Raw genomic sequence first — 166,167 nt, 5'->3', positions numbered from 1 at the left:
CCAAAACTATTGTCTTAACTCCTTAACTCCTAAAACATAACTCCCAAGAATATGCAAAGCTATTGTCTGTACTCCTGTACTCCTGTACTCCTGAATTCCTAAAAAGCCCTCTATGTTTATCTGTGGCCCAAACAAGCCAGCCAAGACAAACATCAAAACGGCCCTTTTCACACTGCCGCCGGGGCCGTTTCAAGTGCCAAAACGGGTGGCACGGCAATGCGCAACAGCCAGGTTGCCAACATGTTGACCAACAAGGCAACAGCAGGATTGGCCAAGCTCCGACCGAGGCAGACCCACGCCGGCGGAGCCTGCAGGTGGAGCCGGTCGCTACGGTCGCAACGACCGCTCACGCAGGCGCGACCATGCGGGCGCATCCCACAGGCAGCACTCGCGCAGCGTGGCGGCCATCTCGGCGAGGCGGTGCATGGGTATGGCAAAGCCGAGTTCGCCGGGGGCCACGTATGGGCGGGCCGAAATGTCGACCATGCCTATGAACGTACGGCGCCCGCGGCGTTCGTTCTCGCCCACAATGTTGGTTATCAGCGAACTGCATCCGGAGCCAAACAGGCAGGACACGGCGTCGGGCGAGTTGTTGTCGAAAAAGGCCCATGCGCACAATCCCGACAGCGCATCGGGCTCGGCCAGGAAAAACACGCCGTCGATGCCGTCGAAAGAGCCGATGCGGTCGATGCGCGCCATGTTGAGGCATGGCTGCTCCGCCGGCCTGATGCCGAGCGAATCGATATACTCGTCGACCATGGCCGGTGTCTGCTTGTAGCGTTCGCGCTCCGACACAAAGCGTGCCACGCCCGGGTTGCGCGGCGCAAAGCCGCAATACAGCCGCCCGCCGCCGCAATGAAGGTTTGACAGCGTGAACGACACGGTGCCGCCCGCCTCAATCTCGGGCAGCGCCGCAAAAAGGCAGTGAGGCACGGCAGCCATGCTGCCCGCGGCCTCGGCCGACCGCCACACGGCCACCGGCGGCTTCAGGCTGCTGCCGAAGGCATGGCGCAAGTCGGCCATAAACTCAGTAGGGTTTGTCATATCAAAACGATGTAATCACAGCTCAACGCCGGCGACGCTGTCCGCACGGCCGGGGTGAAGAGGGCATGTCGCGCATGCACCACAGGGGTGATGCAATGCAGCCTGCAGCGACCCAACCGCCCGGCGGCCCCGCGCCCCAGGCCAGCCACGCCGCACAAGCAGCGCCACCCCAACCGGCAAAGAATAAGGCCACGCCCGGCAACCCGGCGGCAACCGGCGGCGGCAAGGCCCGCAGACCCAAAATCACAAATGCCGCCCGGCATAGACATAGCCCGTGTCGGTGCCGAAGGCCTCTTCGGTGCATGCCACGTCGTTGATGACGAGCGTCATGTTGCGCAGGCGGGCCGAGAGATACAGTTTCTCGACATCGGGCAACACAGAGCGGTCGGTCATGCCGGCGCGCAGCACGAAGACGGTGTTGTCGACATTGCGGGCAATGATGGCCGTGTCGGCAACGACGTTGACGGGCGGGCAGTCGATGAGCACGTAGTCGTAACGCCGCCGCATTTCATCGACAAACGGCTCCAGGCGGCCCGACGACAGCAGTTCGGTGGGGTTGTCGGGCAGGGTGCCCACGGGCATGATGTCGAGCCCGGGGCACTTGGCATAGGGGCAAACCAGCTCGGCGGCATCGGCATACGTTCCGGCCAGGTAGCCGGCCAGGCCCTTGTTGGGGTTGCCTACGAAGCCCGACAGCGACCCCTTGCGCATGTCGCCGTCGATGGCCAGCACACGCTTTCCGCCCAATACCAGCACAGCGGCAAGGTTGGCCGTGGCAAAGGTCTTGCCCGTGCCGGAGGCAGCCGACGTAAACATGGTCACGCTGCCCGCAGTCTCCGACGCCGCCATAAACTCAAAGTTGGTGCGCATTATGCGGAATGCCTCGTTGGCAGAGTTGCGGCTTCCGGCCTCGACCACTATGCGGCACTCGCCTCCCACGGCCTGCCTGATGCCGAACGACGCCTTGAGCTGCGAAACGTTGCGGCTGCCTCCGCCAATGCGCGGCAGTTCGCCCAGCATGGGCGCCGTCACGCTGCCCTCAACGTCGCGGCGGCCCCTTATGGTGGTGTTGCTCACCTCGAGCAAGTATATCACGGCCGTGGGCAGTGCAAGCCCGGCCACGAGGCCTATGAGCATGATGACAGAGCCCTTGGGGCTGATGGGGGCGTTGCTGCCCGTGGGCGACTTTATCACCTGGGTGTTGTCGGCGTTGAAGGCCCTCGCCAGCTCGTTCTCCTCACGCTTCTGCAGCAGGAAGAGGTAGAGAGCCTCTTTCACCTTCTGCTGGCGCTCGACGGAGAGCAGGAACTTGGCCTGCGTCGGGTTGGCCGAGATGTTGGTATTGGTCTTCTGCTCGTCGTTTTGCAGGTGGCTAATCCTTGTCGACAGCGACATCATCATGTTGTCCATCGAATAGATGATGGCCCGGCGTATCTGCGCGAGCTGCTTGTCCATGTCGTGCACGAGCGGGTTTTGCCTGCCGCTGTTGGCAATCATCTGGTTGCGCTCGAGCTGTATGGCGTTGTAGTTCTTTATCTGCTCGTCTATCTTGTCGTTCTCGAGGCCGAGGTCAACGGGTATGAGCTGGTTGGTGTTGGCCTTGTCGGCAATGTAGTCGCGTATGTACCTTGCCACCGACAGCCTCGTGTTGAGGTCGAGCAGCGTGGCCGAGTTCTTGTCGGCCCGCTCCATCGACAGCGTGTAAGCCATCTCAACGTCGGGCACAAGGTTCTTGCTCTTGTAGTTGGCAATGTCGGTGTCCACGTTGCCGAGCTCGCGCTCGATGATTGCCAGTCGCTCGTCGATGAAGCGCGACGTGCTGTTCGACACCCGGCTGCGGTTCTTCACCCACACCTCGTTGTATGTGTCGACGACGGCGCTCAGTATGTCTTCGGCGCGCTTGGTCGACAGGTCGGTGTACGACAGGTTGAGTATGGTCGACTTCTTGTCGCCTATGGCCACCGAGAGGCCGCCCAGGAAACGCCCCGTGGCCGAGTTTAGGTCGCTCTTGCGCACGTCGATGCGCTTGCCCTTGCCACCGGCCTTAGCGTAGTAATCGGTGGGCGCTATTGTGAGTATGCCCAGCGGCGTGTGCACAGTCTGGCCCACGCGGCACTGCAGCGGCTCCGAGTCGACCGCCTTGCCGTTTTTGGCGAAGCCGGCCATCTCTACGTTTCCGTCGCCCAGCAGCTTGAGCGTCATCGACGCAGTCTCGTCTTCGTCGATGTCGCGGAACTTCACCGTCACCGGCAGCGTCTTGCCGTAAAGCGTTGCGTCGTAGAACGTCCCGGGCGACGTGTACGACACGTCGATGCCGAGAGTGGCCACCACCTCGCGCATCACGTCGGGCGACTGGATGGCCGCAATCACGTTGTTTACGTTGGCTTTGTCGGAAAAGGAGAATCCCATGTCGGTGAAGTCGGCCAGCATCTTGCCCAGTGCCGACGACTCCTGGCGGCCGTCGAGCACCATTATCGACGCATCGCGCTTATACATTGGCGGCGTGGTCTTGACATAGAACGCAGCTATTGCCAATGCCACGACCACCGTGACCACGTACCACCGCCACCGGCGGAGGCACAATATGAGCAGGTTGCGCATGCCAAACTGCGCCCCGCCATCTTCCATCTGATTGTTTCTTGATAGTTCGTCCATTATTCGTAGATTGTTTAAAACGACGGGCGCCGGCCTACTTGCCGCGGCGCGCACGCAGCGGCTCGATGTATACTATGTCGGTCTGGAGCAGGTAGTATGCCGGCGACGAATAGACACTGGCCCCCGAGCGCAGGTCGATGCGGTAGGCCCGGCGCACGTTGCCCTCGCGGCGCATCACGAGCACGTTGCTTCGGTCGCCGTTGGTGGTGAGGTCGCCGGCCATGCTTATGGCGTCGATGACGGTAAACCAATCGCGCTCTATGGGATACCGGCCGGGGTTGCGCACCTCGCCGAGCACGGCCACGAACAGGTTGCTGAACTCAACGTTGACCACGGCGTCGGTGAGCAACTGCCGGCTGACGAGCTGCGCCTTGATGTACTTGGCCACAGAGTCGCGCGAGAGGCCGCCCACGTGCAGCAGCCCCATCACCGGGAAGTCGATGTTGCCATCGCTGTCGACGGTGTACATCAGGGCGTTGCGGCGCTCGGCGCGCTCTCCGCCGCCCGAGTCGGGGGCGGCGGCCACGTCGGTAAGGTTGAAAAGGTCGGCCAGTTTCTGGTCCTTGCTGCTCACCACAACGGTTATCTTGTCGCCCGGGCGCAGGCAAATCTCTTGCTGCCCGCCGACAGCCACGACGCTCTCGGGCTGCATGTCGCGGAAGTAAGTCAGCCTGCCGGTAGTGGCGCAGGAAGCCATAAGCAGGGGTATGGCAATAGAGAATACACTTAGCTTCATCATGTAACAATCAAAGTTAAAGTATAAGATGCAAGTGCCCGTCACACCCAATAAGTGCGGGCACGCCTGATTTTCGCCTGCAAAAGTAATAAATTCCGCATATATGGCCAAAGGCGTTCACTCTTTTTAACCACCATGCAGAAAGGCGCGCCGCCACGGCCGATGGCCCGTGGCGGACGGCGGATGTCAGTATGCGTTCTTGTCGTGTACGAACACCTGGATGGCCGTGCGCAGTATGATGCGTATGTCGAGCCAAACGCTCCAGTTCTCGATATACCAGATGTCGCGCTTCACGCGCCCTTCCATCTGCCACAGCTCACGCGTCTCGCCCCTGAATCCCGTCACCTGGGCCCACCCGGTGATGCCCGGCTTCACAAAGTGGCGCACCATGTACTTGTCGATGAGCGGGCGGTATACCTCGGTATGGTAGAGCATGTGAGGGCGCGGGCCCACAATGCTCATGTCGCCGCGCAGCACGTTGAAGAACTGCGGCAGCTCGTCGATGTTGGCCTTGCGCATGAAGTTGCCAAAGGCAAACTTGCGCGGGTCGTGCTCGGTGCACTGAATGCGGTCGGCGTCTTTGTTGACGTGCATCGAGCGGAACTTGTAGCAATAGAACTGCTTGCCGTTCATGCCCGTGCGGGCCTGCCTGAAGAACACCGGGCCGGGACTCTGCAGCTTTATGCACAAGGCTATGAACGGCATGAACGGAGCCAGGCACAGCAGCACGGCCAGCGACACTGCAATGTCGAACGAACGCTTTATGAACCTGTTGGCTGGCAACATGAGCGGGTCGTCGCAGTTGGTGAACACCGTCATCCCGCCCACGTTCTCGGGCTTGAGCATGTGGCCGAAGTTGCGCGAGATGGCTGGTATGTAGTAGAAATGCACCACGTTGTTGTCGCAATAGCGCATGATGCGGCGTATGCGGTCGGTGTCGGTCACGGGCAGGCAGCAATACAGCTCGTCGGCGGCGTGCTCGCCGTCGCGCAACTCGAGCTTGACGTCGAGGTCGGCCAGCGTGCCGCGGTGGCGCAAGCCCTGCGGGCAGTCCTGCATGGGGGCATCGGCGTAGTAGCCCGACACGCGGTAGCCCGTCGACGGGTCGCCCACAAGAAACTCGTAGATGGGCAGAATCGACAAGTCGGCACCCACGAACACCACACGCCGGATGTTGCCGCCCGTGCGGCGGTAGCGCTTTACAAACCAGCGCTCGGCATAGCGGGTGACCAGTATGCCGGCGTAAAGCATGAGCGTGAAATATGCCGTGAACGAGAAGGCTGGCGAGGCCATGCCGGTGAGATAAGCCACCACCTCCGACGCCACAAGGGTGGTGGCGCCCTGCAGCAGCACGAGATAGGTTATCTGCCTGAGCACCTGGTCGGCCGTGGAGCGGTGCTCATGGATCACGGTGGAATAGAAATACTGGGACACAACCATGCCGATGTTGGCAACAAAGAGCGGCCTGAACACGCTCACGCTATGCGACAGCTGAGCGCCCTGCCGGTCGTATTGAAACCAAAGGCAAAACAATATGTTGAGCACAATGAAGTCTGTCAGTATGACTATGTCGCGTATAATATTGTTGGCCTTAGAATCTTGCCGCATGATTTACCTCCAAATTTAATGTACGTATAAACATCACTTGATACAAATGAGAATCGATAGCGGCTGCAAATATATTAAGAAATCGTGACAATAAAGCAACTAATACGAAAAATCAACCGTAAAACGCATACATTTAGGCCAGAATGGACGGCAAGAGGGCACGTTCCGGGAGCCCAAACGGCACATATCGCATTGCAATCCGGCCCGTATCGCAACACACTGTGAACCAAGGTGATACACGCGCGACAACAACGGCGGCGCGGAAAGCCGCCTTGGGGCCACCGGCAGAGCCCGCACGGGGCCCGAAACCGTGGATTATCAATTAATTGGACTGTGCCGGCAAAAAAAAGCACAAGCCCGTGCGGAATATGAATTTATTTAGTATCTTTGCATTCACATTCAGAATTTAGGACAACAAAAGATTACTTTACAAGCAATATGGCAGACAAGAGCGTTACAGACAACGGAGAAAAGAAAAGTTTGAGTTTCGTTGAACAGATGGTCGAAGCAGACCTGGCCGAAGGCAAAAACGGAGGCCGCATACAGACACGCTTCCCGCCCGAGCCCAACGGATACCTGCACATAGGCCACGCCAAGGCCATCTGCATGGACTTCGGGGTGGCCGCAAGGCACGGAGGGGTGTGCAACCTGCGTTTCGACGACACCAACCCGTCGAAAGAAGACACCGAGTATGTCGACTCGATTCTCAACGACATCAAGTGGCTCGGCTTCCAGTGGGGCAACGTCTACTATGCGTCAGACTACTTCCAGCAGCTGTGGGACTTTGCCGTATGGCTGATAAAGAAAGGCTTGGCTTACATCGACGAGCAGACTTCAGAGCAAATAGCGGCACAGAAGGGCACGCCCACCACACCGGGCACGCCAAGCCCGTACAGGGACAGGCCCGTTGAGGAAAACCTCGAGCTGTTCAACAAGATGAACACGGCCGAGGCCGTGGAAGGCTCGATGGTGCTCAGGGCAAAGCTCGACATGGCAAACCCCAACATGCACTTCCGCGACCCGGTGATATACCGCATCATACAGACACCCCACCACCGCACCGGCACCAAGTGGCACGCATACCCCATGTATGACTTCGCCCACGGCCAGAGCGACTACTTCGAAGGTGTCACCCACTCCATCTGCACGCTTGAGTTCGTGCCCCACCGCCCGCTGTACGACAAGTTTGTCGACCTGCTGAAGGAATACGAGCGAGAGCAGGGCCGCGACACCGACTACAGGCCGAGGCAGATCGAGTTCAACAGGCTCAACCTGACATACACCGTGATGAGCAAGCGCAAGCTGCACACGCTGGTCGACGAGCACCTGGTCAGCGGATGGGACGACCCCCGCATGCCCACGGTGTGCGCAATGAGGCGCCGCGGATACTCGGCCCAGAGCATACGCGACTTCATCGACTCCATTGGCTACACCAAGTTTGACGCGCTCAACGACTACGCCTTGCTCGAGGCAGCCGTGCGCAACGACCTCAACAAACGGGCCTGCCGCGTGTCGGCTGTGCTCAACCCCGTGAAGCTAGTCATCACCAACTATCCCGAAGACCGCACCGAGGAGCTCGAGGCTGTGAACAACCCTGAGAACGAGGCCGACGGAACGCACAACATCACCTTCAGCCGCGAACTGTGGATAGAGCGCGACGACTTCATGGAAGACGCCCCGAAGAAGTTCTTCCGCATGACGCCGGGCAAAGAGGTGAGGCTTAAAAACGCATACATTATAAAATGTACCGGCTGCAAGAAAGACAACGAAGGCAACGTGGTCGAGATTTACGCCGAGTACGACCCCGACAGCAAGACGGGCATGGAAGGGGCCAACCGCAAGGTGAAGGGCACGCTGCACTGGCTGAGCACCAAGCACTGCCGCCCCGCAGAGGTAAGGCTCTACGAAAGGCTCTTCAGCGTGGAGAACACATCGGCCGACGAGCGCGACTTCCACGAGCTGCTCAACCCCGACTCGCTCAAGGTGCTCACGCAATGCTACGTCGAGGAATACGCAGCAACAAAGCAACCGGGCGACTTCCTGCAGTTCCAGAGAATAGGCTACTTCACGCCCGACCTGGACAGCACGCCCGACAAGCTGGTGTTCAACCGCACCGTCGGGCTCAAAGACACATGGGCTAAGATAAACAAATAATGCAGACAGACAACGAGTATTTCGACAGCGATGAATTCAAAGACCTTCTGGCGGCATACGAAGATTCGGTAAGCTCGGGGGCACCGGTGTTCCTTGACACCGACGACCTTGTTGACATAGCCGACTACTACACATTGACCGGACAGAAGAATAAAGCCGACCAAGCAGTGGAAACGGCCCTGGAGCTCGACCCCGGGGCCACACTTCCACTTGTGTACAAGGCCAGGGAGGCGCTGGCCCACGAAGACGTGGAGGCCGCCAGGCAACTTGCAGATGCCATTGTCGACAAGGACGACACCGAATACAAGTACCTGCTGGCCGAAATAATGATTGTGAAAGACGACATCGACGAGGCCGACGACTACCTGAAAGAGCAGGAGCCGGCCCATACCGGCGATGAACACGAAGACTATATCTACGACATCGCCAACATGTACATAGAATACGGGGTGTACGACAAGGCGAACCAATGGTTGGGCAAGACCACCGAGCCCGACAGCCCCGACATGCTCGAGCTCAAGGGAAAAGCGCTCATGGGCATGGGAAGCTTCGAAGAATGCATCAAGGTCTACGACAAGCTGATAGACTACGACCCGAGGTCGGACAGATACTGGCTCGAGATGGCCAAGGCGCAGTATATGATCCAGGAATACAATGACGCCATTACCAGCTGCGAATACGCCCTGGCGCTGAAGCCAAAGAGCCTCGCCGGGCTGCAGGTCAAGGCCAACAGCCTGTTCCAGCTGGGCAACAACGAAGCCGCGCTCGAGTTCTACACCCGCTACACGCAGATGGCTCCGAAAGACGGCACAGGCGAGCTGCAGATAGGCACCACCCTGCTGCACATGGCAAGATACGCCGAAGCGCTCGAACACCTGAACAAGGCCGCCAGCCAAAGCATCGACATGTGCAGCGGAATAGGGTCGCAGGTATACGAGACCATGGCCCTGGCTTACAGCTACATGGGCAAGACGGAACAGGCGCTTGAGTGTGTGGCCAAGATAAGCGTTGACGAAGGCAACAGCAAGGAGAGCGCCGAGAGGCTCGTCATCCACGGCCACGTGCTGCTCGAGGGCGGTCACAACGAGGAAGCCGAGGCCATGTTCCGCAACGCCATCATAAAGTCGAAGAACTCGCCCGACATCATATTGCGCGTCATAGTGTCGCTGCTCGACAACAAGAACACCGAGATGGCCTACAACTTGTTCAAGGTCTACTTCGCGTCACTGGAAGACCGGACCGAAGGCTACCCCTACATGGCGCTGTGCTGCTGGCGGCTCAACAAGAGCGAAGAGTTCATCTACTACCTCAGGCAGTCGATAAAGTACACGCCGAAGGAAGCGTCGGCGGTGATGTCGACGATAATACCAAAGGGATTAAGCATCACGGAATTCTACAACGACATAAACAAATTCTTAAAGAAATAAAGCTGTGAACCTACTGTCTTCCCTGCTGGACAACCTCAACTACGGCACCATATTCATCCTTATGATGCTCGAGAGCACCGTGATACCGGTGCCATCAGAGTTTGTTGTCACCCCTGCCGCCTATTACTCTGCAGCCGGGAACATGGACGTGTTGCTCGTCGTGGCATTCGCAACGCTTGGCGCCGACGTCGGGGCCACAATCAATTACACAGCAGCCTACTACCTCGGACGGCCGCTCGTCTACCGCTTCGCCAACAGCCGCATAGGAAGGCTGTGCCTGCTCAACCAGAAAAAGGTGGAGAAAAGCGAGCAGTTCTTCTACAACCACGGCGTGGTGGCCACACTGACAGGACGCCTGCTGCCGGGCATACGCCACCTGATATCAATACCTGCGGGCCTGGCAAAAATGCCATACTGGAAATTCCTGCTCTACACCACCATCGGGGCAGGATGCTGGCACGGCATACTGGCGACGCTGGGATGGTATCTGCACGCAGTGGTGCCGGCCGACCAGCTGAACATGAAGATTGAGGAATACGCCTACGACATAAAGATTGCGCTCATAGGAGCGGCGGCGCTGGCAGCTGTCTACATTGCGGCCAGGGCCATGAGACGCAGGCACCAACGGCTGCATGGCACGAAATGAGCAACAGGCAGAGCCGCCAGGCACGGCCCCACAACATACAACAACCAACAAACGTTATGACCTATGGCTGAAAGAAACAACCACTTAGTAATCATGGCCGGCGGAGTAGGAAGCCGCTTCTGGCCGATGAGCACCGCTGAATACCCCAAGCAGTTTATCGACGTGCTCGGAGTAGGAAAGTCATTGCTGCAGCTTACGATGGAAAGGTTTGCACCTGTATGCCGCCCGGAAAACGTATGGGTGGTGACAAACAAGAAGTATGCGTCCATCGTCAGGGAGCAACTGCCCGACCTGCCTGCCGGCAACGTGTTGTGCGAGCCTTGCCGCCGCAACACGGCACCGTGCATAGCCTACGTCAGCTGGAAGATTAAGGCAAGAGACCCGAAGGCAAACATCGTAGTGTCGCCCAGCGACCACATCGTGACCAACACCGCCGAGTTCACCCGGGTGATAAGGAAATGCCTGGAGTTTACGGCCGAGACCGACTCGATAGTGACGCTTGGAATAAAGCCCACGCGCCCCGAGACGGGCTATGGCTACATACAGGCCGACCTGACATCGAGCTCGCTGAGAAACAAGGAGATATTCCGCGTCGACTCGTTCCGCGAAAAACCCGACCTCGAAAAGGCACAACAATACATCCAAAAGAAGAATTACTTCTGGAATGCCGGCATATTCCTCTGGAACATCAGCACCATAACAAACGCCTTCCGAATCTACCAGCCATCGATGGCAAAGACGTTTGAGTCGCTCATGAGCGTCTACGGGACGCCTGCCGAGCAAGAAGCCATAGACCGGTGCTTCCCGGAATGCGACAACATATCGGTCGACTACGCCATCATGGAGAAGGCCGAAGAGATATTCGTTTGCCCCGCCGACTTCGGTTGGAGCGACCTCGGGACATGGGGCTCGCTGCTGGAGCACACCAAGAAAGACCTGTACGGCAACAGCTGCATAGGCAACGACATCAACCTGTTTGAGACTCACAACTGCATGATACACACCACACAAGAGCGCAAGGTTGTAGTGCAGGGGCTCGACGGCTACATCATTGCCGAGAAAGACGGCACGCTGCTGATTTGCAAACTGTCGGAAGAGCAGCGCATCAAGCAATTCTCCGGCAGCGACAAACAGTAAACACTCTCCCAAAACATGAGTTGACAATGGAAAAGAAAATAGCTCTCATAACCGGAATAACCGGGCAAGACGGGTCGTACCTGGCTGAACTGCTGATTGAAAAAGGATACGAGGTGCACGGACTGCTGCGCCGCTCGTCGTCGTTCAACACCGGACGCATAGAACACCTCTACCTCGACGAGTGGGTGCGCGACATGAAGAAGTCGAGGCTCATCAACCTGCACTGGGCCGACATGACCGACTCGTCGTCGCTGATAAGAATCATCGCCGAGACCAAACCTACGGAAATATACAACCTCGCGGCACAAAGCCACGTGAAAGTATCGTTCGACGTGCCTGAATACACGGCCGAGGTAGATGCCGTGGGCACGCTACGGCTGCTCGAAGCCGTGCGCATATGCGGGCTGGAGAAGTCGTGCCGCATCTACCAGGCATCGACATCAGAGCTCTTCGGCATGGTGCAAGAGGTGCCGCAGAGCGAAACCACGCCGTTCTATCCACGCTCGCCATACTCGGTGGCCAAGCTCTACGGATACTGGATAATGAAAAACTACCGTGAGTCGTACGGCATGTACTGCTGCAACGGCATCCTGTTCAACCACGAAAGCGAGCGGCGCGGCGAAAACTTCGTCACCCGCAAGATAACGCTCGCGGCAGCACGCATAGCACAGGGGTACCAAGACAAGCTGTACCTGGGCAACCTCAACGCGCTACGCGACTGGGGGTATGCCAAGGATTACGTTGAATGCATGTGGCTGATACTGCAGCAACCCACACCCGACGACTTCGTCATAGCCACGGGCGAATACCACACCGTGCGTGAGTTTGCCACTCTCGCATTCAGGGAAGTGGGCATCGAACTGGAATGGAGCGGCGAGGGCGTCGACGAAAAAGGCACCGACAAGGCCACTGGCAGGGTGCTCGTGGAAGTCGACCCGAAATACTTCAGGCCGGCAGAGGTGGAACAACTGCTCGGCAACCCGGCCAAAGCCAAGGAAAAACTGGGCTGGAACCCACGCAAGACCAGTTTCGAAGAATTGGTAAGGATAATGGTTAAGCATGACATGACATTCGTCAAGAAGCTGTTCCTGAAAGCCCAAGTGGCCGAATGAACCATCAAGCCGCAGGCCGCAGCAAACGGTCTGCGGCTTTGTTTAGCACAAGCCGCCCCCACCCGACCTGACTCACAACGGCGGCACGGATACAGCCGGGAAAACCACAACGGCCACACGGCCTGCACCACAGCCTTGGGGCAAAAATGCAAGGCATACCGTAGTGCATGGCGGAACGGGGCATTTCAGACTGCAAAACGGGCCATGGCAAGCCGCAAAACGGCACCCACGGCAAAGCGTTGGCCCCCAGGCGGTTGGGGAACAGCCACCCGGAAGCACGACGGCAACGACAGAACAAAAAAATTATATGCGGGAAAAGGCATAAGAAAACAAAACACAATACAGATTAACCAAACATACAATGACACTGAGCAAAGAATCAAAGATATACGTGGCAGGCCACCACGGACTCGTGGGGTCGGCCATATGGAACAACCTCGAGCAGCGCGGCTACCGCAACCTGGTGGGCCGCTCACACAAGGAACTCGACCTTACGGACCAAGTTGCCGTAAAGAAATTCTTCGACGACGAGCGTCCCGACGCCGTGGTGCTGGCCGCGGCGTTCGTTGGGGGCATCATGGCCAACTCGCTGTACAGGGCCGACTTCATCATGCAGAACATGAAAATACAGTGCAACGTGATAAGCGAGGCTTATGCACACGGGGTGAAGAAACTGCTATTCCTCGGCTCTACGTGCATCTATCCCAAGGATGCGCCACAGCCGATGCGCGAAGACGCCCTGCTTACATCGCCCCTTGAATACACCAACGAGGAATATGCCATAGCAAAGATTGCCGGGCTGAAGATGTGCGAAAGCTACAACCTGCAATACGGAACCAACTACATTGCCGTGATGCCGACCAACCTCTACGGCCCGAACGACAATTTCCACCTTGAAAACAGCCACGTGATGCCGGCTATGATGCGCAAGATATACCTTGCGAAACTAATCCACGACGGCGACTGGCAGAGCATAAGGCGCGACATGGACGCACGACCCGTAGAGGGCGTTGGCGGAGGCAACACCGAAAACGAGATTCGCGCAACACTCGCAAAATACGGGATAGAAGACAATAAGGTGACGCTGTGGGGCACGGGAAAGCCGCTGCGCGAGTTCCTGTGGAGCGAAGACATGGCCGACGCGAGCGTACACGTGCTGCTCAACGTCGACTTCAAGGACATCATAGGCATCGAAAGATACTCGTCGGTGTTCTATGGCGCATCGACCGACGGGGCCGTCGACCGCAACAGCAGCACCGGGAGGGGCGGAGCCATTCCCTCGCTGGGCGAGATACGCAACTGCCACATCAACGTGGGAACGGGCAAAGAACTGACCATCAGGGAGCTTTCCAACCTCGTGGCCGGGGCTGTTGGGTTTGAGGGCACGATAGTGTTTGACGCCTCGAAGCCCGACGGCACACCACGGAAGCTCATCGACGTTGAAAAGCTGCACTCGCTCGGGTGGACCCACAAGGTTGAGATTGACGAGGGAGTGAGGCTGCTCTTCGAGTGGTACAAGGCGAGCCTGGCTTGACAACCGACGCAACAGTGGCAGTAGAGCCATAAGCATGGCTGGGCCTCACCTGTCATTATGTCGCGACATAAGCACGCCACCGGCCACAAGCACAGCCGCCACAATTACAAAAGGCAGGCACCCCACCGCCATTACGCGGCCTGGGCGCCTGCCTTTATCGTTGGCTTCGATGCCTGTCAGCATTTACTTTGCATATAGGGCAACTATAGTCTCATACTTCTCCTGCTTGCCGCTGGTCTGCTTGGGCTCACCAACCTTCTTGCCATACTCGTAAACCTGCTCCAGCGTGAGCTTCCCTTCTTCGAAGTCTTTGCCCATGCCGCTGTCGAAACTTGCATAGCGCTCCTTGAGCATGGCCGGCAGTTCGCTCTGCTCCAATATGGCTGCAGCGTTCTCGAGAGCGCGAGCCATGGCATCCATGCCGCTGATGTGGGCAATGAAGATGTCCTCGGGGTCAGTAGAGTTGCGGCGCAGCTTGGCGTCGAAGTTAGAGCCACCGTTGCCAAGTCCACCGTTGCGTATAATCTGCATCATGGCCTGCGTGAGGTCAAAGTTGTCAATCGGGAACTGGTCGGTGTCCCATCCGTTCTGGTAGTCACCCCTGTTGGCGTCTATCGACCCCAGCATGCCGTTGTCTACAGCCACAGCCAGTTCGTGCTCAAAGGTGTGGCCAGCCAGCGTAGCGTGGTTAACCTCGATGTTCACCTTGAAGTCCTTGTCAAGCCCGTGGGCGCGCAAGAACCCGATAACCGTCTCGGTGTCAACATCATACTGATGCTTTGTGGGCTCCATGGGCTTCGGCTCGATGAGGAAAGTGCCGGTGAATCCCTTGCTGCGGGCATAGTCGCGTGCGGCTGTCAGCATGGTTGCCAAGTGGTTTTTCTCGCGCTGCATCTCGGTGTTGAGCAGGCTCATGTAGCCCTCGCGGCCTCCCCAGAACACATAGTTGGTGCCGCCCAGCTTTATCGTTGCGTCGATGGCGTTCTTTATCTGCACTGCTGCACGGGCCACAACGTCAAAGTCGGGGTTTGTGGCAGCACCGTTCATATAGCGCTTGTGGCCAAACACATTGGCCGTTCCCCAGAGTAGCTTGATTCCGGTGGCCTTCATCTTCTCGAGGGCATAGTCGGTGATGGCGTTCATCCGGGCCTCATACTCCTCGACAGTGGCTCCCTCGTCAACGAGGTCTACGTCGTGGAAGCAGAAGTATTCGATGCCCAGCTTTTGCATTATCTCAAATCCGGCGTCCATCTTATCCTTGGCACGCTGCACGGCATCGTCGGCCTTGTCCCACTCATACGAGCGGGTCTGTCCGCCAAACTGGTCGGCTGATGCGCCGCCGAGGGTATGCCACCATGCCATGGCAAACTTCAGCCAGTCTTTCATCTTCTTTCCCATGACCACCTTTTCGGGGTCATAGTAGTGGAAAGCCATCACGTTTTTGCTCTCAGGTCCTTCGAAAGGAATCTTTCCTATCTGCGGAAAATACTCTTTTGCCATAATATTTTCAGTTTAAAACAGTTTTTATATCAATTAAAAAAACATTCTCTAAATCACATCAGCCTGCCCAAGGCCTCTTTCCATCGCCCATAAGCCTGCATGTACTCGTCGCGCCGGGCACTGTCGGGCTCAACCACCTGCAGCTTGGCCAGCGTGGCAAAGGCCTCGTCGTGGTCTTTGTAGATGCCTGCCCCGATGCCTGCCCCACGGGCAGCTCCCACACTTCCGTCGGTATCGTAGAGCTCTATGACAGCCCCGCTCACCCCTGCGAGGGTCTCTCGGAACAGCGGGCTTAGGAACATGTTGGCCTGGCCGGCATGTATCTTGCGTATGTCCATGCCCATGGAGCGCATCACCTCCATGCCATAGCAGAAGCTGAACACGATGCCCTCCTGGGCGGCGCGCACCAGGTGGGCCCTGTTGTGCTTGTTGAAATTAATGCCGCTGACGGTGCAACCCACCTCGCGGTTCTCGAGCACGCGCTCGGCACCGTTGCCGAAGGGAATGATGCACACACCGTCGCTGCCTATGGGGGCAGTGGCTGCCAGGTCGTTCATCTCGGCATACCCCATGCCTTCGGGCGCCACGTTGCGCCTCACCCACGCATTGAGTATGCCCGTGCCGTTGATGCACAGCAACACTCCGAGCCTGGTCTGCCCGTTTTCGCCATGGTTTACGTGGGCAAAGGTGTTCACGCGGCTCTTCTTGTCGTAATTGACCTCGCCGAGCACCCCGTAGACCACGCCCGACGTGCCTGCCGTCGAGGCTATCTCGCCGGGATTGAACACATTGAGGCTCAGCGCGTTGTTGGGCTGGTCGCCGGCGCGGTAGGTTATGGGCGTACCCTCCTTCAGGCCAGTCTCGGCGGCTGCCTCGGCCGAAACGCGGCTCTGTATGCTGAATGTGGGCACCACATCGGCCAGCAGCGAGGGGTCGAAGCCGTAGTAGTCCATGAGGAACGTTGCCACTCCGTTCTCCTTGAAATCCCAAAACATGCCCTCGCTCAGTCCGCTCATGGTGGTATTAACTTCGCCGCTGAGCTTCATGGCTATATAGTCGCCAGGCAGCATCACCTTATATATATGATTGTAGACGGTGTCGGCTTCGTTGTCCTTGACCCACGCCAGCTTGGCAGCCGTGAAGTTGCCAGGAGAGTTGAGCAGGTGGGACAGGCATTTCTCCTGCCCTATCTCGGCAAATGCGCGCTCGCCATAGGGCACGGCACGCGAATCGCACCATATTATGGAGGGGCGCAGGGGCTGCAGGTCTTTGTCAACGCATACGAGACCATGCATCTGGTAAGAGATGCCAATGGCCTTTATGTCGCCGGCTGCGGCGCCAGACTCTGCCATCACCTTTGCCAAGCTGAGCTTGGCGTATTCCCACCACGACTGTGGCTCTTGCTCTGCCCAACCCGACTTAACCGCCAGGATGGGTGCCTCATGACCGGGATAGAATGCCGACGCAACGCATTTCCCGCTGTCGGCGTCTACGAGTGACGCCTTGACAGAACTGCTGCCGACATCAAACCCCAATAAATATCTGTTTGCCATATTAGTCATTTAAATTTTATCCATTCATATAATAATACGTTCATTCGGACAAAATCCCCCGGATTTTTAATAAAAACAATGCCGGACAAAACCTTCAGCCGCAGCGCGTGACGCATAAGCCTGCTTATTGCCATGATTGGCCCATGCCCCAATCTGCCCGCAGGCACATCGCCTGCCGCTCCATTCCGCCGACGCCCCAAGCAAGTCGGCAATAGGCGCAGACAGTGAGGCATGGCCGAACAAACGCATGGCTTGGGAGCTTTACGGCCGGACAGCTACGGTGAATCGACAGGGCCTGACAGCCTGATGCGGCGCCGTGCCCCGCTGCCTTTGGTGGCCCGCTCTGCAATCCGGGCCGTATGGCAATGCCGAACGGCCTGTTCGGAACTGCAAAACAGCCCGTATGGCAAGGCAATACGGCACATGCCGCATTGCGCTGAACAACAGTGGGTTATGCCGCACAGCCTTGTCGAAGCCCCTGCCGACCGGTTGTTGACTGCACGGCCGCTCTGCCACGTCATGCCTAAGGCACCGGCGGCATCAGAAGAGGCTGCTGTCCGTCAGGAGAAAAGGTCGGGAAGGCGCAAGGCCTGCTGCTGCCCCACGTCTTCTTCGACGGGCTCTTCGTCAGCAGCCTGCCCGCCGTTGAACTCGAAGACCAACTGGCGGGGCACAAAGGCGCGGCGTGGATTGAGGCGGTAGAAGCCACGGCGCTCCATGCGCTCAAGCAAAGACAAAGGCGACCTCGAGTTGCGCAGCACGAACTGCTGCACGTAGCGGCGCATGGCGTCGATGTCGCGATCTTCAAAAAGACTGCAATTCATGTTGTACAAATGCTTTGCAAGCATCTGCACACTCATGCCCTTGTCGCCCATCTTCGCCAGAATGCCTACAATCTGGCTGTCGTAAACCGTTTCACCCATTATGCTGTCGCTGCCTTGCCGGCCTTGTTCCGCATGCGGCCGGCCGCTGTTGTCTGATACAAGAAAGGGCCGGTAAGCTCAAGCCATACCGACCCTTTCCCTATGATTAATGACGTATTACAATAATTAAGCCAATGCAACCTTGTCTTCAACGGAAACAATCTTGCCTTCCTTGAAGAGCCAGCCTATGCCCAAAAGGGTTTCCTCAACAGTAATTTTAGCAGCCTGGGCAATCTCCTCTACTGAAAGAGCGACCCCAGCCTCATTGAGAGCGTTGTAAACGTCGCCTGCCTTGAAACCTACATTCTCAGCCGTCAGGGCTACTGCAACCTTCTTGGCAGCAGTCTTCTTAGCTGTCGTCTTCTTTGGCTCTGCGGCCGTCTTCTTTGTTGTTGTTTTCTTTTCTGCCATAGTTCTCTTTGAATTAATGCAATTATATAGAATTAATTAATAATCCCTTACTGTGATTGCAAAAGTAATTTTTTTTTCGTTCATGGCAAAATTTTACCTACTCCAATCTGCTATAAAACTGCCCAGTTTCACCACGCCGGCATTATTCTTGACCTAAATCAACCTTTAAGTGCAATTCTTCAAGCTGCTTTACATCAAGAACGCCGGGTGCATCGAGCATTACGTCGCGCCCGCTGTTGTTCTTCGGGAATGCTATGCAGTCGCGTATGGAGTCGAGCCCGGCCATGATGCTCACAAACCTGTCGAGCCCGAAAGCCAGTCCTGCGTGAGGCGGTGCGCCATACTTGAACGCGTTGATGAGGAAACCAAACTGCGCCATGGCCTTCTCGGGAGTGAAGCCGAGTATGCCGAACATCTTCTCCTGCAGCTTGCCGTCGTGTATACGCAGGCTTCCGCCTCCCACCTCGATGCCGTTGCACACGAAATCGTAGGCCTTGGCACGCACCCGCTCAGGATGCTCATCGAGCAAAGGTATGTCGTCGGGGTTGGGCATGGTGAACGGATGGTGGGTAGACATGAGCCGCTGCTCCTCGTCGCTCCACTCGAACAGCGGGAAATCCACTATCCAGAGGCACTCGAAACGGTCTTTGTCGCGCAGGCCGAGGCGGTCGCCCATCTCCAGGCGCAGGGCGCAAAGCTGCATGCGGGCCTTGTTTGGCTTGTCGCCACTGAGTATCAGCACGAGGTCGCCGTCGCTTGCCCCCATCTTCTCCTTGAGCTTTTGGAACACCTCCGGGCCGTAGAACTTGTCGATGCTCGACTTCACCGAGCCGTCGGCATTGTACTTGACGTAGACAAGGCCCTTTGCACCTATCTGCGGACGCTTGACGAAGTCGGTGAGCTGGTCGAGCTGCTTGCGCGTGTACGAGGCGCATCCGGGCACGCAAATTCCACCGATGTACTCGGCAGAGTCGAACACCGGGAACGCCCCAGTCTTCAAAACGTCCATCAGTTCGACAAACTCCATGCCGAAACGCAGGTCGGGCTTGTCGCTGCCGAAGCGGCGCATGGCCTCGTGCCACGTCATCTGCTGCAGCTTCGGCAGCTCAACGCCGCGTATCTCACGGAACAGATGGCGAGCCATTTCCTCAAACAAGTCTATCACATCGTCCTGGTCGACAAAGCTCATCTCGCAGTCTATCTGGGTGAACTCGGGCTGGCGGTCGGCCCGCAAGTCCTCGTCGCGGAAGCACTTGGCTATCTGGAAGTAACGGTCGAAGCCGCTCACCATGAGCAACTGCTTAAGCGTCTGCGGGCTCTGCGGCAGGGCGTAGAACTGCCCGGGGTTCATGCGTGAGGGCACTACGAAATCGCGCGCGCCCTCGGGGGTAGAGCCTATGAGTATCGGAGTCTCCACCTCGATGAATTGCTTTGAGTCGAGGAAGTTGCGAATGAGTATCGTCATCCTGTGGCGGAGCTCGAGGTTGCGTCGCACGGCAGCCCTGCGCAGGTCGAGATAACGGTATTTCATGCGAATGTCGTCGCCTCCGTCAGTGTTGTCTTCGATGGTGAACGGCGGCGTGAGGCTCTCGCTGAGCACGTTCAACTCTGATGCAATGACCTCAATGTCGCCCGTGGGCATATTGGCGTTTTTGCTCTCACGCTCGCACACCTTGCCCGTGACCTGCACGCAATACTCACGCCCGAGCTTGTTGGCACGCTCGCAAAGCTCCTTGTCGACGGCCTCGTTGAACACGAGCTGGGTGATGCCATAGCGGTCACGAAGGTCTACAAACGTCATGCCGCCCATCTTTCTGCTGCGCTGAACCCATCCGGCAAGCGTTACGACACTGCCGTTGTCAGACGCGCGAAGTTCTCCACATGTCTTAGTTCTATACATATTATTTATGGTGATATGTTCTTACTGGAATGCAAAAGTAGGCAAAAATCAGTGAACGAGCAAACTTTTCATGTAAAAACCGACGATAAATGATGACTTGCCAAGGGCGCACGCACACCGCCCCGCATGCGGCCACGCCACGCCGCAAGCCAAGCCCGGCCGGGCGGTGGGGCACGGGCGGATGGCGGCATTTGTGGCTGCCTGTAGGCCACAAGGTACGACCGGAGGCACCATTTGCCCCATTTTTATGGCTTCCGGCCAGCAAAACGGCCAAAAAAGACAGCCTTTCAACTTATTTTTCTTAACTTTGCGACATCAATATTCAACCGGAAGCATATATGAATAAAATCCTGACTTTCGTGGCGGCAGTGGCGATAGCCTTGCCCGCCGTGGCACAAACGGCCACCCAGGCAGAGGTGCTCGACGCAGCACGCAATGCCAACGACTACTTCATGGCAAAGTATGCCGACCCCACCGAACCTACCAACGTAAAGAAGATACGCCCGAGCAGCCTGTGGACAAGGGCCGTCTACTATGAAGGACTGATGGCCCTCTACGGCATAGACCCGAAGAACGAGTACATCGACTATACCGACCGGTGGGCCGCCTTCCACAAATGGACACCGCGCGACGGCACGTCTACACGCGACGCCGACAACCAATGCTGCTCGCAAACCTATCTCGACCGATTCGTGATGACGGGCGACTCGGCCATGATGCGCCCCACTATGGAAAACATCAGGGGGCAGATGGCTGAGACGAAGCTGGGCTACTGGACATGGATAGACGCCATACAGATGGCCATGCCGGTGTATGCGCAGATGTATAAGATTACGGGCGACAAGGCCTACATAGACCACGCGATGGACATGTACCACTGGAGCCGCAACGAATGTGGCGGCGGACTGTTCAACGAAGCCGACGGCTTGTGGTGGCGCGACGCCGACTATGTGCCGCCATACAAGGAGAAAGACGGCAAGCAGTGCTACTGGTCGCGCGGCAACGGATGGGTGCTGGCGGCCCTGGTAAGGACAATGGACCAGATGAAACCGCGCGGAAAGGTTTACAAGGAGCTGAAGAAAGACTTCACGGCCATGTGTGACGCGTTGGCGAAATGCCAGCGGGAAGACGGTTTCTGGAACGTGAGCCTTGTCTCGCCGGCAACATACGGCGGCAAGGAAACCAGCGGCACGGCCCTCTTCCTCTACGGCATCAGCTGGGGGCTGCGCAAGGGCTACCTGAAGGAGAGCCAGTTCCGCCCCGTGGCCGACAAGGCTTGGAAGGCCATCGCCACCGAGGCACTGCACCGCGACGGCTTCCTGGGCTACGTGCAGGGCACCGGCAAAGACCCCTCGGCAGGGCAGCCGGTGACATACGACAAGGTGTCCGACTTCGAAGACTTCGGCGTTGGCTGCTTCCTGCTCGGCGCCACCGAGTACTACAAACTGCTCGGCGACGACTGAAACACGCCACTTGAGGCACTGCCCGCCAACACCCGCCGGCGGCACCGCATAAACTCGCCACTCAGGGGCGGCAGTGTTAATTTATAAAAAATAAAGCATGTAAGCCATACAACAATAGCGAAAAAGGGGTAATTTTGCCCTCGTTAAACAAAAGAACAGCAGTATGAAGAAAATTATCCTATTGTCAATCCTGATGGTTTGCTGCCTCACGGCGGCCATTGCGCAGTCTGAAAACGGCAAGAAACAAGCTGAAATAAAGTTCGACAAGACAACCCACAACTTCGGCAAGTTCTCTGAGTCGTCGCCGAAAGTGACATGTGAATTTACATATACCAACGTAGGCGAGGCCCCGCTGATAATAAACCAAGCCGTGGCAAGCTGCGGTTGCGCAGTGCCGGAGTACACAAAAGCTCCTGTGCAGCCAGGCCAGAAGGGCAAGATTAAGGTGACCTACAACGGAACGGGCAAGTTTCCCGGCCACTTCAAGAAGTCGATAACCATCAGAACCAACGGTGCCGTCGAGATGACCAGGCTATACATAGAAGGCGACATGGAGGCCGCCAAATAACAAACCGGCAACCAGACGACAACAAGACTACAAGTTATGCGCCTGCATGCTCTGCCTATGGCAATAGCAAGCAGGCGCATAATCGTTTCACCACCCAAGCCGCGGCACAGGCAAGCCACCGCTGCCACAACCACATTGCAAAGACCAGATTAAGCCAAGTGGCAGCAAAAGCCTTGGCACGAGCGCCCCTTGGCATGGCCGAATGCATCTGGAAACCGTCAGAAATCATAAGAGAATCCCAGCGAACAATATTCCTTAAACTGCCAGTAGCCAAGGTTTTCGTCATAGTTGCCGCCGTCGTCGAAGCGCGGGTAGAGGAAAATGTTGGTGCTGATGTACTTGCTTATGTTCAGCGTAATGGTATTCTCCCACTCCATCTGCAACCGCTCGTAAGTGGTGTAGGCATAGAACCTCGACTTCCACTTTATCTGGTCGGTGATGGTCCAGGTAAGGTCGACGGTGACCTGCGAACCGAAGTCCTCCTTGGTATGGTGGTCGCCCACCACCCCATAGTCGCCCCCGAGGTTCTTACGACCTACGAACAGGAAGTTGAAAGCCAGCGCAGAGAGGTTGACGCTGCCCGTAAGGCGCTTGTTCTTTGTAGAGACAGCATAGTCCATACCAAGGCCGACATTGAGGTTGAAAGGCGACATGAAATCAGAGTAAACCTTCTTGTCGTTGCTCTTCAGGCCCTTTGTAAACTGCGTGTATGCCAGCAGCTGTATGGTGTAATACCAATTGTTCTTTGCCTGCAGGCCCAGCTTGCCGGTGTATCGCAACAGGTCGTTGTTTGTCTTGAACTTATGCAGCGTGTCGTCGCGCGAGGTCTGGAACCCCAGCTTCATCTCGAGCTTGTTCTCAAACTTCACCCGGCTCTTGTTGTTGTAGTTGGCCGTGAGCGTCAGGTTGCCCACCATCGAATAGTTGCTCTCGCCCCCCTTGTACCAGTTATCCGACACATAGTTCTGCAGCAGCTGCACATAGCTGTCGCCACCGAACGTCCAGAAATTGGGCTTCTTGACCATCACAACCGCCGGGGCGAGCGCATCGACATCGGGCACGGTCTCAACCCGCTCCACCAGGTCGAGGTCTTGCTTCATCGGTTCGCCCAGGATGTCATTCCTGAGCGTGCCGGCCTGCCTGAGCGCGGTCTCAGTGTTGCGCACCAGGTCGGGCCGCCCAAGGTACACCCTGAGCAAAGCGTCGTCGACGGCATCGGCCATCGGGTCGTCGGCACTGCCGCATGAGTCGGCCCCGAGGGCCTTGTCGGCAGCCGAGTGGTAAAACGTCAGCGGCACGAAGAGGCGGTAGAAACGCCCGTCGTCAGAGTGGTCGGCACCGGCTCCGGCACGCGCCGCCGCCGAGTCGAGCCTCTGCCTGCACAGGCGCAACGAGTCCATGTAGGCCTTGACCACATTGACCGTGTCGGCCAACTTGTGGCGGTTGTGGCCCCGTTGAGCCGAAATATGTTCCACCCCAAGCAAAAGGGCCACAATCAACACTGCGTATCTTATCTTCATCGACATTATCTTTATTTAATTGCTCGCCGCCATCGGACGGGCCAAAAGGCCACGTTTACGCCCGCCGGCACTGTAAAACAAATTCAAACCCCACCCGACAAGCGTATCACCCTGGCATCCAGTCACTTGCAAAACCTGCCGAACAAGTCGGCAAAACGGCCTGTTTTCCAATGCCAAACGGCCCATTCCGCACAACAGTGCAGGCCATCTTGCACAGCCACGCCACCGCCACAGAAAGCCATCCAACCTTGTAAACAAATATTACTCGCGGACATTCCAGAACACAACCTGCCTTACGCCCCCATAGTGAATATGCCGTCCGGCCCACGGATGCACCGCAGCCGGCAACCGTACGTACACGGCCACTGGCAACCAAAGCAACCATGCCGCAGCAGGATGCCCGAAAGCCTTGGCTTGCATGCACCCCCATGCCTTTACCTTATCCAAGGATTATGCAAGCGAGTGGCAAGTGAGCCAGCTCACAATTTCCCGAGCACAGCTTATCTTATGCAAAGATAATGCAAGCGAGAGGCAAGGGAGCTCGCTCACAATTGCCCGAGTGCAGCTTATCTTATGCAAAGATAATGCAAGCGAGAGGCAAGTGAGCTTGCTCACAATTGCCCGAGTGCAACTTATCTTATGCAAAGATAATGCAAGCGAGAGGCAAGTGAGCTTGCTCACAATTGCCCGAGTGCAGCTTATCTTATGCAAAGATAGGCATTAAAAACGAGAAACGGAAAGCCACGATGCAAAAAAGCACAATCAGCAACGCCATAGCCGTTAATTATCAGACTATTCTTTGCCGTATCCGTTTTTTTTAGTAATTTTGCACGTTGTTTATTATATACAACACTCAACGAGACAGAAGTTAAATCATAAAATACATATCATCGTGGCAGAAACAAAATACATCTTCGTCACTGGCGGTGTGGTTTCGTCGCTCGGCAAGGGCATCATATCGTCATCAATCGGCAAGTTGCTTCAAGCAAGAGGCTACAACATCACAATCCAAAAGTTCGACCCATACATCAACATCGACCCGGGCACGCTCAATCCCTATGAGCACGGCGAGTGCTATGTGACGGTGGACGGCATGGAGACAGACCTCGACCTGGGCCACTACGAGCGTTTCACAGGCATAAAGACCACAAAGGCCAACTCGCTCACGACAGGAAGGATATACAAGTCGGTGATAGACAAAGAGCGCCGCGGCGACTACCTTGGCAAGACAATACAGGTGGTGCCCCACATCACCAACGAGATAAAGCGCAACGTGAAGCTACTCGGCGAGAAGCAACACTACGACTTTGTCATCACCGAGATTGGCGGAACCATCGGCGACATAGAGAGCATGCCCTTCCTCGAGGCCATCAGGCAGATGAAATGGGAGATGGGCAAGAACGCCGTGTGCGTCCACCTCACCTATGTTCCCTACCTCAAGGCAGCCGGAGAGCTGAAGACCAAGCCCACACAGCACTCTGTGAAAGAGCTGCAGAGCGTGGGCATACAGCCCGACGTGCTCGTGCTACGCACGGAAAAGCACCTGGGCGACGCCATACTGAAGAAAGTTGCCGCCTTCTGCAACGTTGATTTCGACTGCGTGGTGCAGAGCGAAGACCTGCCTTCGATATACGAGGTGCCGGTGAACATGCTCAACCAAGGGCTCGACTCGGCCATACTGCGCAAGCTCGGCATGGAGATAGGCGAGAAACCGACGCTCGGCCCGTGGCGAAACTTCCTTGAGCGCCGCAAGAACGCCACCGAAGAGGTGCACATCGGGCTCGTGGGCAAGTACGACTTGCAGGACGCCTACAAGAGCATACGCGAGAGCCTGTCGCAGGCCGGCACCTACAACGACCACAAGACAGTGCTCACGTTCATCAACTCCGAGAAAATCACCGAAGACAACGTGGCCGAAAAGCTAGCCGGACAAGACGGCATCGTCATCTGCCCGGGATTCGGCCAGCGCGGCATAGAGGGCAAGATAGTGGCTGCCCACTACACCCGCACGCACAACATACCCACATTCGGCATCTGCCTGGGCATGCAGATGATGGTCATCGAGTTTGCACGCAACGTGCTCGGCTATGCCGACGCCAACAGCCGAGAGATGGACGAGAAGACCGAACACAACGTGATAGACATAATGGAGGAGCAAAAGGACATAACAAACCTCGGAGGCACCATGAGGCTCGGGGCCTATGAGTGTGTGCTCAAGCAAGGGTCGAGGGTGCTAGACATATACAAGCAGGAGCACATACAGGAGCGCCACCGCCACCGCTACGAGTTCAACAGCACCTACCAGGCCGAATACGAGAGGCACGGCATGATGTGCACGGGGCGAAACCCCGAGAGCGGGCTCATTGAAATAGTAGAGATACCGGGCCTGAAGTGGTACATAGGCACACAGTTCCACCCGGAATACCAAAGCACGGTGCTCAAGCCGCACCCGCTTTTCCTCGACTTTGTAAGGACAGCGATAGACAACAAGAAATAAAACCGCCACAGCCAACAAAAGACAAACACAGCAAACGAAATGAACAAGAACACGACTATTGGCCTGATTCTCATGGCCCTGCTCATCTTCGGCTACGGATGGTACGTGCAGCCGTCGGAAGAGCAGATAGCCATGCAACGCCAACAAGACTCCATAGCCAACGCCATCAAGCAGCAGGCTGAGAAGGAACAAAAGATGGCGGAAGCCAACCGGAAAGCCAAAGCTGCCGAAAGGGCGAAGAACGACACCACCGCTCTGTTCTACTCTGCACTGAACGGCAAAAGCCAACAGGTGGTGCTGAAGAACAGCAGCGTGGAGCTGACTCTCGACACCAAGGGCGGAGTGGTGAAAAAAGCGCGCATACTGGGATTCAAAGACCGCAACGGCGACAAAGACGTGACGCTGTTCGACGGCAACGAACAAAGCCTGAACTTCATGCTCGCCGGCAAGACGACAAACATAATCACGCAAGACCTGTATTTCACTCCGTCAAACGTGACCGACTCTACAGTCACCATGACGGCCGACGCCGGCAACGGCGGTGCCATCATACTGGACTACAAGCTGGGCAAGGACTACATGCTGCGCATGTCGGTGCAGGCCAAGGGACTCAGCGGACTGTTCGCACCAAACTACAAGGAGATGGACATTGAGTGGAGCGACAAATGCCGACAGCAGGAAAAAGGCTTCACCTTTGAGAACAGGTATGCCACCCTTACATACAAGGAAAAGGACGGAGGCACCGACTACCTGAGCGAAACATCGGCCAAGGAAGACGAGAAGATTGAGGAAAAGCTCGACTGGGTGGCCTTCAAGAACCAGTTCTTCAGCGCCGTGCTCATCTCGAAAGACGACTTCGCGGCCAACTCGCTGCTCACAAGCATACCGCAGGAGAAAGGCACGGGATACCTCAAGCTGTACAACGCCAAGCTCAAGACGTTCTTCGACCCCACCGGGGCCAAGCCCACCGAGCTCGAGATGTTTATCGGGCCCAACGACTTCAGGCTGCTGCAAGGCGTGGAGAAAGAGAGCACATCGGGCAAAGACCTCGACCTGCAGAGGCTGGTCTACCTCGGATGGCCGCTCTTCCGCATCATCAACCGGTGGTTTACGCTCTACGTCTTCGACTGGCTCACAGGCCTTGGGCTCAACATGGGCATTGTGCTCATACTCATCACGCTGCTGCTGAAGGTCATTACATACCCCATGGTGAAGAAAAGCTACATGAGCTCTGCCAAGATGCGCGTGCTCAGACCGAAGCTCGAAGAGGCCACCAAGCAGTACGACAAGCCCGAAGACCAGATGATGAAGCAGCAGGCAATGATGGCAATGTACTCAAAGTATGGCGTGAGCCCGCTGAGCGGATGCCTGCCCATGCTCATACAGATGCCTATCTGGATTGCCATGTTCAACTTCGTGCCCAACGCCATACAGCTCCGCGGCGAGAGCTTCCTGTGGATTAGCGACCTCTCTACCTACGACCCCATCATTGAGTGGAACAAGAACATCTGGCTCATCGGCGACCACCTGAGCCTCACCTGCATACTCTTCTGCGTGGCAAACGTGCTCTACTCCATCATGAGCATGCGCCAGCAGCGCGACCAGATGGTGGGCCAGCAGGCCGAACAGATGAAGATGATGCAGTGGATGATGTATCTCATGCCGGTGATGTTCTTCTTCATATTCAACGATTACTCTGCCGGGCTCAACTTCTATTACTTCATCTCGCTGTTCTTCAGCGCCGCCATAATGTGGATACTGCGCAAGACCACCGACGACGAGAAGCTGCTTGCCATACTCGAGGCGCGCTACAAGGAAAACCAGAACAACCCCAAGAAAACCAGCGGGCTGGCCGCACGACTCGAGGAAATGCAGCGACAGGCCGAAGAAATGAAGCGGATGCGCGAACAGGCCCGCAAGAAATAAAGGCATACATTATAATAACCTAAATGCAAGGGCGTCCCTTGGCGGGCGCCCTTGCGGTATAACCAAAACTCCAATAACAATGAACAGATTGACAGCAATGACTGCGGCGGCTTTGCTAACCTTAGCCGGCAACGCACAAACGGCGCCGACAACCAACATCGGCAAGAGCGACATAACCGTAGAAAACAAGCTGATGACGCCGGAGGCACTGTGGGCCATGGGCCGGATAGCCACGGCAACGGCTTCGCCCGACGGCAAGCAGATAGCCTACCAGGTGGGGTATTACAGCGTCAAGGAGAACAAAGGTCACCAGGTGCTGTGCCTCATCGACGCCAACGGGAAGAACAACAGGCAGCTGACAACGGCCGCCACGAGCGAGACCGACCCCGCATGGATAGAACAGGGGCAGCGCATCGCATACATCAGCGAAGGCGAGATATGGGCCATGAACGCCGACGGCTCAGGGCGCAAGCAGCTGTCTGAGTCGGGAGGAAGCATCGAAGGGTTCAAGTTTTCGCCCGACGGCAAGAAGGTGATACTGATAAAATCGATACCATACAACGACATAATAAAGAAGAACCCCGACGACCTGCCACTGGCCACAGGCCGCCTTGCCACCGACCTGATGTACCGCCACTGGGACCACTACGTAGAAAGCATACAGCACCCGTTTGTGGCCGATGTGACAGGCAACGGCATAACCGAGGGCGAAGACATAATGAAAGGCGAGCCATACGAATGTCCCATGGCACCGTTCGGAGGCATCGAGCAACTGAACTGGAGCCCCGACTCAAGGCTGATTGCATATACCTGCCGCAAGAAAACGGGGCTCGCGTATGCCATCTCGACCGACTCCGACATATATCTCTACGACACCGAGACAAAGACAACCACCAACCTGTGCAAGCCGGCCGGCTACAAGCCGGTGGCCGTCGACCCGACCCGCTCCATGAAAGGGCAGGCCGTAAACAGCGAGGAGAACCTGAAGAACAACCTGGGATATGACACCAACCCGCAGTTCTCGCCCGACGGCAAGTACATTGCATGGCAGAGCATGGCGCGCGACGGGTATGAGGCTGACCGCAACCGCCTCTGCGTATACAACAGGGCCACAGGAGAGAAGACATACGTTACCGAGAGTTTCGACTCAAACGTCGACGCCTTCTGCTGGCACTCCGACTCGAAGACACTGTCGTTCACCGGAGTGTGGCACGGCTGCGTCAACGTTTACCAGACCAACCTCAAGGGCGAGGTGCGCCAGGTGACCAACGACTGGGCCGACTACGTGGCACTGTCGCCCGCCAACGACGGCAAGAAGCTGCTTGCAATACGCCAGAGCATGTCGGAGCCGTCGGACATTTTCATCGTCAACCCCGGCAAGGAGCCTAAGAAAACCAAGGTGGAGCAGGTGACATTTGAAAACAAGCACATACTCGACCAGATAGCCACAGGCAAGGTGCAGCAGCGCTGGGTGAAGACGACCGACGGCAAGAACATGCTCTGCTGGATTGTGCTGCCCGCCAATTTCGACCCAAACAAGAAATACCCCACACTGCTCTTCTGCGAAGGCGGGCCCCAAAGCCCGGTGAGCCAGTTCTGGAGCTACCGCTGGAACATGCAGATAATGGCCGCCAACGGATATGTGGTGGTTGCCCCAAACCGCCGCGGACTGCCCGGCTTCGGCTCTGAATGGAACGAGCAGGTGAGCGGCGACTGGACCGGACAGTGCATGAACGACTACCTCTCGGCCATCGACGACGCAGCCCAAAACCTGCCCTTCGTCGACAAAGACCGCCTCGGCGCCGTCGGTGCCAGCTTCGGAGGCTTCAGCGTCTACTATCTCGCCGGCCACCACAACAAGCGCTTCAAGTGCTTCATATCCCACGACGGGGCATTCAACCTTGAGTCGATGTACACCGACACCGAGGAGGCTTGGTTCAGCAACTGGGAGTATGAAGACGCCTACTGGAACAAACCGCTCTCGGCCGAGGCCAAGAAGACATACGACAACTCGCCCCACAAGTTTGTCGACAAGTGGGACACGCCCATCCTCTGCATCCACGGCGAGAAAGACTACCGCATCAACTACAACCAAGGCATGGGAGCGTTCAACGCTGCCCGCATGCGGGGCATACCGGCAGAGCTGCTCATATTCCCCGACGAAAACCACTGGGTGCTCAAGCCCCAGAACGGAATACTGTGGCAGCGCACATTCTTCAACTGGCTCGACCGCTGGCTGAAAGACTGAGCCATAGCCACCACAACAACGGGACAACGGCGGGCCGCATGCGGAGAACGACCGCACCGACGGCCGCCAACCAACAAAACAGGGCTTTAACCAATAACAATTCATATTATGACAGAAAAGATTCAAAAGACACTGAGGGACTCTGCCGGAATGAGATGGATGGTATTGTTCTTCCTGGCGTTTGCCATGTTCTGCTCCTACATCTTCATGGACATACTCTCTCCTATCAAAGACCTGATGCAGTCGACAAGGGGTTGGGACTCTACCGCCTTCGGAACCATGCAAGGCTCCGAGACATTCCTCAACGTGTTTGTGTTCTTCCTCATCTTTGCCGGAATCATACTCGACAAGATGGGAGTAAGGTTCACAGCCGTGCTCTCGGGCGCGGTGATGCTGGTCGGGGCCACCATCAACTGGTATGCCGTGACAGAGATGTTCCAGGGAAGCAGCCTGGAGACATGGTTCAACGAAAACCTCAACTACATACCCGGCTTCGATGAGCTCGGCATATCGCCGTTCTACCTCGGCATGCCGGCCTCGGCCAAGTTTGCGGCCATAGGCTTCATGATATTCGGATGCGGCGTCGAGATGGCCGGCATCACCGTTTCGCGAGGCATCGTGAAATGGTTCAAGGGCCACGAGATGGCACTGGCCATGGGCTCGGAGATGGCACTGGCACGCCTGGGCGTGGCCACCTGCATGATATTCTCGCCGGTGTTTGCCAAGATGGGCGGCGTTATCGACGTGTCGCGCTCGGTGGCTTTCGGTGTCGTGCTGCTCATGATAGCCCTCATAATGTTCATCGTCTACTTCTTCCTCGACAAGAAACTCGACTCACAGACCGGCGAGGCAGAGGAAAAAGACGACCCGTTCAAGATTAGCGACATTGGCAACATACTGCGCAGCAGGGGCTTCTGGCTCGTGGCATTGCTGTGTGTGCTCTACTACTCGGCCATCTTCCCGTTCCAGAAGTACGCCGTCAACATGCTTCAGTGCAACCTCACATTCACCAAGCTGTCGCCCGAATCATTCTGGGCCGGCAACACGGTGACGGTGATACAGTATGTAATCATGCTCATCGTGGCCGCCGCAGCGTTTGCCAGCAACTTCTCGAAGGGCAAGACAATGAAGAGCGTCATGCAAGTGGTGGCCGTCGTAGCGCTCGTAATATTCTGCTACATGGGCTACATGAGGCAGAGCGCCGAGACAGTGTTTGCAGTATTCCCGCTGCTGGCCGTGGGCATAACCCCCATACTGGGCAACTATGTCGACCATAAGGGCAAGGCTGCCTCGATGCTCGTGGTGGGCTCGCTGCTGCTCATAGCCTGCCACCTCACGTTCGCCTTCATCCTGCCCATGTTCAAGGGCAACGCCGTCGGAGGCATCATCGTGGCCTACGTCACCATCCTCGTGCTCGGTGCCAGCTTCTCACTGGTGCCGGCCGCACTGTGGCCCAGCGTGCCCAAGCTGGTCGACGCCAAGATCATCGGCAGTGCCTATGCCCTGATTTTCTGGATTCAGAACATCGGACTGTGGCTCTTCCCGCTGCTCATCGGAAAGGTGCTCGACCAGACCAACCCGCAACTCGTGTCCGACTTGAAAAACGGATTGATATCACCCGAAGAGGCTGCCATGTCTTACGACTATACAGTGCCACTGGTAATGCTGGCCTGCCTCGGCGTGGCAGCTCTGATATTAGGGTTTGTGCTCAAGATTGTAGACAAGAAATACGGCTACCGACTTGAGGAGCCCAACATAACGGAATAACCTGACCGAGGCCTGCAACGCACAAGCAGGACTGGAAGGAGAGCCAAAGGCGTGGGTTTTCACACCTACATGCAAAGCCGCATACGCCAGCTTAAGTGCTGGTGCATGCGGCTTTTTCGTACACGCGGCAAGCAATGGGGCGACAGCATTTTGTAAAAGAATGCGACGAAAGCCATCCAATCGGGCAAACAGCTGAATACCAGGCACATAGCCAACTGGGGCACACGGCGATTGAAAACCTGCCGTATGGCATGGCCAGAAGGGCCAAACCGCGCGCTGATACGGGCCGCTTTGCAATGCAATATGGCCGGTTTGGCAACGGGTTATGGCATCGTAAACATTTATGCAAAACCGGTGATGAGACAGACGGGATGCGCATTGTTTGCCTTTCCCGGCTTTCAATGTGCTTTCGTCATGTTCCAGCACCTTGCTGGCCACTTTGCAGCGTGCTTATCACGTTACGCCTGCAGCAAAGGCAGCGGCCAATCTGCACGGCATAACAACTAAATCACATCAGACTGTAACTGCCAATTTGGGGCAGACCGGAAGCGACATGCGCCGTCTACACCAAAGCGTTGAAGGCAGGGCAATGACTGTTTCGACTACCGGCATACATGCCTGTGGCATGCATGAGCGGCGTCTCTGCGCTGTGTGTAGAGTCAAAGAAACAACGAGGATGCAGGAAAAAGGAGTATGAAACGCTGTCGGAATTTCTGTGACGAAACAACTGCCGGCAGGCAAGCCTATCCTTATATCCATCTGGCCAAAAAGCGACAGAGCATAATATCCATGCAGATTGCTTGACTCCATAGCCGAAGGCATGGCGGTGTGCAGCAACAAGAAACGGAAGGCAATATTCAGGAATTGGTGGTGTAAACCACCCACGACAGACTCGGCCCTGCCCTATCGCAGGCGCAGACGAACCACAAGCGGCAGGTGGTCGCTGTATCCGTCGCGGCGGTAACGGTAGCCAACGTAAGTGCGGCGGGGCTTCACTCCACCGTAGGTGGCGTCGGGCTCGGTAAGAAACGGCAAGTCGTTGACCCTGCTCCATTCAAAACGAGGCATCAGGCTGCCACTCAAGAACACATGGTCAAGGCTCCCCCACTTGCCATCATACCTGTATGTGGCCTTTGCACCATGGCTGCCGCGGGCCCTGGCGGTGACGTTGACCATGCCATGCCGCCCAATGTAGGCCAGCGCGCTGTCGGCGGCATAGTCGTTGAAGTCGCCTGCCACGATAATCGACGCCCCCGGCTGCACTGTGCGCACCGAGTCGATGGCCTCGCACAATCGCCCGGCAACGGCCAGACGGTGCCTCCGCGTGGCCCGCTCACCGCCACGGCGGCTCGGGGCATGCACCACAAAGATGTGCAAAGTGTCGTCGGTGATAACCCTGCCCGCAACGTAGAGTATGTCGCGCGTGGGCCTCATCCCGCGCACCGGGGCCACCCGCAACGACGCATGGGTGATTGGGGCAAACGAAAACTCATGGTAGAGCAGAGCCACGTCGATGCCGCGATCGTCGGGCGAGTCGGTCATTACGTAACCGTAGCGCGCGTTGCGCAACAGCGAACGCTTGGTCAGGTCGCGCAATACAGTGTCGTTTTCCACCTCGCATAGAGCAACGAGGTCGGGTATGTAGCAGTCGGTGCTGTCTTCACCGCACGAGAGTATGGCCCGCCCGATGTTGTCGAGCTTGCGCCAATAGCGCGACGCAGTCCAGTGGCGCGGTGCTTCGGGCAGGAATTCGGTGTCGGCCCTCAGGCTGTCGTGGCGGCAGTCGAAAAGGTTTTCGCAGTTTAGTTCGACGAAAGTGAGTAACGAAACAAGGAGCAGACCAACAGTCATGGGCGGAGAGACGGGTAAGAAAATGCGGCGGAAAGGAGCCTATCGGCCACCCTTCCGCCGCAATACGACATGATTAGCAAACCTTTTCGAGACGCTTCATTATAGCGAACATGAACAGTGCGGCCATCAGGCACAACACTATGAGCACGGCCCACACAATCCATACGGGCAGGCCCCAGAGCCATGAAGCAACGCTGGTGAGGTAGTTGCCCACTGCCGTGGCTGCAAACCAACCGCCCATCATCAGTCCCTTATACTTGACAGGGGCCACCTTCGACACAAACGATATGCCCATGGGGCTGAGCAGCAGCTCGCCAAAGGTGAGTATGAGGTAGGTGCTGACAAGCCAGTTGGGCGAAACGCGGTAGTCGCCCGAAGCCATGGCCGGGTCAGTTATCTGTTCGGGCGTGGGCAGGCCGAACGAAGCAACGCACATGAGCACATAGGCTACGCCGGCCACAAGCATACCGTAGGCTATCTTGCGAGGAGCCGAAGGCTCGCGGCCTGTCTTGGCCAGCCACCCGAATATTGCCATCGACACAGGTGTCAGGGCAACAACGAAGCAGGGGTTGAACTGCTGGAAGATGGGGGCGCTCACGGCAACCGACTCTGCCTGGCTGCTGTATTGGTAAACCAAGCCGACAATGCTGAGCAATATCACTGCGGCAGAGATGCCTTTACCGCGCGATGTCTTCGACTGGAACAGCCCGAACAAAGCGTAGACAATGAATATGACGAGCAGGAGGTTGAGCACGTTGAACTCCATTCCGACTATGCCGCTCACACTCGTAACGACATAGTCGCGGGCAAAGAACGTGAGCGTAAGGCCGTTCTGGTGGAATGCCATCCAGAAGAATATCACGACGACAAACACAAGGCAAAGAGCCACGATGCGGTCTTTGTCGCTCACTCCGTGGTGGGCGTCGTCGGCTTTTGCGCCTGCCGAGCCGGCGTTCTTGGCCGGGGCCGATGTTGTCTCGGTGTGGCGGAAGGTGCTGCGGAAGCCGTAGTAGATGGCCATCGACACTATAAGCGACGCACAAGCCACACCGAAAGCATAGTGATAAGCGTCGGTCTCGCTCACCCCAAAGGTGCGCTGTGCCCAGCCCATCACCCAAACGGCTGCGCTGGGGGCAAACATGGCACCGATGTTTATGGCCATGTAGAATATGCTGAAAGCCGCATCACGGCGGTTTTCATACTCCGGGTTGTCGTAGAGATTGCCTACCATTACCTGCAGGTTGCCCTTGAACAGGCCAGTTCCGAGGCTTATCAGCACCAATGCCGTGAACATGGCAATCAGCGCCACGGTGTTGGTGCCAAGCGGAAGGGCCATGAGCAAGTAGCCAATGAACATGACCACGATGCCCAGTGTGACCATGCGCCCGAAACCAAACTTATCGGCAAGTATGCCGCCAAGCACAGGCAAGAAATAAACCAAGGCGAGGAAACCGCCATAGATGTTGCCCGCTGTGGCTGCCGAGAAACCGAAATTAGCCTGCAAGAACAGGACGAAGATGGCAAGCATCGTGTAATATCCGAATCGCTCGCCTGTGTTGGCCAATGCCAACGCGTAAAGACCTTTGGGTTGATTTTCAAACATTGCTATTTAATTTTAGAGTTTTTAGTTCGCATTACGTCAAACAAGTATGTGAGCTTTATTATTATGCTTCCGTTGTTACTGCGCCCGAAGTAGTCGCGCTTCGAGTTGCCGAAGATGTCGCCGAGGCCGTAGTAATACCGCCCCTCGAGCAGGAAGTGGCCCACCTTTGGGTGGGAATACTCTATGCCAAGGCCCCCGGCAATGCCATAGTCGAACTTGCGCTGTATGTCAAGCGAATCCTGCACGGCGTCCCTGAGCGCCCCAACACGGTCTGACTGGTTGCGCTCGTCGAAGTTGAAGTTTGACTTTGCCTTGTCATTGAGGAAAAAACCTACCTGCGGCCCAACCTGGAAATAAAACTGGAAACCTTTGCGTTCGCGGCCCCATCCGAGCCTGGCGAAGAGCGGAACCTGAACGTATGTTAGTGTGCGCTGGTATTCCTCGGGCAGCCCTGTCACCTGGTTTATCACGGGCTGGTCGTCAACCGTGAGTATGTCTTCCTTCCATCCGGCCTGCGCAAAGTTTATCTCGCCGACGAGGGCGCACACGCTCTTGAAATATTTCTCGCACGTATAACGGACTGTGATGCCGCCGGTGATGCCGCCGAGCAAGCCTTGCGGCACGTCGGGATTGAAGCCAACGTTGCTCAGCATGTAGCCGCCGTTGACACCAACGCTAAGCTCGCTGCGGTGCTCGCCTATCTGGGCAATGGCCGACTGAACGCACAAAAGGGCCACAACGGCAACAAAAGCCCTGCGCAGACAATGGCCTGCGCCCATCACGGCCGTGCGGCCTATCGCTTTTTCCTTATAACCTGACATTGCCCGATGCGTTAAAAGTTAATGGTCTCTATCCTGTGTCCGGGCGTGTAATGGACGAAAAGGATGCTGCGGTTCTGGTATCCGCCGCTGCCCACCCGCTCAAAGTGCAGTGGTGTCTGTATCGGGGTGTACCCCACCATGCCCCTTGCGCCTGTGAACTTGTCGCCATACAGGTGCAGGCCCTTTATGAAATAATAGGCTTGGTCGAAGCCTGTGATGGCGAACCGGGGCAGCGCCTGCATCATGTCTTCATGGAAATTCCACCTGTACTTCAGCTCGATGCGGGCCGTCCTGGCCGATAGCGGGTTGGTATAGAATGCTGCCGGTATGTGGACATTGTACTTATAGTAGTTGTCAAGGTTGTATTTGGTGTACATCATCCATTCGGTATAGCCGAACATCGTTACTTTTATGTCCGGGTTATTCATCGTGAAGTTGTTCAGTTTGGCAAAGGCGATGTTGAGTTCCGGCGAGCGTCCGGTGTTGAGGATAACGACGTTAGGCATCGTCTTGCTGAATGCCTTGGCGAAAAATGCCTCGCTCGACTTCAGGTTTGTTATCGAGTAGTTGCGCCCCATGGTCTCCATGCGCCTGCGGAGCCCGAAAGTGAATATGCCCTTCTGGCTTGTGGTGTCATTGCAATCGATGAACACTGCGTGGTAACCGGCAAACTTCTCGAGGAAGCGGGCTATCACGGCTTCATTGTATTCGGTGGCGTTCTGGTACACCTGGAACAGGTTTGGATTGGTCTTCAGCTCGGGGGCGTTGATTGAAAACGGTATGAGCACCTTTATCCCGTGCTCCGAGGCAAAGTCGGAAAGCGCCTTCACCTGCGTTGAATACAACGGGCCGATAATCAAGTCACACTTTTCAGCATCCTTGTCCTTGAGCGTTTGCCTTATGTCGGCGTCTTCCGGGACATTCCATGCCCTTATGTCAACCGACACACCGCCCTGCTTCAAGCTGTCGCAAGCCATCAGTACGCCGCGGTAATACTCAACCATCCGTCGCCCGTCGCCATTGACATTGTGCAGCGGAAGCATCACCCCGACCCTTATCGCGCGCCGCCTCATGTCGTCGACACTGCCGGCCGGCGATGCCTCGACGCGGGCCTTGCCCCCGGAAGCGGCAGCGCCATCCTTGGGATAAGGTATGAATATGTAGTCGCCCTTCTTCAGTTCGTAACCCGGCTGCTTCATGTCGGGATTGGCGTTCATAAGTTCCTCTACCGTGATGCCGTTGTCACGGGCAATGCCAAAGATGGTCTCCTTGCGCTTAACCTTATGCATCTCTTTCCAGTTGGACGTCTGCCCGGCTGCCGTACCTACCGTGAAAACAAACGCAACAAGCATCAAGAAACATCTGAAATGTTGATTCATATCTCTATTATTTTCAATAATCGCCTACAAAATTACCAAAAAAGCGCGGATAAATCAACATTAATCGCTAATTTTGCACATTATATTTTACGTAAGATGAGAATCAAACCAATATTAATGATGTGCTTGCTTGCTTTGCTGTCGATATCAGCAAGGGCGGCATTCACCCCTACGGCTTATTACACTGTTGACGGAGTGGACATGGAGGCGACCGATGTGATCAACGACGCACAGGCACCTCTCACCGTTACCTTCAGGGCAAACCCGACCGACCTCGGCGATGCCACACCCACATACGAGTGGCGCTTCACCCGCGAGGGAAGCACAGACCCGTTCATTGTAAGGTATGAGGAAGAGACAACTTACGAGTTTCGCGAATCGGGCTCGATAAGCGTGTCGCTCTACGTGGCCTACAACGACACGACGGAGGCCGAACTCATCTCGACAATAAGGGTGAGCATAAGCACCAGCATACTGGAAATGCCAAACGCATTCTCGCCCAACGGCGACGGCATCAACGACGTATACAAGGCAAAAGACACCCACAAGAGCATAGTGGAGTTCCACGCATACATCTTCAACAGGTGGGGGCAGAAGCTCTTCGACTGGACAAACATCGATGAGGGATGGGACGGCACGTTCAACGGAAAGGCGGTGAGCGCCGGCGTATACTTCGTGCTCGTGAAGGCCAAAGGAGCCGACGGCACCGAATACAACATTAGGCGAGACGTCAACCTGATGCGCGACTATACGGAAGGAGGCACACAGAGATGAACGACACGCAAAATTACGACACTCTGCGTGAAGACGAGCGCATCAACGTATGGGGCGCCCGGGTTCACAACCTGAAGGATATCAACGTGGAAATACCGCGCAACAGCCTGACCGTGGTGACCGGACTGTCGGGCTCGGGAAAGTCGTCGCTGGCCTTCGACACCATTTACGCCGAGGGCCAGAGACGGTATATCGAGACATTCTCGGCATACGCACGCAACTTCCTCGGCGGACTGGAGCGGCCGGACGTTGACAAAATCACCGGACTGAGCCCCGTGATAAGCATCGAACAGAAGACAACCAACAAGAATCCCCGCTCTACCGTGGGCACCACGACTGAGATTTACGACTTCATGCGACTGCTCTTTGCCCGGGCAGGCAAGGCTTACAGCTATGCCACCGGCGAAGAGATGGTGAAGTATACTGAGGAGAAAGTGCTCCAGATGATCATGGACGACTATGCCGGAAAGAAAATCATGATACTCGCCCCGGTGGTCCGCAGCCGCAAGGGCCACTACCGCGAACTGTTCGAGAGCATGAGACGAAAGGGCTATCTCAACATACGCGTAGACGGCGAGGTCAAGGAGATAACGCGGGGGATGAAGGTTGACCGTTACAAAAACCACGACATAGAAGTCGTAATAGACAAGCTGATGGTGCAGCCCAAAGACGACGAGCGGCTGAAAAAGAGCGTTTCGATAGCCATGAAGCAGGGCGAAGGACTCATCATGGTGCTCGACAACGACACGCATACGGCAAAATACTTCTCCAAAAGGCTGATGTGCCCCACCACCGGCATATCTTACAGCGACCCGGCACCCAACAACTTCTCGTTCAACTCGCCGCAAGGGGCGTGCCCGAGATGCAAAGGGCTGGGCTATATCAACGAGATTGACATTAGCAAAGTAATACCCGACCGCTCGCAGAGCATCTACAAGGGAGCCATCGTGCCACTGGGCAAATACAAGAACCAGATGATTTTCTGGCAGATAGACTCCATACTGCACAAATACGACTGCGACATCAAGACGCCGGTTGACAGCATTCCCGACGACGCGCTCAACGAAATACTCAACGGCTCGATTGAGAACGTGAGGATAGACAAGGAACTTGTGCACACGTCGAGCGACTATTTCGTGGCTTTCGACGGGGTGGTGAAATACCTGCGGAGCGTGTTCGAAGATGACGACTCGGCCAGCGGCCAGAAGTGGGCCGACCAGTTCATGGCCGTGTGCGAGTGTCCCGAGTGCCACGGACAGCGCCTCAAGCGCGAGTCTCTGTCGTATAAGATATGGAACAAGAACATCGCCGAGCTGTCGATGATGGACATAGCAGAGTTGCGCGAATGGCTCGACGAGGCCGAAAGCCATCTCGACGAGCAACAGAAACAGATAGCGGAAGAGATTCTGAAGGAGATTCGCACGCGCATAGACTTCCTGCTCGAGGTGGGGCTCGACTACCTTTCGCTCAACAGGCAGTCGGCCACGCTGTCGGGAGGAGAGAGCCAGCGCATCAGGCTTGCCACGCAAATAGGCTCGCAACTCGTCAATGTGCTGTATATACTCGACGAGCCCAGCATAGGCCTGCACCAGCGCGACAACGAGCGGCTCATACGATCGCTGAAAGAACTGCGCGACATAGGCAACACGGTCATTGTGGTTGAGCACGACAAAGACATGATGCTCAATGCCGACTACATCGTTGACATTGGCCCGAAGGCCGGGCGCAACGGCGGCGAGGTGGTGTTCCAGGGAACGCCAAGCGACATGCTCGCCAAGCACACCATGACAAGCATGTACCTAAACGGCGAGCTCAAGATAGAGATACCCAAGCAACGGCGCAAGGGCAACGGCAAGAGCCTGTGGCTGAAAGGTGCAAAAGGCAACAACCTGAAAGGCGTCGACGTGGAGTTTCCGCTCGGAACGCTCATCGTGGTAACCGGGGTCAGCGGCTCGGGCAAATCTACATTGATCAACGAAACGCTCCACCCCATACTGAGCCAACACTTCTACCGCTCGGTGAAACAGCCGATGGAATATGGCTCGATAGAGGGAATGGACTTCATAGACAAGGTGGTCAACGTAGACCAGAGCCCGCTTGGCCGCACACCGAGGTCGAACCCGGCCACCTATACGGGTGTGTTCAGCGACATACGGGCGCTGTTTGTCAACCTGCCGGAAGCAAAGATAAGGGGCTACAAGCCCGGACGCTTCTCGTTCAACGTCAAGGGAGGGCGCTGCGAGGCCTGCGGCGGCAACGGATACAAGACGATTGAGATGAACTTCCTGCCCGACGTGATGGTGCCATGCGAGGTGTGCCACGGCAAGCGCTACAACAGGGAGACGCTGGAAGTGAGATACAAGGGCAAGAGCATTGCCGACGTGCTCGACATGACCATCAACCAGGCGGTGGACTTCTTTGAGAATGTGCCCGACATTCTGCGAAAGATAAAGACCATACAAGACGTGGGACTTGGATACATTAAGCTCGGACAACCGTCGACAACGCTCTCGGGAGGCGAGAGCCAGCGCGTAAAACTGGCCACGGAACTGAGCAAACGCGACACGGGAAAGACGCTCTACATTCTCGACGAGCCCACCACAGGGCTTCATTTCGAGGATATCAGGATACTGATGGACGTCATTGAGAAACTGGTAGACCGAGGCAACACGGTAATAATAATCGAGCACAACCTCGATGTCATCAAGATGGCCGACTACATAATCGACATGGGGCCCGAGGGAGGGCGAAACGGCGGCTACGTGCTGTCGACCGGCACTCCCGAAGAGGTTGCCATGAGCGACAAGGGGTTCACCCCGAGGTTCCTTCGCGATGAGCTCGGCATAGGTTAAGCCCTGTCCGTCCGCCAGGCCAACAACCTATTCCGCAACATTGCCGGCATGGTTGGCTATCGGCTTAGCCGGAAGCGTTGCAGCCGGAGGCAAGGCAAAGCGGCCAACAGGCTGACGGCATGAGTGCTGAAGCGCTCGTGTGGCACGACATGGACACAGGTACAGACATACCGAGGCATTACGGCCGTATGGTGGCCGACGCCACGCAGTCTGCGGCAGGGCCCCAGATTGGCATAGACACAGGCAGACAACATCCCGCCATGCTTTCAGCGCAGTTATGCGCGGAGGCATGGCGGGATTTATTTTGATACCCTAAAAAATACAACCGTATGTCAGAATCTGGTCATGAACTCAATCACTATCTTGTCGCGCTCCGACGGCTTGGCAACCGCACCTTCGCGATAGAAATACTTCTCGTAGTTGAGACGGATGTCTGAAACAAACGGTGTGCCAAGGCTCAGGGTCACACCGCCCGTTATGCGCGAGCGCCGGTAGTCGGTGGTATTGAGCAGCCCCGTCTCTGCGTCGGCCGTACCGTCGCTGTGGTCGCTCATGTAATCAAAGCGCGCCAAGGGCGACACCTTCTTTACCAGCGGCTTCTTTCCGCCCACCTTTATGTCGTAGTTGACAAAGCCGTCGAAGGAATGAACAGCCCCGTAGGCATTGTCGGCGTAGTGCTTGTACAGGTATTCGGCCTCCACATGCCATCCGTTGCCATGGTAGTAGGCGCCGGCGTCATACATCATTATGTTTACCGCCTCGGGCTTTATCTTCTGCACACTCAGCGTGAGGTTGAAACCTTTCGGGAAGAAGAGCTGTGCCTTGGCCGAATAGTTTATGTTGTTGGTCCAGAAATCCTTCTGGTCGGTGAGCCCCGAGCCATTGAACATGCCGGCTTCGAGTATTATCGGGAATCCCACGTTGAACGTATAGCCGAGAGTGGCGCCCACGTCACGCACGTTGCCCACCTGCTTGGCTATGAACGAACGGTTGGCAAAATACTGCTGGTGGGGCGAACGGTGGGCGTCGATGGTAAAGGGCACGCGCATCTGACCGATGGTGAAATTGAGCGTGCGCCACGGACTGATGCGCGTGTATGCGTCGAGCATCTTTATGCTGCCCTCGTCGGAGAGGTCTATTTCGGCCTTGTACGACACGGCGTCAACCACCTTTCCCGACAGGCTGAAGCGGGCATTGCGCACCTGGAAGCGGCCCTCGCCTTCCTCGGTCTGGTATTCGTACTTGCCGCGAATCGTTCCGTTGATTTCGGGCTTGAACTGTGCTGCGGCATCCATGCCTGCAAACAATGCCAAAATGGCCAGTAAATGTTTCATACGGTTGCGTGGGTTGTTACTCCAATTAAGCGCGGGACTGCCGATGGCTTTTGGCTAAACCATCTGTCATGTGCCCGCCGTTTATCAGCCACAAAGGTCGGTATTATTTATTACAAAACTATTACAGGAGTTTTAAAGAACGGTAAAATGACCGTAAAATGGCGCATACAGACAAGCCATGGGGCCGGCACGCAGCTACCGGGGCCCCGTCCGGCGGTAGTTTCCTGACTGTTGCCTACAGCCACTGTGGGCAGAAGCATCTCACGCCCCCCACTCTCTTGCCGACTCCATGCGCCGGCCGCAAATGGCCAGCAGGCGGCAGACGCATACGGCAACGACGTAGAGCAGCACCACCTGCAAAGGGCTAAGCCGCGGCAAACCGACCGATGCCCACGGCTGCGACGCCATGGCAAGCAAAAAAGCATTGAGCCACGTGGCCACAAAGGCAAGCACTGTGGCCACGGCCTGCTGCAGCACAGGCACAAAACCCACGGCAAACAGAGACACCGCCAGATAGATTATGGCCGTGGCGGCAGGTATGACAACAAGGCCGGTGAGCAGCGAGCAAACTGGCAGGCGACCGAAATAGAACGCAACGAGCGGGGCTGTGCCTATCTGGGCCAGCAGCGACATGACCGAAAGCTGCCATGCCCAGCGCAACAGGCGATGGCGCTGGAGAAAGCGGACGGAGGCTATCGAGCCCACGGACGACTGGAAAACAAGTATGAAAGCCACGGCCGCGAAAGAGAGTTGGAAGCCTATTTCGAAAAGCGCAAGGGGGTTGGCAACGAGCAATACCACTGCGGCGAAGGCAAGCGCATTGACCGACATGCGGCTGCGGCCTGTCAGGCCTACAAGCCCGTAGACTGATATCATGAGGGCCGACCGCACCACCGACGATGGCATGCCGACAATAAAGACGTAGGACCAGATGGCCATGAGCAACAGGCTTTCGCCAAGCAGGCGACGGCGACGGCCTGACAATAGCATCGACAGGAGCAAATAGATGACGCCGAGGTGCATGCCGGAAAGCGCAAGTATGTGAGATGCGCCGGCAAGCGAGTAAGCCTCGCGCATCGAACCTGAGAGCGCCGACTTGTCGCCAAGCGTCATTGCGGCCACCACGGCAAAGTCTTGGCCTTCAAGACCAAGGCTGCGGTAGCGCCCAAGCAGCCAGTGGCGAAGGCGCATGGCTGAGATGCGGGCGCGTTGAACAACGGTCAGGGCCGACAGGCGGGGCGCGGCCTTGCGCCAATTGCGGTAGTAGACAAAAGCTGTGGCCACTATGCCGCGGCTCTGAAGGTAGGTTGCATAATCGAAATTCGACTCTCGATAATTGGCCGGAGGTACCAAACGCGACCGCACCAACATGCCGTCGCCCACACCAAGGGTGGCATACCTGCGCTCTACCGTGTCTTTGAGCAGTGTCAAGCGCACCCAATGTCCCTTCAAAGGCCCCGAGCATGCTATGGCGTCGAAGCGCAGCGTGCGGCCGCGCTCTACGGGCTCATCGGCCACAATGGCCTCGAAGGCTGTCTCGCCTTGTGGCAGGCTCACACTCTGACGGCGCTCGGCCAAGGTCGACATGGCACATCCCAACAGCAACACCGACAACAGGATGGCAGCAGTCTGGGCCTTTGGACGCCCCCCGAGCAACAATGCGGCTGTGAAGGCAACGCCGAATGCCGCGGCCCAAACGGTCATTCCGACCATTGTAGCCATGCTCCGCCCTGCAAGTATGCCTGCTGCAAGGCTAACGCACAGCGGCACCAACGGGTAAAGCCTGAATAAACCTGTGTTGCCCAATTGTATGTATGGTGTTTGATGGTTATATGTCGGCGGCGTGCAATTGCTGAAGGAGCGGAATCTGCGACCGCAAGCCGAGAAACCGACCGACGGCCGAAATGGCTGCAAATGGCTTGGTGCCGACGCCATGACGGCCGGATGAGTGGTGCCAACTGTCTGCTACAATATACCGCCATCATGCGAAAATGCGTTACATCGTGGCGCCACGCCTCAAGTAGTCAACCTGCATCAGGTGTGAGAACGTGCCCGCCGTTTTGCAAAACGGCCAAGACTGAATTTCAAAACGGCCCATACGGCATGGTAAAACGGGCCAAACGGCAGCATGGAACGGGCCGTTTCTGACCGTGGCGCCATACGGCGGCCATCTGCCTACAGCTCAGGGCGTTTCATCATAAATGCAATGTGCAGTTGAAGACCGCCCATACCGATGGCACGCTATGTGCACAACGGTCTGCAAAATAAGAAAAGCCGGACAATGACATGTCCGGCTTTCCATATTGCAACGGGCGTGACGTTTCAGAGAACGGCACCCGCAATCCAGTCGTAAACGCAGCTGAACACACCGAAGGCCACAATGCCTGCCGTGCAGAGCGTAAGGGCCAGCTTGGTGTTGCAGTCGCTGCTGAATGTTGGCAGCGGCGTGTCGGTGTTCTTGATATACATGGCCTTGACGATGAGCAGGTAGTAGTAAAGGCTGACCACGGTGTTGATCAATGCCACAAACACCACGAGGTATGCCCAGAACGAACCTTGCTGGGCTGCTGCCATGAACACGAAGAACTTGCTGAACATACCTGCAAACGGAGGTATTCCGGCCAGCGAGAAGAGGGCCAGCGTCATGAGCAGGGCCAACTTCGGGTTGGTCTGGTAGAAACCGTCGTAGCAGTTCATCTTCGTAGTGCCGTTGCCGCGTGTCTCTACAACGTTGATTACCGTGAAGACAGCCATGTTGGCCACAACATACACAAGCACGTAGTATGACAGGGCAGCCACTCCCATGGCCGAGCCGCCAATGACGGCCAGCATGATGTAGCCTGCCTGCGAGATGGAGCTGAAAGCCATAAATCGCTTGAGCTCTGTCTGGCGTATGGCAAAAAGGTTGGCTATGGTGATGCTGAGCACTATGACGATGTAAAGCAGGTATTCCCAGTACTCAATCATAGGCGCAAACACCTTCATGAGTATGGCCATGAGGGCAAATGCGGCGGCTCCCTTCGACACTACGCTGAGGTAGCCCGTCACCGGTGTGGGTGCGCCCTGATAGGTGTCGGCCGTCCAGAAGTGGAACGGAACGAGCGATATCTTGAACCCAAGGCCGCTGAAGAAGAACACCAAGCCCATGATGGCAAGCGGTGTGTTGCCGATGACGGCAGCCACATCGTCAAAATAGAGCGTGCCTGCGGCGGCGTAAATGAACGATATGCCGTAGAGCATGACGCCGCTCGAGAAAGTGGCGGTGAGCACAAACTTGGCAGCACCCTCGGCCGAATTCTGGCGGAACTTGTCGAAAGCCACAAGGCATGCCATCGGCACTGAAGCCATCTCGAGGCCGAGGAAGAACATGAGGAAGTGTCCCGACGACATCATCATGTACATACCGAGCAACGTTGAGGCCACCAAGGCATAGAACTCGCCAGCCTTGTTGCTCACGTCGGCACGGCCGAGCCAAGGCTGGGCCATGATGCATACAATGAGAGTGCCGGCGGTGAGTATCACTTTCATCACGTTGACTGCGTCGCCGGTGACGTAAAGGCCGCCAAATGCCGACGACGGCTCGGCCGTCAGGCATACTGCCGTCTGCACCACGAGCAGCACGTTCATCAGCAGGGCCAACGAGGAAACCTTCTTCTCGCCCTTCATTATGAGGTCGGCAAGAAAGACAATTATCAGGATTGCCACAAGCGTGGCCTCCGGAATCATATTAAAAAACTGACTGTAATCCATTTTTCCCTACTGGTTTTGTTAGAAGTTTATTACGTTGAGAATTGGGCCGACGGCATCGCCGATGACATTGCTTACCCACAGCGGGGCAAGGCCTAGGCCGGCTACGCAGAAGATGAGGCAGCAAACGGCCACGCGCTCATCCCATGTGGCGTCAGTGAGCTCGAGGTAGTGGGGGTCGGCCACTTTCTGATAGAGTATCTTTCCGACCACACGCAGGATGTAGACAGCCGTTATTACAATCGAAGTACATGCTATGATGGTGGCTGCACGGTGGAAGGTGTCGCCGTTTTCAAACGAACCCACGAAGATGGTCATCTCGGCAACGAAGCCCGAGAAGCCCGGCAAGCCGAGGTTGGCAAGACCGGCTATGACGTAACCTACGCTGAGGAAAGGCATTATCTTCATCAGTCCGCCGAGCTTGCGCACGTCGCGCGTGTGGGTGCGGCCGTAAATCATGCCGATGAGGGCGAAGAACAATGCTGTCATCAAACCGTGCGAGAGCATCTGGAGTATGGCACCGGTACATGCCGTCTTGGTCATCATGAGCAGGGCGAAGAGCACCAGGCCGCAGTGAGACACCGACGAATAGGCGTTGATGTACTTGAGGTCGGTCTGCACGCAGGCCGAGAATGCTCCGTAAACCACGGATATGGTGGTCAGGATGAGGAATATCCACGACAGTTCCTGGGCTGCGCTGGGCAGGAGGAACATGGCCACGCGGAAGCAACCGTAGCCTCCGAGCTTCATGAGCACGCCGGCATGGAGCATCGACACTGCTGTAGGTGCCGAGGCATGGCCGTCGGGGCTCCACGTGTGGAACGGGAACAGGGCGCCAAGCACACCGAAACCGATGAATATGAACGGGAAGAACACGTTCTGTATGTCGGCAGGTATGTGGTTGTTGGCGGCAATCTCCATCACGTTCATAGTGGTAGCACCGTTGAAGAAGTATATTCCGAGGATACCGAGAATGAGCAGGGCCGAACCTCCCATGAGCATCAGCGTAAGCTTCATGGCGGCATACTCCTTGTTGCCGCTGCCCCATACGCCGATGAGAAGGTACATCGGGATGAGGGCTACCTCGTAGAACATGAACATGGTGAACATGTCTATGCAGATGAAGAAGCCGAACACACCTGTTGACAGAAGCGTGAACCAAAGGAAATACTCCTTAGTAAGGGGCTTCAACTGCCACGACGCGAATGTTCCTGTGAATACAATTATGCTCGAAAGCAGCAGCATCACGACAGAAATGCCGTCAACTCCCACTGCATAGGCTATGTTGAGGGGCTTGAACCATGCAACACTGTATGTGAACAGCATGGGGTCTGTGTTTCCCGATTGGCGAGCCTGGATGAAGGCTACGGTAAGCCAGACCGACAGAGCCAGCAAGCATGAAGAGCCGGCCACCATCACGCCACGCACTTGGTTGAGGTTGCGGGCTATCCACAAGCCCAGCAATATAAGCACGGGGATTACTACGAATAGACTTAATATACTCATTTTATATCTGTCATTATATGCAAAGTAATACTAATGTTAAAGCGACTGTACCGGTGATGAACCACACGGCATACTGGCGTACGTCGCCGCTCTGCCACGGACGGATAGTCTCGCCGGCTGCATTTGCGCCCCAAGCCATGAAGTTGAAGGTGCCGTCGATAACGTGACGGTCAAACCATGCTATCGGGGTGGATATGCAACGGAAGATTATCTTGTGGGTGACAAACATCCAAACCTCGTCGAGGTAGAAGCGCCTGTATGCTGCCTGGTGCAGTTTCGGGAAACGGCGGGCAAGCATGTCGGCAACCGGTGTCTCCTCGCCCTTGTACATATAGGTGGCAAGGCAGATGCCGAGTATGGCGAGCACGGTGCTCGTGCCTGCTATGGCCCAGTTGATGTGTGTGCCGAAACCGATGCCGTTGGCAGACACAAACTCGCCGAACTCAAACACATGGAGTGTGCCGAAGATGCCTACAAGCATCGTAATGGCTGACAGCACTATCAGGGGCACGGTCATGGTGAGGGGCGCCTCGTGGGGCTGGTGGGCACCTTCTGCCTTGTGGGTCTCATAGTAGCTCTTGCCCCAGAAGATGACATAGTAGAGGCGGAACATGTAGAAGGCGGTCATGGTGGCTATCGCGCTCATGATGACTCCCATCACGGGGCTGAAGTTGTAGCACGCCACGAGTATCTCGTCCTTGGAGCAGAAACCTGAGAAGAACGGTATGCCGGCTATTGCAAGGCACGATATCAGGAAGGTGACATGGGTGATGGGCATGTACTTGCGCAGGCCTCCCATGTACATCTTTTCATTCGAATGGACGGCGTGGATGATGCATCCGGCACCGAGGAACAGGCAGGCCTTGAACATGGCATGGGTGAACAGGTGGTACATGCCGGCCATGTAACCGAGACCGTTGACATCGGCATACTCTACCGTATTGTCTACACCACTGGTCTCACCGGGCAGGCATACGCCAAGGGCAACGAGCATGAAGCCTATCTGGGATATCGTAGAGAATGCCAGCACGCGCTTGATGTCGCTCTGGCAACATGCCACGGCTGCTGCATAGAAGGCCGTGAAGGCGGCTATGTAAGCTATCCAGTGGAGGGCCTCAGGGGCGAACTCAACAAACAGCGGGAACAGGCTTGCAACGAGATACACACCGGCAACAACCATCGTTGCGGCATGGATCAGGGCCGAAACAGGCGTCGGGCCCTCCATGGCGTCGGGCAGCCAGATGTGCAACGGGAACATTGCAGACTTGCCGGCACCACCGATGAACATGAGGAACAAAGCCATCGGCATCACCCAAGCCACGCCGGCTACATTCTGATGAAGCTCGGGCATTGCCGTGAGGTCATAGCTGAATGTGCCTACGTAGAAGCTGTAGAAGAGTATACCTATCAAGAAGAACAGGTCGGCGAAGCGTGTCACGATGAATGCTTTCTTCGAAGCGGCCACCGCAGAGTGCAACGGGTAATAGAAGCCGATGAGCAGATAAGAGCTTACACCCACCAACTCCCAGAACAGGTACATCTGGAATATGTTCGTGGCAACGACAAGGCCAAGCATCGACATGGTGAAAAGCGACAGGAAAGCGTAATAACGCTGGAAGCCCTTCTCGCCATGCATGTATCCGAACGAATAGATATGAACCATGAAACTGACCGTGGAGATGACTATGAGCATCATCACCGATATCGGCGTAAGGCGGAAGCCAATGGTGAACGTCAGCAATTCCGAGAACTTGATCCATACAAAATCAAACGCCGTAACGGTGGGGAAAAGGCCGGTGGCATCCCTCCCGTCAATCAGAAAATACTTTATGGCAGTGTAATAGCACAGCACCGTCACCACAGCGAGCGAGCATGTGCCTATCAGTCCTGCGACCTTGTGCGACATCTTCATGCCGGCCAAGCCAAGCACGAGGAACGACAAAGCCGGCAGAAGGAGTATCAGAAATACATAACTATAATCCATAACACACTTTAAAATTTCATGTTTTCAATACTATTCACCTGATCGCTGTGGAAGTTGCGGTAGACATTGATGATAATGGCTATGGCCACGGCGCTCTCTGCTGCACTCACTCCAATGGAGAACAGGGTCATGAAGAAGCCCTCAAGGCCCTCGGGGAACAGCAGGCGGTTGAACGCTGCAAAGTTGATGTCGACAGCATTGAGCACAAGCTCAACGGAGATGAGCATGGCTATCAGGTTGCGGCGGGTGATGAAACCGAACACGCCGATAAAGAACAACAGTGCACTGAGCACAAAATAAGCTTCAACTGGTACCATCATTATTTCTCCTTTTCTTTTCTCGCTACAACGATGCCGCCGATGATACATGCCAGCAGGAACACTGAGATGAATTCAAACGGAAGCACATACTGATACTTCTCACTGCCAAGCAGGGCCGTACCGATGGTCTCCATCGGGACTTCAGCGTCGGCCACGCTGCACGCACGGTAAATGAACTGATTCTTGAGCAACACCAGGGCGACGGTCAGCAAGCCGACAACTGTCACGATGCCGCCAAACAATACGCGGCTGCCCTTCAGGTGCTCTACAAGGCCCTGGAGCGTGCGCTTGCTCACAAGCTGTATCGCGAAGATATACATCATCGTTATACCTCCTGCATATATGCTTATCTGGGCAGCACCCAAGAATGTGTAGTCAAGCAGGAAGTAAAGCCCGGCCACGCCGAGGAGGACAAACAGCAGGAACGTAGCAGCCCGCATGATTCTCTTTGTCATCACGCACAACACGGCAGAACCAAGGATGACCACTGCCAGTATGCAAAACATTACTAAATTTGCCATTTCTTATTAAGTCCTCCTTTACTTTGTTGCAGTGTTAAACTTTCCGATTGTCAGCGGTGCACCGCCATCGAGGATGTTTGGCAGCGAGCTCTCGTAATGCTCCTTGTCAAGGTGGAGCACCAGCTTGTCGCGGTCGAACACACTGTTCTCGAAATCATTCGTAAACTCTATTGCGTCGAAGCTGCACGCATTGACGCAAAGCTGACAGAACATGCAGTCACCCAAGTCATACTGGTAATCGACCAGCCGGCGCTTCTTCTTGCCCTCTTCGGTCGTCACCATCTCCGATGCTATCTTTATGGTGCCATTGGGGCATGCCTTCTCGCACAGAGTGCAGGCAACGCACTTCACCACACCATTCTCATCACGCTTCATAACCAAGCGGCCGCGGTGACGCTGAGCCACATGTAGCGTTGTCTTGCGATTCTCAGGGTACTGCTCTGTGCTCTTCTTGGTGAAGTACTCCTTGAGAGTGACTTTCAACCCGGTTGCGAGCGACTTCAGGGCATCCCCTATCTCGCCGAAATATGATTTATTGTTTGCTTCCATTTTTACTTACTTGTTTAGAAGTGCCACCCAAAGGCAACGATTATTGTCATGAGAACCAGGTTGAGCAGACACAGCGGCATGAGATACTTCCACTCGAGCTTCAGTATCTGGTCGATGCGGAGGCGTGGGTATGTCCAGCGAATCCACATCAACAGCCACACAATGGCGAAGGTCTTGCCCAAGAACCATACGATGCCGGGTATGTAATCCATCACTGCGTCGAAAGCCTCGATGCCTATGTTGACCGGCGCCCAGCCACCAAGGAACACTGTGGTTGCTATGCCTGCAATGACAAACAGGTTGAGATACTCGGCCAGGTAATAGAAGCCGAATCCCATACCGCTGTATTCCGTGTGGTAACCGGCGGTGAGCTCGCTCTCGGCCTCGGCAAGGTCAAACGGGCCGCGGTTGGCCTCTGCGTTGCCTGCGACGAGGAAAACGAGGAACGCAATGATGGCCGGAACATGGCCTTGGAATATGAGCCAGTTCCACGGACCGGTCTGGGCCTCCACTATTCCGGACACCTGCATGGTGCCGGTGAGTATAACTGCCGTTACGAGACAGAGCCCGAGCGACATTTCATAAGATATGAGCTGCACGGCACCACGCATGGCCGAAACCACGCCATACTTGTTGTTACTGCCCCATCCGGCCATGAATATACCGATGACGCCGATGCTCGACACGGCAGTAAGCAGGAAGATGCCCACGTTGAAGTCAAGAATCTCGGCCCCCTTGTTCCAAGGCAGGAATGAGAAAGTGCCCACAGAGGCAATGATGACGAGGAAAGGCGCCACGCAATAAAGCAGCTTGTCGGCCTTGTCGACGGCGAAAATCTCCTTGATGAGCATCTTCAGCACGTCGGCAAACACCTGGAAGATGCCCCACGGGCCCACTCGCATCGGGCCCAGGCGGCACTGGAAGTAAGCACACACCTTGCGCTCCATGAAAATCAAGACGATAGCCAGCATGGCGTATCCAGCAAGGATGAGCACGCCCACCAGTATGCACTCGATAAGTATCGACCAGAAATCTCCCAAGCCAAGAGTTTGGCGCAGGAGGCTGTCGAACCACGTTGTAACTATGCTAAAATCAAACATTTCGTTTAATCGTGAATTTTAATTATGAATAAAGAACATGCCGTCATCTGTCGATGTCGGGTATCACGAAGTCGAGTGCGGCACCGGTGGTGATAAGGTCGGCCACCTTCTGTCCGCGCAGCATCTCGTCCATGGCAGCCACGAGGTTGAGTCCCATTGGCTTGAACTTGAGCCTGTAAGGCGACTTGTCGCCCTTCGAGTCAAGGTATACGCCTATTTCTCCGCGACTACCTTCGCATGAGAAGAACCACTGTCCCTCGGGAACCTTGATTATCGGCTTCTGCTTTATGTAGAAGTCTCCTGCAGGTATGTTGTCGATAAGCTGCTCGATGATGCGCACACTCTGTTTCATCTCCTCGATACGGATGAGGTATCGGCCCATGGAGTCGCACATGCCGTTGGTCACCTCGTCGAAGTCAACCTTGCCATACATGGCATAGGGATGGTTCTTGCGCACGTCGTTGTGCCAGTCGGAGGCGCGTCCTGAGGCTCCCGATACACCGTAGCTTATGGCGTCGGCCTTCGACAGCGGGCCCACTTCCCTGAATCGGTTCTGCATGATGACATTGTCACCGAACACATCCATGTACTCCTGGAACATTGGCTTGATGTACTGGCACAGCGCCTTCACGTTGCTGACGAAGTTGGGGTCTATGTCGTCCTGCAAGCCTCCTATCCTGTAGTAGTTCTGTATGAGCCTTCCGCCGGTGGTTTCCTCCATTGCGTTGAGCACGTGCTCGCGGTCGCGCATAGAATAAAGGAACGCCGTGAGCGCCCCGAGGTCCTGTGCGCAGCACCCTATATACAGCAAATGGCTGTCGAGTCGCTGCAGCTCGTCCATTATGGTACGTATGTACTGGATGCGGTCAGACAGCTCTATCCCCATGGCTTCCTCGATTACGCCGCACAGGGCGTGGCGGTTCATCATGGCGCTGAGGTAGTCGAGGCGGTCGGTCAGGGCCAGAGTCTGCGGGTAAGTGTACTTTTCGCACATCTTCTCCACACCGCGGTGAATGTATCCGAAGTGCGGGTATATCTTCTTTACAATCTCGCCGTCGAGCACGGTCTGCAACCTGAGCACGCCGTGGGTAGAGGGGTGCTGCGGGCCAATGTTCACAACGAAGTCGTCGTCGGTGAACAGCTTGTGCTGCTTAGCCTGCAGGTTGCCGTCGGCGTCGAGCGAATACTCGTACGTAAAGTCGGGCTCTATGTCGTCGTCGAGCGTATATCTGTTGTTCTCCGGGCTCATGTCATAGTCCTTGCGGAACGGATAGCCCACAAAATCGCTGCGCAGGTAGAGGCGGCGCATGTCGGGGTGTCCGAGGAACTTGATGCCGAAGAAATCGAACACCTCGCGCTCGAGTAGGTCGGCAGACTTCCAGAGGTGGCACACTGTGGGGATGACATAGTCGTCACCAATGCGCTCGGCCATCTCCTTCACAGACAGGCGCTCGTTAGTATCGGTGTTCTCAAGAATGTATATACACCCGAGGCCCTCCTCGCCGAAGTCTTCGCCGACGATAGTAACAAGGTAGTCAAAATGCTTGTCATTCCTCAGCTTGGCCATTTCGGCGGCGAAGCTGTTCTTGTCGAATACTAAGTTATTCAGTTTCATATCTTCTCTTACCTTATTATATTATTCAGTCTGGCCTGCCTTCGGGTCGAAGTCCTTCGGCACATTGGTCACCACGATGGGCTTCATGGCCTCTCGGCGCTCTTCGGCAGTCTGCTTGTGGTTGACGCCTCCGAAGAATTTCTCTATCTTGACTTTGCGCTGCAACTGCATCATGCCGTACATGATGGCCTCCGGGCGCGGCGGGCAACCGGGGATGTAAACATCCACGGGAACAATCTCGGATATGCCCTTCACCACGTGGTAGCTGTCCTTGAACGGGCCGCCTGATATGGCGCATCCGCCCACAGCTATCACATACTTCGGGTCGGCCATCTCGTCGTAGAGGCGCTTGAACACGGGTGCCATCTTGTGGGTTATCGTTCCGGCGCACATGATGAGGTCGGCCTGTCGCGGCGAGTTACGCGTCACCTCGAAGCCAAAGCGCGCGAAGTCATAGCGGGCGCAGCCCACAGCCATGAACTCGATACCGCAGCAGCTCGTTGCGAAAGTCAGCGACCAGAGCGAGTTGCTTCGCCCCCAGTTGATCACTTGGTCGAGCGACCCGAGTATAACGTTGGCTCCGCCCTCGTTGAGCTCGGCGGTGAGTTTCTCGAGGGTCTCGTTGTCCTTGAACTCCCCATAGGGGATGCTCTTGATTACAGGCTTTCTTACTTCCATTCCAACGCTCCTTTCCGCCAGGCGTACGCCAAGCCAAATACAAGTACCAGCATGAAGAAGCCGATGCTGCAAAGAGCCATCGCTCCAAACTGCTTAACGACAACTGCCCAAGGGTAGAGGAACACCGTCTCGATGTCGAACATCAAGAACAGGATTGCGAAGAGGTAGTAACCCACATGCACGGGAATCCACGATGTGCCCCGAGTCGGGATACCGCACTCAAACGGCTCACCCTTTACCGGATTGTATGAACGCGGTCCTATCAGCTTGGCCACGACATACGCGCCAACAACCAATACGACAGCCGTCAAGATAACGGTAATAAATAAAGTAAAATACATAAAAAACTATAATATTACAAATTTGTACGCCTTTAGCGCTTGCAAAGGTAGTAAATTTATCGCAAAGAAAAGCTAAACGCCGCAAAAATGTTTTTACCTAAGCGATAGTTTAACGTACGTGCGCGCGTGTACGAGGGCCGCCATGCGTATTTGCGACGATGAGAGCCGCTGCCCTCCCCGCCGCCACGCGTTGCCGGCGACAGGGGCCGGGGGCGGAAAAACGCCACTACGAGGCGCCGCCCACAATGCCGCACGGCACGCCTGCAAGTGCCGCGCACGACGCTTGGGAATGGCAAACGGCAACGACGGACACAACCAGCAGAACCCGCCGCATATCCCTGGCTGCCAGCGCATTGCGCTCCTGGGCCACAGCAAGCGAGAAACCCTCGGCTGGCACCGGCCAGGCGCACGCCGCACCACCGCCAACCGCCTGCGGCAAGGCATGGCCGACAGCCATGTCCCCTAAGGCCTAACGACCTTGGCTGGCGTGATAGGCCACAAGCCCCTCCATCGGACTGCGCACCACCCGGCCAAGGCGGAAGCCCTCGGCCTCGGCCGCCTCAGACAATTCTGCCGAATAATAATACCCCACGCTGCCTACCACACCCACAGGCAGGTCGGCCCGGCCGTATGCCGACACGTTGCGACGGAAGAAGCTGCGGAAGTTGTCGATGACCAGTCTGCGCAGCGAGGCGTCTGCAATGTGGCGGTGGATAAACGGCGACAGCGAGGCCAGGAACCTGTTGGCCATGGGCTCGCGGTATACGCGGCGCACTATCTCGGCCATGGTCAGCCCGCTCTCGGCAATGAAGCTGTCGCTCAGCCCTGCGCTCAGGCCGCCCTTGAACATGGCGTTGACGAAATTGCGGCCCAGCACCGCCCCGCTGCCCTCGTCGCCGAGGATGTAGCCCAGCGGCGGCGTGTTGAGCTTTATGGACGTGCCGTCGTACAGGCAAGAGTTCGACCCCGTGCCCAATATGCAGGCTATGCCCTGCTCCGGGCCGCATACGGCCCTGGCCGCCCCGAGCAAGTCGCCGTGCGCCTCTATGGCCGCGGCATGCGGGAAAGCCCTGCCGAGGGCCTCAACCACCACAGGGGCCATCTCAGGGCTGCACCCGCTGCCATAGAAGAACACGGCCCGCGGCTCGTCGTCGCCCAGTTGCGGCAGCAGCTCACCGCCGACAATGCCATATATCACGCCCCCGTCCTGATGGAACGGGTTTATGCCCTGCGAGGCCGCGCGCCTCACCACGTGGCCGCCATCGGCAAGCCACCAGTCGGTCTTTGTGCTTCCGCTGTCTGCTATAAGTATCATATCCAACAGTATCTTTTTGACCGCAAAAGTAAGAATAAAAGCCCGGAAAACGGCAACGCGAGCCCGGAAAAACGACTTTTCAGCCAACCGGCCCGCCCCACGGCGCCCCCGCTGCCCACTGCGGCACCGCCACCGACGGCAAAAACTGCCGACACAACACAAGTTTTAAGCGTCTGTAAGGTCATTTAATCGTTTTTCTTCGTTTATTACCGTGATTATTCGTACTTTTGCAACGCATAAACATTAGGATTACATTTACATGAAACATACCATAATAGCAGGCCCTTGTGTCATCGAGTCGGCAGAACTGCTCGACACGGTGGCCGCCGAACTGGTAAGGATAAACAGCCGGCTGGGCACCGACATAATATTCAAGGCATCGTTCGACAAGGCCAACCGCACGTCGGTGAGCTCATTCCGCGGCCCCGGACTGGAGCGTGGCATGCAGATGCTTGCCGACATCAAGAGCCGCTACGGGCTGCGCATACTCACCGACATACACGAGAGCTGGCAGGCCCAGCCGGTGGCCGAGGTGGCCGACGTGCTGCAGATACCGGCCTTCCTCTGCCGCCAGACCGACCTGCTCGTGGCCGCCGCCAAGACGGGGCGGACGGTGAACATAAAGAAAGCCCAGTTCCTGAGCGGCGCCGACATGCGCTTCCCTGTCGAGAAAGCGCTCGACGCCGGGGCCACCGAGGTGTGGCTCACTGAGCGGGGCAACATGTTCGGCTACAACAACCTTGTGGTAGACTTCCGCAACATTGCCGACATGCTCGCCATTGTGCCCACGGTCATCATGGACTGCACGCACAGCGTGCAACGCCCCGGGGGCGCAGGGGGCAAGACCGGGGGCGACCGCCGCTTCGTGCCTCAGATGGCCATGGCCGCCAAGGCGTTCGGGGCCACGGGATGGTTCTTTGAGGTTCATCCCGACCCCGACCGCGGACTGAGCGACGCGGCCAACATGCTCGAACTTGCGAAGCTCGCCGACTTGGTGAAGGAAATAACAGAATGAAGCAAAAAACCGGCTAACGACATGACAGTAAGAGACTATGCCACACAGTGCATCAAGGACGAGGCCCAGGCCCTGCTCGACCTGATACCACAACTCGACGACAATTTCGACCATTCTGTCGAACTGATACTGGCCTGCCACGGCAAGGTGATTGTCACCGGCGTGGGCAAGAGCGGACACATTGGGGCAAAGATTGCAGCCACGCTATCGAGCACCGGCACACCGTCGTTCTTCATCAACCCGCTCGACGTTTACCACGGAGACCTCGGCGTGATGACGCCCGACGACGTGGTGCTCGCCATATCCAACTCGGGGCAGACCGACGAGCTGCTGCGCTTCATACCCATGCTGCAGCACATGAAGGTGCCCATCATCGGCATGAGCGGCAACCCCGGCTCGCTGCTTGCCAAATACTCCACCTACCACATCAACGTCAGCGTGCGCAAGGAGGCATGCCCACTAAACCTCGCGCCCACAAGCAGCACCACGGCCACGCTGGCCATGGGCGACGCCCTGGCCGTGGCACTGATGGAACGGCGCAACTTCCAGCCCAAGGACTTCGCCCAGTTCCACCCCGGCGGCGAGCTGGGCAAGCGGCTGCTCACCACGGCGCAAGACGTGATGAGAACCACCGACATGCCCATCATCACGCCCGAGATGCACCTGGGCGAGGCCATCATACTTGTCAGCAAAGGCAAGCTGGGCCTCGGGGTGGCCGAGTGCGACGGCAGGATTGTGGGGCTCATCACCGACGGCGACATCCGACGGGCAATGGAGAAATGGCAGGCCGAGTTCTTCGACCGCACCGTCGCCGACATTATGACGCGGCAACCGAAGACGGTTTCCCCGCAAACAAGGATAACGGAAATACAGGACATCATGAACAAGTACAAGATACACACAGTGCTCGTGGTCGATGGCGACAACCATCTGCTGGGTGTCGTCGACCACTACTCATGCATGGTGTGACCACACCTAAACCTTACGAATGACCAGACTTAACTACCTTATCATTGCATTGATGCTGTCGGTGGCCACTGCATCGGCAGACGAAGCCACGCCCACCAGCGACTCGACCATTGTCAGTGTGCTGGAGAAGGAGGGCGTGACGTTCACCGACAACAACAAAGTGGTGCTGCTGATGTCGGGGCAGGAGAAGTTTGACGACATGTTCAAAGCCATCAGGCAGGCCAAAAGCAGCATCCACCTTGAGTACTTCAACTTCCGCAACGACTCGATAGCCGCCGAACTGTTCACCATACTGCGGCAAAAGGCCAAGGAAGGGGTCGAGGTGAGGGCGCTGTTCGACGGTTTCGGCAACGACTCCAACAACCGGCCGCTTAAGAAAAAGCACATTGAAAAGCTCCGAGAGGAAGGCATACAGATTTACGAGTTCGACCCGATACGCTTCCCGTGGATAAACCACGTGTTCACACGCGACCACCGGAAGATTGTAGTCATCGACGGCAATGTGGCCTATACCGGCGGCATGAACGTGGCCGACTACTACATAAAGGGCACGAAGCAGGTGGGCGAATGGCGCGACATGCACTGCCGCATAGAAGGCGGGGCCGTGAGCCAGCTGCAAATGATATTCGTGAGGATGTGGAAGAAGGTGACGGGCGAAGACATCTGGGACCAGAAGTATTTCAGGGCCTACCAACCGGTGGAGATAACGGGGCTGAAACCCGACACCACGCTGACTGCCGGCCACAAGAAGGTGGGCATCATCAACCGCGAACCGCGAACCACCAACGAGATAATACGCACGTTCTACATCAACGCCTTCAACAGCGCGAAAGACTCGATAAAGCTCATCAACCCCTACCTCACGCTCAACCGCAAGGTGAAAAAGGCTATAAAGAACGCCCTGAAGCGCGGGGTAAAGGTCGAGATACTGGTCTCGGCCCACAGCGACATACCGCTCACGCCCGACTGCGTGTTCTACAACGTGCACAAGCTGATGAAGAAAGGGGCCGACGTATGGCTCTACCAACCCGGCTTCCACCACTCGAAGGTGATAATGGTCGACGGCCGCTACTGCACGGTTGGCAGCGCCAACCTCAACTCAAGGAGCCTGAGCTGGGACTACGAGGAAAACGCCGTTATAGTGGACAAGCCCACCACGAAGCAGCTCGACGACATGTTTGACAACGACAAGAAGCAAAGCATATACCTTACGCCCGAATACTGGGACGAGTTCCGCACGCCGTGGAAGAAGTTTGTGGGATGGCTGGCCCACCTGCTCACGCCGTTCCTCTGACCCACTTCCACGCCCAGGCCGCGCCGGCATCCGGGGACTCCGCAACAGCCTGACGCGCAGCGCATTGCAAAACGGGCGGAACCACGCTGCCAAACAGGCCGTCTGGCACAGCCATACGGCCCGTTTGGCAAGGCGATACGGGCCTTGCCACAAAAGCAGCCGCACGGCGCGGCCGCACAACTCACTTAACACATAAAGACAAGACAACCAAACAACGCTTGCCACGGTGAGAAGCCGCGCAAGCCAAACGCAAGCCAACGACAATGGGAAAGCGCAACACCGTGATATCCATATGCAAAGCCATAGGCATAATACTTATGGTGATAACCCACAGCGAGTGCCCTTCGGCCCTTTGCACATTCGCCTACGAATTCCACATGCCGCTGTTCTTCATCACGGCGGGCTATTTCTTTTCGGTGAAATACCTTTCAGATGAAGCCACGTTCGTAAAGAAAAGAATCAAGGGGCTCTACCTGCCGTTTGTCAAGTGGGCGGTGTTCTTCCTGATAATACACAACTGGATGTTCGACCTTGGCATCCTCAACGAGAAATACGGCAACCCGGGCGGAGGCGTCACCCACCCCTACTCATGGCACCAGATGCAGCAAAACCTGTGGACGATAGTGACGGCCATGGGCGGCTACGACCAGTTTCTGAACGGGGCTTTCTGGTTTTTCCGCGGACTGTTCGTGGCGAGCATCTTCTACCTTGTGCTCTTCAAGCTGTTCGACATGGCTGCCACGGGTGCGGGCAAACAGGCATGGCGCACCACAGTGGTGCCCGTGACCGTCTGCTTGGCGGCCCTGGCCTTAGGGGCATGGAAAACGGGCGAGGGCCTCAGGGTGACCAACCTGATACAGGGCGGATACCGCGAGATTATGGGAACGTTCTTCTTCGGCTGCGGATTCATATTCAGGCAAATGCATGAAAAATACAAAGCCACATGGTGGTCGACGATTGCCTTTGCCGCCATCACGCTTGTGTTTTCGCTCTATGCCCCGTCGAGCATGGCGTGGAACGCCGACTTTGAGCGTTTCCTGCGGCTGCCCCTGCCGGCCATCTGCGGCTTCCTGATGACATACAACATAAGCCTGTGGCTCGACAGACGCGAGGGAAGGCTCAAGCGTTTCCTCGTCTTCTGCGGCGACAACACCCTGCAGATACTCGTTTTCCACCTCGTTGCGTTCAAGGTGGTGAGCATTGTCAAGATTTGGTGGTACGGCCTCGACTTCCTGCAAATAGGCTGCCACACCGTCATCCACGTGCATTCGCAAGACGACTTGTTCTGGATTCTCTACACAATAGCGGGTGTGGGCATCCCGCTGAGCTTCACTTACCTTATTCGGAAAGCCAAGTCGCACACAAGGTCGCACATCAGGTGAACCTCCGTTGGCGTGATGCCATTGCCGGCAAGCAGCTCCCGCTCTTTGTCGGCCACGTCGGCATAGAACAGCGAGCGGCACCCGGCCACTCCTGCGTCGCCTCCGTGCGCCCTGACATATTCAACGAAACACTCTGCCGCCCCGGCCTTGTCGCCGGCAAGCCACCGGCAAAGCCCGTGGTTGAGGTGGTCTTCGGGCTCCGCCTCCTGCCCGGCGCACAGAGCCAGGTAAGCCTTTTCGGCCTTGTCATACTGGCCTGCGCACACCAGCGCCCGCGCCATCACGCGGTTCACCCTGTCGTCGTCCGGACTTTCATAGTTGAGCTTATACAGGTGCTTCAGCGCCTCGTCGCTCTTGCCGAGGTTTACCATGCACACCGCCATGTTGAGCACGCTGCTCTTGCGCTCGGGGTGCATGGCCGACAAACGGGCATAGGCATATTCGGCCACGGCATATTCTCCGTCGTAAAACTTGGCGCGTGCGTAACCACTCAGAGCCTTGGCCGAGTCGGGGCGCAGGCGCAATGCCTCCTCAAAGCATGCCGACGCCTGCGGCAGGGCCAGGCCACCCGATGCTGCCGGATGGTGCAGTCGCAGGCTGCCGCAGTGCATGTAATATAGGAAGTCGCGCCCTGGCACACTGCAGTTTGCCAGCACTGACGCCGCCTCGCGGTACATGCTGCGCTTCATCATGCAGCCCACCACCTCGCCGTAGCAGGCCTCGAGCGGCGTGGCAGAGAATATTGGGTTTGCGAAAAAAACATAGTTGAACACATGGCCGTCGGCATCATGGCCAAAAGGATTGTAAAGCATGCTGCGCGACGGGTAAAGCCTGAAGAAGCGGTAGAGGTCTTGCAGATACTGGCGGCGTATGTATTCGGGCTTGCCCTGCTCCTCGGCAGCCACAGCCTCCATGCCCGCCACGCTGCCGTTGGCAAGCATCTCGCGGATGTTTTGCGGAATCCGGTCAACCACTTGCCTGAAGGCTATCACAAACGAATACTTGTCGCTGTTGCAGAATGGCATGTGGTCTACGATATTCCTTATCATCCTTGTGTCAGCCTGGGTGCCGTAGGCCTGGCTGATGGCCGGGTGCTCGGGGTAGAACGGCACAAACCAGTTGCCAATGCTGTCGAAAAACGGGAAACGCTTCATCTGCGAGAAGCCGCCGAAATATATGTCGGCGCCCGACTTCTGCATGTCGAGCATCCGCCGGAAGCTCTCTTCCACCTTCTCCATCCTGCGTTCGGCCTCCTCAGGGTGGATTATGTCTTCGATGGAGTCGCCCTCTTTCTCTTCTATTCCGTTTGGCGTTATGCTCAAGCCGTTGTGCTTCAGCAGGTCGGGCATTATCTCTTGCTGTATTTTGCGGTTGTCGTTCTCGGCGCTGAGGCAGTAGAACAGCTGTATCTGCAGCTCTACGAGCTCCTTGCAAACATGCTCGTCGGCCAGCAAGCCGCCCACCATCTCGCGCTCTTCCGGGAATATATGGTGCATCCCCACACCCGCAGACAGGGCCCAGCCCACCAGCGCCCGCTGGCGCACCTGCTCGTCGGAGCTCTGCCGGTAGACGGTGAGCATCACCCTGAACTTGTTTATGTCAAACATGTTCATGCAGCCCAGCATCACTGCCGACACAATGAGCTGCTGGTCGATTGTGTCGACCGTGGGAGCCAGGAGCAGCTGAGCCATCGACTCGGCGGTGCTGTCGGTCCACTGAGACGACGTCCAGATGTAATCAAACAGGTCGTTCATCATCTGCCGGTGGGCCCTGTGCAGCCCCAGCTTCCTCTCCGCACGCACGTGGGCAGGCTCGAGCTCGAGCAGTGCCACGTCAGATACAAAGCCTTCAAGCCCGGCCTGCAAGGCTGCCGGCGACCAGTCACGGCCGGCCGACCTGACGCGGTTGTCTATTGCAGTCAGGTATGAAGAGTGGGCTATGGCGTAGCGCATGCCCACGTCGGCCGTCAGCCTGTACATCCGATATATGAAGTTGCGGTATACAAGCTCCAGCTGTTCGTCCTTGAAACCCTTGCTCCAATAGTCGAACATCAGCCTGTAGTCGCTGCGTATCTCGCGAAGGCGCGCATCCAACGAAAGCTCCGGGTGGGCAGCGCCGAATGTCTCGAGCTCGTCGATGGCCTCGCTGAGCGCCATCGAACCAAGCAAACTGAATATGTGGTCGAGTGTCTTGTTTCTTTCCATAAGCCATTGTTTCACTGCCTGGCGAGCCAACTGTCTGCCAGTTCGATGTCTTTCTTGCGTGGGGCGGCGGCATGGCCAAACTTCAAGCCGGCCGGAATGGAGTCGGCAGCGGCCTCTCCCACCCCACAATATCGCGCCACCAGCTCCCTGTAAGCGGCCACGCCGTGCTCGTTGATGGAGTCGCACGCCATGTTGTAAGCCCTTAGGAATATGTCTATTTGCTTCTTCCGGCCCTTGTCTTCCATCAATTCGCTCCTGAAGGCAAACGCCCCCAGGCTTATGTCCAGCTTGCGCGAGTCGAGCAGCACGCGGTGCTTGCCGATGCGAGCCACGGCAGCCTGGGGCTCGGTGAGCATCATTGCGTCCATCGAGTTGTTCTGCAGCATCTTAAGACGCACGCCCACATCATTTATCTGCACGCGGAAAACGCGCTCGGGCTTCAGCCCCGACATCGCCACGGCACGGTCGGCCAGCAGGTCGGTGGCCGAATAGCGGGTCATGGCCAGCATCTTGTCGTCAAGGTGCTTCAGGTTGGTTATGCGGGCGTTGCGGTTGGTGATGAGCTGCCAATAGGCATTGGTTGATGTCACATAGGTAAGCGGCGTGCCCTCCTTCACCATCCTTTGGCCGCGCACGAGGTCGGTGACAGCACCATCAACTCGCTTGCGCTGCAAGGCCGTGTCACAGTCCATCTGCGCCGTATATGGCTTCAGCCGCACGTCGGCACCGAGCGTATCAAACAGATTGTACATCTGTGCCACATACAAGGGAAGGCAGTCGAGCGTCGGCATTACGGCCACCTTGAGCGCCACCGAGTCTTCGCGGGCCAGGCGCAGGCGCTCCTGCCGCGACAAGCGGTCTTTCTCTTCGACCGACTGTCCGCAGGCCACCAGCATGGCCAATATGATGAAAACGATATGGATATGCTTCATCCTGATTTGCTGTTTTTTAAATCTAAAGAGGGACGCCCAGCGTATTGATTACACGAGCGCCCCTGCCGAGTTCTATAAATTAATGTGCGATATTAGCCGTTTGCACGGTGCAAAATTAATAAATAATTTCGTAATGACGAAAATAATTGCTACTTTTGTGCTGTTATGGCAAAAGACAAGACAGCTTACGTGTGCAGCAACTGCGGTCAGGAGTCTGCCAAATGGATTGGCAAATGCCCCAGTTGCGGACAGTGGAACACGTTTAAGGAGATAAGGATAGCGGCAGACACGGGCACAATGGCGGCCAAGTCGGCCGCAATGACCGTGCGCCACGCCCATGCCTCGGGCAAAGGCAACAAGCCGCTGAGACTGAGCGAGATAAGCGCCAAGGACGAACCGCGCATGGACATGCACGACGCCGAACTCAACCGTGTGCTCGGCGGCGGGCTGGTGCCAGGGTCGATAGTGCTTCTGGGCGGCGAGCCCGGCATAGGAAAAAGCACGCTCACACTGCAGACAATACTGAGGATGCCCGAGCGCAAGATACTCTACGTGAGCGGGGAGGAAAGCGCCCACCAGCTGAAAATGCGCGCCGAGCGGATAGATCACCCCGAAAACGACTCTTGCCAGATACTATGCGAGACGTCGCTCGAGCACATATTCGAGCACATAAAGGACGTTGCCCCGGAACTGGTGGTAATAGATTCCATACAGACAATATCCACCGAAGACGTCGACTCAAGCCCCGGCAGCATCACACAGGTGCGCGAATGTGCCTCGGCGCTGCTCCGTTTTGCAAAGACGAGCGGCATCCCGGTCATCCTCATAGGCCACATCACCAAGGAGGGAACCCTTGCCGGCCCGAAGATACTGGAGCACATAGTAGACACGGTGATACAGTTTGAAGGCGACCAGCACTACATGTACAGGATACTTCGCAGCATAAAGAACCGCTTCGGAAGCACTTCCGAGCTTGGAATATACGAAATGCTGCAGACAGGACTGCGCCAGGTGAGCAACCCTTCGGAGCTTTTGCTCAACCAAGACCATGAAGGCCTGAGCGGGATAGCCATCAGTTCGGCCATCGAGGGCGTGCGCCCGTTTCTCGTCGAGACGCAGGCGCTGGTGTCGACAGCAGCCTACGGCACCCCGCAACGCACTGCGACGGGCTTCGACCAGAGGCGGCTCAACATGCTCCTGGCCGTGCTCGAGAAGCGCGTGGGGTTCAAGCTGGCCCAGAAAGACGTCTTCCTCAACATTGCGGGAGGCCTTCGCGTGACCGACCTGGCCATGGACCTGAGCGTAATAGCGGCCGTGCTGTCGAGCAACGTAGACACCCCGATAGAGTCGGGATGGTGCATGGCCGGCGAAGTGGGCCTCAGCGGAGAAGTCCGCCCGGTAAACCGCATTGAGCAACGGGTGGCAGAAGCGGAGAAGCTGGGGTTCAGTCACATGATTGTTCCGCGCCACAACCTGCAGGGATTCAACCACAGCAAATTCAACATCGAACTGGTGCCGGTGCGCAAAGTGGAAGAAGCCTTGCGCGCACTCTTCGGCTGACGCCCACTGTCATTGCGTATACCAACAACAGGTAACAAGGCTTGCCGGCTGCCCTGTAGCCGCCGTCAAGCCCAAACAGTTTCACCATGGCCACCTGCGACGCCCGCCACGGCTAAGAAAGACAAAGCGGGTGCGCCGTCAGGAACATTTTCCCGCATGGCGCACCCCTATCAAGCCTTTATGAAAAAATTGTCAGAAAGAATAGCCAGTCCAGCCAAAGCCGGTTGTAGGACAGCCAGCGTTGCCCTCAACAATGCCCACTCCCTCGTAAGTGACGTTTTGGTTTATCTCAGCAGAAGTGACGTTGGTGGCGCTGTTGGTCACGCTTATCTCAGTGCTTGCGGCGGCGTCTCCCTTGCTGTCGGTAAGGTCAATGAGGTTCTCGATGGCTCCCGAGCCGGTAACGAAAGCATTGGTTATGTGTGCTGCGGCTCCGCGGCGAATCTTGATTGCATCCTGCATTGACTGTGCAGAGGCAAGGTTTTCTATGGTCATGTTCTCGATGGTGAAGTCCGACTGCGGCGTGTGGTCGGGGCCATTGCCGTCGAGGTTGCCGTCGGCCTCGACCCCGCGTGGGTCTTCCTCGGTGCTCGTAAACGACGACTCCCACCGTCCGTAGCAGTTGCTTAGCGTTCCGCAGTAGCCTTGGGTGAAGTCAAACATGTCGTCGTCGCAGTTGACAGCCAGCAGGTTGCTCACGTTGACAGAGCCCCCGAAGAACTCGATGGCGTCGTCGGCACCCTCGGCAATGTATATGTTGCTTATCTGCGTGCCGTTGCCCACGGCATTGAGCGTGAGCCCGTTGTGCTCAATGTCGGCCGAAGAGCGTGCCCCCGAGTACAGGATGCGCACGTATGTCAGCCTGCCGGAGTTGTCGGCATTGTCGTCACCGCCATACATTATATTATTGTCAACCTCGGTTGCGGCCTCGTTCACGCCGTCACCGGCGCCGGATATGCGGGCCCTACCGTTTAGGATTATGCCTCCCCAGTATCCGGCAGTGGCCGATTCGCTGTCGGCGGTGAATGTTATGGGCGCGTCTTCAGTGCCGTCGGCATATATCTTACCGCCACGCTCCACAAGAATGAAGCTGTCGAACCCTTGCCTTGCCTTTATGGTCATGCCAGCGGGAATGGTCAGCGAGCCACCCTCCTTGACGTGAACGCTACCGTCGATGAAATACTCTTTGCCGGCCTCGAGAGCCATAGCCGTGGTTATCTCGGCAGGCAGGTTGCCCTCGGCAATCACCTCCGGGGCCGTAGCCTCGGGAAACTCATATCCAGTCCAGCCGAATACAGAGTTGTCGGCACCGGTGTTTCCGGCCACTACCTCAACGCCTGCATATTCGCCATCCTCGTTGATCAGTGTGCCGGTCAGCTGCGTAGCGCTGTTGGTCACGCTCATCTCGGTGGCAGTGTTGGCTCCGCCCTTGCTGTCGGTGAGGTCGATGAGGTTTTCAATAGCCCCGTTACCCGTCACGAGAGCGTTGGTAATGTGAGCCGTAGCGCCGCGGCGCACCTTTATTGCGTCTTGCATTGACTGCGCCTCAGAGTAGTTGGCAATGGTCATTCCACTGATGTTGAAGTTTGCCTGCGGCGTGTGGTCGGGGCCGTCGCCGTCGAGGTTGCCGTCGGCCTCAACGCCGCGCGGGTCTTCCTCGGTGCTGGTGAAACCGCTCTCCCACACTCCGTAGCAGTTGCTTAGCGTTCCGCTGTAGCCCTGGGTGAAGTCGAACATGTCGTCGTCGCAGTTCACTGCCAGCAGGTTGGTCACGCTGACCGTGCCCCCGAAGAACTCGATGGCGTCGTCGGCACCCTCAGAGATGTAGATGTTGCTTATCTGCGTACCGCTTCCCACGCCGTTGAGCGTAAGTCCGTTGTGCTCAATGTCGGCCGAAGAGCGGGCACCGGTGTAAAGCAGCTCGACATACTGCAGCACACCACTGTTGTCGGCAGCGTCGGTGCCTCCGTACATCTGGTTGTTGTCAACCTCGGTGGCAGCAGTCGTTCCCGACGCGTTGCCCGAGATGGGAGCATATCCATTGATGACGAGTCCGCCCCAGAAGCCGGCCGAAGCGTTGTCGCTGTTGGCCGTGAAGACGATGGGGTTGTCGGCCGTGCCGCGCGCTTCAATGCGGCCTCCCTGTGCCACGAGTATGTATTTGTCGAATCCCTGGTTGGCCTTGATGGTCGTTCCGGCCGGTATTACGAGCGTAGCTCCGTCGGGCACGGTAAGGGTTCCTGTGAGCACATATTCTTTCGAGGCATCGAGCGTCATGGTCTCCGACACGGTTCCGCTCAATTGCACGGTAGTTCCGAGGTCATCGCCGCCATCGGTATTAGCATTTTCGTCATCACTGCATGATGTGAGTGTCACTGCACTCGCAATGGCCGCGAAGGCCAAAGCGTTAAGAAAAAACTTTCGCATGATAATAATAATTAGTTGAATGTCGTTTTGTTGTACTCTCTTTATGTCTGTTTTCAAAAACTATATGTAAGTCCCAGGCTCAGGTCGATGCCCTTGCGGTATTTGCTCAGCACCACCTCTTCGCCCGTGGCGTTGCCCTTTCGTGTGAGCTGACGGGCCGAGTTGAGCAGGTTTCGGGCCTTGAAGTTGATGCCGAAATGGCTTCCGAGCTTGCCCGATGCCACAAAGTCGAGCGTAGGTATGCCGTTTTCCACAATGTCCTGGTAGCCTTCAGTGCCGATGGTGTATATCCTGTCGCTGAAGTAGTTGAACACCACAGCGGCGTTGAACGAGTTGGCCCCCGTGCGCAACATGTATGTAAGGTCGGCGTTGACAATCCACGGCGCAGCGCCTTCGAGCTGCGAACCTGACGGGTCGGTGGCCAGCGGAACCTTTGCGCAGGTGTATGTGTATGCGCCGTTGACGCCGAACGTGAGCCGGCTCAGGCCTCCGTCCTTGCGCGGCGTTGAGAAGATGTGCTTCTTGAGCTCCACCTCTACGCCTGCCGCCGTGGCGTGGTCGGCAATGTTCTCATACGACAGGAAGCCGCCCGCACTGGCTATCTCGATGCGCGATATCGGCCGCTTGATGTATTTGTAGAACCCGGTCACGGAGAATATCTCAGACGGAGAGAGGTAGTAATCCCACTTCAGGTCGAGGTTGTAGTTGTCTGACGGCTGCAGGTCGGGGTTGCCCTGGCTGTTGAAGCTCACGCTGACGTAGCGGAAAGGCGATATCTCCTTGGCCTGCGGCAGGGTGTAGGTCTTGCTCGCCGCAAGGCGCAGCGTGTGCTTGTCGGTGAGGTCATAGCGCAGGTTGAGGCTCGGCAGGACATACGACTTGTCTATCTCTTGCTCGCCCTGGCTGCCGCCACGGTTGACGTTGTAGGCCACGCGGAGCAGCACATCGTCGTATTTCAAGCCCACATTGGCCGTGAACCGCGGTGTAAACTGGTATGTTGCCTCGGCGAAAACAGAGAGCACGTTCTTCTTTACCGAATACTCGTCGACATTCCTGTCGAGCAGGAAAGCACCGCCGGCAAAGTTGTCTTGGTTGAAATAGTCGTCAAACCTGACGTCGTCGATGTCGAAGGCGTCTTGCCTCACCACCGACATGTCGTACTCTACGGCCTCAAACGAGTCGTCTACAATGCGCCCAATATACCCCAGCTGCACGTTGGAGTGCTGTTCGAACCCATCTTTCAGCTTATATGTGAGCGCCGCCCTTAGGTTGAGGTCTTTCTCGTCGAGCTCAGAGAAATAACGCTGCTGTATGCCCGTTCCCTTCATGGGCACATATCCCGAGGCTGTCTTCACAAGGTTGTTTATGCGCCTGTCGGGCTCGTTGCCGCTTATGGTGTTGTAGGCCACGCCTGCGTCGAGGTCGAGGTTGGTGCCTATCTGCCATCTGGTCGACAACTGGTTTACAAGCAGCATGTTGTCGTTGACCTGCTGCCGGCGCATGAACCCCTCGTAGGTGTCTGACGACTGATAGTCGGCATCCATGCCCAAGTAGTCGCCCACCGACTCTTTTGTAGAGTGCACCATCATGAAGTTGTAGCCAATGCGGTGCTTGCTGCCAATGCCGTAGCTCAGGTTGGCCATGGCTATCTGGCTGGTCTCCACCTCCGATATGTTGCCGGTCATGTCTTGCGAGAGCGTTCCGCTGGTGATTGAGTTGCGCACCTCTTCGTCGTAATGCGAGAAGTTCTTGTTGTGCCCGGCCACGACGAAAAACCTGAGCGGGTTGTTGCCCACGGTAAACTCGCGCCCTCCTGATATGTAGTAGCTCTGGTTGACCTGCAAGCTGTGCTTGCTCGGGTCGAGCGAATTGCCGAAGGTGTAGGCTCCCAGGTCGGCCCCGGGCTGCGACTTGTCGGCAAATCCGAAGGCGTTGACCCCGTCGAGCCTCATGAAGTCGGCCGACACGGTCTGCGTGTTCAGCCCGCCCGATATGCTTATGTCCAGCTTTCCGTCGCCGGTGAGCTCCTTCGAGGTGATGTTGATGTCGGCTCCGGCCACGTCGGAAGGTATGTCGCTGTAGAACGCCTTGTTGACGTCTATCGACTGTATGATGTCTGTCGAGAAGAAGCCAAGGGCAATGTTCTTGTACTCGGGGTCTTCCGACGGAACGGGAAACCCGTTGAGCGTGGTCATGTTATAGCGGTCGCCGAGGCCGCGAACAAACACATTCTTCACCCCTTCCTGCTTGGATATGCCCGACACCTTGGCTACTGCGGCCTCGGCATCGCCCACTCCCTTGCGCGACAGCTCCTGGGCGCCCACCGACTGAACGGCTATCACGGCGGCCTTCTGCTCCATCAGCGTCACGTTTTCCGACTCGCGGTTGGCACGCGACACCACAACGACATCGGCCAGCTTGTGCTCGTCGCTCTCAAGCTCCATGTCGAGAGTGGTCAGCTTGTCGTCTTCTATCTTCACCTGCCGCTTTACTGCTGTCTTGTAGCCCACATATTTTATCTCAATGTCATATATGCCGTCGGCTATGCCCGACAGCCTGTAGTTGCCTTCGGCGTCGGTCACAGTTGCAATGTTACTCCCAACAATCTTCACCGTAGCCCCGATGAGAGGCTCTTTCGACTTGCCGTCCTTGATGCTGCCCTTCACATTGACACCCAGGACAACGGCGTCGACGGCAAAAACGCGTGTGGCCAGAAGCGACGTGAGGGCGGCTGCACCCATCATTCTCTTAAATACTTTCATCTTGCATTTACAACTCTGATTTCTGCCTGCAAAGGTCGGCATTCTTCATTACAACTAATTGTCGTCGAAATGAACATTGGTTTACGGAAACGTTGCTTTGTGCTTAACGGCTGTTACACGGTGTTTTCATTTTTGGGCAAGATGTTACAATGGCTTGGCATTACTGAAAAAATGGACCATCAACGCCACTGCCCGGGCCCGTGGCGGGGCCGGCTGCCGGGGGTGGCGCACTGCCCGCCTGGCAAATCCATGCCGGCCATCCAACCGCCGTGGATGAGCGCTGCAGCGTTTCACGGCTTTCCGCTTTGGCCCCTTATGCCCGATTGCATGTGAATAGGGCCGTTCGGCAGCGCGGAACGGCCCGTATGGCAATCTGGCACGGGCCGTTTTGCGTTGCAAAAAGGCCCGTTTTACAACACTCTGGTTGCCAAGGCGTTACGCAGATGCGAAAGGCGGGCGGAATGGCACGGCTGTCACCCACCGACATTTACAGCGCTGCAACAATGGCAGGGCATGGCCACCGCAACGACATGCTTGGCCCGGAATTGGTGGCGTTGACGCTTGCAGGTGATGGTTATTATTCGTAACTTTGCCTTTACTTACCCAATGTTTTACGCTAAAACAATACAACGACTCATGGAAAGGCATCAAATTATGACACGGCGGGCCACTGTTGGCGACCTGCCCGGGATAAAAGAGCTGTTCAGGCGCGCCGTGGCCGGCGTGTCCGACAAGTATTATAATAATGAGGAAAAAGCCGACTGGGCTGCCTGCGCCGACAAGCCGGGCCACTGGGAGCAACTTGTAGACACGTGCTTTTTCATCGTTGCCACGTCTGCCGACGGACGCATTACAGGCTTCGCGGCAATAAACGGCAATGGACTACTTGAACTTATGTATGTAGACAGGGCATGCAAAAGACAGGGAATTGGCAGCGCCATGCTCTACGAACTGGAGGATTACGCCCGGGGCAAGGGCCTTAAGGAGATAAGGGTAGACGTGAGCTACGCCGCCGAGGGGTTTTTCAAGAACAAGGGATATGTGGTCTTGAAGAAGCAGGAGCGCAAGGCCGTAAACATGGTCATGGGCAATCTGCTGATGATGAAGAGGCTGGTAGCTGGCAATGGGCACGCTGACAAACGGGAACAAGACTGACCCCAATGGCCACCTTATGCCAGAACGACTTGGCACACCGGACTGTAACCGCCCACAAAAGATTTGATGCAGTTGCCTCAGCATGCCACGAAACATCGCCAGGCGTGTTGAGACAACTGCATCAAAACATATCTAGCTACCCGCAGGCCAACCGACGCGGCAATGCCGGAGGGCCTCACGCACACACGCCCGACGGCGCATGCCGCCACCGCCGGCGTGCCCCGGGAAAGCCAACGGCGCTAAACAATCTCCTCACCCCCGAGGAACACCCTGCTCACAATGGGCGTGGTGTAGGCATACGGGATGAAATCGACCGACGGCATTGGCTCTGTAACGAAGAAATTGGCCACCTTGCCAACGTCTATTGAACCGTAATCGGCACTCAGGCCCATGGCGCACGCGGCGTTGATGGTGGCGGCGTTGATGGCCTCCGACGGCAGCAGCCGCATCTTGATGCATGCCAGCGACACCACAAACTTCATGTCGCCCGATGGCGTTGAGCCCGGGTTGTAGTCGCTGGCCACGGCCACAGGCAGTCCGCTGTCAATCATCTTGCGCGCTGGGGCGTAAGGCATGTTCAGGAAAAACGACGTGCCCGGCAATGCCGTCGGCATGGTGATACTGCCGCGCAAAACGCCAAACTCGTCTTCACGCATGTTCTCCAGATGGTCGACAGACAGTGCGCCACGCTCCACCCCGACTTGCAAGCCGCCAATGGAAGCCAGCTCGTCGACGTGAATCTTTGGGCGCATGCCCCACGGCGCTGCCGCATCGAGAATGCGGGCAGTGTCTTCGGGGGTGAAGAAACCCTCGTCGCAGAACACGTCGACAAAGTCGGCCAGACGCTCACGGCCCACCTCCGGAATCATCTCGTTTACCACAAGGTCTACATACTCGGCGTGACCGTAACCCCTGCCGATGGCATGGGCGCCGAGAAACGTGGACACTACGCGGGCCGGGACGCTCTCGCTGATGCGCCTGATTACGCGGAGCATCTTGAGCTCGTCGGCCGTATTGAGCCCGTAGCCGCTCTTTATCTCCAAGCAGCCGGTGCCCTTCTTCATGACCTCGCGCACGCGGCGCATGGCCTGGGCGTACAGTTCGTCCTCGCTGAGCGTGTGCAACAGGTCGGCCGAATTGAGTATGCCGCCGCCCCTGCGGGCTATCTCGGCATAGCTCAGGCCGCGAATCTTGTCGACAAACTCGCCCTCACGGCTGCCTGCATACACCACGTGGGTATGTGGGTCGCACCACGACGGCAACACCATGCCTCCGCGGGCGTCGACCACAACGTCGGCCCGCAGCCCCTCCAGCGGCATGTCGTCCATGCCGCCGAAGGCTGCAAAGCGTCCGTCGTCTGCAAGCAGCCAGGCATTGTCGAGCGTGTTCAGCCCGGACATCTCGCTTCCGCAAAGCCTCAACTTGCCGCCTGTGCCTGTCCCGACAAGCGTGGTTATGTTCTCAACGAGCAGGCGCATTGTTCCTGATGAAATCTATTGAATGACTGATATGCGGGAACATCACCTCGTCGTTGACAATGAACGGAACCACACGACGGTAGGCAGCGTATACCGACTCGATGGCCTCCGACGACTTCAACGGGCGGCGGAAGTCGAGGGCCTGGGCGGCATTGAACAGCTCGATGGCCAGCACGCGCTCGGTGTTGAGCACCACCTGGTGCAGCTTCAGCGCCGCATTGGCTCCCATGCTGACGTGGTCTTCCTGGCCTTGGCTTGACGGTATGCTGTCGACAGACGACGGAGTGCACAGGCTTTTGCTCAGGCTCACTATCGAGGCTGCCGTATACTGGGTAATCATGAAACCACTGTTGACGCCCGGGTTGGCCACGAGGAAACTCGGAAGTCCGCGTGTGCCCGACACGAGCTTGTAAATGCGGCGCTCCGATATGTTGGCCAGCTCACTGACGGCAATGGCCAGGAAGTCCATGGGCAGGGCGATGGGCTCGCCGTGGAAGTTGCCCGCCGAGATGATGATGTCGTCATCCGGGCACACGGTCGGGTTGTCGGTGGCCGAGTTTATCTCCGTGTCTATCACCGACTCCACGTAGGCCAGCGTGTCTCTCATGGCCCCATGCACCTGCGGTATGCACCTGAACGAATACGGGTCTTGCACATACTCTTTCGGCTTGGCCACAATCTCGCTGCCATCAAGAAGCTCGCGCATGCGCTGAGCGGTGAATATTTGGCCGCGATGCGGGCGCACCTGGTGCACGGCATCGATAAAAGGCTCGACGAGTCCGCAATAGGCATCGAGCGACATGGCCGCTATGGCATCGGCCCAATCGGCCAGCCGCTTGCTGTTTAGTATGGCCCACACGGCGTAAGCGCTCATGTTCTGCGTGCCGTTGAGCAATGCCAGACCCTCCTTCGAGGCCAACTGTATTGGCTTCCAGCCGTTTTTGCGCAATGCCTCGGCCGCGCCCATCACCTTGCCGCGATATTCCACCTCGCCAAGGCCTACAAGAGGAAGGCACAGGTGGGCCAGCGGCACAAGGTCGCCGGAAGCCCCCAGTGAGCCCTGCTGGTAGACAACAGGATATACATCGCTGTTGAAGAAGTCGACAAGGCGCTCTACCGTGTCGAGCTTGCAGCCCGAATAACCGTAGCTCAACGACTGCACCTTGAGCAGAATCATTATCTTCACAATCTCGTTGGGCACGCGGTCACCCGTACCGCAGGCGTGCGACATCATGAGGTTTATCTGCAATTGCGACAGCTGGTCGTTGCCGATGGACACGTTGCAGAGCGAACCGAAGCCCGTGGTGACACCGTATATGGGCACATTGCTCTCTGAAATCTTCTTGTCGAGATACTCGCGGCAGCGCACTATGCGGTTGCGCGCATCGTCACTGAGCCTCAACTTGTAACCCTTGTCTATTATTTCGCCGATGCGTTCGATTGTCAGGTGCTCGGCAGATATTTCATGTACCATAACCGTTTCGATAAAAATACAACATTAAGAACCAAATACTGAGTCGACAACGCTGTCGTCGACGATGTTGGGCATGGTGACCTTCAAGCCCGGGGTGCGCTCCATCTCGCGCACGATGCTGTGCATGGAGCCCTCGTTGCGGGCCCAGCTGCGACGGGCTATGCCGTTGTTGACATCCCAGAAAAGCATCTCGCGTATGTGACGGTCGCTGTCGTCACCACCGTCGATGACCATGCCGAAACCGCCGTTGATGACTTCTCCCCAGCCTACTCCGCCGCCGTTGTGCAGCGACACCCACGTGGCCCCGCGGAAAGAGTCGCCAATCACGTTCTGCACGGCCATGTCGGCGCAGAACTGCGAGCCGTCGTAGATGTTGCTGGTCTCACGGAATGGCGAGTCAGTACCCGACACATCGTGATGGTCGCGGCCAAGCACTACGGGGCGACTGATTTCTCCCCGGCGTATGGCCTCGTTGAAAGCAAGGGCTATCTTGGTGCGCCCTTCGGCGTCGGCATAAAGGATGCGCGCCTGCGAACCGACCACGAGATGGTTTGGGCCGGCCTCTTTTATCCAGTGGATGTTGTCGTCCAACTGATGCTTTATCTCCTCGGGCGCAGTCTTGCGGATGCCTTCCAGCACAGCCGTGGCTATGCGGTCGGTAGCCTCGAGGTCCTTCGGGTCGCCCGAGGTGCACACCCATCGGAATGGACCGAAGCCGTAGTCGAAGAACATCGGGCCCATGATGTCCTGCACGTATGACGGATAGCGGAAGCGGCCGTCGGCCCCCATGATGTCGGCCCCGGCCCGCTGCGACTGCAGGAGGAAGGCATTGCCGTAGTCGAAGAAGTACATGCCGCGCTCCGCAAGCCTGTTGATGGCTGCAACCTGACGGCGCAGCGAAGCCTGCACCCGCTCGCGGAAGGCGGCCGGATTGGCTGCCATCATCTCCTTCGACTCCTCGAGCGTCATGCCCACGGGATAGTAACCGCCGGCCCACGGGTTGTGGAGCGAAGTCTGGTCGCTGCCCAGGTCGACCTTGATGCCCTCGTCGGCGAGGCGCTCCCACAGGTCTACCACATTGCCGACGTAGGCCATCGACACAGCCTTGCGCTCGCCCACAGCCTTGCGTATGGCCGGCATGAGCTCGTCGAGGTTGTCGTGCAGCTCGTCAACCCACCCTTGGTCGTAGCGTTTCCGGGCCGCCAGGGGGTTGATTTCTGCCACCACACTGACCACCCCGGCTATGTTTCCTGCCTTTGGCTGTGCTCCCGACATGCCTCCGAGTCCCGACGACACGAACAGCATGCCGCGTATGTCAGAGCGGCCCGGCTCCTTTTTCATCTGCATGCGGGCAGCGTTGAGCACGGTGATTGTGGTGCCATGGACGATGCCCTGCGGCCCTATGTACATGTAAGACCCGGCAGTCATCTGCCCATACTGGCTGACGCCGAGGGCGTTGAAGCGCTCCCAGTCGTCGGGCTTCGAGTAATTCGGTATGACCATGCCGTTGGTCACGACCACCCTTGGAGCATTCCTGTGCGAAGGGAAGAGGCCGAGCGGATGGCCCGAATACATCACCAGCGTCTGCTCATCGGTCATTTCGCTGAGGTATTTCATGGTCAACCGGTACTGCGCCCAGTTCTGGAAGATGGCCCCGTTGCCCCCGTAGACAATCAGTTCGTGCGGGTGCTGCGCCACAGCGGGGTTGAGGTTGTTCTGTATCATGAGCATTATCGCTGCGGCCTGGAGCGAGCGGTGAGGGTACTCGTCAATCGGACGGGCATACATCTCGTACTTCGGGCGGAAGCGGTACATGTATATCCGCCCATACGTCTCAAGCTCGTCGGCAAACTCCGGGGCAAGCACAGCGTGGAATTTCTTGGGGAAATACCTCAGCGCATTGCGCAAGGCCAGCTTCTTCTCAGCCGGTGTGAGTATGTCCTTGCGCTTTGGCGCATGGTTGATTTCAGTGTCGTATGGCATCGGTTCGGGCAATACGTCGGGTATGCCGGCCCGTATCTCTGCAGCAAATTGTTCCTTGTCCATAATCAGTATTATCATTAATCCTTGTTTATCACCTTGTTCACCATCTCTAAAATGGCAGCCTCGGCCCCGCAGGCCTCGGCCATGAGCCTGTCGGCCTCGGCCACGAGTCCGTCGGCCACGCCCTTGTCCTTGAGCGAAGCGGCGTTGATTTTCACGTTCAGTCCGGCTCCCATCACTGCGGCGCGCGCGGCCAGTGCCCCCACTCCTGCGTCTGACACGCTGTTGGGGTTGCCCTGCTCCACCATTGCCCTGCACAGCTCAAACACCTTCGACGACGCCTTCATGGTCTCGAGCGGCACCTGTGCCGCAAACAACGTGGCCCGCTGAATGGCCTCGGAGCGCAGTTTCTTGTCTTCGTCGGTAGCCTTTGGCATAGAGAAAGCCGCCATGATGCGGTTGAATGCCTCTGTGTCTTCATCGACAAGCCGCAGCAGCTCGGTCTCAATCTCTACTCCCTTCGCAGCCCAGACGCCGAATTCCTCCCAGCGGTCATCCCATCCCGGCTTGTGGGCCGAGAGGTTTGCCACCATCGTACCGAGCGCGGCGCCCAGCGCCCCCATGTAAGCCGACACCGAGCCGCCGCCTGGTGCCGGCGACTCACGCAGCGTCTCGTCGGCAAATCCCTCCACGGTCATTGCCGTCAGCCGGCCCTCATGGTTCTCGCCGGCGGCGAGCAGGTACTCTATCACCTTCTCTTCGGGCACGAAAGGCTTAAGGTCGTCGAGTCCGAGCGACTTCACCGCGATGTTCAGTATGTCGCCCTTTGGTATGCCGCACGAGCGGTGTTGCTTTTTCAGGAAATGCTTGCCGGCATCAATCAGCGAATGCTCCGGCACGAGGCCCACTATCTCTGTGCCCGTGACACGCAGCCCCCTGGCCTCGGCACAGCGGCATACCTCTTCGAAGGCCACGTGGAGCGGGGTGACATTGACGTTGGTGATGTTCATCGAAACCTGCGCAATGCCATACTCCTTGATAAACCATCCGATGGCCTTTGTGCACTTCAACGTACCGGGACGCATCACCGGATTGCCCTCGGCATCGCGCACAATGGGCCCCGTGATGGGGTTGCCCGTACGCTCGGGGCGCCCCTTCTCCCTCACGTCGAAGGCCACGGCGTTGGCCCGCCTCGTGGAAGTGGTGTTGAGGTTGAAGTTGACCGCTATCAGGAAATCGCGCGCTCCGACCACCGTGCAGCCCGTGCGCGCCATGTCATCGTCGTATGGCCGGTAGCCGAAGTCGGGTCGCTCGGCCTCGTCGCCGAGCCGTTCGGCGATGGCCTCATACTCACCCTTGCGGCAAACGGCAAGGTTGGCCCGCCCGGGGCGCAACGCCGCAGCCTCGTAGCAATAGCACGGTATGCGCAACTCGGCAGCTATGCGCTCGGCCAGGCCGCGCGCGAGCTCGGCACACTCTTCGAGCGTTATGCCGCTCACCGGCACCAAAGGCAGCACGTCGGTGGCCCCGATGCGTGGATGGGCGCCGTGGTGCTGCCTCATGTCAATCAGTTCGCCGGCCTTGCGCACGGCCTTGAAAGCCGCCTCGACCACAGCTTCCGGCTCGCCCACAAAGGTGACCACCGTGCGGTTGGTGGCCTCGCCCGGGTCGACATCCAGCAGCCTTACGCCGTCGGTAGACTCAATCTCGCTTGTTATCTGCTTTATTACTCCCATGTCGCGCCCCTCGCTGAAGTTGGGCACACACTCTATAATCCGTTTAATACTGGCCATAATCTTTTTGTAGTTTTAGGTTATCGGCGGCCGGGCCGCCATGGCCCGCCGCCGTTGAAAGTCAGTTAAAAGCCCCGCCCCGTGCCATCGGCAGACAGCTACGCGGTCAGGCCCTGTCAGTCGTCATACTCGGTATGGTCGTCAATGCCGGCGGCAGCCAATGCCTCCCTGCGCTCTACGCAGGTGCCGCAACGGCCGCAATGGCGCTCGCCGCCTTTGTAGCACGACCACGTCTGGGCATAGTCAATGCCCAGCGCCTTGCCCTTCAGGGCGATGTCGGCCTTGGTCAGGCCGGTGTAAGGCCCTTCGACGCGCACGCCCTCGTAAGTGCCGGCCACGGCAGCGGCATCCATGGCCGCGATGAACGCGGGCCTGCAGTCGGGATAGATGGCATGGTCGCCACCATGGTTGGCCAGCAACACGCGCTTTAGCCCGTTGCTCTCGGCCAGCCCCACGGCAATGGCAAGCATGATGCCGTTGCGGAAAGGCACCACAGTCGACTTCATGTTGGCATCGGCATAGTGCCCTTCGGGAATGGCGTCGGCCCCTTCGAGCAACGAGCTCTTAAAGTGCTGGTGCATGAAACCGAGGTTGATGGTGACATGCGGGATGCCCAAGCGCCGGCAATGCATCTCGGCCAGGGGTATCTCGCGGGCGTTGTGGTTGCTGCCATAGTCGAAAGACACCCCCATGGCAATGCTGTCCTTCATGTCGTAGAGCAGCGTCACGCTGTCCATGCCGCCGCTAACCACTATCAGAGCATCCTTGCCTGTCATCGCGCCGCAATCATTTCAATCTCCACCAAGGCACCCTTGGGCAAAGCCCTGACGGCAAACGCCGAGCGGGCGGGATAAGGCTCGCCGAAGAACTCGGCGTAGACCTCGTTCATGGCGGCGAAGTCGGCAATGTCTGACAGCAGCACTGTGGTCTTGACCACATTAGACAGTTCGAGCCCCGCAGAGCGGAGTATGGCCTGGGCGTTAAGTATCGACTGCCTGGTCTGCTCCTTCACCCCTCCTTCGGGGAAAGCCCCGGTGGCCGGGTCGATGGGCAGCTGGCCCGATGCGTACACAAATCCGTTTGCCTCAATTGCCTGGCTGTATGGCCCAATGGCTGCAGGCGCCTTTTCAGTAGTCAATGCTTTCATAATGATGTTCACATTTTATATTAATACTTACTCTTATTTTCCTTAAACCCGTGGCTGGCACAGGGCGTTGTGAGCACGCGCCCGATTGTGCATAAACTATTGCACAAAGATAGCATTTCTTCCGCGAACTGCCAAGAATAAGGCGAACTATTTTTACACTGACGGTATTGCAGCGTGCCGCAACGCCCATTGCGCCGCCACCCGAAGCCTCGCGCGGGCCACCTGCCAAGGCCCGGAGCCACGCCGCCCGGTGCCGCAAGGCAGCATGGCGACAACCGTGCCGCCCCTGCCACATGCGCCCGGGCGGTTGAGCCATGGCAGTGGCGGCAAGCGGCAACTTGGCCTGAGGCAAAGGGAGGAGCAGGTGGCTGACAGTTGTGGCGGGCGGTATCATTTGTTTACAATATCAAGGGAGGGGCGCAATACGGGCCGTCCTATCCTGCCGTACGGCCCGTTTGATGTTGCCAAACGGCCCATACGGCGATGCACCGCGGGCCGTTTGGCAACACGGCAAGAGGCCTGGACGCAACAGGCTGACGGCCAGCACGATGGCCAACCTGACGGCACGGCATGGCAGCGGTGACTTTATGTTTACACGATGGCGGCCCGAGGCAGTGGCGGCCGTGGGCTGCCACCGGCGGCGCGCCAGTCTGTGGAGGGGACTGAAAGCAGCCGGCCGGCACGCCATTTTTGCAAAGCGGAAGTTGCATTTGAATGTAAATGCCGTAAAAAATATATAAAAACTCGACCGGCATGGCCCAAATGTTAATTATAATCGCTAACTTTGCGTTCGCAAAAACAAGAAGTTCAATCAAATTAAAATACAGCTATGAATATCGATCAGTTCAACTTTGCCGGCAAGAAGGCAATTGTCCGCGTGGACTTCAACGTGCCACTGGACGAGAATGGTAACGTAACGGACGAGACTCGCATACGCGGCGCGCTCCCCACACTGAAGAAGGTGCTGGCCGACGGCGGCGCGCTCATCATGATGAGCCACATGGGCAAGCCCAAAGGCAAGGTGAAGAAAGAGCTTTCTCTCTCGCAGATTGTCAAGAATGTTTCGGCAGCCCTGGGCGTCGAAGTCAAGTTTGCACCCGACTGCGCCAACGCCGACGCCGAGGTGGCCGCCCTGAAGCCGGGCGAGGCACTGCTGCTCGAGAACCTCCGCTTCTACCCCGAGGAGGAAGGCAAGCCCGTGGGCATCGACAAGGAAGACCCGAAATACGACGAGGCAAAGAAAGAGATGAAGGAGCGCCAGAAGGCTTTCGCCAAGAAACTGGCCTCGTATGCCGACTGCTACGTGATGGACGCATTCGGCACCGCACACCGCCGCCACGCCTCGACAGCCGTAATAGCCGACTACTTCGACGCAGACCACAAGATGCTGGGCTACCTGATGGAGAAGGAGGTGAAGGCCGTAGACAACGTGCTGAGCAACATCAAGCGCCCGTTCACCGCAATCATGGGCGGCTCAAAGGTGTCGACAAAAATCGGAATCATCGAGAACCTGCTCGGAAAGGTTGACAACCTCATCCTCTGCGGCGGCATGACATACACCTTCGCCAAGGCACAGGGCGGCAAGATTGGCAACTCCATCTGCGAAGACGACAAGCTCGACGTGGCCCTCGACGTGATGAAGAAAGCCAAGGAGAACGGAGTGAACCTCGTGCTGGGCACCGACTGCATAGCTGCCGACGCATTCTCCAACGATGCCAACACCCAGGTTTGCCCCTCCGACAACATTCCCGACGGATGGGAAGGCCTCGATGCCGGCCCCGAGACGCGCAAGGCATTCGCCGACGCCATCAAGGACGCCAAGACAATACTGTGGAACGGCCCTGCCGGTGTGTTTGAGTTCGACAACTTCATCGGCGGCTCGAAGGCCATTGCCGACGCCATTGCAGAGGCAACGGCCAACGGAGCGTTCTCGCTCATCGGTGGCGGCGACTCTGTGGCCTGCATCAACAAGTTCGGCATGGCCGACAAGGTGTCGTACATCTCTACTGGCGGAGGAGCACTGCTCGAGGCCATCGAGGGCAAGGTGCTTCCGGGCGTAGCCGCCATCAAGGGCTAATCGGCACGCCTGAGCATTAAAGAACACCATATCAAAGGCAGCCCGGCCAGCAAGCGCGGGCTGCCTTTTAACAATAAAACCCATACTGACAATGAGAACTAACTTTATCAGCATAGTCTTTGCATCGGCCATGGCCGCCGCATGCGGAAACACACAGGCAACACAAGAGGGATTCACAACCGAACCGGCAAAGTACGAAAACAAAAGCCACGCATCTGACGTGACGCTTCTGGCCGACTATCCCAAAAGCGGCAACGCAACACTTACCAACGCCGTATGCGAGTATATCAGCGAGCAACTGGGCGGCACTTACACCGGCCCGCTGACCAGCAGCGACTCCATAATGGCCTACTACGGCAACGGACAGACAACACGACTCAACGAGCTGGCCAAGGACATGCAGGGCTCGGCAGCCGCTCCGCTGTACTACAAGCAGGAGATAAAGGTGGCCGCCGAGACCGACACGTATGTGACTTACACCGACTTCAACGAGCAGTTCCTCGGCGGGGCGCATGGAAGCCACTCGATGAGCGGCATCACTTTCCGCAAGTCCGACGGACGGCGCTTCGGATATGAGATGCTGCGCAACACCAACACCGAGGACTTCAGGAAACTGCTCAAAATGGGACTGAAGCAGTATGTTGAGTCGACGGGGCAGAAGGTGAACGACGACAAGCAACTGGCTGAGGTGCTGTTCATCAACAACGACGTCAACTACCTGCCGCTGCCTGAGACCCCGCCGTACCTGACGGAAAAAGGCATGGCCTTCATCTACCAGCCGTACGAAATAGCGCCGTATGCCGTGGGGAGCATCTCGTTCACCATTCCATACGAAAACCTGAAGCCGTTCCTTACCGAGACGGTCAACAAACTGCTCGCCACACAAGGCAACGCCAAGCTATGACGCAACCGCCCGCGCCGAAACGGCTACGGGCAAGGCATGGCGGAACAAGGCCGACGGGCGGGCTGCATGGCCCGACACATGCCCAAAAGCCATGGCGCACCACACAATGGCGCGCGGAACAGACAGCAAACCACTATCTTGCAAACAGCGAAACAGCAAGACGACAATACCGAAAGGCCATGGCACACTGGTGCCATGGCCGCTTCGGACTAACAAAAGGCCATGGCCGGGAATCCCCCTCACGGTGGCAGGCACGGCGGGACGATATAGCCATTTTCGCATACAGCAACACCAAAACTACACAATACCGTACAGGCACGGCCTGAAAGGATAACTCAAGGCCAACAGGCCTCACGGCCCGAAGGGCCACAAAGCCCGCACCGACACGCGGGCAACGACAAGACCGCGTGGCGGCATCAAGACACAAGACAAACGGGCAGACAAATCAAAAAGCCGTAGATGCCGCCCCCCACACATTGTTTTCCGAGCGCGGCAACACCGGCCATGCCGGGCGGAAACCACAAAGGCGCCAAGGCACAAGCAAGCCGGAGCCAACGCAAGGCCCACAGCCAGACACGCCATCACGGGCCGCAACGCGGCCACTGGCGCTGCAGACTGAAACACCAAGGCACGGGCCACTCTCTCGACCATGCTAACAGAAACAAGCATTATGCCCATACCAACAGCAACTTAACAAACAAGCAGAAAACAACGAATAGCAAATGACAGCAACACTCATCATCCTTGCGCTTACTGTCGTGATGTTCATCATAGGCAAGATACGCGCCGACATAGTGGCCCTTTGCGCCCTCACTGCACTAATCCTGCTCGGAATACTCACCCCCGAGGAAGCCCTTGCCGGCTTCTCGTCGACGGTCATCATCATGATGGTGGGCCTGTTTGTGGTTGGCGGAGCCATCTTGCAGACCGGCCTGGCCAAGGCCGTGAGCCAGAAGATAATGAAACTGGCCGCCGGCAGTGACACACGGATGTTTCTACTGGTGGTCATAGTAACCTCGGCCATAGGCGCCTTCGTAAGCAACACCGGCACCGTGGCGCTGATGATGCCCATAGTGGTGAGCATGGCGGTGCAAAGCGGCACGCAACCCGCGCGCCTGCTAATGCCACTGGCGTTTGCAAGCAGCATGGGAGGCATGCTCACGCTCATCGGTACCCCGCCCAACCTCGTCATACAGGATGCGCTCACGGCGGCAGGCTATGAGCCCCTGGGGTTCTTCTCGTTCTTCCCCGTGGGCGTAATCTGCATAGTAACGGGCATCGTGGTGATGCTGCCGCTCAGCAAGAAGTTCCTATACAAGAAGAAAGGCAGCGGCAAGCACAACTCCGGCAGGGGCAAGACTCTCGACGACTTGGTAAGCGAATACAACCTGAGCAACGCCCTGAGGCGCTACAGAATAAAGCAACACTCGGCAATAGCCGGCAAAAGCGTGGCCGAGCTTGACCTGCCCGGACGCTACGGACTGTCGATTCTCGAGATTCGCAACGAAAGCTCTGACCGGAGCGGACTGATACGCAACGTCACGCAAAGCCTTGCATCGCCGGAGAGCATACTGACTGCCGGCGACATAATATATCTGACGGGCGACACGGCCAAGATGTCGCAATTTGCCAGCGAGAACCGAATGGAAGAACTGGACAACAACAGCATCGACTTCTACGACATCGGCATATCCGAGATTGTGCTCATGCCTACTGCGCGAATCATTGGGATGCCACTGCGCAAATCGGGCTTCCGCGAGCGCTACAGCATCAATGTGCTTGGCATAAAGCGCAACAATGACTACATAATGAACGACCTGCCGCAGGTGAAACTGCAGTCGGGCGACGTGCTGCTCGTGCAGGGCAAGTGGAGCAACATCGCACAGCTCGACGACGACGAGACCGACTGGGTGGTGCTCGGGCAGCCTGAGAAGCAGGCCTCGCAGGTTACTCTCGACTACAAGGCGCCGGTGGCCGCCATAATAATGCTGCTGATGATAGCGGCCATGGTGTTCGAGTTCATTCCCATCGCGCCGGTGACGGCTGTCATGGCAGCGGCGCTGCTTATGGTCATAACGGGGTGCTTCCGCAACGTCGAGGCGGCCTACAAGACCATCAACTGGGAGAGCATCATGCTCATAGCGGCCATGATGCCCATGTCGGTGGCACTCGAGAAGACGGGCACATCGGCCCTCATATCCCACTCGCTGGTGTCGTCGCTCGGCTCAATGGGCCCCACGGTGCTGCTGGCCGGCATATACTTCACCACGTCGCTGCTCACAATGTTCATCAGCAACACGGCAACGGCGGTGCTCATGGCCCCAATAGCCATGACATCTGCCACGGAAATCGGCGTAAGCCCGTATCCGTTTCTCTTCGCCGTGACGCTGGGGGCAAGCATGTGCTTTGCCTCGCCATTCTCGACACCGCCCAACGCCCTTGTAATGCACGCCGGTGAATATACCTTCAGCGACTACATCAAGGTGGGACTGCCACTGCAAATCATCATCGGCATAGTGATGGTGTTCGCCCTGCCGCTGCTCTTCCCAATGTGACAAGGCCCCAAGGTGGCCGTGGCCCGGGCGGCGAAAGCATGGGCGCACGGCCCTGACACACCACCACCCGCCTACTGACGCCACAAAGCCACGGCTGCATGCGGTGATGCAGGCATGCCGGCGAGACGCATACACTCAAATTACATCAACAACAGAAAACAACCAATAAACATTCAAAACTGTGATTCGCAGCATATTTTTAGACATCGACGGTACGCTTGTGAGCTTCAATACCCACACCATACCCACGTCAACCGTCGACGCCCTCGCCCGTGCCAAGGACAACGGGGTGGGAATATACATATCAACAGGGCGGCCGAAACTGCTCATCAACAACCTCGGGCAGATTGAAGACCTCATCGACGGATACATAACCACCAACGGGGCCTTATGCATTAAGGGCGAAACCACGGTTTACTGCAACCCTGTGCCCCAGTCGGACATAGACGCCATATTGGCCGACAGCATTGCCTCCGACTACGCCTGCCTGGTGGCCGGCGAGCGCGATGTGGTGCTGGTGAATGCCAAACAGGTGTTCACCGATGTGTTCATCAATCAGCTCAACGTGACCAACATCGACACCTCGCTGCCCCTGAGCGCCCTCAACGGCCAGCGCATACTGCAGTTTTCGCCGTTCATCGACGCCAACCGGGAAGCGAGGCTCATGCAGCTGATGCCCAACTGCGTCTCCGGCCGGTGGCACCCGGCTTTCTGCGACATAACGTCGAGCATGGCCGACAAGGGCAAGGGGCTAGAAAAGATGGCCGAGTACCTTGGGCTCGACATTGCCGAGACGATGGCTTTCGGCGACGGCGGTAACGATATTTCCATACTGCGGCGGGCCGGCGTGGGCGTGGCCATGGGTAATGCGGGCGACGATGTGAAGCAGGCTGCCGACTACGTGACCTCGCACGTTGATGACAACGGCATACGCAACGCCCTGATGCACTACGGGGTGATTGACTGAACAAGGGCTGCAGCGCCCCAAGGCAGCCAAGGCCGCCACTCCCGAAGAGCGGGAGGCTTTAGCCGCACGGCATGGACGGGGCCAGGGCAAGCAAGACTGATGCCTGCGGCAGCAACAGACACCGGCGACCGAATGGCGAGCCAAATGAGGCGCAACGGCCTTATGGCGATGGCCGCAAGGCTGCACCGGCAACGCCGACATAGCGCCTCGATGATGCCGGCAGACGCAGGCCAAGCCACCGTACTGCGGAATATACGGTATGAACGATGCCCAACACACAGCCCGACAGTGGCATTCAACTGGCCTGCGGCAACGGCAGGCATAATAAAATCAAGCCTTGTTTCGGTGTGCGACGGCCGTCGCACACCGAAACAAGGCTTGATTTTGATACGGAAAACGGGCAGTGTCGCGGGCCTTCCACGCCCGGTTGGCTTGCCCATGCCTGCCGGAAGTAAGCGCAATGCCCGCCAGCAGGCCATTGCAACCTTTACCGGCAGCCCGGGCCGGCAGCCATCAGAGCTTGTGAAGTATCATGCCGTTGGCCGTATCGACAACCGAATTGTCGAGCGAGGCAAGGTAAAGGCGTGTGGTGTTCTCGGAGTCATGCCCCATCCCCTCGCTGATCACGCCCAGCGGTATGTCCTGGCTGTTGGCCGCGCAGGCCCACGAATGGCGGGCCACATACATGGTGAGCCCCGAAGTAACCCCAATCATGGCTCCAACCTCCTTAAGCTTGTGGTTTACCAAATGGAGCGCGCTCTCATACTGACGGCGCTCATTGTTGCTACGCTTTATTATCGGCAGCAACCTTCCGTTTTCAGCGCCGGGATACTTGTCGACAATGTCCTGCATGCAGGGCTCCCACTTTATGTAAAGCGTCTGGCCGGTCTTGCGCCGGCGGTATGACAGCACGCCGTTCTGGATGCTGTCGCGGTCGAGATAAGCCATGTCTAAAAACGACATGCCGCGGGTGTAGAAACTGAACAAGAACATATCGCGGGCAAACTCAAGCGACGAGTCCGACGTCAAGTCGATATCCTTCATGCGCTTCACAAGGCCGAAAGGCAGGGCATGCTTCACGGTCTTGTCAACCCCTGTGTACACGTTGTCAAACGGGTTGGCCTGCGAGGTGAGCCCGCTGTCGACGGCCCTGTTGTAGGTGGCCCGCAGTATGCGCATGTAAAAAGAGATGGTGTTCTTCTTCAACCCCCTCTTCTTCAGGTAGGCCTCATAATGTACGATGAGGTTGGAGTTCATGGCATCCAACGTGACATCAACCTGGTTTCTGAACTCCATAAAGCTACGCAGGGCCGAATCGTAGGTCTCGGCTGTGCGCATCCGCCCCTGCTTGCGCAACTTGGCAATGACGCCGTTCATAAACACAGAGAACGACAGGCTTGCATCCTGCCTGTGATATGAGTGCACAACCATGTCGGCCGTGTAAGGGCCATGGCTGTCGAGCGAGGCCACTACGTTGTCGAGCAAAGCCTTCTCGCGCCTAATGTCCTCGCCTATGCCATGCACCTCGTCAGCACGGGCTTCGCCCTCGCCAAGCTCTGCCGGCATCGACGAACCATCATCCCACTCATTGCTGTAAAGCCTGTAGCCTGTGCCTATCTGCCTGACTACCCTATTTTGAATTACCTGAAAGTAAACACTCCCCATTCCACCTTCCACTGTTGAAGGCCTGAACTTCACCTTTACTGATGCCATTCCATCAATTATTCTAAACTGTTATATACTTTAAAACGACCATGACGAATAGCCCGGCAACATTGAGTGCCAGAATGCACCATGCATGCCCTGCATCAACCAACTGCCATCCGGCTCGAAATATGCAGGCCGGACTTAGGCAAGGGCCACCGTGAGGCTTGCTGCCGGGCTATGCCTTCGGGCTCAAGAACATGCTGCTTGAGCAATCCGAGCCAACTGTCGTCACCCTTTCGTTTTATGCAAAATTAGATATATATATATGAAACAATGCGACTCACATTCCCACACATTGTCCTTTTTGTCGGAATGCGGTGGTTTGGGCTAATTGTGGCACCAATATGACGAATTGCAAAACACCATTAAAGCCACCTGCAGCGTAAAGTCCTGACACAAAGCGCACAAACACCATGATAAAACGGGATGTAGATAAACAAAAGCAACAGTAACGCAGTGGATTTACCGCTGGTGATATGCGATTGGAAACTTAAACCAACGACAGAACGGATAGGGCCAACTAAGCCGCAGCAGTTGGTTCTATTACAATAATGATGTGGCAAAAAGAATACAGCAGACGATGTTGGTTGGGTCACCGTGGAGCTACCGCTGGCGTAGCATGGGCATTGTCTTACGATTCACTCACTGTCGCCCATCGGGCGCCGAATTGCCTTTTCCGCAACAACATCATGCTCGCCAAACGTTTCACACCATCTTGCCTGCTGATTGGCTGCCAACTTGCCTTGGGGCAGCCAGCCATGCCCCGGGACATTACGGCAGGCAGGACATGTGAGGAAAAGGAAGCGATAGCTTGGGGATATAACGGGCGATTGAAGACGGGCGGTGAATGCCGGCATGCGAGAAAAGGCCGGAGAACGCCGCTCTGCATGGAAAACATGGCTCGTGGAGCCATGCGAATAGGTATCAGTCTATGCCGGCAGAAAATACGATGTGGCGCATATACTGCCCACGGTAGTGCCTGACTATTGTGCCTTCGGGGCGCATGCCTATACGGAATGCCACTTTTTGCGAAGCCACATTGGTTATTCTTATTATTGAATATAGCCTGTTGAAATGCAAGTTGGCCATGCCATAACAACGGCAAGCCATGGCAGCCTCGGCGGCATATCCATTGTGCCAGTGCCGACGGGCAAACAGATAGCCTATCTCCGGCACAGTCAAATCATTGTATTCTTGCATCGTTATGCCGCACTGCCCTATCATCTCGCCTGTATCATTCAGGCACACGGCCCACAGACCGAAACCAAGTTCGGCATAACGACGCAACTGTTTGTCAAGCCACGCCTCTGTCTCGGCCGCACTGAATGCTCCGCCATAAGCATACATCACGCCGTCGTCTTGCAAAATAGCCGCCAATGGCAGAAGGTCGGATGGCGACATTTCCCTTACCATCAGCCTCGCGGTAGACAATACCAACCTATCCATTACTTTGTGATAATAAAAAACATGCGGGCCACCCACCTGCACCCTGACAGACGAAACCGACATGGCAGGCTACTGCCGGCAGTGACGGCAGGCACCAACGCTCAGCATTCGAGGATGTGGGCAGCCAGCGCATCGGCCGCCTGGAGTATGGCCACAAGTGGCACGTCGCTGGCGGCAGAGATGTTGCTCTTCGACTCGAAGCTCTGAAAAGACAAGTCCCACGCAGACATGTGCCAACGTATGGCCAGTATCTCGTCATTCGACAGCTCCAGGCCGAGGCGAAGCAGCATCACAACAGATTTCTCGCCATGGCCGAGGGGGAAGCGGGTGTAATCCACGTCGTAGCCGTCGTAGGCTTCCCATCGGTTGTTGGCGTCCTTGCGGTATTTGGTTGTCTTGTGGTAAATGTTTGCCTTGCAAATGTCGTGAAGCAAGGAAGATATAACCACGCTGTCTACCTGAAGCCGCCCTTCTATGTCGGGACGCATTGCAATCATCTGCTCTCGCAGCATCATGGCGGTCCGGTAGACATTGAGCGAATGCTCGAGCAGGCCGCCGTCATGGCTCAGATGGCGGTTAACAGAAGCCGGAGCCTTGAAAAAACCTGCCTTGTCGAGGTAGTCGACCACACTGTCGATGCCGCTGCGACCGGTCGACTTCAACAGTGATATGTATTCTTCCCTTGCCGTATTTGCTGTCATAGGCTTGTTGTTATTGTATGAAACAATGTATCTGCAAAGGTATGAAATAAAGCCGAGAACGCAAAACCTTACAGCGGCAAAGTTTTGTGTGACAGGCAACTGTTGCCAACAAAAGCATACGAGGGCGGAAAGTGGGCGACTAACCAAGCCTTGAAGGCAAATACATAAGCGCACATTATGCCATTGGCGGGAAATGTTGTATCTTTGCACAAAGCAGTACGTCCTTTGCCGACGTAGTGCAACGACTAACAATAACAACCTGAAAGAAACAGATGAAAAAACATTTGATTGCGGCACTATGCCTTTGCGCTGCCTTAAGTGACGCGCATTCACAAGACTACAAAGTGAAAGTAGCAGAAACAGACGAGAAAATGGAACAAGGCAACTACCGCCCCTCGTGGGAGTCGCTGGCCAACCATGAGACGCCGGAATGGTTCCGCGACGCCAAGTTTGGAATATGGGCACACTGGGGGCCGCAGTGCGTAGAGGCCAGCGGCGACTGGATGGCGCGGAAAATGTATCTCGAAGGCAGTTACCAATACAAGTACCACGTTGAGCACTACGGCCATCCGTCGGAGTTCGGATTCAAGGATATCCTGCCATTGTTCAAGGCGGAGCATTGGTCTCCCGACTCTCTCGTGGCATATTACAAGGCAATTGGGGCCAAATATTTCTTCGCCCTTGGCAACCATCACGACAACTATGACCTATGGGACAGCAAGTATCAGCCGTGGAACTCGATGAATATCGGCCCTAAACGCGACGTTCTCGGAGAATGGGCCGCCGCAGCAAGGAAAGCCGGCCTGCCTTTTGGCATTAGCCTGCACGCCGACCATGCATGGACATGGTACGAACCGGCACGGCGATACGACCGCAGCGGCGAGAAGATGGGAGTGCCATATGACGGATGGATGACAAAGGCCGACGGCGTGGGCAAGTGGTGGGAGGGCTACGACCCGCAAGACCTGTATGCCCAAGAACATACGCCAAGCAAAGCCACATGGGCAGACGGCATGATTCACCAACAATGGGCATGGGGCAACGGGGCAAGTCTGCCATCTCAGAAATTTGTCACCAACTTTTACAACAGAACACTCGACGCCATCAACCGCTACGACCCCGACTTGCTGTATTTCGACGCCACGGTGATGCCATTCTACCCGATAAGCGACGCTGGGCTGAAGATTGCCGCCCACTTCTACAACCACAACGAGAAAATGAACAAAGGCAAGGCCACTGCCGTGATGTTCGGCAAAATACTGGACGAACAACAACGCAAAGCCATCACATGGGACGTGGAACGTGGAGCACCGAGCAAGATGATTGAACAGCCTTGGCAAACATGCACATGCCTGGGCGACTGGCACTATAACACGCGCACTTACGAAAAAGGATATAAGTCGGCTGCATTGGTGGTGCGCCAGCTTGTGGACGTTGTGAGCAAGAACGGCAACCTGCTGCTCAGCGTGCCTCTGCGCGCCGACGGCACCTTCGACGAGAAAGAAAAGGCTATTCTCGACGAGATAGGCAGGTGGCTGAAGACAAACGGAGAGAGCGTTTACGGCACCCGTCCGTGGCTTGTGTTCGGTGAGGGCCCCATAGCTGGGAAAGGCATTGCACTGAATGCGCAGGGCTTCAACGACTCGCAGTACCGGGATATGGACAGCCGCGAAATAAGGTTCACGCAGACTCAGAGGTACGTTTACGCCACATCAATGGCATGGCCAAAAGACGGAAAACTCACCATAACGTCGCTGGCTTCAGGCAACAAGCACATAGGCAAGACAATAAAAAGCGTTTACCTGCTTGGCTACGGCAAGCTGAAAGCGGTGCAGGATGCCGAAGGTCTGCACATCACACTGCCGAAAACAGCCAACAACATTGCACCGGTTGTGCGGATAAAAAAGTGAGGCGGCCGACAAGCATGGCGTTGTCAACATGCAATTGCACAATAAAGAAACGCGCCGGAAGATGCTTCCGGCGCGTTTTTCATGCCATACAAAGACGAGGTTTTGCTCAATCCTCGTCGAGCAAGATGTTCATTATCTCAACTGCAGCCTTGGCAACAGATGTGCCCGGGCCGAATATTGCGGCAACACCGGCCTTGTAGAGGAAGTCGTAATCCTGTGCGGGAATCACGCCTCCGGCAATGACCATGATGTCTTCGCGCCCGAGTTTCTTCAGCTCGTCGATGAGCTGAGGGATGAGTGTCTTGTGGCCTGCAGCCAGAGAAGACACGCCCACCACATGCACATCATTCTCGACAGCCTCGCGTGCAGCCTCGGCCGGAGTCTGGAACAACGGGCCCATGTCGACATCGAAACCGCAGTCGGCATATCCTGTGGCCACAACCTTTGCACCACGGTCGTGCCCGTCCTGTCCCATCTTTGCTACGAAGATACGCGGGCGACGCCCTTCTTTCTTTGCAAACTCCTCGGTAAGCCTGCAAGCCACGTCGAAGTCCTTGTCGTTTTTGCTTTCTGATGAATACACGCCTGAAATAGTTCTGATTACTGCTTTGTAACGGCCTACGACCTCTTCGCAGGCATCACTTATCTCACCGAGAGTGCAACGCAACTTGGCGCATTCGATGGCATGGGCCAAAAGGTTGCCCTTGCCGCTGCGAACGCATTCCGTAAGTTCGGCCAACGCTTTCTTGCAAGCCTCGTTGTCGCGCGTTGAGCGGATCTGTGCCAGAAGCTCTTCCTGCTGCTTGCGCACGGCGGTGTTGTCAACCTCGAGGATGTCAATCGGGTCTTCGTGGTCAAGACGGTACTTGTTTGTGCCGACTATAACCTGCACTCCACTGTCGATGCGGGCCTGTGTACGGGCTGCAGCTTCCTCGATGCGCATCTTTGGCACGCCGGTCTCAATGGCCTTGGCCATGCCGCCGAGCTTCTCAATCTCCTGTATGTGCTCCCATGCCTTGTGAACGAGCTCATTTGTGAGCGACTCCACATAATAAGAACCGGCCCACGGGTCGATGTGCTTGCAAACCTTTGTCTCGTTCTGGATGTATATCTGGGTGTTGCGGGCAATGCGGGCAGAGAAGTCGGTTGGCAATGCTATGGCCTCGTCGAGCGCATTGGTGTGCAGCGACTGGGTATGGCCAAGCACGGCAGCCATTGCCTCGATGCAAGTGCGGCCGACATTATTGTAAGGATCTTGCTCGGTGAGCGACCAACCTGATGTCTGCGAGTGCGTACGCAGAGCCATCGACTTCGGGTTCTTGGCTCCAAAACTCTTCACAATCTTAGCCCAAAGCAAGCGGGCCGCACGCATCTTGGCAATCTCCATGAAGTGGTTGACGCCTATTGCCCAGAAGAATGACAGGCGGGGTGCAAACGCATCGATGTCTATCCCAGCGTTGACTCCGGCACGGATATACTCCATTCCGTCGGCAAGCGTATATGCAAGCTCAATGTCTGCAGTGGCTCCGGCTTCCTGCATGTGGTAACCGGAGATGGATATAGAGTTGAACTTAGGCATATTCTGAGAAGTGAACTCGAATATGTCGGCAATAATCTTCATTGAGAAGGCTGGCGGATAGATGTAGGTGTTTCTCACCATGAACTCCTTCAAGATGTCGTTCTGGATGGTACCGGCCATCTCCTCCAGCTTGGCCCCCTGCTCCAAGCCTGCCACGATGTAGAACGCGAGCACGGGCAACACCGCACCATTCATCGTCATCGACACAGACATCTTGTTGAGTGGGATGCCATCGAAGAGCACCTTCATGTTCTCTTCGTTGCAAATCGACACGCCGGCCTTTCCAACGTCACCGACCACACGCTCGTTGTCGGGGTCGTAACCGCGGTGTGTTGGCAGGTCGAAAGCCACCGACAGACCTTTCTGTCCGGAAGCCAGGTTGCGGCGATAGAAAGCGTTTGACTCCTCAGCCGTTGAGAATCCGGCATACTGACGTATCGTCCACGGACGGAAAGGATACATCATTGAGTAAGGGCCGCGCAGGAACGGCGGAATACCGGCAGCGAAGTCAAGGTGCTCCATGCCTTCGAGGTCTTCCTTTGTGTAAACAGGCTTCACTTCAATATGCTCCGGAGTCTTCCAATTGGGAGCAATACCATTGGCCTTCTGCCAGTCGGCTCCGTTGGCAGCCTTTATCCCGGCAAATATATCAACATCTTTAAAACTCTTTCTCATGACTCTTGTGGTTATTTGATTCCCAATTTAGCGTTATACTCTCTCAATGTCTCAAGCACATTGCACTTCACGTGTATAAAGTTCTCAATGCCTGCAGCCTTGAGCTCATCCATGCATGCCGGGGCTCCGGCAACGATAAACATTGCGCGGCCGGCAAGGTAATTGTATGCCGGAACTGCAAATGTAGCATACTCATCGTCGCTTGAGCAAAGCACGACAATGTCGGCACCGGCCTTCATTGCGGCATCCACTCCTTCTTCAACCGTGTCAAATCCAAGGTTGTCTACAATCTTGTATCCGGCGCAGGCAAGGAAGTTTGAACTGAACTGCGCACGTGCCTGGCGCCAGGCCAGGCTGCCTATCGTAAGCATAAACGCCGTGGGCACTTTGCCACTGTGCTCGGTCTGCAAGCGCAACTGCTCAAAGTCGGCGGCAAGACGCGTGGAAGTGATGGCCTTGAACGGAGCGTCTTCATGCTTGCTTCCGCATCCGCAAGAGCACGACAAGGGCGCCTTTCCGTCAGAAACCTCCGTGAAATTAGGATATTGGTTGGTTCCGAGGATGAACTCCTTGCGCTTGGCGGCATCTTCATGGCGCTTGGTGTTGGTCGTATTTACATCATCCTGCACGACGCCACACTTGACAGCTTCAAGGTATCCGCCCTGTTCTTCTATCTTGAGGAACAGCTTCCACGCTGCATCGGCGAGCGAAGTGGTCAGCTCTTCGATGAAGTATGACCCGGCAGAAGGATCCACAACCTTGTCGAAGTGGCTCTCTTCCTTCAGCAACAACTGCTGATTGCGGGCAATGCGCTCAGAGAAGTCGGTAGGAGTCTCATAAACGGCATCGAATGGAACGACAGATATAGAGTGGACTCCGCCCAGTGCTGCACTCATTGCCTCTGTTTGCGTGCGGAGCAAATTCACATAGCTGTCATACATAGTCATGTTGTAAGTGGTGGTCGTTGCATTGACACACATCTTGCAAGCGCAATCGCACTTGGGCTCATACTGCTTCACTATCTCGGCCCAAAGCAAGCGGGCGGCACGGAACTTCGCTATTTCCATGAAATAGTTTTCGGTGATGCCCATATTAAACTTTATCTTGCTTGCTGCCAAAGCAGGGTCTACGCCTGCTTCAACCAGCTCGGAGAGATATTCATGTCCCCAGGCGAGGGCATATCCCAACTCCTGTACGATATATGCTCCGGCATTGTTAAGCGAAGCAGCGTTAACGGCAATGCAGCGGAAATGAGGATAATCCTTGAACATGTCGACCAGCTGTGAAGCGAGTGGCAGCAGGCGGGTGACGTCCTTGCCCTTCATCACAATCTTCTCGATAGGGTCCCAGTCAATCGAACCGACAATGCTCTCCTTTGCATACCCCTTGCTTTCAAAATATGCGCACAGTATCTTTGCAAGGTCAACAGAGCGCCGTTTGCAAGTGCAGAAGTTGAGTTCCACACAGTCACACTTGACGCCGTCGAGCAAAGTCTCAACGAACTCTGCGCTTATGCAGTCCCCACAGAAATGGAAGCCCAGCGAGTCCACTCCCTTAGACAACACATCCAAGGCCTTGGCGTTTCCTTCCTTTGCGTCATCAACCTTTATGTCTTGGCGCACATACCATGAGTTGCTGTCCTTCTTATTGCCGCGCACGAACGGGAATTCACCGGGCAAAGCATCAGGGGTCTTCAATTTCTCGACATCTTCCCTGCGATAGAACGGCGGTACGGAGAAGCCTTCATTGGTTCTCCAAACCAGTCTCTTGTTGAAGTCTGCACCCTTCAAGTCAACTTGAATCTTATCAAGCCATTCCTGGGTTGTAGGAGCTTCGAACTCAGTAAAGAGTTTTTCTCTGTTGTTTGACATAAAATACAATATTTATTATATAAGTTATTGAATCGTTGAGTCACGCGTCAAGCTCTCAGAGCTGAAATACCGTCCGCCTCAGGTGAGGCATGCCCTAGCCAGCGCCGGCCCGTGCCGGCGCAGCATCACCGCCATGGTGAGCCACAGGCCTGGCAAGTCGCGGCGCCACCTTCAGTGCGCCGGGCGCAGCCGATCATTATGCAAAGATATACAGAATATCCGAGTTTCTGAAAAATATAACGAGAAAAAGATTGCCAATCGTGAAAAATTCAAAAACTTCAAGCGCCAAAAGAAAATAATTACACATAAATTGTTATTTGCGCAATATTTTACCTAATTTTGCAACTTAGATAATATTAATATTCCACATGGATTGGCTAATAAATCTATTCACTAACACCGAGTCTGTAGCGCACATAGCTATTCTGTATGCTATAGTGATTGCTGTTGGTGTACTCCTCGGCAAAATCAAAGTAGGCGGAATATCGCTCGGTGTGACATTCGTGTTGTTTGCGGGCATAGTTGCCGGCCACATAGGCCAGACAGCCCCACTCAACATACTGACATTCCTGCAAGACTTCGGCCTTATCTTGTTCGTCTTCATGATAGGACTACAAGTTGGGCCCGGATTCTTTGCCAGTTTCCGAAAAGGCGGCATTACGCTTAATGTGCTCGCTTGTGCGGCCATATTGTTGAACATTGGCGTCATGTTCGCATGTTATTTCATATTCTTCGACACGAGCGACCCCAAGAACCTGCCCATGATGGTCGGAACGCTCTATGGCGCCGTGACCAACACCCCCGGGCTTGGTGCCGCCACGGAAGCCCTCGACAGCGTCTTCCCCAAAGGCCAGGCCCCGCAAATAGCGTCGGGCTACGCTTGTGCCTACCCGCTCGGCGTGTTGGGAATAATCGGAGCGACCATACTTCTGAGATACATTTGCCACATATCGCTCGACAAAGAGGAAGAAGTGCTGAACAAAGAATCTGAAGAGGATGCACACGTAAAGCCCCACAACATGCACCTGCGCGTGACAAACTCATACCTTGCCGGCCGTTCAATAAAGCAGATACACGACTTCCTGAACCGCGATTTCGTTTGTTCCCGCGTATTGCACGACGGGCATGTAAGCATACCCAACGGCCAGACCACGCTCGAACTGGGCGACATAGTATTTATAGTATGTGCAGAGGCCGATGCCGAAGCCATAAAGGCATTCATCGGGCCCGAGGAACAGGTTGAATGGGAAAAGCAAGACCAGCCCATGGTATCGAAGCGAATCGTCGTCACCCGCCCGTCAATCAACGGCAAGACGCTGGGCCAGATGCACTTCTCTACCGTCTACGGCGTCAACGTTACCCGCGTCACACGTCAGGGCATGGACCTGTTTGCCAACCCCCACCTGGCCCTCCAAGTGGGCGACCGCGTCATGGTGGTTGGCCCCGAGAACCTTGTCAACCGCGTGTCAAGCGTGCTTGGCAACTCGATAAAGCGGCTCGACAGCCCCAACATCGCCACAATATTCATAGGCATCATAGTCGGCATATTGTTTGGCAGCCTGCCATTTGCAGTGCCGGGAATGCCCATGCCGCTGAAACTCGGCATAGCCGGAGGCCCGCTCGTCATAGCCATACTCATAGGGCGCTACGGTTACAAGGTACACCTTGTGACATACACAACCACCAGCGCCAACACCATGCTTCGCGAGATTGGCCTTGTGCTCTTCCTTGCCAGCGTCGGCATCAAGGCCGGCGAGGGTTTCTGGGACACTGTCGTCAGGGGCGACGGCCTGAAATACGTTTACACTGGCTTCATAATAACGGTGATACCTATACTTATAGTAGGAACGATAGCAAGGCTGAAATACAAATTCAACTATTTCACGATAATGGGCATGATTGCCGGAACATATACCGACCCGCCAGCATTGGCCTATGCCAACCAGTCGTGCTCGAAAGAGGCGCCTGCAGTGGGTTACTCTACGGTCTATCCGCTTAGCATGTTCCTGCGCATATTCACCGCACAGCTGATAATACTCCTGTGTTGCGGCATCTGACAGGTTGAACTAACAATATCAATACTAACATAATACTCACACACTGAAATGAACAAGTTCGGATTACTGTTAGGCCTAGTGCTTACATCAGCTTCAACCGGCGCCTTGGGACAGGTGTCCAACAGCATCAAGCTGAACGAAGTCATGACCAACAACACAACAAGCCTACAGGACGAATACGGGCGTAGGGAAGCATGGGTGGAGATAGCCAATGTGTCATTCTCCACCTACAATGTCAGGGGCATGTTCCTGACAACAGACCGGTCCGTACTCGACCCAGAAATGAGTGTTCCCGAGCGCATCAAGCGCATGAGCATCATTCCCAACGGGGATGCACGCACAAACCTTAGCGCACGCCAACACTTGCTGCTTTACTGTAACAGCAACCCAGCCAAGGGAACGCTGCACCTCTCTGTGAAGATCGACCCGGAAAAACCCACCTGGATTGGTCTCTACAACGGCAACGCAACACAACTCCTCGACTCTGTGACTGTTCCGGCACTGGGTGCCAACCAGTCATACGCACGCCAGCACGACGGTTCGCCTGTATGGCAGGTCAAGCCGGCTGACGCCGTAACGCCTGGTATATCAAACTATATACAGGTTGACGAGACGAAAATCGCCAAATTGAAACGCAACGACCCATACGGAATAGGCATCACAGTGCTTGCCATGGGCATCGTGTTCTTCTGCCTTGCGTTGCTTTGCATCTTCTTCACGCTGTTCGGAATGTTCATGAAACACCGTGCCGCAGCCAAGAAAGTTGCCAACATGCAACCTCTGAAGGCCGGAGTAAAGACGATGGAGAAGACCGTTGAGCTGGGGCACAAGACAAACGTATTGCTGCAAGACGGCCTCAAGTCGAAAGGCATCGACAAAGAGACCTACATTGCTGTAATTGCACTTGCCATCCAGCAATACACGAGCAACACCCATGATGTTGAAAGCGGCATCATAACCATCAAGCCAAAAGACACGGACTGGAACGTGGAATACATCCAGATGACTCAATTTCATGAATAATCCATAACCCAATAAACTAAAGACAAGCAACTATGAACAAGTTTCAATATAAAGTACAAGGTGTAGACTACGATGTAGAGATTGAAGAGCTGGAGGGCAACGTAGCCAAGGTTCAGGTCAACGGCATCAAGTTTGAAGTAGAGCTCAAGCAGCCCATCAACCCTGCCCACGCCATACGCAAGAAGCCCGAGGTGCACCAACAGGCATCGGCGGCTCCCCAGCAGGCACCCGCATCGCAGGCACCCGCCGCCGCGGCAGCCCAGCCTGCAGCCTCTGCCACCGGCTCACAGGTAAAGGCACCACTGCCAGGCACCATCACATCGGTCAACGTCAAGGTAGGCGACGTGGTCAAAGACGGCGACACCGTAGTTGTGCTCGAGGCCATGAAGATGCAAAACAATATCGAGACAGAGTTCTCAGGCACGGTCACGTCAATATTAGTTAACCAGGGCGACTCGGTATTAGAAGGTGCCGTTCTGCTCACAATAGCTTGATGACTTATGGGATTCACAGAGTTCTTAGCAGAAAATTTCAATGAATTCCTCGGATACACAGGCTTCGTCAACGCCTCAACGGGGAACATCATAATGATTATTGTGGGCGCGATACTGATATATCTCGCCATAAAGAAAGACTTTGAGCCCCTGTTGCTCATACCCATCGGACTGGGAATCATCATAGGCAACATCCCTTTCAAGGCCGACGCCGGCCTCGAGGTGGGATTATATGAAGACAACTCGGTGCTGAACATATTCTACCAGGGCGTGCGCCAAGGATGGTATCCGCCGCTGGTGTTCCTCGGCATCGGCGCCATGACCGACTTCTCGGCACTGATAGCCAACCCCAAGCTGGTGCTCATCGGAGCTGCCGCACAGTTCGGCATCTTCGGAGCATACATGGTTGCCCTCGGCTTAGGCTTCGAGCCCAACCAGGCTGCGGGCATAGCAATCATCGGCGGAGCCGACGGCCCTACAGCCATCTTCCTATCGTCGAAGCTCAGCCCCAACCTCATGGGAGCCATTGCCGTGTGTGCCTATTCATACATGGCGCTCGTGCCGCTAATCCAGCCGCCACTCATGCGCATGCTCACCACCAAGAAAGAGCGCCTCATCCGCATGAAGCCGGCACGCCAGGTGAGCCAGACAGAGCGCATACTCTTCCCCATCATCGGACTGCTGCTCACAACGTTCATCGTGCCCTCGGGCCTGCCGCTGCTCGGCATGCTCTTCTTTGGCAACCTGCTAAAGGAGTCGGGCAAGACCACACGACTGGCAAAGACTGCCGGATCGGCCCTCAACGACATCATCGTGATGTTGCTCGGCCTCACCGTAGGATGCTCTACGCAGGCCAGCGAGTTCCTCACTGTCAATACACTCTACATCTTCATACTCGGAGCGTGCTCGTTTATGATTGCCACTGCCAGCGGAGTGCTTTTCGTAAAGGTGATGAACCTGTTCTTGCCGAAGGACAAAAAGCTTAACCCGCTCATAGGTAACGCCGGCGTGTCGGCCGTGCCAATGAGTGCGCGCATAAGCAACAACATAGGCTTGGAATACGACCGCCACAACTTCCTGCTCATGCACGCCATGGGCCCCAACGTGGCCGGAGTGATTGGCTCGGCTGTTGCCGCCGGAGCACTGCTCGGTTTCTTGTCGTAACAGACGTACAAAGAGAGAAATCAACATGTCGTCACTGTCCCGCACGGGGCAGTGACGATATTTTTTATGGCAACTCCTCTCTATACACAACAATGCATATTCAACCAACAATATGCTCTCACCAACAAACAACAGCCACATGCCTGACTTGCCATACTAACCGGCCATCACCTGAAGCACCACCATACCACAATCGGAAATTATAATGCACGGCATGGCTTTTGCAGCTTTGACCGGCCATTCACATCGCAATTAAACAGCCGATGTGGGCCAATGTCATAACCAACTGAATGACAGCATATTGCAATACGGGCCTCGTTGCCATTCAAAACAGCCCGTTTTATAGCCTGAAACGGGCCTAACGGGAGAGCAGAACAAGCCGAAATGCAAGGCAAACGGATTGCTGGCTACACCACGGCAGGCAACGATGTGGCAAAAAACGAATGTGACAGCATTTCAATCAACGCGAATATCCATAGACAGAACGCTGGCAGGGCCTACGCAAGATGCAGCCTGCCGGCGTTTTCTATCAATGCAAAGCGAGGCTGCTCCGCCAATCGCGGCTTACATGCAAACACAAGACATGCAGAAAGAAAGGGCAGGACATGTTTCCAAACCACGAGGGCGTGGCATATCAAGGAACCGGCATTTTTGCGAAATATGCGGCGCGATAAATATCAGCACGCCACGGAACGTTGTTTCGGCAACACGGCTTCTGGCCCGGGCAAAGCACGTTTTAAAATATAGTCAAAGCCAAGACCGTCTGTCGCTGCCCCACCACAAAGCTGCATTTGCATGCAGTTTGACATGCGGCTCCGGCAGCAGCGATGCAGCATAAAACAACGCGAAGCGCACGGCGGTGCCACCCCCGGAGGCGTGATGCACAAGTTATAATAAAACAAACGAAAGAAACAACGCCGGCAAAACCCACCGTCAATCGGGCATTCACACCTGTTTCACGTGATTCAGCAAGGCTTTAGTGCCGGCAAAACGCAGGCACGGAAGAAACATAAAACCAAAATACACCAGGCACGAGCCAACAGCCCACAGCGCGTGCAGCCGTAGCCACTGCAGCCAAGCACCCAACCGTCACGGTAGCGGCCCGCCGACGCTCCGCAAACTGAAAGCGGTGAAGGCCGTGCGCGGTTGGTAAAAAACAACACATCTGTTGCAGTAAAACTAACCAACAAAATGAAATGCAGGATTTTGCAGACTGGCTTTTTTAATGTAACTTTGCAAACGATATGGAGTTAAGCAACAGCCACCGGCCAAAGATAGCAATCATCGACCCCAACACGCCAGCCGCGCTTGGGCTGAAGTTTATGCTTCAAGATGTAGTGCCGGTGATGGAAGCCTACACGTTCGGCTCGTTCACCGAACTGATGGCCAACAGCCCGGAACTCTACTACCACTATTTCGTTGCGCTGAACGTGCTCATGTCAAACCACACCTTCTTTGCCGAACGGCGCAACAAGACCATCGTGCTCACGCCTTCGGCCATGGCCGAGTCGCAGCCAGCCGGTTTCCACTGCCTGTGCACCAACTTGCCCGAGCGGCAATTTGTAAAGTCGCTGCTTGCGCTTGAGCAAAGCGCGCATGCCGAGGGGCGCAACCTGCCGCCCATGCACGGCAGCAGCCGCGGCCTGCTGTCTGACAGGGAGACAGAGGTGATGGCCCTAATCGTGCGCGGTTACATCAACAAAGAGATTGCCGACAGGCTGAACATTGGGCTTGCCACAGTGATTACGCACCGCAAAAACATAATGGAAAAACTTGGCATAAAGAGCGTTTCAGCACTTACCATCTATGCCGTGATGAACGGATATGTAGATGTAGACAGCATTTAAATACACAAAACGTAGGGCAAAGAAACGTGGATGCATGTTTCTTTGCCCTACGGCCACATTGGCAAACCCCGTTTTTTCCGGGGCATGCCTCCCCCGGCTCAGCGCCAGAACCTCGAGGTTATGTCGGCAAAGGTGTCACCGGCCACCTTCTTATACAGCCTCTGGTTGGTGGTGCGCTCCCTGAGGCATCCCAGATGGGCTATGTATGGGCCCAGCTTCAGGTAGTCGAAGTCAGCCTTGCGCACAACCGCCGGCACACGCTGCCTGCCACTGTACCACCCCACCTTGAGCCCGGGATGCTCTCGCCTGATATATCGGGCCAGCACACCGACATAAGCCGGGTCGGCATCGCCGCCCATGAAGCATACACACGTTATCCCCGACGCATTGGCCCGAACCATCCTTTCAAGCTCCATCGGAGTGAGCGGGGTGCCTACATCCTGCCACAGATAGCGGCTGTGGCACCCGGGGCAACGGCAAGGGCAGCCCGAGAGGTTGACAGCCAAGGTCACCTCGTCGGGTATTTCCTGGAACACTACGCCTGTGTTTACGTATTTCAGCATTGTCCGTCAGTATTTTCAAAACAGTTGGCAAAGTCAGTCGACGGCAAGCTCAACCCCCGCCTTGGCATAGAAACGGCGCCCGGCCTCTTGCTGTCGGGCCTCGGAGAAGTTGCTCACGCGCTTCAGGTAGCCAATTATTCGCGTCATATAGTCAACGTTGGTCGAATGGCAGTGAGGGCATTCGTGCAGGTAGCGCTTGTCTATATGCCCGCAATCGTTGCATATCGTGTTGGGTATGTTGAACGTGAAATAGTTGCATCCCTCCTTGGCGGCCACGCGGAGCAACTGCCTGTACTGCGTCTTCGACAGGTGCTCCTCGAGGTTCATGTGCAAGGCAGAGCCCCCGGTGAGGTGCTCAATGTATGGTGCCCCGTGCAGTCGGAACTTGTCGATAATGCTCAGCGAGTCGTCTTCAACCACGTAGAAATAGCTGTTGTAACAGTCGCGTGGCACGAAATACCCGTCTTCACGGTCCCACTTGGCATGCTTTACGCCCACATTCTCTGCCGGAATCATCTCGCAGTTAAACATCACATCGCTTGTTCTGTACTCACGGTTCTTCTTTTCTACAAGCCCAAGCACGCCTTGCACAAAAGCCAGGTAGTCGGGATTGTCATTTATCTGCAGCCCCATGAACTCGGCAGCCTCTACCATTCCGTTGACACCGATGGTGAGATACTGCCGCGACATATTGATATATCCCGCATCAAAAAGCGGCAGCATGCCGTGGGCCTGCAGTTCCTTGAGGTTCTCGTTGTATGCCAGCTGCACCTTGTGGCACATGTCTATCACGTCGGTCAAAAACTCCTTGTAGTCAATGTTGTTGTTTACGGCATACTGGATGCAACGGTTCAGGTTGATGGTCAGCACGCTCTTCGAGCCCGTAGACACGCCTCCTGCCCCAAGCGTATAGCTGAAACCGTTGTCCTGTATCTCGTTGCGCAGGCGGCAACAGCTCGACAGCGAGTCGGCATTGTCGCTCATGTAAGTAAAGAAAGAGTGGCCTTCGGCATACATCTCCGCCGTAAAGTCGCCCCACTCTTCGTCTATCACGTCGCCGTCTTTGCTCAAAAGGGCCATCGTCTCGACAGGGAATGTAAGCACAGCCTTGGTACGTTCCTTGTTAAACCACTTCATGAATCGCTTCTGCAACCAGCTGAGCCCCTCCCAGTCGGGCTTGCTTCCGTCGGGAAAATAGAAGTCGCCAAACAGGCTTTCAAAGTAGGGGCGGTCGTAATACGCAATGTTCCAGAACACAGCCTGATAGTTGCGTGCGCCAGTAGGCTGGTTTATTGAATACACAATCTGTTCGAAACAGTCGGTTATCATCTTGTCTACCGTGCGCTGCTTCAGCGACAAGTCCACCACCCTGTCGGGCTCCTTGTAATACTCCCTGCCGTATTCCTGGCCTATGAAATAATTGAGATACATCAGGAACTCCGGCGTGGCGCAAGCACCGCTGAGCATGCTCGACACCATGAAAACCATGTTGACAAACCCTCCGCAAAACGACTTCAAATTGGTTGGGGCGGTAGAATTGCCGCCAATAGACATCGTACCGCCAATGAGCCATGGATACATTGTGATTGAAGCGCAGTAGTTGGCAAGGCTTGTCTCGTCGTTCTTGTATATAAAATGGTGGGTAAGCATGTCGACATATCGGTCGGCCAGCTCCTTGCCATACATCTTTTTGATGCGGTCGGTCAGCAGCCTGCGGTTCAGCCTGATGAAGCCCGACTTGGGCAGCTCGCCTATAAGAGTGGCAATGTTCTTGTGCTCTACGTTCGCATTGGCGTCATACTTAGAGCCCGAGGCGGCGTTGGCAGCTTCGCAATAATCGGCCAGGAATCGCAGTTTCTCCATCGTCTCACGGTCTTCGGTGTGCTTCTGGCGATATAGCATGAACGACTTGGCCACCCGGTAGTAGCCTTCCCTCATGAGCGCTTCCTCCACCTGGTTCTGTATGTCTTCAACGGTTATCCCCTCGTGAATGTCGAGGTGGCTCAGTATCTTCGATATACAGCCAAGGTCTACCGGCTCGCCAACCGAACCGAAAGCCTTGATTACGGCATTCATTATCTTGTCGAGGGAAAAGCGCTCGGCCGCCCCGTCTCTCTTGGTAATCGTAAAGCTTCTCATCTCCATATAAGTTTTCCGTTTTAGATAACTTTGAAACAACAATCCATTAAAAAGTTTTCCGTTTTAGATAATTTCTCAGCGACCGGCAGGTCTCAGCCTTTCCGAATCGGGCACAAAGATACAATAAAATCCGATAGCAGCCTACCGGATTTCTGATATTTTTCAAACCGTCTAAAAGAAATTCCTAAAGCTTTACATTGGATATGTCAACCAGTCCGTTGACAATGGCATAGATGGTCAGTCCGGCCGAACTGTGTATCTGCAGTTTCCGCGCAATGTTGCGCCTGTGCGTTATCACCGTGTTGACCGAAATGTACAGATGCTCGGCTATTTCCTTGTTCGACATTCCCTGCACAAGGCTCACCACGACGTCTTTCTCGCGGTCGGAAAGCATGTCGGCGTTATCCTGCCCTCCCTTGAACACCATCGACGAAATGTTCTTCGTCACGTCGTTCTGTCGCAACATGCGCTCCAGCCTCCTGATGGCGGGCACGAATATGTTGTCTTCAACCTCCGTGTGAAGCCTCAGCCACTCCTCATTGTTATATATATCGTAAAGCGTCGACATGAGCTTATGGTTGCGCTGCATGTCGGTAGGCAGGTATTTTATTATGGTAGTCTTGAGCTCCTTGAGCTTTATGTCGGTCTGGCCGTGGTGCTTGGAGAATGTCTCTATGTTGTAGTCACCCAGCGGCTTCCTGTCGATTAGCGCCTGCACGTATGGGAAGAGCGTCTTTTCCTCATACAGCATGTGCTTTCTCACCTCACGCGCATACTCATCGTACAGCTTCATGAGCAGTCCGCCAAGGCTGTCGTTCTCATTGATTGCCTCCTGGAGCTCCCTTCGTATGAACGGCAACTGGAAGTCGAGGTAATACACGTGGCACGCCTTCAGGTAATGCATTAGCGTAGGCACAGACAGCTGGTCGTCGTCGTCGAACCCGTAATAGCCGTTGATTGTGTAATTGACCACGGCAAGGAAAGTGTATGTGTCGACACCATTGTCCTCGCACGTCTCTCTGACCGTCTTGTCACCAAAGCCAAGGTTGATTCCGAAACTGCCCAAAGACTGCAACACATTGTAGTTGTCTTTGATGAGAGAAATCATCTTGTCGCTGGCCTCATAAATCTTCTGGTTCTTCATTACGCTACCAATTAATTATTACCTCTGCAAAAGTAATAATTTAAAGCGATACGCACAATAATCATTAATAGGTATTTATGTCGCAAGTTCTGTCCTTCTCTACACATTTCCTGCTAATTTCCGGCAATGACATGGCGCTGATGCCAACTGCCTAGCATTGGCGAGCGCCCTGCCTAACAGCCCCGGGCCGAAAGGCCAGACCAACTCAGCGGGCCACATATATATAATGTATCGGCACACCATTTATGTAAACTAAATTTCAAAGAAAGGAATGCCGGCCGGACTCCTGCAGTGCAGTGTGCCCGCACAGCGACCACAGTCGCTTAGCAGCACGACCGACACCGCAACGCCGAAAAACCGCCGAAACAAGCCGAGAGCCACCATTGGCAGTGGCAAAACCCACTGACGTACTGAGTATTGGTGTACACACTACAACATACAACAGGCCATACGGCATCCTCGCTACCGCCAAATTTTGCCGACAGATGGCGCCAAACAGCCACCAACCATCACCAAAGGTAGGTAGCAGGCGGACTCGGCTCATCACTATTTAGTATTTAGTTACAGTTTTTCATGACTTTTGAGTATTGCCAACGTTTATGTAAAAGCGTAATTTTGCAACGCAAATCACAACTCAAGGCAAACATCAAGACAAAGAGAAAAATGAAAAAAACAGCTATCGCATCCATCGCGCTCGCCATCATTGCGGCACAGGCCGCCACCGAGTCACAGGCCCAGGTGGCAGCCTTCGACAGCGTGTCAACCCACCAGAGAGGCAACCGCCTGAGCATAGGCGGCTACGGCGAAGTGGCCCTTACGCGCAACTTCTACAGCGACAACGTCTACAGATACAGCCAGGCCAGCAAATACAAGGACGCCCCCGGCCACGGCCGGTTTGACATTCCGCATGCCGTGGTGTACATAAGCTACGACTTCGGCAAAGGCTGGACAATGTCGAGCGAGATTGAGTTTGAGCACGGTGGGGCCGGAGGAGCCGTTGAGAAAGAGTTCGAGGAAGCCGGCGAATGGGAGCAGGAGACCGAGAAGGGAGGCGAAGTGGAACTGGAGCAGTTCTGGATACAGAAGTCGTTTGCCAGCTGGGCCAACATCCGCGTGGGCCACTTTGTTGTTCCCGTGGGTTTCACCAACGCCTACCACGAACCGCTCAACTTCTTCACCGTCTACCGTCCGGAGGGCGAGGCAACCATACTGCCCTGCACCTGGCACGACACCGGCATCAGTTTCTGGGGCCGCTCGGGCGATTTCAGGTATGAAGTGCAGCTTATCGCCGGCTTGGACGGCTTTCTTTTCGACCGCGACAACTGGATTCAGAACGGCGCGGGCTCTCCGTTTGAGTTTAAGGTGGCCAACAAGTACGGCTTTGCAGCGCGCATCGACAACTACACCATACCCGGACTGCGCATAGGCCTGAGCGGATATTACGGCAGGTCGATGCACAACACCTTCCCACACGACCTGGAGAGCGACGGCAACAAATACAAAGAAGTGAAGGGAACCGTGGCCATCGGAGCCATCGACTTCGCTTACAACGCCCACAACTGGATTGTCCGCGGCAATGCCGACTATGGCTATGTGGGCGACGCAGCCGCCATCAGCGAGGCAAAGCGCAACATCAACGCAACGGACGCGCCTTACAAGAAGTCGCCCGTGGGCAAAAACGCCTTCGCAATAGGCGTTGAAGCCGGTTACGACGTGTTCTCGCAAATCAACAAGACGCGCCGCACCAACCAAAAGCTCTACGTGTTCGGCCGTTACGACTGCTACGACTCATACATCCCGAGCAAGCAGCAAGCCCAGTATGAATACACAAAGAAGATACGCATGGCGGCGGGCATAAACTACCACCCGATACCCCAGGTGGCTGTAAAAGCCGAATATTCCAAGCGATTCTTCAAGTCGCAATACAACGACGAGCCTTCTGTCTCGCTGGGCATCGCATACGAGGGATTCTTCCTCTGAGCCCGGACGCCGCGGCACACAGCGCGCAAACGGGCACCGACAGACAAACATCCAATAACAACTAACAATATTACACAATGAAAAGATTATTTTACTATGCATCCGCCTTTGCAATGGCAATGGCCATGACCGCCGGGTTAACATCGTGCAGCGACGACAACGGCGACGGCAGTACTGACGAGTCGGCATTGGGCGAAAAGGAACAGATGATGAAAGACATCACCACCCAGTATGTCAACAATGTGGTCTACCCCACATACAGCGACCTGGCCACGGAGACGGGCGAGCTGTATGAGATGCTGGCCGAAGCCAAAGACAAGTTCAAGGCCGACCCAACGAGCCTCACGCAGACAGAGTTCGACGCTATATGCTCAAAGTTCCTGCAGGCACGCCAGTCGTGGGAGGAAAGCGAGGCGTTCCTCTACGGGGCGGCAACAGTGTTCGGCATCGACCCGCACATCGACACATGGCCGCTCGACCTCGACGGTCTTGTAACCGAGCTAAGCAATGCCGACAAGATAGCCATGCTCGACAATGGCGATGAGGGCATCAGCTACGCCGGCAACAAGATGGGCCAGGAGCTGCTGGGATTCCACGGCATTGAGTTCATCCTGTTCCGCAACGGAGCCAACCGCACCGTCGAGAGCCTGAGGGCTTACGAAACCGACGAGGCCTTCACGAGCAAAGGCGTACGCGTGTCGGGCCGCGAGGAGCTGATATATGCCGCTGCCGTGGCCGGCGACTTGCGCGACCGCTGCTGGCAACTCGAGGTTTCATGGAACGAGAACGCACCGAGCGACCACATCACCCGCGTTGTCGACGAGTGTGAACTGCCCAACACTGTGGAAGGCAACAACTACACCTATGGCAAAAACATGCTCGAGGCTACCAACATTGGCAGCACCTATGCAACATGGCGCGTGGTGATGAACACCATTCTCGTGGCCGGGTGCGCCAACATAGCTCAGGAGGTGAGCGGGCAGAAGATAGGCCAGGCATACACCGGAGCCGACCCCAACTACATCGAGTCGCCCTACAGCAAGAAGTCGTTTGTGGATTTCAAGGACAACATCATAAGCATAGAAAACTCCATCTACGGCGGAGTGGAAGGCAGTCGCGACGAGAACAAGTCGATCATGGCATACCTGAGAAAGTATAACCCGACCATGGCGACATCGCTCGAGAACGCCCTCCAGAGCTCGTTCACGGCCCTCGATGCCTGCATCAACTCCGGCGTGGCATTTGTCGACGCCCCACAGGCCGACTATGTGAAGACGGCCATGGATGCCATTGCCGAGCTTGACAGCGAGCTGAACAAGGCTTCCGACTGGATTTCAATCAACTGACGACATTACAACACACTGTGACTGTTGACTCGTGCCGGCGCCGCTGCCGGCACGAGCACATACTGATTAATAACTAAAAAATACGATTATGAATTTGAACAAGACAAGAAACATTCAGCTCTTGGCCGGATGCATCTGCCTGTCGATGGCGGCATGCTCCGACGACGTCCCCTCGACAGGAGGCGGACAGACCGGCGCTGTCGACGATGTGTCGTACATCGGAAAGGCCGTGGGCAACTTCTCTGCCGACGAATGGTATCCCGGAGGAGAGCTGGGCACAACGCTCAACGTGTCGGAAGGATGCTATGAAGACGAGACCCCGGCCACAACCAACATGGGACTGACCGACCAGTTCAACCGCGGCGAGATGTTCTTTGAGCGCAATGTCACCATCGACACGCCACCCTTCAACGGGCTCGGCCCGGCCTCGGTGCGCAAGTCGTGCATTGACTGCCACCCGGGCTACGGCCACGGAAAGCGGCAAGACTCCTACAAGGCCGGCTTCGGCAATGGCTACCTGCTCGTGATATACCATCCCGACGACGGGGCAAACAGCAACGACGGCCCATACATCAGCGAGGTGACGGGCATGCCGCAGACACAGGCAGTATCGCCGTTCCTGCCACCTGTCGACGAAGACAAGATAACAATAACCTGGAAGAACGTCACGGCAATGGAGAGCGGACTGTCGATGACGTTCCCCAACGGCGGCGACTCTTACGAACTGATTTACCCCGAGGTGACCATCGCCCCCTCGGCCTTCAACACTTACCCCGTGCCAACCAACTACGCGGTGCGCCTCGAGTCGACTATCGGCATCATTGGAACCGGACTTATTGACGCCATACCCGACGACTCGCTGAAAAAGCAGTATGAGCTCACGGCACGATACTCTGAGGTCAACCCGGCCATGTGGGACAAAGAGGCCAACGACTGGGCGTCGACCGCTTACTACACCAACTGGACAAGCCCGGGCGCTCTGGCCGACGGCACTGCCGTGACGGGCAAGATAAAGCGGTACACCTATGCGCTCACCAGGGCCAGCCTGCAAGACGGGGCCGGAGCCAACGCCATGTGGAACATACCCAACGTGTCGCGACCCGACCGGCCTAAGCTCTACACCACACAAGCATGGGCCGACGCCATGTCGATGAACGCCGACGTGATAAGCGCCATCAAGCGCGACCCGACGTCGCCATACTATGCCGACGGCACCGACGAGGGCATTGCCGACGCCGTGAAGAACCTCCTATCGCCCAACACCAACCAGTTTGACAACAAGTGGCACAACTTCACGCCCGACATGAGCACCGACAACTTCTATGCGTTCATGGTGTGGCACCGCGGCCTGTCGATACCGCGGGCACGCAACCTCAACGACCCCGACGTGCAGAGAGGCAAGAAACTGTTCATGGAAATGGGCTGCGCCACCTGCCACAGGCCGTCGTGGACTACGGGCGACGACAATTACTGGACGCCCGACGTAATAAAGGGGCGCCCGCTGCCGAAGTATCCCAAGCAGAAGATTTACCCCTACTCCGACTTCGTGCAGCACAAGCTGTACATGGCCAACGACATCCACGGCTCGTGGTGCCGCACCACCCCGCTCTGGGGGCGTGGCCTGTCGCTCATCAACACCGGGGCCGAAGACCGCCTGCACGACTGCCGCGCACGCAACGAGGTGGAGGCTATAATGTGGCACTGCTACAGCAAGAAGAGCCAGGCATACGACAGTGCGTACAAGTTCTACAACCTGCCTAAGGCCGACCGCGACGCGGTGGTCAAGTTCTTGCGCTCTATCTGACGGCCCCTACCTACCGTCGCAACCTTCGGCCGGGCCGGCCTGGCACACAGCCACCGGCCCGGCTAAACCCTGACACAAACCAACCTGCAAGGATATGACAAGGAAAGCTCTTTTCGCATTCTACATACTCACCATAGCGGCCATGGCCGCCGCAACGGTAATAGAGAAGTCGGAAGGCACCGACTTCGTGTCGACACACATCTACGGAGCGTGGTGGTTCACGCTGCTGTGGGCCATGCTGGCCGCCACAGGCATTGCGTGGATTGCCAGGCGCAGGCTCAGGCGGTGGTCGCTGCTGACGCTCCACGCATCGCTCGCCATCATCCTTGCCGGCGCGCTGCTCACCCACCTTACTGCCCGCAGGGGCATGATTCACCTGCGCATAGGCCAGCCCACAGCCACCTATTACGAAGACAACGGAACAGATACACCTGCCACGCGTAGCCTGCCGTTCGAGATTCGCCTCGACAGGTTCGACATCGAATACTACAAAGGCACAAAGGCGCCGTCCGACTACGTGTCGGCGCTGACCATCATCGACGGCACCGCACAGACCAAAGGCCGTGTTTCTATGAACAACATCATGACTTACAGCTCCGTGAGGCTATACCAAAGCTCGTACGACGAAGACATGAGGGGCAGCATACTGGCTGTCAACTCCGACCCGTGGGGCATAGCCGTGACTTACACCGGCTACGCCCTGCTGTTCATCTCGCTCGTGTGGATGCTCATCGACCCCGGGGCCACCTACCGCAAACTGCTGCGCAGCCCGCTGCTCAGGCGCGGCATCATGGGCGCGGCGGCACTGCTGGCCATGGCCCCCCAGGCCGCACGGGCAGCCACCACCCTGCCCGAGGCCGACGCCGACAGGCTCGGCAGGCTCAACATACTGTACAACGACAGGATATGCCAGCTGCAGACGCTGGCCATCGACTTCACCAAGAAACTGCACGGAAGCCGCTCGTACCGGGGCCTCACGGCCGAGCAGGTGCTCTCGGGATGGATATTCTGGGGCGACGAGTGGAGCGACGAACCATTCATAAAGCTGAAGGACGGCGAGCTGAAAGAGACTTTGCAGCTGCCCGACTACGTCTCGGTGAACACGTTTTTCAACTCCGACATGGGCGGATACATTCTCGGCCCATACATACACGAGTATTACAGGGGCAACCGCGACGCATTCCACAAGCAGGCGGCCGACATTGACAACAAGATTCAGCTCATAATGGAGCTGCGCCGCGGACTGACGCTCAAGGTGTTTCCGCACACCGCGGGGGGCCACACCACGTGGTATGCGCCCACCGACAACCTGCCCGACACCATAGGCAACGACCGGCGGCTGTACATGGCCAACGTGTTCTCGCTGCTCTACGGCGAGATTCTGAAAGGCAACACGCCCGCCGCTCGCACCATCATCGACAAGATGGCGGCCTACCAGACGCAAAACGCCGGCCACTCGCTGCCCGGGTCCGTGCAGACGTGGGCCGAGCGCACATACAACGCCATACCCTTTGCCACCATCCTCTTCATGGTGTGCCTCGCCATGGGCCTCGTCACGCTGGCCGCCGCCATCATACGCCTCAGCGCCCCGCGCCCCGACACCATGGCAGACGGCAGGGCCTGCAAGGCCGTGCGCCGCATAAGCCTCGCCACTATGGGCGCCGCCTTTGCCGCGCTCACCTTCTGCGGGGCGCTACGATGGATTGTCTCTGGAAACATTCCCATGTCCAACGGCTACGAGACCATGCTGCTCGTTGCGTGGCTCGTCATGTTGCTGTCGATGGCGGCCAGCCGGCGGTTTCCCATCGCCCTCACTTTCGGATTCCTCATGGCGGGCTTCTTCCTGCTCGTGTCGCACATCGGACAGATGGACCCAGCCATAACCAACATAATGCCGGTGCTCAATTCGCCACTGCTGAGCATCCACGTGTCGGTCATCATGCTTGCCTTCGCCCTGCTCTCGCTGACGTTCATCTGCGGTGTAACGGCCCTGGCCATAGCCGCCGCGCACAGGCTCAGGGGCTCAGCCGGAAGCACCGAGGCGCCACTGGCATCGCTGCAGCTGCTCTCGCGGCTGCTGCTCTACCCCGCCCTGGCGGCACTCGGCATAGGCACCTTCGTCGGGGCGGTGTGGGCCAACGTGTCGTGGGGGCAATACTGGGGATGGGACCCCAAGGAGACATGGGCCCTGATAACCCTCATGGTCTACGCCGTGGCTGCCCACACCGACACGCTGCCCGCCCTGAGGCGACCGCTGTGCTTCCACGCATTCATGGCCGCAGCCTTCCTGACCATACTGATGACGTATTTCGGGGTAAACTATTTCCTGGGCAGCGGAATGCACACCTACGCCTGAAATGACTACACCATTAACACAATAAAACAACTATGAACAAACAGACTGTAAGCAAAGCCAACACAAAGACAGAGATATTCGAGTTTGACAACGGCACTGAGGCAAGGGAATGCCAAGCCGTGATACACGTGACAGACACATCGCTGAGCTACGCCGAGCAGCTCGACGCCCTGCTCAACACCTACGACGAGCTGCGCTCCAACGAACTGCGGGGCACTGAGGCCGTGTTCAAACGCTACTACCTGAGCGACGCCGCCAACCAGGCGGCCACCATCCACGCAATGGCGGCCGAGGGGTCAGACTGCGCCCTGTCGGTAATCGAGCAGGCTCCGCTCGACGGAACCAAGGTGGCACTGTGGGTATACATGCAGTCTGGAGTGGCCACGGCCATCTCGCCGAGCGGACTCTACCGTGTGGCCCACGGCAGATACACCCACCTGTGGGACGGCGGCGCCCACCGCCACGAAGCCAACTCGGAGCTGCAAACGCGCCTGCTGCTAAACAGCTATGTGATGCAGCTTGCCGCAGAGGGTTGCAGCCTGGCTGACAACTGCATCCGCACGTGGTTTTTCGTCAACGATGTCGACATCAACTACGCCGGCATGGTCAAGGCGCGCAACGAGGTCTTTGCCACGCAAAGCCTCACGCCGGCAACGCATTTCATTGCCAGCACAGGCATAGGCGGAAGGCAGGAAGACGCCACGGTGTCGGTGCAAATGGACAACTACGCCATCAAAGGCATCTGCAAAGAGCAAATACAGCACCTGTATGCCGCCGACCACATGAACCGCACCAGCGACTACGGGGTGAGTTTCGAGCGCGGCACAAGCGTGGAATACGGCGACCGCCACCACGTGTTCATATCGGGCACGGCCAGCATCGACACCAACGGCGATGTGGTCTACCCGGGCGACATAAGGAAACAGACGGAGCGCATGTGGGGCAACGTCGAGGCGCTGCTCCGCGAGGCTGGCTGCACGTTCGACGATGTGGCACAGATGACAGTCTACCTGCGCGACCCGGCCGACTACTCCACGGTGAAAGCCATGTTCGACGGCAGGTTTCCCTCAACGCCACGGCTCATAGTCCACGCCCCGGTATGCCGCCCCGGGTGGCTCATCGAGATGGAGTGCATGGCAATATGCACTGCCAGCCACAAGGAGTTTGCACCGTTCTGAACCTTACCTACTCACGGTATTCACACCGACACTTACCGGCAGCGTCGGCCCGCGGCAGCAAACTCACCGCCCCGGGCATACGCCACACAACCACCCTACATTCAGATGACCGCCCCATACTGCGTGGGCAGCCATAACAAACGACACGCACGCAACAGAAGTAGGCCGTTCCGTATTGAAGAACGGCCTACTCTGCGCTTGGCCACAAGGCGAACCAAGTCACATTATAATATATGCCAATATAAAGAATACGCAATTACAATGTTCAACAACAAGTAAACAGTGCTCACGCAAGGCACATATCACGCTACGGACACAATATTAATAAACATTAAATAACCTACAGCACAATAACAATATCATCATAAAACTTGGCATTTATCATACAAATAGCTATATTTGCGGATAAATTCAAACATAAAACAATAAATGCCTATGGAAAAGACATACACTAAGCAGCCCACAATCCATAAGTAGAAGCCGTTGCATCCGCATGCAACTTCTTCATTGCGACGTTATCAACGTATAACGCAAAAGTCAAAAACGCATGAACACGTAGCAAGGCTGCCGCACCGGCATCTCACATATACCGGATTTGCCAGCCAACAACATGACAACAAATCTAAACGGCCAATCATCCAAAACGGCCTTGTACGACATCATGGAACTGAGCAAACTCACAGAGGCTCCATGGTTCCCTCTAACTAATATATTATAACTGAAACCTTTAGCAATAGAGATTTTCGTTGTAAGACGTATCATTTACAGTAATATTATCCTATATCTAAAAATCTAAACAACATGAAAAGAATATTCAGTCTGATTGCAATTACATTTGCAATGGTAATAACAAGCACAGTATCTGCACAAATACAAGTATTTCCTCCGCAGGAAGTCAAAGAAGTTACGTTTGAAGTTGCACTGAATCAAGTAATTAGTATGTACCCAAATCGTGATAGCGTAGACTTTTATAAACTTGATCCCAATATAACATGGGACACCGCTCATGTTAATCTCCCCAATAAGGTGTCATTACCTCCAATGTTTAATCTAGGATGGAAAATACTTGTTGACGAAGAGCCCAACAAAGGCTGGAATCATAAATGTACCATATACACGATGCCTAAAAGTATAAAAACAAATATGGATCCAGCAATAATTTATATTGCCCCAACAAGCATAGACCACTTAGACTCACTTCCAAATGGAATCGTTGCCACACCGGCGCGTATCAAAAACAGATATGGCAACAATTACAATCTAAAGCTCCGGGTTCCTAAAAATACGCAAACGAACAGCAATTCAGAAATAGCCAAACGCACGTATGCAATAATCCTCAGCGGAGGAATAAGTCCAATAAGTAATTACGGCCGCTACTGGAATGACTGTTCATACATATATCAGACACTAACAAACAAATATGGGATTCCAAAGGGTAACATAGTTCCAATCATGGCCGACGGAAACGATCCTGATGCTGACAGCTATGATTATGGAATAGGCAAGTTTGTATCTTCTTCTTTGGACTTGGATTTTGATGGACAGGATGAACTTGAATATGCAGCAACAAAAAAGAATGTAATAAACGAGATAAACAAGATGGCATCAAAAGTGACATCTGAAGATCAATTCTTTTTATTCGTAATTGACCATGGCGGCACTAATGACTACATATCCAAATCATATATTTGCCTATGGAATAGCGAAAAACTATACGATACAGAATTAGCTACTTTACTTGATCAATTCAACGCAAGGTCAATTAACGTAGTTTTAGGGCAATGCTTCTCAGGGGGCTTCATTGATAACCTCGAAAAATCCGGCCGCGTTATAGCGACAGCCTGCAGCGGAAGCGAATCTTCATATGCCTGCTCCAATATTCCATACGATGAATTCGTGTTCCATTGGACAAATGCCATTAACGAACGTAACAGACATACTGGAGGAACCGTGTTCTCTGACCCTGATAATAATGACCGCATCACAATGGAGGAAGCATTCAATTACGCACAAGCCAACGATTTAAAAAAAGAAACACCAATGTACTCTTCCATACCTAAGTCTGTTGGAGAAGACCTTGCTTTCAACAACATTCCGTTGGATGTTGACTTGTATATGAGAGATAACATTGAAGACACAGGCAAAGAGCCAAACTTGACCGCACCGGAATATTGGAACAGCCCCGACATCTGGATACGCAATACAGATGACGGTTTTGAGCATCAAGAAAGTGAACCAATAAAGATTAATAGTCTAAAACAACTCGTATATGTTTATTATAGAATAACTAACAGAGGGATAAAAGACTATAATGGAAATGGAAAATATATACAAGCATATTGGGCAAATACTGCATTTGGACAAGATGCAGATGCATGGTTAGGGATTTCAAATCCAATGACAGAAACAAAATACGGAAACGAACTTCATCAATCAGGGATTGGTATAAACATAAAAGCAGGTGAAAGTAAAATATTGGAAATGCCAACTATTCTATATGATGAGATCACAAAAGAAGCTTTAGAAACTGGCAAAAATCTTCACATTTGCATTCTCGCCAGAATCAAAGACACGTATTGGGACTCACCATTAATCACAATTGATAGTTTAAAAAAGATTATTGATAAAAAATCTCAAAGTAAAAAGATTGTCCAAAAGAACTTAACTATAATCAATGACAATGACATATCCACCAATAATGTGCCAGTCCTTGTACGTAATATGACTTCAAACACGGCTAACTATGACATTGTCGTTTTGCCAGACAAGAACTCCACGACATCGGTCTTTGACAAGATAGAAGTATCAATGCAGTTGTCAAACCCAATACTCAATGCATGGAAAGCCGGAGGTATGAAAGGAAGTAATTTATCATACAGCACGGCAAACCCACAAGTCATACGATTACTTGATACAGACAGCAAATTGAACAACCTGAAACTAACAGGCTCACAAGTTGATGATGTACTATTCACGTGTAGGGTTCTTGCAAACACTGCTGTAACTCAAAACGACACATTACGATTCCATGTTGCCCAAGCAGATGAAAACGGCAATTATGTCGGAGGAGAAGCATTCGAGGTTCGCATAACACCAAGACCAGCAATGGCCCCAACAGCAAGCTACAAGATTGACAACGGCAATTACACGTTAACGGCAGGGAACGTACATGAAAACGCCAAATACGAATGGTACGATGCAAGCAACAATCTTGTCGGGCATGGTAATAATATCAGTTTACCCATTGAAAAATTTGGTCAATATAAACTTCGCGTAATATCCAACAAAGATGGAGCCGTAAGCTATGCCAATATTAACATATCCAACGCATTAAACATAAAGTCTGCAGCATTCAATTCAAGTAACAAGAATGACGTTGCAGTGGAACTCTCCATGCCTGCAACTGATAAGACAAGACTGAAAATAACCTCTGTAGCAAACCCAATGTTTAACAAAGAGATAAAAATAAACAAGACCGAAACGAAAGCAGTGGCAGAGATACGCAACTGTCCTAAAGGGGTGTATGTGGTCTCCCTCGAAGAGAATGGCGTAACAATGGATACAAAGAGAATAGTAAACGAATGACGAAACCAGTGCAGGCCGGGGGCTGCCCGGCCTGCCTTTAAAGGCTTTACAACTATGAAACAAGTTTTGATATTGATGCTGTTGCTCTTGGCCAACGCCATAGAGGCACAGACAAAAAGGGTGGTTGACGTGAAAGACGGGCAGGCTTTGGAGGCATTGCTGGGCGAAGACATGCTGGAAATAGACACGCTGGTGGTTAAGGGAAGCTTGAAGCACACTGACTTCCCGGTGATGCGCCAATGCCTCGCCAAAGGTAAGTTGCGGGTGATTGACTTAGGCGAAAGCGAGGTTGAGAACGATTCGCTGCCCGAAAATGCGTTTTACATATCATTTGACCCGGTACATCTCGATTCGATAGTGCTGCCAAAAACGCTTCGGGTCATAGGAAACGAAGTGTTTTGCAACCCAACAATGAGAGAAATAAGATTCCCGACAACACTCAAAAGCATCGGGGATATGGCATTTAACCAATGTAATTACCTAAAGACTGCCATCATACCGGAAGGTGTAGAATCAATCGGAGCAGGCTGCTTTTATAGCTGCTATAGCCTAAAATCGGTCAGCTTGCCATCGACCATCAGGCACCTTGGAATAGAAGCGTTTAACTTGTGCTCCAACTTAATGACCATTGACATTCCATACGGGATTGAAAACATTGGCCCCTTCGCATTTGCAAATATTGCAAAAGTAGAGGAGATGATAATTCCTGAAAGCGTAAAAAACATTGAGGAATACGCCTTTTACGATGATTGGTCCATGCGTAAGATCGTACTGCCCAACCGATTGACCGTAATAGTGAACAACGTGTTTGAAGATTGCAACAGACTAAGCGATGTTAGATGGCCGTCAGAACTCGCAATGATATTCCAAGAAGCATTCAAGTCGTGCGGCTTCACCACATTGGCGTTGCCGGGTAAACTTGAGGCAATAGGCAACGAAGCATTTTTCGGAAACATGAGCCTGACAAAGCTCATTCTGCCGGAATCTCTTGAAAGAATTGGCAATTCGGCATTCGCCGGGTGCGAGAACCTACGCGAAGTGTACTGCCCGAGGCAGACGCCTCCCGAAGTTCAGTTCATACACAGCATGGCCAATGCAGGCTCAGGCGCGGCCAATGCCCCGCAGCCGCCTTTCGACAAGATTGCGGCAGATGCCGTTCTGTATGTTCCCATCGGCACTAAGAGCCTGTATGAGGCCTCAATGTTTGCCAAGGGCTTTGCCGAAATACGCGAGACAGCCGACTTCCCGGCGGACATAAACGACGAAATTGCGGCATCGGATGGCTGTAGCGTGACAGGCGGTAAAGGCTGCATAAACATCAGCGCAAACGGTGAGCCTGTTGCATATAAGGTATATGCGGCCGGAGGACAGCTCGTGGCTGAAGGTGTGGCCGATGGAACTGACATTGTGGAAGCACCGGCCGGTATTTGCATAGTAAGCGCACATGGCGAAAAGACAAAGGTCGTTGTGAGATAGAAAGCACAACATGGGGCCGCAAGGCCGTAAACGCAAAAAGGGCGCACCGCCATTGCCACTCTTCACAAGAGGGCACATGGCGGTGCGCTCTTTTTGCATCCTGCCCACAACATGCGAAAAACACTGAGAATGGCAATAGCATTTTTTTCGCAGGGAAGAACATCGGTGATGGATAAAAATGAGTAACTTTGCAAACCGAAGACAACAGAACGACATGAACGAAAAAGAAAGGATAGTGCAGCTGCGCAACGAGCTGCACGAGCACAACCACAGATACTACGTGCTGAACGCTCCAACCATCAGCGACATGGAGTTTGACATGATGATGCACGAACTGCAAGAACTCGAGGCACGCCACCCGGAAATGGCCGACCCTACCTCGCCGACACAGCGCGTGGGCAGCGACATCAACAAAGAATTCAGGCAGGTGGAGCACCGCTACCCCATGCTCTCGCTGGCCAACACATACAACGAACAGGACGTGGCCGACTGGTATGAGTCGGTGAGCAAGGGCCTGAACGGTGAACGGTTTGACGTGTGCTGCGAGTTGAAATACGACGGCCTGTCGATAAGCCTGACCTATGTCGACGGCCGGCTGACGCAAGCCGTGACCCGAGGCGACGGCGTAAGGGGCGACGACGTGACCGACAACGTGAAGACAATTCGCTCAATACCGCTCGTGCTGACGGGCAAAGGCTACCCCCGCGAGTTTGAGATACGCGGCGAGATACTGATGCCCTGGAATGTGTTTGAGCAGCTCAACGCCGAGCGCGAAGCCGCCGAAGAACCCCTGTTTGCCAACCCACGCAACGCGGCCAGCGGCACCCTGAAGAGCCAAAACTCGGCCCTCGTGGCCAGCCGCCGCCTCGACGCCTACCTGTATTACCTGCTCGGCGAAGAGCTGCCGGGCGACGGGCACTACGAAAACCTGGCGGAAGCCGCCCGATGGGGCTTCAAGATAAGCAGCGGGATGCGCAAGGCAACGAGCCTGGAAGAAATATACGACTACATAAACCACTGGGACACGGAGCGCAAGACGCTGCCCGTGGCCACCGACGGCATTGTGCTCAAGGTGAACTCGCTGCGCCAGCAGCGGGCGCTGGGCTACACGGCAAAAAGCCCCCGGTGGGCAATAGCCTATAAGTTTAAGGCTGAAAGGGAGCGCACCAGGCTCACGGAAGTGACCTTCCAGGTGGGCCGCACAGGGGCGGTGACGCCGGTGGCCAACATGGAGCCGGTGCAACTGGCCGGCACCACCGTGAAAAGGGCCACGCTGAACAACGAAGACTTCATCAGAAGCCTTGACCTGCACATAGGCGACTACGTTTATGTGGAGAAGGGAGGCGAGATAATACCGAAGATTGTCGGGGTGGACACCGATGCCCGCACGCCCGGGATGGAGCAGGTGACGTTTATCACCCATTGCCCGGAATGCGGCACACAACTCGTCAGGTATGAGGGTGAAGCAGCCCACTATTGCCCCAACGACACCGGCTGCCCGCCGCAGATAAAGGGCCGCATAGAGCACTTCATCTCGCGCAAGGCCATGAACATCGACAGCCTTGGGCCTGAGACGGTTGACGAATACTTCCGCCGTGGCCTCATACACAACGTGGCCGACCTGTATGACATACGTGTCGAAGACATCAACGGAGGCGGCACGCGCGAGAAGTCGGCCCGGAAGATTGTGAAAAGCATAGAGGCATCAAAAGCTGTGCCGTTCGAGCGGGTGGTCTTCGCCCTCGGCATCAGGTTTGTAGGCGAGACGGCCGCCAAGCTGCTCGCGCGGCGCTTCCGCACCATGGACGCCCTCGCCGGGGCGCAACTGCAGCAGCTCACCGACGTCAACGGCATTGGCGAGGTGATAGCCAAAAGCGTCATCACCTACTTCCACGACCCGGCCAACCTCGAGATAGTAGACCGCCTGAGGGCTTGCGGCCTCCAGATGGGCGTGAGCGAGGCTGATGATGCCGGCACGGGCGACGCCCTGGCAGGCCAATCCATAGTGATAAGCGGCGTGTTCGAACACCACAGCCGCGACGAATACAAAGACATGATAGAGCGCAACGGGGGCAAAAACGTGGGCAGCATAAGCTCTAAGACATCATTCATACTGGCCGGGAGCAACATGGGGCCGGCCAAGCTCCAGAAGGCAGAGAAGCTGGGCGTGCGCATTGTGGGCGAGGAAGAGTTTCTCAAAATGATTGACAACACAAACGGATAAAATATGATCAACATCATCGTATCAGACGAAATAGAGACGGTGTGCCCAGGCTTTGTGGGCGCCGCCGTTGAAGCCACAGCACAAAACAGCGGGCACAGCGACGCGCTGTGGCAAGAGATAGGCGCATTGAGTGCCGACTACCGCAGCAGGCTGACCACCGAAAGCCTGAAACAGATGCCGGCAATAGAAGCCACGCGGCGCGTCTACCGGGCTTGCGGCAAAGACCCCAGCCGCTACCGCCCGTCGGGCGAAGCACTGGTAAGGCGGGTGCTGCAGGGCAAGGAGCTATACAGGATAGACACACTCGTAGACCTTGTCAACCTGGCAAGCATGGCCTACGGATACAGCATAGGCGGGTTTGACGCCGACAAATTCTGCGGCGACACGCTCACACTGGGCATTGGCCGCGAGGGCGAACCGTATGAGGGCATTGGCCGGGGGCTGCTCAACATTGCCGGGCTGCCGGTATACCGCGACGCGAAGGGCGGGGTGGGAACGCCGACAAGCGACAACGAGCGAACAAAAATGACACTGGAAACTACGCATGTGCTGTTTCTGGTAAACGGATACGACGGCGACAGCAAGCAGGTGGAAGCCTGCGCGTCATACATGCAAGACCTGCTCAGGAGGTATGCCGGTAGCGACGGCGGCACCATCACCACATACAGGTAAGGCAAATGAAGCTGGAATTGTATTCGGCTGACCTGAGCAGCCAACTCAACCTGGCCTTTGCCGACCAGGGCATCAGGGCCGGTTTCCCGTCGCCGGCACAAGACTATATGGGCGAAAGCATCGACCTAAACCACGAACTGGTGCACCACCCCGCAACAACATTCTACGCAAGGGCCGTAGGCGACTCTATGACCGGATGCGGAATCGACGACGGCGACCTGCTCGTGATAGACAAGTCTATAGAAGCGCAAAACGGCGACATAGTGGTGGCATTCATCGACGGCGAGTTCACCCTAAAGCGGGTGAAGACCGACAAGGCCGCCAACTGCCTGTGGCTCATGCCGGCCAACGACCAATACAAGCCGATAAAGGTGACTGAAGATAACAACTTCATAGTTTGGGGCGTACTGACATACAACATCAAGCGGCAACTTAGGAGGTGAGCAATGTACGGCCTTGTAGACTGCAACAACTTCTACTGCTCGTGCGAAAGAGTGTTCAACCCCGCACTGAGAGACGTGCCCGTGGTGGTATTGTCTAACAACGACGGGTGCGTCATTGCACGGAGCAACGAGGCCAAGGCCTTGGGCATTGGCATGGGCGTGCCATACTACCAGGCGCGAAACCTGCTCGAGGCAAACAAAGTGGCCGTTTTCAGCTCAAACTACGCGCTTTACGGCGACATGAGCCGCAGGGTGATGATGATGCTTGCCGACTTTTCGCCCGAACTGACCCAGTACTCCATCGACGAGGCTTTCATCGACCTGTCCGGCCTCGGCACCGGCAACGAACTGTACGACTACGGAAGGAAGATAGTGAAATCTATCGGACGGGGAACGGGCATACCCGTAACGATGGGCATCGCACCCACGAAAACGCTGGCCAAGGTGGCCGGACATTACGGCAAACGATACAAAGGCTACGGCGGGGTGTGCATGATAGACACCGACGAAAAACGGACAAAGGCACTGATGGGCCTGCCCATAGGCGAAGTGTGGGGCATAGGAAGGCGCAACAAGGCCCGGCTGGAAAGCGCCGGCGTGCGAACGGCATGGGACTTTACGCGCCTCAGCGAGTCGTGGGTGAGGCAATTGCTCACCGTGACCGGCGTGCGAACATGGCAGGAACTGAGGGGCACGAGTTGCATAGACATCGACGAACTGCCGCAAAAGAAAAGCATCTGCACCAGCAGGAGCTTTGCCGACGGCGGACTGTGCGAGCTGGGAAAGGTGGAGGAAGCCGTGGCAAACTTTGCCGCGGCATGCTCACGCAAGCTAAAACAGCAGCACAGCTGCTGCGCCACGCTCACGGTATTCGCTTACACGAGCCGGTTCAGGACGGACATGCCCCACTACCCCATCAACCGTACAGTACAGTTTGCAGTGGCAACCAACGACCAACAGGAAATAGTGAGCACGGCGGTCAAGGCGCTTAGGGCCGAATGGCCGGGCGACAACAGGTATCACTACAAAAAAGCCGGTGTAATAACATGGAACACCATGCCAGACAAGGCAATTCAGGCCGACCTCTTTGACACCACCGACCGCGAGAAACAGGCGCGGCTGGCCAAGGCCATCGACACGATAAACAGGAAAAACGGGCATAACACCGTGAAAGTGGCAGTGCAGGGAACGGGCAGTGCATGGCAATTGAAACATGAGCATTCGTCGAAGCACTACACCACAGACATAAAGGAAATAATAAGGGTGAAAACACAATGACAACACCACGGCCGGCCTAAAACCGCCCCACGGGTGGGACGGACTGGGCCGGTTTTGCTCTTTTTAACACTTTTCCATGCAATATTTGCGCCGCTACCTCATTTTAGTGGTAGACAAACAAGACATAAGCAACTTACAAACAGCAGAGACATGAAGAGAAACCTAATCGTAGCCGCAGCACTTTGCGCAATGGCATTCACTGCGTGCAACAAACCACAAAAAGGACTTCAGGAAGCCTTGAACAGCGAATGGAACATAACAGAGGCTGACGGAAACGCAATAAAGACAACAACCGGACAAGCACCTTACATTGGCTTTGACCTGAAAGAGGGCCGCATCTACGGTTACAGCGGATGCAACAGGATAATGGGCTCGATAGACCCCAAGACGCAGAAGCCCGATTTCCAAAGGATGGGCAGCACGATGATGGCCTGCCCCGACATGGAGACCGAAAGCAAGGTGTTGGCCGCCCTGAACAAGGCCAAGGACTTCAAGCAGGAAAAAGACGGCTCGCTGGCACTGCTCGACGAGAAAGGAAACAAGGTGGCAAGGCTGGAAAAGAGATTTGAAGACATGGCCTACGCCGAAATGGAAGGCGAATGGACCATAGCCAAGGTGTTCGGACAGAGCCTGAAGACCACCAAAGACAGAGAGGCACCGGCGTTGTCGTTCGACACAAAAGCCAACAAACTGAGTGGCACCACCGGCTGCAACCGCATCATGGGGGGCATAGAACAAGGCAAGGACGGGCCTCGAAGCATATCGTTCGGGCAAGCCGCAACTACCAGGATGGCATGCCCCGACATGGAAAATGAAAACAACATAATGACCGCACTTGCCCAGGTGAAATCGTTCGGCAAGCTGAAAAACGGCCATCTGGCTTTCTTTAACAATAGTGGAATGCTGATTTTGGAACTTGCAAGATGATGAATCCTGCGCATGTTCCGGCTTCGCCTACCGCCAGTGTGAGCAGTGTTTTCGGCACATGTATGTATGCTTGCCTCATGGCATAGCCGTTCTCTGCGAAGAAAACAGGCTAACCCAAACGGAAACACGCTCAAATCGGCGGTGGCAGGATATGGCCTTGATGAAATGAAAACAGATATTTTATAAAGAAAGGGTAATCACAAACACACAAAATTAAACTCATATTCCGAAGGGGAGAATACGCCAGGCGAGGCTGTTCTCCCCTTTCATGTGGAATGGCAATGCCATGAGACGAAAGCCACATGCTCTATACAAGCCTACATTACGGCTGCCAGTGAGTGCACACGGGGCTTACATTGCCAACACGACAGGCATGAAAAACAAAACAGCAATACCACTTGGCCATATGTCACGCAGACTAATTGCCAGGCAACCTGCATGCCGACTGCCGTCAAGGCCTATCCCGGGGGCTGTTGCCTGTTGGCAATGCTGCCCCCCCCGAAGGCATTGCCGTTTACAGAAACATGGCTGCAGCAAGGCTGAAAACATTCAGTAGCAGGCATGACGCCCCACTGGGCATACGGCAGTATGGCGGCCGCCGATGCCGCCCCGGCCCCCAAAGTCACGCCAACGGCCAAAAGCAAGCGGCCATCACAGCAGAGCATGCACGGCTATGCATGCCTGTCGGCAGGCCACGACTTGAAGAAGGCCGATGCCGATGGTGCATGAAAGTAGCGTAAACGAAGCCTGCCTCAACCGTAGCAACCGACGTTCGGCTTTTTGGGAAAAATGGCTCCGAGCAACGCCACCGGCTAAACCACACCACAAAACGCATCATAATGAACGCAGGAGTGAAGCAGTATGGCAACGCATATTCACTGTGAATCGAGGTAAACGAAAACATTCGGACACCCGGCATTGCTGCCCCGATCCCACCCCTGTGCAGTGGCCGGCGGGCAACATGGGCCGTTTTGAAGCGCAATACGGGCCGTTATGAAGCGCGGAACAGGCCGTCTTGCATTCCAATACGGGCTGTTCTGCCGGCCAGCCCATGCGCTTCACCCAACCACCTCTGGCTCAGGCCATTGGCTATTTCAGGCAATATGGCTGTGGATTATGCATAAATGCAGCGAGCCACATAATGGCGTGATGATGCCGCGCGTGCAAAACCACGATGCGGCTCACGCCACGCCTCGACGCCAGACGCCGCACGGTTGGGTCAAGGGCCTGCCTGCACCGCTTGCAGCCGTATGCCTGTTGCGGGGAGCCACGACCATACACCACCGCCAGCAAGCAGCTGATTGGATGGCGGCAACCACCGGCCGGCAGCACCAAGGCAGCCACGTGGACGGCAGGCCGGGGCAGCACCATCACGGAAACAGCAATGTAAACAGGCCTACAGGCCCTCAGATCCACAAACAAAAAAGCAGTGCGGCAATGCCGCACTGCTTTTCACGAGTCGTGGCGCAATGGCGCCGCAAAGCCCATCACTTAGCGTAGGCCACGCTGCGCGTCTCGCGTATGACGGTAATCTTAACCTGTCCGGGATAAGTCATTTCCGTCTGTATCTTGTTGGCAATCTCGCCCGAGAGTGCCTCTGTCTCGTTGTCGTCCATCTTGTCGGCACCAACGATGACGCGAAGCTCCCTACCCGCCTGTATGGCATAGGTCTTTGTAACGCCGGGATAGCTCATGGCAATGGCCTCGAGGTCGTTGAGGCGCTTGATATAAGCCTCTACTATCTCCCTGCGGGCACCCGGACGGGCACCGCTGATGGCGTCGCAAACCTGAACGATGGGCGCAAGCAGGGTGTTCATCTCGCACTCGTCGTGGTGGGCGGCAATGGCGTTGCAGATATCGGGCTTCTCCTTATACTTCTCGGCAATCTTCGCCCCGTACAACGCATGGGGCAGTTCGCTCTCCTCGTCGGGCACCTTGCCTATGTCGTGCAGCAATCCCGCACGCTTGGCTTTCTTTGGGTTGAGCCCGAGTTCTGATGCCATCACGGCACACAGGTTGGCCGTCTCGCGGGCGTGCTGGAGCAGGTTCTGCCCGTAAGAGCTGCGGTATTTCATCTTTCCGATGATGCGTATCAACTCCGGGTGGAGCCCGTGTATGCCAAGGTCGATGGCAGTGCGCTTTCCGGTCTCAATGACCTCGTTTTCAAGTTGCTTCTTCACCTTCTGCACAACCTCCTCGATGCGGGCCGGATGGATGCGCCCGTCAGACACGAGCTGGTGCAGCGCAAGGCGGCATACCTCACGCCTGATGGGGTCGAAAGCGCTGATGACGATGGCCTCGGGGGTGTCGTCTACCACAATCTCCACCCCTGTGGCAGCCTCGAGCGCACGTATGTTGCGGCCTTCGCGGCCAATGATGCGGCCTTTAACCTCGTCGTTGTCTATATGGAATACGCTGACGCTGTTTTCAATGGCAGTCTCGGTGGCAACGCGCTGTATGGTCTGGATGACTATCTTGCGTGCCTGGGCGTTGGCATTAAGCTTTGCCTCGTCCATAATCTCATTTATATAGCTCTGTGCGTCGGTCTTTGCTTCGTCTTTCATGGCTTCCACAAGCCGTTGCTTAGCCTCGTCGGCGCTCAGTCCCGACAGTTCTTCGAGCTTGGCCCTCTCCTGCAACTGCATCTTCTCAAGTTCTTCATGGCGCATCTGTATCAACTTCTTTTCATTCTCTATGCGCACTTGCTGGTTGTCAAGGTCGTTCTTACGACGGCCCAATTCTTCTTGCCTCTGGTTGAGGGAAATCTCGCGCTGCTTCAGCTTGTTCTCGCTTTGCTGTATGTGCATGTTGCGCACCTGCACCTCCTTCTCCAGCTCGCTCTTCTTGTTAAGGAACTTCTCCTTGACCTCAAGCAGCTTTTTCTCTTTCATAACATTGGCCTCCTTCTCTGCGGCCTCCATCATCTCATTATATTTTCCCGTTAGTACATATCGGAAAACGAGATATCCGCCAACCCCACCAATCACCAATGCGGCGGCGCCGATAATTATTTCTATAATCATAAAGCTTAATATAAAGTTGTTAATATTCTCATCTTTTATCGCTAAGTGCATCCTCGATTTCAGCAGTCAGACGTGTGAGAATATCATTGTATGGCGCGGTGTCGTTCTTATAGCGCTCCTTCTGGTACTGAAGCGCTATATCAATAAGTGTCATGAGTGCTATCGTATGGTCGCCCTTATGGCCCTTGTACATCTGCGCATAGACATTGTAGCGGTCCGTAATGAGCTTAGCGGCAGCCCGATAGTACTCTTCCTCATCGCGGTCGACGACGACTTCCAACTCTTCGTCGTAGACGTGCAACCGTATATGTAGTTTATCTCTGTTCTGCTCTGCCATCAATCTCTATCTATTTCTGTTCAGACAAGATAGTGATGCATTTGTTAACATCCCTTATGAGCCTTGACAAACGGCCTTTGGTGACTTCGATGTCTTCGTCTGAAACCTCCAACATCTTCATCATCTTCAATGCTTCATATTCATCGCATTTCTGCTCCAGCTTCCCACGGAGGTCGCTTATCTCCCTCTCATTCTGGTCAACCATGGCATATAGCTCGTCGTTCTCCTGTTTCAGTCTGTTAAACTGAAGGAGCAAGTCCCGCACGCGGGTCTGGAATAATGCCAAAGTCTGTTCATCTGAAGCCATAGGCAACAAGTCTCTGAATACAAAGGTATTAAAATATCTTCAATTTGTTTGCAATATCACATCAGGGGAATGCTTTATTTAATGTTTTTTATCTATAATCATTTATCATCGCCCTTGGGCTGCGGCTCTTTCTTGGCCAGCATGACAACGTTATAGACAAAGTCTGTCACCCAGCGCTGCGAGAAGCCCAGTCGGTGCGAATACTCACGCACAGACACAACGGCCTTCATCACACCGGGCTCCGTGAAGTTGTTCTTGTTGTATATGCTGTCGACGGTTTTCTCGGTCATCTTGTACAGCGCTCCCTTGAAAACGCTGGGCAAACGCAGCTTGAACTTCATCAGGTTGCCCATGAGCATCATGAGATCCTGGGTGAAACCCTGGAACTGTACAAGGTATACCTGAACGTCTTGCAGCTTGCGGCACCTGCGGCGAACGCTCTGGTCAATCTCCTTGAAGAAGTCGTCGTCCATCGAATATATCTCTTTGAGCATTTTCTTGCAACGGGCCTTCTCGCCCACACCAAGGCGGTTGTTGACCGTCGGCACGTGGAGCGTGGTCTTGAACACACGCATGTCGGGAAGCATGGCAAGGTTGGTGATGCCGAGCTCAGAAGCTATAGCCGCCTGGAAATAAACACGGATGAGGGTCATGAAGTCTTCCATGCCGCCCACTTTCTTCTCTTCAGCATCCTTGTGACGAAACAATTTGGATAGTATATTCATAATAGTCAGTCTGTTACACCCCGAGAACACGCCGCTGCGGCCTCATGCCAAGGCGGCCCCCAAAGGGGTGTTGCTACATATCAATTATTTGTTTTGAGTGCAAAGTTACGTATTTTCTCGGACAAAGGAATGATTTTCAACACAAAATCCTTCCTAATAGGAGAAAAAAGATTACCTTTGCAGAAAATTCATAAACTGGAGTATATTATTCAAAATGAAAGGTATCGTATTAGCTGGAGGTAGCGGAACCAGGCTATACCCGATAACCAAGGGTATCAGCAAGCAGATGATTCCGATTTTCGACAAGCCAATGATATACTACCCAATCTCGGTTTTAATGCTCGCCGGGATTAAGGACATCTTGGTAATCAGCACGCCATACGACCTGCCGGGCTTCAAGCGGTTGCTTGGAACGGGCGAAGACATTGGTGTAAGGTTCGAATATGCAGAACAGCCATCGCCTGATGGACTTGCCCAAGCGTTCCTCATTGGCGAGGAATTCATAGGCGACGACGCAGTGTGCCTGGTGCTTGGCGACAACATATTCTATGGAAGCGGATTCACAGGCATGCTGAGGCAAAGCGTAGAAAACGCCGAGAAGCACAACGAAGCAACTGTCTTCGGCTACTACGTCAACGACCCTGAGCGTTACGGGGTAGCCGAATTCGACAAGCATGGCAACTGCCTGAGCATCGAAGAAAAGCCGAAGAGCCCCAAATCAAACTACGCCGTGGTCGGTTTATATTTCTATCCGAACAGCGTTGTGGGCATTGCCAAGAGCATAAAGCCCAGCGAACGCGGCGAATTGGAAATCACTTCGGTAAACCAAGCCTACCTCGCACAGCAGAACCTCAAGGTGCAAACGCTGCAAAGAGGGTTTGCATGGCTTGACACCGGCACACACGACAGCCTCAGCGAGGCCAGCACTTTCATCGAGGTAATAGAAAAACGCCAGGGCCTAAAAGTGGCCTGCCTGGAAGAGATTGCATACAACCAGGGATGGATAACAAGGGAACAGTTGCACGAACTGGCCAAACCTATGGCCAAGAACAGTTACGGCCAATACTTATTGAAGCTATAGCGACCCAGCCAGACACCTCCAACTCTATCTACAATGCGCATATTATATCATACATAGCAACAACGAAATCCATTCAAAAACAAATTAATTACTGTTGATGGGAAACAATAATATAGAAACGAACAGCAACGCCGAGCAGCTTGCAGCCAACGAGTCGGAGTCTTCTTTCGACATCAAGGCAATATACACAATGTTCATCCTCAACTGGCAATGGTTTGCATTGTCGGTCATTGTGTGCTTATGCGTCGCCGTAGCATATCTCAGGTACAAGAGCCCGGTATACCAAGTGTCGGCAAAAGTGCTCATCAAAGACGACGAAAACAAGCAAGCCAGGGGTGGCAACCAGATGCTCGCCAACATGCAGGACTTCGGTTTCATCTCGAGCAGCAACGGCATTGACAACGAGGTCGAAATACTGCAAAGCCACATCTTGGCCCGCGAGGCAGTGAAAGACCTCAAGCTTTACACTGAATACAGGCTTGAAGGCAGCATCAAGGACAGGCTGATATACAAGACACAGCCCGTGAATGTGGATTTGGACACTGCCGCCCTCACCCGTATGGACAACCCCGACATACTGAGGAAGGTGCTCTATATAAAGATGAGGGTGTCTATGGCAGGCGGCAAGTTCAATGTCAAGGGAAAGGTGTTCACCAACGAGAGCACCAACAACGAGAAACCGTTCGAAGTCTCTTTCAATTCTCTGCCGGCCAAGGTCAAGACATATGCGGGCCTGCTCACATTCACACCGAACCTGCACGAGATACCTGAAGAGTCGAAGACCAACGACCTCATTGTGACAATAATGCCGCCGTCGACCGTTGCAGCCAACTACATCAGAACCATGAGCGTAGAGCCCACATCGAAGACAACGTCGATAGCTCTTGTCAGCATCAGCGACAAAGACGCAAGGAGGGCCGAAGACTTCCTCAGGCAACTGGTGATATGCTACAACAGGCAGGCCAACGCCGACAAGAACGAGATAGCCATCAAGACGGAACAATTTATCAACGAGCGTCTTGAGAAAATAAACACAGAGCTTGGAACTACCGAAGGCGACCTGGAAAGCTACAAGAGAAAGCACAACCTCACGCAGCTGAGCCTCGACGCCACCGAGACCCTTACCCAGTCAAGCCAGTACGCATCAAAGCTGTCGGAGGCAAAGTCGCAGATAGAACTGCTCAATTACCTCCGGGAGTACATAGACAACCCGAGCAACAAATATGAAATAATACCGTCCAACATCGGGCTTGAAGACCCGGCGTCGACGGCACTCATCACACAGTTCAACCAGTCGGTGCTCGAAAGGAACAGGCTGCTGCAGTCTGCATCGGAGATTGCACCGCAGGTAATGGCACTGACCAACACCCTCAACGAACTGCAGTCAAGCCTCCGCACGGCCCTGCTCCAAGCACGCCGCAGCGCCGACATCAAGTTGCAAGGCATCGAGAAACAATACAACCTGTACCAAAACAGGATTGCAAGCACCCCTGAACAGGAGCGCATACTGACGCAGATTGGCCGCCAGCAGGAAGTAAAGTCGGGCCTGTACCTCATGCTTCTGCAAAAGCGAGAGGAGAACTCGATATCTCTCGCCGCCACAGCCGACAAAGGAACCATGATTGACGACCCGATGTTCGGAGGCAAAGTGAGCCCCAAGGGAAGCGTAATACTGTTGGCTGCACTGGTGATTGGCATCGGCATACCGTTCGCCATACTATACATACTGCAACTGATGAGATACAAGATTGAGGGCCACGACGACGTGGTCAAGCTCACAAGCCTTCCCGTCATTGCAGATGTGGCAGTGGCAAGCGAAAGCGCGAAGAGCGCGGCAGGTATCGTTGTGCACGAGAACAAGAACGACCAGATTGACGAGATATTCCGATCTATGCGCACGAACATACAGTTCATGCTCAAGGACAGCCAGAAAGTGATAATGTTCACGTCGTCGACATCGGGCGAGGGAAAGACGTTCAACGCCGCAAACATAGCAGTAAGCTTTGCCCTGCTCGGCAAGAAGGTAATACTGATTGGCCTGGACATCAGAAAGCCCGCGCTCGGACGGCTCTTCGACCTTTCCGACAGAAACCGCGGAGTAACCCCGTTGCTGACAAAAGAAACGATAACACCGGCCGACATAACCAGCCAGATACAGCCGTCGGGTGTCAACCCCAAGCTCGACCTGATGCTGGCCGGGCCCATCCCCCCCAACCCGACGGAGCTGCTGGCAAGAGAGAACCTCGGAGTAATCATCGAGCACCTGAAGAAAGAATACGACTACATAATACTCGACACAGCCCCTATCGGACTCGTGACAGACACGTTCCAAATCGGCAAGCTGGCAGATGTGTCAATCATCGTATGCCGTGCCGACTATACGGCAAAGTCGTCTTTCGGCCCAATCAACGAGCTCTCCAAGGAGAAAAAGCTGCCTAACATGTGCATTGTGCTCAACGGAGTAGACCTCTCAAAGAAGAAGTATGGCTACTACTACGGCTACGGCAAGTATGGCAAATACGGGCGTTACGGTCACTACGGGCGCTACGGCACCTATGGCAACTACGCCAACAGCCACTATGGCAACAAAGAAGACAACTCGATAAAAACAAAGTAAAAGCGACATGACGATTGCAGTAGACTTTGACGGAACCATCGTCGAGCACAAATACCCGGAGATAGGCAACGAGATTCCATTCGCCACCGACACGCTCAAAATGCTTATCAAAGACAGACACAGGCTGATACTGTGGAGCGTGCGCGAAGGGGAGCTGCTCAACGACGCCATCGAATGGTGCAGGGAGCGCGGTGTTGAGTTCTGGGCAACCAACCGCGACTACCCCGAAGAGACCGAAAGCAACAACCAGCACTTCAGCCGTAAGCTCAAGGCCGACATGTTCATCGACGACCGCAACCTCGGAGGACTGCCCGACTGGGGCACTATCTACCGCATGATAAAGCAGAACAAGACATGGAACGACTTGCTTGCCGAGGCTGAAAACGGGAGTCTTGACAATCCGTACATGCATGATCGAGGCAACGGCACGAAAAAGAAAAGGTGGTGGCTGTTTGGCAAATAAAACGTCACAAAGCATAGAATGATGTTTGCGGCAATTGGTTCAGCGATTTGGAACCATTGCCGCAAACGTTTTTTTAATGCCAATCGGCCGTTTGGCCACAAAAAGATTTCATCATGCTGCTGTGCTGATTGCCCGGCGCTGTTGGCCAAGGCATGCCGGACTACAACCTGACGCAACGACGGGCATGATGCCCTTGCGAGGATGGAGAAGCTTGATTGGTAGAGGCATTAACTTCTAAACAAACATCAAACTGCTAAATTTCAGAACCAGATTTAACACCAATCGGTCATTAGAGCCATAAGTGGCTATGAACAGCTTCTATTCAAATTGCCCCTCGTTCTTGGCAGAAGTGCAGCTGGTCTGGTTGAGACAAAGCAGCCACAAGGTGCCGACAGCAGCAACAAAGTATACAGAAAGCCCAAAAAAGCAACCAAAGCACAGCCACAACTGTGGTGATTATCTATTGTGATTAAACCCACGACATGCAGCAAACCACACGCCGTACAACCGTATTCTCTTAGTCGCCTTTGCAGTAGAGAGGGCTTTTTGCATTCCAAAAAAGCACTATTGTCTCAACCGGCATGCCCAGATATTGCCATTATGCCGCATAGTGTTAGCATCGAAAACAAAATCCCTATTCCCAGACGCATGCAACATCACCGTGGCAGGCTGCCTGCTGTGGCGTGGCCTCAGGCTGCTACGCATAAGGCGAGGGCTGAAATTTGTTTGCACTGCAATGTGGATGCGTAGATGCAAAAACCGAATTGCGATTTTGGTTGAATGCATGTTCGCTCTGTTTCGCACGCCGATTTACAACGGAACCAGCCATCCATGCCTGTAAACAGACAATAGCCGTCGAAATCACGACAATAAATGTCTGCCGATAAAATCAAAACGAAATCAAAATATCGCCGCGGAATGAAGAACAAAACCTGCGGTGAGCCAACCATCTGACTGTCAGCGTGTTAGAAAACAACAACAAAGCGTTTGCAAAAAGCCCCGTTTTGGTCGGCAAAACGTGCCGTTTCAAAGTGCAAAACGGCACGTACTACGACGCAAAACGGCATGTATTGACATCCGTCAAGCAGTGAGCCGACAATTTGACGCGTTTAGTTCAATCAACTACCGGCTTGCTGTGCACCTTCGATTGCCCTGCTTGCGCAAGGCTTAAAGCATGGTTGCCACACATGGCAAAAAGCCTCAGAACATGGCAACAAACAATTTGCACTACAATACTTTGCAATCATTGTGGCTTAAACTGCCGATTTTTGGAAAACTCAACGGCCCAACATGGCAGGCATAACACACAGTGCCAGTTTCGGCGACGGCAGTGCGCGCACCGTAAAAACTCGCATAGCGCTCTCCGGCGTGCTATTCGTGCAACCGTTTACAAACAATGGTCAAGCGCCAATCACAATGCACCAGCCATTCGGCATATATATTAAAATACACTTGTGCGACCAAGCCCGAGGCAAGAGCGAGCGTGTTTCAAAGCGAAAAAATCTAAAAATAAAAACACTGAAGACATACAAATTCCACGCCAATAATTTGGTTGAAAGAATTATTTTATATACTTTTGCAATATAAAATAAACATTCCAATAACAATTAATCAAAACTGTTAAGCCTATCGACGAGACATTTACTTAATCAACAAAAGACAATTAAGTATGAAGAAATTCGGAAGTATGACCGACGAAGAGTTGGCATTACTGTACGTTGAGGGAGATAACAGAGCCTTTGATGAGTTATTGTCACGAAATCAAACAAAGCTCTTTACTTATATAATGTTCGTAGTGCGCGACCAGGAGACGGCCAACGACATTTTCCAAGACACTTTTGTCAAGGTCATAATGAAGCTGCAGGAAGGAAAGTATACCGACTCCGGCAAGTTCTCATTCTGGGTTACGCGCATTGCCCACAACGTCATCATGGACTGGTATCGCCAGAACAAGAATGAGCACATAGTGGAAATGGCAGAAGACAATGACCTGACAAACCTCAAAAGTGCCTCTGTCATGGACATCTGCCGTGAAGACGAGATTGTCAGCGAGCAGGTTCACTCCGACGTGCGCCGCATGATGAACGCCTTGCCTGCCCCACAGCGCGAAGTGGTATACATGCGGTTCTATCAAGGCTTGTCGTTCAAGGAGATTGCCGATATTACCGGCGTGAGCATCAACACGTCGCTCGGCCGCATGCGCTACGCCATAATCAACCTGAGACGCATGGCCCGCGAGCACGACATAATGCTCAGCATCGGGGCCTGAGCATTATGTAAAGCAGTCTGCCTGAATCACTCCTTATACACCGCAAAGTTCATCCACACAAGCTCTCACCGCCGGGGTTGTGAGCAGCCATGTTGCGTTCGACCGTCATCCTGCTGCCGTTGGCATAACAGTAAGCGCAAAGATGGCCGCAAGTGGAATACATGCCAATGTCCTTGCTTACCATGCACCCACACGCCTTGCGCTGCCCCCTGTCCTTTAGACTGCGCCTTGCCAGGGGCATGACCGACATGTGGCCGCCTGCATCGGGCAGCGGCAGTTTCCCGGAATGCAGATAATAAACCAACTCGGGGTCGTTGCCGAAGAGCCGCTCTATCAGCGTACCGTCGATACAACAGTTGTGAGAGATGCCGTATGCCCCCAAGTCATCTTCTTCGGCGCACGTAGCCAAATCAATTTTCCATCCATCAGAAGCCCACCTGTCGCACATACGGGCCAAACCGACAGCCAACTCCAAACGCTGCCCGGCCGACGGTTCGGCCGACGTCACGCCCGCCTGTGCAAACAAGCTGCACGAGGCACGCAGATTGGAAGCAACGCGCCGATAGGCACCCACGTCGACAAAGCTGAACACGAGCTTCTCTGTGCATCCCCTCATCATGTTACCCAACCGCCAGACACGGGCCAGCAAATCATGCGGTGTCAACGATGGCGTGAGCAGCATCGGGTCGAAACGCCACACCACCCTGCCGGCGCCTATCATTGCAGCCAGCCTCCGGGCGGTGTCGACCCTACAGCCGAGCGATGGCACTCGTGGCTCCAAGCCCTCTTGCTCATAGTCGTTGATGGTAAACTGAAAGTAATAGTGGATGCGTTTACGGTCGAGTATGTGCAGATATGGCATAATCGGTGCAGGGTTTTTCGTCCAAAACACGATGACCTTACACCGCAAAAACGATACGTACACTTTACGTTTGCTGAACGGATTCACCCACACACAGTAGCCACGCTCCAGCCTGCGGAAGAACCATTCGGCATAGAATGCCGGTATGTCGGTGGCCCTGCTGGCCGATATAACCACAGGGGCAACGGCCTCGACCCGCTCTCCAGAATCGGTTGTTATCACTACTCTATCCATGCACTTGCGCCAAACGAGGCTTTATATTAAACAACATGAAAACCTATGAGCGACCATTTGCCCCCGGCTCGTGTGCCATCCGAACAAACGAAAGTACAACACACGCATGCCATCCGGGACTAAGCCATTGCCAAGGAATTGGCAAAAGCGGCTCCTACCGCTACGACGGAACAAGCCCAAAGGCCATGCCCGACAACCGGATGGGACACATACCGTGACACAAACCCACAGTCATGACCCAGCAACAATGACACCACCATTCACTTACAGGCCTAAAACAAAACAGCCGCAAGCGTCTGTTCTTGCGGCTGACTGTAACTGATTGGTTGCTCAAACCGTACGCCCGAGGTTGCGCAAATGCCTTATTGCCTCCTCGGGATGCGGGCTCTTGAACACGTAGCTGCCGCTGACGAGCACGTCGACACCTGCTTCCACAAGCCTCGGGGCTGTCTCGGCCTGCACCCCTCCGTCAACTTCTATGAGGGCGTGAGAGCCACTCTCGGCTATCATACGGCGCAGTCTGCCCACCTTGTCGATGGTGTTTTCAATGAAATCCTGCCCGCCGAAGCCCGGGTTAACGCTCATGAGCAACACCATGTCGAGCTGCCCGATAATGTCTTCAAGCATAACCACCGGCGTCGTAGGGTTGAGAGTGACGCCGGCCTTCATCCCCGCATCGTGTATCTCCTGCACGGTGCGGTGCAGATGGGTGCATGCCTCATAGTGGACATTCATCATCATGGCCCCCAGGCGTGCCGTCTGGCGGATGTAGTTCTCGGGGTGCACAATCATGAAATGCACGTCGAGGGGCTTTGTGCAAGCCCTTGCCACCGCCTCGATGACGGGAAAGCCAAACGAAATGTTGGGCACAAACACGCCGTCCATCACGTCGAGATGAAGCCAGTCGGCCTCACTGCGGTTAATCATCTCTATCTCGCTGTCGAGCCGCAAGAAGTCGGCTGCAAGCAGCGATGGTGAAACCATTGCCATATATCGCTCAATTCAGGCAGAAAGACACAGTCGTCCCGTCTGCCATTTTTATTACTCTGTAAGTGTAAGCTATCTTCTTAATGATATCCAGCGTGCGTTCGTTGGGATTCATTCCTTCCTGTGTAAAATGCATCATAGGCTCCTTTCTTATTGTACTTGCTTACTTTACAAACGGCAGAAGCCATGATTTATTATGTCTGCACACAGATTTTATTCCACCCGGCAACCGTCGATGTCTTTCATTCCGTTGAGGAAGTCGGCCGAAGCCATGCGTTTCTTACCCGCAACCTGCATCTGATCCACCACGACAGCCTCGCCTCCGGCCGTAGTGACGGCCAGTTTTCGCCCGCAACGGAACAATTGCCCGGGTTCGCCCTGCCCCTTTACTATCTCGGCATCGGTGGAATACACTTTCATCACCGAGCGTTTTCCGTCGGCAGTCACGAGTGTTGTCCATGCACCGGGATGCGGACTGAGGCCTCGCACGAAGTTGCGCACACCGGCAGCCGTCTTTCGCCAGTCAATAAGGCATGTCTCCTTGAATATCTTCGGGGCCGCGTGCAGCACCTCGCCCGGCTGTTGCAGTCCGTCTTGCGGCAAAGCCTCGGGATGACCCCCGGCAGCCACAATTGCCTCGAGCGTACGCAGGCACACGCCAGCACCGAGGTGCATGAGCCCGTCGTAGACGTCGCCGGCGTCGTACTCCGGCTTTATGTCAAACGGCTCGCGCATAATCACGCGGCCGGTATCGATGTCGTGGTCAAGGAAAAACGTGGTCACGCCGGTACGGGTCTCACCGTTTATCACGGCCCAGTTTATCGGAGCGGCCCCTCTATACTGCGGAAGGAGGGCTGCATGCACGTTGAACGTTCCGTATTCGGGCATGTCCCACACAACCTCGGGCAGCATCCTGAAAGCCACCACCACCTGAAGGTTAGCCCGGAAAGAGCGCAGCTGCTCAACAAAACCAGGGTCTTTCATCTTCACCGGCTGCAACACAGGCAGCCCGAGCGAACAGGCATACTGCTTAACAGCCGACGGCTGAAGCACGCTGCCGTGGCGTCCCACGGGCTTGTCGGGCTGGGTCACCACCGCCACCACGTTGTAACCGCCTTCAACCAAGGCCCTGAGAGTAGCGACGGCAAACTCCGGCGTGCCCATGAAAACTATCCTCAAATCGTCTTTTGTCATAATGGTCTTTTGGTTATGATGTCAATCTTCACTCATGTCGGCCACCATCTTGCGATACATGCCATACATGCGCTGCCTCGAGATGTAGCCCTTCAGATGGCCGTCGGCGTCGAGCACTGGCAACCAGTCGGCATGTGTGCGGTCGAAAACCTGCATGACCTCGGTCATAGGCTCGTCGTCGCGCAGCGTAGCCGCGGGCGGTGTCATGAGCTGGCTTGCCGTGAAATGGTGGTACAATTCAATGCGGAACACCACATGCCTTATCTTCGTTATGTATATCTCGCCGAGCAGATTGCCGGCTGCATCAAGCACCGGCAGGAAGATGTTGCGGCTCCGGCTTATCTTGTGCACAATGGTGCCGAGCTCCATGTCGGGCGACACGGGCGTATAGTCGCGGTCGATCACGCTGTCGAGGCTCATCAGAGTGAGCACTGCATGGTCGGTATGGTGGGTGATGAGCTTGCCCTCCCTGGCCAGCCGCATGCCGTAGATGCTGTGTGGCTCGAATATGATTATGGTCAGATAAGAGCATACGCTCACTATCATCAGCGGCAGGAAGAGCGCGTAGCCACCCGTTATCTCGGCGATGAGGAATATGCCCGTTAACGGGGCGTGCATCACGCCAGACATCACGCCGGCCATGCCGAGCAAGGCGAAATTCTTTTCCGGCACATAGACCCCCACCTCATACATGTTCCAAAGCCTGGCAAACAGGAAGCCGCCGAAGCAGCCCACAAACAGGCTCGGGGCAAAAGTTCCGCCACATCCGCCCCCTCCGTTTGTGGCCGAAGTGGCAAACACCTTGGTAACGACCACCAAGAAGACGTAGATGACGAGCAGGCTGCCATGGCCGGAGAAAAGCGAATTGTGCATGATGCCGTTCCAGTCGGCCTCCGTACTGCCGTTGAGCAGCTGGTTGATGTCATGGTATCCTTCGCCGTAGAGCGATGGGAAGAGGAATATGAGCATGCTGAGCATGCTCCCGCCGATTACCAGTTTGAAGTAAGGCTTGTCCTTGAAGCGCGAGAACATGTCCTCGCACAGCGTCATGGCCCTTATGAAATACAGGCTCAGCAGGCCGCAGGTGACGCCGAGCAGGATGTTGGCAGGCACCCGTTCTACCGTCCACGCAGCATCGAGGTGGAACGTGAACAACGACGTCGAGCCGCTGAAGATGTATGTAAAGCATGTCGCAGTAACGCAGGATATTAGTATCGGCAGGAGCGAAGCCATGGTAAGGTCAATCATGAGCACCTCGAGGGTGAACACGAGCCCCGCTATGGGTGCCTTGAATATGCCGGCTATGGCACCGGCAGCACCGCAGCCAACAAGCAACACGAGCGTACGGTTGTCCATCCTGAACAGCTTGCCCAGGTTTGACCCTATGGCCGAGCCCGTCAATACGATGGGCGCCTCGGCACCTACTGAGCCGCCGAAGCCGATGGTGATGGCCGAGGCCAGCACCGACGACCAGCAGTTGTGGCCGCGCAGGCGGCTCCGCTTGCTGCTTATGGCATAGAGTATGCGCGTGATGCCGTGGCTGATATTGTCTTTTACGACATACTTCACGAAGAGCCCCGTAAGGTATATGCCCACCACGGGATATACCAGGTAGAGCCAGTTGGCCGTCTTCTCGTTGAACGAGCTTGTGAGCAACAGGGCTATCTGGGCTATGATCCAGTGCAGAGTAAACGCCGCCACGGCACAGAAGAAGCCAACGGCAAAGGCCAGCATGAGCACAAAGGTGCGCTCGCTGATGTGCTTTTCACGCCAGTCCAGCAGCTGCTCAAACCACGATTGCCCCGCGGCGGGCGCCGACAGCCCTATCATTGGCGTATAATTTCGACCTCACCGTTAACCCTAAGGCGCACAATGCTCGACGGCTTGTGCGGCTTGTGCTCCTGGCGGCGGCTCCAGCACACGTAGTCGACGGCATCGAGCAGTTCCTGCGCGATGTCGCAATAGTTCTGGGCTGCCGGTTGGCCGGAAATGTTGGCCGACGTAGAGACCACGGCTTTCTGGAAACGGTAGCACAGTTCTTTTGAGAATGGCTCGTTGGTTATGCGCAGCGCGATGCTTCCATCATCGGCTATGAGGTTTGGCGCAAGGCCGGTGGCACCGTCAAGTATCACCGTGAGCGGATTCTCGGCGCAGTCTATGAGCTGCCATGCCACGTCGGGTACGTTGCGCACGTAGCGCTGCAGGCGGGCATCGCTGTCGACGAGGCATATCAATGCCTTCGAGTCGTCACGCTGCTTTATCTTGTATACCTTGGCCACGGCCTCGGGGTTGGTGGCGTCACAGCCTATTCCCCACACGGTATCGGTGGGATACAGTATCACGCCGCCATTTCTCATGGTCTCAATGGCGCGCCTTATGTCTTCTTCTCTTGTCATCTCTTTTCTATTTACTCACTATTTATTGCTGCAGGCATCGCCCGTTGCGGGGTTCCGGCAAGCAGCTCTTTTTGTCATCATTTTTATCAAAGCAGCCATCAACCTGACTGTCAGCATGTTGCGACATGGACCGTTTCGCCTTTCAAAACGGCCCGTACCACAGTGCCGAACGGCCCGTATTGCACGGTCGGAAGGCATGTTTCGCGCACCATGTCCGCCATCGTGGCCGGCCGAACCGAACGGCGTAAAGATTTTTCGCCGCCGGCATGAGCATGCCTTTTCTGGCCCGTGGCTAAAGCCTATGCACCGCCGGCCACTGCCAGCCGACCGTCAGAACTCGCTGGTGGTGTGAAACTTGATGTGCTTGAAGTCTTCCTGTGCCATGCTGAGCACGTAGCCGCTGTCGGCAAGGAACACGTCGCGGCCCTCCTTGTCCTTGGCCATGTACTGATACTTGCGCTTCTTGAAGTTGGCAAGCTCGGCCTCATCGTCGCTCTCTATCCAGCATGCCTTGTACAGATGCACGGGCTCCCAGCGGCACTTGGCGTTGTACTCGTTTTCAAGCCTATACTGTATAACCTCAAACTGGAGCTGCCCCACGGTGCCAATGATCTTGCGCCCGTTGAACTGGTTGACGAAAAGCTGGGCCACACCCTCGTCCATCAGCTGGTCGATGCCTTTCTGAAGCTGCTTCGACTTCATCGGGTCGGCATTCTCTATGTACTTGAACATCTCGGGCGAGAAGCTCGGCAAGCCTCTGAAATGCAGTTGCTCGCCGTCGGTCAGCGTGTCGCCAATCTTGAATATGCCGTTGTCGGGCAGTCCTACGATGTCTCCCGGGTATGCCTCGTCGATGGTGCTCTTGCGCTGCGCCATGAACTGCGTGGGCGAAGAGAAGCGCACCGTCTTGCCCAACCTGACGTGCAGGTAAGGCTGGTTGCGCACAAACTTTCCGCTGCACACCTTGCAGAAGGCTATGCATGAGCGGTGGTTAGGGTCGATGTTGGCTGTTATCTTGAATATGAAGCCCGTAAACTTGGGTTCGTCGGGGCTCACCATGCGTTCTTCGGCCTTTGTCGGGCGTGGGCTCGGGGCTATCTTGACAAAGCAATTGAGCAGTTCCTGCACTCCGAAATTATTGAGCGCAGAGCCAAAGAACACGGGTGCCACCGTGGCATCCCTATAGTCGTCGACATTGAACTCGGGGTAAACGCCGTCGACCAGCTCCAAGTCGTCGCGCAACTTCGATGCGTTGTCGGCTCCCACCCGCTCGTCAAGCTCGCTGCTGTCTATGTCGACCTCCACCTTGTCGGTCACCCTCTGCTTGTCGGGCGTAAACAGGTCGAGCTTGCCTTCATATATATTGTACACCCCCTTGAAGCGCGCGCCTTGGTTGATGGGCCACGACAGCGGCCTCACCTTAATCTGGAGCTCCTGCTCAAGCTCGTCGAGCAGGTCGAAAGGGTCGCGCCCCTCGCGGTCCATCTTGTTGACGAAAATAATTACGGGCGTGTTCCTCATGCGGCAAACGTTCATCAGTTTGCGCGTCTGAGTCTCAACTCCCTTGGCGCTGTCCACCACAATGATGGCCGAGTCGACGGCGGTCAGTGTGCGGTATGTGTCTTCGGCAAAGTCCTGGTGGCCCGGGGTGTCGAGTATGTTCACCTTGTATCCCTCGTAATCAAACTCCATCACCGACGTCGACACGGATATTCCGCGCTGCTTCTCGATGTCCATCCAGTCGGAAGTTGCCGTCTTCCTTATCTTGTTGCTCTTCACTGCACCGGCCACCTGTATCTGTCCGCCGAAGAGCAGGAACTTCTCCGTTAGTGTTGTCTTACCCGCATCGGGGTGCGAGATTATCGCAAATGTTCGTCTTCTTTCTATCTCGTTGTTCATATATCTGATGTTCTCGTAAAATCATGTCTACATCGCCGGCCTCATGAAAAGGCCCCAAGCCTGCCCTGCCGCAGCCAACGCACGCGGCACCGGCACAGCAGCCTTGCCGCATTCGGCGCACGCCGGCGCTCCTGCCGGCCGCCAGCGCCCACGCCCGGGGCGCCATCTGCCATCACTGAGCCATCAGCCTGGCCATGCAGTCGCCGAGGCTTTCTTCCCAATGGGGAATCTCTATGCCGTACGTCTCCTTGATTTTTGTCTTGTCGAGCACGCTGTAGTGCGGCCTGTTGGCCGGCGTGGGATACTCTGACGTGTGCAACGGGCGCACGTGGCACGTGCCAATCCCGGCCATGCGGTGAACGGCTTTGGCGAAGTCATACCAGCTGCACACGCCCTCGTTCGAGAAATGGTAGACTCCGGGCACGATGCCCTTGTTCACCGCAGCCATTATCGCCACGGCCAGGTCGCGTGCATACGTGGGCGTGCCAATCTGGTCGAAGACCACCCCAAGCTCCTTTTTCTCGCGGCCGAGGCGCATCATCGTCTTTACGAAATTGTTGCCAAATGACGAATAAAGCCATGCCGTGCGCACAATCATCGTGCGCCGGCAGAACTTGACCACGGCCAGTTCGCCGGCCAGCTTGGTGCTTCCGTACACACTGTCGGGCGAAGGCGTGTCGGTTTCGACGTACGGCGTGTGTGCCTTTCCGTCGAAAACATAGTCTGTCGACACCTGTATCATCGCCCCGCCCCGCCTCTCTACAGCAGCGGCGAGGTAGGCCGGGGCCACCGTGTTGAGCGTGGTACATAGCTCGCGGTCGCTTTCGGCACGGTCGACGGCTGTGTAAGCCGCGCAGTTAACTATGCAGTCAATCTCATGGTCGGCCACGAAGCGGTCGACAGCGGCCTGGTCGGTGATGTCGAGCTGGCTCACGTCGGTATTGAAAAAGACATGTTGCCCATTGTCTTTTTCCAACAGTTGCATCTCATTTCCCAGCTGCCCGTTGCAGCCTGTGACAAGTATGTTCATCCGTCTCTATGTCTTATATCGTGTAACAATAACCATTGCGTTGCGTGTCGGTCAGAACTCGAGCGGTTCCTCGCGGTCTTTCAGGTAATAGTCGTTGAGCATCCCGACAAGCGTCGATATCTCTTTCACGGCGTGCTCCGTGTCGGGGCTTATCGGCTTCTTGGCCAGCCGGAGCATCATGACGCCGTAAAGAGAGTTGAAGCACGTCTCAACCTCATTCTCGTCTTTGCTCGCCCCGCGGTTGCGCAACTCGACTATGAACGGCAATACCTTGTAATACTCGCTGTTGTAGAAAGGGTATCTAGGGCTCTGCAGCAGCTGGGCATGCAGTTCGGCCAGCTGTTGCATGGTCACCTTGTTTATCTGCAAGTGCCCTTTCTCGCGGCATCCTTCCTGGTTCATCATCCTTATGAGGTTGCCAAACCAGTCGGCCTCTTCCTCCTTCTGCTCGTCGGTATAGTCGAAACGGTCGATATACTCGCGCCTTATCCTTGAGAGCGAGCATCCGAATGCCCTTATCGTATCTTCTATCTGCCACATGTAGAGCAGATACTCGGCTATGTTCTTTTTCCTTAATTGCTGTGCTATGAACATGATTCGTCAGAAAAACCTGTATATGTTGGTCACTGTCCCGAACACCATGATGACCGAACAAATCATCACCACGGCCCCGATGACCTGATTAATCAGCTTGATGCCGTTGTCGTCGAACTTCCCCCGTATCTTGTCGATGAGCCAAGTCAGGCCAAACCACCACAGCATGGCACCGCCGAATATGCTCAGGAAGCCCACGCACATCTCGAAAGGATGGTCTGGCAACACAAAGGCGAACTGTGCGTAACAGGCCAGGAAGAGGAAGATGATGAGCGGGTTGGAGAACGTCACGAGAAAAGCCGTTATGCCGTTGTGTAGCAGCGAGCCTTTCTTGGTGCCCGAATGGTGCATGTTGCGCGTCGGGTCGGTACGGTAGGTGTACACCCCGAAGGCAAAGAGGAGCACGCTGCCCACTATCTGCAAGTACAGCTTGTTCTCCGGGTCGTTGACGAAATCCATCACCAGGCTCATGCCCAGCCCCGTTATCCCGGCGTAGATGATGTCGCTCAAGGCTGCACCCACTCCTGTGACGAAGCCATACCAACGGCCTTTGTTGAGCGTGCGCTGCACACAGAGCACCCCCACCGGCCCCATCGGCGCCGACGCAATCATCCCTATAAGGATTCCCTTGAAGATGAAATTCAATATGTCTATATGTATAGGAAACGGCATAACGAATGCAAAATTGCTAAAAATAAACGAAATGAGCAAGTTTTTCAGGCTAAATGTTTGCCCTGTCATGGTTTTTGCATAACTTTGTCTTCGCAACTAACAACACCCATAAATAAAAACCATAATATGAATATGGACATACAACAAAGCATCAAACCGTACGTCATAGGCCTCGACCTGGGAGGCACCAATGCTGTGTTCGGCATTGTAGACAGTCACGGTTACATAAAAGCCACAACGGCTATAAAGACCCAGGTCTACAAAAGTGCAGAGGATTTTGTGAAGAGTGCCACCGACTCACTGCAGATAATAATCGAGCAGGTGGGCGGCATAAGCAAGATCAAGGGCATGGGCATTGGCGCTCCTAACGGCAATTTCTACAGCGGGACGATAGAGCGCGCCCCCAACATCTCGTGGGGCAAGGGCGTGGTTCCGCTGGCCGACATGTTCGCCCAGGCCATAGGCATACCCGTCGCGCTCACTAACGACGCCAACGCCGCGGCGCTCGGAGAGATGACCTACGGCGTGGCAAAGGGCATGAAGAACTTTATCATGCTCACTCTGGGCACGGGCGTGGGCTCAGGCATCGTGGTCAACGGGCAGCTGGTGTACGGCAGCGACGGCTTCGCCGGCGAGCTGGGCCACGTGATAATGGTGCGCGAGGGCGGCAGGCTGTGCGGATGCGGGCGCCACGGTTGCCTCGAGGCATACTGCTCGGCCACCGGTGTGGCCCGCACGGCACGCGAAATGCTGGCCAACACCAACGAGCCTTCGATACTGAGGGAGATGAATGCCGAAGACATAACGTCGCTCGACATCAGCATAGCCGCAGGCAAGGGCGACAAGATGGCCAAAGACATATTCGAGTTTACGGGCAAGATGCTGGGCCAGGCCTGCGCCGACTTCGCCACATTCAGCAGTCCCGAGGCCTTCGTGTTCTTCGGGGGGCTGGTCAAGGCCGGCGAGCTGATAATGGACCCCATACGGCGCGCCTACGACGAAAGCGTGCTGCCCATATTCCAAGGCAAGGCCAAGTTCCTGGTGAGCAGCCTCGACGGTGCATCGGCGGCAGTGCTGGGCGCCAGCGCAATAGGTTGGGACATCAACCAGCAATGACCGCCACAGGCCCCTGCCGCCCGCAGGGGGCAGGGCTAAACAACAACAACCATAAGGGCGAGGGCTCTCTCATGGCGCTTCACATTGCCGCCACCATGGCAACAGAAGCACGTGGCGAGAGCCCTCGCCATGTTAATTTGGGTTAACACAACCACAAATTCACAGCATTTAACCACCTTGATACATTATTTATCTGTAACTTTGCACGCGTTGAGGTTCGCGCAACTGCGATTAAAAGGGAATGGAGGTGCAAATCCCCAACTGTCCCGCAGCTGTAAGTTCCTTTATTACCCACGGGCATTTCAGTCCACTGCTCAGGCCACAAACAGGCCGGGCGGGAAGGCGCCCGGGGTGGAACGAAGTCAGAAGACCTGCCACAACAGCCGCAAAGGCGGCAATGGGCCAAAGTTCCTCGGAGCAAGGATCATGAGGCATCAGCACAACTTAATACCCCGACAAAGGCGTCAAGGCGCCCCATCATGCCCTCCTGACGAAGTGCAAAGCCACTGGCGTTGTTGGCGCCATCTGTGTTCAGATAAAATTATGTGCATTATTATATAAGTTAGTTTGAAAGTTGTCCGACCGTGAGGCCGGGCAACTTTTGTCTTTCCAAATGCCTGCCACGGACAGTGGCAAGCAATCCCCATGTCAACATTTTTAGCAAAAACCAGCCCCGTCTGCACCATATCAAACAGCCTGTTGGCCGGGGCCATTTTGCCAAAAAGCCAGACTAACATCCCTGTCAAGGCCGCACGCCGGCCGCCATCGGGCCCCATTTTGCCGAAAAACCAGGCTTGAAGCACCCAGCAGAACGCCATTGCAGACTGCAAGATGGCATGTTTGGAAGGCTGGAACGGCCCGTTCGGGCTTCTAAAACGGGCTGTTTGACAACACCGCTGGGCGCCAGAGGGAGCGCAACCCCCGCCCCACCAGCCACAACAGCCATCAAGTCAACACTTTAGCCCAACACCCCTGAGATTGCAGAATTTGCCGCCGAGACCTACCGACGCGCCGCCACAGCCATTCTCAAGCAACTGTTTGTCAACAAAATTTGCACTCTGCCAACCGCCATTACCACCCCACCGAACGCCAACGGAAGCGCAACCTATACGCAGGGAAAACAAAAGGTTGGCGCAGGACGCGCCAACCTGGATGCTTATAGATAAGGTCATCAACAATGGCTGATAGAACTTACCGATGGCAAATATAAGCATTTTCCAACTAAACTGCAAATTTTTAAAGCAAAAAATGAATAACATCTTTGCATAATGCCATTTTTTCTGTATATTTGTGGCAATATATTTAAAATGCAAATGCCCATGAATGCCAACAAGACATTACTGACAGCAGCAATGGTCATGTCGCTCTTTGCAACGATGTCGTGCACAAACACGACTGGCACAAAAGACAACAACAAACCTGAAACAAGCATTAACCGAGAAGCAAGGCAAGCAGAAGGAACCGACGAATTGATAAGGCAGCGCTATGACGGATGCCGCATACTCGACCACGACTATGACAACGGCTACCTTGAAGTGAAGATTGTGCACGATGGCACGGAGAAGGTTGCGCTCTTCGACGGCAGCAGCCGTTGGGTGCGCACGCTGTGGGAAACAAGGCGCGAAAGGCTGCCGGAACGCGTAATCGAAGCCATCGGGCAAGAAGGATTGGCCTACGAAGACATTGACGACAACGACAACAAGGTGGTAGACTCGCCCGGCGGACTGCTATACGCCGTGCAGGCAAGGCGTCACAACGACGACTTCATATTCCTTGTGTCGCCCGACGGCAAAATAATGTCGACGCTCACAGCCGACGAATGGAACGACGGACGAACATACGACACCACCGGCAGCAGGCCGGAGGGCAGCAACAGGCCGGCCAACCCGCCGGCAAGGCGGGGGCAAGGCAGCCACGACGGGGGCAGCCAACCCACAGGCAGTGGAATGGAACGCCACGGCTACGTCCACACCGACGGGCCTGCAAACCGTGGATACGACGACGGCGAGGACCATTTCGACGAGGGAGACGACGAATGGGACTACCGTCGCAACAGATGACATGCCCCGGACTACAACAACAACGACAACCAAAGAACTTGCAGCATGGTTAAAACTAACTTAAAAATCACTATGATGGCTGTTGCCATGGCATGCGTCTCGCTAACCGCGGCATGCGAAAAGGATGTGTTCGACGAAGGCTCCAAGCCCGACGAAGAGCAGCCGAGGCCCGACAAGGGGGTAATAAACAAAGACACGGCACAGATAGACTACATGACCGTGGCCGAGGCACAGGAGGCCACAGTGGGCGAGGTCATCTGCGTCAGGGGCTATATCGTGGCGTCATGCACACGGAGCATGAGTAACGCCGACTTCACAGAGCCGTTTGAAGGCAGCACTGCCATCATTCTGGCCGACGAGCCCGCCGACCTCGACGACTTCAAGTACCTGACCGACGAGCATCTCTTCCCGGTGTGCCTCACCGAATACAAGGACGTGAGGGCGGCGCTCAACCTTGTAGACAACCCGCAGCTGTGGAACCGACTGGTATACATCAGCGGGGTGAAGTCGCGCTACATGAGCATGCCCGGACTGAAGAAAGTGCTGCAATACCAAGTGGCCGCACAATAAACACCAATCTAACAGACACCAAAACTCAAGCAAATGAAAAAGGCTTATTTACTGTTTGTTGCAATAGTAATATCTGTTTGCACATCAGCCCAAAACGGCAAAAACCTCATAAAACCCATCGACAAAGACGGATTCGAGGTCGACTCAATACTCAGCATGCGCGGCGACGTCATTGTCTACCTGCGTGCCGGCACAGAGTTCGACATCAAGAAAAGCGATGTTGCTTACGTCAACCATTCCATACTCGGGCGGATTGACATTGCAGAAATGGATTTGCCAATACCCGAACCAAGGCATATCGGCGAAGCATACATGTGCAATTTCGACAACAAAGAATACGTACAACTCGAAAAAACGGTTGGAATCAACAAAAGCAAGAACCAATCATTAAAGTCTAAAAAACTGGTTTTTGCAAAGACAAAAAGCAAAGACAACACATCCTACAGCAACGATCAAGAAACTGTCTCTGCGCTGATTACGCAGGCGAGCGACTATTCTGACATTCCAAAACTAAAGGTTTACGTTGACAAAAAATACTCAAACCTAAGGGCGAAACTGGGCGAACAGAAAATCATCGTACGTGTTCCTGACCAGAAAGCAGACCCTCATGACATTATATTTTTGGCCAAATTCTCAGTCCAAAAGACAAGAAAGCTATCTTTGAAAAAGAACAAGGACGTTGCAAGAACTGGGCCTTACTGCCTCACTGAATACCAGGAAGTGCCCTTTTCCGCCCAGAAATACGGTAAGTCATCATTCTTGATTACCGTCGACTTGACCGAATCGGGCGAATACTGTATACTTCTCAATACGGTCAACATAATAAACGACCATTGCACTCTATACTGCTTCGGTGTGTGACCACGTTTTTCCCATATAATTATGAACGCGCCTACGCATGACAGAAAGCGCACATTTTACGGTAAAATATTTCATTTTGAGAAAATAACAAGCAAAAGATTTGCAGATTAAAAGAAAAGCATTATCTTTGCAAACGTAAACCAATAAAATACAAACGATATGATACAGATGATCAATGCATGGTGGTGGCGCAACTCGAGATTCAGATAATCGCGGGTAACGGAGCTGTGCATAGTATCCAAAGATATAAACACAAAGGCTCGTCGCAACCGCGGCGAGCCTTTTTAATTTGCAAACCAACAACACTAAAGATATGAAACAGTCGTATTTAGTTGACCAGAACGGATATTACGGAGAGTTTGGCGGGGCCTATGTTCCCGAGATTCTATACTCCACTGTAGAAGCCCTTAAAGAGCAATACCTTGGAATCATGGAGTCGGAAGAGTTCAAACAAGAGTACATGGAGCTGCTCAACGACTATGTGGGAAGGCCCTCGCCACTGTACCGCGCGGCCCGCATGAGCGAGCGCTACGGATGCGAGCTATACCTGAAGCGCGAAGACCTGAACCACACCGGGGCCCACAAGATAAACAATACCGTGGGCCAAATACTCCTTGCGAAGAAGATGGGGAAGAAGCGAATCATAGCCGAGACAGGCGCAGGGCAGCACGGTGTGGCCGTGGCAACGGTGTGCGCACTGATGGACATGCCCTGTGTGGTATACCAGGGGGCGCTCGACGTTGAGCGCCAACACGTCAACGTGGAGCGCATGAAGATGCTCGGCGCCGAGGTGCGCCCCGTGTTTACGGGCAACCACACGCTCAAAGACGCCACCAACGAGGCCATACGCGACTGGTGCTGCCACCCGCATGACACGTTCTACATCATCGGTTCGACCGTCGGCCCCCACCCTTATCCCGACATAGTGGCGCGACTCCAGAGCATCATATCGAAGGAAATAAAGGAGCAGTTGGCAAGAAAGACAGGGCGCGACTATCCCGACTACCTCATAGCCTGCATCGGCGGAGGGTCGAACGCTGCCGGAACAATATACCACTACATCGACGATGAGCGCGTGAAGATTGTGTTGGCAGAAGCCGGCGGGCAGGGAGCCGACACCAGCCACACCGCCGCCACGATACACGCAGGCTCTGTCGGCATACTGCACGGGTCGAGGACGCTTGTCATGCAGACCCCCGACGGCCAGATAATGGAGGCAGAATCAATATCGGCAGGGCTCGACTACCCGGGCATCGGGCCCATGCACGCCAACATGGCCGTAAAGAAGCGGGCCACGGTTTACGCCATCAACGACGACGAAGCCATTCGCGCAGCATTCGAGCTGACGCGCACCGAAGGGATAATACCCGCCCTGGAAAGCGCCCATGCCATAGCCGCACTTGGCAAGATGCACTTCAACAGCAACGATGTGGTGGTGCTCACGGTAAGCGGCAGGGGCGACAAAGACGTGGAGACTTACCTGGCCAACAAAGCCATGGCCGGCGAATACGGCACGTTCTGAGCCACGGCCGGAGGCGGCCAGCGGCCACGGCACACAGACATGGGCCACAACCGGAGTGGCCAAACCAACAATGCAAACCAACACAAGACATGACATACAAATATAAGACAATAGCAAAAACAGTGCTCGCCGACCTGCACACCCCTGTGGGAGCCTACCTGCGGCTGCGCGACATGCAGCCCATGAGCGCCCTGATGGAATGCTCCGACTACCACGACAGGGCCACGAGCCGCTCGTTCATAGGTGTCGAGCCAATGGCAAGCATATCAATAGGCCACGGCATGTGCACCATGGCCTACCCCGACGGCGGACGCAAAGAGGCACCCATGGGCCCGGGCTACGGTATCGAACAGGCCATGCGCGAGTTTGTAGACAGCTTCAGGGTTGAGGGCGAAGGCTCCGAACTGTGCGGACTCTACGGCTACACCTCGTTCAACGCGGTGAGATACACCGAAGGCATCGACGTCAAAGACGTGACACAGAAACGCAACGACGCCCCCGACCTGATGTACATATTATATAAGGTGGTTGTGGCCTTCGACCATTTCGACAACACCATGACCGTGGTGACGCTCGGCAACGAGGCCGACATAGACCGCGTGCTCAAGCGAATGAACAAAGACTGCGCCGGCACCTACGGATTCCGCACCACGGGCGAGGCCGTGCCAACGCTCACCGACGACGAGCACAGGGAGAACATAAGGCGCGGAATAGCCCACTGCATGAGGGGCGACGTGTTCCAGATAGTGCTGTCAAGGCGCTTTGCCCAGCCTTACGAAGGCGACGACTTCACGCTCTACAGGGCCCTGCGCTCCGTCAACCCGTCGCCATACCTGTTTTATTTCGACTTCGGAGGATTCAGGCTGTTCGGCTCTTCGCCCGAAACCCACTGCCGCATCGAGGGCCGCAAGGCATTCATCGACCCCATTGCCGGAACAGCAAGGCGCACGGGCGACGACGCCTCCGACAGGCTCAAGGCCGAACAACTGCGCTCCGACCCGAAGGAAAACGCCGAGCACGTGATGCTGGTCGACCTTGCGCGCAACGACCTTAGCCGCAACTGCCACGACGTGGGAGTCGACTTCTACAAAGACTTGCAGACATACTCGCACGTGTTCCATCTCGTATCAAGGGTCAGCGGAACGCTCGACGAGGGCGCCGACCCGCTAAAGGCCTTCGTCGACACCTTCCCCGCAGGCACGCTCTCGGGCGCCCCAAAGGTCAGGGCCATGCAGCTGATAAGCCAATACGAGCCCCACTGCCGCGGCGCCTACGGCGGGTGCATAGGCTATATAGGCCTCAACGGCAATTTGAACCAGGCCATCACCATACGCACCTTCGTGGCCCGCAACGGCGAGCTGTGGTTCCAGGCCGGCGGAGGCATAGTGGCCCGCAGCAGCGTTGAGGGCGAGTTGCAGGAAGTGAACAACAAGCTCGGGGCACTGCGCAAGGCCATCAGCATGGCCGAACAGATGTAACGACATTCAGAAACATAAAGAAATGAAAATAGCTATCATTGACAACTACGACTCGTTTACCTACAACCTCAGGCACCTGGTAAACGAACTGGGGGCCGAAGTGACGGTAATGCGCAACGACCGCTATGCCATCGGGCAGCTCGAACCGTTCGACAAGCTGATATTCAGCCCCGGGCCGGGCATACCGTCGGAGGCTGGCCTCATGCCCGAAACAATCAAGGCGTATGCCGGGCGCAAGCCCATGCTGGGCGTTTGCCTTGGCCACCAGGCCATAGGCGAGGCCTTCGGGGCCCGCCTTACCAACCTCAGCGAGGTGTTCCACGGCGTGGCCACAGAAGGAACGCAACTGGGCAACGACTACATCTTCGGCTCGCTGCCGCACCGCATCACCATGGGGCGATACCACTCGTGGGTGGTTAGCCGCGAGGGACTGCCCGAATGCCTCGAAGTGACGGCCGAGAGCGACGACGGACTGATAATGGGCCTGAAGCACAGAAGCTACGACATACACGGCATCCAGTTCCATCCCGAAAGCGTGCTCACGCCACAAGGACGCACCATCATGGCCAACTGGCTCGCCGGCCGACCCGGCGTGAGGTAGCGCCGACAGCAGGAAATAACATTACAACACCACTGTCCATGCTGCCGCAAGGGCGAGGCCACATTGCAAAACGCCCCGTTTGGCAATGCAAAACGGCACTTACCGCACTGCCAAAGAACCCGTTTGGCAACGGCAAACCGCACGCGACGCAACGTCCTGAAGGGCAAAATGTTGCACAACAGGCACCGACTTGAGGACTATGGTAACAAAAACAGACAAACAACACCGGCCATGCCGCCCCGCAACCAACTGGCGGCATCGACCTCAACCGACACAAGGCTTACATCAAAGACAACGACAATGAAACAAGACATGAACAAAACGCTCGAGCGGATGCTCAACCACGAGGAACTGACCCGGGAAGAAACCAAGGACATACTGATAGGCATCACCCGCTCCGAATATCCGCCCGAGCAGATAACGGCGCTGCTCACCGGACTGCAGATGCGCGGGGTGACCGTCGACGAACTGCTGGGCTTCCGCGACGGAATACTGGAAACGGGCGTCCCCGTGCCACTCGACTGCGAGCGATACGTCGACGTTGTGGGCACAGGCGGCGACCGCAAGAACACTTTCAACATATCAACCACGGCGTGCTTCGTCATTGCCGGGGCCGGCTACAAGGTGGCCAAACACGGCAACTACTCGGCAACAAGCACGAGCGGGGCATCAAACGTGATGGCACGCCACGGGATAAAGTTCACCGACGACATCGGCAAGCTGAACCGAAGCCTGAGTGAGTGCGGCATTGTTTACCTGCACGCACAGCTCTTTGCACGCGCAATGAAGTTTGTGGGGCCCATACGCAAGTCGCTCAGCTTCCCCACTTGCTTCAACCTGCTCGGCCCCATCGTCAACCCGGCCAAGCCGCAATGCCAGCTGCTCGGCGTGGCCACACTCGACCAGATGCGCCTATATAATAATGTATACCGCAAGATTGGCATCGACTACGCCATCGTCAACAGCACCGACGGGTACGATGAGATATCCCTTACGTCTGATTTCAAGGTGGCCACCAACAGCTATGAGCGCGTGTTCTCACCCGAAGACATCGGCCTCCACCACGCCAGGCCCGAAGAACTCGTGGCCGGCGCCACCGAGGAAGAGGCCGCCCAGATATTCGACAGCGTGCTCAACAACACCTCGCTGCCAGCACAGAAAGAGATTGTTGTGGCCAACGCAGCCTTCGGCATACAGGTGCTGGAGCGCGGAAGCAAGGGCATCGACGAATGCATCGCCATAGCCCGCGAGTCGTTGGACAGCGGACGGGCCCTGAAAACATTCAGAAGATTTGTCGAACTTAACTCATAACGCAAGCATGAAAGACATTCTCAACGAGATAGTGGATTGGAAACGCCGCGAAAACGAGCACCTTGGAAGGCTCTTCGACGGGCGCGAACTGCGCGCCATGGTCGACAGGCAATGCCGCGACACCCCTCCGTCGCTGGCACGGGCCGTGGCAGAGTCAGGCACTGGCATTATAGCAGAGTTCAAGCGCAAGTCGCCTTCTAAGGGATGGATTAAGGCCGATGGCTCGGCCAGCACCATACCACTGGCCTACCAAAACGCCGGTGCCGCCGCCATAAGCATACTCACCGACGAGCGCTTCTTTGGCGGACGCGACGAGTATGTGTCCATGGCAAGGCGCTCGGGGGTGACGGTGCCCATTCTCTACAAGAACTTCGTGGTCGACGAAAGCCAGCTCTTCAGGGCACGGCTCTGCGGCGCTTCGGCCGTACTGCTCATTGCGGCATGCCTCGACATGGCGCAATGCGCCGGACTGATGCGCACGGCCCACGACATCGGACTCGAGGTGTTGCTCGAGATGCACAGCGAGGCCGAACTGGAATATGCCGCCCTTGGGCCCGACCTGTGCGGCATCAACAACCGCAACCTCGGCACGTTCAACACCGACGTGGCTACCTCGCTCGCCCTGGCACCGCTCCTTCCGGGCGATGCCGTCAAGGTGAGCGAGAGCGGAATAGGCAGTGCCGACACTGTGGCCGTGCTCCGGCAGGCAGGCTTCAGCGGCTTCCTGATAGGCGAAAGCCTGATGAAAGCCGAATCGCCGGGCAAGGAACTGAGCGACATGATAAACCGTATGAAAAAACAGGCAGGCACATGCAGCTGACAGTAAAGGTTTGCGGCATGAGGAATCCGCACAACATCAGCGAGGTGGCGGCAGCGGGAGCCGACTGGATCGGGCTTATTTTCCACCCCTCGTCTCCGCGCTTTGTGGGCCGGCCGGACACCGCTACGGATGCTCACCCCGGCGCCGCCGTAGCGATAGACGTGCCGCCGGGCATAATGAAAGTGGGCGTCTTCGTCGACGCCGACAACGATTACATATCAATGCAGGCCGCCCGCCATGGGCTCGACCTGATACAGTTGCACGGCAACGAAAGCCCGGCCGCCATGCAAAGCCTGCGGTGCTCGCTCCGCGCCGGGTCGCTCCATGGGGTCAGGCTCATAAAGGCGTTGCACGTGGCAAGCGCCTCCGACCTGCAGGGATGGGCCGCCTATGCCGACTGTGCCGACTTCATGCTCTTCGACACCAAGTGCCCGACGGCAGGCGGAAGCGGCAGGCAGTTTGACTGGACGGCCCTGGACAGCTACGACGGCAGCCTGCCATTCCTGCTCAGCGGCGGCATAGGGCCCGACGACGCCGACCGCATAGCCGGCTTGTGCCACCCGATGATGGCCGGCATTGACATCAATTCGCGCTTCGAGACGGCCCCCGCCGTGAAAGACGCCGCACTGATAGGGCGGTTCATAGGCAGGCTGCGCAGCGCCAAAACGACAACACAGACACAAAGACTAAAACAAAACAAGACATGAACAGAATCAACGAACTATTCAGCAAGGCCGGAAACAGGAAACTGCTCTCACTCTACTTCTGCGCCGGATGCCCTGCGCCAGACAATACGGCCGACACTCTCAGGGCAATGCAACGCCATGGCATCGACATGGTGGAAATCGGAATACCGTTCAGCGACCCCATGGCCGACGGGCCTGCAATACAAGACGCCGCCACGAAAGCGCTGCGCAACGGCATGACGCTGGCCAAGCTCTTCGGGCAACTCAAGGCCGTCAAAGACGAGATAACCATGCCGGTGATTCTCATGGGCTACCTCAACCCGATATTGCAATACGGCATCGGGAGGTTCTGCGAGAGCTGCGCTGAATGCGGGGTGGACGGCGCCATCATACCCGATCTGCCGTTCAAAGACTACATGGAGACGGTGAAGCCTGTGGCCGACAGGCACAACATAAGGATAATAATGCTCATCACGCCCGAGACAAGCGACGAACGCATACGCTTCATCGACGACCACACCGACGGATTCATATACATGGTGTCGTCGGCGGCCACCACAGGGGCGCAACAACTGTTCGACGACAAGCGGCTGGAATACTTCCGCCGCATAGACGACATGCATCTGCACAACCCGAGGATGATTGGCTTCGGTGTGTCGAACCGCCAGACACTCGAAAGCGCACAGGCCTATTCGGCCGGGGCCATCATAGGCAGCAAGTTTGTAAGCCTGCTCAACGACAGCGCCAATGCCGACGAGGCGCTCGACAAACTGTTCGCCGCCCTCTGGCGGTGAGCACCGTGGCGAGCGTGGCACCTGCACCGGCAGAAGTGGCACGCAACGGCAATCGATGCGCAAAAAATGCCCGCCACCCACAGTGCGCCGCACCGGCGGGAATGCCAAACGGGCCATACGGCACTGCAAAACGGGCGTTTTCGCAACACAAAACGGGCCGTTCGGCAGTGCCGTATGGCCTGTTTGGCATATGGCTGACAATGAGCGCATTATGAAAGATGCCATAGGGCGTAGCAGGCCCCGGCCGCCCACCTCGGCCAGAACCGGCTTAATCATATTAGCGGACATTTATTCCACCGCCACAGCCGAAGGCGCATCGGGCCGAGCCAAGGCCAAGCCGAAGCATGGAATGCGGCGGGGCGAGGCTGGCGCCGTGGCTGCATGAAGCGCAAACCGCAACCGGCACAAGACGCCATAACGACTGCACGGGGTTGGACATTGGCAAAATCAACACAGCCGCACAACGTCAGCCACACGGCCGTCAATCACCACCAAACGGCCTTTCTGAGCCTCAAAAAATCGAAAATACAGCCATATTTATGGTGGAAAATCGTATTTTAACGGATTTTCCACCATCAAACACATCTGCAGAAACAATATTCCCCCGTTTTTATTAAAATGTCCTAACAAAACATTTCAATTTATCCGCCGCCATAAAAAATATTTTGTACCTTTGCATCAGGAACATAACCAAAACTAAAGTACCAACCTATTTTACCATAGAAATCTATATAATAAATTAAAGACGTTAGTGATAAAGGGTTAATAATAGCATTCCCTCATTGTTTAGTAGTAATGTAACAGACCACGTCTGTGAAGATATGGTCTGTTTTTAGAAGCCATAACATTTCAGAAACTATATAAAAACGATTTATGAAATACTTACATTTATTGCTCCTCTGCCTGCTATTCCCCGCAGCCCTTATGGCCGACGGATGGGACACGCAGTATAAGCAGATAGAACAAAGCATCAGGCAACCGAAGTTTGCCGACCGTGATTTCCTGATAACAAAGTACGGCGCCAGCCCCGAAGCATCGGCAGCATCCAACCAAAAGGCCATAAACAAGGCCATAGCCGAATGCTCGAAAGCTGGCGGTGGCAGGGTTGTAGTACCTGCAGGCACATACAACACAGGCGCCATCACCATGAAAAGCCATGTCAACCTCGTCGTAGAAAAAGGCGCCACGCTCCTGTTCGCATTCCAACCGGAGCTTTATCCCATCGTGCCCACGCGCTGGGAAGGCCTTGACTGCTGGAACCTTTCACCCTGCATCTACGCATACAAGGCTACCGACGTGGCCATCACCGGCGAAGGAACCATCGACGGCGGCGGCACAAACGAGACGTGGTGGAAGTGGTGCGGTGCTACCCACTACGGCTGGAAGGAAGGTGTGATAAGCCAGCGCAACGGCAGCCGCGCCCGGTTGCTGAAGATGGCGGAAGACGGTGTCGACATGAACGAGCGCCGCTTCGGGCCTGAAGACGGCCTGCGCCCGCAGCTGATAAACTTCAACCAGTGCGACGGCATACTCATAGAAAACGTCACTCTGCTGCGCTCTCCGTTCTGGGTGATTCACCCGTTGCTGTCGAAAAACATCACCGTACGCGGCGTGCACATCAACAACGATGGCCCCAACGGCGACGGATGCGACCCCGAGTCGTGCGACGGCGTGCTGATAGAAAACTGCTTCTTCAACACCGGCGACGACTGCATAGCCATCAAGAGCGGCCGAAACAACGACGGGCGCCTGTGGAACCGCCCGAGCCAGAACATCATTGTGCGCAACTGCGAGATGCAAAACGGCCACGGCGGCGTGGTGATAGGCAGCGAGATATCCGGCGGATGCCGCAACGTGTTTGCCGAAAACAACATAATGGACAGCCCGAACCTCGACCGCGTGATACGCATCAAGACCAACACGTGCCGCGGAGGCATAGTGGAGAACATCTATGCACGCAACATCACCGTGGGGCAATGCGGCGAGTCGGTGCTCAAAATCAACCTCGACTATGAGCACAACGAGATTTGCTGCCGCGGGTTCCTGCCTACGGTGCGCAACATAAACCTTGAAAACGTGACGTGCCAAAAGAGCAAGTACGGCGTGCAAATAATCGCGCTGGACACGTGCGTCAACGTTTACGACATCAATGTGAAGGACTGCAAGTTCAACGGAGTGGCAGAAGGCAACACAATAAAGGGCCTTACGCGCAACATCAACTTCGACAACCTATATATAAACGGCGGACTTGTGCTTCAGGAAAAGCCATACAAGAACTACAGCCAGTGGATGACTGCCTCCGAGATGAAGCGCGTGCCGCAGTCATACCTGCTCGACTTCTCAAAGAAACCTAAGTGGAGCTATGTCATGGGCATCGAGCTCGAGGCCATGCTCGACACGTATCTCAAGTACGGAGGCGAGGAAATAAAAGACTATTGCAAGCTCTACACCGACACGATGATAAACGACAAGGGCGAGATACGGGGCTACAAGCTGAAAGACTACAACCTCGACAACATCCGCACGGGCCATTTCGTGGCACGCATGTATGAGCTCTATCCCGAGAAAAAGAACCTGAAGGCCATCGAGACGCTCATGAAGCAGATGAAAGACCAGCCCCGCACCAACGAAGGCGTATACTGGCACAAGGCCATCTACGCCTACCAGGTGTGGCTCGACGGCATATTCATGGGCCTGCCTTTCCACGCGATGACCGCCAAGATGCTGCTCAGCGACAAGAAGGCGCGCAAGATTTACGACGACGCCGTAGACCAGATAAAGAAGACTTACGACCGTACGCTCGACCCGAAGACGGGCCTCAACCGCCACGCATGGGACGAAACGCGCGAGATGTTCTGGGCCGACAAGACCACAGGACTGTCGCAGCACTGCTGGGGACGGGCCCAGGGATGGTATACCATGGCGCTCATCGAACTGCTCGACGTGCTTCCCGAAGACTACGAACGCCGCCCGGAGGTCATCGACTTGCTCAAGAAAGACCTCGATGCCGTGATAAAATGGCAAGACAAGAAGACCGGGGTGTGGTATCAGGTGATGGACAGCCCGGGGCGCGAAGGCAACTATCTCGAGTCGACATGCTCGACCATGTTTGCCTACTCGCTGCTCAAGGCATACCGAAAAGGCTACCTCGGAGCCAAATACCGCGACGCGGGAATACGCGCTTACCGCGGAATCATCAACAACTTCATCAAGGTCAACCCCGACAGCACTATCTCGCTGACCAACTGTTGCGCCGTGGCCGGCCTCGGCCCGGGCACGAGCCCCACCATAGCCAAGTATGTGAAGAAGCCCAACCTGCGCCGCGACGGCTCTTACGACTACTATCTCTCTGAGCCGGTGCGCGACAACGACGCCAAGGGAGTGGGCCCGTTCATCTGGGCTTCGCTCGAGATGGAAGCGCTGGGATACAACACCGACAACTCCACAGAGGCCATAGACCGCCAAGCAGTGGTGACGCGCAACAACCCAATCGTCACCCGTCCCGACTCGCTGGCGTCGCTCTCGGTGGGCAACGGCCACATTGCAGCAACGGTAGACGTTACCGGACTGCAGAGCTACCCGGACTTCTACGAGGGCGGAGTGCCGCTGACCACCATGTCGGACTGGGGATGGCACTCGTTCAAAAACGACAAGTCGGTGACCAAGAGCGAGACGGAGAAGGCCTTCGACCTGGGTCACGGACATGAAGAAACATACGCAGTGGAATACAAAAAGGCCGGTCGCAACAAGGATGCGACCGACTTTTTCCGCATCAACCCCCACCGCCTGAACCTCGGCATAGTTGGCCTTGAGCTGAAAGACAAGGCCGGCAAGAAGATTGAACTGGCCCAGCTGGGCGGCATACGCCAGGAACTGGCCCTTTGGGACGGCACCGTCAACTCGCGGTTCACTGCCGACAGCACCCTGGTGGAGGTGTCTACATCATGCTACCAAGACCGCGACGCCATCTTCTCGCGCATCAAGAGCAACATGCTCAAGGACGGACGCGCCTCCGTCACATTCAATTTCGCCTACCCGACAGGCAAGCATGCCGACGCGGCCGCCGACTGGTCGAAGCCCGACCTGCACCGTTCGGCCATCGTGTCGACGGGCGACCACAGCGCAACGATAGAGCGGACGGTAGACGAGACGAAGTATTACGTGAGCCTTGAATGGGAAGGCAACGCCACTCTCAAGGAGACGGCACCCCACAGCTTCACCCTCACCACCACCGACGACGTGCTCACCTTCTGCGCCGAATACTCTGCATCAATGCCCAAGAAGCGCAGCACCTCATACTCATACGACCAAGCCATCAAGGCGGTGATGAAGAGTTGGCCACGCTTCTGGAACGGCGGCGCCATGGCAGACTTCTCGGCCTGCACCGACCCGAGGGCCAAGGAGCTGGAGCGCCGCGTGGTTCTGTCACAGTACCTCACGCAAATCAACTGTGCCAACGCCACGCCGCCGCAGGAGACCGGGCTCACCTACAACTCATGGTTCGGCCGCCCTCATCTCGAGATGACATGGTGGCACACGGTCGACTTTGCCCTGTGGAACCGCCCGAAGACCATTGCCCCCATGCTCGACTGGTACAACGAAGTGGCCTATCCGATGGCCAAGAAGATAGCAGAGCGCCAGGGATTCAAGGGCGCGCGGTGGATGAAGATGACCGACCCCTGGGCCGGCGAAGCCCCGTCGAACACGGGTTCGTTCCTCACATGGCAGCAACCGCACTACATCTACCTCGCCGAGGAGATGTATCGGGCCAATCCCTCGAAGGCAACGCTCGACAAATACGGCAAGTATGTGGCCGAGACGGCCGAGTTCATGGCTGACTGGGCGAAGGCCTGCGCGCCAAAGGGCGGCACAATCAAGCTCTTCGGGCAGACGGCCATGCAAGAGTCTATGTCGAAAGACTTCTCTTACCACCACCCGTTCGAGCAGGCCTACTGGGTCTACGGGCTCACCGTTGCCCAGCAGTGGCGCGAGCGCCAGGGCCTGGAGCGCAACGCCGAGTGGGACGACATAATAAGCCGCATGGCCCCGCTGGCCGAGAATGGCGACATCTATGCAGCCGGAGTGCCGCTCGCCGAGTTTGACTCAAAGGCCAAGTCGACCGAGTTCGACCCCTTCGTGGCCGCCGAGCAAGCCGGCCGCAAGCAGGTTTCGGCCGAAGATTTCGCCCTGAAGTCGCGCTCCGACCACCCCGCCGTGCTCGGCGCCTGCGGCCTGCTGCCCTACTACCCCGCCCTGTATGACAAGGCAAAGATGGCCAAGACGCTCGACTGGGTGATGCAAAACTGGAACTGGCCCACCACATGGGGATGGGACTACGGCATGATAGCCATGACCGCCGCCCGCCTCGGCCGGCCCGAGACAGCACTCGAGGCACTGCTCATAGACAAGGGAAAGAACACCTACCTCGTAAGCGGCCACAACTTCCAGGAGCCCAAGCGGCTGCGCCTATACATGCCCGGCAACGGCTCGCTGCTCGCCGCCGTGGCCATGATGTGCGCCGGGTGGGACGGCTGCGCCGAGCCCAGCAACCCAGGATTCCCCAAGGACGGCAAGTGGAACGTACGCTGGGAAGGGTTCCAACGCATGCAATGAGCAACACACCTCAAGCCTCGCAAGTGCACGCCAACGCTGCCCTTGCGAGGCTTTTCCGTTTCAACAAGGACACTATTAACCACAAAATGACACCATTATGAAAAAGACTCTGACGGCAACTGCAGCCATTGCCCTGCTTGCTACTAACGCCACGGCTGCCAGGCTGCCCGCATTCCCCACTGCCGAAGGCTACGGAATGTATACCGTTGGGGGCCGGGGTGGCGACGTTTATGAAGTGACCAACCTCAACGACTCGGGCAAAGGAAGCCTGCGCCAGGCCGTAAACGCCAAGGGGCCACGCACGGTTGTGTTCCGCGTATCGGGCACAATAGAGCTGAAGAAGCCGCTGACCATCAACAACCCCTACATAACCATAGCCGGACAAACGGCGCCCGGCGACGGCATCTGCATAAAAGACTACCCACTAAACATATCGGCCGACGAAGTGATAATACGCCACCTGCGCGTAAGGCTGGGCGACAGGAGCGGCCAGGACGCCGACGCCATCAGCTGCCGGGGGCACAAAAACATAATACTCGACCACATTTCGGCCAGCTGGAGCATCGACGAGACCATGTCGATATACATGTGCGAGAACGTGACAATACAGTGGTGCATCATCAGCGAGAGCCTATTTGCATCAAACCACATAAAGGGCAACCACGGATTCGGAGGCATCTGGGGCAACAACTACGCCACATACCACCACAACCTGATAGCCTGCCACTCCAGCCGCAACCCGCGCTTCGCCTCGGGGGCGGGATACAACGACTACAGAAACAACGTAATATACAACTGGGGGTACAACAGCTGCTATGGAGGCGAGAAAGACCACCCGGAGATAAAGAACACATTCGGCTCGTTTACGGTCAACATGGTGGCCAACTACTACAAGCCCGGCCCGGCCACACAGCCCGGGCGTACAGCCTGCAGGATAGCCGGGCCGTCGTTCAGGGGCAGTGCCGACAACTACGGCAAATGGTATGTGGCCGACAACATTGTCGAGGGCTGCGACAGCGTGAGCCGCGACAACTGGAACGGCGGCATGCAACCGACCGGCGGCGACGTCGACATCGAGCATGTGAGGCTCGGCCAACCGTGGCCGGCAATGCCCATAAGGCAGGAGACGGCCGCCCGGGCCTACATCTCGGTGCTGGCCGGAGCCGGGGCCACGCTGCCCAGGCGCGACGCCGTCGACACGCGCATAGTCGACGAGGCCCGCAGCGGGAAGGCATCGGTAGAGGGCAAGGCATACAAGGCCCGAAAGCGGATGAAAGACCCGTCGCAACCTTCCGGCATCATCGACACGCCTGAAGATGCGGGCGGATGGCCCACGCTCAGGTCGCTACCTGCCCCAACCGACTCCGACCACGACGGCATGCCCGACGCATGGGAGGCCGGACGCGGTCTCGACCCCTACGACCCGGCCGACCGCAACACTACCGGCGCCGACGGCTACACCATGCTCGAGGCATACATCAACAGCCTGTGAAACTGACGGGAGGGATGCCGGAGGTGTAAAAATCTTTCGCCGTTGGCCGGCAAGGCGGCCATTTCCCGCAACCCGCTGACGCCCAACCACTTGCCGCCACGGGCCGTTTGACCCTGCAAAACAGCCCCCGCCGGGGGCCAAAACGGCCCGGACGGCATGACGGAACAGGCCATTCGGCACACCCGCCGAAGCCTGTTGGCAGCACGCCTGTTGCCATGTAAACAATCATTACCCACCACCCCCAAGGCCTGTCTCTTATACACATCT

117 protein-coding genes, 1 pseudogene and 1 riboswitch are annotated in these 166,167 nt (G+C 55.7%); of the genes and pseudogenes, 59 read left to right on the top strand and 59 right to left on the bottom strand.

The features are described 5' to 3' along the window. Nucleotides 1-327 precede the first annotated feature (327 nt). From H6B30_RS05945 to H6B30_RS05930, 4 genes are all read right to left on the bottom strand, one after another. Nucleotides 328-1,044: a DUF169 domain-containing protein gene (locus H6B30_RS05945; RefSeq protein WP_205108871.1), complete on the bottom strand. Its 717-nt coding sequence runs from the start codon at nucleotides 1,042-1,044 to the stop codon at nucleotides 328-330. Nucleotides 1,045-1,287: 243 nt separating this feature from the next. Then, nucleotides 1,288-3,699 (bottom strand): GumC family protein, encoded by a 2,412-nt coding sequence (locus H6B30_RS05940; protein ID WP_205108869.1) that lies wholly within the window; start codon nucleotides 3,697-3,699, stop codon nucleotides 1,288-1,290. 34 nt (nucleotides 3,700-3,733) lie between these two features. Further along, on the bottom strand, nucleotides 3,734-4,438 hold the full coding sequence (locus tag H6B30_RS05935; protein ID WP_205108867.1) for a polysaccharide biosynthesis/export family protein: 705 nt from the start codon (nucleotides 4,436-4,438) through the stop codon (nucleotides 3,734-3,736). Nucleotides 4,439-4,621: 183 nt separating this feature from the next. Further along, nucleotides 4,622-6,043, bottom strand: coding sequence for an undecaprenyl-phosphate glucose phosphotransferase (locus tag H6B30_RS05930; protein ID WP_205108865.1), 1,422 nt, complete (start codon nucleotides 6,041-6,043; stop codon nucleotides 4,622-4,624). 438 nt (nucleotides 6,044-6,481) lie between these two features. Here H6B30_RS05930 and H6B30_RS05925 point away from each other — a divergent pair, with 438 nt between their 5' ends. The 6 genes from H6B30_RS05925 to H6B30_RS05900 all read left to right on the top strand — a co-directional run bounded on the left by H6B30_RS05925 (nucleotide 6,482) and on the right by H6B30_RS05900 (nucleotide 14,053). Further along, on the top strand, nucleotides 6,482-8,197 hold the full coding sequence (locus tag H6B30_RS05925) for a glutamine--tRNA ligase/YqeY domain fusion protein (RefSeq protein WP_205108863.1): 1,716 nt from the start codon (nucleotides 6,482-6,484) through the stop codon (nucleotides 8,195-8,197). Then, entirely contained in the window at nucleotides 8,197-9,624 is a 1,428-nt protein-coding gene (locus tag H6B30_RS05920; protein WP_205108861.1) for a tetratricopeptide repeat protein, read from the top strand. The genes H6B30_RS05925 and H6B30_RS05920 overlap by 1 nt, the downstream gene beginning before the upstream one ends. Before the next feature lie 4 nt (nucleotides 9,625-9,628). Beyond that, nucleotides 9,629-10,270, top strand: a complete 642-nt coding sequence (locus tag H6B30_RS05915) for a DedA family protein (RefSeq protein ID WP_205108859.1) — start codon at nucleotides 9,629-9,631, stop codon at nucleotides 10,268-10,270. 63 nt (nucleotides 10,271-10,333) lie between these two features. Then, nucleotides 10,334-11,407, top strand: a complete 1,074-nt coding sequence (locus H6B30_RS05910) for a mannose-1-phosphate guanylyltransferase (RefSeq protein ID WP_205108857.1) — start codon at nucleotides 10,334-10,336, stop codon at nucleotides 11,405-11,407. A gap of 26 nt (nucleotides 11,408-11,433) precedes the next feature. After that, the gene (gmd, locus tag H6B30_RS05905) at nucleotides 11,434-12,519 is read left to right on the top strand and encodes a GDP-mannose 4,6-dehydratase (RefSeq protein WP_205108855.1); all 1,086 of its coding nucleotides are present in this window, start codon (nucleotides 11,434-11,436) and stop codon (nucleotides 12,517-12,519) included. 361 nt (nucleotides 12,520-12,880) lie between these two features. Continuing rightward, nucleotides 12,881-14,053, top strand: a complete 1,173-nt coding sequence (locus H6B30_RS05900; protein WP_205108853.1) for a GDP-L-fucose synthase family protein — start codon at nucleotides 12,881-12,883, stop codon at nucleotides 14,051-14,053. 183 nt (nucleotides 14,054-14,236) lie between these two features. Here H6B30_RS05900 and xylA read toward each other — a convergent pair whose 3' ends face one another. The 5 genes from xylA to aspS all read right to left on the bottom strand — a co-directional run bounded on the left by xylA (nucleotide 14,237) and on the right by aspS (nucleotide 20,340). Continuing rightward, a complete protein-coding gene (xylA, locus tag H6B30_RS05895; RefSeq protein ID WP_205108880.1) occupies nucleotides 14,237-15,556 on the bottom strand; it encodes a xylose isomerase in 1,320 nt (439 codons plus the stop codon). A 50-nt stretch (nucleotides 15,557-15,606) separates the two neighbouring features. Continuing rightward, nucleotides 15,607-17,106: a xylulokinase gene (locus H6B30_RS05890; protein WP_205108851.1), complete on the bottom strand. Its 1,500-nt coding sequence runs from the start codon at nucleotides 17,104-17,106 to the stop codon at nucleotides 15,607-15,609. Between the two features lie 560 nt (nucleotides 17,107-17,666). Further along, a complete protein-coding gene (locus H6B30_RS05885; RefSeq protein WP_205108849.1) occupies nucleotides 17,667-18,029 on the bottom strand; it encodes a hypothetical protein in 363 nt (120 codons plus the stop codon). Between the two features lie 126 nt (nucleotides 18,030-18,155). Next, nucleotides 18,156-18,440 (bottom strand): winged helix-turn-helix domain-containing protein, encoded by a 285-nt coding sequence (locus H6B30_RS05880; protein WP_205108847.1) that lies wholly within the window; start codon nucleotides 18,438-18,440, stop codon nucleotides 18,156-18,158. A 142-nt stretch (nucleotides 18,441-18,582) separates the two neighbouring features. Next, a complete protein-coding gene (aspS, locus tag H6B30_RS05875) occupies nucleotides 18,583-20,340 on the bottom strand; it encodes an aspartate--tRNA ligase (protein ID WP_205108845.1) in 1,758 nt (585 codons plus the stop codon). A gap of 338 nt (nucleotides 20,341-20,678) precedes the next feature. On the opposite strand from aspS, the gene H6B30_RS05870 reads away from it, so the two are divergent. Further along, a complete protein-coding gene (locus H6B30_RS05870) occupies nucleotides 20,679-21,803 on the top strand; it encodes a glycoside hydrolase family 88/105 protein (RefSeq protein WP_205108843.1) in 1,125 nt (374 codons plus the stop codon). A 163-nt stretch (nucleotides 21,804-21,966) separates the two neighbouring features. After that, nucleotides 21,967-22,371 (top strand): DUF1573 domain-containing protein, encoded by a 405-nt coding sequence (locus tag H6B30_RS05865; RefSeq protein ID WP_205108841.1) that lies wholly within the window; start codon nucleotides 21,967-21,969, stop codon nucleotides 22,369-22,371. 218 nt (nucleotides 22,372-22,589) lie between these two features. On the opposite strand, the gene H6B30_RS05860 is transcribed toward H6B30_RS05865, so the two are convergent. Beyond that, the gene (locus H6B30_RS05860) at nucleotides 22,590-23,891 is read right to left on the bottom strand and encodes a DUF3078 domain-containing protein (RefSeq protein WP_205108839.1); all 1,302 of its coding nucleotides are present in this window, start codon (nucleotides 23,889-23,891) and stop codon (nucleotides 22,590-22,592) included. Nucleotides 23,892-24,783: 892 nt separating this feature from the next. Here H6B30_RS05860 and pyrG point away from each other — a divergent pair. The 4 genes from pyrG to H6B30_RS05840 all read left to right on the top strand — a co-directional run bounded on the left by pyrG (nucleotide 24,784) and on the right by H6B30_RS05840 (nucleotide 32,329). Next, on the top strand, nucleotides 24,784-26,388 hold the full coding sequence (gene pyrG / locus H6B30_RS05855; protein WP_205108837.1) for a CTP synthase: 1,605 nt from the start codon (nucleotides 24,784-24,786) through the stop codon (nucleotides 26,386-26,388). Between the two features lie 39 nt (nucleotides 26,389-26,427). Next, the gene (yidC, locus tag H6B30_RS05850) at nucleotides 26,428-28,314 is read left to right on the top strand and encodes a membrane protein insertase YidC (RefSeq protein ID WP_205108835.1); all 1,887 of its coding nucleotides are present in this window, start codon (nucleotides 26,428-26,430) and stop codon (nucleotides 28,312-28,314) included. Between the two features lie 79 nt (nucleotides 28,315-28,393). After that, on the top strand, nucleotides 28,394-30,562 hold the full coding sequence (gene dpp5 / locus H6B30_RS05845; RefSeq protein WP_205108833.1) for a dipeptidyl-peptidase Dpp5: 2,169 nt from the start codon (nucleotides 28,394-28,396) through the stop codon (nucleotides 30,560-30,562). A gap of 108 nt (nucleotides 30,563-30,670) precedes the next feature. After that, nucleotides 30,671-32,329, top strand: a complete 1,659-nt coding sequence (locus tag H6B30_RS05840; RefSeq protein WP_205108831.1) for an MFS transporter — start codon at nucleotides 30,671-30,673, stop codon at nucleotides 32,327-32,329. Between the two features lie 903 nt (nucleotides 32,330-33,232). Here the strand turns inward: H6B30_RS05840 and H6B30_RS05835 are convergent. The 4 genes from H6B30_RS05835 to H6B30_RS05820 form a co-directional block, all read right to left on the bottom strand. Continuing rightward, the gene (locus H6B30_RS05835) at nucleotides 33,233-34,180 is read right to left on the bottom strand and encodes an endonuclease/exonuclease/phosphatase family protein (RefSeq protein ID WP_205108829.1); all 948 of its coding nucleotides are present in this window, start codon (nucleotides 34,178-34,180) and stop codon (nucleotides 33,233-33,235) included. Nucleotides 34,181-34,253: 73 nt separating this feature from the next. Then, nucleotides 34,254-35,783 (bottom strand): peptide MFS transporter, encoded by a 1,530-nt coding sequence (locus H6B30_RS05830; RefSeq protein WP_205108827.1) that lies wholly within the window; start codon nucleotides 35,781-35,783, stop codon nucleotides 34,254-34,256. A 2-nt stretch (nucleotides 35,784-35,785) separates the two neighbouring features. Continuing rightward, nucleotides 35,786-36,562, bottom strand: coding sequence for a porin family protein (locus H6B30_RS05825; RefSeq protein WP_205108879.1), 777 nt, complete (start codon nucleotides 36,560-36,562; stop codon nucleotides 35,786-35,788). Nucleotides 36,563-36,615: 53 nt separating this feature from the next. Continuing rightward, nucleotides 36,616-37,983, bottom strand: coding sequence for a PBP1 and LysM peptidoglycan-binding domain-containing protein (locus H6B30_RS05820; protein ID WP_205108825.1), 1,368 nt, complete (start codon nucleotides 37,981-37,983; stop codon nucleotides 36,616-36,618). A 96-nt stretch (nucleotides 37,984-38,079) separates the two neighbouring features. On the opposite strand from H6B30_RS05820, the gene H6B30_RS05815 reads away from it, so the two are divergent. After that, the gene (locus tag H6B30_RS05815; protein WP_205108823.1) at nucleotides 38,080-38,757 is read left to right on the top strand and encodes a T9SS type B sorting domain-containing protein; all 678 of its coding nucleotides are present in this window, start codon (nucleotides 38,080-38,082) and stop codon (nucleotides 38,755-38,757) included. Next, a complete protein-coding gene (gene uvrA / locus H6B30_RS05810) occupies nucleotides 38,754-41,609 on the top strand; it encodes an excinuclease ABC subunit UvrA (RefSeq protein ID WP_205108821.1) in 2,856 nt (951 codons plus the stop codon). The genes H6B30_RS05815 and uvrA overlap by 4 nt, the downstream gene beginning before the upstream one ends. Before the next feature lie 332 nt (nucleotides 41,610-41,941). On the opposite strand, the gene H6B30_RS05805 is transcribed toward uvrA, so the two are convergent. The 13 genes from H6B30_RS05805 to H6B30_RS05745 form a co-directional block, all read right to left on the bottom strand. Further along, nucleotides 41,942-42,943 carry a porin gene (locus tag H6B30_RS05805; RefSeq protein ID WP_205108819.1) on the bottom strand — a complete coding sequence of 334 codons (1,002 nt, stop codon included), beginning with the start codon at nucleotides 42,941-42,943 and terminating at the stop codon, nucleotides 41,942-41,944. A 261-nt stretch (nucleotides 42,944-43,204) separates the two neighbouring features. Beyond that, nucleotides 43,205-44,665, bottom strand: a complete 1,461-nt coding sequence (locus H6B30_RS05800; RefSeq protein ID WP_205108818.1) for a ComEC/Rec2 family competence protein — start codon at nucleotides 44,663-44,665, stop codon at nucleotides 43,205-43,207. A gap of 600 nt (nucleotides 44,666-45,265) precedes the next feature. Next, nucleotides 45,266-46,693, bottom strand: coding sequence for an NADH-quinone oxidoreductase subunit N (locus tag H6B30_RS05795; RefSeq protein WP_205108816.1), 1,428 nt, complete (start codon nucleotides 46,691-46,693; stop codon nucleotides 45,266-45,268). An 18-nt stretch (nucleotides 46,694-46,711) separates the two neighbouring features. Next, the gene (locus tag H6B30_RS05790) at nucleotides 46,712-48,196 is read right to left on the bottom strand and encodes a complex I subunit 4 family protein (RefSeq protein WP_205108814.1); all 1,485 of its coding nucleotides are present in this window, start codon (nucleotides 48,194-48,196) and stop codon (nucleotides 46,712-46,714) included. Between the two features lie 13 nt (nucleotides 48,197-48,209). Further along, nucleotides 48,210-50,180 carry an NADH-quinone oxidoreductase subunit L gene (nuoL, locus tag H6B30_RS05785; RefSeq protein ID WP_205108812.1) on the bottom strand — a complete coding sequence of 657 codons (1,971 nt, stop codon included), beginning with the start codon at nucleotides 50,178-50,180 and terminating at the stop codon, nucleotides 48,210-48,212. 8 nt (nucleotides 50,181-50,188) lie between these two features. Further along, nucleotides 50,189-50,497 (bottom strand): NADH-quinone oxidoreductase subunit NuoK, encoded by a 309-nt coding sequence (gene nuoK / locus H6B30_RS05780; protein WP_205108878.1) that lies wholly within the window; start codon nucleotides 50,495-50,497, stop codon nucleotides 50,189-50,191. Nucleotides 50,498-50,499: 2 nt separating this feature from the next. Continuing rightward, entirely contained in the window at nucleotides 50,500-51,021 is a 522-nt protein-coding gene (locus H6B30_RS05775; RefSeq protein ID WP_205108810.1) for an NADH-quinone oxidoreductase subunit J family protein, read from the bottom strand. 18 nt (nucleotides 51,022-51,039) lie between these two features. Beyond that, complete coding sequence (locus tag H6B30_RS05770; RefSeq protein ID WP_205108809.1) at nucleotides 51,040-51,570, bottom strand: NuoI/complex I 23 kDa subunit family protein; 531 nt, start codon at nucleotides 51,568-51,570, stop codon at nucleotides 51,040-51,042. 14 nt (nucleotides 51,571-51,584) lie between these two features. Continuing rightward, nucleotides 51,585-52,670 (bottom strand): NADH-quinone oxidoreductase subunit NuoH, encoded by a 1,086-nt coding sequence (gene nuoH, locus H6B30_RS05765; RefSeq protein ID WP_205108807.1) that lies wholly within the window; start codon nucleotides 52,668-52,670, stop codon nucleotides 51,585-51,587. A 43-nt stretch (nucleotides 52,671-52,713) separates the two neighbouring features. After that, nucleotides 52,714-54,285 carry an NADH-quinone oxidoreductase subunit D-related protein gene (locus tag H6B30_RS05760; protein WP_205108805.1) on the bottom strand — a complete coding sequence of 524 codons (1,572 nt, stop codon included), beginning with the start codon at nucleotides 54,283-54,285 and terminating at the stop codon, nucleotides 52,714-52,716. A gap of 21 nt (nucleotides 54,286-54,306) precedes the next feature. After that, entirely contained in the window at nucleotides 54,307-54,963 is a 657-nt protein-coding gene (locus H6B30_RS05755) for an NADH-quinone oxidoreductase subunit B (RefSeq protein WP_205108803.1), read from the bottom strand. Further along, nucleotides 54,954-55,304: an NADH-quinone oxidoreductase subunit A gene (locus H6B30_RS05750; RefSeq protein ID WP_205108801.1), complete on the bottom strand. Its 351-nt coding sequence runs from the start codon at nucleotides 55,302-55,304 to the stop codon at nucleotides 54,954-54,956. Before H6B30_RS05750 ends, H6B30_RS05755 begins: the two co-directional genes overlap by 10 nt. A gap of 469 nt (nucleotides 55,305-55,773) precedes the next feature. Further along, a complete protein-coding gene (locus H6B30_RS05745; protein ID WP_205108799.1) occupies nucleotides 55,774-56,619 on the bottom strand; it encodes an ATPase in 846 nt (281 codons plus the stop codon). A gap of 259 nt (nucleotides 56,620-56,878) precedes the next feature. Here H6B30_RS05745 and kdsA point away from each other — a divergent pair, with 259 nt between their 5' ends. From kdsA to H6B30_RS05725, 4 genes are all read left to right on the top strand, one after another. Further along, entirely contained in the window at nucleotides 56,879-57,634 is a 756-nt protein-coding gene (gene kdsA, locus H6B30_RS05740) for a 3-deoxy-8-phosphooctulonate synthase (protein WP_205108797.1), read from the top strand. 21 nt (nucleotides 57,635-57,655) lie between these two features. Further along, nucleotides 57,656-58,603 (top strand): KpsF/GutQ family sugar-phosphate isomerase, encoded by a 948-nt coding sequence (locus tag H6B30_RS05735; RefSeq protein WP_205108795.1) that lies wholly within the window; start codon nucleotides 57,656-57,658, stop codon nucleotides 58,601-58,603. A 52-nt stretch (nucleotides 58,604-58,655) separates the two neighbouring features. Then, the gene (cls, locus tag H6B30_RS05730; RefSeq protein ID WP_239483640.1) at nucleotides 58,656-59,897 is read left to right on the top strand and encodes a cardiolipin synthase; all 1,242 of its coding nucleotides are present in this window, start codon (nucleotides 58,656-58,658) and stop codon (nucleotides 59,895-59,897) included. A 263-nt stretch (nucleotides 59,898-60,160) separates the two neighbouring features. After that, the gene (locus tag H6B30_RS05725; RefSeq protein WP_205108792.1) at nucleotides 60,161-61,279 is read left to right on the top strand and encodes an acyltransferase family protein; all 1,119 of its coding nucleotides are present in this window, start codon (nucleotides 60,161-60,163) and stop codon (nucleotides 61,277-61,279) included. Here the strand turns inward: H6B30_RS05725 and H6B30_RS05720 are convergent. Both H6B30_RS05720 and H6B30_RS05715 read right to left on the bottom strand, forming a co-directional pair. Further along, nucleotides 61,231-63,483, bottom strand: coding sequence for a tetratricopeptide repeat protein (locus tag H6B30_RS05720; protein ID WP_205108790.1), 2,253 nt, complete (start codon nucleotides 63,481-63,483; stop codon nucleotides 61,231-61,233). The genes H6B30_RS05725 and H6B30_RS05720 overlap by 49 nt on opposite strands. A gap of 11 nt (nucleotides 63,484-63,494) precedes the next feature. Then, nucleotides 63,495-64,415 carry an ABC transporter substrate-binding protein gene (locus tag H6B30_RS05715; RefSeq protein WP_205108788.1) on the bottom strand — a complete coding sequence of 307 codons (921 nt, stop codon included), beginning with the start codon at nucleotides 64,413-64,415 and terminating at the stop codon, nucleotides 63,495-63,497. A gap of 165 nt (nucleotides 64,416-64,580) precedes the next feature. Between H6B30_RS05715 and radA the strand changes: the two genes are divergently transcribed. Then, a complete protein-coding gene (gene radA / locus H6B30_RS05710) occupies nucleotides 64,581-65,975 on the top strand; it encodes a DNA repair protein RadA (RefSeq protein WP_205108786.1) in 1,395 nt (464 codons plus the stop codon). Nucleotides 65,976-66,167: 192 nt separating this feature from the next. Here radA and H6B30_RS16870 read toward each other — a convergent pair whose 3' ends face one another. From H6B30_RS16870 to H6B30_RS05700, 3 genes and pseudogenes are all read right to left on the bottom strand, one after another. Then, nucleotides 66,168-67,223: a beta-helix domain-containing protein gene (locus H6B30_RS16870; RefSeq protein WP_500684403.1), complete on the bottom strand. Its 1,056-nt coding sequence runs from the start codon at nucleotides 67,221-67,223 to the stop codon at nucleotides 66,168-66,170. Nucleotides 67,224-67,244: 21 nt separating this feature from the next. Continuing rightward, nucleotides 67,245-68,402: pseudogene (locus H6B30_RS05705) on the bottom strand (beta-helix domain-containing protein); the annotation flags it as partial. A gap of 53 nt (nucleotides 68,403-68,455) precedes the next feature. Further along, the gene (locus tag H6B30_RS05700; RefSeq protein ID WP_205108784.1) at nucleotides 68,456-71,164 is read right to left on the bottom strand and encodes a TonB-dependent receptor; all 2,709 of its coding nucleotides are present in this window, start codon (nucleotides 71,162-71,164) and stop codon (nucleotides 68,456-68,458) included. Between the two features lie 636 nt (nucleotides 71,165-71,800). Here H6B30_RS05700 and H6B30_RS05695 point away from each other — a divergent pair. Beyond that, a complete protein-coding gene (locus H6B30_RS05695) occupies nucleotides 71,801-72,319 on the top strand; it encodes a GNAT family N-acetyltransferase (RefSeq protein WP_205108782.1) in 519 nt (172 codons plus the stop codon). Between the two features lie 239 nt (nucleotides 72,320-72,558). Here the strand turns inward: H6B30_RS05695 and hutI are convergent, their stop codons facing one another. From hutI to H6B30_RS05665, 6 genes are all read right to left on the bottom strand, one after another. Next, nucleotides 72,559-73,797 carry an imidazolonepropionase gene (gene hutI / locus H6B30_RS05690; protein ID WP_205108780.1) on the bottom strand — a complete coding sequence of 413 codons (1,239 nt, stop codon included), beginning with the start codon at nucleotides 73,795-73,797 and terminating at the stop codon, nucleotides 72,559-72,561. Then, on the bottom strand, nucleotides 73,781-75,271 hold the full coding sequence (hutH, locus tag H6B30_RS05685) for a histidine ammonia-lyase (RefSeq protein ID WP_205108778.1): 1,491 nt from the start codon (nucleotides 75,269-75,271) through the stop codon (nucleotides 73,781-73,783). The genes hutI and hutH overlap by 17 nt, the downstream gene beginning before the upstream one ends. Nucleotides 75,272-75,295: 24 nt before the next feature. After that, nucleotides 75,296-77,317, bottom strand: a complete 2,022-nt coding sequence (gene hutU / locus H6B30_RS05680; protein ID WP_205108877.1) for a urocanate hydratase — start codon at nucleotides 77,315-77,317, stop codon at nucleotides 75,296-75,298. A gap of 14 nt (nucleotides 77,318-77,331) precedes the next feature. After that, nucleotides 77,332-79,047, bottom strand: a complete 1,716-nt coding sequence (ftcD, locus tag H6B30_RS05675) for a glutamate formimidoyltransferase (protein ID WP_205108776.1) — start codon at nucleotides 79,045-79,047, stop codon at nucleotides 77,332-77,334. Nucleotides 79,048-79,163: 116 nt separating this feature from the next. Next, nucleotides 79,164-79,823 carry a 7-cyano-7-deazaguanine synthase QueC gene (queC, locus tag H6B30_RS05670; RefSeq protein ID WP_205108774.1) on the bottom strand — a complete coding sequence of 220 codons (660 nt, stop codon included), beginning with the start codon at nucleotides 79,821-79,823 and terminating at the stop codon, nucleotides 79,164-79,166. Then, nucleotides 79,820-80,194: a RidA family protein gene (locus H6B30_RS05665; RefSeq protein WP_205108772.1), complete on the bottom strand. Its 375-nt coding sequence runs from the start codon at nucleotides 80,192-80,194 to the stop codon at nucleotides 79,820-79,822. Before H6B30_RS05665 ends, queC begins: the two co-directional genes overlap by 4 nt. A gap of 829 nt (nucleotides 80,195-81,023) precedes the next feature. Here H6B30_RS05665 and H6B30_RS05660 point away from each other — a divergent pair. The 4 genes from H6B30_RS05660 to H6B30_RS05645 all read left to right on the top strand — a co-directional run bounded on the left by H6B30_RS05660 (nucleotide 81,024) and on the right by H6B30_RS05645 (nucleotide 86,697). Then, nucleotides 81,024-82,271: a phosphoglycerate kinase gene (locus H6B30_RS05660; protein WP_205108770.1), complete on the top strand. Its 1,248-nt coding sequence runs from the start codon at nucleotides 81,024-81,026 to the stop codon at nucleotides 82,269-82,271. Nucleotides 82,272-82,362: 91 nt separating this feature from the next. Beyond that, nucleotides 82,363-83,175 carry an RsiV family protein gene (locus H6B30_RS05655; RefSeq protein WP_205108768.1) on the top strand — a complete coding sequence of 271 codons (813 nt, stop codon included), beginning with the start codon at nucleotides 82,363-82,365 and terminating at the stop codon, nucleotides 83,173-83,175. Between the two features lie 722 nt (nucleotides 83,176-83,897). Continuing rightward, the gene (locus tag H6B30_RS05650; protein WP_205108766.1) at nucleotides 83,898-85,730 is read left to right on the top strand and encodes an SLC13 family permease; all 1,833 of its coding nucleotides are present in this window, start codon (nucleotides 83,898-83,900) and stop codon (nucleotides 85,728-85,730) included. 181 nt (nucleotides 85,731-85,911) lie between these two features. Continuing rightward, nucleotides 85,912-86,697 carry a Cof-type HAD-IIB family hydrolase gene (locus tag H6B30_RS05645; RefSeq protein WP_205108764.1) on the top strand — a complete coding sequence of 262 codons (786 nt, stop codon included), beginning with the start codon at nucleotides 85,912-85,914 and terminating at the stop codon, nucleotides 86,695-86,697. Nucleotides 86,698-87,210: 513 nt separating this feature from the next. Here the strand turns inward: H6B30_RS05645 and H6B30_RS05640 are convergent. From H6B30_RS05640 to H6B30_RS05630, 3 genes are all read right to left on the bottom strand, one after another. After that, nucleotides 87,211-88,410: a site-specific integrase gene (locus tag H6B30_RS05640; protein ID WP_205108762.1), complete on the bottom strand. Its 1,200-nt coding sequence runs from the start codon at nucleotides 88,408-88,410 to the stop codon at nucleotides 87,211-87,213. A 918-nt stretch (nucleotides 88,411-89,328) separates the two neighbouring features. Continuing rightward, the gene (locus H6B30_RS05635) at nucleotides 89,329-89,850 is read right to left on the bottom strand and encodes a GNAT family N-acetyltransferase (RefSeq protein ID WP_205108760.1); all 522 of its coding nucleotides are present in this window, start codon (nucleotides 89,848-89,850) and stop codon (nucleotides 89,329-89,331) included. A 101-nt stretch (nucleotides 89,851-89,951) separates the two neighbouring features. Next, complete coding sequence (locus H6B30_RS05630) at nucleotides 89,952-90,551, bottom strand: HD domain-containing protein (protein WP_205108758.1); 600 nt, start codon at nucleotides 90,549-90,551, stop codon at nucleotides 89,952-89,954. 272 nt (nucleotides 90,552-90,823) lie between these two features. Between H6B30_RS05630 and H6B30_RS05625 the strand changes: the two genes are divergently transcribed. Continuing rightward, nucleotides 90,824-92,461 carry an alpha-L-fucosidase gene (locus H6B30_RS05625; protein ID WP_205108756.1) on the top strand — a complete coding sequence of 546 codons (1,638 nt, stop codon included), beginning with the start codon at nucleotides 90,824-90,826 and terminating at the stop codon, nucleotides 92,459-92,461. Nucleotides 92,462-92,567: 106 nt separating this feature from the next. On the opposite strand, the gene scpA is transcribed toward H6B30_RS05625, so the two are convergent. Together scpA and mutA are read right to left on the bottom strand one after the other, a co-directional pair. Continuing rightward, the gene (scpA, locus tag H6B30_RS05620) at nucleotides 92,568-94,715 is read right to left on the bottom strand and encodes a methylmalonyl-CoA mutase (protein ID WP_205108754.1); all 2,148 of its coding nucleotides are present in this window, start codon (nucleotides 94,713-94,715) and stop codon (nucleotides 92,568-92,570) included. Nucleotides 94,716-94,726: 11 nt separating this feature from the next. Beyond that, a complete protein-coding gene (gene mutA, locus H6B30_RS05615; protein WP_205108752.1) occupies nucleotides 94,727-96,586 on the bottom strand; it encodes a methylmalonyl-CoA mutase small subunit in 1,860 nt (619 codons plus the stop codon). Between the two features lie 368 nt (nucleotides 96,587-96,954). Between mutA and H6B30_RS05610 the strand changes: the two genes are divergently transcribed. From H6B30_RS05610 to H6B30_RS05590, 5 genes are all read left to right on the top strand, one after another. After that, a complete protein-coding gene (locus H6B30_RS05610; RefSeq protein ID WP_205108750.1) occupies nucleotides 96,955-98,643 on the top strand; it encodes a putative transporter in 1,689 nt (562 codons plus the stop codon). Between the two features lie 48 nt (nucleotides 98,644-98,691). Continuing rightward, nucleotides 98,692-99,666: an OadG family protein gene (locus tag H6B30_RS05605; RefSeq protein ID WP_205108748.1), complete on the top strand. Its 975-nt coding sequence runs from the start codon at nucleotides 98,692-98,694 to the stop codon at nucleotides 99,664-99,666. Nucleotides 99,667-99,698: 32 nt separating this feature from the next. Further along, nucleotides 99,699-100,160, top strand: a complete 462-nt coding sequence (locus H6B30_RS05600) for a biotin/lipoyl-containing protein (protein ID WP_205108746.1) — start codon at nucleotides 99,699-99,701, stop codon at nucleotides 100,158-100,160. 6 nt (nucleotides 100,161-100,166) lie between these two features. Then, nucleotides 100,167-101,324 carry a sodium ion-translocating decarboxylase subunit beta gene (locus H6B30_RS05595; RefSeq protein ID WP_205108744.1) on the top strand — a complete coding sequence of 386 codons (1,158 nt, stop codon included), beginning with the start codon at nucleotides 100,167-100,169 and terminating at the stop codon, nucleotides 101,322-101,324. 1,244 nt (nucleotides 101,325-102,568) lie between these two features. Next, nucleotides 102,569-103,171, top strand: a complete 603-nt coding sequence (locus H6B30_RS05590) for a response regulator transcription factor (RefSeq protein WP_205108742.1) — start codon at nucleotides 102,569-102,571, stop codon at nucleotides 103,169-103,171. Between the two features lie 98 nt (nucleotides 103,172-103,269). Here H6B30_RS05590 and nrdG read toward each other — a convergent pair whose 3' ends face one another. The 3 genes from nrdG to H6B30_RS05575 form a co-directional block, all read right to left on the bottom strand. Then, nucleotides 103,270-103,734 (bottom strand): anaerobic ribonucleoside-triphosphate reductase activating protein, encoded by a 465-nt coding sequence (gene nrdG, locus H6B30_RS05585; protein ID WP_205108740.1) that lies wholly within the window; start codon nucleotides 103,732-103,734, stop codon nucleotides 103,270-103,272. A 33-nt stretch (nucleotides 103,735-103,767) separates the two neighbouring features. Beyond that, nucleotides 103,768-105,879, bottom strand: coding sequence for an anaerobic ribonucleoside-triphosphate reductase (gene nrdD / locus H6B30_RS05580; protein ID WP_205108738.1), 2,112 nt, complete (start codon nucleotides 105,877-105,879; stop codon nucleotides 103,768-103,770). A 178-nt stretch (nucleotides 105,880-106,057) separates the two neighbouring features. Continuing rightward, nucleotides 106,058-107,017: a helix-turn-helix transcriptional regulator gene (locus tag H6B30_RS05575; protein WP_205108736.1), complete on the bottom strand. Its 960-nt coding sequence runs from the start codon at nucleotides 107,015-107,017 to the stop codon at nucleotides 106,058-106,060. A gap of 663 nt (nucleotides 107,018-107,680) precedes the next feature. Between H6B30_RS05575 and H6B30_RS05570 the strand changes: the two genes are divergently transcribed. The 12 genes from H6B30_RS05570 (at nucleotide 107,681) to H6B30_RS05515 (ending at nucleotide 126,286) form a co-directional block, all read left to right on the top strand. Then, nucleotides 107,681-108,997, top strand: a complete 1,317-nt coding sequence (locus H6B30_RS05570) for a putative porin (protein ID WP_205108734.1) — start codon at nucleotides 107,681-107,683, stop codon at nucleotides 108,995-108,997. Nucleotides 108,998-109,074: 77 nt separating this feature from the next. Beyond that, nucleotides 109,075-110,343, top strand: coding sequence for an imelysin family protein (locus H6B30_RS05565; RefSeq protein ID WP_205108732.1), 1,269 nt, complete (start codon nucleotides 109,075-109,077; stop codon nucleotides 110,341-110,343). Nucleotides 110,344-110,431: 88 nt separating this feature from the next. Then, nucleotides 110,432-112,147, top strand: coding sequence for a di-heme oxidoredictase family protein (locus H6B30_RS05560; protein WP_205108730.1), 1,716 nt, complete (start codon nucleotides 110,432-110,434; stop codon nucleotides 112,145-112,147). Between the two features lie 94 nt (nucleotides 112,148-112,241). Continuing rightward, complete coding sequence (locus H6B30_RS05555) at nucleotides 112,242-114,503, top strand: cytochrome c biogenesis protein CcsA (protein WP_205108728.1); 2,262 nt, start codon at nucleotides 112,242-112,244, stop codon at nucleotides 114,501-114,503. 32 nt (nucleotides 114,504-114,535) lie between these two features. Further along, nucleotides 114,536-115,681 carry a Rid family hydrolase gene (locus H6B30_RS05550; protein WP_205108720.1) on the top strand — a complete coding sequence of 382 codons (1,146 nt, stop codon included), beginning with the start codon at nucleotides 114,536-114,538 and terminating at the stop codon, nucleotides 115,679-115,681. Between the two features lie 801 nt (nucleotides 115,682-116,482). Further along, entirely contained in the window at nucleotides 116,483-119,266 is a 2,784-nt protein-coding gene (locus tag H6B30_RS05545) for a C13 family peptidase (RefSeq protein WP_205108718.1), read from the top strand. Nucleotides 119,267-119,386: 120 nt separating this feature from the next. Beyond that, a complete protein-coding gene (locus tag H6B30_RS05540; protein ID WP_205108717.1) occupies nucleotides 119,387-120,742 on the top strand; it encodes a leucine-rich repeat protein in 1,356 nt (451 codons plus the stop codon). Between the two features lie 214 nt (nucleotides 120,743-120,956). Next, complete coding sequence (ligA, locus tag H6B30_RS05535; protein ID WP_205108715.1) at nucleotides 120,957-122,966, top strand: NAD-dependent DNA ligase LigA; 2,010 nt, start codon at nucleotides 120,957-120,959, stop codon at nucleotides 122,964-122,966. 6 nt (nucleotides 122,967-122,972) lie between these two features. Further along, a complete protein-coding gene (locus H6B30_RS05530; protein ID WP_205108876.1) occupies nucleotides 122,973-123,638 on the top strand; it encodes a phenylalanine--tRNA ligase beta subunit-related protein in 666 nt (221 codons plus the stop codon). 5 nt (nucleotides 123,639-123,643) lie between these two features. Further along, the gene (locus tag H6B30_RS05525) at nucleotides 123,644-124,081 is read left to right on the top strand and encodes a LexA family protein (RefSeq protein ID WP_205108713.1); all 438 of its coding nucleotides are present in this window, start codon (nucleotides 123,644-123,646) and stop codon (nucleotides 124,079-124,081) included. Nucleotides 124,082-124,084: 3 nt separating this feature from the next. After that, on the top strand, nucleotides 124,085-125,359 hold the full coding sequence (locus H6B30_RS05520; protein ID WP_205108711.1) for a Y-family DNA polymerase: 1,275 nt from the start codon (nucleotides 124,085-124,087) through the stop codon (nucleotides 125,357-125,359). A 150-nt stretch (nucleotides 125,360-125,509) separates the two neighbouring features. Further along, on the top strand, nucleotides 125,510-126,286 hold the full coding sequence (locus H6B30_RS05515) for an META domain-containing protein (RefSeq protein ID WP_205108709.1): 777 nt from the start codon (nucleotides 125,510-125,512) through the stop codon (nucleotides 126,284-126,286). A gap of 1,487 nt (nucleotides 126,287-127,773) precedes the next feature. Here the strand turns inward: H6B30_RS05515 and rny are convergent. The 4 genes from rny to H6B30_RS05495 all read right to left on the bottom strand — a co-directional run bounded on the left by rny (nucleotide 127,774) and on the right by H6B30_RS05495 (nucleotide 130,678). After that, a complete protein-coding gene (gene rny / locus H6B30_RS05510) occupies nucleotides 127,774-129,309 on the bottom strand; it encodes a ribonuclease Y (protein WP_205108707.1) in 1,536 nt (511 codons plus the stop codon). Between the two features lie 28 nt (nucleotides 129,310-129,337). Next, nucleotides 129,338-129,646, bottom strand: coding sequence for a cell division protein ZapA (locus tag H6B30_RS05505; protein WP_205108705.1), 309 nt, complete (start codon nucleotides 129,644-129,646; stop codon nucleotides 129,338-129,340). 10 nt (nucleotides 129,647-129,656) lie between these two features. Then, complete coding sequence (locus H6B30_RS05500) at nucleotides 129,657-129,953, bottom strand: coiled-coil domain-containing protein (RefSeq protein ID WP_205108875.1); 297 nt, start codon at nucleotides 129,951-129,953, stop codon at nucleotides 129,657-129,659. A 98-nt stretch (nucleotides 129,954-130,051) separates the two neighbouring features. After that, nucleotides 130,052-130,678: a DUF8491 family protein gene (locus tag H6B30_RS05495; protein ID WP_205108703.1), complete on the bottom strand. Its 627-nt coding sequence runs from the start codon at nucleotides 130,676-130,678 to the stop codon at nucleotides 130,052-130,054. A 214-nt stretch (nucleotides 130,679-130,892) separates the two neighbouring features. On the opposite strand from H6B30_RS05495, the gene rfbA reads away from it, so the two are divergent. The 4 genes from rfbA (at nucleotide 130,893) to H6B30_RS05475 (ending at nucleotide 137,108) form a co-directional block, all read left to right on the top strand. Beyond that, entirely contained in the window at nucleotides 130,893-131,759 is an 867-nt protein-coding gene (gene rfbA / locus H6B30_RS05490; protein ID WP_205108701.1) for a glucose-1-phosphate thymidylyltransferase RfbA, read from the top strand. Nucleotides 131,760-131,856: 97 nt separating this feature from the next. Then, entirely contained in the window at nucleotides 131,857-134,376 is a 2,520-nt protein-coding gene (locus H6B30_RS05485) for a GumC family protein (protein WP_205108699.1), read from the top strand. 7 nt (nucleotides 134,377-134,383) lie between these two features. Further along, nucleotides 134,384-134,839, top strand: a complete 456-nt coding sequence (locus tag H6B30_RS05480; protein ID WP_239483624.1) for a BT0820 family HAD-type phosphatase — start codon at nucleotides 134,384-134,386, stop codon at nucleotides 134,837-134,839. 1,669 nt (nucleotides 134,840-136,508) lie between these two features. Continuing rightward, nucleotides 136,509-137,108 carry an RNA polymerase sigma factor gene (locus H6B30_RS05475; protein ID WP_205108697.1) on the top strand — a complete coding sequence of 200 codons (600 nt, stop codon included), beginning with the start codon at nucleotides 136,509-136,511 and terminating at the stop codon, nucleotides 137,106-137,108. Nucleotides 137,109-137,157: 49 nt separating this feature from the next. On the opposite strand, the gene H6B30_RS05470 is transcribed toward H6B30_RS05475, so the two are convergent. From H6B30_RS05470 to H6B30_RS05430, 9 genes are all read right to left on the bottom strand, one after another. Further along, a complete protein-coding gene (locus tag H6B30_RS05470; RefSeq protein WP_239483622.1) occupies nucleotides 137,158-138,204 on the bottom strand; it encodes a DUF1848 domain-containing protein in 1,047 nt (348 codons plus the stop codon). A 330-nt stretch (nucleotides 138,205-138,534) separates the two neighbouring features. After that, nucleotides 138,535-139,194, bottom strand: a complete 660-nt coding sequence (gene rpe, locus H6B30_RS05465; protein WP_205108695.1) for a ribulose-phosphate 3-epimerase — start codon at nucleotides 139,192-139,194, stop codon at nucleotides 138,535-138,537. A 210-nt stretch (nucleotides 139,195-139,404) separates the two neighbouring features. After that, nucleotides 139,405-140,385, bottom strand: a complete 981-nt coding sequence (fmt, locus tag H6B30_RS05460; RefSeq protein ID WP_205108692.1) for a methionyl-tRNA formyltransferase — start codon at nucleotides 140,383-140,385, stop codon at nucleotides 139,405-139,407. A gap of 21 nt (nucleotides 140,386-140,406) precedes the next feature. Beyond that, complete coding sequence (locus tag H6B30_RS05455; protein ID WP_205108690.1) at nucleotides 140,407-142,215, bottom strand: chloride channel protein; 1,809 nt, start codon at nucleotides 142,213-142,215, stop codon at nucleotides 140,407-140,409. Then, nucleotides 142,212-142,781, bottom strand: coding sequence for an L-threonylcarbamoyladenylate synthase (locus H6B30_RS05450; protein WP_205108688.1), 570 nt, complete (start codon nucleotides 142,779-142,781; stop codon nucleotides 142,212-142,214). Before H6B30_RS05450 ends, H6B30_RS05455 begins: the two co-directional genes overlap by 4 nt. 330 nt (nucleotides 142,782-143,111) lie before the next feature. Then, nucleotides 143,112-144,680 carry a peptide chain release factor 3 gene (locus tag H6B30_RS05445; RefSeq protein WP_205108686.1) on the bottom strand — a complete coding sequence of 523 codons (1,569 nt, stop codon included), beginning with the start codon at nucleotides 144,678-144,680 and terminating at the stop codon, nucleotides 143,112-143,114. A gap of 172 nt (nucleotides 144,681-144,852) precedes the next feature. Then, nucleotides 144,853-145,710, bottom strand: coding sequence for a dTDP-4-dehydrorhamnose reductase (rfbD, locus tag H6B30_RS05440; RefSeq protein ID WP_205108684.1), 858 nt, complete (start codon nucleotides 145,708-145,710; stop codon nucleotides 144,853-144,855). Between the two features lie 51 nt (nucleotides 145,711-145,761). Further along, nucleotides 145,762-146,304: a DUF4924 family protein gene (locus H6B30_RS05435; RefSeq protein WP_205108682.1), complete on the bottom strand. Its 543-nt coding sequence runs from the start codon at nucleotides 146,302-146,304 to the stop codon at nucleotides 145,762-145,764. Between the two features lie 6 nt (nucleotides 146,305-146,310). Further along, entirely contained in the window at nucleotides 146,311-146,976 is a 666-nt protein-coding gene (locus H6B30_RS05430) for a LysE family translocator (RefSeq protein WP_205108681.1), read from the bottom strand. Between the two features lie 132 nt (nucleotides 146,977-147,108). Here H6B30_RS05430 and H6B30_RS05425 point away from each other — a divergent pair, with 132 nt between their 5' ends. The 13 genes from H6B30_RS05425 (at nucleotide 147,109) to H6B30_RS05365 (ending at nucleotide 165,900) form a co-directional block, all read left to right on the top strand. Then, nucleotides 147,109-148,092 carry an ROK family protein gene (locus tag H6B30_RS05425; protein ID WP_205108678.1) on the top strand — a complete coding sequence of 328 codons (984 nt, stop codon included), beginning with the start codon at nucleotides 147,109-147,111 and terminating at the stop codon, nucleotides 148,090-148,092. Between the two features lie 196 nt (nucleotides 148,093-148,288). Continuing rightward, nucleotides 148,289-148,485, top strand: a riboswitch (cobalamin riboswitch). 926 nt (nucleotides 148,486-149,411) lie between these two features. Further along, nucleotides 149,412-150,152, top strand: coding sequence for a hypothetical protein (locus tag H6B30_RS05420; protein WP_205108676.1), 741 nt, complete (start codon nucleotides 149,412-149,414; stop codon nucleotides 150,150-150,152). 45 nt (nucleotides 150,153-150,197) lie between these two features. Beyond that, entirely contained in the window at nucleotides 150,198-150,722 is a 525-nt protein-coding gene (locus tag H6B30_RS05415; RefSeq protein WP_205108674.1) for a DUF6359 domain-containing protein, read from the top strand. A 33-nt stretch (nucleotides 150,723-150,755) separates the two neighbouring features. Continuing rightward, nucleotides 150,756-151,583, top strand: coding sequence for a hypothetical protein (locus tag H6B30_RS05410; RefSeq protein ID WP_205108672.1), 828 nt, complete (start codon nucleotides 150,756-150,758; stop codon nucleotides 151,581-151,583). A 313-nt stretch (nucleotides 151,584-151,896) separates the two neighbouring features. Next, a complete protein-coding gene (gene trpB / locus H6B30_RS05405; RefSeq protein WP_205108670.1) occupies nucleotides 151,897-153,105 on the top strand; it encodes a tryptophan synthase subunit beta in 1,209 nt (402 codons plus the stop codon). An 89-nt stretch (nucleotides 153,106-153,194) separates the two neighbouring features. Further along, nucleotides 153,195-154,583, top strand: a complete 1,389-nt coding sequence (locus H6B30_RS05400) for an anthranilate synthase component I family protein (RefSeq protein ID WP_205108669.1) — start codon at nucleotides 153,195-153,197, stop codon at nucleotides 154,581-154,583. Nucleotides 154,584-154,605: 22 nt separating this feature from the next. Further along, nucleotides 154,606-155,184 carry an anthranilate synthase component II gene (locus H6B30_RS05395; RefSeq protein WP_205108667.1) on the top strand — a complete coding sequence of 193 codons (579 nt, stop codon included), beginning with the start codon at nucleotides 154,606-154,608 and terminating at the stop codon, nucleotides 155,182-155,184. Nucleotides 155,185-155,496: 312 nt separating this feature from the next. After that, nucleotides 155,497-156,495, top strand: coding sequence for an anthranilate phosphoribosyltransferase (gene trpD / locus H6B30_RS05390; protein ID WP_205108873.1), 999 nt, complete (start codon nucleotides 155,497-155,499; stop codon nucleotides 156,493-156,495). 7 nt (nucleotides 156,496-156,502) lie between these two features. Further along, nucleotides 156,503-157,315 carry an indole-3-glycerol phosphate synthase TrpC gene (trpC, locus tag H6B30_RS05385; RefSeq protein ID WP_205108665.1) on the top strand — a complete coding sequence of 271 codons (813 nt, stop codon included), beginning with the start codon at nucleotides 156,503-156,505 and terminating at the stop codon, nucleotides 157,313-157,315. Next, nucleotides 157,306-158,022, top strand: a complete 717-nt coding sequence (locus tag H6B30_RS05380) for a phosphoribosylanthranilate isomerase (protein WP_205108663.1) — start codon at nucleotides 157,306-157,308, stop codon at nucleotides 158,020-158,022. Before trpC ends, H6B30_RS05380 begins: the two co-directional genes overlap by 10 nt. Then, entirely contained in the window at nucleotides 158,019-158,795 is a 777-nt protein-coding gene (trpA, locus tag H6B30_RS05375; RefSeq protein WP_205108661.1) for a tryptophan synthase subunit alpha, read from the top strand. Before H6B30_RS05380 ends, trpA begins: the two co-directional genes overlap by 4 nt. Nucleotides 158,796-159,668: 873 nt before the next feature. After that, nucleotides 159,669-164,408 (top strand): glycoside hydrolase family 88 protein, encoded by a 4,740-nt coding sequence (locus tag H6B30_RS16670; RefSeq protein ID WP_205108659.1) that lies wholly within the window; start codon nucleotides 159,669-159,671, stop codon nucleotides 164,406-164,408. Between the two features lie 97 nt (nucleotides 164,409-164,505). Then, nucleotides 164,506-165,900 (top strand): pectate lyase family protein, encoded by a 1,395-nt coding sequence (locus tag H6B30_RS05365; protein WP_205108656.1) that lies wholly within the window; start codon nucleotides 164,506-164,508, stop codon nucleotides 165,898-165,900. The last annotated feature ends 267 nt before the right edge of the window (nucleotides 165,901-166,167 follow it).

Origin of the sequence: Marseilla massiliensis (genome assembly GCF_016899955.1) — a bacterium.
Lineage (GTDB): Bacteria > Bacteroidota > Bacteroidia > Bacteroidales > Bacteroidaceae > Prevotella > Prevotella intestinigallinarum.
This window is presented reverse-complemented; position numbering and strand designations above follow the sequence as displayed.

What these genes read in the sequence shown, in the direction of transcription:
- H6B30_RS05945 (WP_205108871.1), bottom strand. Translation starts at nt 1,044, where the DNA reads ATGACAAACCCTACTGAGTTTATGGCCGACTTGCGCCATGCCTTCGGC.
- H6B30_RS05940 (WP_205108869.1), bottom strand. Translation starts at nt 3,699, where the DNA reads ATGGACGAACTATCAAGAAACAATCAGATGGAAGATGGCGGGGCGCAG.
- H6B30_RS05935 (WP_205108867.1), bottom strand. Translation starts at nt 4,438, where the DNA reads ATGATGAAGCTAAGTGTATTCTCTATTGCCATACCCCTGCTTATGGCT.
- H6B30_RS05930 (WP_205108865.1), bottom strand. Translation starts at nt 6,043, where the DNA reads ATGCGGCAAGATTCTAAGGCCAACAATATTATACGCGACATAGTCATA.
- H6B30_RS05925 (WP_205108863.1), top strand. Translation starts at nt 6,482, where the DNA reads ATGGCAGACAAGAGCGTTACAGACAACGGAGAAAAGAAAAGTTTGAGT.
- H6B30_RS05920 (WP_205108861.1), top strand. Translation starts at nt 8,197, where the DNA reads ATGCAGACAGACAACGAGTATTTCGACAGCGATGAATTCAAAGACCTT.
- H6B30_RS05910 (WP_205108857.1), top strand. Translation starts at nt 10,334, where the DNA reads ATGGCTGAAAGAAACAACCACTTAGTAATCATGGCCGGCGGAGTAGGA.
- gmd (WP_205108855.1), top strand. Translation starts at nt 11,434, where the DNA reads ATGGAAAAGAAAATAGCTCTCATAACCGGAATAACCGGGCAAGACGGG.
- H6B30_RS05900 (WP_205108853.1), top strand. Translation starts at nt 12,881, where the DNA reads ATGACACTGAGCAAAGAATCAAAGATATACGTGGCAGGCCACCACGGA.
- H6B30_RS05890 (WP_205108851.1), bottom strand. Translation starts at nt 17,106, where the DNA reads ATGGCAAACAGATATTTATTGGGGTTTGATGTCGGCAGCAGTTCTGTC.
- H6B30_RS05885 (WP_205108849.1), bottom strand. Translation starts at nt 18,029, where the DNA reads ATGGGTGAAACGGTTTACGACAGCCAGATTGTAGGCATTCTGGCGAAG.
- H6B30_RS05880 (WP_205108847.1), bottom strand. Translation starts at nt 18,440, where the DNA reads ATGGCAGAAAAGAAAACAACAACAAAGAAGACGGCCGCAGAGCCAAAG.
- aspS (WP_205108845.1), bottom strand. Translation starts at nt 20,340, where the DNA reads ATGTATAGAACTAAGACATGTGGAGAACTTCGCGCGTCTGACAACGGC.
- H6B30_RS05870 (WP_205108843.1), top strand. Translation starts at nt 20,679, where the DNA reads ATGAATAAAATCCTGACTTTCGTGGCGGCAGTGGCGATAGCCTTGCCC.
- H6B30_RS05865 (WP_205108841.1), top strand. Translation starts at nt 21,967, where the DNA reads ATGAAGAAAATTATCCTATTGTCAATCCTGATGGTTTGCTGCCTCACG.
- H6B30_RS05860 (WP_205108839.1), bottom strand. Translation starts at nt 23,891, where the DNA reads ATGAAGATAAGATACGCAGTGTTGATTGTGGCCCTTTTGCTTGGGGTG.
- yidC (WP_205108835.1), top strand. Translation starts at nt 26,428, where the DNA reads ATGAACAAGAACACGACTATTGGCCTGATTCTCATGGCCCTGCTCATC.
- dpp5 (WP_205108833.1), top strand. Translation starts at nt 28,394, where the DNA reads ATGAACAGATTGACAGCAATGACTGCGGCGGCTTTGCTAACCTTAGCC.
- H6B30_RS05840 (WP_205108831.1), top strand. Translation starts at nt 30,671, where the DNA reads ATGACAGAAAAGATTCAAAAGACACTGAGGGACTCTGCCGGAATGAGA.
- H6B30_RS05835 (WP_205108829.1), bottom strand. Translation starts at nt 34,180, where the DNA reads ATGACTGTTGGTCTGCTCCTTGTTTCGTTACTCACTTTCGTCGAACTA.
- H6B30_RS05830 (WP_205108827.1), bottom strand. Translation starts at nt 35,783, where the DNA reads ATGTTTGAAAATCAACCCAAAGGTCTTTACGCGTTGGCATTGGCCAAC.
- H6B30_RS05825 (WP_205108879.1), bottom strand. Translation starts at nt 36,562, where the DNA reads ATGGGCGCAGGCCATTGTCTGCGCAGGGCTTTTGTTGCCGTTGTGGCC.
- H6B30_RS05820 (WP_205108825.1), bottom strand. Translation starts at nt 37,983, where the DNA reads ATGAATCAACATTTCAGATGTTTCTTGATGCTTGTTGCGTTTGTTTTC.
- H6B30_RS05815 (WP_205108823.1), top strand. Translation starts at nt 38,080, where the DNA reads ATGAGAATCAAACCAATATTAATGATGTGCTTGCTTGCTTTGCTGTCG.
- uvrA (WP_205108821.1), top strand. Translation starts at nt 38,754, where the DNA reads ATGAACGACACGCAAAATTACGACACTCTGCGTGAAGACGAGCGCATC.
- H6B30_RS05805 (WP_205108819.1), bottom strand. Translation starts at nt 42,943, where the DNA reads ATGAAACATTTACTGGCCATTTTGGCATTGTTTGCAGGCATGGATGCC.
- H6B30_RS05800 (WP_205108818.1), bottom strand. Translation starts at nt 44,665, where the DNA reads ATGGCTACAATGGTCGGAATGACCGTTTGGGCCGCGGCATTCGGCGTT.
- H6B30_RS05795 (WP_205108816.1), bottom strand. Translation starts at nt 46,693, where the DNA reads ATGGATTACAGTCAGTTTTTTAATATGATTCCGGAGGCCACGCTTGTG.
- H6B30_RS05790 (WP_205108814.1), bottom strand. Translation starts at nt 48,196, where the DNA reads ATGAGTATATTAAGTCTATTCGTAGTAATCCCCGTGCTTATATTGCTG.
- nuoL (WP_205108812.1), bottom strand. Translation starts at nt 50,180, where the DNA reads ATGGATTATAGTTATGTATTTCTGATACTCCTTCTGCCGGCTTTGTCG.
- nuoK (WP_205108878.1), bottom strand. Translation starts at nt 50,497, where the DNA reads ATGGTACCAGTTGAAGCTTATTTTGTGCTCAGTGCACTGTTGTTCTTT.
- H6B30_RS05775 (WP_205108810.1), bottom strand. Translation starts at nt 51,021, where the DNA reads ATGGCAAATTTAGTAATGTTTTGCATACTGGCAGTGGTCATCCTTGGT.
- H6B30_RS05770 (WP_205108809.1), bottom strand. Translation starts at nt 51,570, where the DNA reads ATGGAAGCAAACAATAAATCATATTTCGGCGAGATAGGGGATGCCCTG.
- nuoH (WP_205108807.1), bottom strand. Translation starts at nt 52,670, where the DNA reads ATGTTTGATTTTAGCATAGTTACAACGTGGTTCGACAGCCTCCTGCGC.
- H6B30_RS05760 (WP_205108805.1), bottom strand. Translation starts at nt 54,285, where the DNA reads ATGAAACTGAATAACTTAGTATTCGACAAGAACAGCTTCGCCGCCGAA.
- H6B30_RS05755 (WP_205108803.1), bottom strand. Translation starts at nt 54,963, where the DNA reads ATGGAAGTAAGAAAGCCTGTAATCAAGAGCATCCCCTATGGGGAGTTC.
- H6B30_RS05750 (WP_205108801.1), bottom strand. Translation starts at nt 55,304, where the DNA reads ATGTATTTTACTTTATTTATTACCGTTATCTTGACGGCTGTCGTATTG.
- H6B30_RS05745 (WP_205108799.1), bottom strand. Translation starts at nt 56,619, where the DNA reads ATGATACTTATAGCAGACAGCGGAAGCACAAAGACCGACTGGTGGCTT.
- kdsA (WP_205108797.1), top strand. Translation starts at nt 56,879, where the DNA reads ATGAAACATACCATAATAGCAGGCCCTTGTGTCATCGAGTCGGCAGAA.
- H6B30_RS05735 (WP_205108795.1), top strand. Translation starts at nt 57,656, where the DNA reads ATGACAGTAAGAGACTATGCCACACAGTGCATCAAGGACGAGGCCCAG.
- cls (WP_239483640.1), top strand. Translation starts at nt 58,656, where the DNA reads ATGCTGTCGGTGGCCACTGCATCGGCAGACGAAGCCACGCCCACCAGC.
- H6B30_RS05725 (WP_205108792.1), top strand. Translation starts at nt 60,161, where the DNA reads ATGGGAAAGCGCAACACCGTGATATCCATATGCAAAGCCATAGGCATA.
- H6B30_RS05720 (WP_205108790.1), bottom strand. Translation starts at nt 63,483, where the DNA reads ATGGAAAGAAACAAGACACTCGACCACATATTCAGTTTGCTTGGTTCG.
- H6B30_RS05715 (WP_205108788.1), bottom strand. Translation starts at nt 64,415, where the DNA reads ATGAAGCATATCCATATCGTTTTCATCATATTGGCCATGCTGGTGGCC.
- radA (WP_205108786.1), top strand. Translation starts at nt 64,581, where the DNA reads ATGGCAAAAGACAAGACAGCTTACGTGTGCAGCAACTGCGGTCAGGAG.
- H6B30_RS05700 (WP_205108784.1), bottom strand. Translation starts at nt 71,164, where the DNA reads ATGAAAGTATTTAAGAGAATGATGGGTGCAGCCGCCCTCACGTCGCTT.
- H6B30_RS05695 (WP_205108782.1), top strand. Translation starts at nt 71,801, where the DNA reads ATGGAAAGGCATCAAATTATGACACGGCGGGCCACTGTTGGCGACCTG.
- hutI (WP_205108780.1), bottom strand. Translation starts at nt 73,797, where the DNA reads ATGCGCCTGCTCGTTGAGAACATAACCACGCTTGTCGGGACAGGCACA.
- hutH (WP_205108778.1), bottom strand. Translation starts at nt 75,271, where the DNA reads ATGGTACATGAAATATCTGCCGAGCACCTGACAATCGAACGCATCGGC.
- hutU (WP_205108877.1), bottom strand. Translation starts at nt 77,317, where the DNA reads ATGGACAAGGAACAATTTGCTGCAGAGATACGGGCCGGCATACCCGAC.
- ftcD (WP_205108776.1), bottom strand. Translation starts at nt 79,047, where the DNA reads ATGGCCAGTATTAAACGGATTATAGAGTGTGTGCCCAACTTCAGCGAG.
- queC (WP_205108774.1), bottom strand. Translation starts at nt 79,823, where the DNA reads ATGACAGGCAAGGATGCTCTGATAGTGGTTAGCGGCGGCATGGACAGC.
- H6B30_RS05665 (WP_205108772.1), bottom strand. Translation starts at nt 80,194, where the DNA reads ATGAAAGCATTGACTACTGAAAAGGCGCCTGCAGCCATTGGGCCATAC.
- H6B30_RS05660 (WP_205108770.1), top strand. Translation starts at nt 81,024, where the DNA reads ATGAATATCGATCAGTTCAACTTTGCCGGCAAGAAGGCAATTGTCCGC.
- H6B30_RS05655 (WP_205108768.1), top strand. Translation starts at nt 82,363, where the DNA reads ATGAGAACTAACTTTATCAGCATAGTCTTTGCATCGGCCATGGCCGCC.
- H6B30_RS05650 (WP_205108766.1), top strand. Translation starts at nt 83,898, where the DNA reads ATGACAGCAACACTCATCATCCTTGCGCTTACTGTCGTGATGTTCATC.
- H6B30_RS05640 (WP_205108762.1), bottom strand. Translation starts at nt 88,410, where the DNA reads ATGGCATCAGTAAAGGTGAAGTTCAGGCCTTCAACAGTGGAAGGTGGA.
- H6B30_RS05635 (WP_205108760.1), bottom strand. Translation starts at nt 89,850, where the DNA reads ATGGATAGGTTGGTATTGTCTACCGCGAGGCTGATGGTAAGGGAAATG.
- H6B30_RS05630 (WP_205108758.1), bottom strand. Translation starts at nt 90,551, where the DNA reads ATGACAGCAAATACGGCAAGGGAAGAATACATATCACTGTTGAAGTCG.
- H6B30_RS05625 (WP_205108756.1), top strand. Translation starts at nt 90,824, where the DNA reads ATGAAAAAACATTTGATTGCGGCACTATGCCTTTGCGCTGCCTTAAGT.
- scpA (WP_205108754.1), bottom strand. Translation starts at nt 94,715, where the DNA reads ATGAGAAAGAGTTTTAAAGATGTTGATATATTTGCCGGGATAAAGGCT.
- mutA (WP_205108752.1), bottom strand. Translation starts at nt 96,586, where the DNA reads ATGTCAAACAACAGAGAAAAACTCTTTACTGAGTTCGAAGCTCCTACA.
- H6B30_RS05610 (WP_205108750.1), top strand. Translation starts at nt 96,955, where the DNA reads ATGGATTGGCTAATAAATCTATTCACTAACACCGAGTCTGTAGCGCAC.
- H6B30_RS05605 (WP_205108748.1), top strand. Translation starts at nt 98,692, where the DNA reads ATGAACAAGTTCGGATTACTGTTAGGCCTAGTGCTTACATCAGCTTCA.
- H6B30_RS05600 (WP_205108746.1), top strand. Translation starts at nt 99,699, where the DNA reads ATGAACAAGTTTCAATATAAAGTACAAGGTGTAGACTACGATGTAGAG.
- H6B30_RS05595 (WP_205108744.1), top strand. Translation starts at nt 100,167, where the DNA reads ATGGGATTCACAGAGTTCTTAGCAGAAAATTTCAATGAATTCCTCGGA.
- H6B30_RS05590 (WP_205108742.1), top strand. Translation starts at nt 102,569, where the DNA reads ATGGAGTTAAGCAACAGCCACCGGCCAAAGATAGCAATCATCGACCCC.
- nrdG (WP_205108740.1), bottom strand. Translation starts at nt 103,734, where the DNA reads ATGCTGAAATACGTAAACACAGGCGTAGTGTTCCAGGAAATACCCGAC.
- nrdD (WP_205108738.1), bottom strand. Translation starts at nt 105,879, where the DNA reads ATGGAGATGAGAAGCTTTACGATTACCAAGAGAGACGGGGCGGCCGAG.
- H6B30_RS05575 (WP_205108736.1), bottom strand. Translation starts at nt 107,017, where the DNA reads ATGAAGAACCAGAAGATTTATGAGGCCAGCGACAAGATGATTTCTCTC.
- H6B30_RS05570 (WP_205108734.1), top strand. Translation starts at nt 107,681, where the DNA reads ATGAAAAAAACAGCTATCGCATCCATCGCGCTCGCCATCATTGCGGCA.
- H6B30_RS05565 (WP_205108732.1), top strand. Translation starts at nt 109,075, where the DNA reads ATGAAAAGATTATTTTACTATGCATCCGCCTTTGCAATGGCAATGGCC.
- H6B30_RS05560 (WP_205108730.1), top strand. Translation starts at nt 110,432, where the DNA reads ATGAATTTGAACAAGACAAGAAACATTCAGCTCTTGGCCGGATGCATC.
- H6B30_RS05555 (WP_205108728.1), top strand. Translation starts at nt 112,242, where the DNA reads ATGACAAGGAAAGCTCTTTTCGCATTCTACATACTCACCATAGCGGCC.
- H6B30_RS05550 (WP_205108720.1), top strand. Translation starts at nt 114,536, where the DNA reads ATGAACAAACAGACTGTAAGCAAAGCCAACACAAAGACAGAGATATTC.
- H6B30_RS05545 (WP_205108718.1), top strand. Translation starts at nt 116,483, where the DNA reads ATGAAAAGAATATTCAGTCTGATTGCAATTACATTTGCAATGGTAATA.
- ligA (WP_205108715.1), top strand. Translation starts at nt 120,957, where the DNA reads ATGAACGAAAAAGAAAGGATAGTGCAGCTGCGCAACGAGCTGCACGAG.
- H6B30_RS05525 (WP_205108713.1), top strand. Translation starts at nt 123,644, where the DNA reads ATGAAGCTGGAATTGTATTCGGCTGACCTGAGCAGCCAACTCAACCTG.
- H6B30_RS05520 (WP_205108711.1), top strand. Translation starts at nt 124,085, where the DNA reads ATGTACGGCCTTGTAGACTGCAACAACTTCTACTGCTCGTGCGAAAGA.
- H6B30_RS05515 (WP_205108709.1), top strand. Translation starts at nt 125,510, where the DNA reads ATGAAGAGAAACCTAATCGTAGCCGCAGCACTTTGCGCAATGGCATTC.
- rny (WP_205108707.1), bottom strand. Translation starts at nt 129,309, where the DNA reads ATGATTATAGAAATAATTATCGGCGCCGCCGCATTGGTGATTGGTGGG.
- H6B30_RS05505 (WP_205108705.1), bottom strand. Translation starts at nt 129,646, where the DNA reads ATGGCAGAGCAGAACAGAGATAAACTACATATACGGTTGCACGTCTAC.
- H6B30_RS05500 (WP_205108875.1), bottom strand. Translation starts at nt 129,953, where the DNA reads ATGGCTTCAGATGAACAGACTTTGGCATTATTCCAGACCCGCGTGCGG.
- H6B30_RS05495 (WP_205108703.1), bottom strand. Translation starts at nt 130,678, where the DNA reads ATGAATATACTATCCAAATTGTTTCGTCACAAGGATGCTGAAGAGAAG.
- rfbA (WP_205108701.1), top strand. Translation starts at nt 130,893, where the DNA reads ATGAAAGGTATCGTATTAGCTGGAGGTAGCGGAACCAGGCTATACCCG.
- H6B30_RS05485 (WP_205108699.1), top strand. Translation starts at nt 131,857, where the DNA reads ATGGGAAACAATAATATAGAAACGAACAGCAACGCCGAGCAGCTTGCA.
- H6B30_RS05480 (WP_239483624.1), top strand. Translation starts at nt 134,384, where the DNA reads ATGACGATTGCAGTAGACTTTGACGGAACCATCGTCGAGCACAAATAC.
- H6B30_RS05475 (WP_205108697.1), top strand. Translation starts at nt 136,509, where the DNA reads ATGAAGAAATTCGGAAGTATGACCGACGAAGAGTTGGCATTACTGTAC.
- H6B30_RS05470 (WP_239483622.1), bottom strand. Translation starts at nt 138,204, where the DNA reads ATGGATAGAGTAGTGATAACAACCGATTCTGGAGAGCGGGTCGAGGCC.
- rpe (WP_205108695.1), bottom strand. Translation starts at nt 139,194, where the DNA reads ATGGCAATGGTTTCACCATCGCTGCTTGCAGCCGACTTCTTGCGGCTC.
- fmt (WP_205108692.1), bottom strand. Translation starts at nt 140,385, where the DNA reads ATGACAAAAGACGATTTGAGGATAGTTTTCATGGGCACGCCGGAGTTT.
- H6B30_RS05455 (WP_205108690.1), bottom strand. Translation starts at nt 142,215, where the DNA reads ATGATAGGGCTGTCGGCGCCCGCCGCGGGGCAATCGTGGTTTGAGCAG.
- H6B30_RS05450 (WP_205108688.1), bottom strand. Translation starts at nt 142,781, where the DNA reads ATGACAAGAGAAGAAGACATAAGGCGCGCCATTGAGACCATGAGAAAT.
- H6B30_RS05445 (WP_205108686.1), bottom strand. Translation starts at nt 144,680, where the DNA reads ATGAACAACGAGATAGAAAGAAGACGAACATTTGCGATAATCTCGCAC.
- rfbD (WP_205108684.1), bottom strand. Translation starts at nt 145,710, where the DNA reads ATGAACATACTTGTCACAGGCTGCAACGGGCAGCTGGGAAATGAGATG.
- H6B30_RS05435 (WP_205108682.1), bottom strand. Translation starts at nt 146,304, where the DNA reads ATGTTCATAGCACAGCAATTAAGGAAAAAGAACATAGCCGAGTATCTG.
- H6B30_RS05430 (WP_205108681.1), bottom strand. Translation starts at nt 146,976, where the DNA reads ATGCCGTTTCCTATACATATAGACATATTGAATTTCATCTTCAAGGGA.
- H6B30_RS05425 (WP_205108678.1), top strand. Translation starts at nt 147,109, where the DNA reads ATGGACATACAACAAAGCATCAAACCGTACGTCATAGGCCTCGACCTG.
- H6B30_RS05420 (WP_205108676.1), top strand. Translation starts at nt 149,412, where the DNA reads ATGAATGCCAACAAGACATTACTGACAGCAGCAATGGTCATGTCGCTC.
- H6B30_RS05415 (WP_205108674.1), top strand. Translation starts at nt 150,198, where the DNA reads ATGGTTAAAACTAACTTAAAAATCACTATGATGGCTGTTGCCATGGCA.
- H6B30_RS05410 (WP_205108672.1), top strand. Translation starts at nt 150,756, where the DNA reads ATGAAAAAGGCTTATTTACTGTTTGTTGCAATAGTAATATCTGTTTGC.
- trpB (WP_205108670.1), top strand. Translation starts at nt 151,897, where the DNA reads ATGAAACAGTCGTATTTAGTTGACCAGAACGGATATTACGGAGAGTTT.
- H6B30_RS05400 (WP_205108669.1), top strand. Translation starts at nt 153,195, where the DNA reads ATGACATACAAATATAAGACAATAGCAAAAACAGTGCTCGCCGACCTG.
- H6B30_RS05395 (WP_205108667.1), top strand. Translation starts at nt 154,606, where the DNA reads ATGAAAATAGCTATCATTGACAACTACGACTCGTTTACCTACAACCTC.
- trpD (WP_205108873.1), top strand. Translation starts at nt 155,497, where the DNA reads ATGAACAAAACGCTCGAGCGGATGCTCAACCACGAGGAACTGACCCGG.
- trpC (WP_205108665.1), top strand. Translation starts at nt 156,503, where the DNA reads ATGAAAGACATTCTCAACGAGATAGTGGATTGGAAACGCCGCGAAAAC.
- H6B30_RS05380 (WP_205108663.1), top strand. Translation starts at nt 157,306, where the DNA reads ATGCAGCTGACAGTAAAGGTTTGCGGCATGAGGAATCCGCACAACATC.
- trpA (WP_205108661.1), top strand. Translation starts at nt 158,019, where the DNA reads ATGAACAGAATCAACGAACTATTCAGCAAGGCCGGAAACAGGAAACTG.
- H6B30_RS16670 (WP_205108659.1), top strand. Translation starts at nt 159,669, where the DNA reads ATGAAATACTTACATTTATTGCTCCTCTGCCTGCTATTCCCCGCAGCC.
- H6B30_RS05365 (WP_205108656.1), top strand. Translation starts at nt 164,506, where the DNA reads ATGAAAAAGACTCTGACGGCAACTGCAGCCATTGCCCTGCTTGCTACT.